At 70.6% G+C, this 227,889-nt stretch carries 198 protein-coding genes, 2 tRNA genes and 9 pseudogenes (2 of these 209 only partly in view); 105 read left to right on the top strand and 104 right to left on the bottom strand.

Annotation, left to right across the window (positions count from 1 at the left end):
• The 4 genes from RKD20_RS20795 to RKD20_RS20780 all read right to left on the bottom strand — a co-directional run.
• Positions 1-763: the 5' end (the start) of a TIGR04141 family sporadically distributed protein gene (locus RKD20_RS20795; RefSeq protein WP_424879033.1), read on the bottom strand. It extends 923 nt beyond the left edge of the window; the window shows 763 of its 1,686 coding nt (coding positions 1-763); the start codon lies at positions 761-763; the stop codon falls past the left edge of the window.
• A gap of 52 nt (positions 764-815) precedes the next feature.
• Positions 816-1,220, bottom strand: a complete 405-nt coding sequence (locus tag RKD20_RS20790) for a hypothetical protein (protein ID WP_424879032.1) — start codon at positions 1,218-1,220, stop codon at positions 816-818.
• Positions 1,217-3,691 carry an AAA family ATPase gene (locus tag RKD20_RS20785; protein ID WP_424879031.1) on the bottom strand — a complete coding sequence of 825 codons (2,475 nt, stop codon included), beginning with the start codon at positions 3,689-3,691 and terminating at the stop codon, positions 1,217-1,219. The genes RKD20_RS20790 and RKD20_RS20785 overlap by 4 nt, the downstream gene beginning before the upstream one ends.
• Before the next feature lie 160 nt (positions 3,692-3,851).
• Positions 3,852-4,316: an ATP-binding protein gene (locus RKD20_RS20780; RefSeq protein WP_424879030.1), complete on the bottom strand. Its 465-nt coding sequence runs from the start codon at positions 4,314-4,316 to the stop codon at positions 3,852-3,854.
• 178 nt (positions 4,317-4,494) lie between these two features.
• Here RKD20_RS20780 and RKD20_RS20775 point away from each other — a divergent pair, with 178 nt between their 5' ends.
• The 5 genes from RKD20_RS20775 to RKD20_RS20755 all read left to right on the top strand — a co-directional run bounded on the left by RKD20_RS20775 (position 4,495) and on the right by RKD20_RS20755 (position 7,801).
• Positions 4,495-5,412 carry a helix-turn-helix domain-containing protein gene (locus RKD20_RS20775; RefSeq protein ID WP_424883277.1) on the top strand — a complete coding sequence of 306 codons (918 nt, stop codon included), beginning with the start codon at positions 4,495-4,497 and terminating at the stop codon, positions 5,410-5,412.
• Positions 5,366-5,506, top strand: a complete 141-nt coding sequence (locus RKD20_RS20770) for a DUF397 domain-containing protein (protein ID WP_424879029.1) — start codon at positions 5,366-5,368, stop codon at positions 5,504-5,506. The genes RKD20_RS20775 and RKD20_RS20770 overlap by 47 nt, the downstream gene beginning before the upstream one ends.
• Positions 5,507-5,789: 283 nt before the next feature.
• Positions 5,790-6,683 carry a hypothetical protein gene (locus RKD20_RS20765; RefSeq protein ID WP_424879028.1) on the top strand — a complete coding sequence of 298 codons (894 nt, stop codon included), beginning with the start codon at positions 5,790-5,792 and terminating at the stop codon, positions 6,681-6,683.
• A gap of 85 nt (positions 6,684-6,768) precedes the next feature.
• On the top strand, positions 6,769-7,425 hold the full coding sequence (locus RKD20_RS20760) for a DUF433 domain-containing protein (protein ID WP_424879027.1): 657 nt from the start codon (positions 6,769-6,771) through the stop codon (positions 7,423-7,425).
• On the top strand, positions 7,415-7,801 hold the full coding sequence (locus tag RKD20_RS20755) for a toxin-antitoxin system, toxin component, PIN family protein (protein ID WP_424879026.1): 387 nt from the start codon (positions 7,415-7,417) through the stop codon (positions 7,799-7,801). Before RKD20_RS20760 ends, RKD20_RS20755 begins: the two co-directional genes overlap by 11 nt.
• A 39-nt stretch (positions 7,802-7,840) precedes the next feature.
• On the opposite strand, the gene RKD20_RS20750 is transcribed toward RKD20_RS20755, so the two are convergent.
• From RKD20_RS20750 to RKD20_RS20735, 4 genes are read right to left on the bottom strand one after another with little or no spacing between them, the layout of a single operon-like run.
• Positions 7,841-11,104, bottom strand: coding sequence for a type I restriction endonuclease subunit R (locus RKD20_RS20750; protein ID WP_424879025.1), 3,264 nt, complete (start codon positions 11,102-11,104; stop codon positions 7,841-7,843).
• Positions 11,101-12,312, bottom strand: coding sequence for a hypothetical protein (locus RKD20_RS20745; protein ID WP_424879024.1), 1,212 nt, complete (start codon positions 12,310-12,312; stop codon positions 11,101-11,103). Before RKD20_RS20745 ends, RKD20_RS20750 begins: the two co-directional genes overlap by 4 nt.
• The gene (locus tag RKD20_RS20740; RefSeq protein ID WP_424879023.1) at positions 12,305-13,945 is read right to left on the bottom strand and encodes a type I restriction-modification system subunit M; all 1,641 of its coding nucleotides are present in this window, start codon (positions 13,943-13,945) and stop codon (positions 12,305-12,307) included. The genes RKD20_RS20745 and RKD20_RS20740 overlap by 8 nt, the downstream gene beginning before the upstream one ends.
• 33 nt (positions 13,946-13,978) lie before the next feature.
• The gene (locus RKD20_RS20735; RefSeq protein WP_424879022.1) at positions 13,979-16,153 is read right to left on the bottom strand and encodes a hypothetical protein; all 2,175 of its coding nucleotides are present in this window, start codon (positions 16,151-16,153) and stop codon (positions 13,979-13,981) included.
• Positions 16,154-16,747: 594 nt separating this feature from the next.
• Here RKD20_RS20735 and RKD20_RS20730 point away from each other — a divergent pair.
• Both RKD20_RS20730 and RKD20_RS20725 read left to right on the top strand, forming a co-directional pair.
• Positions 16,748-17,989 carry a hypothetical protein gene (locus tag RKD20_RS20730; RefSeq protein WP_424879021.1) on the top strand — a complete coding sequence of 414 codons (1,242 nt, stop codon included), beginning with the start codon at positions 16,748-16,750 and terminating at the stop codon, positions 17,987-17,989.
• Positions 17,982-20,654 carry a hypothetical protein gene (locus RKD20_RS20725; RefSeq protein WP_424879020.1) on the top strand — a complete coding sequence of 891 codons (2,673 nt, stop codon included), beginning with the start codon at positions 17,982-17,984 and terminating at the stop codon, positions 20,652-20,654. Before RKD20_RS20730 ends, RKD20_RS20725 begins: the two co-directional genes overlap by 8 nt.
• Positions 20,655-20,787: 133 nt before the next feature.
• Here RKD20_RS20725 and RKD20_RS20720 read toward each other — a convergent pair whose 3' ends face one another.
• From RKD20_RS20720 to RKD20_RS20710, 3 genes are all read right to left on the bottom strand, one after another.
• Positions 20,788-22,275 carry a hypothetical protein gene (locus tag RKD20_RS20720; protein ID WP_424879019.1) on the bottom strand — a complete coding sequence of 496 codons (1,488 nt, stop codon included), beginning with the start codon at positions 22,273-22,275 and terminating at the stop codon, positions 20,788-20,790.
• Between the two features lie 588 nt (positions 22,276-22,863).
• A complete protein-coding gene (locus RKD20_RS20715; protein ID WP_424879018.1) occupies positions 22,864-23,265 on the bottom strand; it encodes a hypothetical protein in 402 nt (133 codons plus the stop codon).
• The gene (locus tag RKD20_RS20710) at positions 23,265-24,734 is read right to left on the bottom strand and encodes a hypothetical protein (protein WP_424879017.1); all 1,470 of its coding nucleotides are present in this window, start codon (positions 24,732-24,734) and stop codon (positions 23,265-23,267) included. Before RKD20_RS20710 ends, RKD20_RS20715 begins: the two co-directional genes overlap by 1 nt.
• Before the next feature lie 581 nt (positions 24,735-25,315).
• On the opposite strand from RKD20_RS20710, the gene RKD20_RS20705 reads away from it, so the two are divergent.
• Both RKD20_RS20705 and RKD20_RS20700 read left to right on the top strand, forming a co-directional pair.
• Complete coding sequence (locus RKD20_RS20705; RefSeq protein ID WP_424879016.1) at positions 25,316-27,097, top strand: hypothetical protein; 1,782 nt, start codon at positions 25,316-25,318, stop codon at positions 27,095-27,097.
• 124 nt (positions 27,098-27,221) lie between these two features.
• A complete protein-coding gene (locus RKD20_RS20700; RefSeq protein ID WP_424879015.1) occupies positions 27,222-28,358 on the top strand; it encodes a hypothetical protein in 1,137 nt (378 codons plus the stop codon).
• Here RKD20_RS20700 and RKD20_RS20695 read toward each other — a convergent pair.
• The 3 genes and pseudogenes from RKD20_RS20695 to RKD20_RS20685 form a co-directional block, all read right to left on the bottom strand.
• Positions 28,326-28,724: a hypothetical protein gene (locus RKD20_RS20695; RefSeq protein ID WP_424879014.1), complete on the bottom strand. Its 399-nt coding sequence runs from the start codon at positions 28,722-28,724 to the stop codon at positions 28,326-28,328. The genes RKD20_RS20700 and RKD20_RS20695 overlap by 33 nt on opposite strands.
• Positions 28,725-28,870: 146 nt before the next feature.
• The gene (locus RKD20_RS20690; protein ID WP_424879013.1) at positions 28,871-30,037 is read right to left on the bottom strand and encodes a pyridoxal phosphate-dependent aminotransferase; all 1,167 of its coding nucleotides are present in this window, start codon (positions 30,035-30,037) and stop codon (positions 28,871-28,873) included.
• A gap of 117 nt (positions 30,038-30,154) precedes the next feature.
• Positions 30,155-30,928, bottom strand: a pseudogene (locus RKD20_RS20685) (aminotransferase class I/II-fold pyridoxal phosphate-dependent enzyme); the annotation flags it as partial.
• A gap of 129 nt (positions 30,929-31,057) precedes the next feature.
• On the opposite strand from RKD20_RS20685, the gene RKD20_RS20680 reads away from it, so the two are divergent.
• The 9 genes and pseudogenes from RKD20_RS20680 to RKD20_RS20640 all read left to right on the top strand — a co-directional run.
• Positions 31,058-31,363 (top strand): hypothetical protein, encoded by a 306-nt coding sequence (locus tag RKD20_RS20680; protein WP_424879012.1) that lies wholly within the window; start codon positions 31,058-31,060, stop codon positions 31,361-31,363.
• Positions 31,364-31,770: 407 nt separating this feature from the next.
• Positions 31,771-32,295, top strand: a complete 525-nt coding sequence (locus tag RKD20_RS20675; protein WP_424879011.1) for a DUF2617 family protein — start codon at positions 31,771-31,773, stop codon at positions 32,293-32,295.
• A gap of 89 nt (positions 32,296-32,384) precedes the next feature.
• Complete coding sequence (locus RKD20_RS20670) at positions 32,385-34,025, top strand: polyamine aminopropyltransferase (RefSeq protein ID WP_424879010.1); 1,641 nt, start codon at positions 32,385-32,387, stop codon at positions 34,023-34,025.
• Between the two features lie 81 nt (positions 34,026-34,106).
• Complete coding sequence (locus RKD20_RS20665) at positions 34,107-34,886, top strand: SRPBCC domain-containing protein (RefSeq protein WP_424879009.1); 780 nt, start codon at positions 34,107-34,109, stop codon at positions 34,884-34,886.
• Between the two features lie 24 nt (positions 34,887-34,910).
• On the top strand, positions 34,911-35,702 hold the full coding sequence (locus RKD20_RS20660; RefSeq protein ID WP_424879008.1) for an aldose 1-epimerase: 792 nt from the start codon (positions 34,911-34,913) through the stop codon (positions 35,700-35,702).
• 10 nt (positions 35,703-35,712) lie between these two features.
• Positions 35,713-36,261, top strand: a complete 549-nt coding sequence (gene pyrE, locus RKD20_RS20655) for an orotate phosphoribosyltransferase (protein ID WP_007383560.1) — start codon at positions 35,713-35,715, stop codon at positions 36,259-36,261.
• A 128-nt stretch (positions 36,262-36,389) separates the two neighbouring features.
• Positions 36,390-37,421 carry a class II fructose-bisphosphate aldolase gene (gene fbaA, locus RKD20_RS20650; protein ID WP_424879007.1) on the top strand — a complete coding sequence of 344 codons (1,032 nt, stop codon included), beginning with the start codon at positions 36,390-36,392 and terminating at the stop codon, positions 37,419-37,421.
• Between the two features lie 66 nt (positions 37,422-37,487).
• The gene (locus tag RKD20_RS20645; RefSeq protein WP_424879006.1) at positions 37,488-38,957 is read left to right on the top strand and encodes an MFS transporter; all 1,470 of its coding nucleotides are present in this window, start codon (positions 37,488-37,490) and stop codon (positions 38,955-38,957) included.
• A gap of 147 nt (positions 38,958-39,104) precedes the next feature.
• A pseudogene (locus tag RKD20_RS20640) lies at positions 39,105-39,380 on the top strand (DUF3151 domain-containing protein); the annotation flags it as partial.
• A gap of 87 nt (positions 39,381-39,467) precedes the next feature.
• Here the strand turns inward: RKD20_RS20640 and RKD20_RS20635 are convergent.
• Entirely contained in the window at positions 39,468-39,887 is a 420-nt protein-coding gene (locus RKD20_RS20635) for a DUF3151 domain-containing protein (RefSeq protein ID WP_424879005.1), read from the bottom strand.
• 122 nt (positions 39,888-40,009) lie between these two features.
• On the opposite strand from RKD20_RS20635, the gene RKD20_RS20630 reads away from it, so the two are divergent.
• The 4 genes and pseudogenes from RKD20_RS20630 (at position 40,010) to kynU (ending at position 44,446) form a co-directional block, all read left to right on the top strand.
• A complete protein-coding gene (locus RKD20_RS20630) occupies positions 40,010-41,458 on the top strand; it encodes a recombinase family protein (RefSeq protein WP_424879004.1) in 1,449 nt (482 codons plus the stop codon).
• Positions 41,459-42,121: 663 nt separating this feature from the next.
• Positions 42,122-42,265: pseudogene (locus RKD20_RS20625) on the top strand (DUF3151 family protein); the annotation flags it as partial.
• Between the two features lie 149 nt (positions 42,266-42,414).
• Positions 42,415-43,257, top strand: coding sequence for a tryptophan 2,3-dioxygenase family protein (locus RKD20_RS20620; RefSeq protein WP_424879003.1), 843 nt, complete (start codon positions 42,415-42,417; stop codon positions 43,255-43,257).
• Entirely contained in the window at positions 43,250-44,446 is a 1,197-nt protein-coding gene (gene kynU / locus RKD20_RS20615) for a kynureninase (RefSeq protein ID WP_424879002.1), read from the top strand. The genes RKD20_RS20620 and kynU overlap by 8 nt, the downstream gene beginning before the upstream one ends.
• Positions 44,447-44,462: 16 nt before the next feature.
• On the opposite strand, the gene RKD20_RS20610 is transcribed toward kynU, so the two are convergent.
• On the bottom strand, positions 44,463-45,125 hold the full coding sequence (locus RKD20_RS20610; RefSeq protein WP_424883276.1) for a TetR/AcrR family transcriptional regulator: 663 nt from the start codon (positions 45,123-45,125) through the stop codon (positions 44,463-44,465).
• A 207-nt stretch (positions 45,126-45,332) separates the two neighbouring features.
• Here RKD20_RS20610 and RKD20_RS20605 point away from each other — a divergent pair, with 207 nt between their 5' ends.
• Complete coding sequence (locus RKD20_RS20605) at positions 45,333-46,262, top strand: alpha/beta hydrolase (protein WP_424879001.1); 930 nt, start codon at positions 45,333-45,335, stop codon at positions 46,260-46,262.
• A gap of 51 nt (positions 46,263-46,313) precedes the next feature.
• Here RKD20_RS20605 and RKD20_RS20600 read toward each other — a convergent pair whose 3' ends face one another.
• The 13 genes from RKD20_RS20600 to RKD20_RS20540 form a co-directional block, all read right to left on the bottom strand.
• A complete protein-coding gene (locus RKD20_RS20600; RefSeq protein WP_424879000.1) occupies positions 46,314-47,504 on the bottom strand; it encodes an MFS transporter in 1,191 nt (396 codons plus the stop codon).
• A complete protein-coding gene (locus RKD20_RS20595) occupies positions 47,501-48,724 on the bottom strand; it encodes an ATP-grasp domain-containing protein (RefSeq protein ID WP_424878999.1) in 1,224 nt (407 codons plus the stop codon). The genes RKD20_RS20600 and RKD20_RS20595 overlap by 4 nt, the downstream gene beginning before the upstream one ends.
• Before the next feature lie 13 nt (positions 48,725-48,737).
• Entirely contained in the window at positions 48,738-49,751 is a 1,014-nt protein-coding gene (locus tag RKD20_RS20590) for a fatty acid desaturase family protein (protein WP_424878998.1), read from the bottom strand.
• The gene (locus RKD20_RS20585) at positions 49,751-51,145 is read right to left on the bottom strand and encodes a methylaspartate mutase (RefSeq protein ID WP_424878997.1); all 1,395 of its coding nucleotides are present in this window, start codon (positions 51,143-51,145) and stop codon (positions 49,751-49,753) included. Before RKD20_RS20585 ends, RKD20_RS20590 begins: the two co-directional genes overlap by 1 nt.
• Positions 51,139-51,630 (bottom strand): cobalamin B12-binding domain-containing protein, encoded by a 492-nt coding sequence (locus tag RKD20_RS20580; RefSeq protein WP_424878996.1) that lies wholly within the window; start codon positions 51,628-51,630, stop codon positions 51,139-51,141. The genes RKD20_RS20585 and RKD20_RS20580 overlap by 7 nt, the downstream gene beginning before the upstream one ends.
• 67 nt (positions 51,631-51,697) lie before the next feature.
• Positions 51,698-52,312, bottom strand: coding sequence for a GTP cyclohydrolase I (folE, locus tag RKD20_RS20575; RefSeq protein ID WP_424878995.1), 615 nt, complete (start codon positions 52,310-52,312; stop codon positions 51,698-51,700).
• A gap of 1 nt (position 52,313) precedes the next feature.
• On the bottom strand, positions 52,314-52,985 hold the full coding sequence (locus tag RKD20_RS20570; protein WP_424878994.1) for a 7-carboxy-7-deazaguanine synthase QueE: 672 nt from the start codon (positions 52,983-52,985) through the stop codon (positions 52,314-52,316).
• 117 nt (positions 52,986-53,102) lie between these two features.
• Positions 53,103-53,465 carry a 6-pyruvoyl trahydropterin synthase family protein gene (locus RKD20_RS20565; protein WP_424878993.1) on the bottom strand — a complete coding sequence of 121 codons (363 nt, stop codon included), beginning with the start codon at positions 53,463-53,465 and terminating at the stop codon, positions 53,103-53,105.
• Between the two features lie 3 nt (positions 53,466-53,468).
• Complete coding sequence (locus tag RKD20_RS20560; RefSeq protein ID WP_424878992.1) at positions 53,469-54,140, bottom strand: 7-cyano-7-deazaguanine synthase; 672 nt, start codon at positions 54,138-54,140, stop codon at positions 53,469-53,471.
• A gap of 10 nt (positions 54,141-54,150) precedes the next feature.
• Positions 54,151-55,407 (bottom strand): ATP-grasp domain-containing protein, encoded by a 1,257-nt coding sequence (locus RKD20_RS20555; RefSeq protein ID WP_424878991.1) that lies wholly within the window; start codon positions 55,405-55,407, stop codon positions 54,151-54,153.
• A gap of 34 nt (positions 55,408-55,441) precedes the next feature.
• A complete protein-coding gene (locus tag RKD20_RS20550) occupies positions 55,442-56,713 on the bottom strand; it encodes an ATP-grasp domain-containing protein (protein WP_424878990.1) in 1,272 nt (423 codons plus the stop codon).
• A 1,150-nt stretch (positions 56,714-57,863) separates the two neighbouring features.
• Positions 57,864-58,064, bottom strand: a complete 201-nt coding sequence (locus RKD20_RS20545; protein ID WP_424878989.1) for a hypothetical protein — start codon at positions 58,062-58,064, stop codon at positions 57,864-57,866.
• 100 nt (positions 58,065-58,164) lie between these two features.
• On the bottom strand, positions 58,165-58,863 hold the full coding sequence (locus RKD20_RS20540; RefSeq protein ID WP_424878988.1) for a B3/B4 domain-containing protein: 699 nt from the start codon (positions 58,861-58,863) through the stop codon (positions 58,165-58,167).
• A gap of 280 nt (positions 58,864-59,143) precedes the next feature.
• Here RKD20_RS20540 and RKD20_RS20535 point away from each other — a divergent pair, with 280 nt between their 5' ends.
• Positions 59,144-60,526 carry a sensor histidine kinase gene (locus RKD20_RS20535; RefSeq protein ID WP_424878987.1) on the top strand — a complete coding sequence of 461 codons (1,383 nt, stop codon included), beginning with the start codon at positions 59,144-59,146 and terminating at the stop codon, positions 60,524-60,526.
• Positions 60,523-61,188 (top strand): response regulator, encoded by a 666-nt coding sequence (locus RKD20_RS20530; RefSeq protein WP_424878986.1) that lies wholly within the window; start codon positions 60,523-60,525, stop codon positions 61,186-61,188. The genes RKD20_RS20535 and RKD20_RS20530 overlap by 4 nt, the downstream gene beginning before the upstream one ends.
• 30 nt (positions 61,189-61,218) lie before the next feature.
• Here RKD20_RS20530 and RKD20_RS20525 read toward each other — a convergent pair whose 3' ends face one another.
• The 5 genes from RKD20_RS20525 to RKD20_RS20505 form a co-directional block, all read right to left on the bottom strand.
• Positions 61,219-62,292 carry a MerR family transcriptional regulator gene (locus RKD20_RS20525; RefSeq protein ID WP_424878985.1) on the bottom strand — a complete coding sequence of 358 codons (1,074 nt, stop codon included), beginning with the start codon at positions 62,290-62,292 and terminating at the stop codon, positions 61,219-61,221.
• A 101-nt stretch (positions 62,293-62,393) separates the two neighbouring features.
• Positions 62,394-64,034 carry a carboxylesterase/lipase family protein gene (locus tag RKD20_RS20520; protein WP_424878984.1) on the bottom strand — a complete coding sequence of 547 codons (1,641 nt, stop codon included), beginning with the start codon at positions 64,032-64,034 and terminating at the stop codon, positions 62,394-62,396.
• Positions 64,035-64,061: 27 nt separating this feature from the next.
• Positions 64,062-64,700, bottom strand: a complete 639-nt coding sequence (locus RKD20_RS20515) for a GOLPH3/VPS74 family protein (protein ID WP_424878983.1) — start codon at positions 64,698-64,700, stop codon at positions 64,062-64,064.
• 106 nt (positions 64,701-64,806) lie between these two features.
• Positions 64,807-65,466 (bottom strand): response regulator, encoded by a 660-nt coding sequence (locus tag RKD20_RS20510; protein WP_424878982.1) that lies wholly within the window; start codon positions 65,464-65,466, stop codon positions 64,807-64,809.
• Positions 65,463-66,641 (bottom strand): sensor histidine kinase, encoded by a 1,179-nt coding sequence (locus tag RKD20_RS20505; RefSeq protein WP_424878981.1) that lies wholly within the window; start codon positions 66,639-66,641, stop codon positions 65,463-65,465. The genes RKD20_RS20510 and RKD20_RS20505 overlap by 4 nt, the downstream gene beginning before the upstream one ends.
• 129 nt (positions 66,642-66,770) lie before the next feature.
• On the opposite strand from RKD20_RS20505, the gene RKD20_RS20500 reads away from it, so the two are divergent.
• On the top strand, positions 66,771-67,976 hold the full coding sequence (locus RKD20_RS20500; RefSeq protein ID WP_424878980.1) for a cytochrome P450: 1,206 nt from the start codon (positions 66,771-66,773) through the stop codon (positions 67,974-67,976).
• 16 nt (positions 67,977-67,992) lie between these two features.
• On the opposite strand, the gene RKD20_RS20495 is transcribed toward RKD20_RS20500, so the two are convergent.
• The gene (locus RKD20_RS20495) at positions 67,993-68,214 is read right to left on the bottom strand and encodes a hypothetical protein (RefSeq protein ID WP_424878979.1); all 222 of its coding nucleotides are present in this window, start codon (positions 68,212-68,214) and stop codon (positions 67,993-67,995) included.
• Between the two features lie 24 nt (positions 68,215-68,238).
• Here RKD20_RS20495 and RKD20_RS20490 point away from each other — a divergent pair, with 24 nt between their 5' ends.
• Positions 68,239-68,505 carry a Uma2 family endonuclease gene (locus tag RKD20_RS20490; RefSeq protein WP_424878978.1) on the top strand — a complete coding sequence of 89 codons (267 nt, stop codon included), beginning with the start codon at positions 68,239-68,241 and terminating at the stop codon, positions 68,503-68,505.
• Between the two features lie 14 nt (positions 68,506-68,519).
• Here the strand turns inward: RKD20_RS20490 and RKD20_RS20485 are convergent, their stop codons facing one another.
• From RKD20_RS20485 to RKD20_RS20475, 3 genes are read right to left on the bottom strand one after another with little or no spacing between them, the layout of a single operon-like run.
• Complete coding sequence (locus tag RKD20_RS20485; RefSeq protein ID WP_424878977.1) at positions 68,520-68,759, bottom strand: hypothetical protein; 240 nt, start codon at positions 68,757-68,759, stop codon at positions 68,520-68,522.
• Between the two features lie 33 nt (positions 68,760-68,792).
• On the bottom strand, positions 68,793-70,361 hold the full coding sequence (locus tag RKD20_RS20480) for an ABC transporter permease (protein WP_424878976.1): 1,569 nt from the start codon (positions 70,359-70,361) through the stop codon (positions 68,793-68,795).
• Positions 70,358-71,257 carry an ATP-binding cassette domain-containing protein gene (locus RKD20_RS20475; RefSeq protein ID WP_424878975.1) on the bottom strand — a complete coding sequence of 300 codons (900 nt, stop codon included), beginning with the start codon at positions 71,255-71,257 and terminating at the stop codon, positions 70,358-70,360. The genes RKD20_RS20480 and RKD20_RS20475 overlap by 4 nt, the downstream gene beginning before the upstream one ends.
• Before the next feature lie 74 nt (positions 71,258-71,331).
• Between RKD20_RS20475 and RKD20_RS20470 the strand changes: the two genes are divergently transcribed.
• Complete coding sequence (locus tag RKD20_RS20470; protein WP_424878974.1) at positions 71,332-71,820, top strand: GbsR/MarR family transcriptional regulator; 489 nt, start codon at positions 71,332-71,334, stop codon at positions 71,818-71,820.
• Between the two features lie 3 nt (positions 71,821-71,823).
• On the opposite strand, the gene RKD20_RS20465 is transcribed toward RKD20_RS20470, so the two are convergent.
• Positions 71,824-73,332: an APC family permease gene (locus tag RKD20_RS20465; RefSeq protein ID WP_424878973.1), complete on the bottom strand. Its 1,509-nt coding sequence runs from the start codon at positions 73,330-73,332 to the stop codon at positions 71,824-71,826.
• Between the two features lie 149 nt (positions 73,333-73,481).
• Here RKD20_RS20465 and RKD20_RS20460 point away from each other — a divergent pair, with 149 nt between their 5' ends.
• The 5 genes from RKD20_RS20460 to RKD20_RS20440 all read left to right on the top strand — a co-directional run bounded on the left by RKD20_RS20460 (position 73,482) and on the right by RKD20_RS20440 (position 79,311).
• On the top strand, positions 73,482-74,870 hold the full coding sequence (locus tag RKD20_RS20460; RefSeq protein ID WP_424878972.1) for an ethanolamine ammonia-lyase subunit EutB: 1,389 nt from the start codon (positions 73,482-73,484) through the stop codon (positions 74,868-74,870).
• Positions 74,867-75,616 (top strand): ethanolamine ammonia-lyase subunit EutC, encoded by a 750-nt coding sequence (gene eutC / locus RKD20_RS20455; RefSeq protein ID WP_424878971.1) that lies wholly within the window; start codon positions 74,867-74,869, stop codon positions 75,614-75,616. The genes RKD20_RS20460 and eutC overlap by 4 nt, the downstream gene beginning before the upstream one ends.
• 164 nt (positions 75,617-75,780) lie before the next feature.
• Positions 75,781-76,014, top strand: a complete 234-nt coding sequence (locus RKD20_RS20450) for a hypothetical protein (protein ID WP_424878970.1) — start codon at positions 75,781-75,783, stop codon at positions 76,012-76,014.
• Complete coding sequence (locus RKD20_RS20445) at positions 76,011-76,763, top strand: ABC transporter ATP-binding protein (protein WP_424878969.1); 753 nt, start codon at positions 76,011-76,013, stop codon at positions 76,761-76,763. The genes RKD20_RS20450 and RKD20_RS20445 overlap by 4 nt, the downstream gene beginning before the upstream one ends.
• Before the next feature lie 7 nt (positions 76,764-76,770).
• Positions 76,771-79,311: an FtsX-like permease family protein gene (locus RKD20_RS20440; protein ID WP_424878968.1), complete on the top strand. Its 2,541-nt coding sequence runs from the start codon at positions 76,771-76,773 to the stop codon at positions 79,309-79,311.
• Between the two features lie 63 nt (positions 79,312-79,374).
• On the opposite strand, the gene RKD20_RS20435 is transcribed toward RKD20_RS20440, so the two are convergent.
• Complete coding sequence (locus tag RKD20_RS20435) at positions 79,375-80,223, bottom strand: diacylglycerol kinase (protein ID WP_424878967.1); 849 nt, start codon at positions 80,221-80,223, stop codon at positions 79,375-79,377.
• Positions 80,224-80,412: 189 nt separating this feature from the next.
• Between RKD20_RS20435 and RKD20_RS20430 the strand changes: the two genes are divergently transcribed.
• Positions 80,413-81,696, top strand: coding sequence for an adenylosuccinate synthase (locus RKD20_RS20430; protein WP_424878966.1), 1,284 nt, complete (start codon positions 80,413-80,415; stop codon positions 81,694-81,696).
• Between the two features lie 146 nt (positions 81,697-81,842).
• A complete protein-coding gene (locus tag RKD20_RS20425; protein WP_424878965.1) occupies positions 81,843-83,660 on the top strand; it encodes a bifunctional metallophosphatase/5'-nucleotidase in 1,818 nt (605 codons plus the stop codon).
• Between the two features lie 33 nt (positions 83,661-83,693).
• On the opposite strand, the gene RKD20_RS20420 is transcribed toward RKD20_RS20425, so the two are convergent.
• The 4 genes from RKD20_RS20420 to RKD20_RS20405 are packed head-to-tail and all read right to left on the bottom strand — an operon-like array spanning position 83,694 to position 84,946.
• Positions 83,694-84,065, bottom strand: coding sequence for a peptidase inhibitor family I36 protein (locus tag RKD20_RS20420; protein ID WP_424878964.1), 372 nt, complete (start codon positions 84,063-84,065; stop codon positions 83,694-83,696).
• Positions 84,062-84,574 (bottom strand): hypothetical protein, encoded by a 513-nt coding sequence (locus RKD20_RS20415; protein ID WP_424878963.1) that lies wholly within the window; start codon positions 84,572-84,574, stop codon positions 84,062-84,064. Before RKD20_RS20415 ends, RKD20_RS20420 begins: the two co-directional genes overlap by 4 nt.
• Positions 84,575-84,581: 7 nt before the next feature.
• Complete coding sequence (locus RKD20_RS20410; protein WP_424878962.1) at positions 84,582-84,764, bottom strand: hypothetical protein; 183 nt, start codon at positions 84,762-84,764, stop codon at positions 84,582-84,584.
• Positions 84,761-84,946, bottom strand: a complete 186-nt coding sequence (locus tag RKD20_RS20405) for a hypothetical protein (protein WP_424878961.1) — start codon at positions 84,944-84,946, stop codon at positions 84,761-84,763. The genes RKD20_RS20410 and RKD20_RS20405 overlap by 4 nt, the downstream gene beginning before the upstream one ends.
• A 121-nt stretch (positions 84,947-85,067) precedes the next feature.
• Here RKD20_RS20405 and RKD20_RS20400 point away from each other — a divergent pair, with 121 nt between their 5' ends.
• Positions 85,068-85,952 carry a sigma-70 family RNA polymerase sigma factor gene (locus RKD20_RS20400; RefSeq protein WP_424878960.1) on the top strand — a complete coding sequence of 295 codons (885 nt, stop codon included), beginning with the start codon at positions 85,068-85,070 and terminating at the stop codon, positions 85,950-85,952.
• Positions 85,953-86,053: 101 nt separating this feature from the next.
• On the opposite strand, the gene RKD20_RS20395 is transcribed toward RKD20_RS20400, so the two are convergent.
• The gene (locus RKD20_RS20395) at positions 86,054-86,908 is read right to left on the bottom strand and encodes an NAD(P)H-binding protein (RefSeq protein WP_424878959.1); all 855 of its coding nucleotides are present in this window, start codon (positions 86,906-86,908) and stop codon (positions 86,054-86,056) included.
• A gap of 193 nt (positions 86,909-87,101) precedes the next feature.
• On the opposite strand from RKD20_RS20395, the gene RKD20_RS20390 reads away from it, so the two are divergent.
• Positions 87,102-87,395 (top strand): hypothetical protein, encoded by a 294-nt coding sequence (locus RKD20_RS20390; protein ID WP_424878958.1) that lies wholly within the window; start codon positions 87,102-87,104, stop codon positions 87,393-87,395.
• A 3-nt stretch (positions 87,396-87,398) separates the two neighbouring features.
• Here the strand turns inward: RKD20_RS20390 and RKD20_RS20385 are convergent, their stop codons facing one another.
• The 3 genes from RKD20_RS20385 to RKD20_RS20375 all read right to left on the bottom strand — a co-directional run bounded on the left by RKD20_RS20385 (position 87,399) and on the right by RKD20_RS20375 (position 90,329).
• Positions 87,399-88,049 carry a hypothetical protein gene (locus RKD20_RS20385; RefSeq protein WP_020124023.1) on the bottom strand — a complete coding sequence of 217 codons (651 nt, stop codon included), beginning with the start codon at positions 88,047-88,049 and terminating at the stop codon, positions 87,399-87,401.
• Positions 88,050-88,179: 130 nt separating this feature from the next.
• Positions 88,180-88,881, bottom strand: a complete 702-nt coding sequence (locus RKD20_RS20380; protein WP_020124024.1) for a GntR family transcriptional regulator — start codon at positions 88,879-88,881, stop codon at positions 88,180-88,182.
• Between the two features lie 92 nt (positions 88,882-88,973).
• Complete coding sequence (locus tag RKD20_RS20375) at positions 88,974-90,329, bottom strand: aspartate aminotransferase family protein (RefSeq protein WP_424878957.1); 1,356 nt, start codon at positions 90,327-90,329, stop codon at positions 88,974-88,976.
• A 129-nt stretch (positions 90,330-90,458) separates the two neighbouring features.
• Here RKD20_RS20375 and RKD20_RS20370 point away from each other — a divergent pair, with 129 nt between their 5' ends.
• The 4 genes from RKD20_RS20370 to RKD20_RS20355 all read left to right on the top strand — a co-directional run bounded on the left by RKD20_RS20370 (position 90,459) and on the right by RKD20_RS20355 (position 93,539).
• Entirely contained in the window at positions 90,459-91,064 is a 606-nt protein-coding gene (locus RKD20_RS20370; RefSeq protein WP_424878956.1) for a type 1 glutamine amidotransferase family protein, read from the top strand.
• Complete coding sequence (locus tag RKD20_RS20365; protein ID WP_424878955.1) at positions 91,061-91,519, top strand: MarR family winged helix-turn-helix transcriptional regulator; 459 nt, start codon at positions 91,061-91,063, stop codon at positions 91,517-91,519. Before RKD20_RS20370 ends, RKD20_RS20365 begins: the two co-directional genes overlap by 4 nt.
• A gap of 57 nt (positions 91,520-91,576) precedes the next feature.
• On the top strand, positions 91,577-91,834 hold the full coding sequence (locus tag RKD20_RS20360) for a hypothetical protein (protein ID WP_020124028.1): 258 nt from the start codon (positions 91,577-91,579) through the stop codon (positions 91,832-91,834).
• A 124-nt stretch (positions 91,835-91,958) separates the two neighbouring features.
• Positions 91,959-93,539, top strand: a complete 1,581-nt coding sequence (locus tag RKD20_RS20355) for a substrate-binding domain-containing protein (protein ID WP_424878954.1) — start codon at positions 91,959-91,961, stop codon at positions 93,537-93,539.
• 43 nt (positions 93,540-93,582) lie between these two features.
• Here the strand turns inward: RKD20_RS20355 and RKD20_RS20350 are convergent, their stop codons facing one another.
• The gene (locus RKD20_RS20350; protein ID WP_424878953.1) at positions 93,583-94,308 is read right to left on the bottom strand and encodes an SLATT domain-containing protein; all 726 of its coding nucleotides are present in this window, start codon (positions 94,306-94,308) and stop codon (positions 93,583-93,585) included.
• A 253-nt stretch (positions 94,309-94,561) separates the two neighbouring features.
• Here RKD20_RS20350 and RKD20_RS20345 point away from each other — a divergent pair, with 253 nt between their 5' ends.
• The 6 genes and pseudogenes from RKD20_RS20345 to RKD20_RS20320 all read left to right on the top strand — a co-directional run bounded on the left by RKD20_RS20345 (position 94,562) and on the right by RKD20_RS20320 (position 98,794).
• Positions 94,562-94,903 carry a YbaB/EbfC family nucleoid-associated protein gene (locus tag RKD20_RS20345; protein ID WP_020124030.1) on the top strand — a complete coding sequence of 114 codons (342 nt, stop codon included), beginning with the start codon at positions 94,562-94,564 and terminating at the stop codon, positions 94,901-94,903.
• Between the two features lie 78 nt (positions 94,904-94,981).
• A complete protein-coding gene (gene recR, locus RKD20_RS20340) occupies positions 94,982-95,581 on the top strand; it encodes a recombination mediator RecR (RefSeq protein WP_351419838.1) in 600 nt (199 codons plus the stop codon).
• On the top strand, positions 95,574-96,233 hold the full coding sequence (locus tag RKD20_RS20335; RefSeq protein WP_424878952.1) for a DUF5063 domain-containing protein: 660 nt from the start codon (positions 95,574-95,576) through the stop codon (positions 96,231-96,233). Before recR ends, RKD20_RS20335 begins: the two co-directional genes overlap by 8 nt.
• 122 nt (positions 96,234-96,355) lie before the next feature.
• Positions 96,356-96,773: pseudogene (locus RKD20_RS20330) on the top strand (SsgA family sporulation/cell division regulator).
• 384 nt (positions 96,774-97,157) lie between these two features.
• Complete coding sequence (locus RKD20_RS20325) at positions 97,158-98,165, top strand: hypothetical protein (RefSeq protein ID WP_424878951.1); 1,008 nt, start codon at positions 97,158-97,160, stop codon at positions 98,163-98,165.
• 50 nt (positions 98,166-98,215) lie between these two features.
• Positions 98,216-98,794 (top strand): Uma2 family endonuclease, encoded by a 579-nt coding sequence (locus RKD20_RS20320; RefSeq protein WP_424878950.1) that lies wholly within the window; start codon positions 98,216-98,218, stop codon positions 98,792-98,794.
• Here RKD20_RS20320 and RKD20_RS20315 read toward each other — a convergent pair whose 3' ends face one another.
• Entirely contained in the window at positions 98,795-99,514 is a 720-nt protein-coding gene (locus tag RKD20_RS20315) for a TSUP family transporter (RefSeq protein WP_424878949.1), read from the bottom strand.
• Positions 99,515-99,684: 170 nt separating this feature from the next.
• On the opposite strand from RKD20_RS20315, the gene RKD20_RS20310 reads away from it, so the two are divergent.
• The gene (locus tag RKD20_RS20310) at positions 99,685-100,185 is read left to right on the top strand and encodes an SgcJ/EcaC family oxidoreductase (RefSeq protein WP_424878948.1); all 501 of its coding nucleotides are present in this window, start codon (positions 99,685-99,687) and stop codon (positions 100,183-100,185) included.
• Here RKD20_RS20310 and RKD20_RS20305 read toward each other — a convergent pair.
• Together RKD20_RS20305 and RKD20_RS20300 are read right to left on the bottom strand one after the other, a co-directional pair.
• Entirely contained in the window at positions 100,151-101,491 is a 1,341-nt protein-coding gene (locus tag RKD20_RS20305) for a sensor histidine kinase (protein ID WP_424878947.1), read from the bottom strand. The genes RKD20_RS20310 and RKD20_RS20305 overlap by 35 nt on opposite strands.
• Positions 101,488-102,171, bottom strand: a complete 684-nt coding sequence (locus tag RKD20_RS20300; RefSeq protein WP_424878946.1) for a response regulator transcription factor — start codon at positions 102,169-102,171, stop codon at positions 101,488-101,490. Before RKD20_RS20300 ends, RKD20_RS20305 begins: the two co-directional genes overlap by 4 nt.
• A 203-nt stretch (positions 102,172-102,374) precedes the next feature.
• Here RKD20_RS20300 and RKD20_RS20295 point away from each other — a divergent pair, with 203 nt between their 5' ends.
• From RKD20_RS20295 to RKD20_RS20280, 4 genes are all read left to right on the top strand, one after another.
• Positions 102,375-103,652: an aspartate kinase gene (locus RKD20_RS20295; protein WP_020124036.1), complete on the top strand. Its 1,278-nt coding sequence runs from the start codon at positions 102,375-102,377 to the stop codon at positions 103,650-103,652.
• Positions 103,649-104,701 (top strand): aspartate-semialdehyde dehydrogenase, encoded by a 1,053-nt coding sequence (locus tag RKD20_RS20290; RefSeq protein ID WP_020124037.1) that lies wholly within the window; start codon positions 103,649-103,651, stop codon positions 104,699-104,701. Before RKD20_RS20295 ends, RKD20_RS20290 begins: the two co-directional genes overlap by 4 nt.
• Positions 104,702-105,174: 473 nt before the next feature.
• Entirely contained in the window at positions 105,175-105,741 is a 567-nt protein-coding gene (locus tag RKD20_RS20285; RefSeq protein WP_007383615.1) for a SigE family RNA polymerase sigma factor, read from the top strand.
• A gap of 131 nt (positions 105,742-105,872) precedes the next feature.
• On the top strand, positions 105,873-106,901 hold the full coding sequence (locus tag RKD20_RS20280; RefSeq protein ID WP_424878945.1) for a hypothetical protein: 1,029 nt from the start codon (positions 105,873-105,875) through the stop codon (positions 106,899-106,901).
• Between the two features lie 82 nt (positions 106,902-106,983).
• Here RKD20_RS20280 and RKD20_RS20275 read toward each other — a convergent pair whose 3' ends face one another.
• Positions 106,984-107,793 carry an SURF1 family protein gene (locus RKD20_RS20275; protein WP_424878944.1) on the bottom strand — a complete coding sequence of 270 codons (810 nt, stop codon included), beginning with the start codon at positions 107,791-107,793 and terminating at the stop codon, positions 106,984-106,986.
• 43 nt (positions 107,794-107,836) lie between these two features.
• Positions 107,837-108,211: a nuclear transport factor 2 family protein gene (locus RKD20_RS20270; RefSeq protein WP_424878943.1), complete on the bottom strand. Its 375-nt coding sequence runs from the start codon at positions 108,209-108,211 to the stop codon at positions 107,837-107,839.
• Between the two features lie 151 nt (positions 108,212-108,362).
• Between RKD20_RS20270 and RKD20_RS20265 the strand changes: the two genes are divergently transcribed.
• Positions 108,363-110,177, top strand: coding sequence for a prolyl oligopeptidase family serine peptidase (locus RKD20_RS20265; protein WP_424878942.1), 1,815 nt, complete (start codon positions 108,363-108,365; stop codon positions 110,175-110,177).
• A gap of 88 nt (positions 110,178-110,265) precedes the next feature.
• On the opposite strand, the gene RKD20_RS20260 is transcribed toward RKD20_RS20265, so the two are convergent.
• Positions 110,266-112,113, bottom strand: a complete 1,848-nt coding sequence (locus RKD20_RS20260) for an NAD-binding protein (protein ID WP_424883275.1) — start codon at positions 112,111-112,113, stop codon at positions 110,266-110,268.
• A 219-nt stretch (positions 112,114-112,332) separates the two neighbouring features.
• On the opposite strand from RKD20_RS20260, the gene RKD20_RS20255 reads away from it, so the two are divergent.
• The 3 genes from RKD20_RS20255 (at position 112,333) to RKD20_RS20245 (ending at position 115,485) form a co-directional block, all read left to right on the top strand.
• Positions 112,333-113,358, top strand: a complete 1,026-nt coding sequence (locus RKD20_RS20255; RefSeq protein WP_424878941.1) for a permease — start codon at positions 112,333-112,335, stop codon at positions 113,356-113,358.
• On the top strand, positions 113,355-114,137 hold the full coding sequence (locus RKD20_RS20250; RefSeq protein ID WP_424878940.1) for a TIGR03943 family putative permease subunit: 783 nt from the start codon (positions 113,355-113,357) through the stop codon (positions 114,135-114,137). The genes RKD20_RS20255 and RKD20_RS20250 overlap by 4 nt, the downstream gene beginning before the upstream one ends.
• Positions 114,138-114,249: 112 nt before the next feature.
• Complete coding sequence (locus RKD20_RS20245) at positions 114,250-115,485, top strand: amidohydrolase family protein (RefSeq protein WP_424878939.1); 1,236 nt, start codon at positions 114,250-114,252, stop codon at positions 115,483-115,485.
• Between the two features lie 295 nt (positions 115,486-115,780).
• On the opposite strand, the gene RKD20_RS20240 is transcribed toward RKD20_RS20245, so the two are convergent.
• Positions 115,781-119,743 (bottom strand): AAA family ATPase, encoded by a 3,963-nt coding sequence (locus RKD20_RS20240; protein ID WP_424878938.1) that lies wholly within the window; start codon positions 119,741-119,743, stop codon positions 115,781-115,783.
• Positions 119,744-120,094: 351 nt separating this feature from the next.
• Here RKD20_RS20240 and RKD20_RS20235 point away from each other — a divergent pair, with 351 nt between their 5' ends.
• Positions 120,095-120,454, top strand: coding sequence for an ArsR/SmtB family transcription factor (locus RKD20_RS20235; RefSeq protein WP_424878937.1), 360 nt, complete (start codon positions 120,095-120,097; stop codon positions 120,452-120,454).
• A gap of 529 nt (positions 120,455-120,983) precedes the next feature.
• Positions 120,984-123,752 (top strand): magnesium-translocating P-type ATPase, encoded by a 2,769-nt coding sequence (gene mgtA / locus RKD20_RS20230; RefSeq protein ID WP_424878936.1) that lies wholly within the window; start codon positions 120,984-120,986, stop codon positions 123,750-123,752.
• Here mgtA and RKD20_RS20225 read toward each other — a convergent pair.
• From RKD20_RS20225 to RKD20_RS20215, 3 genes are all read right to left on the bottom strand, one after another.
• A complete protein-coding gene (locus RKD20_RS20225) occupies positions 123,725-123,955 on the bottom strand; it encodes a hypothetical protein (protein WP_020124050.1) in 231 nt (76 codons plus the stop codon). The two genes, mgtA and RKD20_RS20225, sit on opposite strands and share 28 nt — an antisense overlap.
• Positions 123,956-124,191: 236 nt before the next feature.
• Positions 124,192-124,599, bottom strand: a complete 408-nt coding sequence (locus RKD20_RS20220) for a cyclase family protein (protein ID WP_424878935.1) — start codon at positions 124,597-124,599, stop codon at positions 124,192-124,194.
• Between the two features lie 19 nt (positions 124,600-124,618).
• Positions 124,619-125,680, bottom strand: a complete 1,062-nt coding sequence (locus tag RKD20_RS20215; RefSeq protein WP_424878934.1) for a DMT family transporter — start codon at positions 125,678-125,680, stop codon at positions 124,619-124,621.
• A 133-nt stretch (positions 125,681-125,813) separates the two neighbouring features.
• Here RKD20_RS20215 and RKD20_RS20210 point away from each other — a divergent pair, with 133 nt between their 5' ends.
• The 5 genes from RKD20_RS20210 to RKD20_RS20190 all read left to right on the top strand — a co-directional run bounded on the left by RKD20_RS20210 (position 125,814) and on the right by RKD20_RS20190 (position 130,256).
• Positions 125,814-126,731 (top strand): LysR family transcriptional regulator, encoded by a 918-nt coding sequence (locus tag RKD20_RS20210; RefSeq protein WP_424878933.1) that lies wholly within the window; start codon positions 125,814-125,816, stop codon positions 126,729-126,731.
• Positions 126,732-127,597: 866 nt separating this feature from the next.
• Positions 127,598-128,647, top strand: coding sequence for a glycosyltransferase (locus tag RKD20_RS20205; protein ID WP_424878932.1), 1,050 nt, complete (start codon positions 127,598-127,600; stop codon positions 128,645-128,647).
• 47 nt (positions 128,648-128,694) lie between these two features.
• Positions 128,695-128,868 (top strand): hypothetical protein, encoded by a 174-nt coding sequence (locus RKD20_RS20200; RefSeq protein WP_424878931.1) that lies wholly within the window; start codon positions 128,695-128,697, stop codon positions 128,866-128,868.
• 12 nt (positions 128,869-128,880) lie between these two features.
• Positions 128,881-129,471: a class E sortase gene (locus RKD20_RS20195; protein WP_424878930.1), complete on the top strand. Its 591-nt coding sequence runs from the start codon at positions 128,881-128,883 to the stop codon at positions 129,469-129,471.
• Positions 129,472-129,653: 182 nt separating this feature from the next.
• A complete protein-coding gene (locus tag RKD20_RS20190; RefSeq protein ID WP_424878929.1) occupies positions 129,654-130,256 on the top strand; it encodes a TetR/AcrR family transcriptional regulator in 603 nt (200 codons plus the stop codon).
• Between the two features lie 34 nt (positions 130,257-130,290).
• On the opposite strand, the pseudogene RKD20_RS20185 reads toward RKD20_RS20190, so the two are convergent.
• From RKD20_RS20185 to RKD20_RS20120, 14 genes and pseudogenes are all read right to left on the bottom strand, one after another.
• Positions 130,291-130,484, bottom strand: a pseudogene (locus RKD20_RS20185) (short-chain dehydrogenase); the annotation flags it as partial.
• A 714-nt stretch (positions 130,485-131,198) separates the two neighbouring features.
• A complete protein-coding gene (locus RKD20_RS20180) occupies positions 131,199-131,630 on the bottom strand; it encodes a hypothetical protein (protein ID WP_424878928.1) in 432 nt (143 codons plus the stop codon).
• Positions 131,627-133,093, bottom strand: coding sequence for a hypothetical protein (locus tag RKD20_RS20175; protein ID WP_424878927.1), 1,467 nt, complete (start codon positions 133,091-133,093; stop codon positions 131,627-131,629). The genes RKD20_RS20180 and RKD20_RS20175 overlap by 4 nt, the downstream gene beginning before the upstream one ends.
• A 13-nt stretch (positions 133,094-133,106) precedes the next feature.
• Positions 133,107-134,417, bottom strand: a complete 1,311-nt coding sequence (locus RKD20_RS20170; protein WP_424878926.1) for an OmpA family protein — start codon at positions 134,415-134,417, stop codon at positions 133,107-133,109.
• The gene (locus RKD20_RS20165; protein WP_424878925.1) at positions 134,414-135,322 is read right to left on the bottom strand and encodes a hypothetical protein; all 909 of its coding nucleotides are present in this window, start codon (positions 135,320-135,322) and stop codon (positions 134,414-134,416) included. The genes RKD20_RS20170 and RKD20_RS20165 overlap by 4 nt, the downstream gene beginning before the upstream one ends.
• A 38-nt stretch (positions 135,323-135,360) precedes the next feature.
• The gene (locus tag RKD20_RS20160) at positions 135,361-137,676 is read right to left on the bottom strand and encodes a hypothetical protein (RefSeq protein ID WP_424878924.1); all 2,316 of its coding nucleotides are present in this window, start codon (positions 137,674-137,676) and stop codon (positions 135,361-135,363) included.
• A complete protein-coding gene (locus tag RKD20_RS20155; RefSeq protein ID WP_424878923.1) occupies positions 137,673-138,347 on the bottom strand; it encodes a toll/interleukin-1 receptor domain-containing protein in 675 nt (224 codons plus the stop codon). Before RKD20_RS20155 ends, RKD20_RS20160 begins: the two co-directional genes overlap by 4 nt.
• Positions 138,348-138,647: 300 nt before the next feature.
• On the bottom strand, positions 138,648-139,706 hold the full coding sequence (locus RKD20_RS20150; RefSeq protein WP_424883504.1) for a hypothetical protein: 1,059 nt from the start codon (positions 139,704-139,706) through the stop codon (positions 138,648-138,650).
• A 66-nt stretch (positions 139,707-139,772) separates the two neighbouring features.
• Positions 139,773-139,964, bottom strand: a pseudogene (locus RKD20_RS20145) (helix-turn-helix domain-containing protein); the annotation flags it as partial.
• A gap of 55 nt (positions 139,965-140,019) precedes the next feature.
• Entirely contained in the window at positions 140,020-140,478 is a 459-nt protein-coding gene (locus RKD20_RS20140; RefSeq protein ID WP_424878922.1) for an HIT family protein, read from the bottom strand.
• 893 nt (positions 140,479-141,371) lie between these two features.
• Positions 141,372-141,797 carry a hypothetical protein gene (locus RKD20_RS20135; protein WP_424878921.1) on the bottom strand — a complete coding sequence of 142 codons (426 nt, stop codon included), beginning with the start codon at positions 141,795-141,797 and terminating at the stop codon, positions 141,372-141,374.
• On the bottom strand, positions 141,794-142,072 hold the full coding sequence (locus RKD20_RS20130; RefSeq protein WP_039657654.1) for a CopG family transcriptional regulator: 279 nt from the start codon (positions 142,070-142,072) through the stop codon (positions 141,794-141,796). Before RKD20_RS20130 ends, RKD20_RS20135 begins: the two co-directional genes overlap by 4 nt.
• A 64-nt stretch (positions 142,073-142,136) precedes the next feature.
• Positions 142,137-143,030: a phosphorothioated DNA-binding restriction endonuclease gene (locus RKD20_RS20125; RefSeq protein ID WP_141594967.1), complete on the bottom strand. Its 894-nt coding sequence runs from the start codon at positions 143,028-143,030 to the stop codon at positions 142,137-142,139.
• Positions 143,031-143,153: 123 nt separating this feature from the next.
• A complete protein-coding gene (locus RKD20_RS20120) occupies positions 143,154-143,348 on the bottom strand; it encodes a hypothetical protein (RefSeq protein ID WP_424878920.1) in 195 nt (64 codons plus the stop codon).
• A gap of 20 nt (positions 143,349-143,368) precedes the next feature.
• On the opposite strand from RKD20_RS20120, the gene RKD20_RS20115 reads away from it, so the two are divergent.
• Entirely contained in the window at positions 143,369-143,977 is a 609-nt protein-coding gene (locus RKD20_RS20115) for a TetR/AcrR family transcriptional regulator (protein ID WP_424878919.1), read from the top strand.
• 118 nt (positions 143,978-144,095) lie between these two features.
• On the opposite strand, the gene RKD20_RS20110 is transcribed toward RKD20_RS20115, so the two are convergent.
• The 6 genes from RKD20_RS20110 to RKD20_RS20085 form a co-directional block, all read right to left on the bottom strand.
• Positions 144,096-144,584, bottom strand: coding sequence for a DUF4396 domain-containing protein (locus RKD20_RS20110; protein ID WP_424878918.1), 489 nt, complete (start codon positions 144,582-144,584; stop codon positions 144,096-144,098).
• A gap of 168 nt (positions 144,585-144,752) precedes the next feature.
• Positions 144,753-146,372, bottom strand: coding sequence for a multicopper oxidase family protein (locus tag RKD20_RS20105; RefSeq protein WP_424878917.1), 1,620 nt, complete (start codon positions 146,370-146,372; stop codon positions 144,753-144,755).
• Positions 146,373-146,920: 548 nt separating this feature from the next.
• Complete coding sequence (locus RKD20_RS20100) at positions 146,921-147,232, bottom strand: hypothetical protein (RefSeq protein WP_424878916.1); 312 nt, start codon at positions 147,230-147,232, stop codon at positions 146,921-146,923.
• 191 nt (positions 147,233-147,423) lie between these two features.
• Positions 147,424-147,497 (bottom strand) — tRNA-Pro (locus RKD20_RS20095).
• Between the two features lie 34 nt (positions 147,498-147,531).
• Positions 147,532-148,317, bottom strand: a complete 786-nt coding sequence (locus RKD20_RS20090) for a Pr6Pr family membrane protein (RefSeq protein ID WP_424878915.1) — start codon at positions 148,315-148,317, stop codon at positions 147,532-147,534.
• 106 nt (positions 148,318-148,423) lie between these two features.
• On the bottom strand, positions 148,424-149,350 hold the full coding sequence (locus RKD20_RS20085) for a metallophosphoesterase (protein WP_424878914.1): 927 nt from the start codon (positions 149,348-149,350) through the stop codon (positions 148,424-148,426).
• Between the two features lie 183 nt (positions 149,351-149,533).
• Between RKD20_RS20085 and RKD20_RS20080 the strand changes: the two genes are divergently transcribed.
• On the top strand, positions 149,534-149,998 hold the full coding sequence (locus RKD20_RS20080) for a GatB/YqeY domain-containing protein (protein WP_424878913.1): 465 nt from the start codon (positions 149,534-149,536) through the stop codon (positions 149,996-149,998).
• Positions 149,999-150,167: 169 nt separating this feature from the next.
• On the opposite strand, the gene RKD20_RS20075 is transcribed toward RKD20_RS20080, so the two are convergent.
• The 5 genes from RKD20_RS20075 to RKD20_RS20055 form a co-directional block, all read right to left on the bottom strand.
• Entirely contained in the window at positions 150,168-150,668 is a 501-nt protein-coding gene (locus tag RKD20_RS20075; protein ID WP_031043198.1) for a hypothetical protein, read from the bottom strand.
• A 56-nt stretch (positions 150,669-150,724) separates the two neighbouring features.
• Positions 150,725-151,507 (bottom strand): hypothetical protein, encoded by a 783-nt coding sequence (locus RKD20_RS20070; RefSeq protein ID WP_424878912.1) that lies wholly within the window; start codon positions 151,505-151,507, stop codon positions 150,725-150,727.
• On the bottom strand, positions 151,504-152,022 hold the full coding sequence (locus tag RKD20_RS20065; protein WP_424878911.1) for a hypothetical protein: 519 nt from the start codon (positions 152,020-152,022) through the stop codon (positions 151,504-151,506). The genes RKD20_RS20070 and RKD20_RS20065 overlap by 4 nt, the downstream gene beginning before the upstream one ends.
• Entirely contained in the window at positions 152,019-154,268 is a 2,250-nt protein-coding gene (locus tag RKD20_RS20060) for a glycoside hydrolase domain-containing protein (protein WP_424878910.1), read from the bottom strand. Before RKD20_RS20060 ends, RKD20_RS20065 begins: the two co-directional genes overlap by 4 nt.
• Positions 154,269-155,122: 854 nt before the next feature.
• Positions 155,123-157,384, bottom strand: a complete 2,262-nt coding sequence (locus RKD20_RS20055) for a transglycosylase domain-containing protein (protein ID WP_424878909.1) — start codon at positions 157,382-157,384, stop codon at positions 155,123-155,125.
• A 508-nt stretch (positions 157,385-157,892) separates the two neighbouring features.
• Between RKD20_RS20055 and wblA the strand changes: the two genes are divergently transcribed.
• Positions 157,893-158,231: a transcriptional regulator WblA gene (wblA, locus tag RKD20_RS20050; protein WP_020118772.1), complete on the top strand. Its 339-nt coding sequence runs from the start codon at positions 157,893-157,895 to the stop codon at positions 158,229-158,231.
• Positions 158,232-158,346: 115 nt separating this feature from the next.
• On the opposite strand, the gene RKD20_RS20045 is transcribed toward wblA, so the two are convergent.
• Both RKD20_RS20045 and RKD20_RS20040 read right to left on the bottom strand, forming a co-directional pair.
• Positions 158,347-159,816, bottom strand: coding sequence for an ArsA family ATPase (locus RKD20_RS20045; RefSeq protein WP_424878908.1), 1,470 nt, complete (start codon positions 159,814-159,816; stop codon positions 158,347-158,349).
• Entirely contained in the window at positions 159,813-160,790 is a 978-nt protein-coding gene (locus RKD20_RS20040; RefSeq protein ID WP_424878907.1) for an ArsA family ATPase, read from the bottom strand. Before RKD20_RS20040 ends, RKD20_RS20045 begins: the two co-directional genes overlap by 4 nt.
• A 118-nt stretch (positions 160,791-160,908) precedes the next feature.
• On the opposite strand from RKD20_RS20040, the gene RKD20_RS20035 reads away from it, so the two are divergent.
• The 4 genes from RKD20_RS20035 to RKD20_RS20020 all read left to right on the top strand — a co-directional run bounded on the left by RKD20_RS20035 (position 160,909) and on the right by RKD20_RS20020 (position 163,718).
• Positions 160,909-161,073: a DUF4177 domain-containing protein gene (locus tag RKD20_RS20035; RefSeq protein ID WP_007383662.1), complete on the top strand. Its 165-nt coding sequence runs from the start codon at positions 160,909-160,911 to the stop codon at positions 161,071-161,073.
• A complete protein-coding gene (locus tag RKD20_RS20030) occupies positions 161,070-161,561 on the top strand; it encodes a RidA family protein (RefSeq protein WP_424878906.1) in 492 nt (163 codons plus the stop codon). The genes RKD20_RS20035 and RKD20_RS20030 overlap by 4 nt, the downstream gene beginning before the upstream one ends.
• A gap of 460 nt (positions 161,562-162,021) precedes the next feature.
• A complete protein-coding gene (locus RKD20_RS20025; protein ID WP_424878905.1) occupies positions 162,022-162,891 on the top strand; it encodes an NUDIX hydrolase in 870 nt (289 codons plus the stop codon).
• Complete coding sequence (locus tag RKD20_RS20020; protein WP_424878904.1) at positions 162,888-163,718, top strand: MBL fold metallo-hydrolase; 831 nt, start codon at positions 162,888-162,890, stop codon at positions 163,716-163,718. The genes RKD20_RS20025 and RKD20_RS20020 overlap by 4 nt, the downstream gene beginning before the upstream one ends.
• Before the next feature lie 20 nt (positions 163,719-163,738).
• Here the strand turns inward: RKD20_RS20020 and RKD20_RS20015 are convergent, their stop codons facing one another.
• A complete protein-coding gene (locus RKD20_RS20015) occupies positions 163,739-164,563 on the bottom strand; it encodes a nucleotidyltransferase domain-containing protein (RefSeq protein WP_424878903.1) in 825 nt (274 codons plus the stop codon).
• Positions 164,564-164,886: 323 nt separating this feature from the next.
• Positions 164,887-165,561 (bottom strand): Crp/Fnr family transcriptional regulator, encoded by a 675-nt coding sequence (locus tag RKD20_RS20010; protein WP_007383667.1) that lies wholly within the window; start codon positions 165,559-165,561, stop codon positions 164,887-164,889.
• Between the two features lie 336 nt (positions 165,562-165,897).
• Here RKD20_RS20010 and nth point away from each other — a divergent pair, with 336 nt between their 5' ends.
• The 3 genes from nth (at position 165,898) to RKD20_RS19995 (ending at position 169,474) form a co-directional block, all read left to right on the top strand.
• Positions 165,898-166,851 carry an endonuclease III gene (gene nth / locus RKD20_RS20005; protein ID WP_424878902.1) on the top strand — a complete coding sequence of 318 codons (954 nt, stop codon included), beginning with the start codon at positions 165,898-165,900 and terminating at the stop codon, positions 166,849-166,851.
• A gap of 643 nt (positions 166,852-167,494) precedes the next feature.
• Positions 167,495-168,184, top strand: coding sequence for an NUDIX hydrolase (locus tag RKD20_RS20000; RefSeq protein WP_424878901.1), 690 nt, complete (start codon positions 167,495-167,497; stop codon positions 168,182-168,184).
• Between the two features lie 90 nt (positions 168,185-168,274).
• Positions 168,275-169,474 carry a MarP family serine protease gene (locus tag RKD20_RS19995; RefSeq protein ID WP_424878900.1) on the top strand — a complete coding sequence of 400 codons (1,200 nt, stop codon included), beginning with the start codon at positions 168,275-168,277 and terminating at the stop codon, positions 169,472-169,474.
• A 22-nt stretch (positions 169,475-169,496) separates the two neighbouring features.
• On the opposite strand, the gene RKD20_RS19990 is transcribed toward RKD20_RS19995, so the two are convergent.
• The 5 genes from RKD20_RS19990 to acs form a co-directional block, all read right to left on the bottom strand.
• Entirely contained in the window at positions 169,497-169,682 is a 186-nt protein-coding gene (locus RKD20_RS19990; protein ID WP_007383671.1) for a hypothetical protein, read from the bottom strand.
• 127 nt (positions 169,683-169,809) lie between these two features.
• Positions 169,810-170,751 (bottom strand): alpha/beta fold hydrolase, encoded by a 942-nt coding sequence (locus RKD20_RS19985; RefSeq protein WP_424878899.1) that lies wholly within the window; start codon positions 170,749-170,751, stop codon positions 169,810-169,812.
• Entirely contained in the window at positions 170,748-171,254 is a 507-nt protein-coding gene (locus RKD20_RS19980; protein ID WP_020118783.1) for a phage holin family protein, read from the bottom strand. Before RKD20_RS19980 ends, RKD20_RS19985 begins: the two co-directional genes overlap by 4 nt.
• A 76-nt stretch (positions 171,255-171,330) precedes the next feature.
• Positions 171,331-172,749 carry a Na+/H+ antiporter NhaA gene (gene nhaA / locus RKD20_RS19975; protein WP_424878898.1) on the bottom strand — a complete coding sequence of 473 codons (1,419 nt, stop codon included), beginning with the start codon at positions 172,747-172,749 and terminating at the stop codon, positions 171,331-171,333.
• Positions 172,750-172,923: 174 nt separating this feature from the next.
• On the bottom strand, positions 172,924-174,882 hold the full coding sequence (gene acs / locus RKD20_RS19970; protein ID WP_424878897.1) for an acetate--CoA ligase: 1,959 nt from the start codon (positions 174,880-174,882) through the stop codon (positions 172,924-172,926).
• A 230-nt stretch (positions 174,883-175,112) separates the two neighbouring features.
• Here acs and RKD20_RS19965 point away from each other — a divergent pair, with 230 nt between their 5' ends.
• Both RKD20_RS19965 and RKD20_RS19960 read left to right on the top strand, forming a co-directional pair.
• The gene (locus RKD20_RS19965; protein ID WP_424878896.1) at positions 175,113-175,718 is read left to right on the top strand and encodes an RNA polymerase sigma factor; all 606 of its coding nucleotides are present in this window, start codon (positions 175,113-175,115) and stop codon (positions 175,716-175,718) included.
• A complete protein-coding gene (locus RKD20_RS19960) occupies positions 175,715-176,278 on the top strand; it encodes a hypothetical protein (protein ID WP_424878895.1) in 564 nt (187 codons plus the stop codon). Before RKD20_RS19965 ends, RKD20_RS19960 begins: the two co-directional genes overlap by 4 nt.
• A gap of 48 nt (positions 176,279-176,326) precedes the next feature.
• On the opposite strand, the gene RKD20_RS19955 is transcribed toward RKD20_RS19960, so the two are convergent.
• Complete coding sequence (locus RKD20_RS19955) at positions 176,327-178,738, bottom strand: SulP family inorganic anion transporter (RefSeq protein ID WP_424878894.1); 2,412 nt, start codon at positions 178,736-178,738, stop codon at positions 176,327-176,329.
• Between the two features lie 297 nt (positions 178,739-179,035).
• On the opposite strand from RKD20_RS19955, the gene RKD20_RS19950 reads away from it, so the two are divergent.
• Positions 179,036-180,313 (top strand): hypothetical protein, encoded by a 1,278-nt coding sequence (locus tag RKD20_RS19950; RefSeq protein WP_424878893.1) that lies wholly within the window; start codon positions 179,036-179,038, stop codon positions 180,311-180,313.
• Positions 180,314-180,331: 18 nt separating this feature from the next.
• Here RKD20_RS19950 and RKD20_RS19945 read toward each other — a convergent pair whose 3' ends face one another.
• Entirely contained in the window at positions 180,332-181,312 is a 981-nt protein-coding gene (locus RKD20_RS19945; protein WP_424878892.1) for an ATP-binding protein, read from the bottom strand.
• 101 nt (positions 181,313-181,413) lie between these two features.
• Here RKD20_RS19945 and RKD20_RS19940 point away from each other — a divergent pair, with 101 nt between their 5' ends.
• Complete coding sequence (locus RKD20_RS19940; RefSeq protein ID WP_020118791.1) at positions 181,414-182,238, top strand: Fic family protein; 825 nt, start codon at positions 181,414-181,416, stop codon at positions 182,236-182,238.
• A gap of 335 nt (positions 182,239-182,573) precedes the next feature.
• Here the strand turns inward: RKD20_RS19940 and RKD20_RS19935 are convergent, their stop codons facing one another.
• Positions 182,574-183,407 (bottom strand): HAD family hydrolase, encoded by an 834-nt coding sequence (locus tag RKD20_RS19935; protein ID WP_424878891.1) that lies wholly within the window; start codon positions 183,405-183,407, stop codon positions 182,574-182,576.
• A 609-nt stretch (positions 183,408-184,016) separates the two neighbouring features.
• On the opposite strand from RKD20_RS19935, the gene ssd reads away from it, so the two are divergent.
• The 7 genes and pseudogenes from ssd to RKD20_RS19900 form a co-directional block, all read left to right on the top strand.
• Positions 184,017-185,129, top strand: a complete 1,113-nt coding sequence (ssd, locus tag RKD20_RS19930; RefSeq protein ID WP_424883274.1) for a septum site-determining protein Ssd — start codon at positions 184,017-184,019, stop codon at positions 185,127-185,129.
• A gap of 188 nt (positions 185,130-185,317) precedes the next feature.
• Complete coding sequence (locus tag RKD20_RS19925) at positions 185,318-186,487, top strand: TadA family conjugal transfer-associated ATPase (RefSeq protein WP_424883273.1); 1,170 nt, start codon at positions 185,318-185,320, stop codon at positions 186,485-186,487.
• 69 nt (positions 186,488-186,556) lie between these two features.
• Complete coding sequence (locus tag RKD20_RS19920; protein ID WP_424883272.1) at positions 186,557-187,489, top strand: type II secretion system F family protein; 933 nt, start codon at positions 186,557-186,559, stop codon at positions 187,487-187,489.
• A complete protein-coding gene (locus tag RKD20_RS19915) occupies positions 187,486-188,274 on the top strand; it encodes a type II secretion system F family protein (protein ID WP_424878890.1) in 789 nt (262 codons plus the stop codon). Before RKD20_RS19920 ends, RKD20_RS19915 begins: the two co-directional genes overlap by 4 nt.
• 98 nt (positions 188,275-188,372) lie before the next feature.
• Positions 188,373-188,594: a DUF4244 domain-containing protein gene (locus tag RKD20_RS19910; protein ID WP_424878889.1), complete on the top strand. Its 222-nt coding sequence runs from the start codon at positions 188,373-188,375 to the stop codon at positions 188,592-188,594.
• A complete protein-coding gene (locus RKD20_RS19905; protein ID WP_424878888.1) occupies positions 188,581-188,946 on the top strand; it encodes a TadE family type IV pilus minor pilin in 366 nt (121 codons plus the stop codon). Before RKD20_RS19910 ends, RKD20_RS19905 begins: the two co-directional genes overlap by 14 nt.
• A pseudogene (locus RKD20_RS19900) lies at positions 188,943-189,356 on the top strand (Rv3654c family TadE-like protein); the annotation flags it as partial. The gene RKD20_RS19905 and the pseudogene RKD20_RS19900, both read left to right, overlap by 4 nt.
• A 40-nt stretch (positions 189,357-189,396) precedes the next feature.
• Here RKD20_RS19900 and RKD20_RS19895 read toward each other — a convergent pair.
• Positions 189,397-191,958, bottom strand: a complete 2,562-nt coding sequence (locus tag RKD20_RS19895; RefSeq protein WP_424878887.1) for a DEAD/DEAH box helicase — start codon at positions 191,956-191,958, stop codon at positions 189,397-189,399.
• An 80-nt stretch (positions 191,959-192,038) separates the two neighbouring features.
• On the opposite strand from RKD20_RS19895, the gene bldG reads away from it, so the two are divergent.
• The 17 genes from bldG (at position 192,039) to RKD20_RS19810 (ending at position 220,283) form a co-directional block, all read left to right on the top strand.
• On the top strand, positions 192,039-192,380 hold the full coding sequence (gene bldG, locus RKD20_RS19890) for an anti-sigma factor antagonist BldG (RefSeq protein WP_006132569.1): 342 nt from the start codon (positions 192,039-192,041) through the stop codon (positions 192,378-192,380).
• 118 nt (positions 192,381-192,498) lie between these two features.
• Positions 192,499-192,936, top strand: coding sequence for an ATP-binding protein (locus RKD20_RS19885; protein ID WP_424878886.1), 438 nt, complete (start codon positions 192,499-192,501; stop codon positions 192,934-192,936).
• Positions 192,937-193,225: 289 nt separating this feature from the next.
• Positions 193,226-195,634, top strand: coding sequence for a sodium-translocating pyrophosphatase (locus RKD20_RS19880; RefSeq protein ID WP_424878885.1), 2,409 nt, complete (start codon positions 193,226-193,228; stop codon positions 195,632-195,634).
• Positions 195,635-195,848: 214 nt separating this feature from the next.
• Complete coding sequence (locus RKD20_RS19875) at positions 195,849-196,451, top strand: small secreted protein (RefSeq protein ID WP_424878884.1); 603 nt, start codon at positions 195,849-195,851, stop codon at positions 196,449-196,451.
• 147 nt (positions 196,452-196,598) lie between these two features.
• Positions 196,599-198,125 carry a DUF7059 domain-containing protein gene (locus RKD20_RS19870; protein ID WP_424878883.1) on the top strand — a complete coding sequence of 509 codons (1,527 nt, stop codon included), beginning with the start codon at positions 196,599-196,601 and terminating at the stop codon, positions 198,123-198,125.
• A 521-nt stretch (positions 198,126-198,646) separates the two neighbouring features.
• Positions 198,647-198,844, top strand: coding sequence for a hypothetical protein (locus RKD20_RS19865; protein WP_424878882.1), 198 nt, complete (start codon positions 198,647-198,649; stop codon positions 198,842-198,844).
• 259 nt (positions 198,845-199,103) lie between these two features.
• A complete protein-coding gene (gene topA, locus RKD20_RS19860; RefSeq protein WP_424878881.1) occupies positions 199,104-201,947 on the top strand; it encodes a type I DNA topoisomerase in 2,844 nt (947 codons plus the stop codon).
• A gap of 135 nt (positions 201,948-202,082) precedes the next feature.
• Positions 202,083-205,271: a dTMP kinase gene (gene tmk, locus RKD20_RS19855; RefSeq protein WP_424878880.1), complete on the top strand. Its 3,189-nt coding sequence runs from the start codon at positions 202,083-202,085 to the stop codon at positions 205,269-205,271.
• A gap of 144 nt (positions 205,272-205,415) precedes the next feature.
• Entirely contained in the window at positions 205,416-206,621 is a 1,206-nt protein-coding gene (locus RKD20_RS19850; protein WP_424878879.1) for a DNA polymerase III subunit delta', read from the top strand.
• Between the two features lie 71 nt (positions 206,622-206,692).
• Positions 206,693-208,276 carry an alpha/beta hydrolase gene (locus tag RKD20_RS19845; RefSeq protein ID WP_424878878.1) on the top strand — a complete coding sequence of 528 codons (1,584 nt, stop codon included), beginning with the start codon at positions 206,693-206,695 and terminating at the stop codon, positions 208,274-208,276.
• Positions 208,277-208,394: 118 nt separating this feature from the next.
• Positions 208,395-208,471: transfer RNA gene (locus RKD20_RS19840), tRNA-Thr, on the top strand.
• A gap of 711 nt (positions 208,472-209,182) precedes the next feature.
• Positions 209,183-213,973 (top strand): ricin-type beta-trefoil lectin domain protein, encoded by a 4,791-nt coding sequence (locus tag RKD20_RS19835; protein WP_424878877.1) that lies wholly within the window; start codon positions 209,183-209,185, stop codon positions 213,971-213,973.
• Between the two features lie 148 nt (positions 213,974-214,121).
• Positions 214,122-214,379: a hypothetical protein gene (locus tag RKD20_RS19830; RefSeq protein ID WP_424878876.1), complete on the top strand. Its 258-nt coding sequence runs from the start codon at positions 214,122-214,124 to the stop codon at positions 214,377-214,379.
• A 432-nt stretch (positions 214,380-214,811) separates the two neighbouring features.
• Complete coding sequence (locus RKD20_RS19825) at positions 214,812-215,006, top strand: hypothetical protein (RefSeq protein WP_351989406.1); 195 nt, start codon at positions 214,812-214,814, stop codon at positions 215,004-215,006.
• 118 nt (positions 215,007-215,124) lie between these two features.
• Complete coding sequence (locus RKD20_RS19820) at positions 215,125-215,547, top strand: DUF3052 domain-containing protein (protein WP_424878875.1); 423 nt, start codon at positions 215,125-215,127, stop codon at positions 215,545-215,547.
• Positions 215,548-215,699: 152 nt separating this feature from the next.
• Positions 215,700-216,593 carry a glycosyltransferase family 2 protein gene (locus tag RKD20_RS19815; protein WP_020122606.1) on the top strand — a complete coding sequence of 298 codons (894 nt, stop codon included), beginning with the start codon at positions 215,700-215,702 and terminating at the stop codon, positions 216,591-216,593.
• A gap of 363 nt (positions 216,594-216,956) precedes the next feature.
• Entirely contained in the window at positions 216,957-220,283 is a 3,327-nt protein-coding gene (locus RKD20_RS19810; protein WP_424883271.1) for a BTAD domain-containing putative transcriptional regulator, read from the top strand.
• Here the strand turns inward: RKD20_RS19810 and RKD20_RS19805 are convergent.
• From RKD20_RS19805 to RKD20_RS19795, 3 genes and pseudogenes are all read right to left on the bottom strand, one after another.
• Positions 220,284-221,974, bottom strand: a pseudogene (locus tag RKD20_RS19805) (bifunctional 3'-5' exonuclease/DNA polymerase).
• Positions 221,975-222,042: 68 nt separating this feature from the next.
• Positions 222,043-222,795, bottom strand: a complete 753-nt coding sequence (locus RKD20_RS19800; protein ID WP_424878874.1) for a Clp protease N-terminal domain-containing protein — start codon at positions 222,793-222,795, stop codon at positions 222,043-222,045.
• Positions 222,796-222,861: 66 nt separating this feature from the next.
• On the bottom strand, positions 222,862-223,491 hold the full coding sequence (locus RKD20_RS19795; protein ID WP_424878873.1) for a LysE family translocator: 630 nt from the start codon (positions 223,489-223,491) through the stop codon (positions 222,862-222,864).
• A 66-nt stretch (positions 223,492-223,557) separates the two neighbouring features.
• On the opposite strand from RKD20_RS19795, the pseudogene RKD20_RS19790 reads away from it, so the two are divergent.
• Positions 223,558-224,728: pseudogene (locus tag RKD20_RS19790) on the top strand (DUF2786 domain-containing protein).
• Here RKD20_RS19790 and RKD20_RS19785 read toward each other — a convergent pair.
• The 4 genes from RKD20_RS19785 to rpmB form a co-directional block, all read right to left on the bottom strand.
• Positions 224,709-225,248 carry a DUF4232 domain-containing protein gene (locus RKD20_RS19785; RefSeq protein ID WP_424878872.1) on the bottom strand — a complete coding sequence of 180 codons (540 nt, stop codon included), beginning with the start codon at positions 225,246-225,248 and terminating at the stop codon, positions 224,709-224,711. The pseudogene RKD20_RS19790 and the gene RKD20_RS19785 overlap by 20 nt on opposite strands.
• A gap of 113 nt (positions 225,249-225,361) precedes the next feature.
• Positions 225,362-225,862, bottom strand: a complete 501-nt coding sequence (locus RKD20_RS19780; RefSeq protein ID WP_424878871.1) for a hypothetical protein — start codon at positions 225,860-225,862, stop codon at positions 225,362-225,364.
• Between the two features lie 66 nt (positions 225,863-225,928).
• Positions 225,929-226,234 (bottom strand): 30S ribosomal protein S14, encoded by a 306-nt coding sequence (rpsN, locus tag RKD20_RS19775; RefSeq protein ID WP_424878870.1) that lies wholly within the window; start codon positions 226,232-226,234, stop codon positions 225,929-225,931.
• 21 nt (positions 226,235-226,255) lie between these two features.
• Positions 226,256-226,492: a 50S ribosomal protein L28 gene (gene rpmB / locus RKD20_RS19770; protein ID WP_424878869.1), complete on the bottom strand. Its 237-nt coding sequence runs from the start codon at positions 226,490-226,492 to the stop codon at positions 226,256-226,258.
• A 62-nt stretch (positions 226,493-226,554) separates the two neighbouring features.
• Here rpmB and rpmG point away from each other — a divergent pair, with 62 nt between their 5' ends.
• The 3 genes in view from rpmG to RKD20_RS19755 are tightly spaced (at most 2 nt apart) and all read left to right on the top strand, a layout consistent with a single transcriptional unit that may run on beyond the window.
• Positions 226,555-226,719 carry a 50S ribosomal protein L33 gene (gene rpmG, locus RKD20_RS19765; RefSeq protein ID WP_007383717.1) on the top strand — a complete coding sequence of 55 codons (165 nt, stop codon included), beginning with the start codon at positions 226,555-226,557 and terminating at the stop codon, positions 226,717-226,719.
• A gap of 2 nt (positions 226,720-226,721) precedes the next feature.
• Positions 226,722-226,970: a type B 50S ribosomal protein L31 gene (locus RKD20_RS19760; protein WP_424878868.1), complete on the top strand. Its 249-nt coding sequence runs from the start codon at positions 226,722-226,724 to the stop codon at positions 226,968-226,970.
• Positions 226,970-227,889, top strand: partial view of a CobW family GTP-binding protein gene (locus RKD20_RS19755; protein ID WP_424878867.1) — the 5' portion only. The gene runs 259 nt beyond the window's last position; only the first 920 of its 1,179 coding nucleotides appear in the window; its start codon is at positions 226,970-226,972; its stop codon lies beyond the right edge, outside the window. The genes RKD20_RS19760 and RKD20_RS19755 overlap by 1 nt, the downstream gene beginning before the upstream one ends.

Here is a 227,889-nt window from a genome sequence, read left to right as displayed (position 1 = left end):
GGCCCAGAAGGTCGTCGAGCACGGCCTCCAGGCGGGTGACAAGGCCGGGGTCGTCGACGGGCACGACGTGTTCGACGAACTCCAGCTCCGGACTCGGCTTCTCCTCACGCAGGACGCGGGCGATCGCACGGATGTCGGCGATCAGGTCTGCGCCCTCCACACCGAGCCGCAGGCGCAGACCGGCGCCGCCCTCGGCGCTGGAGATCTTCCCCGGGTTGTCCCGGGAGATGGTGAGGGGGATGTTGTCCAGGTGGCCGCCGAGGCGGCGCACGATCTGCGCGTGCTCGACGATGCCCAGGCTCCATACCGAGGCTCCGCTGGGGATCAGAGTGATGTCGGTGCGTCCTCCGCCCGGGGTGTGCGACACGAGGTCCCGGATCTTCGCGGGGTCCACCCGGCGGGACGCGAAGCTCAGCCCGAAGCGGTGATCCTTCAGACGGTCGGGCACCAGGCGGAAGCCCTGGTCATAGCTGATCGCGTACACCTCACCGTCGACGGCGAGCATCAGCAGGCCGGCCGAGCGGTTGACGGGCCGTGACACCTCGATACCCGTCGTTCGGAAGATCTCGTCGCACCAGCTCGCGACGGGCTGCTGGAAGCTGCCGGTGACCAGGACCGCCGGTACACCGAGGTTCTCGGGGACGTCGACTTCCGCGTGGACCGTTTCCAACTGGTCCGCGTCCAAGGCGTCGAACATCGCGTCGGCTGTGGGAGGGACGCCCCTGAGCCGGTACAGGGTTCGCTTGGACGTACGAGCCGTCATGGTGCTGCTCCTCGTTCCGCTCTGTGGACGGTGGCGTCCTCGTGGTGTCGTTTCAGTTGGTCAACAGGGCGACGAGCGCCCCGACTTCGGTACGCCACGCGCGGACCTGGTCCTCCGTGGGACCGATCTCGTACTGGTGGTAGTGGCATCCCAGGCAGAGCTGGCTCCACACGGCCTTCGCCCGGCGGGCGGTTCCCGCTTCGGCGCAGCCGCGGAGCCAGAGGAACGCGGCCCGCAAGGTGCCCTCCCGGATCGCGCGCGGCGCCCGGTGGGCGGTGAGGCGGTCGGCGACGGCGCTCTCCAGAGCGACACGGAGGGCGAAGGCGGCACCGCGGTACCGGCTCGCCGCGGCGGCGGACGCGGCGGGTACGGCCGTGTCGGCGGGCGGGGCGGGTTCGCCGGTGTCCGTGAGGAGCAGGTCGGCGGTGTCGAGCAGCTGGCGGATCGTCCGGTTCACGGCCCCTCCTCGGGCTTGCGTACCGTCAGGGCCACGGCCTTGATGTCGTCCACGAACCGGTGGGGGTCCGGCATCGAGGTGCCCGACGGGTGGGCGCCCTCCTGGCACTGCCGGACAAGGTCCACCGCCCCGGGGCCGCACCGCCTGCGCAGCTCGCCGAAGACCTCACCGGCCGTCTTCGACAGGTCTCCGAAGAGCCCCAGGGCGGCGATGTCCATCAGCGTGACGGCCCTCGCGACGGTCTTCTCCGCCTCGTGTTCGGCCATCCCCGCCCGGTGCAGCCGCAGCCAGGCGGCCTCGGAGAAGGCCTGTTCCAGGACGGCGCGGCAGAGGCTGGGCAGTACATGGGTCATCGCGACCGGCGGGAGGTTCCGCGTGCGGATGAGGGCACGTGCGTCGGCCAGTGCCTGACGGACCGGATCGGTCACCCGGTTCACGGTCACCACGGACCGGCCCGCCCGCTCCACCTCGAGTACGGTCACCGGGAGTTCCTGGTTGGTGAAGGCCCGCTGGAGCCGCGTGTCGTGGGTGAAGACCACGACCTGCCGGGTCTCGCCGAGGTCGTGCAGGACCTTCGCGAGGCCGTGGACCTTGGCGGGATCCATGGACTGCACGGGGTCGTCGATGACGACGAACCCGAAGGGGCTGTCCGGCGCGGCGGCGCGCGGCAGGAAGAGCGAGAGCGCGAGGGAGTGCAGTTCGCCCTGGCTCATCACACCGAGGGCCGAGGCCTCGGTGCCGTCGACGGACACGTCCATCACCAGCTTGCGCACGGTGGCCTTCTCGCTGCCGGTCAGGCGTACGGAACGCAGGTCCACGCTGCTCTGCTGGCGCAGTTCCTCCCAGATCCGCTGCGAGTGGTCCTCGAAGGGTCGCAGCCGTTCCTCGCGCAGATCGGCACGCGCCTCCTTGAGCCACTTGCGGGCCGCCCTGACCTGGCACAGCCGAGGCCTTCCGGCGTACGCGGGCCGAGCCCGGTCGAGCCAGCCCGCGAGGCGGGTGACACAGGTGCGCCACTCCTCGTCGAGCTTCTCCAGCTCCCGCAGCGCCTCCTCGCGCAGCGCGGCACAGGCGTCGGCGAGGACGAGCGCTGCGGTCTCGGCGCGGGCCGCGAGCCGCTCGGCGTCGTCGAGCACCCGGCACGCCTGCCACTCCTCCCACGGGTCGACGAGCGGGGCGGGCAGCCACACGGGGGCCGGCGTGACGAGGTATCGGAGGGCGTCCACCGCGTCCCGTAGTCCGGTGCGGGCCTCCCGCGCGGTCGCGGCCTCCTGCCGCAGGCCGGCCACCTGCTCGGCGGCCCGCTCGGCCCACGCCTCGTCGAGCGCCCGGTCGGACCCGCACACCGGGCAGGTGTCCTCGTCCTCGTGCCGACGGCTGTGCTCCAGGGCCTTGGCCAGCAGTTCCGCACGCTGGTGCGCGTCCTCGGCGCCCGAGGCACGTACGTCGTCGAGTACGGCGACGGCCTCGCGCAGCCGGTCCACGGCCGCACCGACCGCGTCGAGGTCGGGTCCGGCCAGCGCGGCGGTCGCGCGCAGTTCCCTCAGGCGGCCCTCGTCTGCGTCGGGGAGTGCGGTCACGAGGGCGTCGAGCTCGGCGAAGTCGGGGTCGCCCGCCTTGCCGACGACCGCGAGCGCACGTACCGCACGCGGGTCGTCCAGTGCGGACAACGCCTCGGCGAGTGCGGGCCGTTCGGCCTCGACCTGCTTCAGCGCGGAGTCGAGCGTCTTCTCGGTGCCCTGGAGCCGCTCGTCCGCGTCGGTCAGTTCGCGCAGTCCGAGGATGGCGGCGACCGAGTCGTACTGCTCGCTGGGCCTGCCGTTGAGGATCTTGTCGAGATCCGCGTACGACAGGAAGGGGCTGTAGTCGTTCAGGGCCCGCTCCCACCCGATGCCGGTGAAGGGCCGACGGCCGTGGCCCGGCCGCCTGAACTCGACCTCGGGGGCGGTGACGTCGTCGCCGGGCCAGGTGCACGTCAGCGTGGACGGCCGGGGGTCGCCCGCGATGGCGAGACGGACCTCGACCTTCGGGTCGGCCCCGTCGTGCAGGTTGCGCCAGTGCCGGCGCCACACCTCGCCCCGCTGCTTGTCCAGGCGGGCGGTCCGGCCCGTGAGCGCCGTCTCGGCACCCTCGGCGAAGCTGGACTTCCCCGAGCCGTTGCGTCCCACGACGAGGGTGACGCCGGGCCGCGCGGTCAGCGGCAGACGCGCCTTGCGGCCGATGCCGCGAAAGCCGTTGACGCTGATGGAGTCGAGGAACACCCGCTGATCCGGGTGCGGGGCTGCGGGGGCGCCGGAGGCCTCCGTCGCGGTGGCGCCCAGTGCCTCGCGCAGGAGTTCCCGGGGTGCCTCGGCGAGCGCAGATCCTTCGAGGCGGGCGGTCAGGAGGGCGAGCGTCGAGGAGGCGCCTCGGTGGTGCTCGACCTGCTGATCGGATGCGTTCGGTCCGCTCGGTGTGGGGTGTTCCGTCATGGTGCTCTCCGCCCTCCGTGGTCGGTTCCGGGGCCGGGCCGTGCGCTGGGCGAGGGCCGTGAGCCTCTCGCTTTGCGCGAGCCCGGTGTGACGGAACAGACGTTAGAGGCGGAGAAGTTACTCAATCCATGTTCTCGGCGATAACCCTGGTTATCGCAACTCAAGCATCGTTACAAACAGTTGGGCGGCCGATGGACACTTCCGCCCACACCGTCTTGCCCAACGGGTGGCGCGGTGCCGAACCCCAGCGCACGGCCAGGGTGTCCACCAGGAGCAGCCCTCGGCCCGACTCTCCCTCGGGAGCCGACGAAGGCGGCATCGCCGGGGGCCGTTTCGCGGATGCCGCGTCCGAGACCTCGACGCGGACCAGGCCCGCCGCCGTGTCGACAGCGACCCGGAGACCGAAGTCGTGCCCGGGTGCCCGGCCGTGGAGCACGGCGTTCGCGGCGAGTTCGGCGACCACGAGGGCGACCGTGCACGACGCGTCCGACGCCGGCGGATACCCCTGCTCCTCCAGGTGCCGTACGGCGATTTGACGAGCTTGTCGCGAACACCGGGGCGAGGAGGTGAACTGTGCGACCAGAGGTGGCAGTTCGCTCTGTGCGTTCGTCGTTTCTGTCAGCACGGCGTGGTCCGTCCTTGGCTGTCGAGCAGGGGATGTGGCGTGGTGTGCGTGAGTCGTCACGTTCCGCACTCAAGAGTCGTCCGGTCGCCCTACGCTCAACAGGTGACGCGGCCTTACTTATCGACCCGTAAGGAACGGAAGTGACGCTTTGGCCAACGGAATTGACCCCAGTACGTCGATGGCCGCGCTGTTCGGCGCACGTGTCCGCAGACTTCGCCTGGCGGCCGGACTGACCCAGACCGAACTGGGCGACAAGGTCCATGTGGTGGGCACGCGCATCACGCAGATCGAGCGGGCCTCCGGGGCGAAGCCGACGCTGGAGCTGGCGCGGGCGCTGGATGTGGCCCTCGGTGCGGATGACCTGCTCGTGGAGCTGTGGCCGTACGTGTACCGGGAGGCGTTTCCGGACTGGTCGCGGAGGTTCATGGCCTGCTCGGAACGGGCGGTGGTCATCCGGCAGTACGCGGCGCATGTGGTGCCGGGTCTGTTGCAGATCGAGCCGTACGCGCGGGCAGTGCTGAGCGTCGGCCTGACGCTCGGTAGCGAGGAGCAGTTGGAGGAGCGGGTCGCCGTTCGCCTGGGGCGGCAGAATCGCCTCGGGGCTCCCGACCGGCCCGAGTTGTGGGTGATCCTCGATGAGGCGGTGCTCCGGCGTCCGGTCGGTGGGCAGGCGGTGATGCGGGAGCAGTTGGAACGACTGCTAGAGACTGTGAGGGACCGTCACATCACTGTGCAGGTCCTGCCGTTCGACCAAGGGGAGCACGATGTGATGGGCGGCTCGCTCACCGTCCTCACCATGCCGGACGGTTCGGAGGTCGCCTACACCGAGGGCGCGCACTACGGCCAACTCATCGAGGATCCGGACGAGGTCAGGCGGTACTCACTGGCCTACGATCGACTGCGGGCGGATGCTCTGCCCCCGCTCATGTCCCTGGACATGATCCGATCCGTGCTGGAGGACAACCACCGTGGCTCGCGTCTCCCGTCCCGAACTGACCGGCGTCACCTGGCGCAAGAGCAGCTACAGCAATCAGGAGGGTGGCGACTGCGTGGAGGTGGCCGACGGATTGCGGGAGAGCGCCGTCCCCGTCCGTGACAGCAAGGTCCCGCACGGTCCGGTGCTGTGCTTCGAGGCTGCCTCCTGGGAGGCTTTCATAGGCGAGTTGAAGGCCGGAGGCCACCGTCACTGAGCCCGCCGGGCCCTGGTCACCGTCCACGTCCCGGGCTCACCGGACCCCTGTCCGCGAGGGCCCGGCAGGCCGCTGACCTCCCTAAAGAACCGGGGGAAAGAACTACCCGCCCACCCACCCTCCCCGGCCGCAGGGCTCGCGTCACTCGTCCGGGTGACCGGCTTGCAGGCGCGGGATACGGACGGTTACGTTCGCCGCGACAACAGCACACAGACTTCGGCCCCCGGCCGGGACGGCAATCCCGATCGAGGGCCTGACCGATCGAGAAGGAATCGACTTCCCGATGGCTGACCCGCAGTCTAACGCGCCCTTGCGCGCCCACGCCGGAGCTCCGACCTCCGGCGTGATCCACGTCCGCACCCGGCTGACGGCCGACTTCACGGTGATCTCCAACGCCCTCGCCCAGCGACGCGGCAGCGCGGTCACGGTGGGCGTCGCGGCGTACATCGCCTCCCTACCGGACGGCACCCCCGTGACCATCCCGGCCCTGTGCAAGCACTTCAGCGAGGGCGAGATCCTGATCTCGCGGGCGCTCAGGGAGTTGGAAGCGGCCGGTTACCTGGAGCGCCGCCGCGAACGGACGTCCACGGGGCACGTCCGGACCCGCACGTACTTCTACGACGTCCCCGGCGGCGATCCGCATACGGAACCGGACCCAGACCCGGACGGGCCTCCCGAGCCGCCGAAGCCGCGCGGCCCGCGAAAGCAGGTCGCCGCCGCTGTGGTCGCACCAGCATCCGCGCCACCGGAGGAGACGGTGGCCGCGCCAGCCGAGACGGAGGTATTGATCCCGCTCACTGACGCCGACCCCCGAGCGGTGGCCGTACTCGCCGGCCTGCGCGTGGTCGACCCCCGCCTCATCCTGTCCGCGCGGGAAACCGCGCGCCTCGCCCCGGCCGTCGCCCGGTGGCTCGCGGCAGGCCTTCTGCCCACACACATCACGGACCACCTCACCGCACGGCTGCCGGACAACTTCCTCACCCGCCCGGTCGGCATCCTCGCCTACCGCCTCAAGGAGGCTCCCCTGCCGGTACCAGCCAGGAGCGCGGAACCCGCCGTACGCCCGCTGGTCGTGCCCCTGCGGAACTGCGACGGCTGCGACCGGGGATTCCGTTCGGCGGAACCCGGCCGCTGCCGGGACTGCCGGGCCGGGGACCCACTCCGTGCGGCCGGCTGAGCCGATGACCGGGTGTGCGGTCCACCCGCAGGTGGGAGGCTTGATGTGGCACGATGCGAAATCCGGCGCCCGGAGGAGGTGGGGCATGGTCGACAGGTTCAACGACGGGCTTCTGACGCCCACGGAAACCGCCTCCTACCTTGAGATTCCGCAGTCGACTCTCACGTCGTGGCTGAAGAACAAGGCCGCTGGAGCACCGCTGGTCCACCAGGTCGAGCCGGTGCGGAAGGGACAGCCCTCGGTTCCGTTCATCGCGGTGGCCGAGGCGCACGTTCTACGTTCTCTGCGCTCCCTGGGACTCCGCATGAGCGAGATCAGGGAGACGGCCGCCGCCGTACGAGATGCCTTCGACACCCCCTACGGCCTCGTGTCCAAGCGGATCGCCACGGACGGCGTGGACATCTTCATCGAGCACGGTTGGGGGGACCTCCGCAGAGCCCGCGATGGCCAAGTCCCCATCCACGAAGTGGTCTCCGACTATCTCCGCTACCTCACCTGGGAGCCGGGCGAGGACTTCCCCTCCAGCCTGCGGCTGAGGCAGTACCCGGACTTCGTCCACGTCGTGATCGATCCGAGGTTCGGCCACGGCCTCCCCGTGGTGGCCGCCAACCGCGTCACGGTCCAGGCGATCACCGACCTGTGGGAGGCGGGAGAGAGCGTCGAGGACATCGCGTACGACTACGACATGACGCCTGAGCAGGTGGACGCGCTCTGCCGGGCCGTGGTGCACCTTGCCGCCTGAGTTCTTCCGCGACCGGAACCTCGGTCGCCGTGTCGCGGAAGGACTGCGAGCCTGCGGGTGGACGGTTCACCGCATCGGGGACGTCTTTCCTGACGACGGACAGGACGTTCCGGACGAGGAGTGGATCACTTACGGTCTCGACCGGTCCTGGGTCCCGCTGTCGAAGGACGGGCGGATCAAGACCCGGGACCTGGAGATCAAGCCCGTCCTGGAGCGCGAGGCGGTGCTGTTCTACCTGGACAACCAGCAGCTTCGCAGTATCGAGCTGGTCGAGCGTCTCGTCGCACGCCGGGACGCGATCCACCAGGCCGTCGAGAAGGGCGGCCCGGCTGCCTATGTCGTACGGCACGACCGTGTCGAGCGCACCTGGCCCTGAGGGGAGGGTGCCCCTGGTGGAACCCTCCCGTATGCGTTGCTACTTCGCGGCGGGCGCCCAGAGGGCTGCCACGATCTCCATCTGCTTGAGGACCAGGTCGACCGCCTCGCGCTCCTCCTCCGGCGGGTAGTCGAACATCGCCAGCACGCGGCGTATGCGGGTGCGGAGCTTGGCCCGGACAGGTTCGCGGGAGAGCCAGTCGACCGAGAGGTTCTTCTGGATGTCCTTGACGAGGGCACGGGCGATCTTGGCGAGGGTGTCGTCCCCGCCCTCCATCGCCTCGGCCATGTCGCGGTGTGCGACGGCGTCGTAGAAGGCCAGCTCAGCGTGGGTCAGGGGCGGGTCGAACCGCTCGCCGCGGCGGGCTTCCGCCGACACTTCCCGTGCCAGGGCGGCGAGTTCGGCGATGACCTGGGCGCTGGTGAGCTGCTGGAGCATGTAACGCCTCATCAGGTCGTTCAGACGCTCGGTGAAGCTCTCGTTGCGGACGACGTTGTGCTTGGTCACCTCGCGCATCTTCTGCTGGATCATGCGGCGCAGGGCCTCGGTGACCAGGTGCGGGGTCTCGGAGTTCTCCAGCTTGCGCAGCTGCGCCTCGTTGAGGCGGGTGATGTCCAGCCGGCCGATCCCGGCCTCCGCGTACAGATCGGTGATCTCGTCGGCGTCGACGACGGAGGCGGCGAGGGCTTGCAGGTAGCGCTGGACCTCGGCGCTGAGCGGCTCTCCGTTCGCCTCGCGCTGGGCGGCGTCGAGCTTGATCATCCAGGCGCGGACCTCACTGAAGAAGGAGATGTCCCGACGCCAGTCGTCCAGGTCCTCGCAGCGCTCGGCGATCTCCTTGCTCATCGCGCAGACACGGTAGAAGCGGTCCAGCCGGGCGGCGCTGTCCTTGAAGCGGACGGAGAGCGGCTTGGCGGGGGGCTCGACCTTGTTCCCCGGGTTCTTCGGGTCGCGCAGGAAGTCGGCGGTCAGGCGGAGCGCGCGCTTGCGGGTGTCGGGGCGGCCAGTGTCGGCCAGCCACTCCTTCCAACGGCTCCCGGCCAACAGGCCCTTGATGGTGGCGATCTCGTTCTTGACCTCGGTGACGGCCCGTTCGATGTCCGCGCCGAGGGTCTGGTCCTTGCGGTCCTGGTCCGAGTACTCGCGCAGGGCCTTGGTGAGGTTGTCGGTGAGGGGTGCGTAACCGACGAGCAGGCCGTCCTGCTTGCCGCGGAAGCGGCGGTTGACGCGGGCGAGCGCCTGCATCAGGTTGGCGCCCTGCATCGGGCGGTCCATGTACAGGGTGTGGATGGGCGGGGCGTCGTAGCCGGTGAGCAGCATCGAGTGGACGATGAGCAGTTCCAGCTCGTCGTCGGGGTCCTTGGCGCGCTTCTGGACGACCTTCTGCTGGGACTTGCGCAGTGAGTGCTTGCGCAGGTGCTCGAGGTCGGAACGGTCGCCGTGGAAGACGATCTTCATAACGCCCTTGTCGACCTCGTCACTGACCCAACGGGGCCGCCGCTCGGCCAGAGCGTCGAAGACCCGTACGCAGATCTCGCGGGTCGCGCATACGACCATCGCCTTGCCGGGGGCGCCGATGTCGGGCTTGACCAGCTCGCGGCGCTGCTCCCAGTGGGCGATCAGGTCGTCCGCGAGCTTCGCTATGCGGTCCTCGGCACCGTAGAGCGTGTTCATCGTCGTGGCGTACTGGATGGCTCGGCGGCGCTCGGCGTCGTCCATGCCCTCGGTGAGGGTGTTGGCCTGCTCATCGAGCGTATTCGGGTCGACGTCCTTGGGCAGGTCGACCTTGATGACACGCGGCTCGTGGAACACGCGGACCGTGGCCCCGTCGTCGACGGCGCGCTTCAGGTCGTAGACGTCGATGTACTCGCCGAAGACGGCACGGGTGTCGGCCTCGGCCTTCGAGATGGGCGTACCAGTGAAGGCGAGCAGGGTGGCGTACGGCAGGGCGTCGCGCAGGTGACGGGCATAGCCGTCGAGGCTGTCGTAGTGCGAGCGGTGGGCCTCGTCGACGATCACCAGGATGTTGCGGCGCTCGGAGAGGAGGGGGTGAGACTTGCCGGCGTCCTTCTCCTCCTTGCCCAGGCCGAACTTCTGGAGGGTGGTGAAGACGATCCCGCCGACGTTGCGACCCGTCAGTTCGGCGCGCAGTTCCTCGCGTGTGTCGATCTGGTGAGCTTTTGCCCCCAGCAGGGACTCGCTGTCAAGGAAGGTGTCGTAGAGCTGGTCGTCGAGGTCGTTGCGGTCGGTGATGACGACGATGGTGGGGTTGTTGAGCGCCGGGTGGCGGAGGACCAGCGCGGCCGTCTCCACCATCTCCTCCGACTTTCCGGCGCCCTGCGTGTGCCAGACGACGCCGGCCTGGCCGTTCGTCTGTGTCGCCTCGACGACGGCGTCCACGGCCTTGTTCACGGCGAAGTACTGGTGCGGCTTCGCGATGCGCTTGCCGGTCAGGGGCTCGCCCGGCTTGGGCGGGGGGAAGTTGACGAAGTTGCGGGTGAGGGAGAGGAACCGCTCCTGCGTGAACAGGCCGTGCAGGGCCAGGTTCAGGGCATCGAGGCCGTCGTAGCCGGGCTCGTTGGTGTCGACGGGCTTGCCCTCGTGGTCCACGTTCCAGGGCGCGAAGTGCTCGTACGGCGTGAATGCGGTGCCGTACTTGGCGGTTATGCCGTCCGAGACCAGGCAGAGCACGTTGTAGCGGAACGCGATCGGGAACTCCGAGACGTAGGTCTGGAGTTGGGCGTGCGCCGACTTGAGGGTCGCGTTCTCGTCGGAGGCGCTCTTGAGCTCAATGACGGCGAGGGGAAGGCCGTTGACGTACAGGACGATGTCTAAACGGCGGTGGCTGCCGTCGGTGTCCCTGACCGTGACCTGGTTGACGGCGAGGTAGCTGTTCGCGTCGGGGTCGGTGAAGTCGACGAGGCGGACGGTGGGGGTCTGCTCGGCGCCGAACTCGTCGGTGTAGGTGAGGCGAATGCCGGTGGTCAGGTACTCGTGGGCCTGCTTGTTCTCCGGGTATGCCTCGCGGGAGGTGGGGTCCGTTGCGATGCGCGTCGCCTCGTGGACGGCGGTGGAGGTCAGCTCCGGGTTCAGCTTTTCGATGGCTGCCTGGAGCTCGTCGTGGAGGATCAGGTCGTCCCAGTCGCGGCGGTGGCCGGTGCCGGGGGCCAGGTCTTTGCCGGGCTTGGTCTCCCAAGCGAGTTGGGCGAGTTCGTCGAGGGCGAGGTGCTCCCAGGTGGACTCGGTCATTTTGGCGTCTTGGTGGGCAGGGGTGGGGTCGTCGCGGTCACTTCCGGTGGTCATACGGCGTCCTCCACGATCTTCTCGGCTTGGCGGACTTGGAGCTTGCCGGACATAAGCTGGGGGAGGAGCGTGTCGCGGAGGGCTGCGAGGGCACGGTTCTCGCTCATGGCCTGCGTCAGGCGCGCATGCAACAAGTTGAGTTGCGCAGACAGACGTTCCCGCTCGTCCTCGGCCGGAAGGAGGATCGGCCAGCTCGGCATTTCCTTTAGCGGCAGCCGATCAACGGTCGCGCCATGAATTGTCCGACGCTTGATCTCTTCCTGGAACTGCGAGCTCAGATACGCATGCAGCAGTAGGGCGCCGCTGACATGAGCGGACTTACTACGCAGCAATGCCATACGTCGTCCCAGACTGCCGTGAACACCGGGCGGCATCAGCGCTGCATCGCCAAGTCGCGTTTCGTACGAGAAGAGTACATCTCCGGCCTGAGGCTGCACGCGCCGAGTCCAACGCGGGAAATCCTCCTCCGAAAGATGCGCCGACTCTGCGAGGTCCAGGTAGCCGTTCTTGAGACTACTGATGCTTAGAAACCAAGGTCCGACCGCAGTCTTTCGGGGGGTGGCATGAGGGCCATCGAAAAGCGCGGCAAGGTCGCCGATCCGCTCGGGTGCACAGGTCGCGCTTGCGGCTTCGTAACAAGCGCATGCAAGCCTGAGCGCAGTACTACGGATGCGCTCGTTGACCGCGATCTTGTCGTCCAGCGCCGCGAGGACGCCAACTACATCCTCTTGCTGTACCCGAGAAGGGAGCCGCAGCTTGAGTGACAAAATGTCACCCAAGCTGATGAAGTCCGCCATATCGGTTTGCCCCTTTAGGGCATTCGCCTGAATCCAAAAATCGGAGCTCTTGAACCAGTAGTACAGATATCGTTCCGCCAGCGGACCATCCACGCGTGGCCGGAAGTAACATAGCTGCGGGCTATAAGCAAAGCGCGGACCTTCGCTGGGCATCAAAGCTGCCCGTCCCACAGTCCCCTTGACAGTAAGGACAATGTCGCCGGGACGTGAGACCTTTGGCCCAAGATCCCGAAAATTATTCTCCGACTTTGAGCTGAAATGGACTGACCCAATCTTGCCATCCAAGACATCTGCAACCCTCAAAATGGGAATTGGTCCACCGTCCTGGTTGACCGAGCGAGGTCGTCCAGCGCCGACTTCAATCTGATTCTCGTCGACCAATTCGGCAAGCGACACTGTCCGTTCAGCCACCGATCCTCCCCAACTGGTCCCGAACCACAGCATCCAACCGGACCGACTCGTCCAGCTGCTCGAACAGTTCACTCGTCAGCCGAGAGATCCGCTCCTCCACCGGCTCCGCGTCCGGGTCGTCCTCGACCTCTGCCACCCCCACGTAGCGCCCCGGCGTCAACACGTAGTCCTGCTTCTCGATCTCTTCCAGAGTCGCGCTGTAGCAGTAGCCCGGAACGTCCTCGTACGAAAGTCCCTTGTTCTTCGCCGACTTCGTGCCCCGCCACGCGTGATACGTGTCGGAAATCTTCTCCAGGTCCTGCTCAGTGAACCTGCGCTCGGTCTTGTCGACCATCGTGCCCATCGCGCGTGCGTCGATGAACAGCACCCGGCTTCGCCGGTCCTCCAACGCCCTGGCCCCCTGCGGGGACTTGTCCTTCGTTAGGAACCACAGGCACGCCGGGATCGCCGTCGTACGGAACAGGTTGCCCGGCAGGGCGATCATGCAGGAGACCAGGTCCGCCTCGACCATCGCCGCGCGAATCTCGCCCTCGCCCGACTGCTTCGAAGACATCGAGCCGTTCGACAGCACAACGCCTGCGCTGCCCCTGTCCCCCAGCTTGGACACGATGTGCTGGAGCCACGCGTAGTTGGCGTTCGACTGGGGCGGGGTGCCGTATCGCCACCGCCTGTCGTCCGATTTCCTCGCCCAGTCGGACATGTTGAAGGGCGGGTTGGCCATGACGAAGTCGGCCTTCAAGTCGGGCAACTTGTCGTCCGCGAACGTGTCCGCCCAGCGGTCGCCGACGCCCTTCGGGTCCATGCCGTGGATGGCGAGGTTCATCTTGGCCAGGCGCCAGGTGCGCTCGTTGGCCTCCTGGCCGTAGACCGCGATGTCGTGCGTGTGGTCCTTGCCCTTCCGCCGTTCCACGAATTTGCCACTCTGGACGAACATGCCGCCCGAGCCACACGCCGGGTCGTACACCCGCCCCTCGTACGGCTCCAGCACCTCGACGAGCAGGCGGACCACGCTCGCCGGCGTGTAGAACTCGCCGGCTCGCTTGCCCTCGGCACGGGCGAACTTCTCCAGGAAGTACTCGTACGTCTCGCCCAACACGTCCTGCGCCGGACGGTCGCCGTGCCCCGTGAAGCGCGCGTCGCTGATGAGGTCGACGAGTTCCTTCAGGCGCTTCTGGTCGACGTTGTCCCGGTTGAAGATCTTCGGGAGGACGCCGGTGAGGGTCTTGTTGGCCTTCATCACCTCGTCCATGGCCTCGTCGAGGAGCTTGCCGACACCGCCCTCCGCACTGGCCGCGTTCTCGGAGATGTAGTCCCAGCGGGCCGTCGGCGGCACCCAGAAGACGTTCTTCTCCGTGTACTCGTCCTTCTCCTCAAGGAAGGCCGCCCGACGGTGCTCCGGGATCTGGGCCAGCTCGGGGTCGGCGGCCAGCTCCTCCCGGCGTTCAGCGAAGGCGTCGGAGACGTACTTCAGGAAGACCAGGCCGAGCACGAACTCCTTGTACTGGGCGGCGTCCATGGAGCCGCGGAGCTTGTCCGCGGCCTTCCACAGGATGTCCTGGATCTCCTTGGTGCTGGAGACACTGAGCAGTTCGCCCTGTCCGGCGGCTGCCGCGGCTCGCTTGCGGGGAGGCATCGTTCCTTCTTCCAGACGGTGTCGGTGGATGGGTTACGTGCGGTTGGTCGTTCGTGGTTCACCGAGGGTCAGGGTGCCGTCGGCCAGGCCCGCGATCGTCAACCTGTGGGCTTCCGCGAGGGCGTCAGACTGGGCCCGCAGCAGACGTTCCCGGCGCTCCGTCTCGGCCAGCAGGGCGTCGAAGCGCAGCACCTCGTCCGGCTCCAAGTCAGGCAGCTGGTAGTCCTCGATACGGCGGGCCGGGCGCACCGCGCTGGGGCTGCGCGCGGTGCCGCGGGCCGCGCCGAGCAGAGCCGCCAGGACCCGCGGGGTGAGAGGGCGGGTGGAGCCGGCGTTGACCCGTAGGACGCGGGCCGGGAACGAGACGACCGAGAAGCCGTCGTGGTCGACGTACACGCCCAGGCGGGGCGCGAGGGTGTAGACGACGTCGCCGGGCTCGGTGAGCGCCGCCCGTTCGTACTCCGCAGCCAGCAGCAGCCGGTCGATGCGGCGCTCGCCCACGGGCCGTTCGCTGGTGATCTCCTCGGGGCCCAGGACGGTGTGGTGGCCGTCTCGGGTGAGGTGCTTGTCGTCGATGCGGTGGCCGGGGAGTCGGGTCACCCTGCGTGCGGTGATCAGCTTGCCCAGGGTGGTGCGCTCCGGCAGGCGGCCGATCCTGCGCAGTACGGCCCCTCGGTAAGGGCCCCGCTCGTCCTCGTACGTCCGGGTGTCCGCCGTCGCGCGCTCCAGGCGTGCCTCGGCCTCAGCGATCAGGGCGGGCCGTTCGGTCACCTTGTCGGACCAGATCGCGGAGGCCGGCGGCGCGGGCGGGGTCAGTGGACCGCCGAAGGCCCGGTCCAGGTCGGCGACGGGGACGACGCGGCCGTAGCGCGGGTCGTGGCCGTCGAGTCCTCGGAAGCCTTCCGCTCGCCAGAGGAGGACGTCCTCGGCGAGCCGCATGCGTAGGCCCGGTGTGAGCTGTTCCGAGCTGATGTCGGCCAGTAAGACCTTGCCCTCCGCCGCCTGGACCGGGCCGCGAGTGAGCGTCCACAGCGCAGGACGGTAGCCGGGGCGGAAGGGCAGGACCCCGCCGGGAAGCGAGATGACCGACTCGACGATGTTCTCGCGCAGGAGGGCGGAGCGGAGCTGGGCTGCCTCGGTGTTCTTCAGTTCGTCGACGAGTGCGTCGGCCGGTCCGAGGACGACGGCCGTGCAGCCGGGGCGGAGGAGGTAGGCGACGCGTTCGAGCTCTGTCAGGGCGGCGAGTACCGAGCGGTCCTCGCCGGGGTGGTACGGGAGCTGGGTGACGACGAGGTCTGGGTCCGCGAAGCGTTCCTCCAGGTCATGTCCGGTCTGCACGTCCAGGTCGAGTTCGCCGACGCCCGCCAGCAGGAGCCGGCGGCGGGTGATGCGGGTGAGCCGGTCGTCGGGGTCGGCGGCGAGGACGGTGACGCGGTCGCGGTCCTCCGTGTCGTCGAGGAGCGCGGCGAGCAGGTCGCCGGCGCGGGCGTGCGGGTCGGCGAGGGTGAGGGACTCGCCCTGCTCAAGGCGGACGTGGAGGTCGGTGAGCTGGGTGAGCAGGCTCCGCAGCTCCGGGGTGACCGCGTCGGCGGCAAGGGAGTCCAGTTCGAGCCGGGAGCGGGCGGCGAGCAGCCACTCGTACGCGCCGCGCTCGTCGTAGGCGGACTCGATCAGGTCCTCGGCGAGGCGAGCGAGCGGGGCCGCCGTGGCGTCGATGGCGCGAAGCTCGCGGAGTACGAAATCGTCCTCGGCGTCGATCCGTTCGGCCCGGCGCAGCAGCGCGGACCAGTGAGCCCCGTCCGCTTCGGCATCGGGCGGGGAGGCCGGGGAGACGTTCGCGTCGTCGGCCAGTGGCCGGCCGTCGAGTCGGCGCAGGCACAGCAGGCTGCCGAGCGTCTCGACCAGCTGCCACGGCGTGAAACGGTCCCGCAGCGCGACGATGCCGAAGAGGGCCAGCTCGGATCGGAGCTCCCGCGGGGCGGCGTTGCCGAGGCCGGAGGCGATCAGCCACTCGGTCACCTGCGTGCCGTCGAACAGGGGCCGTCCCGAGTTCTCGGACACGACGGCGGGGAAGTCCGGGTAGCGTCGGCGCCAGGTGGACACGACGGGGCGCTTCACCCGGGCGAACGTCGCGATGTCGGACATCGCCACCAAGAGGGGCAGCGGCCCCGGGGAGCGGAGTGCCGGGTCCGGCAGTCCAGTGACCACGGTGCGCATCCTTCCCCCCGTTCGTCTATCGTCACGTCAGCCGCTTCGTCCGTCAGGCCCGGGCCTTGTCTTGCGTCACGGCTTCGTTTGCAGCAGATTCCGCCCGACGCCTCAAGACGATACGCCGACCTCGGCGATGCGAAGGCGCCGTCATTTGATAATGGTGGTTATCAGGCTCCTAGCAGAGTTACCCCGTCGAGCTGTCTCATCCGATTGGGCATTCCCATCCGAAGTGCCGCTGGCCCAAGAGATGCGCCAGAATGACGGATCGGTTTCCCGACTGAACAGCGCTGAGGGGGTGACAGCGGGAAATGGTCGAGGGCATGGTCGCCGTCGGTGCGAAGGGGCAGACACCGGAGCTCGTGGACGGACCGGGCTGGAGCCGCCCCGGACTGGACGTCGCCGCGGGCCGTTATCCGCTCTCGGTGGAGCGGCATGTGGCGCGCATGGTCGATCACCTGGTCCCCGGGGTGACCACGCAGACGCCGCACGGGCGTTACTACGCACTGCACGGGCTGATCGCGGCGCAAGCCGACGCGGGAGGACCTGACGGTCCCGGCCGCCCAGACTCTGCTGCGCCGCGCGGAAGTGGCGTTGGCCGCCGTGTCGTTCGCGCACCATCCGCAGGCTCTGGACTGGCTGCCGCGTGCTCACGGGGTGGATGCCCTTGCCCGGCGGCTGCACTCCGGGACGGTCACCCTGTCCGAAGCCGAGGTCCCGGGCAAGAACGGGTACGTGGGCAATTCGTGGGGGTTCTGGGCACCGTACGCCGGATCCGAGGTCGCGCTCGGCATCCTCGGTGCGGGCCCCATGCCGGTTCCCGGACCGCGGCTGGAGACCGCGGCACTGCGAGCCGGACTGGGCGAGCTGCTCGAACTCGCCGCCGAGGACACGCTGAACGTGGATGATCTCGCCTCTTTCGGGGACCGGCTGTGCGTGTGCACGGGCGGTGAGCATCCTGACGGGGCGTGGCTGGCGAACCTGATGTGCGAGTCCGGTGGACCGGCCGAAGCAGGCTCCCGCTCGGCGACACGGCGACAGACGATTCAGCTTCTGGCTCGTGTGGTCGCCACACATCCCGTTCGGTACTTCACCCGGGACATCGGCCATGTGTTCGCTTTCGGCGACTTCCTGACCACCGATCCCGTGACCAGCGGGATCGACGCGGCCGGCGCCTGGCGCGGAGTGGTGCTGCGCAACTACTCCGTCGGAGCCTGGCGCCGCCTGTGGTCCTGGTTCGTGGAGCAGGTCGACGGTCTGGTGCCGATCGAGGAAGTGGCCGACCGCTTCGCCGCTGAGCTTCCCGACATGACGGTGGACGCGTTCCTGTCCTCTCTGCCCGCGACGCAGAGCACGGTCGGAACGCCATTGCCCGCCGAGCATGACCTGCGGTGGGCGGGTGATCCCTTGCCTGTCGCCGAACTGCGGGTGCTGGCCACCAGTGCCCGTCGGGTGGACGAACTCACCGGTCGGGTCCGGGAGGCGTTCCTCGGCCAGCGCGGTGTCGAGCTCGGCCCGGAATGGGTGCAGCGGCGGCTTGACGAAGCGCGTCCCATGAAACTGCGCGACGTCGCCCGCCGACTCACCTACGACCTGGTGGCGCGGTCGCAGCGGATCGCGCTGGCCAAGGCCCGCCGACGCGCTGACGGCACGCTGTGGTTACCGACCCGGCTGCACGAACGGGGCGGGCTGCTGTACCGGACGAGTCAGGAGGGGCGCGGTGACGTCGGGCTACGGCTGGACCAGCTCGGGACCGTCCTGGCCACCTGCGGCGTGCTGCACTACGACGACCAGCACTGGTCGGTGACCAGGAGCGGGAGGGCTCTCGTTGACTGAGACCACACCGGCACCGGGAGTGGTGGAGCCACCGACCGCGTTCGCCTCTCCGCTGACCCTCATCCTTGACGAGGAGCGCACGGGCGGGCGGAACCTGGAAGAAGCGCTCTTCCTCAGCTTCACCGCCGATCTCGGCTTCTTCGAGGAGGTAGCCCTCGGCGTCACCCAGTCCACCGGCGCACGCGTCACGGTGGCGGGAGACGTCTCAATGACCCGGAACGATCCCCGCTCCGTCCGGCGGGCCGGCCGCAGCTACCTCGCCGGTCTGGCGTACGCCCAGGGTGCCGCGTTCCATCCCAAGCTGATGGTCCTCGCCGGACCGGAGCACGCCACCATTGCCCTCGGCTCCGGTAACACCACACTGGCCGGCTGGCAGGCCAACGCCGAATTGTGGACGGTTCTGCGAGTGGACGGCGAGCAGAGTCCCACGGCAGTTCCGGAGCTGTCGGCATGGCTGCGCGACCTCCCGGAAAAGGTGAGGTTCTCCGCCGGCGTGCCCCAGGCGCTGGGTCGGGTCGCAGTACTGCTGGACCGGCTCCACCGCGACAGGACACCCACGGCGCCACAGGTCCGCGTCGTCAGCAGTCTGCGTTCGCCGATCATCGATCAGCTCCCACAGGGGCCCGTCGACGAACTGGCCGTGTTCGCGCCCTTCTACGACCGGCGCTCGATGGCACTGCGGCGGCTGCTCGAACGCTTCCGCCCGAGCCGGTTCACCCTCGCCTACCAGCCCGGACTCAGCGATCTCGACGGTCCGTCGGTCGCCGCCCTGGTGAAGGAGTACGACGGACGCGTCATCAGCGACAACGACCAGCGGTACCGCCACGGGAAACTCGTCGAGTGGATCTCCGAGGGGCAGCGTTGGGCCCTGACCGGCAGCCCGAACCTCTCGGCCGCGGCCCTGCTGCTTTCCCAGGGTGACGGCGGCAACTGCGAACTCGGCATCATCGCCCCAATAACCGCCACCCTCCTCCCGGACGGCAGCGACGAGCCCGCCGCCCGGCTGCACACGGTCCCGCCCCTTCCCCGCCCCATCGCCGGCGGTGGGCCACTGCTGCTTGGTGCCCTACGCGTACCGGACGGCCTGGAGATCAGCGTTGCCCGGCCTCTCTCCGACACCGCTCACCTGGAGTTGTCCCAGGCCACAGCACCGCCGGAGGCATGGGAGCGCATCGCCGATGTCCCGCCCAGACAGGCCACGCTGACGGTGACGGCTCCGGCCGATGCGGGCAGCCGTGTGCGCCTGGTCGTAGTCGACAGCGACGGCGTACCGAGCTTCGGCAACATTGTGTTCGTCGTCGACCCTGACCGCGCCCTGCGCCGAATGACCTCGACCCAGTCCCAGGCCCCCACGACACGGCCTCCCGACCTGTTCGCGGATCCCCGGCTCGCCGAACGATTCCTGGGCGACCTGGAAACCCTCCGTACGGGACTGACCCCCACCCCAGCGGGCGTATCCGCGAGCAGTAGCACTGGCGGTGCGGTCACGACGGCCCCGCTGGATGGCGACGAGGACGGTTGGGAGCGCTATCTGGACGAATGCGCCGGGCGCGTCGGACATCCGCTTACTCGCTTCGCGCTGGGGCTCCCCCTGCCCACCGACATCAGCACGCCCTTTCAGGACCTGCTGCCCGTCTCCTGGGACGAGCGGTTCACCGACGACATCGAAGCCGCCCTCGACGATGACACCGCGGAGGCCGTGGCGGCAGAGCACGACTCCGAGGCAGCCGGTGCCGAAGCGAGCAGCACCGCCACCCTGCCCGACCTCCGGCAGGCCGACCAGGAAATCCGCCGTAGATACCGGCGCTGGGTGGAGCGCCTCGTCGCCCTCGCTCCCCACCTGGGCCCTCCGGAGCGCATGCTCGTCGTCCGGCTGACCCTGTGGACCGTCGCGGCAGGCGCCTGGCCGCCGGCGCACACCGACTGGGTGCCACTGCTCTCCCAGGCCGTCCGCGCACTGAACCGAAACGACCTCCCCGAGCGGATCGAGCCCCAGGTCGGCAGCCTCGCCGCAGTCGCTCTCGCCGTACTCCGAAGCCACGCCCCGCGCTACGAGATCACGCCTGAGACCATCGCCTTCAACGAAGCCTCCCAGGCAGTCGACCGCCTGCTTCCCGCAGTGGATTCCGCGTACGTCACGGAGTACACGACGCTGCTCGACACAGCTTTCGGCCCGGCCGTCGACCCTGCCGCTGTGCTCGATGTCGCGTCAGACGTCGTCCAGAACGATCCCCTCGCCGACGCCGTATGGTCCCTCGCCGAGAAGGGGCGTGACGTACACCGCCACGGACGACTCCTCCTCCATGTCACCGGCCGCTTCAGCAACCCCGCGCTGGTGGCACTCGAAGCAGTCGGCGCCGCCGAGGATGCGCCCCTGGTCGGGGCCTGGGCCGACTCTGGCTCGGACTCCGGCGGGGGAGCCTGGGCGCTGGTCGTCTGGCGTCGGCCCGACCTCATCGTGGTCGATGCCCGTCGGCCGATTCCCCTCTGGCGGCATTACCGGCTCACCGGGCTGGTAGGCACCAGAGCCCTCGCCGCACAACGCGGCTTCGAATCCGCCGCCTCCGTACCCCACGGCCCCCGCAACCAGCCCTTCGAACTGGCTGACCAAGCCCTGTCAGACCTGGGTCTGGCCGGGCCACGGCCACCACGATGCGAGCCATAGTCCGTCGACTACGCCGGGTGCTCGCCTCGGAGGACACCGTGCCACCGGCCACCGGTGGCACGGTGTCCTCAGGATCGGTGTACGGCAAGGTGCGAGCGGAGAGTGCTGTACGCCCCTACGGGGTCAGGGACCATCAATCCGCTGCTGCCTCGTCCGGGTCGATCATGGCCAACCACCCGGACACCTCTTCCTCAGCCTGGCGTTCGTCAGCAGCGCTCTGTTCCTTGTCCTCCTCCCAGGCCACGCTCTTGAAGATCTCCTCCGATTCCCACTCATCAAGCAGTTCGTGAGGTCTGTGATCCCAGTCGCCGAGTTCCCCGTAGTACTCCTTGGCGCTGTACAGCAGTCGGAGATCCGCTTCGATGAGCCGATAGCGGGGGCTCACGCCGTAGAAATGCTGGTGTGTCGGGCGCCGAAGATTCGCCTCGACCGCCCCGAGGTAGCTCTTCGACTCAGCCAGGAGCGCTTGGTGCAGGTCATCGAGTTGGCCTCTACGCACGCCATGGACGAGGGCGAAGGCCACTTCCACGTCCGCCAGCAGAGTGCCCAGGCCGTTGATGGAGTGCGTCGACCACACCTTGGGTTCGCCCGCCAAGTGGGCCGCTGCGATGTCAAGCGGCTTCGGCAGGCCGGTCAGTCCGGAGTGGGTGAAGAGAGTGCCCATGGCGACCGTGAGATCGCGCCGGAACTCCGGCACCACCCGCATCAGCTGCCGGAATGTCTCACGCTGGATCTGCCCCGGGTCGACCTCAAGTTCGTTGAAGTGCAGTGCCACAGTGACGTCATCGTTGCTCGGGTCACGAGTAGAGCCCAGCAGCCGCGATCCCGACCCGCGCGACGACAACCCTGTCTCGAAGTCGTCGACAGAAACCTTCCCTACGGTCTCGTCCCCGCCCTGTATGACGTACTTCATGTATGCCCCTTCTGCGGTTTGCGGCTTCCCGAAGAACAGCGCGGAGATCCGAATCGCATCGGCGGATTCACCCACGACAAGGCCGATCCCCGCATAGGTGGCCTGCTCTGTCGCTGCGCTGGCCAAGTCCGTGCCAGCGGTAGTGGTGGTGAGCCATTGCGGGTCAAACCGGATCATGACCGTGCGTCCGTCCAGTCGGAAGGACAGGTAGGGGTCGTCTTGCCATGTTCCGGTGAGCGGCCGAGGAAACGGCCGGTTGGACACGTTGCGGCTACGCATCGGCGCGTTGAACGCCACGTACATTCCCTCCCGGATCGCGTCCGGGCGGGCTTCGTCGAGAGGAACAGCGTGCCCTCGCCACGACTCGAAGACGGGACGCACAGTCCCGACGAATAGCCCGGGGGCGAACCCCTGTCCAGAGAAGGGCCGCGTCGGGTCGAGGCCGGCACGTTGAGCCGCCTGTTGCACGACCTCCCCGCCCGGAAGCATCGCAACTCTCGGCACGTTGAGGTAGTCGATGCTGCTGTAGCTCATCCTCCACGCCTGCCCGGCTTTCCTCAGGGCGGCGGTCCAGGTCTCATGCTCCGCCTTGAGCCTGGACAGCTCCTCAGCGGTGTACGCCTCCCCGTTGTTCTTGTCGACGATGTCGTGACAGGTCGAACACAACAACAGGAGGTTCGATACGCCGTTCCTGGCCTCGATCGGCAAGGTGGGGTCCGCTCGGGGGCCATGATCGCTGAGTGCCATGTTGTGTGCCGTCTGAGCCGTTGGGGTGCGTCCGGCAGTCCCAGGGTCCAGCTCCCGCCGACAGAGCTGGCACATGCCATTTGCCAGCCTCCAGAGCTCCCGGCGAACGCGCTCACTGACCTCCGGCCCTCTGGCCATACCGCCCCACCCCATTGCCACTTCGATTCGCACACGTGTACACGCTGCTCAGAGGCACCGATCCTGCCAGCGATCAAGCCCCCAAGCGGCAACTCCACGCCATCTCTTCAGGCACCTCACGCGACATTGGCCGATACCGTGTGGGTTCAGCCGTCGTAAGAGGGCCCTCGCGCCCGTTCCGGGTTGAGCAGCTTTCCATCCGGATGACCGCGAAGCGCCAGAGGAATCTCGATCGAAAACACGTTGAAGCGAGTGCTGGCCATTGACTGGTGGCCGAGGCAGCAACGGGCCCTGAAGGGCTCGGCCGGTCGCGCCCGTCAAGCACAGACCGCTGGCTGCCGCATGAGATGGTGACGATACCGACCACCGGACCGTCGATCGGGCCAGCCAGGAATTGACGCAGCCGCCACCTCAGCCAAGCCATCCGGCAATGGCGTGAGCGAGCGCGTCACCCCCCTGCTGCACCACGGTCCCCGCCACCAAAGTCGGCAGCGCTTGCACAGCCCCGCGCAGCGCCCCGATCGCCGGTGTATCCGGGGCTGTCAGCGAGGTGTCGATGGAGTCCGCCATGGCGCGGAGCACCTGCGCGTTCGGCAGGACCGACCCGTTCCGATCCACCTCGGTGCGGAATGCGGCAAGCAGATCGCGCACGGTTTCCACACTGACGGCGGGACCGTCGACGGACGCGGACTGGTGGACGTTCGAGATGTTCTGCCCGACCACGTTCTGGAGCGGGGCGATGTTGTTGCCGCCGATGCTGATACCCGAGCCGTGTCCCTGTTCCGGGTCGGGGCGGCGACGTCCTACAGCCATCAACTTCCTCCTCCTTGAGCCTTGTTGTCCTGGCCGACATTGCTGATGCCGCTGCCGGCGACGTTCTGGATGGGTGCGTTGTTGTCGCCGTAGACCTGGATGTTGGTGATGACTGCGGCCACCTGGCGCTCGTACGCAACGGTGTCGACGCCCAGCTCTTCGAGGTACGCGGAGACAGCGCGGAAGACGCAGGTCTGCATGAGGACGACGTGCCGCTTCGCGTCGTCGGCCTGGTGCATGTCGGTGACTTCTTCGGTGGAGTACCGGTCCCGGAGGCTGACCGGATCCTTTTCCTCGGCCCGGCCGCCGTCCGACTGGACTCCGAGGGCGAGCCGGGTCAGCAGTCGCCACAGTGTGAGCGGCCCGTGGACGGCGTCCAGTAGGGCCTGCACCATCACCCAGCCGTACAGTCGCGTTCCGCGCTTGGCCACGGGTGAGTCGGTCACCCTCAGCTCGTTGAAGAGGGGTGTCATCACGTGGGGGCGCAGGGTAAGCCGCAACTCGCCTGCCTCCAGTGCGGCATGAGCGAAGAGGGTGACCACGACCTGGCCGTCCCAACTGACGCACTGCGCCCGCAAATACAGTCGGTCCGGCACGCTGGACGGTGACCGGCGGCCCCGGCCGCGCAGATCCGGCAGCTCCAACTTCGCGGCACGGGTCCGTCGCAGCCACAGCTCGGACGGTAGCCCGAGAATCTCCGCGACGGAGAAACCGGGGAGGGGATCGGTGATCTCCCGTGCGCCACGGCCCAGTTCCCTGAGGGCGTCGCCCATCCGCCGCAGCAATTCCCGCTCGCCGAAGGGCTTGATCGATACCTCTGGGTCCTTGGGCTTGAGCGGGATACCGATGTCAGCCACGCCCCATACATAGCGTCCGGCTCCGACGAAGGTTTCCGGATGGTCATAGGGCAGTTCGAGGCGCGTCTGCTCGTTGTTGATCAGAGCCATCCGACGCGTGGCCTTCGCCGACGCCCAGGGCAGGCGGTCAGAGGCGATGCCGTCCCGGACGATCCTGGACAGCCCCGCCCGCGCCATGAGGCGGTCTCCCGCACAGACGAGTACAGCTCCGGCCAGCAGGGCGAACGGCAGCAGGAGCAGCCCGGCCCGCAGAGGGACCGCCTCGCCGCGTATCGGCTCGTAGGGCACTACCGCGAGGATCCAGGGCACGCACAGAACGAGGTACGCCAGACGGGGAGAGGGCGCCAGCCTCGACTTCTTGCCCTTGCGGGCTGCCCGTAGCCCGGCCCACCACATGAGGCAAGCCAGCAAGACGGCGCCGCTCCAGACGACGGCGGCCCGGGGGACCTCATACGCGACGGCGATGGCGAGGAGTACGACGAACATTCGCCGCAGCCATCGGCGCCTCCGTGCCCGCAGGCTGTGCGCGATGACGGGCACGAGGTTGAATCCGTACGACGGGACAGGCAACGGCGGCCCGTGCAGGACGTGATCTCGTACCCACTGGGCCATGGGCTCACCCAGGGGAGGGCAGTCATCGCTGCCTTCCAGGTAGATGCGTCTACGAGTGCTGCGCCGCGGCTTGTTCTGTTTCTGATCCTTGCCCCGGATCTTGCTCCACCACGACTTGACGGCCTTGACCCGATCGGGACGGGTGTAGACAGCTTGACACAGCAGCCTGGTCACCTCCGACGAAGTCGGGTCCACCTCACTGTGGCCGCCGCTGGCAGAGGCGGCAGGGCTGACTTGAACCGGCACCGCAGGCCCGTCGACCATTCCGGCCGGGGCACGCCCCTCTCGTACACGCAGTCCCCAACCGAACCCCATTCCCGCCCCCCGTTCGCCGACACGGCGGGCATCATCACGGTGAAGTCCCGGAACCACCAGGCCGCAAACGCGACAATGCGCCCAACCGGCCTGGATCGGTGAAGGTTTGACCGAATACCGCTCTCAACCGTCGCCGTCATAACTCCGCTCGACCGCTGGGTCCTCAAGTCGCGCTTGTCGCATGTTGTGCGCTCGCATGGGGGAGTCCATCCTCAATTCACCTGCCGTGCCCGCAGGTTGTCGTGCATCCACTTCGGGGGCTGAACGTGCCGCAGATCGACACCCGTCTCGTCCAGACCGCAGTCATCGGCGGCCGGGACTCGGACCAGCCCGTCATCCTCCCCGAGGAGCCGCACAACCTGGACGAGTTCCGCCGCCAGTTCGGCACCGACCGCTTCTGGTGCGGCACGCTCCTCGGCGGCTGCGGAGAAAAGCTGATGACCAAGCGGTACGAGACCAAGGTCTGTCACTTCTCCCACTACCCGGATCGTCACGGAAACCGCTCGGTATGCGGCCGCACCGCCAACGGCGTGGACAGCGCCGACCACCTGTTCATCAAGCTGCATGTCACTCGATGGCTGGCGGACCAAGGGCACGCCGCGAGGGCCGAACTGCGTAGTCTCGGACACGGCCCTGGGGACGCCGTGGATTTCTGGCTGCGTGCCACGGATCAGCATCTTCGATTCGAACTGCAACCGGAGGACTATCGGAACTGGCGCAAGGCCGCGGACAGTCTCGGGGCCAAGGAAGGCCACATCGAGTGGGTCTTCGGCCGAGACGGCGCGATCACGCGCGACATGGTGGCCCGCCAGGGCTACGCACTACGTGTGCGATGCGAGACCGAGGGGAACGATCGTCGTGTTCTCATCGGGACTGTGACCGAGAACCGTACCGTCACCTGGGCACCCCTTGAACAGTGCCGGATAGTGGGCAGCGGCTTGGTGACGCCGGCCCTTGAAGAACTGCGTGCCGAAGGGGTCATCCGAGAGGGCGGGATGCGTAACGACCCGTTCCCGGGAAGCTTGCCGTTACGCGGCGCCGAGATCGTTTTCGCGGTGGACGGTGAAACCGCGCCTCCGGCTGAGTCGCCGTTCGCCGCAGTCGGCCGCCACCTGGTGTCCGGCTTCGTCAAGCCGGCGGGCAGCCGCATCATTCGGGCTCATCTGTCCCTGCCCGAGGCGATCCCGGTTCCTACGGAGCAGTACGTCTATCGGCTGTCGGGCGTGGTACGGCTGCTGATCACGGACCCTGTCGAAGGACAAGGCTCATCGTGGGCGGTCCGTGCCGACAGCCTTGTACAGCTCAACGGCCTGGACGCGGAACGCACCGGCCTGTGGCGTCCCAGCGTCGCGCTCGACGAACGGCTCGACACAGCACCCCGCACATCACGCACCCGCACCGACACTGCGCCGGCGCAGCCCGAACGCAGCAGGGCGGCGACCATGCTCCGCCAGGCACTGGAACGTGTGGCGCGAGAGAACACGACAACCACGTGGAACGAGCTCGCGCGCCGGATCCGTCTCGATCTCGCCCATCTGCCCGATCCCAAGCGCAGGGACTTGCTGGTCGAGGTAGATAAACCGCTGAGCTCGGACAGGCCGCTGCTGTGTGTCCTGATCCTTGCAGGTTCCGGGCGCCCCCCTTCCTTACCTGGGGACAGTCCTGAGGTTGCTCGGAGCCTCCGCCCCGGCGTCGGAGGCCGCTCTGCACCGGTGGAGCGAGACCGCGATCAAGAAGGCGCACGAGGTGTACGGGCAGACGCCGACACCCGCGCCGACGGCATCCACGATTTCCAGGGAGGAGCCCGTCACCGAGGAGCAGACGCCCTCGCGCACCGACCTGCTGACGGCATCCCGGAAATTGGTGGGCATTCGCGCGAAACTGCGAGAAGCCACAGCCGCGCTCCCGCGAGCGAACGGTCATCGTGCCACCCGGCTGTCGCAGACCATCGAACAAGGCGAGGCACACGCCCAGCGGTATTACGCCGCCCGCCGTCAGCGCCAGGCCCTTCGCGCCTGGCTGAAGGCCGGCGACCCCATTCTGGATGAACTCGACCGTCTGGTCGGCCGACCGGTCGCATCCCCGGAGACCGCCAGCCAGCCGACCCTCAGGGGCAATTCGGCACACCAGCCTTCCCAGCCCCGTGACGGAGGACCGAAGAACCCCACGGGTGTGGAACAGGGAGCGCACGACCGGCAGATCGAGACGGCTCGGAGTGTCGCCCGAGTCGCAGAGCTCTTCGTGGCGGCGACGATCACCAGCGATCTGGCGGAGGTAACAAGGCTCCGGCAAGAGGCGGAGAACATCAGTGACCACGAGCTCACGGCGGAGGTACGAGAACGTCTCCAACGTCTGCGTACAGACATGCAGAAATGGATCGGTGACCGTGAACCCGAGCCAGATCACGACGCGGAGGACGTCGACGAACCATCGGAAGCGCTACAGCTCACCGCCTTTGCCGAGGCACGGGTCGAATTCGAGTGGCTCGTCCAGGAGATCCGCGCCGCCCAAGAAGTCGGAGATCTGGCGGTGGTAGATACGGCCCGCCGCCTGGCAGGCCCGGTCTACGCACGGCGACTGTCACCGCCCGACCGCGAGGAGTACACGCCTTTCATGCGTGAGGTGAAGGCGTGGTGCCGTGAGCACGATCCGGAGAAACAAGTAGACCCGTCCCTTCGGAGGATTCGCCAGCTACTTGCCGAGCTGGGCCGTGGCCGTGGGACCCGATCCGCAGACGAACTCGCTGACACATTCGACGAGATCGGGAGGCTCCGAAGCCGACTGGCCCAACCGCTGCCCACTGCGGAGAACAGGGAAGTTAGGCGCTGGCGACGCCAGTTGAAAGACCAGAAGCCCGCCAAGCGTGAGGGCTCCGCGCCGATGGCAACGACCGCGCCGCGGAACGCGTCCCCCCAGCAGGGGGACGGTACGGTCGACCTCCGGCATGCTGGTCGCCTCCCGATCGAGACCATCGACAAACTCGCCACCGGCGTCCGCGAGATCCTCGCGGACGCCGCACGTAGCGGCGGCAGACTTCTGACATGGGGAGATCTCCGTCTGCGGATGGGCGGTGGACTGCCTCATCTACACCCCGATGACCAAGGCGAGTTGCTCGTGACCGTGGACCGGGAAACGCCGGCCGACGAGCCTCTGCTGTCCACGTTGGTCACCAGCACCGACGAGTCACTGCACTGGCTCTACCGCCACGTCCGCTTCAGCCTCGGCCGTGAACGCATCCCGGCTTCGGAGCTTGAGGCCCACTGGGCAACCGAGGTACTACGGCTGCGACAAATCTGGCGCCATAGGTAACGTTCGGCCGTCGCCGACAAGCGGTTCGAATGCCACGATCACCGAGGGGTCGCGGCCACACTCCGTGCAGCCCTCGTGGTCGTTGATTCCTCCGTCGGGCCGTTCCTGGCTCCGCGAACGCCTGACCTCGCGGATGTGTCCGCAGAACAGGCGCACGCGCCAGCGCGCGAACTCCGAGGGGTGAGGAGGCGGACCCAGCAGTTCCTGGATGGCCTTGAACTTTTCGTCGGACCATCGCGGTGCCTTGGCCACCTGGCGCTGTACCCATTCCGCTATGGCCACCGCCTCTTCCTGCCGACGGTGATCCGCACGCGTCAGCTGGTACTCCTCAAGCGGCACGCCTTGGGCTACGCGTCTGGACTCCACTCTGGCGACGCTACGGGGTTCTGGAGACTGCCGAGTTCGATCTGCCGGTCTGCACTCGAACGAGTGCAGACCGGCAGGGGAGCCGGGACCCGCTCACGCTGGTGACCGTCTTGCCTCAGTCCCATTTGCGGCGAAGGAGCGTGAGCTCAGGACGCGAGGCGTCGCAGGCGGTCGGCGGCCTCCTGGAGAACGTCGTCCTTCTTGCAGAAGGTGAACCGAACCTGGCTGCGGCCGGCGTCCGGGTCGTCGTAGAACACGGAGTTGGGGATGGCAACGACACCGCAACGTTCAGGGAGCGCGCGGCAGAAGGCGTAGGCGTCCTTCTCGCCGAAGGGCGTGATGTCGGTGGTGATGAAGTACGTGCCCTGGGGCTGGTAGACCTCGAATCCGGCCGCCCGCAGGCCGTCGCCGAGCAGGTCGCGCTTGCGGCGGAGGTCGGCGCGGAAGTCCTCAAAGTAGGAGTCCGGCAGGCGCAGCGCCTCGGCGATCGCGTACTGGAACGGGCCCGCGCTGACGTACGTCAGGTACTGCTTTGCCGTTCGGACGGCGGAGACGAGCGCGCCGTTCGCCGTGACCCAGCCAACCTTCCATCCAGTGAAGGAGAAAGTCTTGCCGGCCGAGCCGATGGTGACCGTGCGCTCGCGCATGCCGGGCAGGGCCGCGATGGGTCGGTGCGTGCCCTCGAAGACCAGGTGCTCGTACACCTCGTCAGTGACGACGAGCAGGTCGTGCTCGATGGCGAGTGCGGCGATGGCGCTCTGTTCGTCGGCGGTGAGGACCATGCCGGTCGGGTTGTGCGGGGTGTTGAGGAGCAGGAGACGGGTCCGCGGGGTGATCTTGGCGCGCAGCTCGTCCAGGTCTGGGCGGAAGGACGGGGAGCGCAGGGTGAGCGGTACGCGCTTCGCGCCGGCCATCGCGATGCAGGCCGCGTAGGAGTCGTAGAAGGGCTCGAAGGCGATGACCTCGTCGTCCGGCTCCAGCAGCGCCAGCATGGTGGCGGCGATGGCCTCGGTGGCGCCGGCGGTGACCAGGACCTCGGTGTCGGGATCAAAGGAAAGGTCGTAGAAGCGCTGCTGATGGTCAGAGATCGCGGCGCGCAGCTCCGGGATGCCCGGCCCGGGCGGGTACTGGTTGCCCTTCCCTTCCCGCAGGGCGCGTACGGCGGCCTCCCGGATTTCCTCGGGCCCGTCGGTGTCGGGGAAGCCCTGCCCCAGGTTGATCGAGCCCGTCGCGGTCGCCAGCGCCGACATCTCCGCGAAGATCGTCGTCCCGAGCCCGTCCAGCCTGCGGTTCAGCAGCGGTCTGCCGCTCATTTCTCCACCATCCTCACCCCGGCGTCCGGATATGCGTCGATCTTTCGGGGCCATCCTCGCCGATGCCCGACCGGGCGCTTACGCGGCCAGCATGTAATAGGTAGGCGAAAAAGTCTTGACCCAGCCGACCTTCCAGCCGGTGAAGGAGAAGGTCTTGCCGGCGGAGCCGATCGTGACCGTGCGCTCCCGCATCCCCGGGAAGGTCGCGAGGGGCAGGTGCTCGGCCTCGTCGAAGACGAGGTGCTCGTACACCTCGTCGGTGACCACCAGCAGGTCCCGCTCCACGGCCAGTTCGGCGATCGCCGTCAGCTCCGCGCGGGTGAGGACCGTGCCGGTGGGGTTGTGCGGGGTGTTGATGAGGAGGAGACGGGTCCGGTCGGTGACCGCGGCGCGCAGCTCGTCGAGGTCCAGGCGGAAGCCGGCACCCCCGTCGAAGTGAGGCCGCAGGGTGACCGGGACCCTGGTCCCGCCCGCCATCGCGATACAGGCCGCGTAGGAGTCGTAGTACGGCTCCAGTGCGACGACCTCGTCACCCGGCTCCACGAGCGCCAGCAGGGCGGCGGCGATCGCCTCCGTGGCCCCGGCCGTGACCAGGACCTCGGTGTCAGGGTCGAAGGACAGGCCGTAGCGGCGCTCCTGGTGCGCGGCGACCGCGGTGCGCAGCTCGGGGACGCCCGGGCCCGGCGGGTACTGGTTGCCGCGTCCGTCGCGCAGCGCCCGCACCGCCGCCTCCCTGACCTCCTCGGGGCCGTCCGTGTCGGGGAAGCCCTGACCCAGGTTGATCGAGCCGGTCCGCAGGGCCAGGGCGGACATCTCGGCGAAGATCGTCGTCCCGAACTCGGCGAGACGGCGGTTGAGCAGGGGGCGCGCGCTGGAGGTCATGCCGGTCATCCTGCGCCCAAGCTCTGGAGTTCCTCAACTCTGCTTTGGCCCGTGACCCGGAAGGGCATCTCCAGCTCACGCAACCGGCGAGGCGCCCACGGGGGGTCGCTTCGGGGGGTAACGGAAGGAGGGTGAGCCATGGTTATCGGCATCATCCTGTTGGTCTTCGTCGTCGTGTTCCTGGTGGGCGTGGCGGCCGTCGTGTTCAGGAACGGTTCGATGCGCCGTCGGGTGCGGGCGGCCGGTGGTGGCGGCGCCGCGGGCAGCGGCAGCTGGTGGGTCGGCGGCGGAGGCGGGTCCGACTCCGGGAGCGGCGGGCACTCCGGGGGCGGAGGGCACCACGGTGGGCACTCCTGCGGTGGCGGACACTCCTGCGGCGGTGGGTCGTCCTGTGGTGGCGGGTCGTCCTGCGGCGGCGGGGGCGGATGCGGGGGAGGCAGCTGACACGGGGCAGCTGAGCTCCAGCAGGGGGAACCGCATCCGAACACGGGGGAGCACGGGGGCGTGTGTCCGGACCTGGGTCCGGTCACACGCCCCCGCTTGTCGCATCTTCACTCCGGTGCTGCGGTGCCCCGGCGCGCGCTCCGGCCGCCGTGGCGCGCGCCGTAGTTGAACAGATGAGCTGGGGAGCCCACGCAGGGATGGAAACCCCACGAAGTTGGGTAAAAACCCTGTGACGGCATCGCCGTTCATGATTCCCTCTACCTCACCAACGCAGCCCCTCGGACGTCCTACGGACAAGGACGCGTCCTGACCTCCCGACTGGGCTGACCGGGCCGATCCCCCCACAGTCGCCCGGGTGCGCCGGAACCCCACACCACCCTTTCTTTGCGTGCTAGCGGAGCCGATCCATGCTCACGACCCTGAACACCTCGTACACCGACACGCGCGCGGCCGACCTCGCCTGGGCCCTGGGGCGTGAGCCGCTGCCCGCCCTCGCCACGCGCGACCTGGAAATCGCCGGGGTGAAGCTTCAGTTGAGACTCCTCGGCGCGTCCCACCAAGTGCTCCTGGAGGAGGACCGGGGCATGTGTTCGGAGACGGTGGCGTGCATCGCCGGCAGCAGCACGCCGCTGCCCCTGGGCGTGGCCAAGCGGGTGGGGGACTGGGAGTACGAGTTCGCCGCGCGCGTCGAGGTCCTGTCACCAGGGCAGTTCGCGGGCCGCGCACAGGAGTTGCTCGCGCTGGTGTCCGACCATCCGCACGGCCTCGCCGGGGTCTTTCCCGGCAGCCCGCACGCGTTCACGGCACTGCTGGCACAGTGGTACGAGGGACAGGTGCACTGGCGGACCTGGCACGCGTATCCGCAGGACGGGCAGCTGGTGGCCACGCGGACGCGCGTCGGGGTCAGGGTCCCGGTGGTGACGTCGGGCTGAGCCGCACAAACCCCAGTTCTCCCGGTTCACTCCCAGTTCCACACGTGTGGGTGACGAAGCGTGCCGTACCCGTGACGTAACGTCGCACCGTGATCGAGCCGCACGCCCCCGCCCCGCCCGGCGCTCCGCCGCCCTGGGTCAGGCCCGCGCGGCTGCCGGTCCGCCCCGACACGGGGCGGTTCCTCGTCCTCGCCTGTGTCTTCGTATGCGCGGCCTGCGGACTGGTGTACGAGCTCGAACTGGTCGCCCTCGCCTCGTACTTGACCGGTGACTCGGTGACCCAGGCGTCCGTGGTGCTGTCCGTCATGGTCTTCGCGATGGGCATCGGCTCGCTGGCGGCCAAGCGGCTGCGCCGGCACGCGGCCGTGGCCTTCGGCGCCCTGGAGGCGCTGCTCGCACTGGTCGGCGGGTGCAGCGCGATGGCGCTGTACGCCGTGTTCGCGTGGACCGGTGACTGGGGCGGGCTGTGGGCGAGCGGTCCGCGCTGGCTCCTGGTCGCCTTCTCCCTCGCCATCGGTCTGCTCATCGGTGCCGAGGTCCCCCTGCTGATGGAGCTGATCCAGCGCATCCGCCGCCAGGACGCGGGCGGCGCGGTGGCCGACCTGTTCGCCGCGGACTACGTCGGCGCACTGGTCGGCGGCCTGGCCTTCCCGTTCCTGCTGCTGCCCCTGCTGGGCCAGTTGACCGGCGCGATGCTCACCGGCGCGGTCAACGCGATCGCGGGCGGCGCCCTGGTCCTCGGTCTGTTCCGCCGCGACCTGACCCACCGGGCCCGCTGGCTGCTGCTGGTCGCCAACCTCGCCGTGCTCGGTGTCCTCGCCACCGCCACCGTCCTCGTCGACGACTTCGAGCGGGCCGCGCGGGAGGCGGTCTACGGCAAGGACGTACGCGTCGCCCTGCAGACCGGCGTCCGGGAGATCGCCCTCAGCGGAGGCACCGACGGCCGCCCCCTCGACCTGTACGTCGACGGCCGCCTCAGGGTCAGCGGCGGCGACGAGGACCGCTACCACGAAGCCCTCGTCCACCCCGCGATGGACGGCCCCCACGCGCGCGTGCTCGTCCTCGGCGGCGGCGACGGACTCGCCGTGCGCGAGGTGCTCAGGTATCCGGGTGTGCGGCGGGTCGACATCCTGGCGCTCGACCCCGCGGTGGTCGACCTGGCCCGCCGCGACCCGGCGCTCTCCCGGCTCAACGGTCACGTGTACGGCGACGCGCGCGTCCACGTGACCACGCAGGACGCGTTCCGCCGACTGCGGAGCCCGGCGCCCGTGCCGTCGTACGACGTGGTCATCGCCGACCTGCCCGCCCCCGGCGTCACCGTGAGCACCAAGCTGTACTCGGAGGAGTTCTACGGCCTCGTCCGCCGCGTCCTGGCCCCGGGCGGCCGTCTCGTCGTGCACGCGGGGCCGGTCTCCTCCCGTCCCCGTGTCTTCTGGACGGTGGACGCGACCCTGCGCGCGGCGGGCCTGCGCACCACGCCCTACCGCGTCGAAGGCCGCCACTCCGGTTCCGCCGCGGGTCCCGGGCACACGGCCGGAGCGTCCCGCGCCCCCCACGACTGGGGGTTCGTGCTGGCCTCGTGCGAAGGCCGCCCCGTGCTCGGCCTGGACCCCCGGGGCCCGAGGCCGGGGACCCTGACGCAGCGGTCCCTGCGGGCGGAGCAACGGGCGGCGGAGGCGACCCGGGTCGGGGGTCTGGCGGCCTCGACTTTGGTGCATCCGCGCTACTGATCCGCGCCCCCGGGCGCAACAGCGCGTCACTTTCCACCAACGGGGGTGCATGACCGGCGGCCCTGGGTAGGCTCGGCAACCATGGAGCATGAGGTGTTCGTTCCGGTTCCGGTCAAGCGGCTGAGGGAGACCCTGGGCGACCCCGTCAGGGTGGCCCGGGCGGTTCCCGGGCTCCAGCAGGACGCCGGTGCGGACCCCGTCGCCGGGCGCCTGAAGATGCGGGTCGGCAGCCACTCCGTCACCTACCGGGGAGCGGTCCACGTCTCCGCCCGGGACGACGGTTCCTACGCCGTCGAGGGCGACGCCACCGAGACCCGCGGCACCGGTTCGGTCAAACTCGCCCTCACCCTCCGTCTGCGCGACACGGACGGCGGCACGACGGTGACCTTCGGCGGCACGGCCACGGCGGACGGCCGCGTCACGGAGTTCCCGCCGGACGCCGTGGGCTCCGCGGTCGTACGCCTGCTGAACCGCTTCGCGGAGGCGCTGGGCGAGGCGCAGCAGGAACCGGAACAGCGGGAGCAACTGGAACAGCAGGAGCAGTCGGAACAGCAGGAGCAGCGGGAGCCGCAGCCGCGGACACCGGAGGCCGTGGAGGCTCCCGAGGAGGCCCCGGCACCCCTCGTCGACGACTTCACCGAACCCGTCGGCCCCCCGGCCGAGGCGGCGCACGCCCGCCGCACCATGATCGGCCGAAGCGCGGAGGAGGTCGACCACGCGCCCCCGCGAGGCCGCTACGCCCCCGTCCCCGCGCCCCAGACGGTGGCCTCGAGCGCGGCCCTGCGCTGGGCGGCGCCGACGGCGGCAGCGGTCCTGGTATCGGCGATCGTGGTCGGAAGGGCACTGAGAAAACGCCGTTGAGGTGCCGTTGAGTAGGGTCGTCCCGTGAGCCAAGAAGACATCACACTGACCGCGGGCGACGCGGAAGTGACCTTGCAGCCGGGAAACGGCGGACGGGTCGGGGGACTTCGGGTCGCGGGTGCCCAACTCCTGCGCCAGGGCGACCGGTTCGGCTGCTTCCCGATGGTCCCCTGGTGCGGGCGCATCCGGGACGGACGGTTCCGTGACGGCGCCGACGTCCACCAGATGCCGCTCAACTCCCCGCCGCACGCCATCCACGGCACGGCCCGCGACGGCGCCTGGCGCGTCGCCCGCACGACCACCGACGAAGCGGTCCTCACGTACGACCTCGTCGAGCCCTGGCCCTACCCGGGCCGTATCACCCAGGTCGCGGCGCTCACCCCGGACGCCCTGACCCTCACCATGTCGGTGGAGACGTACGACTCCTCCTTCCCGGCCCAGATCGGCTGGCACCCCTGGTTCAACCGCACCCTCGACGGTGGCGAGCCCGTCCGGCTCGACTTCACCGCCGCCTGGCAGGAGGAGCGCGGCGAGGACCACCTGCCCACCGGCAACCGCGTCGAGCCGCAGCCGGGCCCCTGGGACGACTGCTTCGGCATGCCCGACGGCGTCGACGTCACGCTCACCTGGCCCGGCCGGCTGGAGCTGAAGGTCGCCAGCCGCGAGGAGTGGGTCGTGGTGTACGACGAGCAGGAGGCCGCCGTCTGCGTGGAGCCGCAGACCGGGCCGCCCAACGGCCTGAACACCCTGCCGCGCCTGGTCACGCCCCTGGAGCCGTTGGAGGCCTCGACGACCTGGAGCTGGCGCCGCCTCTAAGCTGACAGGCATGACGGACGTACGCGGCGAGCTGCTGCAGCAGATCAAGGACAAGGCCGTGGTGCACGGCAAGGTGACCCTTTCCTCGGGCCTGGAGGCCGACTACTACGTCGACCTGCGCCGCGTCACCCTCGACGGCGAGGCGGCCCCGCTGGTCGGGCAGGTGCTCCTGGACCTGACCGCGGACCTGGAGTTCGACGCGGTCGGCGGCCTGACCATGGGCGCCGACCCGGTCGCCGGCGCCATGCTGCACGCGGCCGCCGCGCGCGGGAAGCGCCTGGACGCATTCGTCGTCCGCAAGGCGGCCAAGGCGCACGGCATGCAGCGACGCGTGGAGGGCCCCGACATCGCGGGCCGCCGGGTCGTGGTCGTCGAGGACACCTCCACCACCGGCGGCTCCCCGCTCGAAGCGGTGGCGGCGGTGCGTGAGGCGGGCGCCGAGGTCGTCGCGGTCGCCACGATCGTGGACCGGGCGACGGGCGCCGCCGAGAAGATCGAACAGGGCGCGGGCGTGCCGTACCGCTTCGCCTACTCGAAGGACGAGCTGGGACTGGACTGACCACGGGATGGACCATCCGGCGGAGTCTGGAAAGATGGGGCCGACGATGACGTCGAACCCCCACACAAGGTCTAGGTCAGGGCCGTAAGCACGCAGTACGCCAACCCGCAGATACAAGGAGCGGACACATGCCGATCGCAACCCCCGAGGTCTACAACGAGATGCTCGACCGGGCGAAGGCAGGCAGGTTCGCCTACCCGGCCATCAACGTGACCTCGACCCAGACCCTGCACGCTGCGCTGCGCGGCTTCGCGGAGGCCGAGAGCGACGGCATCATCCAGATCTCGACCGGTGGTGCCGAGTTCCTGGGCGGCCAGTACAAGAAGGAGATGGTCACGGGTTCCGTGGCCCTCGCCGAGTTCGCGCACATCGTCGCCGAGAAGTACCCGGTCACCGTCGCGCTGCACACCGACCACTGCCCCAAGGACAAGCTCGACGGGTATGTACGCCCGCTGATCGCCGTGTCCGAGGAGCGCGTGAAGGCCGGCGGCAACCCGCTGTTCCAGTCGCACATGTGGGACGGCTCGGCGGAGACCCTCGCCGACAACCTCTCGATCGCCCAGGAGCTCCTGGAGCGCGCCCGCGCCGCCAAGATCATCCTTGAGGTCGAGATCACCCCGACCGGCGGCGAGGAGGACGGCGTCTCGCACGAGATCAACGACTCCCTCTACACGACGGTCGACGACGCGATCCGTACGGCCGAGGCGCTGGGCCTGGGCGAGAAGGGCCGCTACCTGCTGGCCGCCTCCTTCGGCAACGTCCACGGTGTGTACAAGCCGGGCAACGTCGTCCTCCGCCCCGACCTGCTGAAGCAGCTGAACGACGGCGTGGCCGCCAAGTTCGGCAAGCCGGCCGGGTCCCAGCCGTTCGACTTCGTCTTCCACGGCGGCTCCGGCTCCACGGAGGAGGAGATCCGCACAGCGCTGGAGAACGGCGTCGTCAAGATGAACATCGACACCGACACCCAGTACGCCTTCACGCGTCCGGTCGCCGACCACATGTTCCGCAACTACGACGGCGTCCTGAAGGTCGACGGCGAGGTCGGCTCCAAGAAGACCTACGACCCGCGCACCTGGGGCAAGCTCGCGGAGGCCTCGATGGCCGCCCGTGTCGTCGAGGCCACGCAGAACCTGCGCTCGGCGGGCACGAAGATCAAGTAAGGCCCGCTGCGGCTGTTTACAGCGAGCCCGGTGCTACGGCACCGGGCTCGCTGTATACCTGGGGTCATGCCCGACGTCCGGCTGGCCTCGCCGCAAGGCAAGTGGATCCTGCTCACCACCGTCCTCGGCTCCAGCATGGCGATGCTGGACTCGACCGTCGTCAACGTCGCCCTGCCGACCATCGGCCGCGACCTGGACGCCGAGCTCGCCGCCCTGCAGTGGACGGTCAACGCGTACATGCTGACGCTGGCCGGGCTGATCCTGCTCGGCGGCTCCCTCGGGGACCGGTACGGCCGCCGCAAGGTGTTCGTGGTCGGGGTGGTGTGGTTCGCGGCCGCCTCCCTGCTGTGCGGTCTCGCTCCGAACGCCGGTGTCCTCGTCGCCGCCCGAGCCCTCCAGGGAGTGGGCGGCGCCCTGCTCACACCCGGTTCCCTGGCCCTGATCCAGGCCTCCTTCCATCCCGACGACCGGGGCCGGGCCGTCGGCCTGTGGTCCGGCTTCGGCGGCATCGGGGCGGCCGTCGGGCCCTTCGTGGGCGGCTGGCTGGTGGACGGTCCCGGCTGGCGCTGGGTGTTCCTGCTCAACGTCCCGCTGGCGCTGCTGTGCGCGCCGATCGCCGTACGGCACGTACCGGAGTCGGCGGACGGGCGGTCCGACCACGGCCGGTTCGACGTGCTCGGCGCGGTCCTCGGCGCGCTGGCGCTCGCGCTGGTGACGTACGCGCTGATCGAGGCCCGTTCCGGGTCCCTGGTGGTCGTCGTCACGGCGCTCGCGGGGGTGGCCGCGGGGGTGGCCTTCGTCGCCGTGGAGAAGCGGCGGCCCGACCCGATGATGCCGCTCGGGATCTTCGCGTCCCGGCAGTTCACCGCGGTCAACCTGGTGACCCTGTGCGTGTACGCGGCCTTCGGCGGGTTCTTCTTCCTGGCCGCGCTCCAGCTCCAGGTGGTGGTCGGCTGGTCGGCCCTCCAGGCCGGTACGGCCCTGCTGCCGACGACCGCCCTGATGCTGCTGTTCTCCGCCCGCTCGGGCGCCCTCGCCGACCGCATCGGACCGCGTATCCCGCTCACCGTCGGCCCGCTGCTGTGCGCGGCGGGGATGCTGCTGATGCTGCGGGTCGGCCCGGGAGCCTCCTATCCGGCCGACGTCCTGCCCGCGCTGCTCGTGCTCGGCACCGGCATGGTCACGCTGGTCGCCCCGCTGACGGCGACCGTGCTGGGCTCGGTGGACGCCTCGCGGGCGGGGCTGGCCAGCGGCATCAACAACGCGGCGGCCCGGGCGGCGGGCCTGATCGCGGTTGCTGCGCTGCCGCTGGTCACGGGGATGGGGGAGGAGGCCTACCGGTCGCCCCCGGCGTTCGACAACGCGTTCGGGCGGGCGATGGTGGTGTGCGCGGGGGTGCTGGTGGTGGGGTCCGCGGTGGCTTTCGCGACGGTGCGGTCGCTGCCGGCGGGGTGCCGTCGGCCGGAGTGCCGTACGCACGGGGCGGTGCTGTCGCCGCCGCTGGAGGGGGAGCGGGCTCGGGGGCGGCTGTCGTAGGGCGGCCGGGGGCGTTGCGGCTCGGCAGGCCCTCACTGCACCCACCCAGGGGCGCGGGGCTGTGACATCAGCGGCTCCGCCGCGGGGCGCGACCGGCCCCACGGACCCGCAGCCGAAAACCTGCCGTCGGCGAGGGAGACCGGACCCATGTCCATTCACGAGAACCTCCTCGGGGGCCCGCCCCCGACTCACCTCCCCGACGACCCGGAGCCCCGTGAGCTCCTGGCGAACGGCACCGCGCCGGCCGATGTCGCCGCGAAGTACCCGACCTCCTCGCTGGCCTGGGCCCAGCTGGCCGACGAGGCGTTCGAGCGGGGCAGCGTCGTGGAGTCGTACGCCTATGCCCGTACGGGCTACCACCGCGGCCTGGACTCGCTGCGCCGCAACGGCTGGAAGGGCCACGGACCGGTCCCGGGGGAGAACGGCGCTACATGTGATCGTATCGTTTCTGCGTTCCGTGCCGCCGCCGCTGTCTGAGTGACGGCGGCACAGACGTTTCAACTGCGTTGGCTACCGCTTCAGTTCGGCGTACGCCTCGGTGCTGCTGTCCTTGAGGAACTGCCAGCAACGCTCCGTCTCGTCCTTCTCGTCGATCTCGCCGGCGGCGCGGGCGAGGGCCGCGAGACAGCGCAGGAAACCGCGATTGGCTCGGTGGTCCCAAGGGATGGGGCCGTGCCCCTTCCATCCGGCACGGCGCAGTGAGTCCAGGCCGCGGTGATAGCCGGTGCGCGCGTAGGCGTACGACTCGATCACTCGCCCCGCCTCGAAGGCGTCGTCGGCGAGCATGGCCCAGGCGAGCGAGAACGTGGGGTACTTCGCCGCCACCTCGGCCGGTGGCCGGGACTCCTCGCCCAGCAGGCGGTACGCCTCTTCGTTCTCCGGGAGGTACGTCGGATCCGGACCGCCGAGCAGGTTCTTGTGCGTCGTCATACCGCCAGTCTGCCACTTGTGGCCAGGCGTTTGCCGCGTGCGCACGAGGGATCGGCCGTGGTCCGAGGGTAAATGAGAACGGCGGTTGATGTACCTGATCGCGATGTGCGACGATCCGGCGCATGGCAGCACGACGGGGGTCCTCCGGGGCCATACAGGTGGGCATCTACACCCGGATCAGCAAGGACGACGAGGCCGAAGGGCTGGGCGTCGCACGGCAGGAGGAGGACTGCCGACTGCACTGTGCCGCCAGGGGCTGGGAGGTGGCCAGGGTCTATGAGGACAACGACCTCTCGGCGTACAAGCGCAAGACCGTCCGCCCGGAGTTCCGCCAGATGCTGGAGGACCTCAAGGCGGGGCGGATCGACGGAGTCGTCGCCTGGGACATCGACCGCTTCGCACGCCAGCCACGCGAACTGGAGGCGTGGATCGACGAGTACGAGGATGCCGAGCGCCGCAAGCGCCACCTCGTCTTCGACTCCGTGTCGGCGTCTGACATCGACCTGTCCACGGAGAACGGCCGGTTCATCGCCCGGATCAAGGTCACCATCGCCAACAAGTCCTCGGCGGACACGTCGAAGCGGACGAAGCGCAAGCACCTGGAACTGGCGGCGAAGGGCAAGCTCCCGGGTGGCCGGGCGCCGTACGGCTGGAATCGCGAGGATCGCAGGACCCTGGTACCGGACGAGGCGGAGAACCTCCGCAAGGCCGTGAGGGACTTCCTGGGCGGCGTCCGATGGGCGTCCATCGCGCGAGAGTGGCGTGACAAGGGGGTCAAGTCACACAGCGGTGGCGTCTTCGACGACTCCAAGATCAAGCGGATGCTCGTGAACCCGCGGATCTGCGGTTACCGGATGCACCAGGGGGAGTTGTTCCTGGACGAGCACGGCGTCCCTGTCGTCGGCGACTGGGAGCCGATCGTCACCCCCGACGAGTGGTACCTGCTCATGGAGAAGGTACGGAAGGAGTCGGAGGGGCGCAGCGCACGGGACTACGCCACCAAGTATCTGCTCTCCGGTATCGCTCGGTGCGGTCGATGCGGCGCCAAGATGCGGGCCTTCCCGTCCTACCGGAAGTCGAAGACGTCATCCCAGTTCCGGTACGCGTGCCCGGGCAAGAACGACGGGGGATGCGGGGGAGTGGCGAGGGCCGGCGAACCGGTCGACCGCCTCATCAGGAACGCCGTGTTCCTCAGCTCGGACAAGGCGCTGGCGCACGTGCGCCAGCGCGCGCCTGAGTGGACGAAGGAGGAGCAACTTGCCTCCCTGGAACGGGACATGGCCGAGTTCAAGCAGGCTTGGCAGGAGAAGCGTATGTCGGCCGCTCGCTACATCGCGCTCACCGAGGACCTGGAGAAGCAGATCGCGGAACTGCACCGGGAACGTTCGCTGCACCGCGCCGAGGTCGCGACCTTCGAAGTCGGGCCCATCGACATACGGGAGCGGTGGGAGAAGCTGACGATCGAGCAGCAGCGCGCGGCTGTCCTCAAGGTCTTCCGTGCCGTCGTCGTCAAGCCCGCTTCGAACGGGCCGATCTTCGACCCGGCGGACATCGAGCCGGTGCTCAGGTGACGTGGAGAAGCCGGGCCCCGTTGCGGTTGGGGCCCGGCAGCGCACCGCCGGGGCCTCGTGTGCGGCGATCTGGTCACCCAGCGCGTGGATGACGAACTCACTCTCTATGCGCTGCGCACCCCCGAGGCGGCCCATTTGGGTCGCGCTCTGCGCGACTACCACCTCACCGCCGTCGAGCAGATCATCCGCCTGACTCTGGAGCACACCGGGCAGATGAGCCACATTCCGCCTCGCGACCTGGCCCAGCTCATCTACTGCGCCATCTCGCTCACCTCGCCGGCGCCGTACTCAACCTCGTCGGCACCCCGTCCACCACTGCGGCCGCTTGACCATGCCCCTTGGCTGTGCCCCCTTCCCGGACGGACCGGAAGGCGTGCGGGAGGCGAGGGTTCAGCCGGTGCGGGACCTGCGCTGTCCGGGAGGCGTCCGTGTCCGACCGCACGATCCGGACCCATGAGGACACCGTGCGACGCAGGCCAGGCTCCACCACCGGCGCGGCAAAGCGAGTCGGGCACCCGGGTCTGCGGAGCTGGACGGTCCCTACTGGTCACCAGCCTGTCGTGCGCGAGCGATGCGTGAGCGGATGATGTGGCAGAGACCAAGGCTTGTTCCCCGACCACTCCGTGGAGCAAATCCTGGCAAGATCTTCCACCATTCTCTTGAGAGCACGAGCCGAACCGCGGCTTCCTGCGCGCCCTGCACGGCCTCGCCCGCGCCGCCGGAGCCATCGGCGAGCAGGCGGAGTACGAGCGCTGCACGCAGTTCCTGAAGGACTCCTCGCTCACGGCGGCCGAGACGCTGGGCTGACCGGTCACCGTCTTCCGGGCCCGCCTGTGTGATCAGGCGGGCCTTGCCTTTTGCGGGGAGCATGGAAGAGGATGCCCGGCGGGGACCGGGGCCCCGTGTCGGTAACGGCAGGGCGGACCGCTACCCGGAGTACACATCAGGAGACAGCGATGTCGTCCCACGAGGCTCAGGAAACGCAGGAGCCGGAGACCCCGCATCTCGACTTCCAAGGCACGACGCCGTACGAGGACTACGTCAAGGCGGACGTGCTCACCCACCTCCAGCACACCCTCTCCGACGATCCCGGAGAGATGGTCTTCCTGGTCACGACCCAGGTCATGGAGCTGTGGTTCACCGTCATCGTGCACGAGTGGGAGACCGCGGCCGCCGCGCTGCGCTCCGACGACGTGCCCAGGGCCGTTGCCGCGCTGAAGCGGTCCGTCCGGGAGCTGGAGGCGCTGACCGCCTCCTGGAAGCCGCTCGGACAGCTGACCCCCGCGCAGTTCAACTCCTACCGCTCGGCGCTCGGCGAGGGCTCCGGCTTCCAGTCGGCGATGTACCGCCGCATGGAGTTCCTGCTCGGCGACAAGTCCGCGTCGATGCTCGTCCCGCACCGGGGCGCGCCCCGCGTCCACGCTGAGCTGGAGAAGGCGCTGCACGAGCCGAGCCTGTACGACGAGGTGCTGCGGCTGCTGGCGCGGCGCGGGCACGCGATCCCGTCCGCAGTCCTGGACCGGGACGTCTCGCGCCGGTACGAGCCCTCGGAGGAGGTCGAGGCCGCCTGGACGGCCCTCTACTCCGGCCCCGAGGACGACGAACTGGCCCGCCTGGGCGAGGCGTTGACGGATGTCGCCGAGCTGGTGTGGCGCTGGCGCAACGACCATCTCGTCGCCACCCGGCGCGCGATGGGCTCCAAGGCCGGCACGGGCGGCTCCGCCGGGGTGGCCTGGCTGGAGAAGCGCGCGCAGAAGAACGTGTTCCCGGAGCTGTGGACGGCGCGGTCCCATGTCTGAACTCGCTTTCAAGGCACAGGAGTTGGACGCCGGTGATGCACTGGCGGGCCTGCGCTCGCAGTTCGTCCTCGACGAGGTGGTCTACCTCGACGGCAACTCGCTGGGTGCCCTCCCGGCCGCCGTCCCGGGGCGCGTCGAGGACGTCGTACGCCGTCAGTGGGGGTCCTTGCGGATCCGGTCCTGGGACGAGAGCGGCTGGTGGAGCGCGCCCGAGCGGATCGGCGACCGGATCGCCCCGCTGGTCGGGGCCGCGGCCGGGCAGATCGTGGTCGGCGACTCGACAAGTGTCAACGTCTTCAAGGCACTTGTGGGAGCGGTACGGCTCGCGGGCGGTCCGGACTCCGGCCGTGACGAGGTGGTCGTCGACGCGACCACCTTCCCCACGGACGGGTACATCGCCGAGTCCGCGGCCCGGATGACGGGCTGCACCCTGCGGGCGGTGACCCCGGCCGAGGTGCCGGGCGTGCTGAGCGACCGTACGGCGGCCGTCCTGCTCAACCACGTCGACTACCGCACCGGGCGCCTGCACGACCTGCCCGGGCTCACGGCCGCCGTGCACGCGGCGGGCGCCGTCTCGGTCTGGGACCTGTGCCACAGCGCGGGCGCCCTGCCGGTCGGTCTCGACGCGCACGGCGTCGACCTCGCGGTCGGCTGCACCTACAAGTACCTGAACGGCGGCCCCGGTTCACCGGCGTACCTCTATGTGCGCCGCGAGCACCAGGACCGCTTCGACTCCCCGTTGCCGGGCTGGACCTCGCACGCCGACCCGTTCGGCATGAGTCCGTCCTACGCCCCGGCCGAGGGTGCGCTGCGGGGCCGCGTCGGCACACCGGACATCCTCTCCATGCTCGCCCTGGAGTCGGCGCTTGAGGTCTGGGACGGGGTGTCGGTCGAGGCGGTGCGCGCCAAGTCGCTCGCCCTGACGGACTTCTTCCTGGAGTGCGTCTCGTCGTACGTCGAGGAGGGGCGCGTCGAGTGTGTGACCCCCCTGGCGCACCGGGAGCGGGGCAGCCAGGTCGCGCTGCGCTGCGAGGACGCGGGCGAGGTGATGAAGCGGCTCGTCGAGCAGGGTGTGGTGGGCGACTTCCGGCACCCGGACGTGCTGCGGTTCGGTTTCACGCCGCTGTACGTCGGGTTCGCGGACGTGGAGCGGGCGGCGCGGGTGCTGGGGGAGACGCTCGCCGGCTGACCGGCTCGGCGTGGTGTCAGGCCGGAGTGGCTGGAGTGGCTGGAGTGACCGGGGCGGCCGGGGCGGCCGGGGTGTCCGGGGTGACGTACACCCCGGCCTTCGCCGCGGCGACCGCCGCGTCCGCCGCGCGGTCGGCGGCGGCCGGGTCGGGGGCCGTGCCCGTGGTGAGCAGGCCGTAGTAGAGGGGGGCCGAGATCGCCCGTACGACGGTCGCCGGGTCCGTGCCGGCGGGGAGCTCCCCGCGCGCGACGCCCTCGCTCACGCACGGGGCCCACTCGGCGATCCGTACGTCGTAGAAGTGCCGCAGCGCCTCGGCCGTACGCGGGTCGCAGGCCGCCGCGGCGATGACCGCGCGGAACAGCGCGCCCTGCCGGGGATCGGCGAGCGTCCGCTGGACCAGCAGGGCGTTGGCCCGCAGGTCGTCGCGGACCGCGCCGGTGCGGGTGCGGGGCAGCGACTGCTCGGCCATGTCGGCGAGCAGGTCGGCGACCAGCGCGGTGACCGTCCCCCACCGCCGGTACACGGTCGTCTTGCCGACCTCCGCGCGCCGGGCGACCTCGGCGAGGTCGAGGCGGTCGAATCCCTGCTCGGCGAGCACGTCCCCGGCCGCCCGCAGCACGGCCGTACGGACACGCGCGGTACGCCCTCCGGGACGGACGGTGCCGGGTTCGGCGGACATGTCGGACTCCTCGGTGCGCTCGGTGTCCGCGGGGGCGGACACCTCGCCAGCGTAACGAAACAGCAGAACCGTTTACCCCTCACCGAGCGTGACATGCCCGTGTCCGCGCACGTCATGGGCCTGATACCGTCCCGGCCAACGGCCGAATTCTCTTCCAGGATGCTTTCACGGTCCGTCAGATCCGTTACGTCACTGAGAGGTTGGAGCATGCCGGACGACGCCGTAGCCCGTGCCGCCGCAGAAGCCCGTGCCGCGGCCGAGGAGGAGTCCGCCTTCTCGCACCCGGCGGTCGACCCCGACGCCGTCGCGGCGTACGGCGACGACCCCGACCAGGTGATCGACTTCTACGCCCCGCGCGGGGCGGTGTCTCCCGGAGGCGGTCTCGCGCCGCTGGTCGTCGTCCTGCACGGCGGGGCGTGGCGGGCCCCGTACGACCGGCGGCATGTGACACCGTTCGCGGACTTCCTGGCCCGGCGGGGGTTCGCGGTGGCCAACGTGGAGTACCGGCGGGGCGGTGTCTCCCTCCCGGCACAGGTCCCCGCGGGCGGGGGCGCTGCGGAGGTCGCCGGGCCTGTGGCCGGGCGCTGGCCCGAGACCTTCGACGACGTGGCCGGCGCGATGGACGCGCTGCCCGCGCTCGTGCGGGAGTTCCTCCCGCAGGCCGACCCGCGCCGCATGGTGGTCACCGGTCACTCCGCGGGCGGCCACCTCGCGCTGTGGGCCGCGGCCCGGCACCTCCTGCCGGCCGACGCCGCGTGGCGCATCGACCGGCCGGCCCCCCTGCGCGGGGTCGTCGCCCTCGCCCCGATCGCCGACTTCACGGTCGCCGACAAGCTGGACGTGTGCGGCGGGGCGTGCCGTCAACTCCTGGGCGGGACGGAGGGGTTCACCGCGCGCGTGCCGTACGCCGACCCGGCCCTGCTGCTGCCCACCGGCATCGCGACCACCCTCGTCCAGGGCCGCACCGACACGGTCGTCCCGGAGGCGGTCGCCGAGGCGTACGCGGACGCGGCGGCCAAGGCCGGCGAGGTGGTGGGCCTGACCCTGCTGGAGGACGTCGGCCACTTCCCCCTGATCGACCCGGCGGCGGACGCGTGCGCGGTGGTGGCGGAGGAGATCGCGCAGCTGGCGTGGTGAGGTCGGTCGCGGTGCTCCCCGAAAGCAGCAACATGGCACGCGATGTGCGGCTCATTCGGTCATGACCGCCGTCACACTCCGTCCGGTGAAGAAGGCCAGACCCGCTCCAAGAAGGGCGAAGAGGGGAATCAGGGCCATCCCTCTGCCGAAACCCCAGGCACCGAGCGCGGAGGCGCCGGCGGCCTGACCGAGGGCGGTTCCGCCCTGCAAGGCCGCGCCCACCCATGCCTGTGTCTCGGCCGCGGCCCCGGCCGGTGAGAGCTCCGCGGTCTGCCCGTACAGCGCCACGAAACACGGGCCGAAGGCCATGCCCACGGCCATCACCAGCACAACGGTCAGCACCACTTGGCCGGCATCGGACACCGCGAGCAGAACCCCGGCCATGCTCAGGTACAGCAGCAGCTGCGGCAGCCGGCCGACCCGCGCCGCCCGTGCCGGGGACAGGGCGCCGACAGCGAGACCTCCCGCGATACTGCCGACGGACAGCACGCTCACCAGCACGCTGCCCAGCAACTCGCCGCCGTGCGAGGCGAGAATGACCTCGACCCCACCGACCGCCGCCGAGAAGAACACCGCGCAGCCGAGGAGCATCCGCAGGGGAACACTGGCCAGAGAGCCCTTCCAACTCTGCTCGCCGGAGACGGACTTGGCGGGTTCCCGGCCCTCCAGGGCGCGCAGCAACAACGCCGTGGCCAGCGCGCTGGCCAGGACGCAGGCCGCCATGGCGACCGACGGAGCCAGCAGCGAACTGATCACGCCGACCAGCATGGGCCCCACGATGAACCCCACGTCGGCCAGGACCGCGTCCAGCGCCAGGGCCGTGGAACGATTCTCCTGTGAGGTGACGAACCGCCACATGACCCGGGTCACCACGCCCACGGGAGGAGCCGCGACATTGGCCCCCAGTGCCATGGCGAAGGTGATCGGCAGCGGTCCGTGGACAGCCTCGTTGACGAGGAGCACGGCGACCAGCGCCGCGTGCACCGCGAGCACCGACCACAGCACCGGCGCGTACCGTCTGCGGTCGAGCAGCCGCCCGCGGGCCGGGGCGGCGATACCGCCCAGCGCCGAGACGGCCACCACCGCACCGGCGGTGGCGTACGAGCGGCCGGGGGCAACGGTGAACAGCAGGCTCAGTGAGAACATCGAGCCCTGGAGCTTGCTCGCCAGTGCAGCCGTGCCACAGCCCAGCATGCCCGGTCCGGACAGGAGCCGCCGGTAGCGCGCGAGGCCTCCCCTCATGACGCGGACGACGTCTCGGCCGTGCGGACCCGCAGGCGGTCGACCGCCCCGCGTGCCCGGTGCAGTGCGACATCGGGGGTGTCGCCCACGGCGATGACGGCTCCGGCACGGTCGGAGGAACTGCGCAGCTCTCCGATGACGTCGCCCGGCGACACGGTCAGATAGGCCTCGGTCACTCCCTCCTCCGAAAGGGCCTCCTGCACACCGCCGATGTCGGTCACGCTTCCCGGAGGTGGGGTGAGAAACCACGTCGCGGCGGCTCGCGACGTGTCCCGTGGCCGGTCCAGGTCCAGCGGGCGGCCGGCCAGCCAGTCGAAGGTGAGCTGCTGGACGTCCAATCCGGTGGCCAGTCGCACCAGTTCGACAATGCCGTCGCCACCGGGCCGGACATGGGTCTCCACCACACGGGGGCCCCGGCCCGTGAGCACGAGTTCGGTGTGCGCGGCGCCTTCCGTCACGCCCACCGCGTCCAGGCAGGCCATGACTTCGGTGGCCATGACCCGAACCGTCTCCGGGGAGACGCGGGCCGGGACGAGATGTCCTGTCTCGACGAAGTTGGCGCCCTTGAACTTCTCCGTCACCGCCAGGAGATGGTGCTCACCGGCGGCGGAGAACGTCTCGACGCTGAACTCCGGGCCCTCCAGGTATTCCTCCGCTATCCACGTGCCGGAGCCGGCCTCGACGGTGTGCGCGAGGGCCGCGCCGAGACCGCCCTCGTCCGGTACGAGTGTCACGCCGTGACTGCCCGTACCGTCGACGGGCTTGAGTATGAAGGGGTAACCGGACCCGGCGGCGAACTGCCTGGCCTGGTCGGCGGTGGTGACGCGGGCAGCCGCGACCGGGGCGGTCCGGGAGTCGCGCAGGACATCCCGCATCAGTGCCTTGTCATTGACGGCCCGGGTCGTCCAGGAGGAGTTGGCGGGCAGTCCGAGCCGCTCGTTGACGACGGCGACGGCTTCGATGTAGGCGTCGCTCACGGTGATCGCCACGCCGAACGGTCGCTCGTCATGGACAGCCAGAGCCGCGGTGATCACCGACTCGGCGTCGGCGGTGTCGAGCAGGGTGACCGCGTCCGCCTCGGTCTCCAGCCAGTCCGGTGCCCTGTGCTGCGGGCCCAGGTAGTGGACGCGCAACCCCGCTCGACGGGCGGCCCGGGCGGCCGCCGGATGGCGGCCGCCGACGAGCAGAACGGAGGACACGGCGGGGCTTCTCTCGGTCATCACACACCTTCTTCTAGGAACTCGAGGACACCGCTCGGGGAGTCTCGAGCAGACGTTGCCGCATTCGGATGCGCCGGCCATAGTCCGGGTCTTGGGTCATGAGTGTGGTGTGCACCCGGCGCAGCGAGTGATGGGGGATCCCCGGCCACAGGTGATGCACGGTGTGGTAACCATCGGCGTGCGGGTGGATCAGGACCCGCTGGACGAACCCCACGTTGGTGATGGTGGCGTCGAAGACCGTGTCGCAGTCGGAGTAGATGTGCTCGTCGCTCTCGGCGATCAGGCGCAGGACCGGAAGCACCACGAAGGCCGAGACCAGCCACAGCACCCCGGAAAGAACGCCGGTGCCCGGGCCGACGAGCAGCGCTGAGGGCAGAGTCGCGCAGACCACGCTCCACAGCAGGACACCCGCGGTCGCGAACAGGTCCGTCTTGACCTCACGCAGCCAGCCGATCTGGTAGCGGGTGATCCTGACCGCCACCGACGACGCGAACGCCCACACCGAGGTCCTCCGCAGCGCCTCCAGGTCGAGTTCGGCGTAACGCCGCCGGTCGGGGTCCTCCGAAGTGCCGAACCGGCCGTGGTGGCGCAGATGACTCTCGCGGTAGGCGGAGAGCCGGCCGCCGGTCGGCAGGCCGGAGAGCAGCCAGCCGAGGACGTCGTTCCATCTGCGGTGGTGGCGTGACCAGTTGTAGTGGGAGGCCTCGTGCGTCAGGTTCTCCAGAGCGCGCAGTTGCCGCGCGATGAACAGGCATCCGGCGATCGCGGCCGGAATGGACACGAGCGGGTTCAAGGCCGTCAGGAGCCAGGCGCAGACGACAGCGGCGGCCAGGGCGGTGACCACGTCGGTCAGTGCGCAGGCCACGGTGAGGGCGGGCCGGGTGCGATGGGCGGCGGCGATCTCGTCGCGCAGCCCCGGCGGGAGGCGGTAGCCCTTGCGGTACGGCTTCTCCTCGGCGGGCCGGGCGGTTGCCCCGGTCCGCGCATCGGCCGCCGACGGCGCGGGACTTATGGAGTCGGTGTTCATCAATCCCCCGTGGACAATGGAGCAGCGGCCTGACCTGTGTCTCCCACAGTCGTGATCTCGTGCTGTCCGAGCAGGGGAGCAGGGACGTCGTACCGCCGCTGGATGTAATGGAGCATGTGCAGTAGGCCGGCCGAGGTCAGCTGCTCCCCCGCCGAGGAGGCGGGGCGCGGCAGAGGCATGGAGCCGATGTCCGCCCAGCGCAGCAGTCCCCGGTCGTCGATCACGGCGCGGGCCCGTTGCGCGTTGTCGGGATGCAGGCAGTACGGGACGTCCAGGGTGCCCAGGCGGAAGGCGTGCCCGAGCGCTTCTCCGACCCGGGGGTGCAGAGCCAGCGTCCGCTCCACGAGGGCAGCGGCTTCGCGGTAGATGCCGGTGTCGGGCACCGGTTCCGCTGCGGTGGCCACTGCTCGGGCTTCCCGGGCGGCCTGTGCCGCGTGCTCCAGGGAGTGGACGTTCTCCTCGACGGTGGGGATCCGATGCGCTTCGGCCGGTGTCTTGACGATGAGCCGCTCGGCTCCGCCCGTGACCGCCAGCCGCGCGCTGTCCCCGAGCAGTTCGAGCGCGCCGCTCCGGGTCTGCGGGAAGACCCCCATGTATGTGTAGAGCACGAGGTGCCAGTCCATGTCGGACAGCAGTTCACCGGCCAAGCGGCGCAGGGCGGCCAGGGCTTCGCGGTCCTGTTCCGGGCTGGTCTGCTGCGCGTAGCTGAGAGAGACGCTCCGCAGCCCGTGCTGCCGGAAGAACAGGCACTCGAGGACGCTCAGCGCGACCAGGAGGCTGGGCGGGCAGAGCTGGCCGAGCATGCATCCGCCGAAGCTCTCCAGGTGCGCCACGGCGCCGGGCCGGGAGGCCGAAGCCAGCAGTTCGCAGCTCTGGCCCCATGCCTCGATGGACTCTTCGAGCGGTGTGCGGCTGTAGGGGAGGCAGTAGGAGACCGGACCGCCTTCGGTCGCGGTGAGTCCTGCCTCGGTGAGGCTCTGGAAGATGGCGTGCGGCAGGGCGGAGCCGTGCCGCACCTGGACCGGGAAGCGTTCGGACTGCAGTCCTTCCAGCATCCGGCGTGTGACGGTGGGGCCGTGAGCCACGAGGGGGAAGCCGTTGAGGTCGGCTTCCCCCACCAGCGCACGGCGTGCGGAGGTGTGGTCGCCCACGCGCGTGAAACTGTCGACGGTGACGGTTCCCACGGTCACCGCGTGGCAGTCGCGTACGGCGGTGAGCCCGTCCCGCATCCGGGCGACGGTCCCGAAGCCCATGCGCGGCTGTACGACGATTTCACCGCGCGCACGGGCACGGGAGACGACGGCGGGCAGGCCGCCCAGCATCGCCGGATCGGGCCCGGTCGGCACCCGGCCCGGTCCGGCGAAAAGGGTTGGCTGATCGGCGGGGCTCAACATGCCGGGACCGTGGTCGTCTCCACGGCATGCCCGTACCTGCCGAGCATGGTGAGGTAGCGCTGGAATTCCATGATCCCGGCTTCGGCGCCGAAGACGGCGTCGAAGCCGGCGTCCAGCAGCTGCTGATGGAACCGGGAGTTGCCGATCCCATGGATGCCCAGCTTCCCGCCGATGACGGCGGGCAGCGTCGCGAGCGGCCCGCCGGCCTCGCGCAAGGTACGGATGAGCCGGACCCCGTCGAGGTGGCCGTGCCCGTTCACCGTGCTGATGACCAGGACGTCCGGGCGCCAGGTGACGCAGTTCTCGAGGATCAGTTCATCCGGGGCGCAGGGCCCCAGATTCCTTACGTGATGACCGCTCTCCTCGATGAAGAGCTGAAGGTATATCAGATTCCACATGTGGGCGTCTGAGGAGACGCCGGACAGCAGGATCTTCTTCGGGCCATCGAGGTGCTGCGAACCACGAGGGGCGACTGCCCCCGTCATGAGAACTCCTCTCCTCGGCAACGAACCCCGGATGTCGACAGCGCTGAGGGGGCGAGCGCCCCGTGTCTCAGCGGCGCAGCGCGGCGCCGGACGAATTGGCGAGCGTCAGCAGCTCGGTGCGATGCGGCCCGTCCTGACCGAACACACCGCGCATGACGGCCGACGTCATGACGGCACCGGTCCTGATGCCCCGCATGGTCATGCAGAGGTGCTCGCCCCGGCCGATGACGGCCACGTCCGCGGAGCCGGTGATCGAGGAGATCTCGTCGGCGATGTCGGCGACGAGCCGCTCCTGGACCTGGAGCTTGTGGGCGTGCTTGTGGGCGACACGGGCGAACTTCGACAGCCCGAGCAGCTTCTGGTTGGTGCGGTAGGAGACCGTCAGCGAGCAGTTGAACGGCAGCAGGTGGTGCTCGCACAGCGACCACACCTGCATGTCGGAGACCAGCACCATCTGGCTGTCCGCCACGCTCTCGAAGACGGTCTCGATCTTTCCGGCGTCGTAGTTGACGAACTCGCGCCACCACTTGGCGTAGCGCCGGGGGGTGTCGAGGAGGCCCTCACGCTCCGGGTCCTCGCCGATCTCGACCAGCAGGCGGCGGGCGAGCGACTCCAACGGGTCCGCGGTCGGGGCGGCGCCGTTCATGGAGGTCGCAGCAAGGTCTTCAAGTTCAACGGTCATATCAGACTCCCCGTTTTTCTCCCCAGGCCAGCACATGCAGCCTGGTGGAGAGATTCCAGTTGCGCCGCACGACCTCGTCCGAGAGGTCTCCCAGATGGCGGCTGATGTCAGTGACGTTCTTGCCTTCCGGCATGATCCAGACGGGACCGATGCCGAGGTTCTGCGCCAGCTCGGCGACCTCGTCGAGATCGTCGTGCGATCTGCACACGAACTTGAAGGCGACTGCCGGCGTCGTGGCGAGTTTGCGCAACGCGGCAGGTTTGATTCTGCGGTGTTCCGGATCTCCGGCGTGCGAGAGCTTCGGCGAGACGTTGAAGCGGATTCCCAGGTCGATCAGTTCGTCGTCCGGTACGACCGTTCCATTGGTCTCCACCTCGACGGAGATGCCGCGGTTGCGCAGTTCACGCACCAGGGGCAGGATCCGCTTCTGCTGCTTGAGGGGTTCTCCCCCGCTGATGACGATGAGGTCCACATCCATCGCCAGCAGCTCGTGGAGTACGTCGGAGGGCTTGCGCGAGGTGAGCTCGACCCGGGGATCGTAGGCCCGGCCTTCGTCGCTGGTGCCCTTCCAGTCCCAGGTGTAAGGGGTGTCGCACCAGTGGCAGGAGAGATTGCATCCGCCGAGGCGGAGGAATCCGCACCGCCGGCCCGCGGACGGTCCCTCGCCCTGCACCGTGGGGCCGAAGATCTCATTGACTACGATCTTCGCCGCGTCAGCGAAGAGTTCGGCCTCTTCTGCTGTTTCTGATGTTTCTTCGAGAGTGTCGATGACAGCGCTCCGTTCATGTCCTCAAGGACGGAATTCGGCCCAGGTCTTGGGCGTTTCGGAGACGCGGACCGCGGAAACCTCGGGAATGCGCTCGGACCAGATCTGGTAGATCCAGTGCGCCATGTTCTCCGCCGACGGATTGCGGTCGGAGATCACCTCGTTGAGATGACGGTGGTCGAGCTCCGCGTCGATCCATTTCTTGAAGTCGCCGAGCTCGCCGTAGTCCCGGACGAATCCGGGTTCGGTGAGCTGGTCGTCGCCGCAGCGCAGCTCCAGCTGCACCGTGTAGTTGTGTCCGTGCAGCCGGGCACACTGATGGTCCTGCGGGAGGTGGCCGAGCTGGTGGCTGGCCGAGAACTGGAAGTCCTTGGTGATGGTGAACATGCGTCAGGCACTCCTGTACTGGGTGGGATCCGAGACATCGGACTTCTGGAAGGCCAGCCGCCGGTCCTGGCAGGCGGCACACAGCCCGCACTGAGATTCGTAGTTGTTGAAGCAGCTCCAGGTCTCCTGCCAGGGCACCCCGAGCCGCTCCCCGACGTTGATGACCTCGTGCTTCGGCATGTCGATGAAGGGCGCCACGACTTCCAGGCCTTCGGGCGCGTACCCCGCGGTGGCCACCCGCTCCATCGTGTTGAAGGCGTCGATGAAGGCGCGTGAGCAGTCGGGCGCCGTCGCGTCGTCGCCGGCCACGGTGCCGATGGCGACCTTGTCGGCCTTTTCGGCCGCAGCCCGCCCGAAGGCGACGGACAGCAGAATGACGTTGCGGTTCGGGACGACGTTGACACTGCCGGGAGCCGTGTAGTGCTGGTCGGGGACGTCGACCTTGCTGTCGGTCAGGGAGTAGCCGGGCAGCATCGTGGCGATGTTGCGCAGGTCGACCACTTCGTAGTCGGCGTTCAGCCGGTCGGCCGTGCGCCGTGCGAACTCATGTTCCTTGCGGTGCCGCTGGCCGTAGTCGATGGACAGCATCAGCAGGTCGTTTCCCTGGTCCACCAGGTGGTGGGCCAGGACGACGGAGTCGAGTCCGCCGGAGACGATGGCGACTATCCGTGCCATGGAGACACACCTAACTCTCTTGTCCGGCGAGTTCGATCACCGCGATGTCGCGGATCTCGCCGAGCGTCCGGATGACGTCGTTCCGCGTGGCGCCGGACACCCAGACGCCGAGCGGAATGGTCTTCGTGCTGCGGGTTACGGGGACGTGGTCACCCGGCTGGTAGGTGACGAGCAGCTTGTCCACGCCGGGAAGCGCCTCGATGGTGTCGAGGCCATGGATGGCCACGAGCGTTCCGGGCCGTTCCTCGTTGCAGATGGCGCTGGCTCCGCACACCGCGTGGAACGTCGGGGCGGTCCGCAGCAGCCGGGGCTCCGAGCCGTCGTCCAGGTAGAAGTCGAGGGCGTCGTGGAAGGGTCGGATGTCGCTGTTCTGGGTCCACTGGTCGGTGATGGGACCGCCGGGCAGCCGGGCACCGGTCTCGATCAGGTAGATGCCGTCGGCGGAGCACTTGACCTCGGTGTGGCTCGGGCCGCTGCGGATGTCCAGCGAGTCCAGTACGGCCGCGACGAAATCAGCCACTGGCTGCCAGTCGGAGTCATCCCGGTCCAGCTGGACCGAGCCCCAGTACGGCAGGTCGTAGTCGGCGTCGTCGGGCCTGCGGTATTCCCACATGTCCACGACGCGGTGCCGGCCGCCGAAGCTGAAGCAGTTGACGGCGATCTCACGGCCCCGGACATATTGCTCGACCAGCCACTCGCTGACCTCCCAGCCGAACAGGTCGCGCCGCTCCTGGTCCTCCAGGTTCCGGGCGGCCTCCACGTCCGGCAGCAGGGTGACCCCGTGCGATCCGGCGCCGGTGGTCGGCTTGAGTATCGCCGGGAAACCTGTCTTCTCGGCCGCGGCCGGAACCTCGTCGAGGCTGTGCACCAGGTGGAACTCCGGCACCCGCACGCCCGCGGCCTGCGTGACCCGCCGCATTTCGGCCTTGTTCCGGCGGGCACGGGCAAGGCGGGTCCCGTTGCCGGGGAGGCCGAGCTGCTCGGCGACCTGCTCGGCCAGTTGGACCGCCGACTCCATGGCCGGCACGACACCGCGGATCCGGTAGGGCAGGTCGGCCAACTGAGCCAGCACGTCGGCAGCCTCGGACGCGTACAGGGTCGCGTCGTCGCCGTCGGCGTGCGAGGGCCAGCGCCCCCGCAGTTCGGTCGGCTCCACGGTGTAGACGGAGACGATGGCCAGGCCGCGGTCCCGCACGGCCGGCTTGTAATTGGAGCCGGTCTTCACCGGATCCAGCAGGAGAACGGCGTCTTGTGTCAGTGATTCCATGACTCGCCTGTGAGTTGGGAATGGATGGGGCACATCACGCGACGGGCTGCGCGTCGTCCAGCGGGGTGCCGTCGAGCTGGACTTGTTTCTCGGCGGCGGCGCGCGCCTCGTCACAGGCCTCAGGGGTGGGCGCCACGGTGATGATGACGGCGTACCGGCCGCGCACGTGCTCTTGTGGCGGGATGCGCAGCTTCCGGCCCGGGCCGACCAGCGGAATGATCCGGTGCACTTCGGCCGGCAGGCCGTCCTCGGTCACCTCGAGCGCCTCGACCTGCAGGTGGGTGACGGGGTAGAGGAAGTCGATCTGCGCGGTCCGCTCCGGGAGTTCCTCTCGCTGCGGGGCGATCCCCTGGGCGAGCCGGGCCGCCACCATGCCGTAGTCGACACCGGTGGCCTGCTGGGCGGTGTAGGGGATGAGGTCCCCGCCCAGCCGGGCGTTCACCTCGATGACCTTCGGTCCCGCGGAGGTCAGCCTGATCTCCGTGTGGGTCATGAGAGTGGACAGCCCGAGCGCGGTGTGGGCCGCCTGGAGCACCCGTACGATCTCCGGATCCTCAAGGAGCGGGTCGCGGGCGCTGACCACATGCCCGACCTCTTCGAAGTAAGGAGCGAACCCGGTCTTCTTTCGCGCGACGAACAGCGGATACACGGTGCCGTTGTGACAGGCCGCGTCGATACTGATTTCCGGCCCGTCCGCGAACGACTCGACGAGAACGCCATCCTCAAGACGCGGCAATTCGGAGAATTCCGCGCTGCGCGTCGATGCGTATGCGGCCGGCAGCGCCTCGGGGCTCTCGACCAGCGCGACGCCCATACTGCCCGCCAGCGCACGTGGCTTGACCACCACCGGATAGCCGATGGAGGCGGCCCGAGCCGCGGCCTCCTCGACGGACGAGACCGCGTACGAACTCGGCTGAGGGACACCGGCAGCGGCGAACTTCTGCCTGGTCAGGGCCTTGTCGCGGCACGATGCCACGGCTTCGGCACCGCCGCCCGGCAGGCCAAGCGCCTCGGCCACCGCCGCGGCGACCGGGACCCGGATCTCGTCGTACGACAACACCCCGCCAAGGCCCAGCCGTTGGTTCAGATCGATCGCCGCGCGGATGGTCGCAGCCGCGTCGAGCGTGTCCACCTGAGTACTGCCGACGATGTAGGGCGATTCCCAGGTGACCTCACCGACGGAGAAGAGCCATATATCACAGGATTCGGAAATGGAACGCAGCAGGTATTCCCGCCAAATAGGCGATCCGCTACCGATGACCAGGACTGGAGGATTCTTTACCGACCCTTGGTTGATCACTGCCACGTGGGCCTCCCATGAAACCGGGCAAGGCCATCACATTCCCCCGCCCCCGTTGCCTTCTTGTTCCGGTGATCACCGGGACCTGGAAAGAAGAACATGCAATTTTCGAGGACGGCAAGGAATTTGAGGTTCGCTTGAGTCTCTAGGTGTAGGAACCAGCCATCGCGGGCGGAGAGTCGGAGGCGCCTGCCTTCTGCGGTCCAGAAGTTGCACACGGCCGGGATTCGCTGGATATCAAAGCGAAGACTGGGGTGATTTCAGCACAGCGGAATCAAGGATTCCGGATAACATGTGGCCGGAAAGCGGCGCTGATCGGCTGCCGAGCGTCACTCGGCCGCAACGGACAGCGGTCGAATCGCCGATGGCAGGCGGTCGAAATTGTGCGCTTTGTAGGTAGATCGGCCAGTATGGAGCCTCTGTACGAGTGTCAACCCCCGTGCAGGCGGCGGACGTTCACGACGGGTTTCGGTTGCGATCTCGGATGGTTTGCGGTTCAAGAAGTTCTGACGGTGTCCTTGAGGGGCTGGATGAAAGCCGCCAAACTTCGCTTCCAGGGCATGGCTGAAGAACCCGGCCGAATTCCTTGGTGAAGGACAATCGGACGAGAGATGAACTTTGCCATTTCTTGCAGCCCACCCGTGGAACGAACTCCGTTTGGGGTGACCGCGGACTCTCTCGACGCGACAACGCGGTGCGGGGAGAAAACGGATTCCACGGCGGAATCCTCCGCCGAGACACACCTGCGCCCTCCCAGTGACCACTGGAAGAAGGAACAGCATGGCCGGGCCCGCCGGCGTCTCCCCGGGGCGGCTCGGCACCCTCCTGCGGCGACCTGGCCAAGGCGCTGAGCCCGGCCGTGGAGGTCATCGCCGCGCATTCTCACGGGCGAGCTGCTCCCGTTGCCTGGAGGGCGCCCCGCGGGCCTGAGCCCTGTCGTTTGGATCAGCCCGGCGTCGCGGGGTCTGGCACGCGCTCCCCCAGAGGGTGCCCCCAGCCGCGTTGTCGTCGGTCGCCGACGTTCCCCAGCCTTCGGCCGGGAGGTGCCCCCACCGCGTCGACTCCTTCCTCCGCCTTGCAGCTGCACGCACCAGACCCCGCTCGGGTCGGCCGGAAGGCACTGCACCTCACAGCCGACCGATCCAAACGACAGGCCCTAGGCGAACACGCGGACCGGAGTGCGGCCGCGCGCCTGGAGGCGCCGGGCCGCCTCGAAGGCCACGATCGTGCCCGGGCTCTGATGCAACTCGCCCTGCACCGCCGCTGAACTGTGCGAAGGAGCGGCCGGCTTCGACGCCAGGGGTGTGGACGAGGAGTCCTTCCCCGACGGCCGCCGGCGCTCCATCCTCGTGGTCAACGTCGGCAGGCCCGCCGAGGACGCCTGGTCGGAGCGACTGCCGCGCCGGGATTTCGAGCAGACCGTCCCACTGGTGCGACCCGCACCCGCTGTCCCATGCCTACCGGGACACCGGGGCATGCACCTCAAGACGGGCGGAGGGGCTGAACTTCGCCAGCGCCTCGGCCAGTTCGGCAGCCGCCGTCTCCAACTCGGCGACCGGAAGCGGCGCCAGACCCTCCAGCAGGAAGATTCCGGACGTCGTCTCCTCGGTGAGGCGCGTGCGCGGACCCTGACGCCAGTTCCAGCGGCGGCAGGTGACGCCGGCGTCGTCGCACCACACCACCTCGCCCGCGTCAGGGTGTTCGACCGTCTTCTCGCCACCGGTCACGGTCACGAAGTCCTCGTCACCCCTGGCGCGTACCAGCCGCATCCCGCCTTCGATGCGGTCGATGTCCTCGCCGCCCACCGGAATCAAGTGGGCGATGCTGATGGCGTTGTAGAGGTCCACCAACAAGTTGATCCGGGGCGCACCGGCATCGGACAGCGCTCGCTTGGCCAGCGCCTCGGCCGAGTTACGGGTGCGTGAGGGCTTGGAGCCAAAGGAGGTGTACGTCTCCCGCCAGGCGACCATGTGCGGGTCCTCGTGCGGAGCCCGACCGTCCAGGCGTACGGCAAGGCGACGAGCCGCTTCGTCGAGGAACGCGGAACTCTCCTCGCAACTGGGCCTGTTGACGAGGTCGTACGCCTCGATCGCGACGTGCGTGAAGCTGGGCGCGAGGGCGCGGACCTCGTCGGCCACGGTCAGTTTGAACGTCATCTACTCGCCTCGGGAGGGGCTGGAGGGCCACAGGTGCGACCGGGCCTGGGACGGCTGTCACAGCGCCGAGAACGGCACCGGAGAAATCACCCTACAAGACCGCAGCCGGAGCTCACGCGGACCGGCTGAGGCGGCGGTGTCCGCGGACGAGCAGGGGCTGGTGCGACCGACGGGCTGCTGATCAGCCGCCCTCCGGTACCCGTAGTACCTGAGAGGGACGCCGAAGGACCCGTCTCGCTGGTGACGACGGTGACCCCCGCCCACGCCTACCGTTCTGAACGTGACCGATACGACCGAGACGCACATGACACCTCCGCACGGCGGCAGCGTCGGGTACGACGCGTACAAGTTCCGCAGCCCGGAGTTCAGAGCAGCCGTGGACGCCCTGCGCGGCCTGCGGCACGACCTGATCAGTCAGGCCTTCGCCTACCACCCGCTGCCACCCCTGCGCGTCGACAAGGGGCTCGCCCGCCACCTGTCCGGCCGGCTTCGCGAATACGCGGGCTGGACGCCCCATGCGCTGATCACCGCGGCCGGCCTGATCGCGATGCTCATCGCCTCGGACAACTGGGGGCACGGCGCGGTCACCAACCTCTTCGTCGGCGTGCTCGCCCTCGTCCCGATCCTGCTGACCATGGTGCGGCCGGTGCTCGCGTTCTGGCTGTCGCTCGCCGGGACTGCGATCACCCTCCAGCTGCTGAACGGCGCGTCCGACGAGTGGCCGTGGATGGCCGGCAGCTTCGCCTCCCACCTGGTGGTGCTCACGGTCGTGGCGATACGCACCCGGCCACGCACGGCGGTGTGGATGTGGCTGCTGACCGGGGCGTACGGCCTGATGTGGGAAGGCGGGCTGGGCGGCCAGCACTACTACCCCTCCAACACCGTGGACCTGCTGTTCGTCTCCGCCCTGTCCCTGCTCGCCGTCAGCGTCTGGCACATACGCGGGGACGCCCAGCGGACGGTGACCGCCCAGCAGACGGTGACCGCTCACGAGCGCTCGCGCCGCACCCTCCTGGAGGAGCGCACGACGATCGCCCGCGAGCTGCACGATGTGGTCGCCCACCACATGTCGGTGGTCGCCATCCAGGCGGAGGCGGCCCCCTACCGGGTGGAGAACCCGCCGCCCGAGCTGGAGAAGGCGTTCGCCACCATCCGGGAGAACGCGGTGGCGGCCCTCACCGAACTGCGCCGGGTGCTGGGCGTGGTCCGCGCCGAGGACTACGAGGCGCCGGACGCCCCGCAGCCCACCCTCGCCGACCTCGACGGCCTCCTCGACAACGTGCGGGGAGCGGGTCTGAGCGTCGACAAGGCGGTCACCGGGGCGGTGCGCGAACTCCCGCAGGGCGTCGAGCTGTCGGCGTACCGGATCGTCCAGGAGGCACTGAGCAACACCCTGCGCCACGCGCCGGGGGCGAGCGCGCGGGTGGAGATCGGTTACGTCCTGGGCGGGTTGGGCCTGCGCGTGGTCAACGGCCCGCGGCCCGAGCTGTCGCTGGTGAAGCCCTCGCCCGGCGCGGGGCACGGCATCACCGGCATGCGGGAGCGGGTCTCCATGCTGAACGGCGAGATGACGGCGGGCCCGACGGACGAGGGAGGGTACGAGGTGGCGGTGTTCCTGCCGGTGCCGCTGCCGTTGCCGCTCAGGGACGAGGGTGGGGCATGACGATCCGGGTCCTGGTCGCGGACGACCAGATGATGGTCCGCGAGGGCTTCTCGGTGCTGCTGAACGCGATGCCGGGCATCGAGGTGGTCGGCGAGGCCGTCAACGGCCGCGAGGCGGTGGACCGGGTCCGTGAACTCGCCCCCGACGTGGTCCTGATGGACATCCGGATGCCGGAGCTGAACGGCATCGAGGCGACCAGGGAGATCGTCGCGTCCGACGGCGCGGCGAAGGTCCTGGTCCTGACGACCTTCGACCTCGACGAGTACGTGTACCAGGCCCTGCGCGCGGGAGCCTCGGGCTTCCTCCTCAAGGACGCCTCGGCCCGTCAACTCGCCGAGGGGGTACGGGTGGTGGCCTCCGGTGAGGCGCTGCTGGCCCCCTCGGTCACCAGGCGGCTGATCACGGAGTTCTCCAAACTCTCCGAGTCCCCGAGACTCATGGCCTCGGCCCACACGGCCTACGGCGACCTCACCGACCGCGAGACGGAGGTACTGATCCTCATCGCCCAGGGCCTGTCGAACCAGGAGATGGCCGAGCGCCTGCTGGTGGCCGAGTCGACGATCAAGACCCATGTCAGCCGCATCCTGGTGAAACTGGGCCTGCGGGACCGCACCCAGGCCGCGGTGTTCGCGTACGAGGCGCGGCTGGTGACGCCGGGGTAGGGCGTGTGCGGCCCTTCCGCCGGCCGGGTGTCAGTCCTGCAGACGGACCGGCATCAGGACCGAGAAGCCCCCCTCGTCGTCGGGCCGGCGGATCGCGATCGGCGCCGTCGGGGCGGTGAGCTCCAGCACCAGCCGGTCCCGGCCCGCGGCGGCCAGCGCGTCCATCAGGTACTCGCGGTTGACCACGACGCGGCCCTGATCACCGGCGTCGCCGTCGGCGCAGACGGTCACCGTGCCGTCGTCCTCCACCCTGAGCACGCTCAGGTCATGCGTTCCGGTCTCGTCGCTGCGGACGGGACCCGTCTGCAGGGCCCTGCGGAAGTCCGCGACCTCGACGAGGGCGCGGCGGTCACCGGCCCGGGGCAGGAGACGACGGTAGTCGGGGAAGTCGTGGTCGAGGCACCGGCCGGCCGCCTGCCCGTCCCCGGCCTCCAGGGTCACGCGGTCCCCGTCGAGGGAGAACCGCACGGGTTCCTCGCCGTGCAGCAGCGCCCGCATCGCGTCGGCGAGCGGGGTGGGCACGATGACCTGTACCCGGTCCCCCTCGTGCCCGGTGACACCGGCCCGGGCGACCGCCATGCGGTACCGGTCGGTGGCCACGGCATGGAGGTTCTCGCCCTCGATGTCGAACAGGACCCCGCCGAGCATCGGCAGTTCCGGGTCGGTGCTCGCCGCGAAACGCACGGTGTCCAGTGCGGCCGCCAGTTCGGGCGCGGCGACGGTCAGCCGGAGGGTGGCGGTGCGGAGTGACGACGTCATGACATTCTCCCGGTGATCGAGCAGTGCGCGGAGTGCGGAGAACTCGCCGCGGGCGGCGGACAGCCCCTGTTCCAGGCGGCGCAGGTGCGCGGTGAGCAGTTTCCGGACCAGATCGGTGTCGGCGCCGGACCAACTGGCCAGCACCAGCCGGATGTCCGCCAGCGGCATCCCGGCCCGGCGCAGCCGGGCCAGCAGCCGGGCCTCCTCCAGTTGCGCGGGTGCGTACCAGCGGTAGCCGCTCACCGGATCCACCCAGGCCGGCACCAGCACACCGGCGCGGTCGTAGAACCGCAGGGCGCTCACGCCCAGTCCGCTGTCGCGGGCCGTCTCGCCGATGCTGCGCATGTCGTTCTCCACGCCCTGAACTCTGGGCCCTGCACAAGGTCGAGGGTCAACCCCGGCTCCCCGTGCTCCGCCCAGGTTCACCGGCCGCCCCCGTCCGCCGTTCAGGGCAGGGAGTTCCAGAAGGCGCAGTGGTGGCGGGTGGCGGTGGTGCGGGTCGGGCCGGTGTGGTCCGGGGTCAGGGACTGCACCGTCCCGCGCGGCCAGGGTGGGGCGGCGGGGGTGCCGGGGGTGCCGGTACGGGCGAAGTGGGTCCAGTAGTCGATCATCGTGGTGGCCAGGCGCCACTGGGCCGGGGTCATCGTGCGGGGGCGGCCGCCGAGGTCGTACAGGTAGGGGAGTTCGGCGGCGTGGGGTGCGCCCAGGGGGAACGGCGGGGTGCCGGGGGTGAGCGGCGGGGCGTGTTCGTCCGCGAACTCGTAGCGCCAGACGGGGACGCGGGTGCTGAGCAGGTCGCCGGTGCGCAGGGTGGGGCAGGCGAAGTCGGCGTCGCCGATGACCGCGCCGAACACCGGGCCGCCGTCCTTCCCCGTCACGGGGTACTCGCGGACGATCGCCCTCGCGCGGGCCGGGTCGGGGAAGAAGGCGGCCACGACATCGGGCCAGGTCTCGGGGGTGACCGGGTTGCCGGCCCGCATGATGCCGGCGGCCCAGCCGTTGCCCTCGTCGTGGTTGCTGCCGATGAGCACGGGCACGTGATGGACGCGGCCGGCGGCGAGGGCGTCCGCGGGGTCGCGGGGCAGCAACGGGGTGGCGTAGGCGGGCTGTTGGTCGGGGTCCTGGGCGGCCAGCAGGCGGGAGACCTTCACCCCGCGCAGACAGGCCATGGTGTCCCGGGCGGAGGAGCAGCCGACCCCGGCCGCGAGCCGCGCGCCGGTCTCACGCGCCGCGGGCAGCGCGGCGGCGAAGGGGGCGAAGGGCCGGTCGGGCCGCCCGGTGCACGGACCGCTCTGGATGATCGCCCGTGCGAAGAGGCCCGCGGCGGCGGGTGAGGCGAGCTGGGCGCAGACGCTGTAGCCGCCGGCCGACTCGCCGGCCAGTGTGACGTTGTGCGGGTCGCCGCCGAAGGCACCGATGCCGGCCCTGACCCAGCGGAGCGCCGCCTGCTGGTCGGCCAGGCCGAAGGTGCCGGAACCCGGGAGGCCGGCCCGGGCGAGGAAGCCGAGCGCGCCGAGGCGGTAGTTGACCGTGACGACCACGACATCGCCACGGGTGGCCATGCGGTGGGCGCCGTAGGAGCTGCCCGCGCCGGTGGTGAAGCCGCCGCCGTGCAGCCAGACGATCACCGGCCGGGGGTGCCGCGGGGCGGGTCCGGCCGGGGTGGTGACGTTCAGGTACAGGCAGTCCTCGTCGGTGCTGCCGCCGGGTACCTCGCCCGCCGGCTGCGGGCAGGCGCTCGCGGGCCGGCCGGCGTCCCGTGTCCCCGCCCAGGGCCGCGCTGGGCGGGGTGGCGCCCAGCGCAGCCTGCCGACCGGGGGCGCCGCGTAGGGGATGCCCTCGAAGGTGTCGTAGCCGTCGTGGGCGGTGCCCCGCAGCACACCGTCGTGCGTGCGTACCGTCGTGCCGACAGCGGGCGTCGCGCGGTCCGCCCGCTGTGTGGACGCCGACGTGGATGTCGGCGGGGACGCCAGGGTGGACAGCGGTGCGGACATCGGTGTCGGCAGCGCCGGCCGGGCCGTGGCGAGCACGGCGGTCAGGGTGGCCAGTGTGCAGGCCAGGGTGGTCAGGACACGGTGCATGCTCATGGGACTCCCCGTTCGCGCGGACGCGGTTCAGCCGCCGCCCATTCCGCCCTGGGCGGCGATCATGGTCGTGCTCAGACCCCGAACGGCCTTCTCCAGACCGGGCGCGAGGGCGCCGAGACGGCTCGTGCAGGCGTCGACGCGCTCCCGCAGCACTCGGGCCTCCCGCCGCGAGAGGACCGACCGGACCTTGCCCGCCGCGGCCAGCGCCGACAGGGCGGTGTCGGCGGCGGGGATCTCGTGGACGGGTGCGTCGCCGTGCAGCACGGCCGACACGCGGTCGTGCACCGTCCGGAGCGCGGCCGGGTCCGACACGGTCACGCGCCGGCCGCCCCGCCCGGTCCGGGACGACTGGACGCCGACGAGGCCCAGCGCGGCCAGCCGGTCCTCCAGGGCCGTCAGGGTCCGCCGGCGACGACGCCGGACCAGTTGTTTCCAGCCCTGCCCGCGGGCCTCGCGCAGCACGTCGTCCAGCACGGGATCCCCCGTCGATCCCGTCCCGGCCACCGTGACCCCGCCGTCACCGCCCTCCACCAGACGCCCGCGCAGCGCGAGCTCGGTCAGGACGGCCGCCCGGACGAGCAGCGCGGTCCGTGAGCGGTCGTACGGACCTTTCGCCGCCTCGTCGTGGGCGAGCAGGTACATGCGGTGGTGGAGCGCCTCGGTCATACCGACGACGCTACGGGCGGGCGTCCCGCCGCTGATCGGCCTCAGGAACGGATCCGCTCTGGGAGCGCAGGAGGAGCGGCGCGGTTTCTCCTCCCCAGGGAGGACATCAGGCGCCCCGCGGCCGGACGAGGCCGTGATCGTACGCGGCGACCACCGCCTGCACCCGGTCCCGCAGGCCCAGCTTGCGCAGCACCGCGGTGAGGTGGTTCTTGACGGTGGCCTCCGAGAGGCCCAGCCGTGCGGCGATCTCGGCGTTCGACAGCGCCTGCCCGATCAGGGTGAGCACCTCCCGCTCCCGGCCGGACAGCTTCTCCAGGCCCGGCGGCGGTTCCACGTCGGGCGCGGTGCGCAGGAACCGGTCCAGGACCCGGCGGGTCACCGAGGGGGCCAGCAGCGCGTCCCCGCGGGCCGTGAGGCGGATCGCGTCCACGAGTTCGGCGGGCCGGATGTCCTTCAGCAGAAACCCGCTGGCCCCGGCCCGCAGCGCCGCCACCACGTGCGCGTCCAGGTCCCAGGTGGTCAGCACGAGCACACGGGCCGTGCTGCCGTCGGCGACGATCCGCCGGGTCGCCTCGATGCCGTCCAGGACGGGCATCCGTACGTCCATCAGCACGACGTCCGGCCGGGCCTCCCGGGCCAGCCGCACGGCCTCCCGGCCGTCCGACGCCTCGCCGACCACCTCCAGGTCGTCCCGGGCGTCGATGATCATCCGGAAGCCGGTGCGCACCAGGGCCTGGTCGTCGGCCACCACCACGCGAAGGGTCATGACGCGTACTCCGTCGGCAGCTCGGCCTCCACCACGAACCCGCCCCCGGGCGCGGGACCGGCGCGCAGGCTCCCGCCGAGCATCCGGACCCGTTCCCGCATGCCCACCAGACCGCGCCCCGCGCCCGCACCTGCGGACCGACCCGAGGGCGTACGGCCGTTGTCGGCCACGGTGATCCGGATCCGCTCCCCGTCGGCCGTCACCGTCAGGCGCACCTCGTCGGCGCCGCCGGCGTGCCGCAACGTGTTGGTGAGCGACTCCTGGACGATCCGGTACGCCGCCAGATCGACCGCCGCCGGCAGGCCGTCGGGAACGCCCGCGCGGTCGAGGCACACCGTCACGCCCGCCGCGCGCACCGCCTCGGCCAGTTCGTCCAGCCGGGCCAGACCCGGCCGCAGGGTCCGTTCCTCCGCGTCCGGATCCCCGTCCGGATCCCCGTCCTCGGGCCGGAACGCCCGCAGCAGCAGCCGCAGTTCGTCCAGGGCCGACCGCCCGGCGCTCTCGATCGCCCGCAAGGACTGACGGGCCTGCTCGGGACGAGCGGTGAAGACGTCGTCGGCGGCGCCCGCCTGAATCACCATCACCGACAGCGTGTGGGCCACCACGTCGTGCACCTCCCGTGCGATACGCGCGCGCTCCTCCGCCACCGCCCGGCGTGTCTCCGCCGCGGCCCGGGCCCGCTGCGCCCCGCGCCACTGTCCCGCGGTCCACGCCAGGAGCACGGCGAGCAGGAACGCCGACACGACGCCCGGTCCGCCGACGACGAACGCGAGCGGCGCCAGAGCGCACATCCCCGCCAGTGCCGTCACCGACACCCGCCTCGGCCGCGCGGCCGACAGCACGCACAGGGCGACCTGCGCCGCCAGCAGCGCCCCGGTCAACGTCACCGCGGGAAACAGCGCCCACACCGCCACACCCGTGACCACGCCCGCGCCCAGCACGGCGAGCGGGTGGCGCAGCACCCACCGCAGGGCGCAGACCTGCACGACGACCAGGACCAGCGCCAGGGCCAGGCGCCCGCCCGTGCCGGCGCCGACGGCGATCACCGACGTGCCGAGCACTCCGAGCACCAGGACGGCCGACCCGCCCCACAGAGCCCGCACGGTCCGCGCCGACGGGGCACCCCTCGCCCCGCCCTCGGACACCTCGCCCGGCCATGCCGTATCCCGACTCACAACCGGACCCTACCCAGCTGCCGGTCCCGCTCCCCACGCCGCCGGTCCCCGCGAGAGTGTCGGGCCCGCCACCGGAGCGGACAGCGTCACCCCTGGTCAGAGGCGGGGTTTCCGGGCTAGCGTCCGTCCATGGCAGCCTTCGACCCCTGGGACCCGGCGTTTCTCGCCGACCCGTACCCCGCCTACGCCGAGCTCCGCGCCCACGGCCGGGTGCAGTACTACGAGCCCACGAACCAGTGGCTCGTCCCGCACCACGCGGACGTCTCCGCGCTGCTCAGGGACCGCAGGCTCGGGCGGACCTATCAGCACCGGTTCACGCACGAGGACTTCGGGCGTACGGCACCCCCGGCGGAGCACGAGCCGTTCCACACCCTCAACGACCACGGGATGCTCGACCTGGAGCCCCCGGACCACACCAGGATCCGGCGTCTGGTGTCGAAGGCGTTCACTCCGCGCACCGTCGAGCAGCTGAGGCCGTACGTGACCCGGCTGGCCGGTGAGCTGGTGGACCGGCTCGTCGCGCGGGGCGGCGGTGATCTGCTGACCGATGTCGCCGAGCCGCTGCCCGTCGCCGTGATCGCCGAGATGCTGGGCATCCCGGAGACGGACCGGGCGCCCCTGCGGCCCTGGTCGGCGGACATCTGCGGGATGTACGAGCTGAACCCGTCGGAGGACGTGGCGGCGCGGGCGGTCCGGGCCTCGGTCGAGTTCTCCGACTACCTCCGCGACCTGATCGCCGAGCGCCGCAAGGAGCCCGGGGACGACCTGATCTCGGGGCTCATCGCCGCGCACGACGAGGGTGACCGGCTCACCGAGCAGGAGATGATCTCCACCTGCGTCCTGCTGCTCAACGCGGGCCACGAGGCCACCGTGAACGCCACGGTCAACGGCTGGTACGCCCTGTTCCGCAACCCCGGCCAGCTGGCCGCCCTCCGCGCGGACCGCTCCCTCGTCCCGGGAGCCGTCGAGGAGCTGATGCGCTACGACACCCCGCTGCAGCTCTTCGAACGCTGGGTGCTGGACGACATCGAGATCGACGGGACGACCGTCCCGCGGGGCGCCGAGATCGCCCTGCTCTTCGGCTCCGCCAACCACGACCCCGAGGTGTTCCGGGACCCCGAGCGCCTCGACCTCACCCGCACGGACAACCCGCACATCTCCTTCAGCGCCGGCATCCACTACTGCATCGGCGCGCCCCTGGCCCGTATCGAACTGGCCGCCTCCATGACGGCCGTACTGGAGAAGGCCCCGACGCTGACCCTGGCGGCGGAGCCGGAACGCAAGCCGAACTTCGTGATCCGGGGGTTGGAGGGACTGGCCGTCGAGGTGAGGTGATCACTCGTTCGGCTGATCACAGGGTGAACAGGCGCGCGGTTCGCCCGGAGCTCGCCACATTGGCCACAGCCTGAGAGGGGTGCACCATGACCGTTATGGCAGAGCGCGCAGTGCAGTCGTCCCAGATGTCGGTGGAGGAGTTCGAGAGGATCGCCGCCTTCGCGGCCAAGGAGACCGACGACGCCGTCAGGTTCGAGTTCACGCGGTACTCGTGCCCGAGGGGCATTTCGCCGGGCATGGTGAATAGGCTGATCCGAGCGGTGTGCTCCTGGTGCTTGAGGTCACGTCGCACGACTCCGACACCGACCGGAGAGATCGTCAGGAGAAGCCCGTTGCGTATGGGGCGGCGGGCATTCCCCTCTACTTGTTGATCGACCGTGAGGCCTGCACGGTCACGCAGTACGGAGATCCGGACCCCGGTGTCGGGTACCGCAGCAGCCGAAAGGAGCCGTTCGGGGCCAAGCTCCTGCTCCCCGAGCCCCTTGGCATCGAACTCGACACCGAGAAGCTCAAGCAGTACGTCGACTGACGCCCGCGTCCCGCCTAGTTCCGGAAGACGCGGATCAGCAGGATGAGGGTCAGTACGGGCAGGAACGCTCCCGCGAGGATCACCAAGGGGAGCTCTGTGAGCAGGACCGAGTAGTCCATGCCCTCGTTCTCGAAGCCGGCGCCCAGGTGGCGCTGGGTGCGGGATATGGACAGCCACAGCAGGGGGGCCGCCGTCGCCCCCGCCGCCGACAGTGCACAGCCCGCGCAGGTCACTCCGTCAACACGCCGTTTCATGCCTGGAGGGACGTGCGTTCCCCGGTCCGCGGTTCAGGTCGTGACATCGCGTCGCCGCAGTCCCGCCAGGCCCGCCGTCACCAGCGCCATCGCGAGCGCGAGCAGGACCAGCACCGGCGTCCACTCCATGCTCCCGCCCGGCAGCTTCGGCAGGTGGCCGAAGGGGGAGAGGTCCAGGACCGCCCGCGGGACGTCGAGGGCCGGGCCGACCCAGCCGATCAGGAGCACCGCCCCGGCGACCGCCCAGGCCAGGGGAGCCAGGCGTGGGGCGAGCCCGTACAGCAGGACCGTGAGCCCTGCGACGACCCACACCGCCGGGAGCTGCACCAGGCACCCGCCCAGGATCGGGCCGACCTCCTTGCCGTAGCCCACGGCGAAGCCGAGACCCGCGAGCAGCATGATGAGCGCCGAGCCGCCGAAGGCGATCACCAGATGGCCCGAGGCCCACCGCAGGCGGCCCACCGCGTTCGCCAGCACCGGTTCCGCCCGCATCGACGTCTCCTCACCGTGCAGCCGCAGCACCGACGCGACGACGTACAGCGCGGCCAACAGGCCCAGCATCCCGGTCATCGAGGCGAGGAACGCGTCCGTGATCCCGGACCGTCCGCCCATCCGCTCGATGATCTCGCGGGTCCTGTCGTTGTCGCCGACCAGGTCGGCCACGCCGTCCGTCAGACCGCCGTAGACCACCCCGGCGAGGAAGAAGCCGATCGACCAGCCGAGCACACTGCCCCGCTGGAGCCGCCAGGCCAGCGCGCCCGCAGTGCCCAGGCGGCCGTCGGAGGGGCCCGGACGGGTCGGCACGAAGCTCATGCCCAGGTCCCTGCGCCCCGCCAGGACGTAGGCCAGCGCACCCTGGCCGGCGATCGCCGCCGCGAACAGCAGCAGCACCCACCAGCGTTCCCCGGCGAAGGGGCGCAACTGCGACAGCCAGCCCAGCGGCGACAGCCAGGACAGCACCGAGGAACCGTCGGTGGAGCCCGAGTCCCCCGCCGCCCGCAGCACGAAGGCCGCACCCAGGGCCCCCGCCGTGAGCCCCCGCGCCAGCCGCGCGCTCTCCGTCAGCTGCGCGACGATCGCGGCCATGGTGGCGAAGAGCATGCCGACGGCGGCAAGACCCAGGCCGAAGGCCAGCGCGCCCGCGACGCCCTGGCCCGCCAGCCCCACCGTCACCAGCAGCCCCAGCACACCGCTCGCCACGGCCGCCGCAAGCAGCGCCGACGTCAGGGACGCCCGCCGGCCCACCACGCCGGAGGCGAGCAGTTCCTGCCGCCCGCTCTCCTCCTCGTCACGGGTGTGGCGTACGACGACCAGGAGGCCGGTGACGGCGGCGAGCGCCCCGGCGAAGAGGCCGACGCGCCAGGCGGTGAGGGCGCCGAGCGAGTCGTCGAAAACGGGCCCGATCAGCGCGCGCAGGGAGGAGTTGGTGGCCACCTGGCGCAGCAGGTCAGCGCGCTCGGCCGCGGTGCCGTACAGGCCCCTCAAGGCGTTCGGCATGGACAGGACCATCAGCGCGTTCACCGCCACCCACACCGGGATCATCACCCGGTCGCGGCGGAGGTTGAAGCGCAGCAGTACGCCGGTGCCGACGAGGGAGGTCATGACGCCGCCGCCTCCTCGTCCTGGTAGTGGCGCAGGAACAGTTCCTCCAGCGTGGGCGGTGTCGAGGTCAGCGAGCGCACTCCCGACTCGCTCAACTGCCGTAGCACCGCGTCGAGTTGTTCGGTGTCCACCTGCAGCCGCACCCGGTGGCCCTGGACGTCGAGGTCGTGGACGCCGGGCAGCTGCGCCAACCCGTTGGGCGGGCCCGCGAGTTCGGCCGTGACGCTGGTCCGGGTGAGGTGGCGCAGCTCGGCCAGCGAACCCGACTCCACCGTGCGGCCGCGCCGGATGATGCTGACCCGGTCGCAGAGCTCCTCGACCTCGCTCAGGATGTGCGAGGAGAGCAGGACCGTGCGGCCGCGCTCCCGCTCCTCCTCCACGCAGCGCTGGAAGACCGCCTCCATCAGCGGGTCCAGGCCCGAGGTCGGCTCGTCCAGGATCAGCAGGTCCACGTCGGAGGCGAACGCGGCGACCAGGGCGACCTTCTGTCGGTTTCCCTTGGAGTAGGTGCGGCCCTTCTTGGTGGGGTCCAGCTCGAAGCGCTCGATCAGTTCGGCGCGGCGCGAGCGGTCGAGGCCGCCGCGGAGACGGCCGTAGAGATCGATGACCTCGCCGCCCGACAGGTTCCTCCACAGCGTCACGTCCCCGGGGACGTAGGCGATCCGGCGGTGCACCTGGACCGCGTCGGCCCACGGGTCGCGGCCGAGCACCTGCGCGGCGCCGGAGTCGGCGCGCAGCAGGCCGAGCAGGACGCGGATGGCGGTGGACTTCCCGGCGCCGTTCGGTCCGAGGAAGCCGTGCACCTCGCCGGCGGTGACCTCCAGGTCGAGCCCGTCGAGGGCGTGGGTGCGGCCGAACGACTTGTGGAGCCCGGAGACCGTGATTGCCTTCGTCATGCTTCAGAACGTACGCTTCTTTCAGAAATTTGTGAAGATAAGGAAGCGTATGAAGCCCCGTTAGGGTGGTGACCATGACGGATGCGGTGGGGCGGGACCCGGAGGCGGTCTCGAAGTTCGTGGAGGGCTTCGCGGCCCAGCTCGTCGAGGCCGGAATGCAGCGCATGCCGGCCCGGGTCTTCGCCGCGCTCCTCTCCTCCGACGCGGGCACCATGACCTCCGCCGAACTGGGGGAGCAGCTGCGGATCAGCCCGGCCGCGGTCTCCGGGGCGGTGCGCTATCTCGCCCAGACGCACATGGTCTCCCGGGAGCGGGAGCCCGGTTCGCGCCGGGAGCGCTACCGGGTGCACGGCGACCAGTGGTACGAAGCCCTGACCAACCGTGAGGCCGTCCTCCAGCGCTGGGAGATCGCCCTGCGCGAGGGCGTCGACAGCCTCGGCCCCGACACCCCCGCGGGCCGCCGCATGGCCGAGACCCTCGCCTTCTTCGAGTTCGTCGAGACCGAGGTCGCCGCCATGATGGAGCGGTGGCGGGTGCACCGCCGACAGCTCTTCGGCGACTAGGACCTACCGCTCCTTCGTCTCCTCCAGCACCGTCCGCCCCAGCAGCAGATACCGCTCCGGGGAGCGGCGCTTCAGGTACTGGGCGTACGCGATGCCCAGGGCGGCGACGGCCGCCACCAGCCACGGCGTGGCCTTCAGCACCAGGGAGCCGGACTCCGAGCCGGCCGCCGCGCTCATGTTGGAGACCAGCAGGGCGACCACCGCGAGCATCGCCACACCGCCGACCAGCGGGGCCGTCAGGGTGCGGAACCAGTGGCGGGTCTCGGGGTGGTGGGTGCGGAAGTAGGCCAGCACCGCGAAGGAGCACACGGCCTGCACGATCAGGATCGCCATGGTGCCGAGGATGGCGAGCAGGACGTATGTGCCGCTGTACGGGTCCTTGCCGGCCGCCCAGAACGCCACCAGGAGTACGGCCGTCACGACCGTCTGCACCAGGCCCGCGACGTGCGGTGAGCCGTGCCGGGGGTGGGTGCGGCCGACCGTGTTCTTGAGGGCGGGAAGGGCGCCCTCGCGGCCCAGCGCGTACATGTAGCGGGCGGCGCAGTTGTGGAAGGCCATGCCGCAGGCCAGCGAACCGGTGATCATCAGCCACTGCATGACGTCGACCGCCCAGTGGCCGACGTACCGCTCGGTGGGGCCGAAGAAGAGCCCGAAGGGGTTGGCGGTGGCGACCTTGACGGCGTCCGCCTCGCCGGTGCCGGAGATGGCCATCCAGGAGACGAGGACGTAGAAGACGCCGACGCCGAGGACGGAGATCATCGTCGCCTTGGGGATGATCTTCTTCGGGTTGCGGGACTCCTCGCCGTACATCGCCGTCGACTCGAAGCCGACCCACGACCAGAAGGCGAAGAAGAGGCCGAGGCCGGCGGACGTGCCCTTGAAGGCGTTGACCGGATTGACCGGGTCGAGGCTGAAGCCGTCCGGGCCGCCGCCGTGGAGGGCGACGGAGACCGCCATCGCGGCGAGAACCGTCACCTCGGTGGCGAGCAGGACCACGAGGAGCTTCTCGGCGACCGAGACGCCGAACCAGGTGCCCATCGCGTTGACGGCGAGCATCAGGGCCGCGAAGGCCCACCAGGGGATGTGCACCCCGGTCTGGTCCTTCAGCGTCCCCGTCGCGAACGACGAGAAGATGCCGATGAGCGCCGGCTCGAAGACGACGTAGGCGAAGGTCGCGAGCAGTCCCGACGCGAGGCCGACCGTGCGGCCGAGGCCGTAGGAGATGAAGCCGTAGAAGGCGCCCGTCGAGGTGATGTGCTTCGCCATCGAGGTGAAGCCGACGGAAAAGATTGCCAGGACGACCATTGCGACGAGATAGCTCGCGGGGGCGCCGATGCCGTTGCCCGCGGAGACCATGAAGGGCACGTTGCCCGTCATCGCGGTGATCGGGGCCGCGGTCGCCACGGCCATGAAGACCACGCCGAGCAGGCCGATGGCGTTGGGCTTCAGCCGGTGGACCGCGCCGTCGCCGTCCGTTTTCGCCGCCGGGGCGACTCCCTCGTCCACTGCCATCGGGTGGCCCCTCTCCTTGTCCGTCCACTACGTGTCGAACCGGAACTCTGTAGACCCAATAAGTCGAGCAAGGGTCTCGGGGCGTTAAATGTTTGTCAACCATACCTTTAGAAATCTGACCGCAACACGCGGCTCGTAGCGTCGTCGGCATGAGCTATACGTCCGTTCTCGGCGGTCGACACCACCGCTTCGACACCCTCGCCCGCTTGCTCGCCGCCGCGAGTCCCGAACGCTCCGGCGACCGGCTGGCGGGACTCGCAGCCGCGTCCGAAAGGGAGCGGGTGGCCGCCCGCTGGGCGCTGGCGGACGTGCCGCTCGCTCAGTTCCTGGCCGAGCCGCTGATCCCGTACGAGAGCGACGACGTGACACGGCTGATCCTCGACACGCACGACACGGCCGCCTTCGCGCCGGTGGCGGGGCTGACGGTGGGCGAGTTCCGGGAGTGGCTGCTGTCCCCCGGAGCCGACGCGGGGGCGCTGGCCGCCCTCGCGCCCGGGCTCACGCCCGAGATGGTCGCCGCCGTCTCCAAGTTGATGGGCAACGCGGACCTGGTCGCGGTGGCCCGCAAGGTGCGCGTGGTCACCGCGTTCCGCTCGACGATCGGGCTGCCGGGACGGCTGGCGACCCGGCTCCAGCCCAACCATCCGACCGACGACCCGGCGGGCGTGGCGGCGGCCCTCCTCGACGGGCTGCTGCTCGGCTCCGGCGACGCGGTGATCGGCATCAACCCGGCGACCGACAGCCCCAAGGCCGTACGGGACCTGCTGGAACTGCTCGACGGGGTGATCCAGCGGTACGCGATCCCCGCCCAGTCCTGCGTGCTGTGCCATGTCACGACCAGCGTGGACCTGATGTCCCGGGGAGCCCCGGTGGACCTGGTCTTCCAGTCGGTCGCCGGGACACAGGCGGCCAACGCGTCCTTCGGGGTGACTCTGGGGCTGCTCGACGAGGCGTACGAGGCCGCCCTCGCCCTGCGGCGGGGCACGGTCGGCCGGAACGTCATGTACTTCGAGACCGGGCAGGGCAGTGCCCTGTCGGCGGGCGCGCACCACGGGGTGGACCAGCAGACGGTGGAGGCCCGGGCGTACGCGGTGGCGCGGCGCTACGACCCGCTGCTCGTGAACACCGTCGTCGGCTTCATCGGCCCGGAGTACCTCTACGACGGCCGGCAGATCCTGCGCGCCGCCCTGGAGGACCACTTCTGCGGCAAGCTCCTCGGCCTGCCGATGGGGCTGGACATCTGCTACACCAACCACGCCGACGCGGACGACGACGACATCGCCACGATGCTCACGATGCTCGGCGTGGCCGGCGCGTCCTTCGTGATCTGCACACCGGGCGGCGACGACATCATGCTCAACTACCAGTCAGCCTCGTACCACGACGCGTTGTACCTCCGGGAGGTCCTGGGGCTGCGCCCGGCACCGGAGTTCGAGGCGTGGCTGGAGTCGATCGGGCTGCTGGACGACCGGGGGGCGATCAGGGACGCGGCGGGCGGACATCCGCTGACGGCCATCGGAAGGGAGCTCGCGGCATGAGCCAGATCACTCCGGGCGACGGCGAGCTGTGGTCGTCCCTGCGTCGCCACACGCAGGCCCGTATCGGGCTGGGCCGCTCCGGCTCCGCACTGCCCACCCGGCACCGGCTCGAACTCCAGGCCGCGCATGCGGCGGCCCGGGACGCGGTGCACTCGCCGTTCGACCCGGACGCGGTGGTGGCGGGGCTGGCGGGGATGCCGACGGTACGGGTCCGCAGTGCGGCTCCCGATCGGCTGACGTATCTCCAGAGGCCGGATCTGGGTCGCCGACTGCATGCCATCGACCGGGCGCATCTGCCGGTGGGGGAGTGGGACGTGGTCTTCGTCGTCGCCGACGGGCTGTCCAGCCGGGCGGTGCACGAGCATGCGGCGGCCGTCGTACGGCGGACGACGGAGCGTCTGCCGTCCTGGGCCGTCGCTCCTGTCGTCCTCGCCGAGCAGGCTCGCGTGGCGCTGGGTGACGACATCGCCTCCGCGATGGGGGCGGGCATGGTGGTGGTGCTGGTCGGGGAACGTCCCGGGATGTCGGCGGCGGACTCGCTGGGGGCGTACCTGACGCACCGGCCGGTGCCGGGGGTGACGACCGACGCCGACCGCAACTGCCTGTCCAACATCCGGCCGCCGATGGGGCTCTCCTACGAGGGGGCGGCGGGAAAGCTGGCGGGGCTGATGGGGCGGGCGCGGGAACTGGGGGCCACGGGGGTGGCCCTGAAGGACGAGTCGGAGGCGGTGGTTCCGCCGGCGTAGGGCATGGCGGGTTCTTCGCGCGCAGGGCGCCCGACCGCCGGCAGGTACAGCCTGCTGTACCTCGAACCGGGCGGACTGCGGGATCGGTCGAGGGGGGTCCTGATCCATAGCGTCGGTGAGGTGACGGCAGGAGCCGAACACCAGGCGCGAGTTGAGGAAGAGCCATGACCCACACGAACCCCTGCCGGCTGACCGACCCGCCCGCCGACGGCCCGAGCGGTGTCTCCCGCGGGGAGGTCCTGCGCTCCGCGCTGTGGGCGGTGGTGGTGGTCAGCACCGTCGCCAACATGGCCGCCTCCTTCGGCGGAGCCCGCACCTGGGTGCACCTGCTGTGCGGCGTCGTCACCGTGCTCTGTGCCGGCACCCTGGTCGTGCGCAACCTGCGGGGACACAAGTGAGCGCCCCCGTCGCGCCGCTCACCGCGCGGCAGACGCCCGCCATCGCGCTGGCGCGGGTCAGCAAGACGTACGTGGGCGGAGTGCGGGCCCTGGACGACGTGTCGCTCAGCGTGCGGCGCGGCACCTTCCTCGCCGTCATGGGGCCCTCCGGCTCCGGCAAGAGCACCCTGATGCACTGCGCCGCCGGGCTCGACTCCCCGACCACGGGCAGCATCCGTATCGACGGCCACGAGATCGCCGGACTCAACGAGACCCGCCGCACCGAACTGCGCCGCGAGCGCGTCGGTTTCGTCTTCCAGGCCTACAACCTGATCCCGTCCCTCAGCATCGAGGACAACATCACGCTGCCGCTGCGCCTCGCGGGCCGCCGTCCCGACGCCGACTGGCTGGGCACCCTCGTCGAGCGGGTCGGTCTGGCCGACCGGCTCGGCCACCGCCCGGCCGAACTCTCCGGTGGCCAGCAGCAGCGGGCCGCCGTCGTACGGGCGTTGGCGGCCCGTCCGGCCGTCGTGTTCGCGGACGAGCCGACCGGCGCGCTCGACCTGCGCAGCGCCCACCAGGTCCTCGACCTGCTGCGCGCCCTCGTCGACGACCTGGGTCAGACGGTCGTGATGGTCACCCACGACCCCGCCGCCGCGGCCCAGGCCCACCGCACCCTCGTCATGGCCGACGGCTGCGTGGTCGACGCCCTGGACGCGCCCACCGCGCCCGAACTCGCCGACCGGCTCGTCGCGTTGGCGGAGAGGTAGAGAGACCATGTTCGCTCTCGCGGTACGCATGGCCGCCCACCGGATCACCGCACTGCTCGCCGTGGCCTGCGCGGCCCTCGGCGGCGCCACGCTCGTCACGGCCACCGGCGTCCTCGCCGAGTCCGGCCTGCGCTCCCACCTGCCGCCCGGCCGCCTCGCCGGCGCGGACGTCGTGGTGGCGGCCGACCAGGAGTTCCACCCGAGCGGCGACCTGCCCATCGCCCTGCCCGAGCGCGCCACGGTCCCGGCCCGGCTGACGGACCGGCTGGCCGGGCTGCCCGGCGTCACCGCCGCGGTCGGCGCCGTCGACTTCCCGGCGGCTCTCGTCGACGCCCACGGCCGCGTCGTACCGGCCGGTGACGACCCCGGGACGGCGGGCCACGGCTGGTCCTCGACGAAGCTGCTGGCCGCGCCGCACATCGAGGGCCGTGCCCCGGCCGGTTCCGGCGAGATCGCCGTCGACACCGCCACCGCGGCGGCGGCCGGGATCGAGGCGGGTGACCGGGTCGAGGTCGTGGCGGACGGCCGCCCCGCCAAGCCGTACCGGGTCTCCGCCGTGGTGGGCACACCGGGCGCGGGCGTCTTCTTCGCCGACGCCACCGCCGTACGGCTCGCCGACCGGGGCGGCGACGGTCCGCGCGCCGGCACCGTCGACCTGATCGGCCTGAAAACCGCGCCCGGTGCCGCTGACCGGGTCACCGAGGCGGTCCGCGAGCAGGTGGCCGGTACCGGCCTGAAGGTCGTCACCGGAGGGGAGCGGGGCAACGCCGTCTCGCCCGGCGCGGGCGCGGCCCGCTCGCTGCTCGTGCTCCTGTCCGGTTCGCTCGCCGGGATCGTGCTGCTCATCACCGGGTTCGTCACGGCGGGCGCGCTGGGCGTGGCGGTCGCCGGGCAGCGCCGCGACCTGGCGCTGATGCGGGCGGTGGGCGCGACGCCCAGGCAGATACGGCGACTGGCCGCCGCGCAGTCGTCCGTCGTGGCGGGCGTGGCCCTCGTCCCCGGCGTGGCGCTCGGCTACCTGCTCGCGGGCCGGTTCCACGACGTACTGGCGCACCGAGGCGTCCTGCCCGCCGAGCTCCCCCTGACCATCGGCCCGGTGCCCGCCCTCGCCACCTTGGTGCTGACCGCCGCCTCCGTGCAGCTGTCCGCCCGGGCCGCGTCCTGGCGCACCTCGCGGATGCCGGCCACCGAGGCGGTCGCCGAGTCACGCAGCGAACCGCGCACCCCGTCCCGCGCGCGCACCCGCACCGGCCTGCTGCTCTTCGCCGCGGCGAGCACCATGGCGGTCGTCCCGCTGTTCTCGCGCACCGTCATCGGAGCCTCGGCAACCTCCCTCGCGGGCATCCTCGGCGCGATCGGCCTGGCCCTCGCCGGGCCCGCCCTCATCAAGGCGCTGGGCAACGCGGCGGCCCGGCGCACGCGTACCGGTGTCTCCGCGCCGACCTGGCTCGCGATGGCCAACCTCCGCGCCTACGCCCAGCGCAACGCCGGGATCGTCAGCCCGCTCGCCATGGCGGTCGTCTTCGTCCTGACCTACACCTTCGCCCAGACCACCGTCATGGCCGCCACCTCCCACGACACGGACACCGGCACGCTCGCCCCGTACCGGCTCACCGCGCTGGCGTTGGGCGGTCTGCCCGAGGGCACGCTCACCGCCGTACGGAACACGCCGGGCGTACGGGCGGCCGCGCCGGTCACCACGACCACGGCCGTGTGGCAGTACGAGCAGTTCGGCGAGCCCGACACCGAGTCCGCGTCCGCGATGATCCTCACGCCGGACGCGACGGACGTCCTCGATCCCGGCGTACGGGACGGCGGCCTCGACGGGCTCACCGGCGCCACCGTGGCCGTGAGCAGTGACGCGGCCCGCACCCGCGGAGCCGGGATCGGGAGCCGGGTGCACCTGGTCCTCGGCGACGGGACGCCGGTCGTCGCCCGGGTCGTCGCCGTCTACTCCCGGGGCCTGGGCTTCGGCCCGATCGTCCTCTCCCGCGACCTGGCGGCCGGTCATACGACGACGGACCTGGCCCAGAGCGTGCTCGCGCGCACCGACGGCACGGCCGGTACCGGACACCGGCTCGCGGCGCTGGCCACAGCACATCCCGGCCTGACCCTGACCACCACGCGGGCCACGCACGGCGGAAGCGACACCCCGCCCGAGGTGTGGATCAACCTGGTCGTGATCGTGGTGCTGCTCGCGTACCTGCTGCTGAGCATCGCGAACAAGCTGGTCGCGGCGACCGCCCAGCGCCGCACGGAACTCGCGGCCCTCCGTCTGGGCGGCACCACGCCCCGCCAGATCCGCTCGATGATGCGCCGCGAGGCCGCGGTCATCGCCGCCGCCGCGCTCGCCGGTGGCCTGCTGCTGTCCGCGCTGCCGCTGGCGCTGCTGGGCCAGGGCTTCCTCGGCCGACCCTGGCCCGCGGGGCCGGTGTGGCTCCTGCCGGCCGCCGCGCTCACGGTCATGGTCACGGCGTTCCTCACCGTCGAACTCCCCACCCGCCGCGCGCTGCGCATGCCGCCGGCGGAGGTGATCCGCGCGCAGTGAGTTCAGCGTCCGCGATGCACCGACCGGCGCTGGAAAGCGGTGCGGTGCCTGCGGACCCAACCCTCACCGCCCCGGCAACACCAACCCCAACGCCCCCTCCTGCACCATCCACGTCCGTCTCCGTACCGGTCCCGCCACGCCCGCGTCCGCCCGGTAGCGGAAGTCCGCCCCGGTGACGGTCACGGTCCTGCCGGTGGCCAGCAGGGGGGAGGCCTCCGCCCCCACCGACAGCGGGCGTACCTCCACCGAGGCCAGGCCGCCGCCGGAGCCCGGGGTCACCGAGACCGCCTCCAGGGGCTGGTCCAGGTCCACCAGGGTCACCCCGTCGACCTCCACCCGCAGCCGCGAGGGCCCGGCGACGGCGAGCGCGGTCTCCCGGGCGGGACGGGCCGGCACCAGGGTCCGTACGAGGGACTGGCAGGTCCGCAGCCAGGGCCGCGCGGCCTCCACCGGCTCCTGCCGGGCGGCCGGCGCGGGAATCCGCAGCGCTCCGAGGACCACCCCGTCGCTGTCGTCCACCAGCATGTCCAGCCGCCGCTCGGCCCCGTCCAGGACCGCCCGCGCGGCCGCCACCGCCCCCAGGGGCACCCCCAGCGCGTGGGCGACGCCCAGGACCGGGCCCACCGGCACCACCGACAGCACGCATTCGGCCAGCTCCCGCTGCCGGTGCAGCAGTACCACCGCCCGCATCAGCGCCCGGTCGTCACCCACCACCACAGGCCGCCGCGAGCCGCGCCGGGCCAGTGCCCGGGCGAACTCCTCGGGCCCGTCCGGCAGACACACCTTCGTCGCCGCACCCGCGCTGAGCACGTCTTTCACGATCCGTACGGACTCGCCGTCCGTCTGCCGGGCGACCGGGTCGATCACCACCAGCAGCTGATCGGACGTCGCGGAAGTCGCCACCTCGGCCATGCCTCGCTTCCTCGGGTAGCATCTTGGTGCAAGAGCCCCTTGCGCTATTGCGCCAGGGGCTTCGTCTATTCCGGGGCATCCGGGTCCGACGGGCAGCGGCCGACGACGGCCGTGGTGCACGCGACGGAGTGAACCGTACGCGTACGCCCCCGACCTTGGACATGCCCCGCCCGGAAGGGGTGTACGCGCGTGCCCGCACTTGTGCTGCTCGGTGCTCAGTGGGGTGACGAAGGCAAGGGAAAGGCAACCGACCTGCTCGGTGGCTCGGTGGACTATGTGGTGCGCTACCAGGGCGGCAACAACGCCGGCCACACGGTAGTCGTGGGCGATCAGAAGTACGCCCTCCACCTCCTCCCTTCCGGAATCCTGTCTCCGGGGTGCACCCCGGTCATCGGTAACGGTGTCGTCATCGATCCATCGGTCCTGTTCTCCGAGCTGAACGGACTGAACGACCGCGGCGTCGACACCTCCAAGCTCCTGATCAGTGGTAACGCCCACGTCATCACGCCGTACAACGTCACCGTGGACAAGGTGACGGAACGCTTCCTCGGAAAGCGCAAGATCGGCACCACGGGCCGCGGCATCGGACCGACCTACGCGGACAAGATCAACCGCGTGGGCATCCGGATCCAGGACCTGTACGACGAGTCGATCCTGACCCAGAAGGTCGAGGCGGCCCTCGACGGCAAGAACCAGCTCCTGACCAAGGTCTTCAACCGCCGGGCCATCGAGGTGGGCCAGGTCGTCGAGGAACTGCTGAGCTACGCGGACCGGCTCAAGCCCTACGTCGCCGACACGGTCCTGGTGCTCAACCAGGCCCTGGAGCAGGACAAGGTCGTCCTGTTCGAGGGCGGCCAGGGCACACTCTTGGACATCGACCACGGCACGTACCCCTTCGTCACCTCGTCGAACCCGACCGCGGGCGGCGCCTGCACTGGCGCCGGCGTGGGCCCGACGAAGATCAGCCGGGTCATCGGCATCCTCAAGGCGTACACGACCCGCGTCGGCTCGGGCCCGTTCCCGACCGAGCTGTTCGACGAGGACGGCGAGGCGCTGCGCCGCATCGGCGGTGAGCGCGGTGTCACCACCGGCCGTGACCGTCGCTGCGGCTGGTTCGACGCGGTGATCGCCCGGTACGCGACCCGCGTCAACGGCCTCACCGACTTCTTCCTCACCAAGCTCGACGTGCTCACCGGCTGGGAACAGATCCCGGTCTGTGTCGCGTACGAGATCGACGGACAGCGCGTCGAGGAACTCCCGTACTCCCAGACCGACTTCCACCACGCGAAGCCCGTCTACGAGTACCTGCCGGGCTGGAGCGAGGACATCACCAAGGCGAAGTCCTTCTCCGACCTCCCGAAGAACGCCCAGGACTACGTGAAGGCGCTGGAGGAGATGTCCGGCGCCCCGATCTCCGCGATCGGCGTGGGCCCGGGCCGGGACGAGACGATCGAAATCAACTCGTTCCTGTAAATCCCTTTTGTTCGTCAGCTGTTGGGCCGGTCGGGGACTTCCTTGACCGGCCCATGGCCTTTTCCTGGTTCCCGGGCGCACGGGTGTGAGACCAGCATCTACGCGTGTAGTGCCGTCCTCCCGCACCTTGCCCCCAGGAGCCCTCCATGCCCGTCAGTCCCCTCAACCGCCGGGACTTCGTGAAGAAGTCGGCCGTCACCGGGGCGGCCGTGGCCGTCGCGGGGTCGGTGGGAGCCCCCGCCGCCGAGGCCGCCGAGCACAAGCCCGCCGCGAAGAAGAACCGCACCTGGTCGTTCTCCGTCCTCGGCACCACCGACCTGCACAGCCATGTCTTCGACTGGGACTACTACCTCGACAAGGCGTACTCCGACAGCAAGGGCAACTCCGTCGGCGTCGCCCGGGTCGCCACCCTCATCAAGCAGCAGCGTGCGGCGAAGGGCGAGGAGCGCGTCCTGCTCGTCGACGCCGGCGACATCATCCAGGGCACCTCCCTCGCCTACTACTTCGCGCGCGTGCGGCCCATCACCGACAAGGGCGCGCCCAAGCACCCGATGGCCGTCGCCATGAACCACATGCGCTACGACGCCGCCGCCCTCGGCAACCACGAGTTCAACTACGGCATCGAGGTGCTCAGGAAGTTCGAGAGCCAGTGCCGCTTCCCGCTGCTGGGCGCCAACGCGCTCGACGCGAAGACGCTGCGGCCCGCCTTCCAGCCGTACACCGTGAAGCGCATCTGCGTGCCGGGCGCGCCCGACATCAAGGTCGGCATCCTCGGCCTCACCAACCCCGGCATCGCCCTGTGGGACAAGGACAACGTCAGCGGGAAGATGGTCTTCCCGGGCCTGGTCGAGCAGGCGAGGAAGTACGTGCCCCGGCTGCGCGCCCTCGGCTGTGACGTCGTCTTCCTGACCGACCACTCCGGGCTCGACGGTTCCTCGTCCTACGGCGACGAGCTGCCCTACGTCGAGAACGCCTCCAACCTCGTCGCCCAGCAGGTCCCCGGCATCGACGCGATCCTCGTCGGCCACACCCACGTCGAGGTGCCGTCGTACACCGTGAAGAACGAGGAGACCGGCGAGGACGTCCTGCTCTCCGAGCCGTACTGCTGGGGCTACCGGCTCAGCGTCTTCGACTTCGAGCTGGAACTCGTGCGCGGGCAGTGGAAGGTCACCAAGAAGACCGCCCAGACCCTCAACCCCAACACGGTCGACGAGGACCCGGAGATCAAAAAGCTACTGGAGGCCGACCACGAGCTGGTCGTGAAGTACGTCAACACGGCCGTCGGCACCTGCACCGAGGACCTCTCCGCGGCGGACTCCTGCTGGAAGGACGTCCCCATCATGGACTTCATCCACCAGGTCCAGATGGACACCGTCAAGGCGGGCCTGTCGGCCTCCGACGCGGCCCTCCCGCTGATCTCGGTCGCCGCGCCCTTCTCCCGCACCGCCGACATCCCCGCGGGCAGCGTCACCATCAAGGACATCGCCGGGCTCTACATCTACGACAACACCCTCTACGGCAAGAAACTCACCGGCGCCCAGCTCAAGGACTACCTGGAGTACGCGGCGAAGTACTACCACCAGGTGCCGGCGGGCACGGCCGTGGAAACCGCGACCCTGACCAACGCCAACAACTTCTGGGACTACATGTACGACACCGCCGCGGGCGTCTCGTACGACATCGACATCGACATCGCCGCGGCCGAGGGCTCCCGCATCAAGAACCTGAGCTACAACGGGACGTCGGTCGCCGACGACCAGGTCTTCGTCGTCGCCGTCAACAACTACCGGGCCAACGGCGGCTCCGGCTACCCGCACATCGCGGCCGCCGACATCGCCTACAGCTCCACCAACGAGATCCGCCAGCTGATGATCGACTACGTGACCTCGAAGGGGTCGCTGGACCCGAAGGCCTTCGCGGTCACCAACTGGCGGTTGACGCAGGGCGGGACGCCGGTCTTCTGACCGGGCCCCCACCCCGCTCGGGCGGCCGGCGTCTCAGCAGCCGGTCGCCCAGATGTGGGAGTCGCCGCGGTCGTTGGCCACGCCGTTGTAGCCGGCCTCCTGACCGGGTGCGAGACAGATGGTCATGGGGCCGAGCTGGTTGGCGGAGGCGTACGCCTTGACGTAGTCCTTGATGCCGGGGCCCGAGATCCCGTGGTTGGCCCAGGAGGAGTCCTGGTCGGCGATGTTGCCCTCCCACCAGCCGTCGTCGCCGGTCCACTCGATCTTCTGGCCCTGGTAGTTGGCGTCCGTCCACGCGCAGAAGTTCCCGCTGCCGCAGGCCGCCGCCTGGGCCGAGGCCGAGGTGGCGAGGACGACTCCGGTGGCGAGCAGTCCGGCGGACAGGACGGCGATGAAGCGCTTCACTGGTTTCCCTTCGGGTGGGTGGTGCCGCCGGCCTCCAGCAGGGCGGTCGCTGTGGTGAGGGCATGGGCGCGCAGCCGCCGCCACTCCGCGATCTCCGCGCGGTGCGCGGCCCGGACCTCGGAGAGCGGGCGGCCGGTCCTGTCGGCCTCGGGCCTGAGGTTGTTGACGACGACCGAGCTGCGGAACCAGCGGTCCTGGTCGCCGTAGAGCCGCCGTTGCGCCGCCGCGAGGCAGCCGTCGGTGTGGGTGCGGACCACGTAGCCGGTGGGCAGCCGGAGCGACAGTTCCGCCCGGCCGGTGCCGAACAGGGCGTCGGACACGCGCTGTCGGCCCGACTTCGGGGTGAGGCCCTGCCGGGTCAGACAGTCGTCGGTGAGTGCGCGGGTGGCCGCCTTGATCACGTCGTCGGCCGGGGGCGCCGGGTGGGTGGCCCCCGCCGTGCAGGCGGATCCGGTGAGGAGGGTCAGGAGAGTGAGGACGGCCAGGGCCGCTGCCGTACGGGCACGCATGAGCGGGTCAGCCGGCCTGGCAGCCCATGGTGGTGTCGCTGACGCCGTCGAAACTCGTGGCCCAGCCCCAGTTGTCGGAGTAGTCGTCCGGCCGGATCGCCCGGTACACACAGGCGCCGCCGCCCTGGAAGCTGATCGCGTACACGGTCACCGGCGCGTGGGAGTCGAAGGAGTACGCGTGCCGCTTCACCCGCGCTCCGCCTCCTTGTACCCCGGTGGCGCGTAGTCCCAGGCGCCGCCGGGTCCCATCTGCCCCGGCTCGGCCCAGAAGTAGACGTGTCCCGGCGGTACGGCAGCGGCGGCGTGGGCGGGCGGCGCGGCGAGGGGAATCAGGGCGGCGAGCAGCACGGAGGTGATCAAGGCAGGGCGCATGCGCGCTGCATGCCCATCCGTTTCTGGGCGTATGCGGGCATTCACCCGTTCAGTGGATCATCATCGGCCGGTGCTCTAGGGTGCGCCGAAGGTGTTCAGGGGGAACCGGGGGAGGGACGCCGTGTCCGAACGTGACCGGATGGCCGCGCAGTTCGAGGAGCACCGGCCGCGGCTGAGGGCCGTCGCCCACCGCATGGTGGGCTCGCTCGGCGAGGCCGACGACGCCCTCCAGGACGCCTGGCTGCGCGTCGACCGCGCGGACACGTCCGGTGTGGAGAATCCGGGCGGGTGGCTGACCACGGTCGTCGCCCGGGTCTGCCTCAACCTGTTGCGGGCGCGGGAGGCCCGCCGCGAGGAGGAGCTGTCGGCCGACCGGATCCCGGCGTCCGCGGCACGTGTCACGGACCCCGAGGAGGAGGCCCTCCTCGCCGACTCCGTGGGCCTCGCCCTGCTGATCGTCCTCGACACGCTCGCGCCCGCCGAGCGGCTCGCGTTCGTGCTGCACGACATGTTCCAGGTGCCGTTCGACGAGATCGCCCCGCTGATCGACAAGACCCCGGTGGCCACCCGGCAGTTGGCCAGCCGGGCCCGCCGCCGGGTCAAGAGCGCCCCCGCACCGGCCGCGCCCACCGCGGACGCCTCGCGGCGCCACCGGGTCGTGCACGCCTACCTCGCCGCCACCCGCGGCGGTGACTTCGACGCCCTGCTCGCCCTGCTCCACCCGGACGTGGTCCTGCACGCCGACCGTGCCGTCGTACCGACCCCCGAGCCCGTCCTCGTCCGGGGCGCCCGCCCGGTGGCGGAGGGCGCGATGGCCTCCCTGGGCCGCGCCCGCTCCGCCGCTCTCGTCCTCGTCGACGGCGAGGTCGGCATGGCGATGCTGGAGGAGGGTCGGCTGCGGGTGCTGCTCCGGTTCACCTTCGACGGCGACCTCATCCGGGAGATCGACGTGGTGGCGGAGCCGGATCGGCTGCGGAAGGTGGAAGTGGCGGTGGTGGAGGGGTAGTTCAGGCGAGGAGATGTTCAGGCGCTGAGGTGCTCGGGCGACGGCCGCCGAGGCTCCGGTACGCCGTCCCGGGCACCGCCACATTCACCACGGCCCCGGCCTCAGAACTCCTCCCGGTGTGCCCGCGCCCACTGCGCGAACGTCCGTGCCGGGCGCCCGAGTACCTTCTCGGCCGTCGGCAGTACCTCCGCACCCCGGTCACCGTCCAGGGTGCGTCGCATGATCGCGTCGACGACCTCGGGAGGGAAGCCGTAGCGTGCCATGCCGGCGCGGGCCGCGTCGGTGGGGACGGGGCGGACGCGCAGGTCGCGGCGCAGGACCTCGCCGAGGATCGCCAGTTCCTCGGTGGGGGTGAGGGACTGCGGGCCGCTCAACTCGTAGGTGGCCCCCGCGTGTTCGGCCGTCGAGGTCAGTGCCGGAGCCGCGATCTCGGCCAGGTCCGCCGGGTCGATGCTCGCCGCCGGGCGGTCCGCGAAGGGGATCGCCACCTCGTCGCCGGCCCGCAACTGCCCCGCCCACTGCAGGGCGTTGGACATGAAGGGGCCGGGGCGCAGCAGGGTCCAGGCGAAGCCGCGGGCCGGGTCGGTCACCGCCGCCTCCGCCGTCCGCTGCCAGCGGGCGATCGGGTCGTCGCCCGTGCCGCCGTCCAGGGTGGACAGCTTCACGACCCGGCTCACGCCCGCCCGTTGCGCCGCCGCGGCGAGCGCGAGGTCGTGGGCGGGTTCGGGAGCGGTGCCCACCACCTGCGCCGACATCAGGAAGACGCCGTCCACGCCCGCGAAGGCCGCCTCCAGGCTCGCCGGGTCCGCCGCGTCGCCGTACACCGCCTCGGCGCCCGCGGGAAGCCGGGCCTCGGCCGGCCGCCGGGTCATCGCGCGCACCGGCTCCCCGGCCGCCGCGAGATGCCGTACCAGCTCGCTTCCCACATGGCCTGTCGCTCCGGTCACCAGGATCATCGCCGTCTCCCCTCATGGATGCCTCATGGGCGACTCGTGGACGACCCCAGCCTGCGCGCGACGGCGGCGGCCGGCGTCGCACCGGGGGAGGCGGTGCGGCTGCTCCCGCGGGAGTAGCCGGGGAGAAATGCGGCATTCAGGCATATTCTGAGACCGTGCATCTCTGCCTGTCGATCTGGAGAAGGTGAGTGCGATGCGCGTACTGCTCAAGGTGGCCATGGACACCGAGAAGGCGAACGAGGCCATCAGCAACGGCACCCTGCCGAAGCTGATCGAGGCGTCGATGGAACAGATCAAGCCCGAGGCGGCCTACTTCACCTCCGAGAACGGTCAGCGCACCGCCTACATCTTCTTCGACATGCAGGACAGCTCACTGATGCCGGTGATCAGTGAGCCGTTCTTCATGAACCTGGGAGCCAAGATCACGTACACCCCGGTGATGAACCCCGAGGACCTCCAGAAGGGGCTCTCGCAGCTGGGGCGCTGACCCTCAGCTGAAGATGATCATCGAGCCCTGGGCGAGACTCCGGGTGGCCGCCGCGTGCAGCCCCAGCCAGACATGGCGTTCGCGGGCGAAGGGACTGGGGTCGTACGGGGCGGGAACGGCCGGCTCCTCCAGCTCCGTGGGGGCGCGTGGCGGCTCGGGGGGCGCCGGCGGATTGGCCGGGTCGATGCCGATCACCGGGGCCACGAACTCCAGCTCCCGCAGCAGGGCCTGAGAGGACCCCAACGGGCCACCGCCCGCGAGGAGCTCGTCGTTGGCGAGGGGATGCGGGAAGTCGACGGGGACGTACGCACCCGCGTGGTCGTAGTGCCAGACCAGATGGGACTGCTGGGCCGTCGCCTCGAACATCTCCAGCAACTGCTCGTAGTCCCCGCCGAGTTCGTCCACGGGGGTGACCGGGAGCCCGCACACCTGGAGCAGATAGGCGCGGCGCAGGAAGTGCAGCGCGTCGTAGTCGAAACCGGCCACCGGGGCGACCTCGCCGGACAGTCCCGGCATGTACTGGTACACCGGCACCGGCGGCAACCCGGCCTCGGTGAGCACCTTGTTGTATTGCGCGAGTTCCTCGGCGAACGGGTTGTCCGGGGTGTGGCACAACACGTCGACAAGCGGCACCAGCCACAGGTCACAGGCCAAAAGACAGCTCCTCGGATACTCGCGGTGCGCGGATATCGTCACACGGTGGTCAGGGAAGGGTAGTCGCTGCGGCCCCGGGGCGGGGCCCCTTGTGCGGGTCGTGGTGGTCCCTTACCCCTGCCGGGGGCCGTCAGTCGGCGGTGAGGCCCTCGATGAGGGTCAGATAGTGGCCGTTGTAGGCGGTGAGGAGTTCGCGGGCGGCCGCGGTGTCCTGCCGGTACAGGGCGTCGGCGACCTCGGGGTGCGCGGACCACAGGCTGCCGCGCAGATCGGTGAGCCGGCGCAGGTGCTGGACCGTGCACACCCAGGTCTGCACACGCAGCCGGTGCAGGAAGTCGGCGAGGTAGGGATTGCCGAACAGGACGCTCAGTTCGCGCCAGAAGCGCAGGTCGTAGCCGATCAGCACGGTCAGGTCGCCCGCGGCGGCGGCCCGCTGGGCCTCCTCGCCGCGCCGCCGTACGCCCGCCACGGCCGCCGCGGTACGGGGTTCGTCGAGCTCCTGGAGGATGCGGTGGCCGGCGTCGAGCGCCTGGAACATGCCGTCCGTGACCAGGCTGCGGGCCTCGATCATGCCGCGGAAGTCGTCGAGGGAGTACTCGTGCACATGGAAGCCGCGGTGCTGGTCGGCCTCCAGGAGCCCCTGCGCGGACAGGTCCACGAGGGCCTCGCGGACCGGGGTCGCGGAGACGCCGTACTGCTCGGCGATCTCCTTGACGGTGAACTCCTGCCCCGGCTGGAGCCGCCCGGCCAGTACCTCGTCGCGCAGCGCGTCCGCGATCTGCTGCCGCAGCGTGCTGCGGGTGACGGCACCGTTGCCGCTGCTGCCGGGCATCGTCGGGGCGCCTCCCTCGCGCAGGTGCAAATGGCGTGCTCGTACATATGTCTACGAGCACGCCACCTTACGCGTTCGGAGGCCGGGCGGATTTACTCCGTGTATTCGTCCGCCACGCAGAGCGCGGTGTCCAGGGCGGCGAGCCCCTCCTTCAGCTCCGCCTCGCTGACGTTGCACGGCGGCACGACATGGGTCCGGTTCATGTTGACGAACGGCCAGATGCCCTGCTTCTTCGCGGCAGCCGCGAACGCGGCCATCGGGGCGTTCGCCTCACCCGCCGCGTTGTAGGGCACGAGCGGCTCGCGGGTCTCCTTGTCCTTCACGAGTTCAAGGGCCCAGAACATGCCCACGCCGCGCACCTCGCCGACGCTCGGATGCCGCTCGGCGAGCTCCCGCAGCGCCGGCTCCAGGACGGCCGTACCGAGGTGCTTGGCGTTGTCGACGACCCCTTCCTCCGCCATCACGTTGATGGTCGCGACGGCGGCGGCGCAGGCGAGCGGGTGCCCGGAGTAGGTGAGCCCGCCGGGGTACGGCCGCTTGCCGAAGGTGTCGGCGATCTTCTGCGAGATGGCGACACCGCCGAGCGGCACGTATCCGCTGTTGACGCCCTTGGCGAAGGTCATGAGGTCGGGCGTGACGTCGAAGAGGTCGGCGGCGAACCACTCACCGGTGCGTCCGAACCCGGCCATGACCTCGTCCAGGACGAAGACGATCCCGTACTTGTCGCAGATCTCGCGGACCCCGGCGAGGTAGCCGGGCGGCGGGACCATGATCCCCGCCGTCCCCGGGATGGTCTCCAGGACGATCGCGGCGACGGTGGCCGGGCCCTCGAAGGCGATGGTCGTCTCCAGGTGCTCCAGCGCCCGGGCGGTCTCCTGCTCCTCGGTCTCGGCGTAGAAGCGGGACCGGTACAGGAAGGGCGCCCAGAAGTGCACGACCCCGGCGGAGGCGCTGTCGGAGGCCCAGCGCCGCGGGTCACCGGTGAGGTTGACGGCCTGCTGCGTACCGCCGTGGTACGAGCGGTAGGCGGAGAGCACCTTGGCCCGCCCGGTGTGCAGCCGGGCCATGCGCACGGCGTGCTCGACGGCGTCCGCGCCGGCGTTGGTGAAGAAGATCTTGTCGAGGTCCCCGGGCGTCCGCTCGGCGATCAGCCGGGCCGCCTCGGAGCGGGCCTCGATCGCGAAGGCGGGCGCGAAGGTCGTCATCTTCGCCGCCTGCTCCTGGATCGCGGCGACGACCTTCGGGTGCTGGTATCCGATGTTGGTGTAGACGAGTCCGCTGGTGAAGTCGAGATAGCGGTTCCCGTCGTAGTCCCAGAAGTACGAGCCCTCCGCACCGGCGACGGCCAGCGGGTCGATGAGCTCCTGCGCGGACCAGGAGTGGAACACATGAGCACGGTCCGCGGCCTTCACGGCGGCGCCGACCTCGGGGTGTGGCTGAGGGGTCATACGAGTGAGCGTAAATGTCCGCGATGCGGAAGCGGTATCGGCGTCCTGTCTGTGGACGGGGGCATTACGCGACAGGTTGTCCAGGGCCGAACGATTGACAGCCTACTGTCGAAATGACAGCATGTTGTCATGAATGCCAAACCTGTGCATCACGCCGTGTACGACACCTTCGCGGACTGGGAGACGGGACACGCCACGGCCTATCTCGCCCGCGCGGGGTACGAGATCCGCACGGTCGGCCCGTCGCGCGAGCCGGTGACCTCCATCGGGGGCCTGCGGGTGCAGCCGGAGTGCGCCCTGGACGACGTACGGCCCTCCGAGAGCTCCCTGCTGATCCTCCCGGGCGCCGACCTCTGGGACGCCGGCGACGGTCTCGCCCCCTTCGCCCGCAAGGCGCGGGAGTTCCTCGACGCCGGGGTTCCCGTCGCCGCGATCTGCGGGGCCACCGCCGGGCTGGCGCGTGAGGGGCTGCTCGACGACCGGGAGCACACCAGCGCCGTGTCCTTCTATCTGGCGGCCACCGGGTACGGCGGCGGCGAGCGTTACGTCGACGCGGACGCCGTGACCGGCGGGGGGCTGATCACCGCCGGACCCACCGAGCCCGTCGCGTTCGCCCGGGAGATCTTCCGGCTGCTAGGGGTCTACGAGGGCGAGGTGCTGGACGCCTGGTACCGGCTGTTCCACGACTCCGACCCGCAGGCGTACGCCGTGCTGGAGAAGGCAGCCGCGCGGTGAGCCGGGAGCGGCAGGAGCTGCTCAGCCGCAGCGCGCTCGGGGTGTTCCGGCTCAACGGCCGGTTCCTCGCCGTCGCCGAGGACCTGGCGCGCCCCGCCCAGCTCACCGCCGCCTGGTGGCAGGTGCTCGGCGCGGTGCTCCCGGAGCCGCTCCCGGTCGCCGGGATCGCCCGGGAGATGGGCATCACCCGGCAGAGCGTGCAGCGGATCGCCGATGTGCTGGTGGAGCGGGGGCTGGCCGTGTACCGGCCCAACCCCGCCCACCGGCGCGCCAAGCTCCTCGCGCCGACCGAGGAGGGACTGGCCGCCGTGCGGCGGATCGGCCCGGGGCACGCGGCCTTCGCCGACCGGCTCGCGGAGGCCTTCGGGGAGGCCGAACTCGCCGAAGCCGTAGGGGTGCTGGAGCGGCTGTCCAAGGTGCTCGACCAGATCTCGACGGACGCCGGACGGACGTAGACACTGGTCTTCTGTCGCGCAGGTGTGCGGGCGCGCGGTCTCGGGGGAGGGCCTGCCATGGAGGAACACGGCTCCGCCGATCCGGCGGACGGCGAGGGGCGGGGTCATGCCCGGGAGCGCCCCTCGCCCGGTACCTATCTGACGCCGTACCCGTCGGAGCCGGGTCCCTTGCCGGGGGACCGCAGCCGTGCCGTCACGCTGGCGCTCCTCGCGGTCGCGCTCGTGGTGGCGTTGGGTGCCGGCGGCTCGGTGTACGCCGTCCTGGACGACGAGAGCCCCGGCGCGGCGCCGACGGCCCCTCCGGCCTCGCCCTGAAGTCCCCTTCCACGTACGTCGGTTGAACGTCACGCGAACTTCGCCTCACCGTCCCGCCGGACCCGCTCGCACAGCCGTACGGTGGTCGGACGAGCGAACTGCGGGAGTTGCGGGGGCACCCACAGTGCAGTGGTGGAGCGCGGAGAACGTCGTGGCGGTGGGGACCGCCGTCCTCGGTGTCGTCGCGTCCGGGGTCATGGTCTGGTACGAGCGCAGGGTGCCGCGCCGCAAGCGGATCGGCTACCGCGTGCAGATGGACAACCCGATCGGCGACGACGTCCGGCGGGGCCGGGCTGGGGGTGCCCCCTTTGGGGGAGTCAGACTCGGGCTCTTCGACGAGGCCCCCGACATGTCGGACGCCACCCTGGTCCTCCTGCGCATCGAGAACGACGGCTCGCAGGGCATCGACCGCGACGACTACACGGGCCCCGAACGGCACGGCCTGACCGCGGTGTTCACCGACCGGACCGTCCGCGGGGTGTCGGTCACCCAGCCGATCGATACCGACCACCTCATGGACCACTTCACCCCGGAACGGGGTTTCGGCTACGAGGACAACCGGCTGCGCATTCCCCGTGTCCCTCTCAACCGCGGCGAGCACTACAAGCTCCTCGTGCTGCTGTCCGGCGGTGACGTGGGCCGTCCGATCCGGATGATCGGCGGCATCCGGGACGGCGAGGTGCACCCCAACCGCAGCGCCACCCCGGACGAGATCCCGCCCGTCCTCAGCCCGGCGGCACGGATCTTCACGGGGCTGCTCACCCTCTCCGTCCTGGTCCTCGCCACGATCGTGGTCGCCCGCGACGACACCCCGCCCCCGCTCGGCTGCGAGACGGGAAGCCTCACGGTGACCGGCTCCACCGCCTTCGCCCCGGTGATCGAGACGCTCGCGAAGGAGTACGAGAAGGACTGCGAGGGCGCGGACATCACGGTCGAGGCGCGCGGCAGCGAGGCCGGCGTGGCCGGGCTCGGCGCCACCGGTGCCCGCTCGGCGAAGGAGGCGCGGTCCGTGATCGCCTTCTCGGACGGTCCGATGGGCGACCGGCTGGGCCTGCACGGCGAGAAGATCGCCCTGTCGGTCTTCACCCTCGTCGTCAACGACGGCATCGATCTCGGCGCGCGCGGGCTGACCCGGGCCGAGGTGGAGCGCCTGTACCGGGGCGAGGTCGCACGCTGGAGCGACCTGGACGCCTCCCGCCCCGCCGGCCTCCCGCGGCTGCCCGGCCTGCCGGTCGTGCTGGTCAGCCGGGACGCGTACTCGGGCACCCGGCAGATCTTCCAGGAACGGGTGCTGGCGGGGGCCTGGGAGATGACCCCCACGACGTCCCTGGACTGCGACCCGGTGAAGGACAAGGCGGTGGCCGCGGCCGCCCGTTCCGCCGTCACCCGCTGCGAACTCGCCTCCACCGAGGACGTGCTGGACAAGGTCGCCGCCCAGCCCGGCGCCCTCGGCTACAGCGAACTCACCCTGGCCACCGGCCACAAGGGAGTGCGCCGGGTGCCGCTGGACGGTGCGGCGGCCTCGGCCGACCACCTGGGCCGGTACCCCTACCGCGGCGTCGAGTACGCCTACACCTACCGCTCCCCGGCCCCCGGGTCCCTTGCCGCCGGTTTCCTCGCCTACCTCGACGAGGGCACGAGCCAGGACGTGATCCGGGAGCAGGGGCATCTGCCGTGCCTGCGGGCGGCGGCGCTGTGCGACTGACGGGTTGTCCCGAGGACCGCACCGAGGGTCGCCCCGAGCCGGCTCACCGGGGCTCCGGCGGCCGCTGCCGGGGCATGTTCGGGCGGGCCGGCGGCCCCGGGGGGAGCGGGAAGCGCCCCTGAGCGCCCCCGGAGTCCTGGCGTCCCCCGGACGTCACCGCGCCCTGGATGCCCATCGGCGCGGACCCGTTGCGGAACTCCACGATCCAGTCGGCCGTCTCCACCCGGATCAGCTCCGTGACGTCCTCCGAGAAACGGCGCAGGACGCCCAGGCAGCGTTCGGTGGCCTCGGCGGCCGTGCCCTCCGTGGGGCCGAGCACCTCGCGGACGCTCTCCGAGGCCCAGTCGAACTGGAGGGCCTGGAGGCGGCGCTGCACGGCCTGCGCGGTGGCCACGTCCCTTATCCAGCCGGAGGTCACACCGAAGAAGCGGTCCACGCCCACGCAGGCCACCGCGAGGAGCAGGGCGAGGTAGCCCCAGGGCGCGGCCCCGGCCCCCACCACTCCCGTCAGCCCCAGCAAGGGCAGCACGGCCCCGGTCACCGCCCCCGCCGCGGCCCCGCCCCGCAGGGCCCGCGCCCAGCGCCGTTTCCCCACCCGGTCCGCGAGATACCAGGACGCCGTCTCCAGCGCCCGGTGCTCCACCCACCGGTACAGCTCGTCCAGCCGTACGGCGGGCTCGCCCCAGTCACCGAGCGGAAACGTCCGCCCGGCCAGATCGGCCCGTCCGTCCTGAGGCGGGCCCTCGGGCTGCATCTCCGGCTGACCCACCCGGCGCTCCCTACTGATCGGTCACCCTGCGTGACGCCTGATGCTGATGTGCGGGGATCCTTCCTACCGCCCAATGGGTGGCGAAGGGGGTGCTTTGGTTGCTTTTCCGCTCGGAAGAGGGCCTTGATCAGGTATAGGACTCCAGGCCGACTCACTCGAAAGAGTGCTGGGGCGACGCCCGTCCCGACCACGTAGGCTCGTGCCAGGGAGGAAAAACCTCGCCCACACAGCCGTACCGACACAGGAGCTGATCGTGATCCCCGGTGGTGGCCAGCCCAACATGCAGCAGCTGCTCCAGCAGGCCCAGAAGATGCAGCAGGACCTGGCGAACGCGCAGGAGGAACTCGCCAGGACCGAGGTCGACGGCCAGGCGGGCGGCGGTCTGGTGAGGGCCACCGTCACCGGTGCCGGCGAACTGCGTGCGCTGAAGATCGATCCGAAGGCGGTGGACCCGGAGGACACGGAGACCCTCGCCGACCTGATCGTGGCGGCCGTACAGGCGGCGAACGAGAACGCGCAGACGCTCCAGCAGCAGAAGCTCGGCCCGCTCGCCCAGGGTCTCGGCGGCGGCGGCATCCCCGGGCTGCCCTTCTAGGAGGGGCCCCGTCTTTCTAAGGCGGGTGTCGGCCAACTAGCGTACGTACCGCAAGGAACCCAGGAAGGACGGCAGTCCGTGTACGAAGGCGTGGTCCAGGACCTGATCGACGAACTGGGGCGGCTGCCCGGCGTCGGTCCCAAGAGCGCCCAGCGGATCGCCTTCCACATCCTCCAGGCGGAGCCGACGGACGTACGGCGTCTCGCGCAGTGCCTGATGGAGGTCAAGGCGAAGGTCCGCTTCTGCGCGACCTGCGGCAACGTGGCGCAGGAAGAGCTGTGCAACATCTGCCGCGACCCCCGCCGCGACCTCACCGTCATCTGCGTGGTGGAGGAGCCGAAGGACGTGGTCGCGATCGAGCGCACCCGGGAGTTCCGTGGCAAGTACCACGTGCTCGGCGGCGCGATCAGCCCGATCGAGGGCGTCGGTCCGGACGACCTGCGTATACGAGAACTTCTCGCGCGGTTGGCCGACGGGACGGTCACGGAGCTGATCCTGGCCACCGATCCGAACCTGGAGGGCGAGGCCACAGCGACGTACCTCGCCCGCATGATCAAGCCCATGGGCCTCAAGGTCACCCGCCTGGCCAGCGGCCTCCCGGTGGGTGGCGACCTGGAATACGCGGACGAGGTGACCCTCGGCCGCGCCTTCGAGGGGAGACGACTTCTAGATGTCTGACGCCACACTGCACGAGACCGCCCAGGACCCCGACGACTTCGCGGTCCAGATCGCCGACCAGGTCGAGAGCTTCCTGGTGGCCGTCATGGAGGTGGCGAAGGGCGACGAACCCGACTCCGCCGTCCCCTTCCTGCTCCTGGAGGTCTCCCAGCTCCTGCTGGCCGGCGGCCGCCTGGGCGCCCACGAGGACATCGTCCCCGACGAGCGCTACGAGCCCGACACGGGCCCGGACGCCGACGTGGACGAACTCCGCGAGAACCTGGCCCGGCTGCTGGAACCGATCGACGTCTACTCCGAGGTCTTCGACCCCTACGAGCCCCGCAAGGCGCCGGTCCCGGCCCGTATCTCCGACGACCTGACCGACGTCATCACCGACCTGCGCCACGGCATGGCCCACTACCGTGCGGGCCGCACCTCGGAGGCCCTGTGGTGGTGGCAGTTCTCGTACTTCTCCAACTGGGGCTCCACGGCGTCCGCGACCCTGCGCGCGCTCCAGTCGATCGTGGCCCATGTCCGCCTGAACCAGCCCCTTGAGGAGCTGGACGGCCTCGACACCGACCAGGCGATGGGTGACGAGACGCTGGAGATCGAGGCGGGCAGGGTGATGGTGGAGGAGATCGCCGGTCCGCTGGGGCTGCACCAGCCCAAGTAGCGCCGGTGTGACGGGTGTCATACGAGGTGGCTTCCGAAGCGGCGTAATGCGCGGGCACCTGGGGTGGTCTCACTGCACAACGGCCGCACCCGGCCCGTGTCCCCGCCGACTTGGAGCCCCTCATGCACGTCACCCTCCAGCAGCCGACAGGCGCCCGCCTGATCACGGCCAGGGGCCAGGAGCTCGCGATCCCGGCGACTCTGCGCTTCACCTCCGCCGACCCGTCGGCCGTGCACATCGACTTCCCGCCGCATGTCACGGTCGACGGCGAGGTCACGACGTGGACGTTCGCCCGGGTCCTGCTGGGCGAGGGACTGCGGGCGCCGGCCGGTATCGGCAACGTCCGTGTCCGCCCGGCCGGTTCGGCCCACACCTACGTGGAATTCCACGCCGCGCAGGGCGTCGCCGTCCTCGCATTCCCCACCGCGGACCTGACCCGCTTCCTGGCCCGTACGCCACACGGTCGTCGCCGCGGGCGAGGAGACCGTGGGGGCTGAGCTGGACCACGGGCTGGTGGCGCTGTACGGGGGGCGGGTGTGATCCCGCAGCGGCTTTCGGGCCGGTGCGCTGTCGGCCGACCCGGATGTCGTGAGCCGGGTGACGGAGATGAGTGGTCCGAACTCCACCTCACGGACTCCGTCCGGAAGGCCTTCGTTTCCGCAGTTCAGCCCGGGGCTTGAGCCTCGGGCTTCGAGCTCCTCCATGGTTTTTTCTGGGTTCTGGGCTGGGTGAAATCCAAGCCAACCAACCAAGTCTGAACGTAAGTTGAGGCGTCCTAACTCGAAAGAGTGACGTTCCGTGATCGGATTGCGTCGGAAAGTAAAACCGCTCTAGGTTCGCGGCAAACAAGCAAATAGTTCGGCCCCGGTCGGTGCACCAACACCGGCTCCGGGGCCTGACCTACGGATCGAAAAGGACTCGATCGTGGCTTACTCGCAGCTTAGCCCTGCCCTGCCGTCCCCGTCCCACCCCATGGCCAAAACGGGTTACGGAAAACGTCCCGCAGGTGACGAACACCCGCACGCCGACGCGGACTTCGCACACCTGAGCCCCCGTGACCGCGAGATCGCCGTCTTCGTCGAGCATCTCGAAGAGGGCCACGCGATGGGCTACAAGGCGATCGCCGCGGCCCACCCGGTCTACGGCCAGCAGGCCGTCCGCAGCTCGCTGGGCCGCATCACCCTCGCCGGCCACCTGCGTTGGATCAAGGAACACATCACCGTCGATGACGACTCCATGCGGTGGGTGACGCGTACGTACTGGTCGCGTACCCGCAGGTCCACCGAGTGGTGGGAGGACTTCGCCCGGGAGCGGCACGGCAAGGACGTGACCGAGCACCACGTGCCAGGGCTCGCACGGGTCGAGGACGCCAAGGAGCGGGCCCCGGAGGCCGAGCAGCTCGAACCCGAAGAGTCCGCCGCCGAACAGCCCAGCGTCGCCTACCTCACCCTCGCCGAACTCCGCGCCGCCGACTCCCGCATGCCGCTCTCCGACGGCGATTGCCGTTCCCTCGAACCCCTCGCAGCCGAGTGGCTGTCACTCGGCGCGACGCCACACGACATCACCAGGGCCCTGACCGGCGGGCTGCCGTCCACGGTCGACAACCCGGGCGGATTCGCCCGCCAACGATTGGAGAGCAAGATGCCCCCGAAGAAGGCGAAGATCCGCCAGAAGGCCGCCCGGCGTGCCCGCGTCAGCCGCGTGATCATGGCGTGCGGTCTGTGCGACGCGGACGAGCGGACCACGGAGATCGTGAGCGGGCTGTGCCGCGAGTGCATCGAGCTGATCGAGGCGGAGGGCCCGGCCTACGGAGCCGTCCCGGACACCTTCCTCCCGGGCCCGCGTGCCGGGGCTGGTCTCCCCGGCGCCGACGAGGTCATCGACGTCACCGATCGCGTCGATGCCCTCCGCCGCGCGGCGGGGCTGCGGTGAGCGTGCAGGAGGCGCCGGTCGGGGCACCATGGAGTCGAGGAGGCGACGCCATGACCCCCAGGACCGAGCAGCAGCCCCAGATGTCCGTCGAGGAGTTCGAGCAATTGGAACGCCATGCCCCGGAGACAGTGTGGCTGGAGTTCATCAATGGGAGGGTGCAGGTCAAGCCCGTGCCGGACGGCAACCACAGCGAGATCTACATGTGGCTTCTGGAACGGTGCATGCAGTTGCGCCCGGACCTGCGGCTTCATCCAGAGCGAGGACTCAAGACCGAGGCCTACCGAAGGGGGCGTGCTCGCGCGGACGGAGTGCTGGTGCCGAAGGGCAGCCTCAAGGGGCAGGGCGAGTGGTCGGAGGCCGATGGCGTGTTGATGGCTGTCGAGATCACCTCGCATGACTCCGACACCAACCAGCGCGACCGAGTCGAGAAGCCCGACGGCTATGCCGCCGCAGGTATCCCCGTATATCTCCTCATCGACCGTGACGACTGCTCGGTCGTGGTCTTCAACCAGCCCGAGGACGGCAGGTACCGGCGTGAGGAGAAGCTGCCGTTCGGTGCCACGGTCAAGCTCCCTGAGCCAGTCGGCTTCGCCCTCGACACCGAACCGCTGAAGGAGTTCTCGGACTGATCACAGCCCCCAGAGCCCCTTCCCGACAGCTGTGATCCCGCCCGTCAGGGCAAGCAGCAGCACCAGCAGGCGGGCCCGCTTCTCCGGTATGCGGGAGGCGAGCCCCCTGCCGATCACTCCGCCCGCCCCCATCGCCGCGCATACCAGAAACCACTGCGTCCCGGTCAGCTCGGGCACCCCGTTCGACGCCACGGAGAACGCGTTCACGATGACGCCGTAGAACATCGCGTTGGGGACGAACTCCCGTACCGTCCAGCCCGCGTTGACGGCGTAGAGGGAGAACGGCGGGCCGCCCACCCCGGCCGCGGAGTTCATGAACCCGCCCGCCGCGCCCGCGAACAGGGCCCCCCGGGTGCCGCGCAGAGCGGCCACCCGCGCGCCCCGCATGACGAGCAGGACGGCCACCGTCACCAGACCGCCCATGACCAACAGGAGCCACGGTTCAGGGAGTTGGCGGGTCATCCAGGTGCCCGCCGGGACCGTGCAGGCCGCTGCCAGGCAGAAGGGGAGCATCGCCCGGGGTCGTACCAGGCGCCATCCGCGCGCCAACCCCACACAACAGATCACCCCGGCCGCACAGTTGGCGAGGACGACCCCCTCCGCGGGGCCGAGCAGCAGTACCAGCGCGGGCACGGCGACCAGGGCGAAGCCCATCCCCGTGAGCCACTGCACGCAGGAGCCGAGCAGCACAATTCCCGCCAGGAGCACGTTTCCCGCCATGGTCATGGTGTACCGCACCACACCCCCGATCACAGCGACCGGGTGGGCACAGCACGGGAATTGGGCGTTTGCTGTCTCTGCGCTGTATCTCGGCTGCACGGGCCCTAACCAGCGCGGAGAGAGGCTGGAGTCAGTTCACGGCACAGCCCCTCACCGCACTGGAGACAGCGATGACCCGTCGTTCCATGAACAAGCGCGTAGCCATCGTCACCGCCACCGTGATCGTCGCCGTGGGAACCGTCGGCACCGTCGCGGCCACCGCGGGCACGCACACGGCGAAGAAGGCCAGCAGGACGCAGATCGCCAGCCTGTTCGACACCTGGAACGCGGCCCTGAAGACCGGTGACGCCGACAAGGTGGTGGACCTCTACGCGAGCGACGCGGTGCTGCTGCCCACCGTCTCCAACAAGGTCAGAACCACCCATGCCGAGATCGTCGACTACTTCGAGCACTTCCTGGAGAACAAGCCGGTCGGCAAGAAGGTCCAGACGGTCGTCGACGTCCTCGACAACGACTCCGCGATCGACACCGGCGTCTACGAGTTCACCCTCACCGACCCGGACACCGGCGCCAAGCGCGTCGTCAAGGCCCGCTACACCTACGCGTACGAGAAGCGGGACGGCGCGTGGAAGATCGTCAACCACCACTCCTCGGCGATGCCCGAAGGCTGATCCCCACCTTCAGCCCGCCCCCCGGCGCGTCCGCCAGCGTCACGGTTCCGCCGTCGTCGGTCACCAACTGCCTGACTATGGCGAGGCCGAGGCCGGAGCCGGAACGCCCGGTCAGGCCCTGGCCGCGCCAGAAGCGGTCGAAGGCGCGGGACTTGTCGGCATCGGACATGCCGGGCCCCTCGTCCCGTACCGACAGCACCACCGTGTCCGCCCGGGACTCGATCTCGACGGTGATCTGTCCGCCGTCCGGCGAGACCTCCAGGGCGTTCGAGAGCACGTTGTCCAGCACCTGGTCCAGATGACCTGGGCTGGCCAGCACAGACGGCCGGTCGTCGACACCACTCCCCCTGAGCGCGACGGTGACTCCGCGCTCGTCGGCGGCCGGCCTCCACAGCGTCAGCCGTTCCTCCACGATGTCCCTCAGCACCAGCGGTTCCGCGGCGGTCACCTTGGCCTCGGCCCGCGCGAGCACCAGCAGGCCGTTGACCAGGCGGCTCATCCGGACCACCTCCGCGGTCGCCTGCTCCACGTCCTCCCGGACGAACTCGTCGTCCACCCCGTCCGCGATGTTGTCCAGCGACAGGCGCAACGCGGTGAGCGGGGTGCGGAGCTGGTGCGAGGCGTCCGCCACGAAGATGCGCTGCGAGGCCACCAGTGTGTCCAGACGCTCCGCGCCCTGGTTCAGGGTGCGGGCCAGCGTCTGCGTCTCGGGCGGGCCCGTGACCGGGGAGCGCGCGGTCAGGTCGCCGTCGCTGAACTTGCTGGCCATGGAGTTGAGTTCGCGCAGGGGAGCGGTGATCCTGCGGGCCGCGAAGGCGCCGATCGCGGCGGCCGCAGCGAGGACCAGCACGGCGAGAGCGGCCCGGAAGCCCCAGATCTGCCAGAGCCGTCTGGTCATGTCCGAGGTCGAGTAGACGATCCGTACGGTCGCGTCGTCCTTCGCGGGGACGGTGACCGTCAGATGCCTGCCCCAGACGAAGTCGGAGCCCCAGTCGGTCGTCGACTCGTTCTTCTCCACGGCCCGCTTCAGCGCCGCGTCCGCGACGGGAACCGGCAGCTTCGGGTCGCAGTGCGCGGTGGGGGTCGCCTGGACGTCGCCGTACGCCGTGGCCACCTCGGTCAGGGCCTCGCACGAGGTGCTGGTGCCGTTGCTCAGCAGCAGCGCCATGGTGTTCGCCTCGCGCAGGACCGACTGCCTGGTGTCGTCCCGCAGCTGCTTGGTCAGCGTGAAGGCGACCGGGACGGTGAACAGGAAGATGGCCACCGCGACCAGCAGGATGTAACTCCGGATGAGCTGCCGGTTCATGAGGCCCCGGCGTCCTCGGCGATCTCCAGGCGGAAGCCCACGCCCCGGACCGCCTCGATGACGACCGCGCCGGCGAGCTTGCGCCGCAGCGCCGCCACATGCACGTCCAGCGTCTTGGTCGGCCCGAACCAGTTCGCGTCCCAGACCGCCTCCATGATCTGCTCGCGCGACATCAGCGCGCCCGGCTCCTCGGTGAGGAAGGCCAGCAGGTCGTACTCCTTGGGCGCCAGCGGCACCTCCTCGCCGTCGAGACGGACCCGGGCGGCCTTGCGGTCGATGCTCAGACGGGAGCCGTAGGTGTCGGGGCCCGCCGCGGCTTCGGTACGGGGCCGCGCGCGCCGCATCACGGCCCGTATCCGCGCGATGACCTCCCGGACCCCGAACGGCTTGGTCACGTAGTCGTCGGCGCCGAGCTCCAGGCCGACCACCCGGTCCGTCTCGTCGCTGCGCGCGCTGATCACGATGATCGGCACGTCACCGCGCTCGCGCAGCACCTTGCACACGTCGAGGCCGTCGGTGTCGGGCAGGCCGAGGTCGAGGAGGACGACGTCGTAGGGGCCCTGGTGGCCGAGTGCGGCCGCGCCGGTGGAGACCCACTCGACCTCGAACCCGTACCGGATCAGGCCTCGCCTCAGGGACTGGGCGACCGGCTCATCGTCTTCCACCAGGAGTACGCGCACAGCCGCACCCTAATCCTTGAAACTTAATTCACTGTTGTCACAGGGCTCCCACACGGCCATGTGACGCGGTGCACTTTTCCCGAGGTCCGCGAATGGGCATGCGCTGACCTGGGCGTCCGAATCTCACGATGCGATACCGCGGGGGTGGATTTCGGGCGCTCGTTAAACTGAGCCGACACACACGGACTGAGCGAGGAGCGCACGTGGGCCTTGTCGTGCAGAAGTACGGAGGCTCCTCCGTAGCCGATGCCGAAGGCATCAAGCGCGTCGCCAAGCGAATCGTCGAAGCGAAGAAGAACGGCCACCAGGTGGTCGTCGTCGTTTCCGCGATGGGCGACACGACGGACGAGCTGATCGATCTCGCCGAGCAGGTATCTCCCATGCCTGCCGGGCGTGAGTTCGACATGCTGCTGACCGCCGGGGAGCGTATCTCCATGGCGCTGCTGGCCATGGCGATCAAAAACCTGGGCCACGAGGCCCAGTCCTTCACCGGCAGCCAGGCCGGCGTCATCACCGACTCGGTCCACAACAAAGCCCGGATCATCGACGTCACGCCGGGCCGTATCCGTACGGCCCTCGACGAGGGCAACATCGCCATCGTCGCCGGCTTCCAGGGCGTCAGCCAGGACAAGAAGGACATCACCACGCTCGGGCGCGGTGGCTCCGACACCACCGCCGTGGCGCTCGCCGCCGCCCTCGACGCCGAGGTGTGCGAGATCTACACCGACGTGGACGGCGTGTTCACCGCCGACCCGCGGGTGGTGAAGAAGGCGAAGAAGATCGACTGGATCTCCTTCGAGGACATGCTGGAGCTCGCCGCCTCGGGCTCGAAGGTGCTGCTCCACCGCTGTGTGGAGTACGCCCGTCGCTACAACATCCCGATCCACGTCCGGTCGTCCTTCAGCGGGCTGCAGGGCACGTGGGTGAGCAGTGAGCCGATCGAGCAAGGGGACAAGCAGGTGGAGCAGGCCATCATCTCCGGTGTCGCGCACGACACCTCCGAGGCCAAGGTCACGGTCGTCGGCGTGCCGGACAAGCCGGGTGAGGCCGCGGTGATCTTCCGCACCATCGCGGACGCCGAGATCAACATCGACATGATCGTGCAGAACGTCTCCGCCGCCTCCACCGGGCTGACGGACATCTCGTTCACGCTCCCCAAGGCCGAGGGCCGCAAGGCCATCGACGCCCTGGAGAAGAACAAGTCCGGCATCGGCTTCGACTCGCTGCGCTACGACGACCAGATCGGCAAGATCTCGCTCGTGGGCGCGGGCATGAAGACGAACCCGGGTGTCACGGCCGACTTCTTCACCGCCCTGTCCGACGCCGGCGTGAACATCGAGCTGATCTCGACCTCCGAGATCCGCATCTCGGTCGTCACCCGCGCCGACGACGTGGCCGAGGCCGTGCGCGCCGTGCACAGCGCCTTCGGGCTCGACTCCGACAGCGACGAGGCCGTGGTCTACGGAGGCACCGGCCGATGACCGTACGTCCGACGCTCGCGGTCGTAGGCGCGACCGGGGCCGTCGGCACGGTCATGCTCCAGATCCTGTCCCAGCACGCGGACATCTGGGGCGAGATCCGACTGATCGCCTCCCCGCGCTCGGCCGGCCGCAAGCTGGCCGTGCGCGGGGAGCAGGTCGAGGTCGTGGCCCTGTCGGAGGAGGCCTTCGACGGGGTCGACGTCGCCATGTTCGACGTACCGGACGAGGTGGCCGCGCAGTGGGCGCCGGTCGCCGCCGCGCGCGGTGCCGTCGTCGTGGACAACTCCGGCGCCTTCCGGATGGACCCGGACGTGCCCCTGGTGGTGCCCGAGGTCAATCCGCACGCGGCCCGGATGCGACCGCGCGGGATCATCGCCAACCCCAACTGCACGACCCTCTCCATGATCGTGGCCCTGGGCGCGCTGCACGCCGAGTTCGGGCTGCGGGAGCTGGTGGTCTCCTCGTACCAGGCGGTGAGCGGCGCGGGCCGGGCCGGCGTCGAGACCCTGAGGCGGCAGCTGTCCATGGTCGCGGGCACCGAGCTCGGCACGCACCCAGGTGACGTACGGCGGGCCGTCGGCGACCACACCGGGCCCTTCCCGGAGCCCGTCGCCCTCAACGTCGTACCGTGGGCCGGTTCCCTGCGCGAGGACGGGTGGTCCTCGGAGGAGATGAAGGTGCGGGACGAGTCCCGCAAGATCCTGGGCCTGCCCACGCTGCCGGTCGCCGTGACCTGTGTGCGGGTCCCGGTGGTCACCGTGCACTCCCTCACCGTCCACGCCCGCTTCGAGGGCGAGGTCACCGTCCGCAAGGCGCGCGAGATCATCGCGACCGCCCCCGGGGTCGTCCTCTTCGACGATCCGGCGGCCGGGGAGTTCCCCACCCCCGCCGACGTCGTCGGCACCGATCCCACCTGGGTGGGGCGGGTCCGGCGGGCCCTCGACGACCCCACCGCGCTCGAACTCTTCGTGTGCGGGGACAACCTGCGCAAGGGGGCCGCGCTCAACACCGCGCAGATCGCGGAGCTCGTCGCCGCCGAGTTCGGGTGACGTTCGTCCGCCGCCGGATCTGTCGTACGCAGTTGTGCGTACCGGAAAAGTCCTGGCCATGGCCGGAACCCTTTGTAGGATCTGTGTGCGACATGTGGTGCGACCAATAGTCCGTACCACTTGATCCCGGCGCCTGGACGTCCGAAGATTTCCCTCCCCGCTCTCCGCAACCGTGCGAAGGGCGGGGAGCGTCTTTGCGAACGCCCTTTCAGGGGTGCGGGGATGCTTGCGAGGCGTGGGGACGCCTCGGCCATTCAGGACACAGGGGAAGAGCGGGTAGGCATGAGCGCGTTTGACGCACGGTCAGTTGTGCTGCCTGAGAGAAGATGGACGGTCGCGTACAACCCTCACCGGGGTGAGTGTGTCCAACTGTCGTGGCTCAGGTACTCGACTTCCCTGCCGCGCCGAGCGGCGCGGCTGTCCTCCGGCCCCGCAGGCGCGGGGCGCCCGGTGGCATGCCGGTGATCGCGCCCATGCCCGCAGCGCGGCCCGCCCGCATACCCAGTCAGCGTGACGGAGCCGAGTACGCCGAGGACACCGCGGCAGCCGGAACCACCGTCGACCACCTCACCGAGACCTACCGGGCGCACTACCGCTCCCTGCTGGGTCTCGCAGCCCTTCTGCTCGACGACACCGCCTCCTGCGAGGACGTCGTCCAGGAGGCGTTCATCCGCGTCCACTCGGCGCGCAAACGCGTCCGCGACCCGGAGAAGACGCTCGCGTACCTGCGCCAGACGGTCGTCAACCTCTCCCGCTCGGCCCTGCGCCGGCGCATCCTCGGACTCAAGCTGCTGTCCAAGCCGATGCCCGACATGGCGAGCGCCGAGGAGGGGGCCTACGACCAGCTGGAGCGCGACTCGCTCATCAAGGCCATGAAGGGCCTGCAGCGCCGCCAGCGCGAGGTCCTGGTCCTGCGCTACTTCGCGGACATGACCGAGGCCCAGGTCGCCGATACGCTCGGCATCTCGCTGGGCTCGGTGAAGGCGTACGGCTCCCGCGGGATCGCCGCCCTGCGGGTCGCGATGGAGGAGCCGGTGTGAGCGGCGAGGGTGATTCCGAGGGACGGCGCCACGAGCCTTACGCGTGGCATGAGCCGACCGGGGAAGGCGAGCACGAGCCGACCTGGGCGGCGCGGCAAGAGCACGAGCAATCGCACGCTGGGAACGGAACTGTGAATCAGGGCCCCGACGATCTGAGCTCCACGGGGGAGTTCGACTCGGACGAGCTGGCACTGCGACGACTGCTGCACCAGGCGGTCCAGGAGATGGAGCCGCGCGACGGCACCCTGGACCTTCTGCGCAAGGCGGTGCCCGCACGACGGGCACGCAAGCGGCAGGCCGTCGTCGGCATGGCGGCCGCGGCCCTCTTCTTCGGGACCGCGATCCCCGCCGTCGTGCACGTCTCCTCCACCGGCACCAGCGCCAACACCTCCAACGCCGGACACACCTCCCAGATGCAGGGCGGCGCGGGCCAGGGCAAGCAGGAGAACGGCGGCGAGTCCACCTCCGGCGGCTCCGCGGGCAAGACCGAGGACAAGGGCAAGGGCGGCTCGAAGGACCAGGACAAGGGCAGGACCGCGGGCGCGAGCACCGGCGCGAGCAGCGGCACCGACCCGTCGGCCACGACCTCCACGAGCGCCGCGGTCTGTACGGCCGCCCAGCTCGGCACCCCCACGGCGAGCACCGCCGTGCCCGACGCCTCCGGGACGGTCTACGGCACGTTCCACGTCACCAACGGCTCCATCGCCGCCTGTACGGTCACGGGGCCCGGCATCGTGACGACGAGCGCGCAGGGCGCGGCCGACAGCAGCAAGGTCGGCGCGCTCCGGCACGTGTCCGGTGACGCGGCCTCGGCCGGGCTGCCCGACCCGTCCCAGGAGGTCTCCCAGCTGGTGCTCCAGCCGGGCTCCTCCTACGACGTGAAGTTCGCCTGGGTGCCGTCCGAGACCTGTCCCACCTCGGAACCCTCGACCGACCCCAGCCCCGATCCCTCGACCTCCCCGGACACCTCCACCAGCGAGGGCTCCTCCACCGGCGGCGACACAGGCACCTCCACCCAGCTCCTCACGGAGGGCGGCACCCTCGACGGCAGCGTCCTGGTGACGAACACGGCGGAGGGCGGCGGACCGTCGGTGTCCACGACCGTGTCCAACGCGTGCGCGGGAGTCGTGTACTGGACGGGCGTGCTCCCGTCGTCGTGAGGGGCGGCGCGGGCCCGGCGTGAACGGGGCCCGGCGTGAACGGGCCTCGACGACGGGCGAAGGGCGTCGGGGACGTCCGGGTTCAGGCGGTCGCCGTCTCCTGGGGCTGCTCCTCGGACCGCTGCCCGTCGTCGTCCGGGACGATCCCCAGCTCCGCGTCCCGGATGAACTCCGCCTCGCGGCGCACCAGACGGAACCACATGAAGACCACGAACCCGGCGAAGACGAACCACTCGCCGGTGTAGCCGAGGTTCTGGAAGGCCTTGAGGTCCAGCCCGCTGTTCGCGGGCGCCGTCGCGGGCACCGCCTTCATCCCGGAGTCACCGGTGTTGAGGGTGACCCACGCGTCGTACACCTCGTACGGCACCAGGTTGATCAGGGAGGCCGCGCTGATCGCCGAGGTCTGCCCGGCCGGAAGCCCGCCCCGCGCACTGACGCCGTTGTCCCCCGGGGTCTCCGACGCCTGGAGCGCACCGGTGACGGTGACCTCGCCCTTCGGCGCGGCCGGGACCTTCGCCGGGTCGGGGGTGCCCGGCAGCCAGCCCCGCACCACCGGCAGGGCCTTGCCGCCGTCGGTGCGCAGCAGCGTCAGGACGTAATAGCCCTCACGGTCGTCCACCTGCCGGTCGGGGACGAGCAGCTGCTTGTCGTAGCGGCCGCTCGCGGTGACCTGCTTGCCGGAGGTCGTCTTGTCCACCGGCAGCAGCTCGGCCAGTGGCCGCGCGGCCTCCCGCTCGTCGGTGACGACCGCCTGCTTCGCGTCCCGGCTCTCCGTCATCCGGTCCTCGAACCGGCTCAGCTGCCACGACCCCATGAAGACGCAGAACGGGATGGCGAGCAGCACGAAGACGTTGATGCCAAACCAGCGAGGTGTCAGCAGAAACCGGTACACACTCCCACGGTACGGGGCCGCTCCGGGGCGCCGGGGCGCGGGGTCAGTACCGCTCGGTGAGGTGGTCGCGGCCCGCCGGGGGCTCGTACGGCTCCGGCCAGAAGTCGGTGACGGTGGCTATACGGCCGCTGTCGTCACCGGTGAAGAACGAGATGCCGTACATCTCCTCCAGACCCACCGTGACGTGCACCCAGGTGACCACCTGGCCCGGCTCGGCGACGATCCGCTCCGTCCGCAGGTGCCAGTCGCCCGGGTACTCGCGGTTGAACTCGACGTACCGCTTCCGTCCGCTGACGCGCTCGCGGGTCTGCGGCAGGGTGTAGACGACGTCCTCGGCCAGGGTGTCCGCGAAGGTGGTCCAGTCGCGGGCCTCGGCGAGGGCCCAGAAACGCTCCACGGTCTCGCGCAGATCGGTCATGGGGACGAGTCTGCACCCCGCCACTGACAACGGGCCCTGGACGGCCTTTCCGACCTGGTCGCACCGGGTTCGGGTAAGCGGCTGGTAGAAGTTTTCCACAGGCTGGGGACCTCGTCTGCGGATTGTCTGTGAGGGCAGGCAGTATGGGGTCATGACTGAGAGCAACGGGTCCGCCGCGGCCGAGCGGAACAACGAGATGCCGGACTGGGAGAAGCGCTTCCGGGCGCCCCGGGTGTCGCTGCCCGACTGGGCGGAGGACGCCCCCGACCGCTCCCTGTTCGTCTCCAACGCCACGGGGACGTACGAGCTGTACGCCTGGGACCGGGCCACCGGCGTCCAGCGGCAGGTCACGGACCGGCCCAACGGCACCACGGACGGCGTGCTCTCCCCGGACGGCGCGTGGATCTGGTGGTTCGACGACAAGGACGGCGACGAGTTCGGCGTCTGGCGCCGCCAGCCCTTCGAGGGCGGCGCGGACGAGCTCGCCGCGCCGGGCCTGGACGCCTCCTACCCGGCGGGCGTGGCCCTGGGCCGGGACGGCCGTACGGCGGTCGTGGGCCGCTCCACCGACGACGAGGGCACCTCCCTCCACCTCGTGCGCACCGGCGAGGAGCCGGTGGAGATCTACCGGCACCGTGAGTCGGCCGGCGTCGGCGACCTCTCCCACGACGGCTCGCTGATCGCGATCGAGCACACCGAGCACGGCGACGCGATGCACTCGGCGCTGCGCGTGGTGCGCCCCGACGGCAGAGCGGTCGCCGAGCTCGACGACACCCGGGGCGGCACCGAGGAGCTGGGCCTGGAGGTCCTGGGCTTCGCCCCGGTCGACGGCGACACCCGGCTGCTCATCGGTCATCAGCGGCGGGGCCGTTGGGAGCCGCTGGTGTGGGACGTGGCCACGGGCGAGGAGACCGACCTCGCCCTGGACCTGCCCGGTGACGTGGGCGCCGAGTGGTACCCGGACGGCACGGGCCTGCTCATCGCGCACAGCTTCGAGGCCCGCAGCGAGCTCTTCCGGTACGACCTGGACAGCGGCAAGCTGGAGAAGGTCCCGACCCCGCCCGGATCGGTCTCCGGGGCGACGGCCCGCCCCGACGGCAGCGTGGAGTACCTGTGGTCCTCGGCCGCCGAGCCGTCGGCGGTGCGCTCGACGACGGGCGAGGTGGTCCTGGACCCGCCGGGTCTGAAGTCCCCCGGTTCGGTGCCGGTCGAGGACGTGTGGGTGGACGGCCCGGGCGGCCGGATCCACGCCCTGGTCCAGAAGCCGGCGGGGACCACGGGACCGCTGCCGACGGTCTTCGACATCCACGGCGGCCCGACCTGGCACGACAGCGACTCGTTTGCGGCGGGTCCGGCGGCGTGGGTGGACCACGGGTACGCGGTCGTCCGGGTCAACTACCGCGGCTCCACGGGGTACGGGCGCGAGTGGACCGACGCGCTGAAGCACCGGGTCGGCCTGATCGAGCTGGAGGACATCGCGGCGGTGCGGGAATGGGCGGTCACGTCCGGTCTCGCCGACCCCGGCCGTCTGATCCTCACGGGCGGTTCCTGGGGCGGTTATCTCACGCTCCTCGGCCTGGGCACCCAGCCGGACGCGTGGGCCCTCGGGATCGCGGCGGTGCCCGTCGCCGACTACGTCACGGCGTACCACGACGAGATGGAAGCGCTGAAGGCGATGGACCGGACACTGCTGGGCGGTACGCCGGAGGAGGTGCCGGAGCGCTTCGAGGCATCGTCGCCCTTGACGTACGTGGACCAGGTGAAGGCCCCGGTGTACATCTCGGCGGGCGTCAACGACCCGCGGTGCCCCATCCGCCAGGTCGACAACTACGTGAAGCGGCTGGAGTCGAGGGGCGCGGTGCACGAGGTGTACCGGTACGACGCGGGTCACGGCTCGCTGGTGGTGGACGAGCGGATCAAGCAGGTGAAGCTGGAACTGGACTTCGCGGAGAGGCACTTGGGGTAGAGGGGAGCGTGGTCGGGTGCGGGTTCGCGGGGGCCGGTCGCGTCCGCGGCGGGGCCGCACAGTGAGGCAGCCCCGCGCCCCGGCGCCCCTAACCGCGTGACCCGGTCCTGCGGCCGAGGAGTTCCGCCAGTCCCCGCCTGGTCGCCGCCAGCAGCACGCGGTCCGTGTCGCGCAGGACGTACGTGTCCGGCAGGTCCCACACCAGGGCGGAGTTCCCGCCGGTCGCCGTCTCCAGGGCCAGCACCCGCCAAAAGCCTGCCCGGAACGCCTCCCCGACTGTTTTCCCCTCCAGTTGGGGGTGTCCGCCCACGTCCACCGCCGCGAACAGCAGCACCCGCCGCTCGACCGGGAAGGCCCCCAGGATCTGGCGGCCCATCATCGCCCCGGCGAAGGCGGGAGCCGCCAGGTGGGAGACACTTCGGCTGCGGGTGGAGGCCCGGGGGTGGGCGGCCCTCAGGGTCCGGTACACCGCCGTGGCGAAGTCGTCGTCGTACAGCCGCAGCACCACCCGCAGGTCGGGGTGGACGGCCCGGGCGTACAGCACGGCCTCCAGGTTCGTCGTGTCCGCGCTGGTCACCGCGAGCAGTGCGTGAGCGCGGTGGATCTTGGCGGCCTCCAGGACCCCCTCCTGGGTGACGTCCCCGAGCACCACCGGCACCCGCAGCCGCCGCGCCGTGGCGAGTCCGCGGGCCTCGGGGTCGGACTCGACGCACACCACGGGGATGTTCAGCTCCCGCAGCCGGGTCAGCACCCGGGTGCCGATCTTGCCGAGCCCGAGCAGCACGACATGGCCGCCGAGGCCCCGGGGCGGTTTGCGCAGGGAGGACGTGGTGCGGAAGGTGCCGAGGGCCTCCAGGACCGCCGCGAGGAGCACCGGCAGGAGCAGCAGTCCGGCGAGTCCGGAAAGGAGTTGGAGGATCTGCCGTCCGACGGACTGGCCGATCGCGGGGTCGTCGATCGCGAACAGGTCGAGCAGGGTCAGATAGAAGGCGCGCAGCGGATGGATCCCGGTCACCAGCCACAGTGCGACGGCGAGCGCGACCACGCACCCCACCATCCCGGCCAGCGACCACCGCAGCCGCCGCGAGAACAGCGAGGCGAACCAGGGCATCACCCCCCGCCCGTCGGGCAGCGCGGGCCCGGCGTACGACACCTGCTCCAGCACGACGGTCGTACGTCCGCCGCCGTCCCGTACCGCCGCCGCGTCCGGCAGCAGGGTCGGGCCCTGGTCGCCGCCGAGCCCGGCGCTGTCGGTCGGCGAGAGCAGGGCGAGCGTGGCAAGACCCGGAGCGGCGCTCACCCCGGCCCCGGCGGGCGGCCGTTCGACTGCCCGCAGCAGCAGGCCGCCGGTCTGGAGGACCTTGCTGGTGCCGGTGAGGGCGGTGGCGGCCAGTGCGGGCGCGGCGGTGTCGGCGTCGGAGAGCACGGTCGTGGAGGCGTCGAAGCCGGTCCCGTCGGCCGGGCCGCCGGTGGCCAACGTGGCGGCCTGGTCGAGGAGTTCCTCGATGTGCTGGCCCAGGCGCCGGTTGTAGAGCCGCAGGACGAGCCGCAGCCGGGGGTTGAGACGGCGGGCGGTGAGGGCGGCGCGGATGTTGGTCTCGTCGTCGTCGTACACGAGCGCGAGGGCGTCCGCGCGTTCCACGCCCGCCCCGGCGAGGGCCGCCTCGTTGGGCTCGGCGGCCTCCATCAGCCGTATGCCGTTCGGGGGTTCACCGGCGGCGGTGACAGCGCCGTTGCCGTTGCCGTTGCCGGTCAGGCCGGCGGCCGCGGTCACCACCCGGTCGAGCAGCGCGGACGCGGACCGGGCCCGCACCACCACCGGCGGCCGTACGGTCCGTTCGGAGGCCGGGACGACGAGCGTGACCTGCTCGCCGTAGACACCTCTGAGCTCGGCCGCCAGCCGGTGCGCGAGGCCGTCGTCCCCGCACACCACCATGTGCGCGGCCGCGTCGCCCGGCGGCCCGGGACTCTGGTTCGGAAGGCTCCCCACGAGGGAGAAGACTGCCTCACCGGGACGGATGTCGCCACGTGCGGCAGGTGAGGAGACCCTCCGTCAAGAAATCCCCAAACCGTCGCGCACACTGAGCAATCGGACGTTCTCTGCCGTACGCACGGACAGGGAAACCAGCACCCCACCTCCGGAGGGACCCCGGCCGTGTCCGTCACCAAAGCACCCCCGCCCACGCGGGACACCGGCGAGGACCCGCGCCCGGCACCGCGGGTCGAGGCCGACCGGCGGCTGAACTCCCCCCTCGTGCTGACCCTGCTGATGCTGCTGGTGGTGCTGCTCCAGGGGCCGATCCGCGGGGCGCTGGGCGCGCCGGTCATGCAGAGCTGGATGACGGTGTTCGTCGCCGTGCTCGTCCAGGCGCTGCCCTTCCTGGTGCTCGGGGTGCTGCTGTCGGCGGCGATAGCGGTGTTCGTGCCGCCGTCGTTCTTCGCCCGCGCCCTGCCGAAGAACCCGGCCCTCGCGGTGCCGGTGGCCGGGGTGGCGGGCGCGGTGCTGCCGGGCTGCGAGTGCGCGTCCGTGCCGGTGGCCGGAGCGCTGGTCCGCAGGGGTGTCACCCCGGCCGCGGCCCTCGCCTTCCTGCTCTCCGCCCCGGCGATCAACCCGATCGTGCTGACGGCGACCGCGGTGGCCTTCCCGCGCGATCCCGAGATGGTGGTGGCCCGGCTGGTCGCGAGCCTGCTGGTGGCGTGCGCGATGGGCTGGCTGTGGCTGCGCCTCGGCCGCACCGACCTGCTGAAACCGCCGGCCCGTCATGAGTACGAGGGGCAGGGCAGGGGCGCCGCGTTCTGGGGCTCGGTCCGGCACGACGTGATGCACGCGGGCGGCTTCCTGGTCGTGGGCGCCATGGCGGCGGCGACCCTGAAGTCCGTCGTCCCGCAGTCGTGGTTGCGTACGGCGGCGGAGAACCCGGTGATCGCCGTGCTCGCGCTCGCCGCCCTCGCCGTGGTGCTGTCGATCTGCTCGGAGGCGGACGCGTTCGTGGCCGCCTCGCTCACCCAGTTCTCGCTGACCGCGCGGCTGACCTTCCTGGTCGTCGGCCCGATGATCGACCTCAAGCTGTTCGCGATGCAGACGGGCACCTTCGGACGCGCCTTCGCCCTGCGCTTCGCGCCCGCCACCCTCGCCCTGGCGATCGTGGTGTCGGTTCTGACCGGGTGGGTGATGCTGTGAACCGGCAGGCACAGTCGGCAGTCCTGTTCGTCCTGGGTGCGGCCCTGCTGCACGCGGGCCTCACCGACCTCTACCTCCGTTACGTCAAGGCGGGGCTGCGCCCGCTGGTCCTGGCGGCCGGGGTCGTCCTCATCGCGACGGCGCTGGCGACCGCCTGGTACGAGTGGCGGCACAAGGACCACGGAGAAGGCCACGGAGAAGGCCATGGAGAGGACCACGGGGAAGGTCGCGGAGAGGGCGATGGAGACGGCCACGGAGAAGGTCACGTCCACCGGGAACCCCGCGTCTCCTGGCTCCTCGTCCTCCCCCTCTTCGCCCTGATCCTCGTCGCCCCGCCCGCCCTCGGCTCCTACAGCGCGATGCGGACGGGCACGGCCCTGCAGCAGGCGTACGGCTATCAGAAGCTCCCCGCCGACGGACCCCTGCGGCTCGGTCTCGCCGACTACGCGGGCCGGGCCGTCTACGAGCACGGCCGGGGCCTCGGCGGACGGCAGATCACCATCACCGGGTTCGTCGCCCTGGACCGCTCCGGCGCTCCCTACCTGGTCCGCATGGCCCTCAACTGCTGTGCGGCGGACGCCCAGCCGGTCAAGGTCGGTCTGACCGGGCAGGTCCCGCCGGTTCTCAAGCCGGACGGCTGGCTCCAGGTCACCGGCACCTACACGGCCAAGCGGACCAAGGACTCGGTGAACGGCGGCCCGATCCCGTACCTCCAGGTCACGCGGGCCGAGCCGGTCCCGACGCCGCACGACCCGTACGACGAGACCTGGAACAACTGACACCCAGCCCCTCGGTCGCGTCGCGCCGACCCGTCCGGCCCTTGCCGATGCGGGGGCCTCCCCCTAGCCTGCAATCTGACGACCCATCAGATACCGGGCTAGGGGGCAGGCAATGGCCGTCACCACCGAGAGCGGAACCGGAACGGGACCGGGCACCGGGGACATCCCCAAAGTCATCAGCGTGGACGATCACGTGATCGAGCCGGCGCACCTCTTCGAGACCTGGCTTCCGGCGAAGTACCGGGACAGGGGGCCGAAGCCGCTCACCGCCGGCATCGGGGACCTCGCGTACGTCGGCGGGAAGTACCGGTTCACCACCGATCCGGAGGGCCAGCTCACCGACTGGTGGGAGTACGAGGGCGAGCTCTTCCCGTACAAGCGGATCATCGCGGCCGTCGGCTTCTCGCGGGACGAGATGACCCTCGACGGGATCACCCGCGAGCAGATGCGGCGGGGCTGCTGGGATCCCAAGGCCCGCATCGAGGACATGGAGATGAACCATGTCGAGGCATCCCTGTGCTTCCCCACCTTCCCGCGGTTCTGCGGGCAGACCTTCGCCGAGGCCAAGGACAAGGAGGTCGGGCTCGCCTGTGTGCGCGCCTACAACGACTGGATGGTCGAGGAGTGGTGCGGTGACAGCGGGGGCCGGCTGATCCCGCTGTGCCTGATCCCGCTGTGGGACATCGAGCTCGCGGTCGCGGAGATCCGCCGCAACGCCGAACGGGGCGTACGGGCCGTCACCTTCAGCGAGATCCCCACCCATCTGGGGCTGCCGTCGATCCACTCCGGCTACTGGGACCCGTTCTTCGCCGCGTGCCAGGAGACCGGGACGGTCGTCAACATGCACATCGGCAGCAGCTCGCAGATGCCGGCCGCGTCCCCCGACGCCCCGCCCGCCGTGCAGGCCTCGCTGTCCTTCAACAACGCCATGGCCTCGATGATGGACTTCCTCTTCTCGGGGGTCCTGGTGAGGTTCCCGCGGCTCAAGCTGGCGTACAGTGAGGGCCAGATGGGCTGGATCCCGTACGCCCTGGAACGCGCCGACGACGTCTGGGAGGAGCACCGGGCCTGGGGCGGGGTCAAGGACCTGATCCCGGAGCCGCCGTCGACGTACTACTACCGGCAGATCTTCTGCTGCTTCTTCCGCGACCGGCACGGCATCGAGGCCATCGAGACCGTCGGCGTGGACAACGCGACCTTCGAGACCGACTATCCGCACGTCGACTCGACCTGGCCGCACACCAAGAAGGTCGCCGAGGAGCATGTGGCCGGGCTCCCGGAGGACGTGATCTACAAACTGATGCGGGGCAACGCGATCCGGATGCTGGACCTCGGCTTCGACCGGTAGCGGGGCGGTCCGGTCAGTGGCTCCCGTCGAGGGCGGCCAGCGGTGCCGTCGGGGAGCCGGTCCAGGGTTCGGGAGGCCGCTCGGCCGAGCGCGGGACCGGCCTCCAGCGCGGCCAGGTCAGTTGTGTGCACCGCCCCAGCCCGCGACCTGCTCAGGAACGAAAAGACCCGACCGCTGGCGACGGGGGATGCACCAGCGGTCGGGCTGTGGCCAAGACTAACAAGGCAAATGGAACAGCGGGAGCGGACTGCTCAGCCGGGGGGAGGAGTTGTGATCGGGATCACGTAATGCGCTTTCAGTCGCAGGGAGGATCGTACGAGAGCCGGGGCAGGTACTCCTCCCATTCCTGGCGGGTCAGGACGTTGCCGGTCGTGGCGCAGATGCGGTCGATCGCCTCGTCGACGTCGAGGTCCCACAGCCGGATGGTGTCCGTGCCGCTGGAGATCCCGAGCATGCGGCTGTCGGGGCTGAAGGCCAGGAAGCTGCCGGTCTTGGCGCTGGGGCTCATCGACTGCCCGATGGGGGCGGCCGCGGACGGGTCCGCCACGTCCCAGAGCCGGACCGTGTTGTCGTTGCCGCCGCTGGCCAGCCTCGCGCCGTCGCGGGTGTACGTCAGCGACACGACCGCCTCGGTGTGCCCGGTGAGGGGGGCACCCGTCTGCTCGGCGTGCGCGGGGTCGGCCACGTCCCAGAGCCGGACAGTGTCGTCGTCGCCCCCGCTGGCCAGGGTGCGTCCGTCCGGGCTGAAGACGAGCACGTTGACGGGCCCGGTGTGCCCGGTGAGCGGCTTGCCGAGCAGGGTCGGACGGGCCGGGTCCGTCACCTTCCACAGCCGGATCGTGCCGTCCGCGCTGCTGCTGGCCAGGGTGCGTCCGTCCGGGCTGAAGGTGAGGCCGTCGATGTACCCCCGGTGGCCGGCGATCGGGCCGTGGGAGACCGGGTGGGCCGGGTCGGTGACGTCCCACAGCTGGAGGCTGCGGCTGTCGTAGGCGGTGGCCAGGGTGCGTCCGTCCGGGCTGAACGCCAGCGCGTCCGGGCCCATGAACCGGGAGTGCAGGACGAGCGCCGGAGCGTGCGGGACGGGGTGGACCGGGTCGGTGACGTCCCACAGCTGCACCCTGCCGGTGGTGAGTACCGCGAGAGTGCGGGCGTCGGGGGAGAACAGCACCTGGGAGAACGGGTCGCGCACCACGGGTGTGAACGGCTTGCCCAGGGCCACGGGCCGGGCCGGGTCCGTCACGTTCCACAGCCGGATCCGGCCGTCCCGGCCGGCCGTCGCGAGTACCTTGCCGTCCCGCCGGAACGCCCCGCTGCTGCCCACCAGGTCTCCCGCCGGGAGCGCCCACAGGCGCACCTTGCTGTCGCCGCTGCCGGTCGCGAGCGTACGGCCGTCGGGGCTGAAGCCCAGCGCGTACATCTCACCGCTGCTTCCGGCCAGGGGCTCGCCGACCTGCGAGGGGTACGCCGGGTCGCTCACGTTCCACAGACTCGCCGTGCTGTCCGCGCTGGCGGCGGCGAGCATCCTGCCGTCCGGGCTGAAGGCCACGGACCAGATCGGACCGGTGTGGCCGGTGAGCGGCGAGCCGACCTGACGCGGGTCGGCCGGGTCCCGCACGTCCCACAGCCGGACGGTGTCGTCCGCGCTGCCGCTGGCCAGCTCGGTCCCGTCCGGACTGAAGGCGACCGAGTGCACGAGACCCGTGTGCCCCTTCAGCACCCTGTCGTACGCCCGGGGCCGCCGCACGTCGGTGGTGTTCCACAGGCGGACCGAGTCGTCGTCGCCACCGGCCGCCAGCGTGCGCCCGTCGGGGCTCCACGCCACGGACCGCACGGCGGCACCTGCACCGGTCAGGACGGTCGGCGGCCGCTGCGCGTCGCGCGTGTTCCACAGCCGTACGGTGCGGTCCTCACCGGCGGAGGCCAGCGTGCGCCCGTCCGGGCTGAACGCGATCAGGTAGATGGTCCCGCCATGGCCGGTCAGGGGAGCGCCGAGCGGTTTCGGGTGCCGGGGGTCGGCGAGGTCCCACCGCCGGATCCTCCCGTCGTCCCCGGCACTGGCCAGCGTCCTGCCGTCCGGGCTGAAGACCGCGCTGCTCACCCAGCTCGTGCCGCCGGCGAGGGGTTTGCCCAGCGCCTTGGGGTGCCGGCGGTCGCTGACGTCCCACAGCCGGACGGTCCGGTCGTAGCCGGCGGTCGCGAGGAGCTTTCCGTCCGGGCTGAACGAGGTCAGGTACACGGCACCGGTGTGGCCGGTGAGCGGAGTGGCCAGGGGCGCGTTGACGATGGAGATCAGCCGGGTGTTGGTGCCCTCGTCGTCGGGCCGCAGCCGGTGCGCGACCAGGTCGATCCGGGCGGACAGCGAGGGATCCGCGTACTGGACGCGGTCCGCCTCCGCGACGACCTGCTCGAACACGGCGTCGTTGCGCTGCTGCCAGGCCACCACCGCCGAACCGACGGCCACCATCGCGAGGACGACCAGCGCCGACACCGCGCCCCGGGCGATCAGGACCGTACGCCGGCGCAGCCGGACCGAGGCGGCCAGGAACTCCACCGCGCTGCGGGTCAGATAGGTGTCCCCGGCGGACTTCGCCCAGGTGCGGGCCTGTTCGAGCCGTGATCCCCGGTACAGCAGCGAGGAGTCGCGGTTCGAGCCCTCCCAGGAACGGCCGTCCTCCTCGATGCGCTGGCGCAGCAGATGGTCGCTGCGGTCCTCGTCGATCCACTCGCGCAGCCGCGGCCACGCCGTCAGCAGCGCCTCGTGGGTGATCTCCACGGTCTCCGCGTCCAGCGTCACCAGACGGGCCCGCACCAGCGCTTCGAGCGACTCCTCCGTCTTGGCCGGGTCCGTCGACTCGGCGGCCAGTCGGCGCCGGGTGCCGCGCCTGCGCGTGGCCTGGGTGTCCTCGCCGAGCCGCACCAGGCGCAGCAGCAGCAACCGGGCCGCCGTACGCGCCGCCGGGTCCAGACCGGTCCAGGCCCGCTCGGCGGTCGCCGCCACCGCGCCCTGGATTCCGCCGGCCGCGCGATAGCCCGCCAGGGTCAGCCGGCCCGCCTTGCGGCGCTGCCAGGTCGCGAGCAGGGCGTGCGAGAGCAACGGCAGGACACCCGCGTCATGCGCCCCGCGCGGACCGTCGGCGCTCACCTCGCGCACGATCAGCTCGGCGAGCCCCGGCTCCAGCTCCAGGCCCACGGCCCGGGCCGGACCCGTCACGGCCTCGCGCAGTTCCCCGTCGGTGAGCGGTCCGAGCACCATGTGCCGGTGCTGGAGCGCGTCGGCCAGCTCGGGGTGGTCGAGGCAGCGCTCGTAGAAGTCGGCGCGGATGCCGAGCAGGACCAGGGCGGGCGCGGGCGAGTCCGGGCCGGCGGGCGTGCACGCGGCGTGCAGCAGCCGGACGAACGTACGCCTCGCCGTCTCGTCCGAGCAGAGCGTGAACGCCTCCTCGAACTGGTCGACGATCACCACCGGCCGGGCGGTGGCGGCCTCGCGCTGAGCCCACGAGGCGACCGCTTCCCGGACGGCGTGCGCGAATTCGGGGGGATGGTCGATGTCCGGCCCGATCGTCTCCATGGCGGAGGCGACGGGCTTCAGCTCGGGTATTCGGCAGGTCAGCTCCGTGAGCGGGTCGGCGCCCGGCACCAGCTGGAGGACCGTGCGGCCGCCGTCCGCACCGGCACCGCCGAGCGCGCCCTCCTCCAGGGCGGTCACCAGACCGGCGTTGAGCAGCGAGGACTTGCCCGCACCCGAGGCGCCCACGAGCATCACCAGACCGCCGGTGCCGGTCCCGGCCGCCGAGCGGAGCAGCTTGACGAGAGCCTCCGTGCTGCGTTCCCGGCCGAAGAACCAGCGGGCGTCCTCCTGCCGGTAGGAGGCCAGACCGCGGTAGGGGCAGACTCCGGCCGGGGGCTCGGGCTGGGAGCCTTCGTCCTCGTCCGGCGCCAGCGCGCGCTCCCACAGCCGCTGCCACTGGCCGAGGTCGTACAGACCGGCCGAGACGGGGGTGGGACTGATCCGCCGGGCTTCGGGAATGAGGATGTGCAGCACGGCCGCGAGGGCGGTGAACTGAGCGGGCACGTTCCGGGCCCGCCGCCAGTCGCTGATCCGCTGTGCGGAGACCCGGACGGGGCGCCCCCGCTCGTCCACCCGCTGGAGTCGGCCGACTCCCTCGGACACGCGCTTGAGAGGCGGATTGCCTGCCTCCCTGTACAACAGTGCGAGACGCTCCGCGAAGGCCGTACGTGCTCCTGAGTCGGAGCTCAAGGTCTTCCACCCCTTACTTCCCTCGCGGTTGAATCCGGACCGGAAAACTCACTTTATATGCCTGACCTGCGGTAACGCACTGGCTCCGGCACCGGAACCTCCTCTGTGGACCCCCTGGCTGGCAGGATCATGACCTGCGGCGCAGCCATCGGGCGACGCCATGACAGGCCACCAGCCCGGCGCCCCGCACGCCAACCAGCGCGCCGTACGTTCTCGGCCGCATTCCGCCCACGGTCACCCGCTTCCTCCGGTACCGGTCCCCACGAGGGGAGGGACCGGTACCGGACGAAGCGGGACGATCACTGTGCCGCCCCTACACTTGGTCCGACGTTTCGATGACGGGAGAGGGCTGTGGCGAAGATCGTCGGCGGTTTCCAGGACCCGTCGGCGGAGGTGCTCGCCGAGGCGGCCGCCGTGTTCGGACTCCTCGCGTCCTCGGCCCGGCTGCACATCATGTGGGCGCTGTCCCAGGGCGAGAGCGACGTCACCCACCTCGCCGACCGGGTCGGCGGCGCGCTGCCCGCGGTCAGCCAGCACCTGGCGAAACTGAAACTCGCCGGGCTCGTGCGTTCGCGCCGCGAGGGGCGCCGGCAGATCTACTACGTCGACGACTCCGACATCGTGACCGTGGTCCGCGTCATGGTCGGCCAACTGACGGCCCGGGAAACACCCTCCGCGAACTCGGACCGACTGCGCGAGGCCGGTGTCTGAGCGGTCGGGGGCGCGAGGGGAGGACGGCGCCCCGTCTGCCGCGCCGGCTGGGCCTGCTGCGCCTGCGGCTTCGGACGGGGCGGGGTCCGGGGGTGCCGTGGGGGATCGGGTCGTGTCCAGGAGTGCCGTGCCGGACGGGCCGCCCGCTGAACCGGCTGGGGCGGTGGCAGAGCTGAGTGCCGGGGGCGGGGCGCTGTCTGCGCCTGGTGCCGGGGACGGGGCGACGGCCGCGCCTGCTGTACCAGGCGGGCCGGCGCCTGGGCCGGTTTCCCCGGCTGTGCCCGCGGGTCCGGTCGGGCCGGCGTCCGGTGCTTTCGTCGCAGCCCCGCCTGCGTCTGCTCTTGAGGCCGGGCTGACGGGTGATTCGGTCGCTTCCGCTCCTGCGCCTGCGGGTGCGGTCGGGCCGGCGTCCGGATCCTTTGTCGTGGTTCCGCCTGCGTCTGCTCTTGAGGCCGGGCTGACGGGTGATTCGGTCGCTTCCGCTCCTGCGCCTGCGGGTGCGGTCGGGTCGGCGTCCGGATCCTTTGTCGTGGTTCCGCCTGCATCTGCTCCTGGGGCCGGGCTGACAGGCGATCCGGCCGCTCCCCGCCCACCGAGTCCCGCTGCCCCCACCCCCGTCCCCGCGCATCCGGTCGCCCACGACACTGCGCCCGCTTCCTCCTCGCCCGGTCCTCCTGTCCTGCGTGCTCTTCCTCCCGCGGCCGGTGCGGCCGGTGCGGTCGGCCGAGGCGGCACCCCCGTCGCGGGCCTCCTCGAAGTTCTCCGTCGGCTGGACAGTGGGCCGCGCGGGCTGACCGAGGGGCAGGCGGCGGAGCGGTTGGCGCGGGTCGGTGCGAATGTGGTTCCGGATGCCCGGGACCCCTCCTGGCCCCGCCTGTTCGCACGGAGTCTGCGGGACCCCTTCACCGCCGTGCTGCTCTGTCTGGGACTGGTGTCGGCCGCCGTCCTCGCCTGGGGCACCGCCTCGGTGATCCTCCTGCTGGTCGTCGTGAGCTGCGTCCTGCGGGCGTCCGGCGAACACCGGGCCGACCGCTCCACGGCCGGACTGCGCCGCCTGGTGGCGACCACCGTCACGGTCCAGCGCCGGACCGACGAGGACACGGCCCCGGTCACCCGCGAGATCCCGGTCGAGGAACTCGTCCCCGGCGACGTCGTACGGCTCGGCCCCGGCGACCTGGTCCCCGCGGACGTACGGCTGCTGCGGTCGACCGGACTCACCGTCCACCAGGCCGCGCTCACCGGAGAGTCCAGACCGGTGGAGAAGGACGCGGGGGACGACCCCGGGGACGGCGGTGTCCTCCAGGACCCCCGGTACTGCTTCCAGGGCAGCAGCGTCGCCTCCGGCAGCGCCACCGCCGTGGTCACCGCGACCGCCGGCGACACCCGTTTCGCCGCCGCCCACCGGCGTACCGGAAAACCCCCGGCGACCAGCTTCGAACGCTCCGTCCAGGGCGTCTCCTGGATCCTGATCCGGTTCGCGCTGCTGACCCCGCCCCTGGTCCTCATGGCCAACGCCGCCCTGCGCGGGCGCGGTCTGGAGACCCTCCCCTTCGCCGTCGCGGTGGCGGTCGGGCTGACCCCGGAGATGCTGCCGGTCGTCGTCACCACCTGCCTGGCCCGCGGCGCCGCCCTCCTGGCCCGTACCCACGGCGTCATCGTGCGACGGCTCCCCGCCCTGCACGACATCGGCGCCATGGACGTCCTGTGCGTGGACAAGACCGGCACCCTCACCCAGGACCGCCCGGTCGTCCACCGCGCGCTGGACGCGGACGGCCACGACGACCCCGAGGTGGCGCGCTGGGCGGCGGCCGCCGCCTGGTGGTCGCTCCAGCTCGCCGACCTCCCCGCGCCCGACGCGCTGGACGAGGCCCTGCTCGCCGCCGCCGACGAGGACAGCCTCACGTCGTACGACGGTGTCACGGCCCTCCCCTTCGACCCGGTCCGCCGCCTGGCCACCGTGGTCGTCCGCACCCCCGGCCGGTTCGGCACGCACACCCTGATCACCAAGGGAGCCGTGGAGGCCGTACTGGGACGGTGCGCGCTGTCCGACGACGAGCGCACCCGGGTGCGCGACCTGGCCGACGCACAGGCCGCGGACGGGCTGCGCGTCCTCGCCGTGGCCACCACCGAACGCCCCGCCGGGGACCGCCCCCGCGAACGCGGCCTCACCTTCCGCGGACTGCTCACCTTCCGGGACGACCTCGCCCCCACCGCCGCCGAGGCCCTCGCGGGACTGGCCGGGCGGGGCGTCACCGTCAAGATCCTCACCGGCGACCACCCGGGCACCGCGGTCCGGGCCTGCCGTGATCTGGGGGTCCCGGTGGCCGGTGTCCTGACCGCCGACCGCCTCGACACCCTCACCGACCCCGAGCTCACCGAACTGGCCCGTCGTACGACCGTCTTCGCCCGCTGCACCCCCGAGCACAAGACCCGCGTCACCCGGGCCCTCCAGGCCGGCGGCCACACGGTCGGCTTCCTCGGCGACGGCGTCAACGACCTGCCCGCCCTGCGCACCGCCGACGTGGGCATCGCCCCCCGCGACGCGGCCGGGGTGACCAGGGAGAGCGCGGACCTGGTCCTCGCCGGGAAGGATCTCACCGCGATCGGCCACGCGGTCGCCGCCGGCCGTCACGCGGGCGGCAACATCGCCACGTATCTGCGCATCACGCTCTCCTCGAACCTCGGCAACGTGATCGCGATGCTCTCCGCGGGCCTCCTCCTGCCGTTCCTGCCGATGCTCCCGGCCCAGGTCCTCGTCCAGAACCTGTGCTTCGACGCGGCCCAACTGGCCTTCGCCCACGACCGTCCCACCCAGGCCGCCCTGCGCCGGCCGAGCGTCCTGGACCCCCGCGAGCTGCTTCGGTTCATCGTCGGATTCGGCGCCCTGAACGCCGTGGCGGACCTGGCGACCTTCGGTGTCCTGGCCTTCGCCCTGCGGGGCCCGGGGGACGACGAGTCGCTGTTCCACTCGGGCTGGTTCACGGAGAACCTGCTGACGCAGGCCGTGGTGATGGTGCTGCTGTCCCTGGGCTCACCGGGCCGCGCCGGCCGGCGGCCGGGCCCGGTGACCTGGTCCGCCGCCGCACTGGCCGCGATCGGCCTGCTCCTGCCCGCGTCCCCGTCGGGCGCGGCCCTGGGCCTGAGCGCGCTGCCCGGCGTGTACTACGGACTGCTCGCGGCCGTCCTGGCCCTGTACGCCGTGGGCCTGCTGGCGGCGCGGACGCACTACGAGCGCCGGCGCACGGTTGCGCTCCCGGAGACTGACGCCTCTCAGGGGCAGGCGATGTCGAAGCCGTAGCGCAGGGGTTCGTCCGTCACGCCGTGATCGAGCCGGTAGACGTAGACGCCGTCCACCCGCACCCCGGACGGCGCGCCCTCCGCCCGGCAGGGGTACGACACCTGCACGACCCGGGGCCGGTCCGCGACCTTGACCCGCATCCCGTCGGCCGGTCCGCCGTCGAGGACGGCGACTTCCCACCCGGTCACGTCGGCCGTCTCCACTGTCTCCGCTGCGTCCACGCCGACAGTTTAGAGGTTGCGCAATCGTCGTGGAGGGCTGATGCCGCGACGGGTGCGGCTCTCACACGGCCGGGTGCGGCTCTCACACCGCCGGATGCGCGGCTCTCCCACCGCCGGATGCACCGCGAACCCCCGGGCCGGGAAGCCGGAACCGGCGTACGGCTTGGGACAGGTGGCGACGACGAGGGCTCCCGACTCGGGGAGCCGGCCAAGGCTGGTCAGCAGTGCGATCTGCCGGCGGTCGCGGCCCAGGACGTACGCCTCCAGGCCGTGGTCGCCTGCGGGGCGGCGGCTCCGGGGTCCGTGTCGGCCTGCTCGTGGCCGATGGCGGTGACGCCCGCGTCCTCGAAGAGGTACGTCAGAACCTCGGCCGACCAGCCGGGTGTGACTGGTGCCCGCCTGGCCCCGGTTGCCGTCGCCACCGGGTCCGGCCAGCGACGGTTCCACCCAGTGCGCAGGGCGACGAACGCCCCGGGCGGGAACCGGCCGTTGCGCCGCTCCCAGCCCGTACGTCGTCCAGGGCCGGGGTGGCGTCGAAGCCCGCGAAGTGCGGCTGCCCCGGTCGGAAGGCATGGGTGAGGTCGGTGCGGACCGTGCCCTTGGTCAGCTCGCGGTACGCCGACCACAGCCGGGGTTCGCCGGAGGTCATCCGGCGTTCTCCAGCGCCGGGCGACGGGTGGCCTTCACGGGTGTGTCCTCCGGGTGCGCCGACGAGCCCGAGGCCCCTTCCAAGTCCTGCCCCTGCCCCTGCCCCCGCCCCCGCCTCTGCCCCTCTTCCTCTTCCTCTTCCTCTTGCTCGCCGGTCCGGGCCGGAGCCGTGGCCGGCGGATCCTTGCGGCGGGTCATCCCGACTCCCGCGAGGACCACGGCCATGCCCAGTACGACCCGGACGCTGAGGCCCTCGCCCAGGACGATCGCGCCGAGGAGCACGGAGACCACGGGCAGCAGGTAGCCGACCACGGCGGCGTTGGTGGCGCCCTCGTCGTTGATGATCCGGTAGGTGAGGTGGAAGGTGATCGCCGTGCAGAAGACGCTGAGGACCAGGGCCGCGACCACGACCACCGGGCCCGGGTCGATCGACTCCAGGCCGCCGACCGGCAGCGCGACGGCGGTCAGCCCGCTCGCGGCGACCAGCTGGGCGGCCGAGAGCGAGATGGTCGGGGTGCCCCTGCGCACCAGGGTGCGGCCCATGTAGGTGAAGGCGACGGCGTAGCTGGCGGCCGCGCCGAGAATGGCGAGGGTTCCCCAGCCGGTGGCCCCGGCCGACTGCCACGGGGCGAGGATGAGGATCGTGCCGGCGAAGCCGAGCAGCAGGCCCGTGAGGCGGACCGGGCGCAGTCCGCGTTCCGAGCCGAGGGCCAGGCCGAGGGCGATCGACCACAGCGGGGTGGTGGCGTTCAGGACCCCCGCGAGGCCGGAGTCGACGGTCTGCTGGCCCAGGCTGAACAGGGCGAAGGGGAGCGCGTTGCAGAAGAAGGCCGCGACGACGATGTGACGCCAGACGGTACGGCCACGCGGCAGGCGCCGGCCCGACGCGTAGCAGGCGACGGTGAGGACGAGCGCGCCGAGGAGGCAGCGGACGAACGTGACCTGGAGCGGGGAGAGACCGCGCAGCGCCAGTTCGATCCAGAGAAAGGTCGAGCCCCACAACAGGGCGAGCACGGCCACCCGCACCCCGCCCCGCGGACTCCGTGTCCCACTGTTCACGATGATTCCTCCGTCCGGCCGACATGCGGCCCTGGCCCTGCAGGTGGGCCGTTCCGTCCCGTTCTTCGACCATGCCCCAGGTGAACTGTGAGGACAAGCAAATGGTTCTACCCGGTCTGTTAAGCTGTGCTACATGCTTGATGTGAGGCGCCTCCAGGTTCTGCGTGCGGTGGTCACCAGCGGGACGGTCACCGCGGCCGCGGCCCACCTCGGCTACACACCGTCCGCCGTGAGTCAGCAGGTGGCGGCGCTGGAGAAGCAGGCCGGCACCGAACTGCTCGAACGGGTCGGGCGCGGGGTGCGGCCCACCCCCGCCGGTCTGCTGCTCACCGAGCACGCGGCCCTGATCAGCTCGGCGGTCGCCCAGGCGGAAAGCGCCCTCGCCGACCTCCGCGCCGGACGCATCGGCACCCTGTCCGTCCGGTATTTCGCCACGGCGGGTTCCACGCTGGTGGCCCCGGCCCTGGCCCGGCTCCGCGCGGAACACCCCGGGGTCCGGGTCGACCTCGAACTCGCCGACCCGGAGGACCCGTTCCAGGAGGTGGCCCGCGGCCGGGCCGATCTGGCCGTGGTGGTCCAGGCGCGGGGCCGGACGGGCGACGGCTTCCGTCTCGTCCACCTCCTGGACGACCCGTACGCGGCCGTCCTGCCCCTGGGGCATCCGCTCGCGGACCGGGAGGTCATCGACCTGCACGAGCTGGCCGGGGAGCAGTGGGTCGGCAGCGAGCCACCCGGCCCGTGCCTGGAACCGGTGATCGACTCCTGCGCGGCGGCCGGGTTCAGCCCCGACTTCGTCATCCGCAGCGAGGACTACGCCACCGCGCAGGGCTTCGTCGCGGCCGGCCTCGGCGTCGGTCTGATGCCGAGGCTGGGGCTGCGCGGCCGCCACCCCGGCGTTGTCGTACGACCGGTCCGCAACCCCGAACCGGTCCGCGTGATCTCGGCGGTGGCCCGCGAAACCGCCCTCGACCAGCCCGCCCTCCGCGACCTCCTGTCAGCACTCCGGGACGCAGCAGCCACCGACCCACCCACGGGGCCTGCGGCGCACTGACCCCATCCGGGTGCCCACCCGCACCCGGCCCGGCTCCGTGGCAGCCGCGTGGGTCAGGCGGGGAGGTCGCGGGGGGTGGTCGTGGTGGTGGGAGCGCCGGCCAGGGTCTCTGGGACGGAGGTACGAGCGCGATCGCAGGCGCAGCGAGGCGGACGACGGCGACTGAGCCCAAAGTCAGAGCATCCTAGAAGTCGCGTGGCAGCCCGTGTCCGTGGCGCCACGTTCTGTACTGCGCTCACGACCGCAAGGCTCGGGGAGCGGGTCGGCTCCCGGATGGCTCCCAGGCGTCCGGACTGGCTGGGCCTCGCCGCGCAGGGCGAAGCCGACCGAGAAGCCGGCGTTGTGCAGTCTTTGTGTCGCCCGGACGTCGATCGTTGCGATCCTCGATGGCCTCCAAGACCTTGAACTGCTGGACCGGCCTGTGCGCCACGTGCCACCAGCCCCTGGCCCGACCCTGGGCCACACACCAAACAGCAAGATCCCCCCGACCTGACGGAGTCCTGCCAGGCCGAGAGCCCCGGTTCCCTCAGGGCGGCCGCCGTCCGTTCGGCCACGGCCGGCCCGCGTCGGCGTCGGTCTTCAGGACCCGGGCGCCCGTCGCGTCGGTGAACTCCGTATTTCTCGAAGCGCTTCATATCGCCCCGGCAGGCATGGGAGGCCCGAGCGGCGATGCAGTCAAACCTTGACATTACGCACTAAGTGTCGTATGTATGGATACATCGTAAACTTACGAGCGCAGCGCGGACAGGGCGGCGAGAAGGCAGCCCTCCAGCCGCACGGAGTGCGTGGTGATCGACATGACGACGAGTTGCAACCGGCCCTTCCCGAGCCCCCTTCGCCGGCAATCCGAGCCGGGAGCCCCGAGGGTGACGGCGCTCGTACCCGCCTACAGGGAGACGGACTCGCTCCCCCAAGTCCTCGATGCGCTGCAGACGCAGACACGTCCCGCGGACCGCATCATCGTGACTCTGGATCCGCACCAGGACAGCGGTCGAACCGAAGAACTGGAACGAATTGCCCGAGAGGCGGGCGCCGAAGTCTGGCATTCGGTCGGCAACAGGCATAAGAAGGCCGGCAATCTCAACGGAGCGCTGGACAGATTGCTGCCTAACATGGCAGACGACGACTCAATCCTCATCCAGGACGCCGACACCTATCTGGATCCTCACTTCATCGAGGTGACCACCCGGAAGTTGGGGCAGGGCTACGGCGCCGTGGGCGGGAACTTCCGGGGTCGTTCGGGCGGCAAGCTCTGTGGCGTCTTCCAACGCAATGAGTTCGCCCGGTACGCCCGGGACACGGCTCGAAAGAAGGGCAAGGTGCTTTGCCTGACAGGCACCGCCTGCCTTTTCAAGGCCGGCGCTCTGAAAGGTGTGCTCGCCGCCCGAGAATCTGGTCTTCTGCCACCGGCCGACGGAGTGTACGACACGAAGGCACTGACCGAGGACAACGAACTCACGCTCGCTCTGAAGCATCTCGGATTCCGCATCGTCGCTCCGGCCCGCGCGACCATGAGTACCGAAGTCATGGAAACATGGCGAGCCCTTGCGAAGCAGCGGCTTCGCTGGAAGCGCGGAGCGCTCGAGAATCTGATCGGTTACGGCGTGACTCGTTACACCGCAGAAGGTTGGGGCAGGCAGGTCGTGGCGTTCCTCGGGGTATCCGTGTCGACCGTATACGTAGGTTCGGTCCTGTGGTTCCTCGCTGCTGGATCGGGCATAAGAATTGCTCCGTTCTGGATTGCCTTCACCGCCTTCTACGCGATTGAGCGGGCGGTCACCGCAAAATCCAGGGGTTGGCGTGTGTCAATTGCCTCGATGCTGGTCATACCGGAATGGTTCTACGACCTGTTTCTGCAGGGAGTGCACCTCCGTGCGCTCGTCGATACAGCTCTTCAACGAGAGCGGAACTGGTAGTTCCAAGCAGTCCCCGGAAAGGGACCGAACAGAAAGAGGAGACAATCATGGCAAACTATGCAGGCGCAGGGGCCACAATGGGCGGAACCAGTGGTGCAGGGGTTCTGCCCCTCACAGGCGGCCCGGGAAGCATCTGGTTCTGGATCGTCGTGTTCGTTCTGATCTCGTCGGGATTCGCTGTGCTGCGGCTTTTTCCCCGAAAGGTCAAGGACGAGTCCTGACCGGGGTCGGACATGAAAAGGGCAAGTCAACTTCTGGGTATCGGCCTGATACTCGTCGGTTTGCTCCTGGGGGGCTTCACGCTTCTCCGGACCTGGCACTCGGACCATCAGTACAGAGCCATCCAGCAGACACTGCACAAAGAGATCAAGGCGTCGGCCGAGGCCCCTCACGAAGGCGGCGCGCTCGCGACGCTGAGGATTCCTCGATTCGGCTCGGGCTATGACCCCGTGATCGTTGAGGGCGTGTCTCAGAGTGCTCTTGCGAAGGGCCCCGGGCACTTTCCGGGGACGGCCATGCCGGGCGAAATCGGCAACTTTGCGATTGCCGGTCACCGCACGGGGTGGGGGCAGCCGTTTCATCGGCTGCCGGACCTGACAAAGGGCGACGAAATCAAGGTCTATTGGCACCGTAAGACATACGCCTACCGGGTCACCCGGACCGAGGTCGTCAAGCCCTCCGACGTCGGCGTCGTGCTTCCCGTTCCCAACAGGCCGGGTGCCAGGCCGGACAAGGCTCGGATCACGCTCACCACCTGTACGGACCGCGGTTGGAACGGCACATACGTCCACCGGCTCGTCGTATGGGGCGAGCTGGAGAAATGATCACTAGGTGGCATCGGCTCCGGCGCCGCGTCGAGCCTTGAGGAGGCAGGCGAATGGCGAACGAGTCAGCCGCCGGCACGGATCGATCCGGAGACCGCGGGCGTCCTGCGAGACTCAGCCGTGAGCGTGTCCTGGCCTGCGCTTTGGAACTGGTTGATCGCGAAGGTCTCTCCGCACTGAGCATGCGTCTCCTGGGAGCCGATCTCGGCGTGGAGGCCATGAGCCTGTACCGCTACGTGCCCGGCAAGGAAGCCCTGGTGGACGGGCTGGTCGAGGCCCTCTACCTGCAATTGGAGGACCGCCTCGACCAGGCGCCCGTCCCGGCCGCGGCACCGACCGCCGGTGACTTCGAGCAGCGAGCCGACCTGCAACGCATCGCTCTGACCATGTACCACGTCTGCATCGACCACCCCCATGTGGTGCCGCTGCTGGCCACCCGCATGATGGCGGTCCCGCTGGCCCGCAGGCCGCTGCCCGTCCTCAGGGATCACGAACGGGTGCTCAGCCTGCTCCGCGACGCCGGACTGGACGAGGCCCAAAGCGCCACAGTCCTCCGCGCCTTCACCGCCTGGGTGCTCGGGTATATGTCGGTGGAACTGTGCGCCATGGTGGACAATCCAGAGGAACCGGACCCCGCGTTCCGGTTCGGCCTGCACCGCCTTCCCGCCAAGGACCTGCCCAGGCTGCGCGAGAGCACCCCCGCCCTCGCCGAACGCGGCGGCCCGGAGGGCCTGGCAGCCGGATTGGACGCACTGCTCGACCGCTTCTCCAGGCCACACGAGTAGGCCCCCGGCCAAGCACGCTCCGGCGGCATGCGGGTCACCGGCATCCGGTCGTGCCCGCCGGTTTGCCCGCGTCCTGGACCTCGACGAGGTAGCGCAAGGAGTCGGGGCGGCTGCCGTCGAGGTCCCTGAAGCCGTAGACCTGGGCGAGTCCGCCGCTGGAGAGGGACCAGCCGTTGAACTGCGCCACGTCGCGAGGGCGACGGCGCGCCCCACGAAGCGCGGCGTGAGCGCCACACCGCGACGTGCGGGACGCCGAAGATCAGGAAGAGGGGGACACGGAAGACCAGGACGAGGGCGACGCGGTGGCCTGACGCAATTCGGTTGGCCCCCTGTTCGGCCCTCCGGGCACGAAAGAGGGCACCTACTCAAGTAGTAGATGCCCTCTGACCTGGTCGGGGTGGCGGGATTTGAACCCACGACCTCTTCGTCCCGCACCAGCAAGTGGTCGGGGGCGCTGCTGCGAGCTACTGCGCTTCTCACCTGCCTGGATGGTCCACAGACGTTCACGCCCGTCCGCCAATGTTCGCCGGGGTTGTCACGCAGTCAGACACTCACCACGGCCCTGGCTCAATTCCTTCGGTGCTTGCTCGCCTTCTTCTTCGGCTGGGCTCGGCCACGCTTCGTCCAAACACCTTGGGGGAGGAAGCACCGCGACGTGCGGTCAACTCGGTGGCTCCGGGCATCATCGACACCGACATGCACGCCTCCTGGCTGCGCGGCACGACACCGCCGAGCGGGCTGCGGCGACCTTTCCGTGTTCGGCCATGTGGGTCACTCCACTGACGTCGTGGCCTTCCTGGCTCCGACGACTCTCGCTCGGTGACGGGACAGGTCATCGACGTCACGTGTGGCGCCCACCTCTGATCCACAGCACTGCTCGTGCCAGAAGGGGCTGGCCCCACGCAAGGGTGTCAACGGGGATGAGCGCGTGGAAGCGAGGCATCAGGACGTCGTGAAGAGGAACAGCGCAGCCGCCATGTCGGCCAGGGCGAAGGTGCCGTAAAAGAGCCTCATGGTGCGGGAGAGGGCGACCACGCGCCAGGAGACCGGCTGCGCATAGCGTTCGACGTCCATGCTGAACACCGGTATCCGGTCGGACTCCTGTGTCAGGGAACGGTCGTACAAAGAGCGGAACAGCCTCTCCTGTTCCAGGTAATAGGTGTCCAGCAGCCAGAAACCCGAGGTCATCACCAAGGCGATCACCGCCACAGCCCATCCGGCGCCCCCCGCCGCGACGGTGACCAGCCCTCCGCTGACCGCCATGGCCCAGCCCTTGACGAGAAAGGAGTTAGTGCCGAAGCGGCTGATGGTGACCTGGAGTAGTTCGAGGTGCTTCACCCTGGTCTCGTCGGGGCCCCCCGCCCTGGTGCTCATTCGCCTTCTCCTTTTTCACAAGGTGCATCCTTATCGCCCTCGCCCGGCTCATCCCCGCGGCCCTCGCCTGTCTCGCTCTCGGCTTCCCTCGGTCCCTGCCACTGTCGGTTCAGTGCCTTGAGGGCGTTGTCCACACGATCGGAGAGGCCCTCGGGATGATGACGCTTGAGCACCTTCCGTGCCTCGGCGAGCAAGTCCAGCCTGATCTGCGGACCGGGCTCGAAGCGTGTCGGCATGAGAACACCCTGCGGAGCGCACGGGATCACGGATATCCCTTCAGTTGGCCATTCGGTCCCTCGCAGCGGGAAGTCGAACGTGCCGGCCATCCCCGTGCGGGCCCGTTCCTCCACCAGGCTGGACGCCGCGTCCTCCAACTGCTTGTGGGCGTCCTGTTCCGCCCCGTCGAGCGCGGCCTTGAGGGCGAACCAGGTCGCGACATGTGCCACCAGCGCGTCGCGTGCCACGTCATTCAGCTCGTCGGCGGCCTTCATGCGCTTGCGCAGTGCCTTCTCCGCGGTCGCGGCGTGCACCCGCCGTTCCCGCTCCGCACCCTGCTCACGTTTGCGCTCGGCCTTGTGTGCCTTCTTGGTGAGCCTTGCCGCCTCGGCGTCTGCCGCCGCTTCGGGATCGTGCGAGAGCAGCTTCGTGGCCACGGCCGCAATACCGAGCAGCAGCAGGAGCACCACGACGACCGGCTGGAAGAGCGCCAGATAGCTGTCGCCCGAATCCTCAGTGGCGATCAGCACCCGCACCACACCGCAGGTGACTATGAGGCCGAGGATGGTGAGAACGAACAGCCAGGGAACCACCAGCGGACGCCACCAGTGTCGGCTGCCGTGGCCGGCCACGGCAGCCTCCCGATCTCCGCGCGCAAGCGCCATGCGCTCGGCGAGGAGCGTCCCGGCCGCCAGCAGACAGACCGAGATGGCGAGGCCGGGCAGGTAAGCGAGCCAGTACTGCATCGAGCCCTGGTCGACATCCAGTATCTGCTGAACCACGGAGCCCATGAAGGCCGCGTCGAAGAGCGCACCGGCGGCGGTCACCGGCCAGACCAACCGACGCCACATCCCGGACACTCGAGGCCGACGGGACACCTCGGGGCTCCGCTGCTCCATCACCACGGCCACATCGCCGCGCACGACGGCCACCGGTGCCGCCGACATGGTCGGCAGCGCTCCCCCGGTGAGCCTGAACCGGTCGACGGCGGCGACGGCGCCCGCCACGCGCTGTGCGGACTCGACGACGGCCGCGCAGGCGGCACCCAGACTTGAACGGCCCTCGGTCAAGGAGGAGTTACTGGTGCTGAACGCTCGCATCAGCACGGCTCGTTCGCGACTGTCCGTACGGTCGACCAGGCGGACCGGCGGAGCCTCCGCCAGGTCCGATTCCCACCCGTTCGGGCAGTTCTTGGCCGCGCCCAGCACCACACCGCCTTGTGCCGGGTGGCCGTTCTTGCTGCTCATCTGTCCTCTCCTCTCATCGGACGACCGCGATGTCGACGCGGCGCTCGCACTGGAGTTCCTGTTCCGTCCCCAGGCTGTCCGCCGCTCCGGGACAGCCGTCCGGGACGCCCTTGCCCACAGCGATCACGCCCCGCACACCGAGCCGTTCGAGTTCGTTCCTGACAGCATTCGCGCGGGCCTGGGACAGCGTCAGGTTGTTGCCGGAGCCGCCGCGGGGATCGACGTAACCGAGAACGCGGATGCGTACCCCGTCCAGGTCCCGGACCTGGACAGCAATCTTGGCCAGCTGGGGAAGCGCGGCGGCCCGCAGGACGGCGGAGTTCGGGTCGAACAGCGCCCTGGCTCCGGCCTGCTTCCAGGTACGCTCCGGGAACTCGACGGCCGGGTCGCCGGGTCGCCGCGACGCCTTGCCGCTGAGTGTCCGAGGCGCCGTGACCTCACTCACCGCGCAGTCGGTGGGCTCGGCCGGCTTCGGGTGAGCGGCCGCGCAAAGCCGTCGCCACAGACCGGTGACCCACTCCTCTTGCGCGGGTGAGGGCTGTGGCTCGTTGTCCGCGGTCTGTCCCAAACCCACAAAAACCGTTTCTACGGAGGCAAGCGTCCTGGTTGTCACTTCCTTGTCGGCCGAGCAACGCTGCACGATCGCGTCGGTCTCCAGGGCCCCGTCGAAACCGGCGTCGCGAAGGTCGGCACACCCGGTCGTGGGCAGGCCGTCGGTGAGGACGATCAGCCTGCGTGTCCCCCTGCTGCCTGCGAGGACGGTACTAACTTCCCGTACGGCGCCCAGTACGTCGCTGCCCTCGCGGGCGGGCACTGTGGACTGGGCCTTGGCTACCGCCTGCACGATGCAGTCCGGTACGGACCCCGCGTGCCTGCGCCGGGTGACCTCGTTGCCGCCGGAGGCGGGTTTCGCTGCCCAGCCGGCCGCGGTCCACCGGACGTCATGCGCGGCACCGCCGAAGGTGGCGACGGACACGGTCCCCACCCCGCGGAGCCAGTCGGGAATGCTCGCCTTGACGCCGGCGGCCTGGTCGACGCCGCCGGAGGCCGGGGTCGAGCCGCGCACCGACGACGAGACGTCGACGAGGATCACCGTGTGCCCCGACTGACCGGGGGAGGTACCGTCCGCGGTCTTCCGCATCCAGCCGCATCGGGCGGCCTCGTGGTCCGGGCCCGACGCGCAGCCGGAGAGCAGCCCGGCCACCAGCACCGGCAGGAGGAGAACGGGTGTGACGGTTCTGCTCAGGCGGCCCCGGCCCCGGCGACGCTGCGCCGGGGCGAACCGCGAGGCGCGGCCGGTGCGGGCCTGCTGTCCTGTCCTCACCGCTCACCGTCCGGCGGGTTGTCCCCGTTCAGGATCCAGGAGAAGGGAGTGAGCCCCATCTGCTGGGAGAAGCTGTTCAGGGCCTTGTCGTAGGCGTTGGCAAACTCGAAGAGCCCGATCTCCTCGTGGTTCTTGGTGGCCTGGTTGAGCACGTTGGCCAGGGCGACGGCGCCGGTGCGCCGCACGGTCCGCAGGGCGTCGGTCGCGGCCGCGAAGTCGCCGTCGGCGAGTGCCGCCGCGAAGGGGAGCAGGAACTGCCGCTGCACCGGCGTGAGTTCACCCGAGTGCTCAAGGCCCGCGATCACCTGGAGCCACTCCTCGGTGAGCCGCCTGGCGTGCTCCGCCCTGAGCAGCCCGACGCTCAGGTCCTCCTTCATCGCCTGGGCTTCCAGCCGGGTGGGCCGCATCCGGTCGCGCAGGGCCGGGTCGATACGGATCCGGACCGTGGGACGGCACTTGACGAGGCCGTCCTCGTCCTCGTAGCACCAGCCCTCGGACAGCTCGGAGTTGATCAGCTCCTCGGCCTTGGCCGCGTCGACGGGGTCACAGGTGCGCGCCAGCGACCAGGACCTCTTGAGGAGTTCGTCGCGTGCTTCGGCCGACAGCGCGCCGGCCCGCCTACGCAGCTGCTCGACCGACATCTCGCGGCTGTGCCAGCGGAAGTGGGGCAGCACCAGGAACTCGAAGACGTCGCCCTCCGCCGCGAGCAGCAACGGCTCTGCGGCCGGGACCAGTTCGGCGTACGCCTCGGGGCGGACCGGCTCCACGGAGAGAGGTGCGGGCGACTCCCATTCGGCGACGTGCTCCGAGGTCGCGCCGGTGGTCTGGTCGCGGTCGTGTTCGGGACGGCCGCGCCACCAGTCACGCAGCCTGGCCCAGAGGCCCTTCTTGCGGGTGTTCGACACAGACGTGTCCCTTCGTACGGTCGGTCGGTGGTGTCGGATCAGACGGCGGCGAGGACTTGACGGAGGGTCGCGGAGTCCTCGTGGCGAGGCATCCAGACCCGGTTCAGGTGGAACCGGGCACGCCCCTTCAGCGGGCCGGTGAAGATGCGGGGAGCGAGGGACTCGTAGAGCGCGGCGAGGTCCTCGTTGCCCTCGCCGTCCGCGGCCGGCAGCCAGCGGGCCAGCAGGTTCCAGGCCCGGGTGGAGGTCTCCCCGGTGATCAGCGCGCGGTTGAGGAGCGTGACGAGCAACTCGGCGTGCTTGTCGTTCGCCAGGGCGAGTTCGGCGAGGGCGGGCCGGCCCGGCCGGTCCGCGCTGACCGTGTAGCGGCCCAGGGCGAGCATGGTGCGGACGGCGTGCCGCGGCAGGTACTCGTCGCGTGCCGTCGCCCAGCGGTCGAGTTCGGCCAGCACCTCCTCCACCTGGCCGGCCAGGAACAGCCAGGCGGTGGAGAAGGCGATCGAGCTGAACGCGACCTGGTCGGGCTTGCGGCCGAGTCTGCCCAGTTCGGTGAGGGTGGCCGGGACGTCCCGCAGGCCTATCGACGTTCCGTAGGCGCGGGCCGCGCTGTCCTGCAACGCCGTCCCGGGGCTGCGGGCCCAGTCGTGCACGCGGGAGGCGACGCGATCCGCCGCACCGCCCTCCGCCGCGGCCATCTCCAGTGCCAGAGCGGCACACACGCGGCGCACCCCGGAGTCGGACCTGGCCCACCGGCCGACACGGCGCTGGTAGACGAAGTCGAAGTCGTGGCCCATGAGGAGGCCCACCAGCTGGGCGACCCTGACCCGGACGCGCTCCCGGCCGGGACCGCGTCCGCCGACCAGCAGGTCGAGCCAGTCCAGGAGGGGTACGCGCAGTCGGCTGTAGGCGTCCCAGGTGCTCTCCAGCATGGTCTGCAGCAGTTGGTCGTGCACCAGCAGCGCCTGCCGGAAGGCGTTCCGGGCATCGGCCGCGGCGGCCTCGGAGGCCCTCATCTCCTGGGGCACGAGCCGGTTGATGTTCTGCTCGGCCATGTGGTGGACCAGGTCCTCCTCCGCGATGCCGAAGTGGGGCAGCATGATCCGGCTGAGCAGGTCGCCCGCCTCGACGATGTCGGACAGCGGGTGTCCGTTGAAGAGCGCGTAGGTGATCCGGAAGGCCTGGTGCTGGGGGGCCGGTACGCCCTTCTCGTCCCGTCCGGCGTCCAGCCCGAGCATCTCCCTGGCCAGCAGGCGCAGCCAGTCGCGCCACTGGCCGATGACGTCCCCGAGGTCCTCGTCCGGGGCGTGGATGTTCTCCGCGAGGACGCGGGCCAGCTGGACGACCCCGGTCACCGAGCGGGCGAGGCCCAGGGTGCTCCGCAACTGTTCGTCGCCGGTCACCCGGTCGAGGAACCGTGCCGTGCTGTCCACGTCGCACCGCTGTCCGCCGTCCTCCTCGTCGCGCCGGCAGTGCAGCCGGTGGCGGGTCACCAGGACCTTGAGGTGGGCTTCGAGCACCAGCAGGGAGTCGGGCCCGGGGTGTTCGAAGACCGGGACGTCGCCGGCCGTGCCGGGGAAGCCGGCCTGCGGACCGGTGACGACCAGGTACGCGTGCGCCCGCTCCATCACCTGGGCCAGGCGCTCCAGCGTCTTCGCGGTGACCGGCCAGGCACCCGTGTCCACCAGGTATCCGTGCCCCTCCTCCAGCACGTCGTCCGCCTGTTCGCAGATGCCCAGCACGACGTCGGCGTCCTCGCGGTAGAGGGCGCTGACCGCGTACCGGGGCTGGCTCCACCGGGTGAGGACGGCCGTCGCGGTGGCCCTGCGCCCGGTGCCCTCCTCCCCGCACAGCACGATGACGCGGTGTTGTTCGAGGCTGCTCTCCAGCTCGGCCTGTCCGGCGACCGCGACATAGGTCGCCGTGACGACGTCCTCGCGGAAGGGGACCGCCTGCACGAGGGTCTTCTGCGGAGCGCCGTCCCCGCTGTAGTTGCTCTCGATGTAGACGGCGGTCGAGCCCACGCCGACCGCACCGCGGTGGGCCTTGATGAGGCTGTGCCGTGCCCGGACGGCGCTGGACTCCTCGAAGGAGGCCTGCTGTTCGGGCGCGGACCTGCCGTCGGACTCGGCCGCGGGGTCCTGCGCGCCGGCCCGCCCGCCGTCCGGCTCGGCCGCTGCCCCGCCGGCCGCCGGATCGCCGGCCGGCGGGGCGCCGGCCGGCGGGGCGTCCCCGTCGGGCACGTCCTCCCCTCCTTCGGGCGCCCGGTCCGGCTCGGCGGTGGCCGGGGCCCCGGAGGCGGGCTCCGGGGGCTGCGGAGGTTCCGGCACGGGAGTCTCCGCTGGCTGGTCGCTCATGCCGGCCGCCTTCCCTTCCTGTTCCCGTCCCGCAGTTCCGCGTGCTCGTTGTAGACGGCGGTCGAGCCCACGCTGACCGCGCTGCGGGTGATCTTCGCGTTGGCGAAGGCTCCGTCCGTCTCGCGCTTCCGCTCGGTCCCGCGCTCCTTGTCGCGCTTCTTCCCGGCCTTCTTCTCCGGTGTCCTCGCCGCCTTCTTCGCCGCCTTCTTCGCAGGCACGTACTCCTGGACGACGTCGATGAGGGTGCTGAGGTCGTGGTGCGCGTAGCCCTCGCGCAGGGGCTGGACCTGCCGGTCGGCGAGCCCTACGAGGGCCGGCGGTAGTTTCTTCGCCTTGGGGAGTGCCGAGTCGAGCAGTACCGGAATGACGACCTTGTTCAGTGCGAGGGCGGTCGCGATCTCGTCGTGGACGTAGTCCTTCGGCACGTCGAGCCTGCGCATTCCGGTCTCCTCGTCGTGAATGTCGAGCCAGTGAGGTCCGATCAGAGAGAGAAAAACGATGCACGACTCGAGTTCCCGACGGAGATGGTCGGGAAAATCCGTTCCCGGCCGCATGGACCGGCGGTCCCTGAAAACGTTTTCCTCGCCGAAGACGTCGACGAGTCGTTCGTCCACGAGTTCAGGGGCTCGCCCACCGTCACCCGTCCTGTAGTTGATGAAGATTTTCGCCATCGGGTGACTCCTCACTAGTGGTGCGCAGAGCACTTACGCCTGCCGACGGCAGAGCGGACAACACGCCTGTTTCTGGCGAGATTTTCAGCCTGAGAAGGGCGGGTCAATGCGTTTCCCCGGCCCATTGCCCGGGGAAACGGAACACTCGTCCAGGGGCGGAGAAGAAGCGGGACAGCAGGCGGCACTGCGTTTCCCGCAGGGCCACCGCGCGGAACAGTGAGTCACCGTTCCGTTTCGAGAGGTGACGGACAGGGGCGGAACCGGCCAGGGATGCCCCGCCCGGAAAGGAGGGCTCGGTGGTCAGCCGTCCGTGACGTGCAGGGCCTCCGCGATACGACCGGCGGCGAGCCGGGCGTCGGGGTCGCGCGGCCAGCGGTTGAGCCGGCGCCCCAGCCGCTGGAGATCGGAGCGGATCGTGGCCGAGTCGACCACTGAGACCGAGGACGTCACCGCCTCGACCACGGCACAGGCGGGTTTCAGTTCGCCGGCCTCGGCGAGGGCCAGCGCGAGCCGCGCCGCGTACCGGGCCCTCGCCCTGCGGGCCCGGGTCGGGACGGCGTCGAGGCTGTCCTCCAGACGGCCTACAGCCTCGGCCGTACGCCCGAGGTCGTGCAGGCACCAGCCCGTGACGAAGTCGGCGAGTCCGGCGAGGTGCATGCTGCCGATCACCGGTTCGGCGCCCGCGGCCGACGGATCCGCCCCGGCGCCTCGGGCTGCCTGGGTCATGAGGGCGGCGGCGCGGTCCAGGGCTCGGAAGCACGCGGCGTCCTCACCCAGCAGAGCATGACCCTGCGCCCTGCGCTGCGCGGCGAGGCCCCGGATACGGCTGCTGTGCGACCGCTCTTCGGCGATGCGCGCGTACTCCACCGTGGCCCGTCCGTCCATCCGGTACAGCGCGACATCGGCCCGCCGCACCAGGGTGTAGGCGGCGAACTCGGTGTCACCGCCCGCGTCGGCCAGCGCCACGGCGCGGTCGGTCCACCATAGTGCGGCCTTCTCGTCACCGGCTTCCTGCGTCATCCACCCGGTGTACTCGGCATACCGAGCGGCCAGACGCAGGGCCGCCTCCCGGTCGGCTCCGCGGGACGCGCCGGCGGCGAGGCCGCGCAACGCGTTCATCGATGTGACGAGGATCTGGGTGACGACCACGGGACCGAAAGACTGGCCCAGGTTGCGGCACTCGGCGAACAGGGACGAGAAGTGTGTGAGCGCCTCTCTGCATTCGACGTCAAACACCGAGGAGGACGCCAGCCGCCAGGACATCACCCCCGGCGTCACCGAGGACTCGGCGAGCGCCTGCTCGTCGTAGGCGACGAAGTCGTTCCCGTGGTCGACCGACAGCCGAAGGACCCAGGGCATCGACCATTCGGTCGGTGCTTTGGGTGCGTCGAGTCCCGGGCGATCCCGCGCGGGAAGCAAGGCGGCCAGTTCACCGTCCGCCTTCAGGGCGCGGTCGCACGCACGAGCGAAATCCGGGCTGGGGTTCTTGTGTCCTCGTTCAACCTTGCTCAAATGCGCTTTCGAATAACTGATCAGCCGGGCGAGGTCATCGAGTGACCAACCGGATGCGACGCGACGTTTCCGTAACTCAGCGCCAAAAGAAGTCCTCTGCACCATGCCCCCCTCTGGGGGCGGAAGTTCAAGCCAGACTCCCGCACCCCCGCAGTAATACTCACGTTTTATCCAATGACCGATGGCTGAAACGCAGGGGCTCGGCGGAATCATGACGTTCCGGCCCAGTGGCCCAGGGCAGCGCGAGGCCGTCATGATGGCGGCGGGGAAGGAGATGCAGATGCAGATGGAATACCGACTGTGTGGCAAGTGCGCCGCGTGAGGTAATGATGTTGCACGCACCGAATTCGGCCGCCAGTTCGGCAGCACGGCGCATGGTGGTCGCGGACACGGCCGGATCCACCCCGATATCGGCGACGTGCGTCTTGGGAATGACCAGCGTGTGGCCCGCCGTGACCGCGGACAGCGGCACGATGGCCAGGGAGTCCGGCCAGTGCCGGATGACTCGGGCCGGAGCCCGGCCGGCCACGATGGCACAGAACGGGCAACCCTCTGGCGACGCCGCCCGGTCGGTCTCACGGAATCTGTCGCCGGGGACGGTTTTCGCTTCTGTCGTCACGTTCTGCTTCCTCGGCTTCCGCGTCGTACCTGGAGCCCGGTTGATCTCGGGCCACGCGGCAAGACATACCCGGGGCGCACCCGGCCGAACAGGCGGCCGTGCCGCATTCGCGGAAGTGGGGAAGGCCCGGGACGCGACGGGCATCAGGTAGCGGCATCACTGGATCAGTCTTTGACCGCTCCTGGGTCGGGAGGGACGCTCACCTACCAGGCAACAACCACCAAGCACCTTCGGACTGGTCCGAGCGACCACGTGGCGGTCTTCGCCCCCGGGTCGCCCTCGCCGCGCAGTACGAGACCGACTGGATGCAGCGGGACAGCCAAGGTCGAGAAGGGCTACCGGAAGCAGATCCGGCCTGTGATCCAGACCGGCGCTGTCGTCGTAGGCGGCATCGTCGGCACGCAGGAACGACGCTCGTAGACACGCAGAGGCCTTAGTCACACAGTTGGACACACAGGCACAAACAGGTGAGGCACCTACCGAATGCGGTAGGCGCCTCACCTGATGTTTCGGCTGTCGGGGTGGCGGGATTTGAACCCACGACCTCTGCGTCCCGAATGAGGCTCGGTTAATGATCTTTCCTGCCTGGATTGCGTTTGCGCAGGTCAGGCGGGTGGTCCCGGTTGGTCTCGGGTGGTGTGGAGGGGGTATCGGGAGCAGGGCGGCTCCCAGATGGCTCCCAAGGGTGCTGCTGCCTGGATGGTGCTGGAGAGTCAGCCCTGCGATCCGAAGGCAATTCACCGGCCCACCAGTGCCAGGAAGTCGAGTCGGCCACTCTGTTCGCCGTCCGCTGCCTGGCATCGGAGACTGCCGATGTGGTCCGGACGAAGTACGCGATGGCATCGCGGGTGCTCACCAGCGTGGGTGCGGGCGCTGGAGGGGCGCGGGTCGGGTCAGACCTTCTTGACGACGATCGTGTCCGGGACCAGCTTCTCCAGGTCGTCGACATCCGATGTGAAGACGGTGACCTGTCCCTTCTGCTGTCGCGCGATGACGGCGAGCACGGCGGCGATCGCGTACTTGTGGCCGTGCAACTTGGCGTCGGCCAGGAGGCGACGCGCCTGGCGGGCCTCGTCCTTCCCGATGTCGACGACCTGGAGCCGGGGCAGTACCCAGTCCCAGCGCTGCTCGGTCGTTCTGCCGTCGTACGCCTCGACCAGTGTCATCGGGGACGTCACCACTTCGGCCTCCCCGCGTGCCGCGAGGTCGAGCCAGGCGATCATCTTCCGGTCGCCGCGTACCGCAAGGGACAGGGCTTCACAGTCCAGTACGAAGACGCGCAGGGGTCGCTGTCCGTGCTCGGCGGCTCGCTTCTTCACGCAGCCTCTCCGGCGTTGTGCTTTCCGGCGGTTCGACGCCGCTCGTGTTCGGCGTCGAGTTCGTCCAGCTCGACGAGCGCTGCCGCATGCTCGTCCTCGGTGATGGGGCCGTGCTCTTCCTGCAGCCAGTCGACCAGTTCCAGGAGCCGGTCCCGGTCACGCTTGAAGCGCAGCGCTTCGGCGACATACGCCGACAGGCCCCGCTCTGCCGCGTCCGCGCGGATCTCGTCCAGGAGATCCTCGGGAATCGTCACGGTTACCTTCTTCGTCGCCATACAAGAGACCATACTCCCGGTATCGCACTCCTTACCAGCGGGTCACGTGATAGGCGCTCGGCGATCAGGCGGCCGGGGCGGGGCGTGGGCTGCCGTGGAAGACCTGGCTGGTGTGCCAGGAGCGGTGGACCGCCGCGACGGGACTGGCACCCGGTTGAGGTCCGATGAGCGGGCGGCCGGCGAGCGCTATGACGTGCTCGCGGGCGGCGGGGCTGTGGCCGACGAAGCGCTGCGAGACCAGGATGCGGTGACTGTCACCGATGCCGAGGACGCCCTTGTCGAAGAGCTTGTGGTGCAGCGAGCACAGGCACAGGCCGTTGTCGACGTCGTCAGGGCCGTCGAACGCCCACCAGCGCACATGCGCGGCCTCCAGCCCGACCGGCACCGCGCCGATCCTGCCGTCGTAGCCGCAGAAGGCGCACTGGTACTCGTATGCCGTCAGGACCTGCTCCCGCATCCGGGGATCCCGCCGCCCGCGCACGGCCGAGAACTGTTCGCTCTCCGTCGGCTCCAGCTCCAGGCCGACGGCTTCGCAGAGATCGCCGTGGAGCGAGGGAGGGAAGTTCAGGTCGAGCAGGACCCGTGCCATCCGGCCGAGCAACGACGGCTCGCGCCGCAGCGCCGCCCGTAGTTCCGGCGTCAGCCGCCCTGCGGCTCCGATCTCCCGCAGCTCCCGCACGCCGCTGCCGGGGCTGCCCGGTCCGCGATCGGTGCGCACCTCCCACACGCCATCGCTCACCAGATGGTGGAACGGGTAGGCGGGCGTCGTTCTGTTGGGCGGACCGTACTCGGCCAGCAGCCGTCTGAGGTCGTCCTCCACCGCGCTGTACCGCAGTTCACCGTCGGCGTCCCGCTGGAAACGCCCGAGCGCGTACAGAAACAGCAGCGGCTTGTGCGGAGCGCGGGTCCCGCTTCTGCTCCACTGCCTCAGCTTCGCGGCACGCTCCAGCCAGTCCATGACCGGCGATCGTAGTGGCGTTGGGTGCGGTGGTTTCGAGGGGGCATGGGGAGCGGGGCGACTCCCGGATGGCGCCCGGACATCGTGGGGTCACTGGCTTCGTGCGACGTTGCCCGTTGCGGCCTAACGAGTCGTGCCGAGGCGACTGCGACGGTTCTCAACCAGGTGCCGCCATCGTTCGCGCGTCTGTCGTTCTCCATCGATCCACCGAACTCGCGCGGTGTGCTCGGGGAACGGAAGGCCGGCCATGAAGTGCGCGATCTCGACGTAGTAGGCGTAGTCGCCGCTCTGCGTGAGTTCGCGCAGGCGGGTGATCACAGTGTCTACGTCAAGTCATCATGTATCCAGTCGGTCAACTCGTACACTGCAGGGCGCCGAAGCTGTGGAACGAGACGATCGAGGAGCACCGCCGCGCCGTACGGGAGACGGTGCTTGAGGTCGCCGCCGCCCTGGTGGTCGAGCACGGGCTGCGCGGGGTGACGATGTCGAGGATCGCCGAGGGGGCCGGGATCGGCCGCGCCACGCTGTACAAGTACTTCCCGGACGTCGAATCGATCATGACGGCCTGGCATGAGCAGCAGATCTCCGGTCATCTGCAGGAACTGGCCGCACTCCGGGACCAGCCCGGCAGTGCCGGCGAACGGCTGACTGCGGTGCTAGTCGCCTACGCCTTCATCCAGCAGCGGCGCCATGGTCACGATCCGGAGATCGGTGCCGTGCTGCACCGTGGGGAGCATGTCGCCCACGGTGAGCAGCATCTGCGCCGGTTCATCGGTGACCTGCTCGCCGAGGGTGTGCGGGCCGGTGAGGTGCGGGACGACGTGGCGCCGGAGGAACTGGCTGCCTACTGCCTGCACGCCTTGGCTGCGGCGGGTGGCTTGCCGTCCGAGGATACGGTGCGCAGGCTCGTCCGGGTCACGGTGGACGGTTTGCGTCCGTCCCCCTGACTGTGCGACGTCGCCGTGCCGGCCCCCCTCGGGCCTGGTGCCGGTCCTGAATGGCGAACGCGTCCGTGGCACTCCCGCGCTCTCGGGAGTGCCACGGACATGCGGGGTGGTCTGGTGATCAGTGGTGGGCATGCATGGCGGCGTGGCCCTTGCCGCGGCCGATCATCCACTTGTTGACCGGCGTGGTGATCAGGAAGGCGACCGCGAACCCGCCCAGCAGGGCTGCCCAGAACAGCCCGTCGGACAGGTGGGCGTCCATCGCGCCCGGCGTGAGGGCGATGACTGCATTGTCGACGAGTTCCATCACCGCGATCGAGACGGTGTCGGCGGCCAGCGCGACCTTGATCGCGGATGTCAGGTCGAGGCCGGCCCGGATGACCGCGAACAGAGTGAACGAGTAGCCGAAGAGGAACGCCAGCGCGATCGCCAGGACCATGGTGGGCACGTTGCCCCACAGCAGTGCGGTACCGACGACCATGCCGAGGATCTCCCCGATGGCGCAGCCGGTCAGGCAGTGCAGCGTCGCCTTCACCGCCATGGACCAGGACGCCCCCGCGTGAGCGCCGTGGTCGTGCGTGGTGCCGGTGTGATGAGCGGTGTGGTCCATGACCTTCATCTCCAATTCCCGTCCAGCGTGACCCGTTCCGGGGCCCCACAGCCCTCGACGGTATACCCCCCAGGGGTATACCGTCGAGGGCTTCTGGCAGTGAACGTCTGTATCCCGTTCCTGAACGTGAGGTTGGCGGCGGGGCGCAGTGAACCGGCGTGCTCGAGATCAGCTCTGGTAGGCCACCAGGGCCATCATTCCGACTTCGCCGTGGTAGGCGTTGTGGCAGTGCAGCATCCACTGGCCCGGGTTGTCGGCGTCGAAGAACACCGACAGAGTCTTCCGCGGGAGGACGATCGCGGTGTCCTTGCGCGGGCCGCCGGTGCCGAGTTGGTACGTGTGGCCGTGGAGGTGCATCGGGTGCCACATGGTGGTGGTGTTGACGAAGTCCAGCCGTACTCGCTGGCCTTGCTCGACCGTGATCGGGCTCGCGGTCGGGTTGTCCATGTCGAACCGCTTGCCGTTGATGGCCCAGTTGTACGTCATCATGCCGCCGGTCAGCGCGATGCGGTGGACCTGATCCGCCTTCCTTGACGGCAGGCCTACGTCGTCGGCCGCGCGCAGTTGTGACGCGGTGATGATGGTTCCGTCCAGTTCCTTCGGGCGCGTTGTCGGCTTCGGCGCGCTGCCCGACCCTGTGCGGACCAGCGCCATACCGGTGGCGTTCTTGCCCTCCGCCAGTGCGACGAGCGGGAACACGCCATCGCCCAGGGTGACGAGGGCGTCGTAGCGTTCGCCCATGCCGATCAGCACGGCGTCGACCTGCTGGTGCCGGATCGGGAAGCCGTCGGTGTGAGTGAGGGTCAGCCGGTGGCCGCCAAGGGCGACGCGGTACGCGGTGTCACCGCCGGCGTTGATCAGGCGCAGCCGGACCCGCTTGCCGGGCTTGGTGCGGAAGACCTCGGGGTCGGCCGGAACGCGGCCGTTGATCAGGTGGTGGGGGTACTTCACGTCGCCCGCGTCGCCTCCGAGCAGTGGGCTCTGGGCGCCCATCAACATGAACTTCGTCGACATGCCTCCGTCGGAGGTCGGGGACGGTGAGCTGCTCGCCGCGCCCGTGCCGCTGCCCAAGTCCATTCCGCCCATGTGTCCCATGCCGTGGCCGGAGGAGTCGGCCGAGCTGCCGGAATCCTCGCCCATGTGCATCCCGCCCATGCCCTGCTTCAGCTCGGCGAAGGCGTCGTCCGGGGTACCGGTGACGCCGTCGAGCCAGTCGTCGAGGACGACCACCCACTCCCCGTCGTACGACAGTGGCTCCTTGGGGTCCTCCACGATCAGCGGCGCGTACAGGCCTCGGTCGAGCTGGACGCCGACGTGCGGGTGGAAGAAGTAGGTGCCAGGGGCGTCCGCGGTGAACCGGTAGGTGAAGTTGCGGCCGGCGCGGACGGCGGTCTGGGTGGCCGGCGGTGCGCCGTCCATGTCGTTGCGCAGCGCGATGCCGTGCCAGTGGATGGAGGTGGTTGTCTGGTTCGGTAGCTGGTTGGACAGTGTGGCGGCGAGCGTGTCACCGGCCGAGACGCGCACCTCCTTGCCCGGGGTCTGGCCGCTGAAGGCCCAGGTGCTGGCCGTGAGTCCGGCGCCCAGGTCGACCTTGGCCTGTGCTGCGGTGAGGGCCAGTTCGTGTGTCCTGCCGCTCTTGGTGCGCTTCTTGTCGGCGGTAGCGACGGCCGGCCCGGAGGGGCTGATCAGGGCAGGCGTGCTGCTGGAGCCGCTGCAGGCGGCGAGCGCGCCCGCGCCCGCGACGCTGAGGCCGGCCAGCAGGACGGAGCGGCGGTTGATGCTGTTCACAGGGGTGTCCTCTTCTCGATATCGCTTCTGTTCGGTCGCGTGCGGGCTCGGCCGAGCGCACGGTGAGCGCGCAGCCGAGGGCGCGGCCTACAGCAGCAATCGAGAGAGGACCGAAAGATCGGGTGGTGCCCGGCCCGTCGTTCCCGGGACGTCGCGGCCGGCGGCTGCTCCGGTAGGGAGCGCCGGAGCGCAGCTGATGGCAGGGTGGTGAGGAGGTACGAGCTTCACGCTGTCGACACCGGCGGCGGCGCAGTGCTGCATCACCGTGCCAGAGCACGCCCCATGATCGGCGGTAGCTGTGGCGGTCGGGGCGCCCGGCGACGTGGCGTGCCCGTTCGTGTGTACGGAATGGGTCATTACGGCCGCGTGGTGCAGCCCCGCGAGGCTGCTCGTCGTGTCCGAGGTCACGGTGCGCGGCACGTGGGTGATGGCCGCGGCCGTCTCGTGGTGAACGAGGACAGCGAGCGCCGCCATCAGCGCGATGACGGCAGCGCGCATCCACCGGAGTACGGCGCTGCTGGCGCTGCCTCGCCGGTGGTCGGCTGTCGTCATGGCTTCCGTCCGTGCTGGTGCTTGGAAAGGCCCGTTGTCGGCAATATACCCCTCGGGGGTAAGTCGGCGGCTGGAGGGGCGAGGCCGCGAAACGGAGTGCGGCCGGGCTCGGCGAACAGATCCCGCCCGTCGATCATGAAGCTCGGCGAGCCGGTGAAACCCGCCGCCTCGGCCTCGCGCGCATCCGAGATCACGCGCGTGGTGAACGCGGTGCCGTCGAGGCCGATGCTGACGAGCGCTCGGCGAAGCAACTCGGCCGCGGGCCCGGCGTGCGGGCAGTCGGGCACGACGAGAAGCTCGATGTTCACAGGTTCAGTGTCGCGCGCTTCCGGTGAGGAGCTCACGGCCCGTCAGGCGGGGGCGGCCGGCGGGCGAGGCGCGAGGAATCCGGGAGCCGCATCCGGAAGTCGGCTCCCAAATGGCTCCCAGAATGGCCCCCTGAACCACTCAGGGGCCCGACCCGCTAAGCGGATCAGGCCCCTGACCTGGTACTTCACTGTCGGGGTGGCGGGATTTGAACCCACGACCTCTTCGTCCCGAACGAAGCGCGCTGCCAAGCTGCGCTACACCCCGATTGTCGCTGCTCGTCGCGGCGACGTCGTTTACTTTAGCCCACCGGTGGCTGGAGACGAAATCCGGTTTTGGCGCGGTGGCGGGTGGGGTTCGGGCGGGTGTGGTCGAGGGAGACCAGGAGGATCGCGAGGGCGTAGAAGGAGAGGCCGAGGAGGAGGGCGTTGCCTAGGACGTTCTTGTAGCCGTGGAGGTCGACGTCCAGGAAGGGGTGGAGGTAGCGGGCCGGCGTGCCCGGGGGGATCAGTTCGCCTCGGGTGAAGGAGAACAGCAGGTACGCCAGGGGGTAGAGCAGCCACGTCGCCGCCTGGCGCAGGTGCAGGCGGCCGGGGGGTGTCAGCAGGAGCCAGTCCGCCAGGGCCGCCGCGGGGATCGCCGTGTGCAGGAGGTGGGCGGTCACCGCGTGCCAGCCCGTCGGGTGTGCCGCCTCGCCGGTCAGGAGGAAGGGGCTCGCCGCGTTCGCCAGCAGCACGTGGTGGACCAGGGCCGTGATCGTGACGTAGAGGAGAGCCGCGCCCGTCAGAGCGGACGGGAGGGGGCGGCGGGCGGTCCAGGCCCTGCGCGCCGACAGCAGGAGCACCATCGTCAGCAGGATCGTGCTCTGGATCGAGAAGTAGCTCAGGGTGCGGACGGTGCTGCCCAGGAGCAGTTCGACGGTCACGGTCCCCGCGGCCACCAGGGCCAGCAGCACCCGGTAGGCGGCGGTCACGGGATGGCGTACGGGAGCCACCACCGCCGTGGCGGGGACGGGCGACGGCAGGAAGGCGGGCATGCCCTGGAGGGCGGGGAGGTCCGGGATGTCCCTCGGTATTGGCGCGGTCATGCCTTCACATTAGGCATACATCGCAAAAGGGGCGATACGGGCGGACCGTGTGGGTTAACGCCTTAACGCCTCAACTTTCCTGCTCACGGCCCGCCTGCCGACGGCCCTACTCCCTGCCCACCAGCGTCAGCAACGTCACCTCCGGCGGGCACGCGAACCGCACCGGCGTGTAGCGGCTGGTGCCGCAGCCCGCCGACACGTGCAGGTACGACGTCCTGCCCTCCGCCGTGTGCCGGGACAGACCCTTCACCCGGTCGGTGTCCAGGTCGCAGTTGGTGACGAAGGCGCCGTAGAAGGGGAGGCAGAGCTGGCCGCCGTGGGTGTGGCCGGCCAGGATCAAGGGGTAGTCGTCGGCCGCGAACGCGTCCAGAACGCGCAGGTACGGCGCGTGCACGACGCCCATGGAGAAGTCCGCCGCGCCCGACGGGCCGCCGGCCACCTCGGCGTAACGGTCCCGCTTGATGTGCGGGTCGTCCAGGCCGGTCAGCTCGACCGACACGCCCTCGATCTTCAGCATGCCCCGCGTGTTGGTGAGGTTCTGCCAGCCCGCCGCGTCGAAGCCGTCCCGCAGGTTCTCCCACGGGTTGTGGGTGACCCCTACGGCGGGGGCGTTGCCGTTCAGGCCGTGGCGGCCCTGGGCCTTCTCGTACAGGTAGCGGGCCGGGTTACGGAACGTGGGGCCGTAGTAGTCGTTGGAGCCGAAGACGTACGCGCCCGGGAACTCCATCAGCGGGCCCAGCGCGTCCAGGACCTCCGGGACGCCCTCCGGGTCCGAGAGGTTGTCGCCCGTGTTGATCACGAAGTCGGGGCGCAGGCCTGCCAGTGAGCGCAGCCATCGCTGCTTCTTGCGCTGGCCGCCGACCATGTGGATGTCGGAGACCTGGAGCACCCGCAGGGGGCGCATGCCTGGTGGCAGGACGGGGACCGTCACTCGTCGCAGCCGGAAGGAACGGGCTTCGAAACCCGCCGAGTAGACGAGACCGGCGGCGCCAACCGCCGCGATCCCCAGGGGAACTCCGTATCGCGCGCGCATGCCTCCATCGTGTCAGATCACGAGCACCTCCCTGACCGGGTGCCCGCCGCCCCCGTAATACCGGGCGCCCGGCGCCCCGCAATACCGGATGCCTGCCGTCCTGCGGCGCCGACCCCCACCCCACTTGAGCCCCGTAGTTAATGCACGGGCACCCCGTCCCCCATACCTGCGACAATCACCCCCATGACCACGCTCAAGTCGAAGCTGCAGGAAGACCTCAACGCCGCGATCAAGGGGCGCGACGAGCTGCGCTCCTCGACGCTCCGGATGACGCTCGCCGCGATCACCAATGAGGAGGTCGCGGGCAAGGAGAAGCGTGAGCTCTCCGATGCCGAGGTGCTGAAGGTGATCACCAAGGAAGCGAAGAAGCGCCGCGAGGCCGCGGACGCCTTCGCTCAGGGTGGTCGCGCCGAGTCCGCCGAGCGGGAGAAGGCGGAGGGCGAGGTTCTTGCCGAGTACCTGCCCCAGCAGCTCAGTGACGAGGAGCTGAACGACATCGTCGCCCAGGCCGTCCAGGAGGCGAAGGCGGCCGGCGCCGAGGGGCCGCGAGCCATGGGTGCCGTGATGAAGATCGTGAACCCGAAGGTGGCCGGCCTGGCCGAGGGCGGCCGGGTAGCCGCGGCCGTGAAGAAGCGTCTGGCAGGCTGAGCGGCTGGCGCATGGTGTCGCCGGAGGCCGGTGGGCGGTTGTCGAGGCCGCCCACCGGCCTCATGTGCTTTTTCGACAGGGTGATGGGCGCGGTCGGCGCGGCCACGTCACGCGGACGGGTGCGACAGCTCGTCAGTTGGGCCGGTCGCCCGTCAACCCCGTCTGCCTGTCAGTACCAAGGGGTACAGCGGGTGTCCCCGTCCGAGGTGTCCACGCAGGCCCGCATTTCGTGGGTCGAGGGGTTGTAGTACATCGGGGTGCGTGTGTAGTAGTAGTTCGTCCCGGAGGGCACCTTCGCAGTCCATCCGGACGCGCCGCCCTTCTTCTCGCCGAGGCGCCAGTAGCAGGTCGAGTGGTCCTTGGTGCAGCGCTGGACGTAGACCGACCAGTCCTGCTCGTTGGAACCGCTGATGTACCACAGGCGGCCCCAGCTGTACTGGTCTCCGTCAGTCTTTCCCCATCTCAGCTCGTACTGGAACGAGCCTCCGGCATCGATGGGGCCGTACGTGCTGACTGGGCCCGACTGCCAGGTCTGGACGTTCGGGTCGTGTCCGTCACAGCCGAAGCCGGAACAGCTGGCGGCGTAGGCCGAGCTGGGTAGCGAGACCACGAGGGCGATCGAGCTGAGCAGGGCGCCGAACAGAACGCCGAGCCGGGACGTCAATTTCACGGTTCTCCCTATGGTCGATGCTGGAGGGGCGGTGCGGTGATACGTGTGACGGCGCCTCAGGCAGCCGTACGCTGCTGGAGGCGTCGGAGATTCTCGGCAGCCTTGCGCCGACCGGCGGCCAGGACGTCGACAGGTGCGCCCGCGCCTTCGCCCGGGGTGGCCTGCCAGGTGCGGATCTTGTTGGCCACTGCGGCGAGTCGGGCATCGCCGGGCTTGACGTCGATGTAGAAGAGCGACTCGTCCGCGTGCCGGTCGTCGCCGCTCCAGCGGACGACGCCGTCGAGCTCGGCGAGGATGTCGCGGACCACCACGAGCTGCGTGGGGAAGAAGCCGCCCTTCGTGCCGGACGGGTAGAAGCCCGGGCGGATCTGTACGGCGGTGCCGGACGCCTGGTTGCCCTCGGGCAGTCCCTTGCGGACGGTGCCGGGACTGCGCCAGCCGATCACGTCCCCCTTGCGGAGTTCGCCGATCTCGTAGTGGAACCGGCGCACCACATGGACCAGAACCGTTTCGACGTCTCCCGTGCGGACGCTGATACCGGTCAACGGGGTACCGGGGACGGGACGGCTGGAGATGCTTCCGCCGCCGTCCTCGGTCTTCTCCATCTCCCAGCCGTTGGAACTCGGCTTGCCTGTATGTACCCGCGTCCGGTTCTTCTGAAAGCGACGGTACGCCTCTCTGATCTCTTCACCTGTGGGCGTCCTGGAGTGGGAGTTGTCGGCGGCGTAGGCAGGTGTGGCGAGCAGGGCGGAGCCGGGGAGGGTGATCAGAGCCGCGGTACCGACCAGCGCACTCGTCCGCGCGAGCAGGGCGCGACGGGACATGTCAGGGATTGTCATGAGTTCCGTTTCTGTTGGGACGGCACGACGTTGCCGCGTTTGAAGTCGTCGCGGGTGATCCCCGATGCCACGCCCGTGATCAGGCCCAGGCCGACGAGCCCGCTGAGGGCAGGGTTGATCCATGGCGGGATGGCGGCGGTGTAGCTTCCGCCCTCGCTGATGCGGCAGGTGAAGCGAAGGGGGATGTAGCTCGCTTCGTAGCCGTCGACCGTGCTCGCTCTCGCTTCTCCGCCCGCCGCGACGCATGCCTGTCGCATGTTCATGTCTTCCATGAAGAGCACGTGGAGGGCCCCCCACATGTACACGCAGATGGCTGCGCAGACGCTCAGGATGCAGCCTGCCCGGAGCCACAACCGGTGCCCTGGCGGGCGCTGTTCGCGCCGCGCGACGGACGAGCCCAGATATCCGATCAGGCTGATGACTACGACGACTCCGATCAGCAGGATGAAGAGCAGGGCGATCGAGTTGAATCCGTCGGCTGATTCGGAGGCTTGTGGAGGGAGGTGTTGGCTCACCGCACCATCCTGTTGTACTTCTCGAAGATGTAGTACAGCGGCATCCGCTTGGTGGCGTCGGTGAAAGCCGGTTCCGCCGGCCCCTGGTACCGGCGCAGCACCTCGTAGATCTCGGACTCCGTGTAGTCGAGTGCGGGGCGGCGTTCCATCCGCGTCTCCGCGTCGCCGCCTGGCTTGCCGTCGGCAGCCCAGATATGGGCGTGACCGACGCTGGTGAGGGCGAAGTCGTTGTCCGTGCGGAGCTTGTCCCAGACGCTGAAGACGTCCGCGTCCTTGCTCGTGTCCTTCACGGTTCCGGTGACCAGACCCGTGTTGATGGAGTTGTTCCAGGCACAGATCGCTGCGAAGCCGAACATCTGGGCCACACCGGTGCTGCTGTCACGGAGGGCGGTGACTCCGGGGAGGTCCTTGGCCCAGTCCGGGACGTAGCCGTTGTGGTACAGCCACACCCCGGCGTCCTTGACCAGGTCTTCGTTGCCGTAGTGGCGGAACTCCCAGAACGCCGTGGTCTGGATGAGTGCCTTGCGCATGCCATAGGCCCGGGCCGTGTTGGTCACCGCGGCGTCTCGCGCGACGATCGTTTCCAGGCACTGGGTGGTGGTGTACAGCTTCCCGTTGTCCTCGGCGAAGCCGATGGACTCCATGTAGGCCTGGACGTCTGCGAGGAGTTGAGGCCAGTACACAGTGTCGAACAGGACGTCGGCCGTCTGGGACGAGGGCGGGTTGAAGGAGTTCTGGCCGATGTCGCGGCCGGAGGCGATGTTGTTGTCGATGTTGATGGCGCCGTCGCCGGAGCCGACGGTGCGCGTGACGATCTGGTCGTATGCCCAGTCCGTCGGCAGTGGATAGCCGAAGTTGCCGGAAAATCCCGACGACATGTCGGAGACGAACGAAGCGGACGTGTGTCCGGCCTCACCGACCCGGGTGCACACGTTGCGCGGACCGTAGACGCCCACTGCGAAGTCGTTGCCGTTGGCGGCCATCGCGTCTTCGATGCCCTTGAAGTACGGCAGTACGTTGTCGGTCACCTGGTAGTCGAGAGCATCGAAGTCGACCGCGAAGAAGATCCGGGTGCCGGCCTTGAACCCGTGGTCGCGGGCGGCGTTGACGGCTGCCTGCCCGTCGGCCCGCCCTGAGGGGTAGCTGAATCCTGACGCGTCCCGGCCGTAGGTCTGATAGATCGGGAAGCAGCGCAGCCCGTTGTCGGCGATCGTCTGTAGTTCACCGGGCTGGATTGCCTTGTGCTTCAGGCTGTCAGGCGGCGTCGCGTCCGGGTTGGTCAGGTAGCGGCCGACATAAGTGATGCCCTGTGACTTCAGCGTCTGGGCGCGCGCCGCGGTGATCAGGGTGACGCCGTCACAGGCCGAGCCCCGGCGGCTCTGGTCGCCGTAGGAGACCAGCAGCGAAGCCCAGGTGGAAAAGTCGCCACTCCCCGAGACGGGCAGCTTGACGAACGATTGAAAGGCACTGACCGCGGAGGCCAGTGCGGAGGTGAAGCTGCTGGTGAAGGAGATCGGCCGTTGATTGAGCACCATGCCCGCGGAGAACAGTTGCACCCACACCCCGGAGGAGCCGGTGGACAGGGTGTGCTCCTTCAGGCCGGCTTGCGTGCCGGGGCCGAAGACGCCGTTGGCGACGCCGTCTGCCATGCCCAGCTCGTACTGGATGGCGAACAGCATCGACTTGGCCACGTCCCGCGAGTGGTGTCCGTCGCAGGGGATGGCGTAGTAGTCCTTGCGCAGGATGTACTTGCCGTTCAGCCACTGCTGAATCGTGCGGATGGTGTCCGACCCACCGTTGACCGTGACGTAGGCGTCCATGTTGAACAGGCCCTTGGTCGTCTTCGGCCACAGTGCGCTGCCCGGATACGTACCGCCCACGCCCATGTTCTGGTGCAGCTTCGCGACAGCGGCCTTGACTCGGTCGTTGTACGTGCCGTCGATGTCGCCGCCGTCATAGCCCTTGCAGTACAGAGCGGACTGGATGACGCGGCAGAAGTTCGCCGACGGAATCGTCGTCTCGTCCAGCTTGCCGTACTTCTCCCCGATCGTGGCCAGGGTCGTCGGACCGAAAGAATCAGAGAGACTGGTGATGCCCATCTCGTACTGGAGCGCTCGAGTCAGGGCGTACATCACGGTCCAGCTGGTTTGACCGTTCTCCACCAGCTTGGATATGCCGAGTGTCGCACCGTTGTTGTACGTCGTGTTCACAAATCTCTGGGCACGCAGAACCATCTCGTCGGCCACGGAACTCCTCTTGATGTCCAGGGTGATACGGGACGGTTCCGGTGGAAGCCGCCATCGCTGAAGGTGGATAGAGGAAAGGAAGGCGTCTGTTCCGGCAGGGTCGATGCGGACGCATCCGGCGTCGTGCGCGTCGGCGTGGTCAACCGCTGTTAGCCGCCACTGCTGTTGATGAGGTTGCCGCTCTCCGTCAACCCGGATGCAGTCCACCGCACGTCCACAGATGCCCCCTCGCCGGCCCGCGCGCTACCCGGCTGGTCACACCGGAGCGTCACTCGTCAGCAGATGTTTGCATAGTGCAACGCGATGTGGTCAAGTCCTTTACATCGCCGAACAGACCCATACATTCCGTTTGCGAAGCCATTCGTGGCGCCATGGTGGCCAGGTTGATGCGAAGAGTGTGCCCAACCTTCAACGCTCCCCGGATGTCCGCGCGTTGCCCGGCGGCCCATGCGTGAAACCTTGATCTGCGCGGTGGTCGAGCCGAGCTTGCGGTCGCCGGGGTGGAGACGACAGGGCCGCCCCCGAGAGATACGCCCTCGTACACGATCTGGGCGTACCGCTAGGCGGCCAGGTCTCTGTCGATCATCTGGTTGCGATGAGCGGGGCACAGGATCAGGGCCTGTCCTCGCCCTCGGCCGAGCGCACACGAAACCCCGGCGCTACGAATCCGCGCGCCACGGTGTTACGGCCGCCGGATCGTCTGCGCGGTGTCTTCAGGCACCCTCCCCACCGAGCGTCTCACTGGACGCGGAGCGCTGTGCGCGCGACGCTCGGCGGGGTGCGCAGATCGGCGGGAGGGCGCTTGTCGCGTACCGGACCCGTCGAGGGGGTCACGCGAGTCCCGGGGCGGCCGATCAGCCGCGCCCGCCCCCGTTGCCGTTCCCGTTGCTCTGGCCCTGGATGAAGTTCTCCGGGATCGAGAAAGTCGGCGTCGGGAAGGTGGTGTTGCCGTCACCGCCGTTGCCGCCACCGCCGTTGTCGTTCCCGCGGTTGCCGCCGTTGTCCCCGTCGTCGTGACCCTTGCCGGGGTCGTTCTTCTTCGGCATGTCCGGGATGCTGACGAGGTTGAAGTTCGGGGCTTCCTTGCCCTCCAGCGCACCGCTCATCATGTCGCGCCAGATCGGTCCGGGGACCCTGCCGCCGAACACCTTCTCGTTCCAGACGCCGCCGATGGTGATGTTCTGCATCTTGCGCTTGTGGGCGGGGTCGCCGACCCAGACCGCACCGGCCATGTTCGGGGTGTAGCCCACGAACCAGGCCGCGTAGCGCTCGTCGGTCGTACCTGTCTTGCCCGCGCTCGGGCGGCCGGCGCCGAGGCCCGCCTCCGAACCCGTGCCGTCCTCGACGACGCCCTTGAGGAGGGTGTTGATGGTGTCCGCGGTTTTCTCCGACATCGCCCTCGAGCAGGTCGACTTCGGGACCCGGAGCGACTTCGCCTTCTCGCCGACTCGCTGGGTGATCGACTCGATGGCGACCGGGGTGCAGTACATCCCGCGCGAGGCGAAGGTGGCGTACGCGTTCGCCATGGTCAGCGGGGACATCTCCTGGGTGCCCAGGGCGATTGAGGGCCGTTGCTGCAGTTTGTCGCCGTCGGCTCGTTGGACACCCAGCTTCGTGGCCATCTCGGTCACGGGGCAGACGCCGATGTCGCTGATCAACTGCACGTAGTAGGTGTTGACCGACTTCGCGGTCGCGGTCTTCATGTCGTACGGGCCGACCTCGGATTCGTTCTCGTTGGTGAGCGAGACGCCCTTCTCGTTCCAGACCTTGCCGTCACAGAGCTGGACCGGGCTTGGGTAGTCCATCCGGTACGGCGAGGAGTAGATCTGCGTCGCCGGGGTGCCGCCCTCTATGGCCGCCGCCGCCACGATCGGCTTGAACGTCGAACCGGGCTGGTAGCCCGCTCCGCCGCCCATGGACTGGTTGACCGAGAGATTGATCGTCGTCTCGTTCTTCTTGTTGTTGATGCCGTACGGCCGCGACTGGCCCATCGCCAGGATCTTGCCGGTGCCGGGCTGGACGATGGTGGCCGCGGTGGCCACCTCGTCGCTCTGGTAGACGTGCTCCTTGATGGAGTTCTGGGCCGACTTCTGGGCCTGCGGGTCCATCGTGGTCCGGATCGTCAGACCGCCCTGGTTCCAGACCTTGGCGCGGGCCTCCTTCGTCTTGCCGAAGACCGGGTCGGTCAGGAAGACCTCACGGACGTAGTCGCAGAAGAAGCCGGCGCCCTTGACCGCCGTGATGCAGCCGTTCTTCGGCTTGCTGACCTTGAGGCCCAGCGGCTGCTCCTTGGCCTTGTCGGCCTCTGCCTGGGAGACGTCACCGACCTCGGCCATGCGCTGGAGCACGGTGTTGCGGCGCTTGGTCGCCTCGGCCTCGTCATTGACCGGGTCGTAGCGGCTCGGGGACTGGACGATGCCCGCGAGCAGCGCCGACTGCTCCAGGTCGAGGTCCTTGGCGTGCCGCGAGAAGTAGCGCTGGGCGGCGGCCTCGACGCCGTACGCCTGCTGGCCGAAGAAGGTGATGTTCAGGTAGTTCTCGAGGATCTTCTTCTTGCCGAGTTCCTCTTCGAGCTGGATCGCGTACTTCAGCTCGCGGATCTTGCGGCCGATGGTCTGCTGGGTGGCCTCGGCGACCTTCGTCGGGTCGTCACCGGCCTCCTCCACCGCGACGTTCTTCACGAGCTGCTGCGTCAGCGTGGAGGCACCCTGGGCAACCCCGCCGCTCTGGGCGTTCTTGTTGAGCGCGCGCAGGACGCCCTTCAGGTCGACCGCGCCGTGCTGGTAGAAGCGGGAGTCCTCGATCGCGACGATCGCCTTCTGCATGTACGGCGAGATGTTCTTGAGATCGACCACCGTACGGTCGCGCGAGTACACGGTGGCGATGGTGCCGCCCTCGCTGTCGAGGATGGTGGTGCGCTGGCTCAGCGGCGGGGTCTTCAGGTTGGTCGGGAGCTCGTCGAAGCTCTCCACCGTCCCCTTGGCCGCGAGCCCCAGCGCGCCGGCCGCGGGCAGCGCGATGCCGGCCATCACCGCTCCCGCGAGGACACTGACACCGAGGAACTTGGCGGCCTGCTGCGTGGGCGACAGACCGCCGCCCGAGCGCTTCTTCGACATAGGGGGCAGCCTAATCCGTACTCATGAGCGTTCAGGGCGAGCCCATGTCACGGCATGGCGACGGAAGCGGGCACGACCGCCCCGGAGCGGGCATGGCGACAGGAGCGCCCTACCTTCTCATTCGCCGGACACGCGCACAGGCCTTGGCCTAAGCTGCTCTCAACTGTCACAGCAGTAGGGCCACGTATCAATACGTCCGGCGACCCCGAATCGTTCCGGAGGTTCCCCGACTTTTTTGGTGGGGACGTGTCCGAATCCGCCTCGTGTGTCATCAGGTGCCCGTTGTGACGCAAGACAAGTGTCCTGGTTTGCCGGGATAGTCATGTATGTCGCGGGCTCACTCCCCCGGGTGATCTGCCGCTTACGCATAGTCCGTTCGGGCCATTCAAGATTGGGCCCGAAGGGGGTGTTGCGCTGTGCCTGCCTTCCGTAACGTCCTCAACTGGCGGCGGTGAATATGCCGCTGCCGCCGTGGGGGAGCCTCGATTCGGGAGAGGACGGCGCCGGTATGGGCTGGGTAGTCGACTGGAGTGCGCAGGCGGCCTGCCGCACTACCGATCCGGATGAACTGTTCGTTCAAGGAGCAGCGCAGAACCGGGCGAAGGCGGTGTGCACCGGATGTCCGGTGCGAACGGAGTGCCTCGCCGATGCGCTGGACAACCGCGTCGAGTTCGGCGTGTGGGGAGGCATGACGGAGCGCGAGCGCCGCGCCCTGCTGCGCCGGCGGCCGACGGTGACGTCGTGGCGCAGGCTGCTGGAGACGGCGCGCGTCGAGTACGAGCGGGGGGTCGGCATCCTGCCGCTCGAGGACGACGAGATCTACGAGAACTACGCGGCGGTGGGCTGAGCGGAGGCGACGCCCCGCTGAGAGGGACGCCCCCTGCTGAGGGGGACGCACCCCTCGGGTCAGCCGACCCCGGTCAGTCGATTCGGGTCAACCGACTCAAGTCGGTCGACTCGGATCAGTCGACGGCAGTCTCGGGCAGCTCCGGCTGCCCTGCCGCGAGCCGGTTTCCGATGTCCCGCAGTCCCGCGAGGTCGTGCACATCGCCGGGCAGCGCGGCCACTTCGGCCACCGCCACCTCGGGGTGGAGCGCGGTGAAGCGGTCACGCGTGCGCTGCTCGCGGGAGAGCAGTTGCATACGGTCGGCGTGCAGCTTCAGCAGGCCTGCGGTGAGCTGGTCGACGGACCGGTCAGCCGGATGGGCGGACCGCTCCTTCTCCGTGCGCTTCGAGCTCGGGTTCTCCGAGTGGGCGGGGGAGCCTTCGTCAGGAGCCGGGGCCTCGGAAGCGGGAGATTCTGAACTGCCGTACGTGTCGGGAGAGTTACGAAGTCCAGCTTTCCCGCCCTCCTGATCGACAATGCGGGGCTCTTCAAGATTTTCCACGGCCCCGGGATTTTCGGCGGTCTCGGGGCTCTCGGGGCCCTCCGCGGTCTCGAGATTCTCCACGGCGGCGAGCGCCCGCTCGGCCGAGAGCCGGTCGGCGCCGCTGCCGTGGACCCGGTTGAGCACCAGACCGGCGAGCGGCATGCGCTCCGCGGCCAGCCGCTCCACGAAGTACGCGGCCTCGCGCAGCGCGTCCCGCTCCGGGGCCGCGACCACCAGGAACGCCGTCCCGGGCGCCTGGAGCAGCTTGTACGTCGCGTCCGCGCGCGTGCGGAAGCCGCCGAAGGTCGTGTCCATGGCGGCCACGAACGTCTGGACGTCCTTGAGGAGCTGACCGCCCAGCAGTTTGCCGAGGGTGCCGGTCATCATCGACATCCCGACGTTCAGGAACTTCATCCCCGCCCGTCCGCCGAGCTTGGCCGGGGCGGTGAGCATCCGGATGAGCCTTCCGTCGAGGAAGGAGCCGAGCCGCTTCGGCGCGTCCAGGAAGTCGAGGGCGGAGCGGGAGGGGGGTGTGTCGACGACGATCAGGTCCCACTCGTCCCGGGCCCGCAACTGCCCGAGCTTCTCCATCGCCATGTACTCCTGCGTGCCCGCGAAGCCCGCCGAGAGCGACTGGTAGAAGGGGTTGGCCAGGATCGTGGCCGCCCGCTCGGCGTCCGCGTGCGCCTCGACGATCTCGTCGAAGGTGCGCTTCATGTCGAGCATCATCGCGTGCAGTTCGCCGCTCGCGGAGTCGTCCAAGCCCTTCACCCGGCGCGGGACGTTGTCCAGCGAGTCGATGCCCATCGACTGGGCGAGCCGACGGGCCGGGTCGATGGTGAGGACGACCACCTTGCGGCCCCGCTCGGCGGCGCGCAGCCCGAGGGCCGCGGCGGTCGTGGTCTTGCCGACGCCGCCCGAGCCGCAGCAGACCACGATCCGGGTCTTCGGGTCGTCGATGAGGGGGTCGAGGTCGAGCACGGGCGCGGGGGTGAGGCGGTGATGGCGGTCCGGGTGCGGATTGTGGGGCGTTCGGTTGTGCCGGTCGGCGTCCGGACTCATGACATCCCCTGCTTCCGCAGCTCGGTGGCCAGTTCGTACAGACCCGCCAGGTCCATGCCCTCGGTCAGCAAGGGCAGTTCGTGCAGCGGCAGCCCCAGTTCGCCGAGGACCGAGCGCTGTTCGTGCTCCAGCGCGTACCGCTCGGCGTACTCCTCGGCCTGCTGGACCAGCGGGTCGACGAGCTTCTCGGCGTTGCCCCCGCGGCGGGCGCCGCCGAGGCCGGCCGAGGACAGCGCCTTCGCCACGGCTGAACGCGGCGTGGTCCGTACGAGTTCCAGATCGGTGCTGTCCAACACCTCCGGGCGCACCATGTTCACGACGATCCGGCCCACGGGGAGTTGGGCGGCCCGCAGTTCGGCGATGCCGTCCGCGGTCTCCTGGACGGGCATCTCCTCCAGGAGGGTCACCAGGTGGACCGCGGTCTCCTTGGACTTCAGCACCCGCATCACGGCCTGCGCCTGATTGTGTATCGGGCCGATCTTGGCGAGTCCCGCGACCTCGTCGTTCACGTTCAGGAAGCGGGTGATACGGCCCGTGGGGGGCGCGTCCATCACGACGTAGTCGTAGACGAAGCGGCCGGACTTGCTCTTGCGGCGGACCGCCTCGCACGCCTTGCCCGTCAGGAGGACGTCTCTGAGGCCGGGCGCGATGGTGGTCGCGAAGTCGATCGCGCCGAGCTTCTTCAGGGCGCGTCCCGCTCCGCCGAGTTTGTAGAACATCTGGAGGTAGTCCAGAAGGGCCAGTTCGGGGTCTATGGCCAGTGCGTACACCCCCCCGCCCCCTGGAGCGACGGCGATCTTCCGCTCCTCATAGGGCAGCGCCTCCGTTTCGAAGAGCTGCGCGATTCCCTGGCGACCCTCCACCTCGACGAGAAGCGTCCGCTTCCCCTCGGTGGCGAGGGCCAGCGCGAGGGCTGCGGCGACCGTGGTCTTTCCGGTCCCGCCCTTGCCGCTGACGACCTGGAGCCTGCTCACGTATTCGAGCGTAACCAGTCGGCGGCGAACCTAAGCAGGAGGCTGTGGATAACGCGGGTACCGGTTGTGGGGAGCAGCGCCTGAAAGCCAGCGGTGAGCAGCGGCTAAAGTCGGCCGCATGACCAAGAAGTGGGAATACGCGACCGTGCCGCTGCTCGTCCACGCCACGAAGCAGATTCTGGACACCTGGGGCGAGGACGGGTGGGAGCTCGTGCAGGTCGTGCCCGGGCCGAACAACCCCGAGCAGCTGGTGGCGTACCTGAAGCGGGAGAAGGCCGCGTGAGCGGGGGCCAGGGCGGAGGCGGGGCGGTCGAGGCGCGGCTCGCGGAGCTGGGGCTGACGCTGCCGGCGGTGGTGCCGCCGCTGGCCGCGTACCAGCCGGCCGTGCGGTCGGGTGTGTACGTGTACACCTCGGGTCAGCTGCCCATGGTCGACGGGAAGCTTCCGGTCACCGGGAAGGTGGGCGCGGAGGTCACGGCCGAGGAGGCGAAGGCGCTCGCCCGCACGTGTGCGCTGAACGCGCTGGCGGCGGTGAAGTCCGTGGCGGGTGACCTGGACCGGATCGCGCGTGTGGTGAAGGTCGTGGGGTTCGTGGCGTCGGCCTCGGACTTCACGGGACAGCCGGGTGTGATCAACGGGGCGAGCGAGTTGCTGGGCGAGGTGCTTGGCGAGGCGGGTGTGCACGCGCGTAGTGCGGTGGGGGTGGCTGTGCTGCCGCTGGACGCGCCGGTTGAGGTTGAGGTGCAGGTGGAGCTGATCGCTGAGGCGTGATGCCTCCGGCGGTTGGGCGGGGTGTTGTGCGGGTGTGTGGGGGCGGGCGTTTTGCGCCCACGCGGCGGAGCCGCATATGGACACAGTCCCGCGCCCCTGGATGCCTGCGGCGGCCTGCCCGGCCCCCGGTGGGGGCTTGTGTAGCGCGCGGTTCGGTGGGTGGGTCGGGGCCGGGGTGGGGGTATCCGTCCTCGGTCCGGCGGCTCGGTCCCTTTGAGTAGTGCCCGGCGACGGACGCCGGCCGCTGCGGGCGGACACCCCCCACCCCGTCCCCTGCGCGCCGTATGCGTCCAAAGGTGCGTCCACCTGTCCCACCCAGGGGCGCGGGGAACTGCGCGACCAGCCCCCACCCACCCGTGGCCGCCCGACACCGAACCCGGCACCCCCATAGGCGCCCCGCCCAGCCCAGCGCAGCTGCCCGGCCCTCGAACATCCGCGCCCCAGGAGTTAGCCTCCGGCCATGGCAAACGGGCAGTGGTACCCAGCGGAATGGCCGGACCGTATCCGTGCGCTCGCGGACGGCACGCTCGCGCCGGCCGTGCCGAGACGCGCCGCCACCGTGATGCTGCTGAAGGACGGGCAGGCCGGGACTGTCGTGCACATGTTGCGCAGGCGGGCCTCCATGGCGTTTGCCGGTGGCGCGTACGCCTATCCCGGCGGTGGCGTCGACCCCCGTGACGACGAGCACCAGATCCACTGGGCGGGCCCCACGCGCGCGTGGTGGGCGGCTCGGCTCGGGGTGGACGAGACGACGGCTCAGGCGATCGTCTGCGCGGCCGTGCGGGAGACGTACGAGGAGGCGGGCGTGCTGCTCGCCGGGCCGACGGCCGAGTCGGTGGTCGGTGACACCACGGGCGCGGAGTGGGAGGCGGACCGGGCCGCTCTGGTGGCGCGGGAGCTGTCCTTCGCGGAGTTCCTGCAGCGTCGGGGACTCGTGCTGCGGTCCGATCTGCTCGGGGCCTGGACGCGCTGGATCACGCCCGAGTTCGAACCCCGCCGCTATGACACCTGGTTCTTCGTCGCCGCCCTCCCGGAGGGGCAGCGCACCCGCAACGCCTCCACCGAGGCCGACCGTACGGTGTGGATCAGGCCCGAGGACGCGGCGGACGGCTACGACAAGGGCGAGCTGCTGATGATGCCGCCCACCATCGCCACGCTGCGGCAGCTCACCGCGTACGGCACCGCCGCCGGCGCGCTCGCCGCCGCGCCCGGCCGTGATCTGACCCCTGTGCTCGCGCGGGCCCGGCTGGTGGACGGCGAGATCGTGCTGTCCTGGCCGGGACACGACGAGTTCACCAAACACATCCCGACCGGTGGAGCCTCCGCATGACCGACGCCGCAGCCCTGCCCGGCCGGCCACGGGGCGGGGTCCTCTCGGGCCCCGCCACCCCACGGGCCGTCAACGTCCTCGCGCCCAACGCCTCCGCGATGACCCTGGACGGGACCAACACCTGGATCCTGTCGGAGCCGGACTCCGAACTGGCGGTCGTGATCGATCCCGGTCCGCTCGACGAGGGGCATCTGCGTGCCGTCGTCGATACCGCCGCGGCCGCCGGCAAGCGGGTCGCGCTCACGCTGCTCACCCACGGCCACCCCGACCACGCGGAAGGCGCCGTCCGTTTCGCCGGGCTGACCGGCACCAAGGTGCGGGCTCTCGACCCCGCGCTGCGGCTCGGGGAGGAAGGGCTGGGCGCGGGGGAGGTGGTGCGCGTGGGCGGGCTGGAGCTCAGGGTCGTGCCCACACCCGGGCACACCGCGGACTCGCTGTGCTTCCATCTCCCGGCCGATCAGGCCGTCGTGACCGGTGACACCGTCCTGGGGCGGGGTACGACCGTCGTGGCCCATCCCGACGGCCGCCTGGGCGACTATCTGGACTCCCTGCGGCGGCTGAGGTCCCTCACGGTCGACGACGGCGTCCACACCGTCCTGCCGGGCCACGGGCCCGTCCTGGAGGACGCCCAGGGTGCCGTCGAGTTCTATCTCGCCCACCGGGCCCATCGGCTCGCCCAGATCGAGACGGCCGTGGAGAACGGATACCGGACGCCCGACGCCGTCGTGGAGCACGTGTACGCGGACGTGGACCGGTCGCTCTGGCCCGCCGCCGAGCTGTCGGTGCGCGCCCAGCTGGAGTATCTGGAGGAGCACGGGCTCATCTAGCGCGGGCTGGTCCAAAGGGCTCATCCAGGGGTCTTCACGCCGTGCACGCGCGTGTACTCGGCTGCCAGCCAGGGGCCCAGGTCGTCTACATACGTGCGCAGCAGGGCAAGGTCGGCGGTCGGGGTGTGGCCCAGGGCGGCCGCCGTTCGCAGTTGGTCGGCGCGCTCCGGGTAGTACGCGGCGAAGACCTCCGCCATCTCTCCCAGGTCACTCGTCCAGCCGTTCCAGCAGGGCATGACCAGGGTGAACGCGGTGCGGACCAGGTGGCGGGAGATGAAGCGGACGAGGCGGGTCCGGGTCTCGTCCGAGTCCGCCGTGCCGATCCGTGTGCGCCAGCGGGGGAGCAGGGCGGCGAGGTCGCCGTTCGTCTCGCGGGCCAGGAGGGAGTCGGGGCGGTAGCGCGGCAGGTGCTCCGCCAGGTCGTCGCCCAGCAGCGGGGTGCACAGACAGGCCACGAACCAGCCCATGTCGTGGCGTTCCAGGTCGCTCAGCAGGACGTCTCGGCCGTACAGCAGCGTTCCGACGCCGTCGATCTGCGGGAACTCCTTGTCCAGGGCCTCCCCGAGTTCCCGTACGCCCTCCCGGTCCGCGTCGGTCGGCTCGTCCCGCAGGGCGAGCAGGAGGTCGAGGTCGCTGCGGCCCACGCGCGCGGTGCCGCGCGGAATCGAGCCGTAGAGGTACGCGCTGTGCAGCCGCGGCCCGAACAGGTCCAGAACCCGGTCGCGGGCGGCGGCGACGACCGGGCGGAAGGGCTGCGGGATCCGCCCGAGGGAGCCCTCGCGCTCGATGCAGCCCTGGGCGTCGAGTCCCTTGGGGGCGATGGGGGGAACTGTTTCGGCGGCCATGCGATCACTGTGCCCGGGGGCGGGACCGTGGGCAGCTCATTTACGGCCCTGGGCGGCCCGTGTGGGGCCGAACGCGGTCAGCGCCACCGAAGACGCGTGGACGGTGCGGGTCGCCGCCGGAGGCGCGCCTCAGGACGATCACGTCACCGGACGCAGCGAAGCTCTCGGGTGCAGCTCCGGTCCGTGACCGTCCAGTCGGGCGCGTGCGAGGGTCCACCGCGTTCGTCCTCGTACGTCCCGCCCCGGTCGTACGCGAAAGGGCCCCGCCGTGTGGCAGGGCCCCGCTACGTCGCTGGTTCCGTGTCGTTCGTACGGTCATGCGCTCACCGCGAGCGCTTGGCGAGCCTCTCGACGTCCAGGAGGATCACCGCGCGGGCCTCCAGGCGCAGCCAGCCGCGCTGGGCGAAGTCCGCGAGGGCCTTGTTGACGGTCTCGCGGGAGGCGCCGACCAGTTGGGCCAGTTCCTCCTGCGTGAGGTCGTGCACGACGTGGATGCCCTCCTCGGACTGCACGCCGAAGCGGCGGGAGAGGTCGAGCAGCGCGCGGGCGACGCGGCCCGGCACGTCCGAGAAGACCAGGTCGGACATCTGGTCGTTGGTCCTGCGCAGCCGTCGCGCGATGGCGCGCAGGAGCGCGGAGGCCACCTCGGGACGTGCGCTCAGCCAGGGCTGGAGGTCGCCGTGCCCGAGGCCGAGCAGCTTGACCTCGGTCAGCGCGGTGGCGGTCGCCGTGCGCGGGCCCGGGTCGAAGAGCGACAGCTCGCCGATGAGTTCGCCGGGGCCGAGAACGGCCAGCATGTTCTCGCGACCGTCGGGTGAGGTGCGGTGAAGCTTCACCTTGCCCTCGGTGACCGCGTACAGCCGGTCGCCCGGGTCGCCCTCGTGGAACAGGGAGTCGCCACGCGCGAGAGTCACCTCACTCATGGAGGCGCGCAGTTCCGCGGACTGCTCGTCGTCGAGTGCCGCGAAGAGCGGGTTGCGCCGCAGAACGTCGTCCACGAGTTCTCTCCTTGTCGACCTGCTCAGGGGATCTTGTTCCCCCTTGGTACCAGGGGAACCCGGTGCCCATTTTGCCGGACGGTCCAAACAGTGTGATCTGTCACAAGGATGCCGCACACATGTCCCGGGGTAAGCGGCAGGGGTCCAATTGGGGGCCGGTCTTCGGGGTCCGGGGCGGATGTCAGTGCCGGGCTCTAGGCTGGCCGGGTGTCCAAAACGCCGGTGAGAGCACAGGCCAAGGGGGCTGGGCGGGTGGTTGCACGGCGGGATTCCGCTCTGGGCGAACAGGGCGTCGGGGGCGGAAAGAAAACGGCAAAAGCGGCAGGGAAGGCTCCGGTGGAGAAGAGGGCTTCGGCGAAGAAGGCTACGGAGAAGGTGGCCAAAAAGGCGGCTCCCGTGCGGAAGGCCGCCGCCGTGAAGAAGGCGGTCGTCGCACCCGAGAAGGCGTCGGCACCGGTGAAGAAGGCGTCGGCCACGAAGAAGGTTGCCCCGAAGCCGCCGAGGCCCCCGAGGAACGAGTCGCAGACCGCCCTCGTCCGCCGCGCCCGGCGCATCAACCGCGAGCTCGCGGAGGTGTTCCCTTACGCCCACCCCGAGTTGGACTTCGAGAATCCCTTCCAGTTGATCGTGGCGACGGTCCTGTCCGCGCAGACCACCGACCTGAGGGTCAATCAGACGACTCCCGCGCTGTTCGCCAAGTACCCGACTCCCGAGGACCTGGCCGCGGCCAACCCCGAGGAGGCCGAGGAGATCCTCCGGCCGACCGGGTTCTTCCGGGCCAAGACCAAGTCGGTGATAGGGCTGTCCAAGGCCCTCGTGGAGAACTTCGGCGGAGAGGTCCCGGGGCGGCTCGACGACCTCGTCACGCTGCCCGGTGTGGGCCGCAAGACCGCCTTCGTCGTCCTCGGCAACGCCTTCGGGCGGCCCGGCATCACCGCTGACACGCACTTCATGCGGCTGGTCAGGCGCTGGCAGTGGACCGACGAGACCGACCCGGACAAGATCGAGGCCGCCGTCTCCGCGCTCTTCCCGAAGAGTGACTGGACGGACCTGTCGCACCACGTCATCTGGCACGGCCGCCGCATCTGCCACGCCCGCAAGCCCGCCTGCGGCGCCTGCCCCATCGCTCCGCTCTGCCCGGCCTACGGCGAGGGCGAGACGGACCCGGAGAAGGCGCAGAAACTCCTCAAGTACGAGAAGGGCGGCTTCCCGGGCCAGCGTCTGAACCCCCCGCAGGCCTACCTGGACGCGGGCGGCAAGGCCGCGCCGCCCCTGGGGGCCACCGGGTGAGGACGCGGACGGCGTGGCGGGGAGGACCGGCACGGGCCGGCGGGCCACAGCATCGGATGGCCGGGGGCACGCGTGCCGTGCCACCGGCCGGATCACTCTGGCCCGAGCCGCACGGAGCGGGGGCGCCGGTAAGAGGCGGTCGGGCGGGCCTACGGGACCCGCGGGACGGTCGGGCGGCGTCGTGCTGCGGGTCGGGTGGGCGTTGCTGCAGGGCTGGAGTACTGGATCGGGCGCGGGATCCGGGCCGGGCGGTAGTGCCGCGGCGGGCAGGAGCGCTGAGTTGGGCCGGTACGCCCGGTCGGGCGGGAGCCCCGGGCCGGCCGTCAGGAGAGCAGCGTCGAGCCGGAGCATCCGGTCGGGCGGCTGAGGCCGAGCGGGCGGAAGAACCTGGCGGGACCAGAGAACCGGCCCGGACCGGAAGGCCGAACCGGACCAGAGAACCGGCCCGGACCGGAAAGCTGCGCCGGGCCCAAGCCTTGCGCCGGAGCGCGGCGCTGAGTCGGCCCGACGCTCCAACCCCGGGCGGAGTGCCGGCCCGGGCCCAGTCGGGTGAGCGGCCGTGGCTGTCGGACCGGTGCCGTGCCCGGGCGGAACGATCTAGGGGCCGTCAGGCGTTGGGCTGTGCAGAACGACGGGGGTGGCGATGACTCGGGCGAGCCATACGGAGGGCGTGACGCTCAGCAAGGACGGGCTGCCGGCCTGGCTGGACCCGGTGGCGCACGCCGTGGAGACGGTCGAGCCGCTCCAGCTGAGCCGCTTCCTGCCGCCCGCGGACGGCGCGGGGCGGCAGTCCGCGGTGCTGATCCTGTTCGGGGAGGGTGAGTGCGGGCCCGAGCTGCTGCTCATGGAGCGGGCGAGTTCGCTCAGGTCGCACGCCGGGCAGCCGTCGTTCCCCGGCGGCGCGCTCGACCCGGAGGACGGCGACCCGAAGGGCGACGGACCGCTCAGGGCCGCCCTGCGCGAGGCCGAGGAGGAAACCGGCCTCGACCCCTCGGGTGTCCAGCTCTTCGGCGTGCTGCCCAAGCTGTACATCCCGGTCAGCGGCTTCGTGGTGACCCCGGTGCTGGGCTGGTGGCGCCGGCCGACCCCGGTCGGGGTCGTCGATCCGAACGAAACCGCCCGCGTCTTCACGGTTCCCGTGGCGGATCTCACGGACCCCGACAACCGTGCGACGACCGTCCACCCCAGCGGACACCGAGGTCCGGCATTTCTGGTCGAATCGGCCCTCGTGTGGGGCTTCACCGCCGGAATCATCGACCGGATCCTGCACTACGCGGGCTGGGAGCGCCCCTGGGACCGCGAGAAGCAGGTCCCGCTCGACTGGCGCGCATGACAGGGTGGCGTCCGTGCTGTGTCTTCCCGGGGCAGCCCCCGGCCGGCCGACCTGTGGGGAACGCGAAGTGATGAGGCGAGGCTCGAACCGGTGAACGTGCTGGACATCCTGTTGCTGGTCGCCGCCGTCTGGTTCGCGATCGTCGGCTACCGCCAGGGCTTCGTCGTAGGCATCCTGTCGGTGATCGGGTTCCTGGGCGGCGGTCTCGTCGCCGTCTACACCCTTCCCGTCATCTGGGACGCGGTGACCGACCACGCGGAGGTCGGCACGGTCGCCGCCGTCGTCGGCGTCGTCATCGTGATCGTCTGCGCCTCCGTCGGCCAGGCCCTGACCACCCATCTCGGCAACAAGCTGCGCCGGTACATCACCTGGTCGCCCGCGCGTGCCGTCGACGCCACCGGCGGCGCCCTGGTGAACGTCGTGGCGATGCTCCTGGTGGCCTGGCTGATCGGTGCCATGCTCGCGCAGACCACTATGTCCACGGTCGGCAAGGAGGTGCGCGGTTCCAAGGTGCTCCTCGGCGTCCAGGAAGTGCTGCCCTCCGACGCGGACACCTGGTTCAAGGACTTCACCTCGGTCCTCGCGGACAACGGCTTCCCCCAGGTCTTCAGCCCGTTCTCCAACGAGCCCATCAAAGAGGTCCAGCCGCCCGACCCCAAGCTCGCGCACAGCGCCGTCGCCACCCGCGCCCAGCGCTCCATCGTCAAGGTCATGGGCACCGCGCAGAGCTGCGGCAAGGTCCTGGAGGGCACCGGCTTCGTCTTCGGCGACCGCCGTGTCATGACCAACGCCCATGTCGTCGGTGGCGTCGACGAGCCCACGGTCCAGATAGGCGGCGAGGGCAGGAAGTACGACGCCACGGTCGTCCTCTACGACTGGCAGCGCGACATCGCCGTCCTGGACGTGCCCGATCTGGACGCGCCCGCGCTGAAGTTCACGTCCGAGGACGCCGCCAGCGGGGACAGCGCGATCGTCGCGGGCTTCCCCGAGAACGGCTCGTACGACGTCCGCTCCGCGCGCGTGCGCGGGCGCATCGACGCCCACGGACCGGACATCTACCACCGCGGCACCGTCGACCGCGACGTCTACTCCCTCTTCGCGACCGTCCGCCAGGGCAACTCCGGCGGTCCGCTGCTGACCCCGCAGGGCAGGGTCTACGGCGTGGTCTTCGCGAAGTCGCTCGACGACCCCGACACCGGGTACGCGCTCACCGCGGACGAGATCCAGGAGGACATCGTCAAGGGGCGCACCGCGAACCAGCAGGTGGACAGCGACAGCTGCGCGCTGTGAGAGGCGTCGGACGACGGGTGCGTCAGCCCCGGGGGTGACGCAGGCGTACCGAGACCCAGCGGGCTCGGCGGCGCAGGATGCGCGGGATGCCCACCCTCAGATCCGTGCCGCCCGGCAGTTGCGGGGCACCGCCCTGATGGTGGGAGCTCAGGGCAGCGCCCGAGCGTCGATTGCGTGCCACGTCACCGTAGTCGTGCGTCCAGCCCATACCCGGACGTGTGCCCCTGCCCCAAGGTCGATAACCGCCCCCACGCCCCCCAATTGGCCTATGCGCCGGGCAAGTGGCCGTTCGTAGAACAGGCGTTCAGATCCGGATACCGGGCGCGACCCTTCGATCACCGATCGGGTTCGGGATCCTTCAGCCAATTGATCAGTTCTGTCGAGAAGGCGACCGGATCCTCCTCGTGCGGGAAGTGCCCCAGGCCGTCGAACAGCCGCCAGCGGTACGGCGCTTCGACATACTCCCCGGACCCGGCCGCACTGCGCGTCCGCATCACCGGGTCGAGCGAGCCGTGCAGGTGCAGGGTCGGCACGCGGACGGGCCGCTTCATCCGCCGGTTGAACTGGATCCCGTCGGGACGGGCCATCGACCGCACCATCCAGCGATACGGCTCGACCGAGCAGTGCGCCGTCGAGGGGATGCACATCGCCGCACGGTACGTCTCCACCGCCTTGTCGTCCGGCAGCCGCGGGCCGGACCAGTCCCGGATCAGCTCGGCGACCAGCGCGCCGTCGTCCGCGGTCAGCTGCCGCTCGGGCAGCCACGGCCGCTGGAACCCCCAGATGTAGGAGCCGGCCCGCGTCTGCTTGACGTCCGAGAGCATCGCCGAGCGCCAGCGCCGGGGATGCGGCATCGAGGCGACCGCGAGCCGTCGTACGAGCTTGGGACGCATCGCGGCCGCCGTCCACGCCAGATAGCCGCCCAGGTCATGGCCGACCAGCGCGGCGTCCGGCTCGCCGAGGGAGCGGATCACGCCGGTGACGTCGAGCGCGAGGTTGGCCGGGTCGTAGCCGCGCGGGGTGCGGTCGCTGCCGCCGACGCCGCGCAGGTCCATGGCCACGGCCCGGAACCCGGCGTCGGCCAGCGCCTCCAGCTGGTGGCGCCAGGTCCACCAGAACTGGGGGAAGCCGTGCAGGAACATCACGAGCGGTCCGTCGCCCACTTCGGCGATGTGGAAGCGCGCGCCGTTGGCCGCCACGTCCCGGTGCGTCCAGGGACCGTCGGGCCGTACGAGAGAGGCGGGCTGCTGCGCCGAAGGGGCGGCGGGATCGGTCATGACGACGAGCGTGCCACAGCCTCGATGGCCTTCGACTCCCGGACCCGCTCCTCCAGGGCCTTGTTGTCGTTGCCGGGACGCGGGTGCGGCTTGGCGTTCTGCAGCACGCCGGCCGTCTCCTTCATCGAGGCGGCGACCTTCTGCGGGCCCTTGCTCTTCTGCGCCTTCTTCGCGAAGACGACACCGATCAGCGCGAGGACGAGCGCGACCAGGACGTTGGCGGCGAAGGACAGCAGGAAGCAGACCGCGAGGTTCCAGTCGCTCCAGGTCCGGATGCCGTACGCCAGCGCGAAGTTGAGCATCGGCAGGGAGAACAGCAGGACCCCGCCGGCCACGCTGAACGCGCCGCCGCTCATCGCGCCCTTCTTGACGTCCTGCTTGAGCTGCGCCTTCGCCAGCGCGATCTCGTCGTGCACCAGGGCCGACATCTCGGTCGTCGCCGAGGCGAACAGCTGGCCGATGCTGCGTTCGGCACCGACCGGGCTGCCGTCGGGTGCGCTCATCGCGGTCTCCCTCTTCACTGACTCTGTATGGGCCGGGACTGTGTATGGGCCGTGTCTTTTGTACCGTCCCGTCAGATCATGCCCGACGGTCGTCCTCCTCGCCTGCCCCGCCCGTCACTTCGGCAAGCCGCTCGGCCGTCTTGAGCTCGGCGATCCGGCGGTGCTCGGCCGCCTTGCGGTCGTAGATCGCCGCCATCCGCAGGTGGTACGCCGGATCGTCCTCCTCGTACACGTCCGGGATGCCGTCCTGGTCGTCGTCGCGCTCCTCGGCCTCGTACAGCCTGCGGTACTTGGCGTTGCGCAGCTTCAGCAGCACCGTCGCGAGGGTGGCCGCGATGAGCGAGCCGAGAAGTACGGCGGTCTTGACCTCGTCGGTCAGCGTCGCGTCGCCGTCGAAGGCGAGCTCCCCGATGAGCAGCGACACGGTGAAGCCGATGCCGGCCAGGGTCGCCACCGCGAACACGTCGGCCCACTGGAGATCGTCGCTGAGCGAGGCCCGGGTGAAGCGGGCCGTCAGCCAGGTCCCGCCGAAGATGCCGAGCACCTTGCCGAGGACCAGCCCGAGGACCACGCCGAGCGTCTCCGGCTGGGTGAACACCTCACCGAGCGCGCCGCCGGAGACGGAGACACCCGCGCTGAAGAGGGCGAACAGCGGGACCGCCAGGCCGGCCGAGAGCGGCCGTACAAGGTGCTCGATGTGCTCGCCCGGGGAGAGCTTCTCGCCCTCCTGCCTGGTGCAGCGCAGCATCAGACCCATCGCGACGCCCGCGATCGTGGCGTGGATGCCGCTGTTGTACATCAGCGCCCAGATCACCAGCGCGAGCGGGATGTACACGTACCACCCGCGCACGCCCTTGCGCAGGAGCACCCAGAAGACCGCGAGGCCCACGGCGGCGCCGCCGAGTGCCACGAAGTCGATGTCGGCGGTGAAGAAGACCGCGATGATCAGGATCGCGAAGAGGTCGTCGACGACGGCGAGGGTGAGCAGGAAGGCACGCAGCGCGCTCGGCAGCCAGGTGCCGATGACGGCGAGCACCGCGAGCGCGAAGGCGATGTCGGTGGCCGTGGGCACGGCCCAGCCGGACAGGGAGCCGCCGCCGGTGAGGTTGGTGAGCGTGTAGACGAGTGCCGGTACGGCCATGCCGCACAGGGCCGCGACCACGGGCAGCGCGGCCGCCCTGGGGTCCTTCAGGTCACCGGCGACGAGCTCGCGCTTGAGCTCGATGCCGGCCACGAAGAAGAAGATCGCGAGGAGTCCGTCGGCGGCCCAGTGTTCGATCGACAGGTCGAGCCCGAGGGTCGCGGGGCCCAGGTGGTAGTGGCTGACGCTTTCGTAACTGTCGTGCAGGGCGGGGACGTTCGCCCAGACCAGCGCGGCGACCGCGGCGAAGAGCAGCAGCACACCGCCGACCGTCTCGGTGCGCAGCGCGTCCGCGACGAAGGTCCGCTCGGGGAGGGAGAGGCGTCCGAGGACCTTGCGAGTGGGCGCGGGCATCAGGGGGACCTCCGGTCGGTGGGCAGGACGGGGCTACTCGCCGACCAGACTTCCCGGCACACCTTGAGGGTCACGCTGTTTTGTTTAGTTTACCTAAAAGGGGCGCCGGGCGCGTTCTCGCGCCCGGCGCCCCCCTGGTCCAAGAAGGTGCTCAGCCCTCGTTCAAGAAGCCGCTCAGTCCTCGCTGGGCGCGGCCGGCAGCTTGGCCTGGATGAGGTCCATGACCGTGGAGTCCGTCAGCGTGGTGACGTCACCGAGCTGGCGGTTCTCGGCCACGTCCCGCAGCAGACGACGCATGATCTTGCCGGAACGGGTCTTGGGCAGCTCGGCCACCGGCAGGACCCGCTGCGGCTTGGCGATCGGACCGAGGGTGGCGCCGACGTGGTTGCGCAGGCCGGCGACGAGGCCCTCGTCCTCGGCGTTCGCCGTGCCGCGCAGGATCACGAAGGCGACGATGGCCTGCCCGGTCGTCTCGTCCGCGGCACCGACGACAGCCGCCTCGGCGACCGAGGGGTGGGAGACGAGCGCGGACTCCACCTCGGTGGTGGAGATGTTGTGGCCGGAGACCAGCATGACGTCGTCGACGCGGCCCAGCAGCCAGATGTCGCCGTCGTCGTCCTTCTTGGCGCCGTCACCGGCGAAGTACCGGCCCTCGAAGCGCGACCAGTACGTGTCGAGGAAGCGCTGGTCGTCGCCCCAGATGGTGCGCAGCATCGACGGCCACGGCTCGGTGAGGACGAGGTAGCCGCCTCCGCCGTTCGGGACCTCGTTCGCCTCGTCGTCGACGACGGTGGCGGAGATGCCCGGCAGCGGCGTCTGCGCGGAACCGGGCTTGGTCGCGGTCACCCCCGGCAGCGGGGAGATCATCATCGCGCCGGTCTCGGTCTGCCACCAGGTGTCCACGATCGGGGTCCGGTCGGCGCCGATGTGCTTGCGGTACCAGATCCACGCCTCGGGGTTGATCGGCTCACCGACCGAGCCGAGCACGCGCAGGCTGGACAGGTCGAACTTGGCGGGGATGTCGTCGCCCCACTTCATGAACGTACGGATCGCGGTCGGCGCCGTGTACAGGATCGTCACCCCGTACTTCTGGACGATCTCCCAGAAACGGCCCTGGTGCGGGGTGTCCGGCGTGCCCTCGTACATGACCTGGGTGGCGCCGTTGGCGAGCGGGCCGTAGACGATGTACGAGTGCCCGGTCACCCAGCCGACGTCGGCCGTGCACCAGTAGACGTCGGTCTCCGGCTTGAGGTCGAAGACGGCGTGATGCGTGTACGCGGTCTGGGTGAGGTAGCCGCCGGAGGTGTGCAGGATGCCCTTGGGCTTGCCCGTCGTGCCGGACGTGTAGAGGATGAACAGCGGCTGCTCGGCGTTGAACGCCTCGGGGGCGTGCTCGGCGGACTGCCGCTCGACGATCTCGTGCCACCACACGTCCTTGCTGTCGTCCCAGGCGACCTCCTGGCCGGTCCGGCGGACGACCAGCACGTGCTCGACATTGCCGGCCTTGCCGACCGCCTCGTCGACGGCCGGCTTGAGCGCGGACGGCTTGCCGCGCCGGTAGCCGCCGTCGGAGGTGATGACGACCTTGGCGTCGGCGTCCTGGATACGGGTGGCGAGGGCGTCCGCCGAGAAGCCGCCGAAGACCACGGAATGGGCCGCGCCGATGCGCGCGCAGGCGAGCATCGCGACGGCCGTCTCGGGGATCATCGGCATGTAGACGGCGACCCGGTCGCCCTTGCGGACCCCCAGTTCCAGCAGGGCGTTCGCGGCCTTGGAGACCTCGTCCTTGAGCTCGGCGTAGGTGATCGCGCGGCTGTCGCCCGGCTCGCCCTCGAAGTGGATGGCGACCCGGTCGCCGTGCCCCGCCTCGACATGCCGGTCGACGCAGTTGTACGCCACATTGAGCTCGCCGTCCTGGAACCACTTGGCGAACGGCGGGTTCGACCAGTCCAGTGTCTCGGTCGGCTCCTTGGCCCAGCTCAGCCGGCGGGCCTGCGCGGCCCAGAACCCCAGCCGGTCAGCCTTGGCCTGCTCATACGCCTCCGCCGTGACGTTGGCGCCCGCGGCCAGGTCGGCGGGGGGTGCGAACCTGCGCTCTTCCTTGAGCAGGTTGGCCAGGCTTTCGTTGCTCACGGCATCTGCCTTTCCCAGGGTGTCCGTTGTGTCCCAGGCCACAGCTCATCACCCCGGGGGGCGTGATGACAAGGGTCGACCTGAAATTGGTTTAGACCTGTTGGACGTCGAGTCCGGCGGCCCGGGTCATCCGTACCCACGTACGCCGACCAGGCGGAGTTCAGCGCCTGTAACGCCTTTCACACTCCCGCCCAAGTACGGGTGAAGCGCCATCGACGAAGGGAGCTTGCGTGGAAGGCATACGGGGCGGACCGCGGGCCGCGGCCCGCGACCCACAGCTCTTCGAGGAGTTCTACCGGCGCCATGTGGAGGCGATGACGTCTTTCGTGGCCCGGCGTGTCGTGGATCCGCACACGGTCGCCGACCTGACGGCCGAGATCTTCCTGGCGGTCCTGGACTCCGCCCACACCTACCGCCCGTCCCGGGGCAGCGAGCGGGCGTGGCTGTACGGCATCGCCCGCAACGTGGTCGCCGGGGAGCGCCGACGGGTCGCCCGCGAGACCGACCGCGACCGGCGCATCTCGGGCCGGCGGCTGCTGGAGCCCGATGACATCGCCCGCCTGGAGGACAAGCTCGACGCGCAGAGCCCGGGCCGCCGCGCTCTGGCCGCCCTGGAACGGCTCCCCGCGGGGGAGAGAGCCGTCCTGGAACTGGTCGCCGTCGACGAACTGACGGTCGCCGAGGCGGCGACGGCGTTGGGGATCAGCCGGGTGGCGGCGCGTGTACGGCTGCACAGAGCGCGCAAGTCCCTGCGGGAGCAGGCGGAATCACAGGGTGGGGAGCCGTACGGCAGCTTCCTGTCGTACGTCACGGAAGGAACCGGGGGAGCGACATGACGACGAGGACGATGTTCGAGGACCGGCTGCTGGTGGAGTTGCAGGGGGAGATCGAGCGGCGGGAGTCCGTGCCGGTGCCTGCCACGCGGCGCGCGCTGCTCACCGGCCGCCGACTCGCCCTGGCCGCGGGGGTCTGCGCGGCGGCCGGGCTCGCGGTGGTGCTGTCGCCGGGGACGCCGGCCGGGTCCGCGGCGTATGCGCTGGAGCGCCATGAGGACGGGACCGTCACGCTCACCGCCAATGAGCAGTACATCGATGTCGAGGACCAGCGTGAACTCGCACGGGAGCTGCGCCCGAACGGCATCGAGGTGGAGGTGCAGATCCTGCGCCCCGGCTATGGCTGCCAGGGGGACACGGTGCTCTGGGCACACACCTCGGAGGGCGGGGTGGTCCCGCTCTTCACCCTCCAGTGGGCCCGGAAGATCACCCTGCACCGCGGCAATGTGCTGGTCTTCGTGAACTTCAACGACGGGGCGGAGCCGCACAAGGTCGACGTCTATCCGACCGAGGCCGACGTGGAGCCCTGTGTTCCGGTGAAGCCGACGCCGAGCGGGACCTAGGGAGCGGATGTGCGGCCCCTCGCGAAGGGGCCGCACCGCCGGCAAGACTCACGCCGGCAGGTCCGCCGCCGCCTCCACATGGCCGAACAGCCCGTCCCCGTCCGTCTCGGTGAGCAGGTACGCCTGGGCCTCGCCCACGTGGAAGTACATCCCGTGCAGCTCCAGCTCCCCCTCCCGCAGAGCGCGGGCGACCGAGTCATGGGCGCTCAGATGCTCCAACTGCTGGACCACGTTGGTCAGACAGAGCTGCTCGACCGCGTCGGCGGGCGCCCGTCCGGCGAGCCTGGCCGAGGGCCCGCTGCCGTCGGCCATCCGCTCCAGGCTGGGCAGTCCGTGCCGCAGCCACCGCTTCAACGGGGTCGGGGCGCCTCCCGGCTCGGAGTTGAGCAGTGCCTGCATGGCCCCGCAGCCGGAGTGTCCGCACACCGTGATGGAGCGCACCTTCAGCACGTCCACCGCGTACTCGATCGCGGCCGCCACCGAGTCGTCCCCGCTCTCCTCACCGGGCAGGGGGACGAGGTTGCCCACGTTGCGCACCACGAACAGGTCGCCCGGACCACTGGAGGTGATCATCGAGGTGACCAGCCGTGAGTCGGCGCAGGTGAGGAAGAGCTGGTCCGGCTGCTGGCCCTCGCGCGCCAGCCGGGCCAGCTCACCCCGCACGATCGGCGCGGTGTTGCGCTGGAACGCGCTGATGCCACGCGCCAGTTCCTGCCCGCTCGACTCGCGGGGCGCGCCCGGAGCCTGCGCGGCACAGGGCTCGCCGGCTGCACTGGGCTGTCCGGCGGCCTGCGCGGTGTACGGGCGCTCGCACTGGTGGTTGCGCCAGGCCGTCCAGGGGCGGCAGCGGCAGTGGGCGGATTCGGACGGCTCGGCGATGCGCGTCCCCGGTCTGCGCCCGGTCAGCTCGACGGCACCGCCCTGCGCGGTGTGCGTCTTCTGCCAGTCCTGCAGCGCTTCGAAGGCCGCGTGGTCCATGAACGACCCGTCCAGCTCCACGACGGTGTCCGCCCCCTGGGGGACGAGATGCAGGGCCCGGCTCAGCCGGGGGACCGCGAGGAACGTCAACTGCCCGCGTACGTGGACGTGATGGACTCCTTCCCTCTCGCAGTGGGTGATCCGGGTGCGGGTGAGGCGGTGCAGGGAGACGGCGACGGCGACGGCGATCCCCAGCGTCACGCCCTCCAGGACGCCGAACACGACCACGCCGAGGGTGGTGACGGCGTAGACCAGGACCTCTCGGTGGCGGGTCACCGTGCGGATGTGGTGCAGGGACACCATCTGGATGCCGACGGCCATCACCAGGGCGGCGAGCGAGGCGAGCGGGATGAACTCGAGGACCGGGACCATCAGCAGCGCGGCGATCACTACGAGAACGCCGTGCAGCATCGTGGAGTTCCGGCTGACGGCACCCGCCTGGACGTTGGCCGAACTGCGCACCGCCACACCGGCGACGGGCAGTCCGCCCAGGGTGCCGGAGACGATGTTGGCGGCTCCCTGTCCGAGCAGCTCGCGGTCGAGGTCGGAGCGGCCTACCCGGGTGCGGCGACCGGGAGCCGGGCTCGCGGCGATCAGGTCGGGGCGCCCCGACGCCAGCTTGTCGACGGCCACCGCACCCAGCAGCGACTGCACGCTGCACACCAGCGTGGTGGTGAGCACGGCGGCGATGAGCCCCAGCGCGGGACCCTCGGGCAGTCCGGCCAGGGCATGGCTGCTCCAGGACGGCAGGTCGACCTTCGGCACGGCCAGCCCGGTGAGGGAGGCGGCGGTGGTGGCTCCGGCGACGGCCACGAGCGCGGCCGGGATCCTGCGCAGGAGGTGGCCCGCCCGGCCCGGGACGCGCGGCCAGATGAACAGCAGTGCCAGGGTCAGCGCGCTCACCGAGACCGCGGCGGGCTGCACGTGCGCCAACTGGGCGGGCAGGGCGCGGAGGTTGTCGAGGACGGCGCTGTGCGGGGTGCCGCCGAGGACGATGTGCAACTGGGCGACGGCGATGGTGACGCCGATGCCGGCGAGCATGCCGTGCACGATCGCGGGGCTGACGGCGAGCGCGGTGCGGGCCACCCGCAGGCAGCCGAGGCCGAGTTGGACCACTCCGGCGAGGACGGTGATGGCGCAGGTCGTCCGCCAGCCGTAGCGGTGGATCAGGTCGGCGGTGACCACGGTGAGTCCCGCGGCGGGACCGCTGACCTGGAGCGGGCACCCGCCCAGCCGGCCGGCGACGATCCCTCCGACGGCGGCGGCCACGAGACCTGCCTGGAGGGGGGCGCCGGTGGCGAGGGCGATGCCCAGGGACAGGGGCAGGGCGATCAGGAAGACCGCGATCGAGGCCGACACGTCGGCACCCGCGACACGGAAGCGGCGGGGCGGGGTCGGTGGGGGGCTGTGGGAAGGGTGGATGCGCCTCGTGTGGTGCGAGTCGCTCGGGTCGGTGGCTCGGGTGGGAACACAGGCTGACATTTTTCCCGTCTCCTCCGGGGCAGCGCGGTCGCGGAACAGGTGGTCCCCCGTCGATGTCGGGGGTCGGGTCGCGGCCGTGGGTCACGGCGTGCAGCGGCGGGATGAATCAACGCTCGGTAAATGGATCGTAATGCAGAGTAAAGCGCAGGCATAGACTTTCCGGGCAAATAGGTGAATAGCTCACCTGAATGGGTGAAGTGGCAATTTCATCGGCTTGTCGTACTAATTCATTCTCGGGCTCGTGCGAACTTGGCGGCGCTGTCGTTGCCCCGAGAGAAGGAAGAAGGTGGGCGGAACATGGCCGCCACCCACAGGATTGCCGCGGGAGCCGTGGTCGCCGCGGTCTGCGCCGCCTCGCTCGCCGGATGCGCGACCGGCGCCGACGACCTCGAGGGAGGCGCCGCCGGCCCGCTGAAGGCGAAGCCCGCCCAGGCACCCCCCAAGCGCGCGTTCCGCCTGATCGGCGACGGCTCCACCGCGTACACCGGAGCCCAGCCGCACCTGCCGAGAGCCGAGCGCCTCAAGCCCGGCGAGAAGCCCCCGCAGTTCGTGGTGTTCTCCTGGGACGGCGCCGGTGAGGACAGCCAGAAGCTGTTCTCCCGCTTCCGTGAGGTCGCCAAGGCGAACCACGCGACGATGACGTACTTCCTGAGCGGCGTGTACATGCTGCCGGAGGACAAGCGCACCGAGTACAAGCCGCCGCAGCACTCCCCGGGCCGCTCCGACATCGGTTTCAACGACCAGCAGGGCATCGCCGACACCGTCAAGCAGCTGCGCCTCGCGTGGCTGGAGGGCAACGAGATCGGCACCCACTTCAACGGCCACTTCTGCGGCAGCGGCGGCGGGGTCGGCCAGTGGTCGGTCGAGGAGTGGAAGGACGAGATCGCCCAGGCGAAGAAGTTCGTCAAGTCCTGGAAGACCAACACCGGGATGACGAAGGCCTCCCCGCTGCCCTTCGACTACGACAAGGAGCTCGTCGGCGCCCGCACCCCCTGCCTGGAGGGCCAGGAGAACTTCATGAAGGCCGCCCGCGAGCTGGGCTTCCGCTACGACACCAGCGGGGTCAACGAGCAGCTCTGGCCGAAGAAGAAGCAGGGCCTGTGGGACCTGTCGATGCAGCTCGTGCCCTTCCCCGGGCACTCCTACGAGCAGCTCACCATGGACTACAACTTCATGGTCAACCAGTCCGGCACCAGGACCCAGGGCGACCCGGGCAAGTACGAGTTCTGGGGCGACCAGATGCGCGACGGCCTCCTCAAGGGCTTCCAGCGGGCCTACGAAGGCAACCGCGCGCCTCTGATCATCGGAAACCACTTCGAGTCCTGGAACGGCGGCACCTATATGCGCGCCGTCAAGGAGACCGTCGAGCAGGTGTGCAACAAGCCCGACGTGCGCTGCGTCTCCTTCCGGCAGCTCGCCGACTGGCTGGACGCCCAGGACCCGAACACCCTTGAGAAGCTACGTGCCCTGGGGGTGGGCGAGGCACCGAAGCAGGGCTGGCCGGCCTTCCTGTCCGGTCGGCCCGCCCCGGCGCCGAAGGGCGTCCCGGGGGCGCCGGCGGCCAAGCAGCAGTAGGCGCCCGCGCGGCCGTCCTCAGACGGCCGCCACCGCGCTCTCACCGAGCACGAACGAGGGGTCGATCTGCGCCGCCAGGTCGGCCCCGGTGCGCTCGTTGCCCCACGCCTGGGCGTTCTTCAGATGGAAGTGCGCCATCTGCTGGGTGTAGCGCTGCCCGTCGCGCAGGTCGTACGTCGCGTCGGCGGCCGTCCGCAGCCGGCGCAGGGCGCGCCGGTTGACGTCCTCCAGGAGCGCGAACCGGGGCGGCCGGCCCTTCTCCAGGGCCCGCACCCAGTCGGAGTGCCCGACCGTCACCAGCAGGTCGTCCCCGACCTCGGCGCGGAGGAAGTCGAGGTCGTCCTGGCCCTGCACCTTGTTGCCGACGACCTTCAGTACGACGCCGAAGTCGCGGGCGTACTCCTTGTACTGGCGATAGACGGAGACCCCCTTACGGGTTGGCTCGGCGACAAGGAACGTGATGTCGAAGCGGGTGAACATGCCGGAGGCGAAGGAGTCCGAGCCCGCCGTCATGTCCACCACGACGTACTCGCCCTGCCCGTCCACCAGGTGGTTCAGGCACAGCTCCACCGCTCCCGTCTTGGAGTGGTAGCAGGCGACCCCCAGGTCGGCGTCCGTGAAGGGGCCGGTGACCATCAAACGGACGATGTCGCCGTCGAGTTCCACCGGCCGGGCACACGCGTCGTAGACCGGGTTGTCCTCGCGCACCCGCAGCAGTCGCGAGCCCTCGCCGGGCGGAGTGGTCTTGATCATCTCCGCGGCCGAGGCGATTCGCGGGTTGGTGCCGCGCAAGTACTCCTTGATCAGCGGCAGCCGCTCGCCCAGGGCGGGCAGCGCGGCCGCCTCCGCCTCGTCCAGGCCGAGCGCCGGCCCCAGGTGCTGGTTGATGTCGGCGTCGACGGCGATCACCGGTGCTCCGGTGGTCGCCAGATGGCGGATGAACAGGGAGGACAGGGTGGTCTTGCCGCTGCCGCCCTTCCCGACGAAAGCAATTTTCATGTTTACGAAGAGTAGTCGTACGATAGCTGTATGTGGCAGACAGGCGTGAGGAAGACCACTCCATCGAGGGGCGGGCGGCGAGGTTGCGTAATGTCGTACTCATGAGTACGACAGGCGCGAACGCCGATCCGCTCGCGGCCCTGGGCTCGCTGCCCGGTGTGGCCGAGTCCGTGGAGTCCGTGCGCAAGTCCGTGGACCGGGTCTACGGACACCGTGTCATGCGGCGCCGCAGCAACGAGATCACTTCCGAGGCGGCCCTGCGCGGGGCCCGTGGCTCGGCAGCGCTGTCCGGCGCGGACTGGGCCCTCGAAGAGGTGCGTCGACGCTCCGACTTCGGCGTCGACGACGAGGCGCGGGTCGTGGGCGCGGCGCTCAGGCTGACGGCCGAGGCCGGTCAACTGCTGTCCATCTGGCGGCAGTCGCCCCTGCGGGTGCTGGCCCGGTTGCATCTGGTCGCCGCGGCGACCGACGAGGACGAGGTCGGGCGTCCCCGTCAGGCCGACGAGAGCGTCGACGAGCCGCTGATCGAGTTGCCGCTGCCGGCCGCGGCCGAGGTCTCGGGCCGACTGGAGGGCCTGTCCGAGCTGATCATCGCGGGCAGTTCGGCCCCCGCCCTGGTCACGGCCGCCGTCGTACAGGGCGAACTGCTCGCCCTGAGGCCCTTCGTCTCCCACAACGGCCTGGTCGCGCGCGCGGCCGCGCGAATCGTCCTGGTCGGCAGCGGTCTCGACCCGAAGTCGGTCTGCCCGGCGGAGGTCGGTCACGCCGAACTGGGCCGCGCGGCCTATCTGGCGGCGCTCGACGGGTACGTCTCCGGCACCCCCGAGGGCATGGCCGCCTGGATCGCCCACTGCGGCAGCGCGATCGAGCTGGGCGCGCGCGAGTCGACGGCGGTGTGCGAGGCGCTTCAGCGCGGGGCGGCGTAAAACCCCTGGAACAGGGTTGCGGCGGTACGAGGACTCGTACCGCCGCTGGCATGTTCACCGGGTTACCAAGCGTCCTCGATATATTGCCCATCAGGTCGGGAACTTTGCCCGTCACCTGGTGCGGCTGGCCCGTAATCGACGGGTCGACGTCGCGTGGGTGCCCGGTGTTCATGCTCGGTCCGTGGGGCCAAATGCGTTTCTAAGGTGATCCTCTCGGATGTCCTTGGTCTCGCGGGCCGTTAACCCCTTTGTACTCCTGGACCGCAGCAAGCGGAACCCCTGGCCGTCGTTCTTTACTTTTGTCCTCAAACAGGCGCCAAGTAGTCGTAATCGCCTCAGGCCAGGGTCGAGCGCCGCCGGTTCGCGTACCAGACGAGGCCCGCCGTCACCGCTGCCGCTCCTATCGCGGCGACCGCGACGAGCGCCGGGCGGGGCGGTACGGCGAATCCGGGCAGCCGCTGCTTGAGCCGGACCGGCCGGTGGAAATCGAGAATCGGCCACCCGCGCGTGAGGGCTTCCTTGCGCAGTGCCCGGTCCGGGTTGACCGCGTGCGGATGGCCTACGGCCCGCAGCATCGGCAGGTCGGTCGCCGAGTCGCTGTAGGCGTAGCAGCGCTCCAGGTCGTACCCCTCGGACTCGGCCAGCTCCTTGACCGCCTCCGCCTTCGTCGGGCCGTACGCGTAGTACTCCACCTCGCCGGTGAAGCAGCCGTCCTCGCCCACGACCATCCGGGTCGCCACCACCCGGTCGGCGCCCAGGAGTTCGCCGATCGGCTCGACCACCTCGGCGCCGGACGTGGAGACGATGACGACGTCCCGGCCGGCGGTGTGGTGCTCCTCGATGAGGGAGGCGGCCTCGTCGTAGATGATCGGGTCGATCAGGTCGTGGAGGGTCTCGGCCACGATCTCCTTGACCTGCTGCACGTTCCAGCCGCGCACGAGTGCGGAGAGGTACTCGCGGGTGCGCTCCATCTGGTCGTGGTCCATACCGCCGACGAGGAAGACGAACTGGGCATATGCGGTCCGCAAGGCGGCCCTGCGGTTGATCAGGCCGCCTTGGTAGAACGACTTGCTGAACGTGAGCGTGCTTGACTTCGCAATGACCGTCTTGTCCAGGTCAAAGAAGGCAGCTGTGCGGGGCAACGAGTGGTTTTCCACGACCCCGAGCATAGGTGCAGCCCATTCGGCGTAAGGTGAGGCGCGTGGGTTTGCCTGAGAGGGCTCTCGGGTACACCATGGAAGTCACGGATCGTTCGCGACCGTGCTAACCCGGTCCGGCTCCTCCCCCCCCGAGTCGGCCGTGGAGGCGACCCCCACTCTCCCCCCCGGTGGGGGTCGTCGCATGTCCGGGTGGGTTTTCCTCTTTCTTGCGCGGTTCTGTGACCGTATCGAGGCGGCTTCGGCCGCCTTTTCCGCATGCTCACGATCCGTCACTGTAAGTAGTCGTAGTGCTGCTCTGTGGAAGTCGTGCACGGCTGGCACGGGCTCACCGGTATGGGTGATGGCGATATTCACAACCGCCGAGTTGTCCACAGTTATCGACCAAGATCCACACGATTTCCGGGATGGCTGCACCGTGATTCCCACACGTCCCGCTCCGGCCGCCTTCATGGCCGGTTCCGGTTAGTCGGACGTGTTTGGCCGGTTCGTATCGGCCGTTCATATGGAGGCCGGTTGCCGGTTCTTCACATGTTTGGGAATCGCGGGGCCGAAGGGGCCGCGTGAGAGAGGCGCCGCGCGGGCCTTGGAGGAGGCTCCCGCGTGGCGCGGCGAAGGGGGATGGAGACCGTGACCGCAGCCGTCACACACGAGGGACAGCCCGCCGCCGGAGGGCGGCCGGGCCGGCCGTTGATCGTCACGGAGGACGAGGACCTACTGGACGACCTGCTGCGGCTGTGCGCGGCGGCGGGGGCGACGGCCGAGGTCCATCACGGGGTGCCGCAGCCCAGAGGCAGCTGGGAGGCCGCCCCGCTCATCCTGGTCGGCGACGACGCCGCACGGCGGGTGCGCGGAGCCACCCGCAGGCGCGGAGTGGTGCTCGTGGGCCGGGACCAGGACGACTCCGGGGTGTGGAAGCGGGCCGTCGAGATCGGCGCCGACCACGTCCTGATGCTGCCCGACGGCGAGCAGTGGCTGGTCGACCGGATCGCCGACGTCACCGAGGGCGTCGGCCGCCCGGCCCTCACCGTCGGCGTCATCGGCGGCCGCGGCGGGGCCGGAGCCTCCACGCTCGCGTGTGCCCTCGCCGTCACCTCCGCGCGTGAGGGCCTGCGCACGCTCCTCGTGGACGCCGATCCGCTGGGCGGCGGACTCGACGTACTCCTCGGCGGCGAGAGCACCGAGGGGCTGCGCTGGCCCGCGTTCGCCGCCTCGCGCGGGCGGGTCGGCGGCGGCGCCCTGGAGGAGTCGCTGCCGCGACTGCACTCGCTGCGGGTCCTGAGCTGGGACCGCGGCGACCGCATCGCCGTCCCGCCGCAGGCCGTACGGGCCGTGCTCGCCGCGGCCCGGCGCCGGGGCGGCACCGTCGTCGTCGACCTGCCCCGCCGCCTCGACGACGGCGTCGCCGAGGTCCTCGCCCAACTGGACCTCGGGATCCTCGTGGTCCCGGCCGAACTGCGCGCCGTCGCCGCGGCCGGCCGCGTGGCCTCGGCGGTCGGCATGGTCCTGCGCGACCTGCGGGTGGCGGTCCGCGGCCCGTACGCACCCGGACTCGACGACCGCGAGGTGGCCCGCCTGCTGGGCCTGCCCCTGGTGGGCGAGGTCCCGGTCGAGTCGGCACTCCTGCGGCCCCAGGGAAGCGGAGCACCACCGGGGGCGGCCGTGCGGGGACCGCTGGCGCGGTTCTGCAAGGAGTTCTGGGAGCGCGCGTTGACGGAGGCGGGGGCGGCATGAGCGTGTTCTCAGGGTTCGAACGGGTGGATGGCGCGGGCAGCGGTTCTGCCGAGGCGCGGCGGAGGGGTGATCCGGCAGCGGGCCCCGTCGGACGACGGCTGCCGGATGGGGCACCGGTCGCCCCTGCCGGACGGCTGCGGCCGACCCCGGCCGGTGTTCCTACGGCGACCTCGGCGGCCGGCGCCGACATGGCCCCCGGGCTGCTGGCCGGCGTACGGCAGTGGCTGGCCGAGAGCGGGGCCGAACCGACGCCCGCGCGGGTGGCACAGGCGCTGCGGGAGCAGGGGCGGGTCCTCGGGGACGCCGAAGTGCTGGGCGCGGCCGAGCGGTTGCGGTCCGAACTGGTCGGCAGCGGGCCCCTGGAGCCGCTGCTCACCGACCCGTCGGTGACGGACGTCCTGGTGTCGGCGCCGGACCGGGTCTGGGTGGACCGGGGCGGCGGACTCGAACTGACCGCCGTCTCCTTCCCCGACGCGGCCGCCGTACGACGACTCGCGCAGCGGCTCGCCGCGGTGGCGGGGCGGCGCCTCGACGACGCGCGGCCCTGGGTGGACGCCCGGCTGCCGGACGGAACGCGGCTGCACGCGGTGCTTCCTCCGGTCGCCGTCGGCTGTGCCTGTCTGTCCCTGCGGGTCGTACGGCCGCGCGCGTTCACGCTCGACGAACTCGTCGCGGCCGGCACGGTGCCGCCCGGCGGGGACCAGGTGCTCAGGGCGCTGCTCGACGCGCGGCTGTCCTTCCTCATCAGCGGTGGGACGGGCACCGGGAAGACGACGCTGCTGAGTGCGCTGCTGGGGCTCGTCGGGCCGGGTGAGCGGATCGTGCTCGCGGAGGACTCGGCGGAGCTCAGACCGGACCATCCGCACGTGGTCCGGCTGGAGACGAGACCCGCCAACCAGGAGGGCGCAGGCCTCGTCACGCTCGAGGACCTGGTGCGCCAGGCACTGCGGATGCGACCGGACCGGCTCGTCGTGGGCGAGGTGCGCGGACCCGAAGTGGTGCACCTGCTGGCCGCGTTGAACACGGGCCATGAGGGCGGCTGCGGGACCGTGCACGCCAACGCGGCGGCCGACGTACCGGCCCGTCTGGAGGCACTGGGTACGGCCGCCGGGCTCGACCGGGCCACGTTGCACAGCCAGTTGGCGGCCGCGCTGTCGGTTGTCCTGCATCTCGTGCGCGACCGGACCGGGCGGCGGCGGATCGCCGAGGTGCGGGTGCTGGAGAGGGACTCCACCGGGCTGGTGCGGACGGTGCCGGCGTTGCGGTGGGGAGAAGAGGAGTTCGCGTACGAGCGGGGGTGGGAGCGGCTGCGGGGGCTGCTCGGGGATGCGATGCGGGGCCCGGCGGAGGGCGGATGACCCGGGTGGGTGGGGACCGCGGGCACGGCGACGAGCGGGCTCGGACGGGGAGAGGACGTGGTGATCGGGATGGGGGAGATGTCGGTGGGGTCGACGGGAGTGGCCGTGGGGTGCCTCGGGATGGCCGTGTGGCTGTGGGGCGGGCGGCGTTCGGGGGCGCGGCGGGCGCAGGTGCTGCTGGCCGGCGGCGGACCGGTGGGACTGGGGCCTCCGCCGTGGCGGCGGCTGGCGGGGGAGTTGCGGCGGGTTCGAGGGCGGGTGGGGTTCGAGTGGTGGGCGGCGGCCGCCGGGCTGGTGCTCGCCGTCCTCGGGGCCTCGGTGCTGCCGGTTGTGGTGGGGGCGGCCGGGGTGCCGTTGCTGCGGCGGGTGCGGCTGGCCCGGGAGGAGCGTCGGGTGCGTGAGCGGCGGGCGGCCGCGGTGATCGCGCTGTGCGCGGTGGTCGCCGGGGAGGTGCGCGCGGGGCGGCAGCCGGGGGAGGCGCTGGTGCGGGCTGTGCGGGACTTCGAGGGGCCGGGGGACGGTGGGGTCGGCGGCTCGGGTGGGTCAGGTGCTGGAGCGCCGGAGTCCGGTGGGCTCGGGGAGACACAGGCCGCGGTGCTGGCGGCGGCCCGGTTCGGCGGGGATGTTCCGGGGGCGCTCGCGGCGGCGGCTCGTCGGCCCGGGGCCGAGGGGCTGCTGGGGCTTGCCGCGTGCTGGCGGGTGGCCGTGGACCAGGGCGCGGGGCTCGCGGCCGGGCTCGACCGGCTCGAAGGGGCATTGCGCGCCGAGCGTGACCAACGGGCCGATCTGCGAGCCCAGTTGGCGGGAGCGCGGTCTACGGCGTGGATGCTCGCCGCGCTGCCGGTCCTGGGGCTGGGCCTGGGTACCGCCCTCGGCGCCGACCCCCTGCACGTCCTTCTGCACACCGGGAGCGGGCTGGGCTGTCTGCTGGTCGGTGGCCTGCTGGAGGGCGTCGGGATGTGGTGGGCGACGCGGATCGTACGGGGAGCCGAGGCGGCATGAGTGCGGAGGTTGTCCACAGGCTGGGGGCGGTTCTGGGGACCGCGCTGGCGCTTGCCTGGCTCGCCCGGTGGGCCGCGGCGGCGCGGCGTGAGCGCGGGCTGCGGCGGCGGCTCGGAGAGTTGCTGGCCGCATCGGAGACCAGGGTCGAGGGCCCGCGGCTCGAGGGGAGGGCTTTCGCGCGGCGGTGGCTGCCCGTGCTCGGCGTCGGGTGTGCCGGGTGGGTGCTTGTCGGGGGAGTCGCGGGTGCCGTGGTCGGACTGGTCGTCGCGGCGGGGTTGTGGCGATGGCGGCTGCGCCAGACGGCCGGCGAGGGCGCGGAGGAGACCGACGCACGTGAGGCGGCCCGGCAACTACCGCTCGCCGCCGACCTGCTGGCCGCCTGTATCGCGGCGGGCGCCGGACCCGTGATCGCGGCCCAGGCCGTGGGCGAGGCCCTGGGCGGACCCGTGGGAGAGGGACTCGCGCGCGGGGCGGCGGAGGTACGGCTCGGCGGCGAACCGGGCGAGGCCTGGCGAAGACTCGCCTCGACGCCGGGCGCCGGGGCGCTGGCCCGGCTGCTGGAACGCGCCGACGTGACCGGACTGCCCGCGGCCGGGCCGGTCGGCGGCCTCGCGGCGGACGCCCGCGCCGACTGGGGCCGCGCGGCGACGGCACGGGCACGGAAGGCCGCCGTCCTGGTCACCGCGCCGGTGGGGCTGTGTTTCCTGCCCGCGTTCATCGCCGTCGGCGTGCTGCCGATCGTGATCGGGCTCGCGGGGGGAGTGCTGGGAGGGGGTGGGCGATGACGGCCGACGGTCGGTGAGCCGGCGGACGAGGAGACGGACGAGCAGGCGTACGAGCAGTCAGACGGTAATCGACAGGACTGATCCTTACGGGGGTTGAAATGTACAAGGTAGTGCGGGCGCGGATGCGTGACCTGGTGTGCAGGACGATGTGCCGGGTGCAGGCGATGCGCGGGGACGACGGAATGGTCACCTCCGAGTACGCGATGGGGATCGTCGCGGCGGTGGCGTTCGCGGTGGTGCTCTACAAGGTCGTGACGAGCGGGGCCGTCAGCGCGGAACTCCAGGCCATCGTGAAACGGGCGCTCGATGCGAAGGCGTGAACGGACCGCGGACGAGGGGTTCGTGACGGCGGAGTCGGCCATGGTGCTGCCCGTGCTGGTGATGTTCGCGATGGCACTGGTATGGGGGCTGCTGGTGGTGGCCGCCCAGATCCAGTGCGTGGACGCGGCCAGGACGGGCGCCCGCGCGGCGGCCCGCGAGGACCCCACCGAGGCGGTCGTCCGGGCGGCTCGGGACACGGCACCGCGCGATGCGGAGGTGACGGTCGCCCGGGAGGGCGACCGGGTCCGTGTCGTGGTCGTGGCGAAGCCGCCGGCGCTGCACGGCCTGCCGTTCGAGGTGCGGGAGGAGGCCGTGGCCCTGGTGGAGGCGACGGTGGGGGAAGGGGGATGAAGGCGATCAGGGGCGGAGCCGCGGAGCGCGAAACCGCCGCCGGGGAGTTCTTGCGGTGGGGCGTTGTGCGGTTCGCGAAGGCCTGGGCCGGTGCCAGGCGGTTCGTCCGCCGCTCTGCCGACCGGTGGGTCGGCCCGCAGGTCGCCGCCGCCCGTTCGGACCAAGGTTCGGCCACCGTCTGGAGTGTCGGTGCCATCGCGGTGCTGTGCGTGGTGTTCGGGGCCGTGCTGGCTCTCGGGCAGGCCGTGGTCGTACGGCATCGGGCGGCCGGTGGTGCGGATCTGGCGGCGCTCGCGGCGGCGGACCACTGGGCCGACGGGCCGGCGGTGGCCTGCGCTCGGGCGGAGGAGGTGGGGCGGGATCAGGGTGCGCGGATCGTGCGGTGCGTGATGGTCGGGGAGATCGCCGATGTGACGGCCGCTTCCGGTGGGGGGCCGTTCACGGCGGAGGTCAGGGCGCGGGCGGGGCCTGCGGGGCCGGTTCCGTCGCAGGCTCCGCTTCCGACGGCCTCCGGAATTCGGGCTCCGGAGCGGGCTCCTCTCGCGGCTCCCCGGGGTGCCCCTCCTCCGGCGCCCCCCGCAACAGCACCGTGAGGAGCCGCACCGCTCCCCTCTTGTGCAGCGGGTCGTTGCCGTTGCCGCACTTGGGGGACTGGATGCAGGACGGGCAGCCGGCGTCGCACTCGCAGGAGGCGATGGCCTGGCGGGTGGCGGTGAGCCAGGCGCGGGCGGTGTGGAAGGCGCGCTCCGCGAAGCCCGCGCCGCCCGGGTGGCCGTCGTAGACGAAGACGGTGGGCAGCAGCGTGTCGGGGTGCAGCGGGATCGACACGCCGCCGATGTCCCAGCGGTCGCAGGTCGCGAACAGGGGCAGCAGGCCGATCGAGGCGTGTTCGGCGGCGTGCAGGGCGCCGCCGAGGATCTCCGGGTTGATCCGGGCCTCGTCGAGCTGGTCCTCGGTGACCGTCCACCACACCGCGCGGGTGCGGAGCGTACGAGGAGGGAGGTCGAGTTTCGTCTCGCCCAGTACTTCACCGGTGATGAGGCGTCTGCGGAGGAAGGAGACGACCTGGTTGGTGACCTCGACGGAGCCGTAGCACAGGCGTCCGTCGCCCCAGGGGATCTCGGTGTCCGTCTCCAGGACGGTGATGGAGGTCGTGTCGCGGGCCACCGTCGAGTAGGACGGGTTGGCCTCCGAGACCAGGGCGACCGAGTCCTCCAGGTCCAGGGAGCGGACGAGATAGGTGCGGCCCTGGTGGAGGTGGACCGCGCCCTCGTGGACGGCGGTGTGGGCGGAGCCCGCGTCGACCGTGCCGAGGAGGCGGCCCGTGCCGGACTCGACGATCTGGATGGGCCGGCCGCCCTCCCCGCGGATGTCGGTGAGGTCGGCGGCCCGCTCCCGGCGGGTCCAGTGCCAGGCCTTGGTGCGGCGGCGCAGGAGCTTCGCGGACTCCAGCTGCCCCAGCAGGCTCTCGGTCTCCGGCCCGAACAGCTCCATGTCCTCGTCCGTCAACGGCAGTTCCGCCGCGGCCGCGCACAGGTGCGGGGCGAGGACGTACGGGTTGTCGGGGTCGAGGACGGTGGATTCGACCGGCTGGTCGAAGAGGGCTTCGGGGTGGTGGACGAGGAAGGTGTCCAGGGGGTCGTCGCGGGCCACCAGTACGGCCAGGGCGCCTTGGCCGGCTCGACCCGCCCGGCCTGCCTGCTGCCACAGGGACGCGCGCGTGCCGGGGTAGCCGGAGATCAGCACGGCGTCCAAACCCGAGACGTCGATGCCGAGTTCCAGGGCGGTGGTGGCGGCCAGGCCCAGCAGCTCTCCTGAGTGGAGGGCCTGTTCCAGGGCGCGGCGCTCCTCGGGGAGGTAGCCGCCGCGGTACGCCGCCACGCGGCGGGCCAGGGAGCGGTCGACCTCGGCCAGCCGTTCCTGGGCGATCACGGAGATCAGCTCGGCGCCGCGCCGGGAGCGCACGAAGGCGACCGAGCGCACGCCCTGCACGGCGAGGTCGGTGAGGAGGTCGGCCGTCTCCGCAGTGGCCGTGCGGCGGACGGGGGCGCCCTTCTCGCCCTGCATCTCGGTCAGCGGGGGCTCCCACAGGGCAAACACCAGTTCGCCGCGCGGTGAGGCGTCGTCGGCGACCTCGACCACCCGGAGGCCGGTGAGGCGGCGGGCGGCGACCGACGGCTCGGCGGCGGTCGCCGAGGCCAGCAGGAAAACGGGGGAGGCGCCGTAGCGGGCGCAGAGGCGGCGCAGGCGGCGCAGCACCTGCGCGACATGGGAACCGAAGACACCCCGGTAGGTGTGGCATTCGTCGATGACGACGTACTTGAGCGCCTTCAGGAAGGAGGACCAGCGGGAGTGGGACGGGAGTATCCCGCGGTGCAGCATGTCCGGGTTGGTCAGCACGTAGTTGGCGTACTGGCGGATCCACTCGCGTTCCTCGAACGGCGTGTCGCCGTCGTAGACCGCGGGGCGCACGGAATTGGCCAGCGGTTGTGAAAGTTCCTTCACCGAGCGGCACTGGTCCGCCGCCAGGGCTTTCGTGGGGGACAGGTAGAGCGTGGTGGCGCCGCGGCCGTTCGGGGCCTCGGAGCCGTCCAGGAGCGTGGACAGGACCGGCACGAGGTATGCCAGGGACTTGCCGGAGGCGGTGCCGGTGGCGACCACGACCGACTCGCCGTCCAGAGCATGCTCGGCCGCGCGTGCCTGGTGGGCCCAGGGGTGCTCGATACCGCAGGCCTGGACGGCCGCGATGACCTCCGAGCGGATCCGGTCCGGCCAGACGGCATGGCGACCCGCACGTGGGGGCAAGTGCTCCGTATGAGTGATGCGCGCAGCCCGGCTCGGCCCGGCGGCGAGTCGGTCCAGGACCGTGCTCGGCGTAGGGCGGGAACCGGTGTCCGTCGAGGGTCGATCGGATCGGAGATTCTTGGCCATCGGCACCGAGTGTGTCACTGGCGTGACGGACAATGGGACCAAGGCGTCGTGCACGCCTGCCGGTAAGTGATTGAATGCCATCGCGGCTGGCGAACCGTCCCGGGGGCTCTGCCGAGGTGTCCCGAGGGGCGACCGCTCGATAGCAAGGTGCTGGAGGATCCGTGGACCTGTCCCTGTCGACCGAGACCGTCGGCGATCGCACGATCGTCAGGGTCGGTGGCGAAATCGACGTATATACCGCGCCCAAGCTGCGCGAGCAGCTGGTCGAGCTGGTGAATGACGGCAGTTTCCACCTTGTCGTCGACATGGAGGGCGTGGACTTCCTCGACTCCACCGGGCTCGGCGTACTGGTCGGCGGACTGAAGCGGGTGCGCGCCCATGAGGGCTCGCTGCGCCTGGTCTGCAACCAGGAGCGCATTCTCAAGATCTTCCGTATCACCGGCCTCACCAAGGTGTTCCCGATCCACACCTCGGTCGAGGAAGCGGTGGCGGCGACCGACTGACCCGTTCCCGGGCCCGTGCCCGGAGCGGCAGAAGGACGTCGACAGAAGCAAGAGAGGGGGTCCGGGCTTTCGGCGGCCCGGTCCCCCGACAGCACGCCCGTAGTTCCGAGGGGGACGCATGGCCACCGTTGAACTCCGTTTCAGCGCGCTGCCCGAGCACGTCAGGACCGCCCGACTTGTGGCGGCAGCGGTGGCGCGCAGGGCCGGAGTGGACGAGGCCGTCCTCGACGAGGTCAGGCTCGCCGTCGGCGAGGCCTGCACCCGTGCCGTCGGACTGCACCAGAGCGGCGGCATCTCCGCGCCGGTCCAGGTGCTGCTGATCGAGGAGGAGAAGCAGTTCTCCATCGAGGTCGGCGACGAGGCGCCGCGTTCGACCCCGGGTGACCGGGCGTCGGGCGCACCGGGCGAGGAGCCCGACGCCGACACCGAGGAGGACGAGATGGGCCTTGCGGTCATCAGCGGCCTCGTCGACGACGTCGAGGTCACCGCAGGGGAGCATGGCGGACAGATCCGTATGACCTGGCCGACCACGCCGCCGGCCGCGGTGCTTCCCTGACTTCCTCCCCGCTTCGAACCAGATTTCTGTTCGACATGCGGAAGGGCCCCACCACACCGGTGGGGCCCTTCCGCATGTCGGCGTGGGCTTTCTGTGCCTACAGTGGTCAGGCGCGATGCGTATCGTGAATTGGTTCACGATCTAGATATCGGTGATGAATGCCTTCGGGGCATTACTGCTTTCAGGTTCTGTAAAGGCCGATTCCGTTTACCGCGCCCTGTTTTGATCAGGGCGGGGTACCTACAATCCGTCCACATCTTGAGCTCAGCCCAAGCGTCAAGGAGGACGAATGGCGGGGCTTTCTACCCCTGATCAGTTGGACCAGCCCACAACAACCCTCGCGGCCGCGGTGCTCACCCACGACAACCGGGTGCTCATCGCGGTCATCGCGGTCGTCGCCCTGGCGGCACTCGTGGTGGCAGGAGTCCTGGTGCGCCAGGTGCTCGCGGCCGGCGAGGGCACCGACAGCATGAAAAAGATCGCGGCTGCGGTCCAGGAAGGCGCGAACGCCTATCTGGCACGCCAGTTGCGCACGCTCGGCGTATTCGCCGTCGTCGTGTTCTTCCTGCTCATGCTGCTGCCCGCGGACGACTGGAATCAGCGCGCAGGCCGATCCGTGTTCTTCTTGATCGGCGCGGCGTTCTCGGCGACCACCGGCTATATCGGCATGTGGCTCGCCGTGCGCAGCAATGTGCGGGTGGCCGCGGCGGCCCGAGAAGCCACTCCGGCGGAAGGCGAGCCGGAAAAGGATCTCACGGCCGTCTCGCACAAAGCCATGAAGATCGCTTTCCGTACGGGCGGCGTGGTCGGCATGTTCACGGTGGGGCTCGGCCTGCTGGGCGCCTCCTGTGTGGTGCTGGTGTACGCGGCCGACGCGCCGAAGGTCCTGGAGGGCTTCGGTCTCGGCGCGGCGCTCATCGCGATGTTCATGCGTGTCGGCGGCGGCATCTTCACCAAGGCCGCCGACGTCGGCGCCGACCTGGTCGGCAAGGTCGAGCAGGGCATCCCGGAGGACGACCCGCGCAACGCCGCGACCATCGCCGACAACGTGGGCGACAACGTCGGCGACTGTGCGGGCATGGCGGCCGACCTCTTCGAGTCGTACGCCGTGACCCTCGTCGCCGCGCTGATCCTCGGCAAGGCGGCCTTCGGCGACGCCGGACTCGCCTTCCCGCTGCTCGTCCCGGCGATCGGCGTGCTCACCGCGATGGTCGGCATCTTCGCGGTGGCCCCGCGACGCTCCGACCGCAGCGGCATGTCCGCGATCAACCGCGGGTTCTTCATCTCCGCGGTGATCTCACTCGTGCTGGTGGCGGTGGCCGCCTTCGTCTACCTGCCGGGGAAGTACGCCGACCTCGACGGCGTCACCGACACGGCGATCAGCGGCAGGGACGGCGATCCGCGGATCCTCGCCCTCGTCGCGGTGGCGATCGGCATTCTGCTGGCGGCCGTCATCCAGCAGCTGACCGGCTACTTCACCGAGACCACCCGCCGCCCGGTAAAGGACATCGGCAAGAGCTCGCTCACGGGGCCCGCCACCGTCGTCCTCGCCGGTATCTCGATCGGTCTCGAGTCCGCCGTCTACACCGCCCTGCTGATCGGCCTCGGCGTCTACGGTGCCTTCCTGCTCGGCGGCACCTCGATCATGCTGGCGCTGTTCGCGGTGGCGCTGGCCGGCACCGGCCTGCTCACCACGGTCGGTGTGATCGTCGCCATGGACACCTTCGGGCCGGTCTCCGACAACGCGCAGGGCATCGCCGAGATGTCCGGCGACGTCGAGGGCGCGGGCGCGCAGGTGCTCACCAATCTGGACGCCGTCGGCAACACCACCAAGGCCATCACCAAGGGCATCGCCATCGCCACCGCGGTGCTCGCGGCGTCGGCGCTCTTCGGGTCGTACCGTGACGCGATCACGACCGGCGCGCAGGACGTCGGCGAGAAGCTCAGCGGAGCGGGCGCGCCGATGAGCCTGATGATGGACATCTCACAGCCCAACAACCTCGTCGGCCTGATCGCCGGCGCGGCGGTCGTCTTCCTCTTCTCCGGGCTGGCGATCAACGCGGTGTCGAGGTCGGCGGGCTCGGTGGTCTACGAGGTACGGCGGCAGTTCCGCGAGCATCCCGGGATCATGGACTACAGCGAGGAGCCCGAGTACGGCAAGGTCGTCGACATCTGCACCAGGGACGCCCTGCGCGAGCTCACCACGCCCGGACTGCTCGCCGTGATGGCGCCGATCTTCATCGGGTTCACCCTCGGGGTCGGCGCCCTCGGCGCGTTCCTCGCGGGCGCGATCGGGGCGGGCACGCTCATGGCGGTCTTCCTGGCCAACTCCGGCGGTGCCTGGGACAACGCCAAGAAGCTCGTCGAGGACGGCAATCACGGTGGCAAGGGCAGCGAGGCCCATGCCGCGACCGTGATCGGCGACACCGTCGGCGACCCCTTCAAGGACACCGCGGGTCCCGCGATCAACCCGCTGCTGAAGGTGATGAACCTGGTGGCGCTGCTGATCGCACCGGCGGTGATCAAGTTCAGCTACGGCGACGACAAGAGCATCGGCGTACGGATCTTCATCGCCGTCCTCGCGTTCCTCGTGATCGCCGTCGCGGTCTATGTCTCCAAGCGGCGGGGCATCGCCGTGGGTGACGAAGACAACGAGAAGAAGGTGGCCAAGTCGGCGGACCCCGCGGTGGTTTCGTAGGTCCTGGCACGAGGCCCAGCTCAAGGGGCGGGCGGGCGGCGCGCGTTCATGCGCCGCACGCCCGCCCTGTGCGTGCGCGCCGCTCGGCCGTGAGGCTTCTCTCGCCTGTCGTATACAGCCATAAAGGCATATATAAGCGACATTCGGCGCGCGGGTGCGGTGCGGGTCCTGTGTAAGGTCCGGGGGCTGAGAGGCCACGGAAGGGACCGATCCGGTGAACAAGAAGCTCGCGGCCGCACTGTCCGGCGGTGCGGTACTGGTACTGGCGCTGTCGGGATGTGGCGGTGGCGGCAAGGACAACAAGGAACTCGACGCCTGGGCCAAGAAGGTCTGTGACCTGGTGCCGGCCCAGAACAAGAAGATCACGGCGGCCTACGACGCGATCACCAAGGCGGCCGAGGACACCGAGAGCACCCCGGCGGAGCTCCAGAAGGCCGATTCCCAGGCCTTCCAGGACCTGTCCGACGGCTACAAGGCGCGCGCCACGGTCATCAGGAACGCCGGAGCGCCTCCCGGTGCCGAGGGCGGGGCGAAGAAGCTCCAGGAGGCCGTCAAGCAGCTCACGGCGCTCTCGGCGTCCTATGCCGACATGAAGACGCAGGTGGACGGGCTCAATACCAAGGACCAGGCGAAGTTCGCGACCGGTCTCAAGGACGTCTCGGCCGAGATGAACAAGGTCGAGCAGCAGCGCCAGACCGCCCTCGCGGCGCTGAAGGACCTGGAGTCGGGCGACACCAAGCAGGCACTGTCCGAGCAGTCGGGCTGCAAGCAGGCGTCCACGTCCCCGGCGGCGTCCGCCTCGGCGACGGACAGCTGAGCGGCCGGTGGGTGCCCAGCCACCTGCCATCTGCAGACGCTCTCGGCGCCGCGCCCTTGTGCGCCCGTGCCGGCCTCGGTGGCCGAGTCGCGCCCCGAGCCGCTCGGTGAGGCGTGCGGCGGGGCGGGTGCGGGACACAATGGGGGCGTGAGTACCTCGAGTCTGCCCCCGCTGCCCGCCGCCCCCGCTCCCGGCCGTCCCGATGCCACCGCCCGGCTCCGGGACGCCCTGCTCGGAGCCTCCTTCACCGCCGACGGGCTGCTGGAGTTGCTCGGCGCCCCCGCGTACGCGGCCCTCGCGCGCAGCGAGACCGTGCCCGCGCTCCGGGCGACCCGCGGGGACACCCCGCTGGAGGTGCTCGTACGCCTGTTCCTCCTCCAGCAGCCGGTGCTCCACGCGCGCGTGGCCGACGTTCTGCCCGTCGAGGCGTGCCTGGAGAGCGGCTGGCTGGTGCGCACCGGCACGGACGAGGTCGCCGCGACGGTGGACGTACGGCCGTACGGCGGCCCCGGTGGCGAGGACTGGTTCATCGTGTCGGACCTGGGCTGCGCCGTGGGCGGTGCCGGTGGCATCGGCAGCCGGGAGGAAGGGGTCGTCCTCGGCGTCGGCGGCGCCTCCACGACCCTCGCCGGCATCACCGTCCGCACGCCCGTCGGCTCCGCCCTCGACCTCGGCACCGGCTCCGGCATCCAGGCCCTGCACGCCGCCCAGCACGCCACGCGCGTGACCGCGACCGACCTCAACCCGCGCGCGCTGCACATCACCGCGCTCACGCTGGCCCTGTCCGGCGCCCCGGCGGCCGATCTGCGGGAGGGCTCGCTGTTCGAGCCCGTCAAGCAGGGCGAGACGTACGACCTCATCGTGTCCAACCCGCCCTTCGTGATCTCGCCCGGTGCGCGGCTGACGTACCGCGACGGCGGGATGGGCGGGGACGATCTGTGCCGCTCGGTCGTTCAGGGGGCGGGGGAGCTGTTGAACGAGGGCGGGTTCGCGCAGTTCCTCGCCAACTGGCAGCACGTCGCGGGGGAGGACTGGCAGGACAGGCTCAGGTCGTGGGTGCCGCGCGGTTGCGACGCGTGGATCGTGCAGCGCGAGGTCCAGGACGTCACGCAGTACGCCGAGCTGTGGCTGAGGGACGCCGGTGACCACCGCGGCGATCCGGCCGAGTACCAGGCGCTCTACGACGCATGGCTGGACGAGTTCGAGGCGCGCAAGGTGAGGGCCGTGGGCTTCGGCTGGATCACCCTGCGCAGGACGGGCTCCGCCGTGCCCTCGATCACCGTGGAGGAGTGGCCGCACCCGATCGAGCAGCCGCTCGGCGACACCGTCCGGGCACACTTCGAGCGCCTCGACTACCTGCGCGCCCACGACGACGCGGCCCTGCTGGAGGCCCACTTCACCCTCGTGCCCGAGATCGTGCAGGAGCAGGTCGGGCTGCCCGGCGCGGAGGACCCCGAACACGTGGTGCTGCGCCAGCACCGCGGGATGCGCCGGGCCACCAAGGTGGACACCGTGGGCGCGGGCTTCGCCGGCGTGTGCGACGGCTCGCTGAGCGCGGGCCGCATCCTGGACGCGATCGCCCAGCTCATGGACGAGGACCCGGTCATGCTGCGCGACCGCACGCCCGCGCAGATCCGGCTGCTGGTGGAGCAGGGGTTCCTGGAACCCGCGTGACCCACCGCTGAGACCCGGACAAACACTGCGCGGACCTGAGCCGGACCGCTTCCCGCCCCTTCCGGACCGCTTCGGGGACCCTGGCACCGAACTCCGCTCACCGACTGTCCGAAAGCCCACACCGACCAGGTGATCGGCACCGTTCAGACCCCGGCCGGAATGAGCCACGAGAAGGGCGCCGACAAGTAGGGCGCCGCCGGGAAGGGATTCACCAAGATCGTGTGCACGGTCGGCCTGACCGACAGCGCGGTCTGAATCCGGTCGGTTTTCGTGCCGAATCCGGTGCGGGTCGGTCGCGGAAGTGCGGGATCCGGGTGAGAAGGGGGCGAGAACCGGACGGGATCCGTGGGCGTCCGGGCGGCCGGGGTGACGGCCCGGCGGTCGGTCGGGGGAGCCCGGGCCAGCGGTTCGGCCCGGGGTCGGCGCGGTCGTTCACCCGGGGTTCGCCTGCCCGCCGCCCGCGCGTGCCAGTCTCCACCGGAGGCACATGCGCGGACAGGGGAAAAGGGGCGCGGGAAACCATGGAGAGCGGACCGGCGATCTTCGCGGGAATGGTGTTCGCCCTGTTCGGAGGAGGGCTGCTGGTGTGGACCGCGGCCCGGGTACGGCATCGAGAGCCCGTCGCCCATGGTGTGAGTCCCGTCGCATCCGCGAGCCTCGCGACCCTCGCCGCGCTCATCACGCTGGCCCTCGGCGTCTGGTGCTTCACCCGTCTCTAGGACGGCTCCTGGGAGGTCCGCGCAAGCGGGGCGACCGGTAATGGGGAGAGCACCCTCCGCTTGAGCGCGAAAAGGCCGGTGGGTCCTCCGGGCGGCAGGAATGGCGGTAGTCGGGTTACCGTTCGAGTGGCCGTTGCGGGCTTTTCCCGTTTGACACGGGGGCGGGATGTACCGTCACACTCCGCAAGCGTCCGTATGACCCGACCCCGGGAAACAAGACCTGGGGAGACCCCAGTGTCGACCGGAGAGAAGAGCGAAGTTGTCCCCGACCAGCGAGACCGCACAGGGCGGCCGCCGACTCGTCATCGTCGAGTCGCCTGCCAAGGCGAAGACGATCAAGGGCTATCTCGGCCCCGGATACGTCGTCGAGGCGAGCGTCGGGCACATCCGCGACCTCCCCAACGGCGCCGCCGAAGTGCCCGAGAAGTACACCGGTGAGGTCCGCCGCCTCGGCGTGGACGTCGAGCACGACTTCGAGCCGATCTATGTCGTCAACGCGGACAAGCGGGCCCAGGTCAAGAAGCTCAAGGACCTGCTGAAGGACTCCGACGAGCTCTTCCTCGCCACCGATGAGGACCGCGAGGGCGAGGCCATCGCGTGGCACCTCCAGGAAGTCCTGAAGCCCAAGGTCCCGGTCAAGCGGATGGTCTTCCACGAGATCACCAAGGCCGCGATCCAGGCCGCCGTCGCCAACCCGCGCGAGCTGAACCAGAAGCTGGTCGACGCCCAGGAGACCCGCCGCATCCTCGACCGCCTCTACGGCTACGAGGTCTCGCCGGTCCTGTGGAAGAAGGTCATGCCGCGTCTGTCGGCGGGCCGTGTCCAGTCCGTCGCCACCCGGCTCGTGGTGGAGCGGGAGCGCGAGCGCATCGCGTTCCGTTCCGCCGAGTACTGGGACCTGACGGGCACCTTCGCGACCGGCCGCACGGGAGACTCCTCGGACCCGTCGTCGCTGGTCGCCCGTCTCCAGACCGTCGAGGGCAGGCGGGTCGCGCAGGGCCGCGACTTCGACTCCCTGGGACAGCTGAAGAGCGCGAACACCCTCCACCTCGACGAGGCGAACGCCCGCGCGCTGGCCGCCGCCCTGGAGCAGACCCGGTTCGCGGTCCGCTCGGTCGAGTCCAAGCCGTACCGCCGCTCACCGTACGCCCCGTTCCGTACGACGACCCTCCAGCAGGAGGCCTCGCGCAAGCTCGGCTTCGGCGCGAAGGCGACCATGCAGGTGGCCCAGAAGCTGTACGAGAACGGCTTCATCACCTACATGCGTACCGACTCCACGACCCTCAGCGACACGGCGATCTCCGCCGCCCGCGCCCAGGTCACGCAGTTGTACGGCGCCGACTACCTGCCCTCGTCCCCGCGCACCTACGCCGGGAAGGTCAAGAACGCCCAGGAGGCGCACGAGGCGATCCGCCCCTCGGGTGATCGTTTCCGCACGCCCGCCGAGACCGGCCTGACCGGCGACCAGTTCCGGCTCTACGAGCTGATCTGGAAGCGCACCGTCGCCTCCCAGATGAAGGACGCGACCGGCAACAGCGTGACCGTGAAGATCGGTGGCACCGCCGCCGACGGCCGGGACGTCGAGTTCAGTGCCTCCGGCAAGACGATCACCTTCCACGGCTTCCTCAAGGCCTACGTCGAGGGCGCCGACGACCCGAACGCCGAGCTGGACGACCGCGAGCGCCGGCTGCCCCAGGTCAGCGAGGGCGACGCGCTCTCCGCCGAGGAGATCACGGTCGACGGGCACGCCACCAAGCCCCCGGCCCGCTACACCGAGGCCAGCCTGGTCAAGGAGCTCGAAGAGCGCGAGATCGGCCGCCCGTCGACGTACGCGTCGATCATCGGCACGATCCTCGACCGCGGCTATGTCTTCAAGAAGGGCACGGCACTCGTGCCGTCCTTCCTGTCCTTCGCCGTGGTCAACCTCCTGGAGAAGCACTTCGGCCGGCTCGTCGACTACGACTTCACCGCCCGCATGGAGGACGACCTCGACCGCATCGCGGCCGGCCAGGCCCAGTCCGTGCCGTGGCTGAGGCGCTTCTACTTCGGTGAGGCGCTTCCGAACAGCGGCTCCGCCGCGGGCGGCGCGGCCGACGCGGGCAACGGCGACGGGGACCACCTCGGCGGCCTCAAGGAACTGGTGACCGACCTGGGCGCGATCGACGCGCGCGAGGTCTCCTCGTTCCCGGTGGGCAACGACATCGTGCTCAGGGTCGGTCGCTACGGCCCGTACATCGAGCGCGGCGAGAAGGACTCCGAGAACCACCAGCGGGCGGACGTGCCCGAGGACCTGGCGCCCGACGAGCTGTCCGTCGAGCTCGCGGAGGAGCTGCTCGCCAAGCCGAGCGGTGACTTCGAGCTCGGCGCCGACCCGGTGACGGGCCATCAGATCATCGCCCGCGACGGCCGCTACGGCCCGTATGTCACCGAGGTGCTCCCCGAGGGCACCCCGAAGACCGGCAAGAACGCCGTGAAGCCGCGTACGGCCTCGCTGTTCAAGTCGATGTCGCTGGACACGGTGACGCTGGAGGACGCCCTCAAGCTGATGTCGCTGCCGCGTGTCGTCGGCGTCGACGCCGAGGGCCAGGAGATCACCGCGCAGAACGGCCGCTACGGCCCGTACCTGAAGAAGGGCACGGACTCGCGCTCGCTGCAGAGCGAGGACCAGCTCTTCACGATCACCCTCGAAGAGGCGCTCGCGATCTACGCCCAGCCCAAGCAGCGTGGCCGCGCGGCCGCCAAGCCGCCGCTGAAGGAGCTGGGCACCGACCCGGTCAGCGAGAAGCCGGTCGTGGTCAAGGACGGCCGCTTCGGACCGTATGTGACCGACGGGGAGACCAACGCGACCCTGCGCTCCGGCGACAGCGTCGAGGAGATCACCCCCGAGCGCGGCTTCGAACTGCTCGCCGAGAAGCGGGCGAAGACGCCCGCCAAGAAGACGGCGAAGAAGGCGCCCGCGAAGAAGGCCCCGGCCAAGAAGGCGACGGCCGCCAAGAAGACCGCGGCGAAGAAGACGACCACGGCGGCCAAGAAGACGACGGCGAAGAAGACCACCGCCACCGCGAAGAAGGCGACGGCTTCCAAGACGGCGTCCGAGGACTGAGCCCGGCCTTCGCACGGGCCCAGTTTCTCCACGGAGGCTTCGCAAAGCGAACGCCCCGGCATCACTTTGGTGTCGGGGTTGCGCACCGGCGGACGCGCCCCCCGTGCTGTCGGTGGCTCCCGATAGGCTGAATGCATGACCCGTGCCGAGCAGCCAACGGCCCTTCACCCGGCCCCCGACGACGCCCTGGTCGCGGACTCCCGCGAGCGCGCCGTCCGCGCCCTGCTGCGCAGGCCCCAGCTCAAACGCCTGTGGAGCGCCCAGCTCGTGGGGGGTGTCGGCGACACCCTCGCCCTCCTGGTGCTGGTGCTGCTGGCCCTTCAGGCGGCGATCGCCGAGGGCTCGTTCGGCGGCGGCTACCGGGGCCTGGCCTTCGCAGTGGCGACCGTCTTCGGTACGCGCATCCTGGCGACGCTGCTCTTCGGCGCCGTCCTGCTCGGCCCGCTGACCTCGCTCACCTCGCAGGAGGGGCCGCTCGACCGCCGCTGGACCATGGTCGGTGCGGACGGAGTCAGGCTCGCCCTGCTCATCGTCGCTCCGCTGTGGATCGACTGGATGCCGGCCGATGCCCTCGCGATGCTCCTGGTGACCGTCTTCGTGACCGGGGTCGCCGAGCGCTTCTGGACCGTGTGCCGCGAGAGCGCGGCGCCCGCCCTGCTGCCCGCTCCTCCTCCGGAGGGGGCGACGGTACGACCGCTGCCGGACCACCTGGACGCACTGCGCCGCCTGTCGCTGCGGACGACCTTCGTGGCGATCCCGCTGGCCGGTGCCACGCTCCTGGCCGCCGGTCTGCTCAACAACCTGCTGGGCTCCGGCATCGCCTGGTTCGGCCAGCACCAGGCGGCCCTCGCCTCGTACGTCGCGGCCGGACTGTTCGCCGCGTCCCTGTCCCTGCTGACCTTCCTGGAACTGCCCGACACCCGCACCCCCCGCGCGCGTTCGCCGCTGGAGGGGCTGCGCCGTCCCAAGACGGGCACCGGCGTCGACAAGGGCCGTACCGGTGCGATCCCGTTGCTGGTGCCGGCCTGCGCGGCCGTCGCCGGGGCGATCGCGGCCGCCGTGGCCGTCGCCGTGCTGCACGCCAGGGACCTGGGCGGCGGCCCGGTGCTGTACGGGCTGATGGTGCTCGCGCTGACCGGGGGCGTCGTCGTCGGTATCCGTACGGCGCCCCGGGTGCTGGTCACGCTGTCGCGGCGCCGGCTGCTCGCGCTGGCGCTCGCCTTCACCGGCATCGCCCTGCTGGCCGCGGGGCTCGTCCCGGACGTCACCACCGTGCTGTTGATCGACGCCCTGGCCGGAGTCGGCGCGGGCGTGGCCGCCAACACCGGGCACACCCTGCTCGACCAGGAGACCGAGGAGTACCGGCGGGCGCGGACCACCGAGCATCTGCACGCGGTCGTGCGGGTCGGCGTGGCGTTCGGCGCGCTGGTCGCCCCCGTGGTGGCCGCGGCGATCGGACCGCACCGACTGGACAACGGCAAGTTCGTCTTCGCGCACGGCGGCGCCGCGTTCACCCTGATGCTGGTCGGCGCGCTGCTGCTGCCGGTGGCCGCGCTGGTGCTCGCCAAGGTCGACGACCGGTCCGGTGTACCCCTCAGGCACGACCTGCGGGACGCGCTGCTCGGCGGCGACGACCCGGTGACGGTGCCCACTGACGCAGGTTTCTTCATCGCCCTGGAAGGCGGCGACGGCGCCGGGAAGTCCACCCAGGCCGAGGCGCTCGCCGAGTGGATAAGGGCCAAGGGCCACGAGGTCGTGGTGACCCGCGAGCCGGGGGCGACCCCGGTGGGCAAGCGGCTGCGGTCGATCCTGCTGGACGTGTCGAGCGCCGGGCTCTCGCACCGCGCGGAGGCCCTGCTGTACGCGGCGGACCGCGCGGAGCACGTGGACACCGTGGTCAGGCCCGCGCTGGAGCGGGGCGCGGTCGTGATCTCCGACCGGTACATCGACTCCTCGGTGGCCTACCAGGGCGCCGGGCGCGACCTGTCCCCGACCGAGATCGCCCGCATCAACCGCTGGGCGACGAACGGTCTGGTGCCGCACCTGACGGTCCTGCTGGACGTGTCGCCGGAGATCGCCCGCGAGCGGTTCACCGAGGCGCCGGACCGGCTGGAGTCGGAGCCCGCGGAGTTCCACGCGCGCGTGCGGTCCGGCTTCCTCACGCTGGCCGCCGCCGACCCCGGCCGCTACCTGGTCGTGGACGCCGGGCAGGAGCCGGAGGCCGTCACCACCGTCGTACGGCATCGCCTCGACCAGATGCTGCCGCTGTCCGAGCAGGAGATCCGGGAGCAGGAAGAGGCTCGCCGCAAGGCCGAGGAGGAGGCGCGGCGCAAGGCCGAGGAAGAGGCCGCGCGCAAGGCCGAGGAGGAGCGCCTGGAGCGAGAGCGACAGGAGCAGCTCGCCCGGCTGAAGGCCGAGGAGGAGGAGCGCAAGCGGCGCGAGCTGGAGGAGGCCCAGCGTCGCGAGGCCGAACGCCAGGCGGAGGAGGCCCGGCTGCGGGCCGAGGAAGCGCGCCGGCGGGCCGAGGAGGAGCGGGCACGGCTCCTCGCCGAGGAGAAGGCCCGCGCGGAGGAAGAGGCGCGGCGCAAGGCCCAGGAGGAAGCCGCCCGCAAGCGGGCCGAGGAAGAGGCGCGACTGCGTGCCGAGGCCGAGAAGCAGCGGCTGGAGAAGCAGCGCAAGGCCGAGGAGGCGCTGCTGAGGGCGGAGGAGGCCCGGAGGCTCGCCGAGGCCGCGGCCGCGGCGGCCGAGGAGGGGCCCAAGCAGGCCGCCACTCCCGCGGCCGGGTTGGACGCGGCGACCGTGCCCACGCCCGTGGTGACGCCGACCAACGCGTCGGGCGGTCCCGTGGACGAGACGGCCGTGCTGCCTCGGGTGCCCATGGAGAAGGACGACGAGGATTCCTCCCCGCGTGGGACTTCCGGCGCGGCCGCCTCCGACTCCGAGGTGACGGCCGAGCTGCCGCAGCCGCCGGTTCCGCCGGGGGCGGCCGACGAGACGGCGGTGCTGCCTCCCGTGCCGCCGGGTGCCGCCGACGAGACCGCGGTGCTGCCGCCGGGTGCCGCCGACGAGACGGCCGTGCTGCCTCCCGTGCCTCCGGCGCCGGCGCAGGGGCAGGGGTCTTCGGACCGGGTGCCGCCGGGGTACTTCCGGGACGAGCAGCGGACACGGGAGCTGCCGCAGGTCGACGCGCAGGGGACACCTCGGCGCAGGGCCCGGTCGGACTGGGCCGAGGAGACCCCGTTGGACGATCTGCCGTCGCTGGCCGACGAGTTGCTCGGGCCGCACGACGAGGAGCACGGGGACGACCGGCGGCGCAGGCGCTGAGAGGTGCGTGCCGGTGGGCGGCCGCGGGGAAACCCCGCGAGCCCCCGCCCGGCACGCGGCCGCCCACCGGGCCCGGCCGGTTGTCAGTGCTCGCCCGCACAATGGATCCGTAGCGCGAGACATGACGAAAGGGCGGCGTGATCCATGACCGTATGGGACGACCTGGTCGGCCAGGAGAGGGTGAGCGAGCAGCTCGCGGCCGCCGCTCGGGACGCCGACGCCCTGGTCACCGCCGTAGCCACTGCCGCCCCGCCGCCCGAGGCGACGAAGATGACGCATGCCTGGCTGTTCACGGGACCCCCCGGAGCGGGCCGGAACCAGGCGGCGAGGGCCTTCGCCGCCGCGCTCCAGTGCGTCAGCCCGGACCGGGCCCTCGGCGGAGCGCCCGGCTGCGGGTTCTGCGACGGATGCCATACGGCACTCATCGGCACCCACGCCGACGTCAGCTCCGTGGCCGCCGTCGGCTCCCAGATCCTCGCCGACGACATGCGGGACACCGTCAGGAAGTCGTTCACCTCGCCGGCGAACGGCCGCTGGCAGATCATCCTCGTCGAGGACGCCGAGCGGCTGAACGAGAAGTCGGCCAACGCGGTCCTCAAGGCCGTGGAGGAGCCCGCGCCCCGCACGGTCTGGATGCTGTGCGCGCCGTCCATCGAGGACGTCCTGCCGACGATCCGCTCCCGCTGCCGGCACCTGAACCTGAGCACCCCCTCCGTGGAGGCCGTCGCCGACATGCTCGTGCGCCGGGAGGGCGTCGAGCCGGCCGCCGCGATGGCCGCCGCCCGTGCCACCCAGGGCCACGTCGACCGGGCCCGCCGCCTGGCCACCGACCCGGCCGCGCGCGAGCGCCGGGCCGCCGTGCTGAAGCTGCCCCTGCGCATCGACGACGTCGGCGGCTGTCTCAGGGCGGCGCAGGAGCTCGTCGACGCGGCGGCCGCCGACGCCAAGCAGCTCGCCGAGGAGACGGACGGCAAGGAGACCGAGGAGCTGAAGACCGCGATGGGCGCCTCCCAGGGCGGCCGCATGCCCCGCGGCACGGCGGGCGTGATGAAGGACCTGGAGGACCGGCAGAAGCGCCGGCGCACCCGTACCCAGCGCGACAGCCTCGACCTGGCCCTGACCGACCTCACCGCGTTCTACCGTGACGTCCTCGCCCTCCAGCTCGGCTCCCGGGTGGCGATCGCCAACGCGGACGCCGAGGACGCCCTGGAGCGGATCGCCCGCGGCAGCTCCCCGGAGACCACACTCCGCCGGATCGAGGCGATCGGCGCCTGCCGTGAGGCCCTCGACCGCAACGTGGCCCCGCTGCTCGCGGTGGAGGCGATGACGATGACGCTCAGAGCGGGTTGACCACGTCACTCGTACGAGGCGTTGTTCGTACGGACCGCCATCGGCAAACTGCACAGAGTTACTCTCGCCTGATGCACACCAGGCGCAGCTCACGCTCCCTCCGCACAGGCGGCACCCTTCTGGCCGCCGCGCTTCTCGCCTCGGCCTGCTCGGTGGGCGCCTCGACGAGTGCGGCCACCTCGCCCACCGCGAACGCCGACGTGGCCCTGGGCGCGCTGCCGCGGTCGACGCCGGCCGCCCTGTCGCCGTACTACGGACAGAAGGCGCGCTGGCACAGCTGCGGGGTCCCCGGGTTCGAGTGCGCCACGCTGAAGGCACCGCTCGACTACGACAAGCCCGCCGGTGGGGACGTCCGGCTCGCCGTCTCCCGCAAGAAGGCCACCGGGCCGGGCAAGCGCCTCGGGTCGCTGTTCGTGAACCCCGGCGGACCGGGTGGCTCGGCGGTCGGTTACGTCCAGGCGTACGCCGGGATCGGCTACCCGGCCGAGGTGCGGGCCCGTTACGACATGGTCGCCGTGGACCCGCGCGGAGTCGCCCGCAGCGAGCCCGTCGAATGCCTCGACGGGCGGGACATGGACACGTACACCCGGACGGACAGCACGCCGGACGACGCGCGGGAGACCACCGAACTCGTCGACGCCTACAAGAAGTTCGCGGAAGCGTGCGGCGCGCACTCGGCGAGGATGCTGCGGCATGTGTCGACCGTCGAGACGGCCCGGGACATGGACATCGTGCGGGCGGCCCTGGGCGACGCGAAGCTGAACTACGTGGGGGCGTCGTACGGGACCTTCCTCGGGGCGACGTACGCGGGACTGTTCCCCGGCCGCTCGGGGCGGCTGGTGCTGGACGGCGCCATGGACCCCTCGCTGCCCGCGCGCCGGCTGAACCTCGACCAGACGGCGGGCTTCGAGACGGCGTTCCAGTCGTTCGCGAAGGACTGTGTGCAGCAGCCGGACTGCCCGCTCGGAGCGAAGGGCACGCCGAGCGCGGAGGCCGGGCGCAAGCTCAAGGCCTTCTTCAGGAAGCTCGACGCGCACCCGATCCCCACCGGCGACGCGGACGGCCGCACCCTCGGCGAGGCACTCGCCACGACCGGCGTGATCGCGGCGATGTACGACGAGAGCTCCTGGGCGCAGCTGCGGGAGGCGCTGAACTCGGCGATGAAGAAGAAGGACGGCGCCGGGCTGCTGGTCCTCGCCGACAGCTACTACGAGCGGGACGGCGACGGCCGCTACAGCAACCTGATGTCCGCCAACGCGGCGGTCAACTGCCTCGACCTCCCGCCCGCCTACGACAGTCCGGAGGAGGTCGAGAAGGCGGTCCCGGCCTTCAAGAAGGCGTCCCCCGTCTTCGGCGAGGGCCTCGCCTGGGCCTCCCTCAGCTGCGCGTACTGGCCGGTCGGGCCCACGGGTGAGCCGCACCGTATCGAGGCACGGGGCGCCGCCCCGATCGTCGTGGTCGGCACCACCCGCGACCCGGCCACCCCCTACCGCTGGGCCCGCGCCCTGGCCGCCCAGCTCTCCTCGGCCCGCCTGCTCACCTACGAGAGCGACGGCCACACCGCCTACGGCCGCGGCAACGCCTGCATCGACTCCGCGATCGACGCGTATCTGCTCCGCGGCACGCCGCCCGTGGACGGGAAGCGCTGCTCCTGACCCCCTCCCCGGACCGACGACCAGCTCCGGACATCGCACGCCGGGGCTGGTTCGGAGCACCCTCGGAAACTGTGTAGACTTTCCGACGTTGCTGATCGCACCATGGTGCGGACGGCGCGCCGCCTTAGCTCAGATGGCCAGAGCAACGCACTCGTAATGCGTAGGTCTCGGGTTCGAATCCCGAAGGCGGCTCCATGACGAACCCCAGGTCAAGCCTCTGACCTGGGGTTTTCTGTATTCGTTCACCTTGGAATCCTGGCCAGGTCTGGTTTCTGTGACGAGGTCGGCCGTCCAACGCTCTGACCCGAGCTTTTCCAATCCCGCATCGTGTCGGGCGACGAACGGCAGCCGGGCATCAGCACGGCGTCCTCAAGGTGGGGAGGGCGAGGCGGCTTCCGACGGGCAGCCGGTGAGGCCGGCCCGGCATCCGTTCCCGTAGCCGATCGGGTTCTTGGACCCGCACTGAAGTCGCCGGGTTCGGTGAGGTCTTCGAAGGGACCCGCGTCGACTGTGATGTTGGTCTCACCGTTGCGGAGCGTGCGCAAGGGCGAGACTCGCTGAGAGGCGGGCAAGGCGCTCTCACAGGCTGTCCACGACTTCCACCTGATTCCCTCATGGATGGGGTGGCTGCGGACTGTAACTGCCCTGGGTGCAAAGCCATGTCGTGGAAAGCGCGGGCATGCCTATGGTGACGTCCGCTCCTGGAGGGACCTGACCAGTCCGCTCATCCGGGAGTGTCCGGCGTGTCCACGGGGGGAGCGCCTATCACTACGTGAGGCCCGATGTGCGGGTCTGACGTGTTCCTCCCGGGAGTGCGCCTGCAGCAGCCACCCCCTACAGAGAGGGATACGCGTGTCGCGTAGACCTGTACGGAAACCGGGCAGCCGCCCGAGATGGCTGGCCCGTTTGGCGACTCCGGTCGTCCCACTCGCCTCCCTGGCCCTTCTCGCCACCGGAGCGGTGCAGCCGGCTTCGGCCATCGGTCAGCATCCGCGTACCAGCGCGGTCGCTGACTCCTACGACGGGTTCGATGCCAAGGCCGCGGAACAGCTGCGCGGGGATCAGTGTGTGGGCGTCGACGCCCTACGAAAGGGCGGCCCCAACCTGTTCGCCCTGGCACAGGGAGCCATCGGGCTGCCGCCAGATCAGCTGCATCGGAAGCTCAACCGGGACCTCTACGACACCACGGATCCCCTGCACACGGCTTTCTCGGCCGACGAGGACAACAGCTCCCAGTGGCAGAACAAGGTCTTGGACCAAGGGCATGCGTTCACCACCGCCGTTACGGGCTTGCGTGACTACCCTGGTAAGCCGCAGGGAGCGACCGAGATCTACGACCGGATCGGGCTGCTCCCGTGGATCTACCAGTCGTGGGGCAAGGCGATCGACCTCTTCTCGCCGTTCTACGAGCCCTCACCCACCGCAGACGACGACACGAAGACCGCTGCGCTGACGATCGGCGACCAGCTGTACACCGCCGGGGGCACTCCGGAGGAACAGCAGGCATGGGCGCTGTGGAAGAAGAATTCCGGCAAGATCGAACCCAACACGCTGTTCGTTCCCCGGGTGTTCGCGGACGACGCCCGCGTCTTTCTGTCCTCAGGTGGTTTCCCCAGGACGGCTCCGGCCCCGGACAGGCCTGAGTTCCGTATCGCAGTCGAGGATCTGAAGACTCGTTTCGCTGCCTGCGGATGGCACGATCCGATCGACCCGAACCGGGTGCTCGGCAAGGAGGTGGCGCAGGCAACCACCGAGTGGCAGCAGGAGATCGTCTCTCAGGCCGCACAGCGCCAGCAGATCCTGGAGGCATCCGGCACCGCCACGAAGGCGTTGCAGGACGGCTCGTTCGCCCTGGGCAAGCTGCTGGGGCAGTCGTGGATCGCGGACTACTCCACCCGCTGGCTGGACTACTACACCGAGGGCGGCCTCAACTGGATCGGCGACGGCCAGCTGGAGATCCAGGTGCCGGGCGCTGCCGGCAAGTGCCTCGATGTCGCGGGCGGCGCCAAGACCAACGGCACCCCGGTGCAGGTCTATACGTGCAACGGCGGGGCTGCCCAGAAGTGGCAGCGGTGGGCCTCCTACGACGGCGGCTACACCCTGCAGAACCCCAACTCGGGCAAGTGCCTGGAGGTGATGAACGGCAGCACCGCCGACGGCACGAAGGTCCAGATCCGCGACTGCGGCAGCGGCAAGGCCCAGCAGTGGAAGTTCGACGTGCGCAGCGCAGGTCCGCTGGTGAACGCGGCGTCCGGCAAGTGTCTGCACCTGCCGACGTTCGACAACAGCAAGGACGCCGTATCGTCGGCGTGCAACGGCTCCGCCGCGCAGAAGTTCCGGATCGTCGCCAAGACCCACACCGGCAGTGCACCGGCGAAGGCCGATGTGGACAAGGCCAAGGCCAACATCACCGCTGCGCAGGCCGAGGCGAAGAAGCAGCTCGCCGTGGTCAAGGCGCAGTCGACCACCGCGCAGAAGGCCGCGACCGCGTCGGACACCGCGCTCCAGGCCGCCTACGGCATCGCCGACACCAACGGTGCCCCGCGGGGACGTGGTCTGCTGGTCGGCCTGCAGAAGGCGCAGGTCACCAAGGGAGCGGCCGCCGCACTCCAGGCGTTGGAGAAGGCCGGCGAGACCGCCGAGGCGGCGACCCGTGCCGCGGCTGGGGACAGCGCGACCATCACACAGCGCGCGTCGGCGCAGGCGGCACAGTCGAAGGCCGAGTTCCGCAAGGAGGCCGCCGCGGCGGCGGAGTCGCAGGCCAAGGCCGCGGCGGATGCGGCCAAGATGCACCGGGACAACGCCAAGAAGGACAAGGAGACCGCGGAGGCCAAGCTCGCGGTCGCGGTGAAGGCCGAGGGCGACGCGAAGGCGGCCGCCGCCGACGCGCACGCCAAGCGGCTCGCGGCGGAGGCCGAGGAGAAGACGGCCAAGGCGGAGAAGGCGACCGCCGCCGCCAAGCAGGCCGAGGCGGCCCAGCACAAGCAGAACGCTCAGGCCGAGGCGGCGAAGGCGAAGGACGCCAAGGACCAGGCGGAGGCCGCGGAGAAGACCGCGGAGAGCAGGCGCGACGACGCGGTCGCGGCCAAGGATCACGCCAAGGAGATGCGCGACGACGCGTGGGACGCCGAGGAGAAGGCGGACGCGGCCCGGGCGAAGGCCGACGCGAAGCAGGCCTACGCCGACAAGCTGGACGCGGGCGCCGCCGCCGACGCCGCTCGCGCCGCGGCGAACGAGGCGGACACGGCAGCAGACAACGCCGAGGCCGCGGCGGGCAGGGCCCGTTCGGAGGCGGACGCCGCCACGCAGGCCGCGGCCGACGCGGACGCCGCGGCGACGCGTGCCGAGGCGGCCGCGAAGCGCGCCCGTTCCGACGCCGATGCCGCGCAGGCGGCCAAGCTGAGGGCGGATGCGGCCGTCAGGACGGCCACCAGCGCTGCCGCGGACGCGATCACGGCTTCGCAGCACGCCGCGTCAGAGGCCAGGACGGCGGTGGCGCTGGCCGACGAGGCCGAGCAGCATGCCAAGGACGCCAGGTCCCAGGCCGACGGCGCCAACGTGGAAGCCGGCAAGGCGGTCGCCGCCGCGGCGAAGGCCGCCGGGTTCGCGCACGTCACCGCGCAGGCCGCAGTGGACGCCGGCAAGGCGGCCCAGCAGGTCGCCGTCCCCGCCAATGACGCGATCGAGCTCGGCTCCGCGTACGTGGACACCGACTCCGCGGCCGGTCTGGTCGTGCTGACGGGGCAGTCGACGAAGACGATCGCGGAACAGCAGCGGGCCGTCGCCGAGGCGCACGCCGCGAACGCGGCCGCCGAGGCCGATGCGGCCAAGAACCTCGCCGACCAGGCCAAGGGTGATGCGAAGGAGGCGTACACCCATGCGGCGAACGCCGCCAAGTACGCGGCCGATGCCCGCACTTACTTTAAGGAGGCACTGGGTTACGCGGCCGACGCCGCGAAGGCCGCTGCTGCGGCGCAGGCGTCGCTGGCCCGCACCATCGAGTACGACCGGCAGGCCGCCGACGACGCGGCAGCCGCCGACAAGGCGGCCGGCAACGCCGAGGGTTACGCCAAGGACGCCCGCGACTCCGCCGACGCGGCGGCACTCGACGCCGAAGCCGCCCGCTCCGCGGCCGCCCAGGCCGAACAGGACGCCAAGGACGCCCGTGCCGCCGCCAATCGCGCCGACGCCGCCGCGACCGAAGCCGAACAAGCCGCCAAGGACGCCGACAAGTACGCCAGGGAAGCCCAGGACGCCGCTGACAGGGCGGAAAAGGCGGAGGCCAACAAGGAACGCTCCGCGGGGTCGGGTACGGGTATCCCCGGCGTGTTCGCCGTCCCGGACGAGTCCACCGTCCAGATCGTCAGTTCACGGCAGATCGGCACCTGCCCGGGGTTGCCGGATGCGGCCTTCCAGGGCTGCAACGCGAAGTACGACCTCGTCGTCACCTACGAGGCCGATGTCTACCTGTGCACCGATGACCAGGCCCAGGCCACGGCCGACGGATGCCCGAAGCAGGCATGGCAGTTCCTCAAGCGGGTGACGCTGAAGAACATCAAGATCGAGGGTTGGACGCACCAGTTCTCCGGCAAGGACATCGTCCGCGCCGGATGGCAGAACCTCTTCGGTGACGTGGCCGGATCGATCCTGTTCTCCTTCTTCGCCGAAGACCTGATGGACTGCTGGCACGGCGACAAGACCGCCTGCGCCTGGAGCCTCGCCACCTACATCCCGCTCGAAGGCGCCCTCGGTCCGATCGCGCGCGCCGTCACGGCCCTCGACGCCGCTGCCAAGACCGGGATCGGTTACGCGGACGCCTGGAAGGCACTACGCGCCCTCGACGGGCTGTCCAATGAGGCCCTCGCCGGTATCGCGGCCAAGATCGGTAGAATCCTTGGCAAGTCGTGCGAGCGCAACAGCTTCCCCGGCACCACACAGGTGCTGATGGCGGACGGAACGACCAAGCGGATCCAGGACGTCAGGGTCGGCGACGTGGTGCTTGCCACCGATCCCGAAAGTGGCCGCACAGAAGGCCACACCGTCACCGACACCATCTACACGCCGGACGACACCGACTTCGCCGACATCACGATCGGCGCCGACAACGCACGGATCACCGCCACCCAGCACCATCTCTTCTGGTCGCCCAGCGCGCATCACTGGACCGACGCCGGCGACCTCAAGCCCGGCCAGACCCTGCGCACCGACGACGGCCGGACCGTCACCGTGGCCGGGGTCCACCGCTACCACCGGCTCCACTCGGCCTACAACCTCACCGTCGACGACCTCCACACCTATTACGTCCTGGCCGGCAGTACGTCGGTCCTCGTCCACAACTCGGCATCGGTGTGCGAACACATCGCGCTCGGCCTGCAGACGGTGGATGACGACATAATGGCTCTCGACGAGTTCGCCATGGAACGCGATGCTTTGACATATCACGATTGGCCCGGGAGTGGCCCGTGGTACAAGAAGTTCGAGGCGTATCTCTCTTCAGGATCCACGACAAAGATCTCGTTCAACCTGGACGGAATCGCTGACCCCCTCGCCGCGGCCCGTGCGGGGAAGACAGTCGATCCGTCTGGATTCGAAGGCCTGACGAACTGGGAGCTCTACAAAATCAGCCAGTCTCCGCAGGTGTGGGACAGGATCACCTGGTACAAGGGAGGTCGGGTAGATGCCAACCCCTTCAAATGATGGCGCAAGGTCCGCCGTCATGTTCACATCCGATCGGACCTTCAGAGTCTGGCGTTATGGGGTCGGGCATTCTCAGCTGCTCCTTCGCGCAGTTCCCGACAGCACGGACCCCGCTTGCCTGGACCTCCTTTTCGAAGGTGTGAGCGCCATGCAGTTGGTCCAGCAGTACAAGTCCATTGAGCTGTGCTCCGCAAGCGAGGCCGAAGCCCAAGAGATTCTCGCTTTCTCGGGGATCAGCCCGTCCGGCGGACAGCGGCATCTGCCTGTCGTCCTTCGGTCCACAAGCGGATCAGGGTTCGTGCTGTGCCGAAGCGTTACTGCTGCGCGCGGCGGAGAGGACCCCGTCGGGTCCGACCTCGACGGCGAGGACCGCCAGGTCATCTGGAGCAGTCGCCCGCAGGCGTAGACGGACGTCGAGACAGCGTCAACGAGCAGCGCCCCGCCACCGCACGGTGTCAGGGCGCTGCTCCGCCCGCGCCTCGGCCTCCTCAAGAAACCGGCCTCCTCGATCGCGGCCAGAGCCTCTTCGGTGATGTGGCGGGATCGATCCTGTTCTCCTTCTTCGCCGAAGACCTGGCCGAAGACCTGATGGACTGCAGGCACGGCGACAAGGCCGTGCCTGCCCGCGCTGCGCGGAACGCTGCAGGGCTTGCTCGTGGTGTCGGCGGCGTACGCCGTACCTGCACCTGTACCCGCATCGGCACCGGCATCGGTAAGGGCAAGGGTGCCCCCAGGATCGCCCCGCGCCCCCATTTACCCGTTACCGCCAATAACCGCCCGCCCGCTTTGGCGGTCCGCTGCCCTGCGTTCGCGGTCGCGGCCCGGCTAACGTCCCGGCATGAGGCGACGCAAGCGCATCGGAACGAGCCGCGCCATGTCCTTACGACGGGTGCGGGACAGGACGATCCAGCGCCGGGACGACGTCCGGCCCGGCGGCTGGCGCAGACGGTTCGGGCGCCGGGCCGAACAGGCCCGCCCCTGGCTCCAGTTCCTCGCCGACCTCGCCACGCTGCTCGCGCGGGTGGTGCGGTAGCCGGTCCGGTGACGCCCTCCCCCCCCCGTGACCCCGTGACCCCGTGTCCGGACGGACATCCGCCCTCCGGACCGTCACGATGGGTGCAGGGGACAGGACCAGCGCGCGGAGGTGCCGTATGTCAGGAGCCGGTTCGGCGGGCGGCTACTCCGCCACGCCCCTCGCCAGGAAGCTCGGCATCAAGGCGGGGCACCGCGTGCGGCTCGACGGCGCGCCCGAAGGGTGGGAGATCCCCGGTCTGCCCGACGACTGCGAGGTCGCCGCCGGCGGCTCGCCCGGCGCGGACGTGGTCCTGAGCTTCCACCGCGAGTACGCGCGGCTGGCCGCCGGGGCGGGTGGACTGGTCGCCGGCCTCGCGGACCATGCCGCACTGTGGATCGCCTGGCCGCGCAGAGCCGCCGGGCACGTCAGCGACATCACCGAGAACGCCCTGCGGGAGGTCTTCCTTCCGCTCGGCGTCGTCGACGTGAAGGTCGCGACGCTGGGGGAGGACTGGTCGGGGCTGAAGTTCGTGCGACGGAGGGAGAACCGGCGGGGGTGACACGGGGGCTGTTGGAGGTGTCCCGCGCCGTGCAGAAGCCGGCCCACCCGTGTCGGGCGTCCTCGTACCTGAGAAGTCCTTACTGTGAACGGCTAGCATCGCGCCGGTTGATGCCCGTCGGGACGACCGGGACGAGGGGACGAGGTGAGGACATGGGCGCGCCGAGGATCGCCGTGGCCGTCGTGACGATGGGGAACCGGCCCGACGAGGTCGACGCCCTGCTGCGGTCCGTGGCCAAGCAGGACGTCGCCCCGGCCCGGATCGTGATCGTGGGCAACGGCTGCCGGCTGCCCGAGTTCGCCGAACGGCTCTCCCTGCCCGGCGAGGTCACCACCCTCGACGTCGAGGAGAACCTCGGCTGCCCCGGCGGGCGGAACGTGGCCCTCGCCCGGCTGCGGGACTTCGGCGACGTGGACGTCGTGGTGGAACTCGACGACGACGGCCTGCTCGTGGACGCCGATGTGCTGCGCCGCGTACAGGAGTTGTACGCGGCCGACGAGCGGCTCGGCATCGTCGGCTTCCGTATCGCCGACGAGAGCGGCGAGACCCAGCAGCGGCACGTGCCCCGCGTCGGCGCCTCCGACCCGATGCGCGGCGGCCAGGTCACCGGGTTCCTCGGCGGCGGGCACGCCTTCCGCATGGCCATGCTCGCCGAGACCGGGGACTGGCCCGCCGAGTTCTTCTTCGCCCACGAGGAGATCGACCTGGCCTGGCGGGCGGCCGACCGCGGCTGGCGCATCCTGTACGCGCCCGAACTGCTGCTCCAGCACCCGAGGACCTCACCCGCCCGGCACGCCATCTACTACCGGGTCAACGCCCGCAACCGCGTCTGGCTGGTCCGCCGTCGGCTGCCCCTGGCGCTCATCCCCGTGCACCTCGGCGTGTGGACGGCGCTCACCCTGCTGCGGATCCGTTCGTCGAGCGGACTGCGCGCCTGGTTCGGCGGATTCGTCGAGGGCCTGCGGGAACCGGCGGGCGAACGGCGGCCGATGCGCTGGCGAACGGTGTGGCACCTCACCCGGCTGGGACGCCCGCCCGTGATCTGAGGGCCGACGGCCCCGAGGACAGGACGAGGATCCCGGTCGTTCACCTCCGCCGACCGGGACCCTCTCGCGTCCCACGGATCCGGCCGCGACGGCGACACTCCCCCGAGTTGCGCGTCGTACGCGCGCGCCCTCGGGCCAGATCCGATGTTGTGATCACATCAGGTGGCGCCAACAAGTCGCTAACATGTGGCCAACGCATCTACGTTTCGTTGTCCGCCGGTTGGCCTGAAGTCGACGGCGGTGATGGGGGACCGACGGTGTGCAACCGCGGGACGACAACGGATTCCGGCAGCGGTCGGCGTCGGACGGCTGGCGGGAAACCGCCGTGAAGAGGGCGGAATTCCGCCAGAAGTGGGCGGCGTGATGGGGCGCGGATCGCAGTCGGGGCTGCGGTTCGGACTGCTCGGGCCGCCGGTTCTGTACGCCGGCCATGACGGTCGCGACGGTCGCGACGGTCCGGGTCACGAGGGCCGTGACGGCGCCGGTGTACGGGTCGTCGGCAGCCGCAAGCAGCGCATCCTGCTGGCCGCGCTGCTGCTCGAAGCGGGCCGGGTGGTCTCCACCAAGTCCCTCAAGGAGGCACTGTGGGGCAGCACTCCACCCGCCTCGGCGAAGGCCTCGCTCCACAACCACGTCTCCCGGCTGCGACGGCAGCTCGACGACCCCGAACGGCTGCAGGCGGTGGCCCCCGGCTACCTGCTGCGCGTCGCGCCGGGCGAACTCGACGTCCAGGTCTTCGAGAGCCATGTCGCCCGGGCCCGCGGCGCGCACGCCGACGGGAACTGGACCGGGACCGTCCAGGCCTGCGCGGCGGCGCTCGCCCTGTGGCGGGGCGCTCCGCTCAGCGGGGTCCCCTCCGAACTCGCCGGATACGCCCTGGTGCAGCGCCTGGAGGAGGCCCGGCTGCTCCTCCTGGAGTGGCACTACGACGCCGAGCTCGCCCTCGCCGGCACCCGGCCGGACGCCCTCGTCCCCGAACTCTCCGCACTGGCCGCCGAACACCCGCTGCGCGAGTCCTACCACCGCCAGCTGATGCTCGCCCTGCACCGCACCGGCCGCCAGGCCGAGGCCCTCGCCGTCCACCGCGACCTGCGCACCCGCCTGGTCGAGGAGCTCGGCGTGGAACCGGGCCCGGCGGTCCGCGAGGCACATGTGGAGGTGCTGCGCGGGGGAGACGGCGGTGGCCGGGCCGACGCCGACCGGGGCGGCGAGACGGACCGGTCCGGGACAACCGGGCGCCCGGCAAAGACCGTCGGCTCCGGCGCGGCGGGCGAGCGGAGCCGGCCGGCCGCTCCCGGCGCGCCGCGCGCAGACGCTACGCGCGAAGATGCCCCGCAGGCCCGCACTCCGGTCCGCCCTCCGGCCCTCCCATCGGCGTCCCCGGCCCGTCCTCCGTCACCCGCTGCCGCCGACCCGTCGCCCCCTGATCCCGAGGCTCCCCTCCTCCTGCCCCGCCCCGCCCAACTCCCCCCGCCCCCGGGTCACTTCACCGGCCGCTTCACCACCCGGAACGAGCTCCGCCGTGCCCTCACCCCCGACGGCGGCCCGGCCGTCGGTGTCGTCAGCGGCATGGCCGGCGTCGGCAAGAGCGCACTCGCGCTGCACGTCGCCCATGAGCTGCGGGAACGTTTCCCTGACGGTCAGCTCTACATCAATCTCCAGGGTGCCACCCCGGGAATGACCCCCCTCACCCCGGCCCAGGCCCTCACCGCCCTGCTCCGCGACCTCGGCGCCGACCCGCGCAGCATCCCCGAACACCCGGACGCGGCGGCCGCGTTGCTGCGCTCACTGCTCGCGCCCACCCGCACGCTCATGGTGCTGGACGACGCGGCGAGCGCCGCCCAGGTACGGCCGCTGCTGCCGGCCGGCGGCGGCTGCGCGGTGATCGTCACCAGCCGCTCGCCCCTGACCGCCCTCGACGACGCCCACCGCTTCCCGCTCTCCCCGCTCTCGGCCGAGGAGAGCGCGGAGCTGCTGCGCGCGCTCTCGGGCCGGTCCGGCCGGAACGGAAACGGAGGGGAAGCCCCCGTCGGCGAGGGCGCCCCCGCCACCCCCGAATCCGCCACCCCCGATGCCGCCACCCCCATCGACGCCACGCACCCTCTCATCGAACTCACCGGCCGCCTCCCGCTGGCCCTCCGCGTCGTGGCCGCCCGCCTGGCCGCCCGGCACGCCCTCACCCCCGACGTCCTTGCCGACCAACTGGCCGCCACCGAGGACCGGTTGCGGCACCTGGAGTACGACGACCTCTCCGTCCGCCGCTCCCTGGCCGTCGCCCACGACGCCCTCGCCGCCTCAGGGCGCCGTTCCGACCGCGACGCCGCCCTCGCCCTGTGCCGCATCGGCGCCCTCGACCTGCCCACCTACGGCGTCCCCCTGGTCGCCCGCCTCCTCGGCACCGACGCCACCGACGAGACCCGCGCCGAGGACGCGCTCGACCGCCTCGTGGACGTGGCCCTCCTGGAGGAGACGGCGTACGGCCGCTACGCCCCGCACGGCCTGGTCCGCGACTTCGCGCGGGAACTCGCGCGCACCGGGCACGCCCCGGACATCGCCCGCACCGCCCTGCGCTGGTACGCGGCCGTCGCCGAACGCGCCCTGACCGCGATCGTCGAACCCGGCCTGGACCTGGAGGACCGCCGCCGCCCGACCGCCGCGCAACCGCCGGAGCACGCGGCCCACGTGCTGGCCATCCCGCCGTTCCCCTCCTCGCAGAAGGCCTTCGCCTGGGGCGAGTCGGAGCTGGAGAACATCGTGGCCCTGGCCGAACGGCACACGGACACCCCCGACGCACGCACCGCGGCACATCTCTCCACCCTGCTGCGCCTGCTCTGGCCCTTCCTCCAGCACAGCGGCCGGGTCGCCGAGACGGAGGTCCTCGGCCGGGCCGCGCTCACGGTGGCGGGGCGGCTCGGTGACGAGGAGGCCGAGGCATGCGCTCTGGGCGACCTGGCCGGCCTGCACTTCCTCACCGGACGGCACAGCGAGGCCCTGGCCCTCAACGACCGTGCCCTCGCGATCTGGCGGCGGCTCGGCAGGGACTCCTGGACGCGCCGCTGCCTCAACAACCAGGGTCTGCTGCTCGAAGGCCTGGGCCGGTACACCGAGTCGGGCGAGGCACTGCGGCAGAGCCTCGCCTACGCACGGCAGTTGAACGACCCCTTCGGCGAGGCCGTCACCCACAGCAACCTCGGCAACCTGTACGAGCACACCGACCCGCGCGCCGCGATCGAGCAGCACCGGCGCTCACTCGCCATCGGCGAGGAGACCGGCAGCGCGGTCGTGCGGCACTCGGCGCACTGCAACATCGGCCACGCCCATCTCACCCTCGGCGAACCGGCCGCCGCGGTGGCCCACTTCGAGGAGAGCCTGCGCATCCTCGGCAGCCCCGGCGACTGGCACGGCGAGTCGCAGACCCGCCTCGGACTGGTCCGCGCCCTGCGCCTGATCGGCCACGGCGAACGCGCCGCCGCCGAGTGCGCCGAGCTGCTGCGCCGCGCGGACGCCCGCGCCGACCGCTACACCGGTGCCCTCGCCCGCCACCAGCACGGACTCCTGCTGAGCGAGCGGGGCAGGACCGAGGAGGCGTACGAGCAGTGGCGGGCCGCTCTCGACGCGCTGGACGGCACGGACGACAAGACGGTGCTCCAGGAGCTCATCGCCCTGCTCGACGACTCCGGTTTACGGTGATCACTTCGCGTCCGCGTAGCACTCCACCACCGCCGTCGTGAACGGGAACCGCACCGGTGTCTCGCCGAACGTCAGCCGCCCGGCCAGCGCCGACGCCTCCCGGATCGCCGCCACGACCGCCTCGGCCTCCTCCTCGGGACAGTGCACGATCACCTCGTCGTGCTGGAAGAAGACCAGTTCCGCCGCCATCCCCGCACAGGCCTGCCGCAGCGCGGCGAGCAGCAGCAGGGCCCAGTCGGCGGCGCTGCCCTGCACCACGAAGTTCCGGGCGAACCGGCCGCGGGCACGGGTGTTGGTAGAGGCGTACCCGGGCACCCAGCCGTCCTCGCCGGAAGCGGGCTGTCCGGCCGGGTCGTCCTGGGGGATGCCCGCCTCCTCCGCGTCACCGGCCCCGGCCGCCGGCGGACACGTCCGTCCCAGCCAGGTCCGCACCAGCCGGCCCTCCTCGCCCGCGCGGGCCGCGTCGTCGACGTACGCCACCGCCTTCGGGAAGCGGCGTCTGAGCGCGGCGAGGTTCTTGAGGCCGTCGCCGGAGGTCTGGCCGTAGACCGCGCCGAGCACGGCGAGCTTGGCCTGGGCGCGGTCGCCGGAGAAGGCGCGGTCGGAGACGGACTGGTAGAGGTCGCTCTCGCGTCCGGCCACCTCCATGAGTCCCGGGTCGCGGGAGATGGCCGCCAGCACCCGCGGCTCCATCTGGTCGGCATCCGCCACGACGAGCCGCCAGCCGGGGTCGGCGACCACCGCGCGCCGGATGACCTTCGGGATCTGCAGGGCGCCGCCGCCATGGGTGACCCATCTGCCCGTGACGGTCCCGCCCGCGAGGAACTCGGGCCTGAAGCGGCCGTCCCGCACCCAGTCCTGGAGCCAGGACCAGCCGTGGGCGACCCAGATGCGGTACAGCTTCTTGTACTCGACCAGCGGCTTCACGGCCGGATGGTCGAGGGACTCGATCTCCCACCGCCGCGTCGACCTCACCTTGATGCCCGCCTGCGCGAAAGCCTTGACGACATCGGCGGGCAGATCGGGCCGCACCCGGCGCCCGAAGGCCGCGGACACCTCGTCGGCCAGCTCGGCGAGGCGCCGGGGCTCACCGCCACCGGCATACCGCTCGCCCAGCAGCTCGTGCAGCACCCGGCGGTGGGTCTCGGCGCTCCACGGCAGCCCGGCGCGGTTCATCTCGGCGGCCACCAGCATCCCCGCCGACTCGGCGGCGGTCAGCAGCCGCATCCGGTCGGGGTGCGCGGTGGCGTCGTGCCGCCGCTGCTGGTCGGCGTAGACCTCGACGAGGTCGGCCAGCGGAAGCCGGACGCTCTGCGGCTCGAACAGGGGTGACTGCGATCCCGGCTCCGCGGCGCGCAGGGGCGGGTCAGGGGGTACCGGCCCGCGGCGCAGACGGGCCAGGGCGGCGGCGGCCGAACGCGGCTCCCCGGCGCGCCCTTCGTGGCCGAGCAGGAGGGTCTCGGCGTCCTCGATGTCGTAGCACCGCTCCACCCGCACCCCCGCGGCGAGCAGACGCGGATAGACCTCGGCGGTGGACCGCCAGACCCACCGGGCCACCTCGGGCCGCCCCCGCACGGCCTCGGCGAGATCCCCCTCCCGCGCACCGGCCCGACGGGCAGCCCGTCGGCGCCGAGGGCGGCCAGCTCCACGCCACCGTCCTCGGCCGGAGCGAGAGCCCAGCGGTCCGTCATGCCTGCGAGTCTGCCAGGCACCTCTGACAACGGACCTTCCGGACATCTGCCGCTCCGGCGGAGTTCCCTCAGCTCTGCTCGTCCGGCTCGTCCCGCTCACCCTGTGCCTTCAGGTATCCCGCCAGTGCCTTGGCGATGGCGCCCTCCACCGGGCCCTTCTCGACGCCGAGGCCGGACAGGACCCCCGTGCCGTGCTCGAACTCCAGGAGGGCCAGCAGGATGTGTTCGGTACCGATGTAGTTGTGGCCCAGCCGGAGGGCCTCGCGGAAGGTGAGTTCGAGGACCTTCTTGGCGTCGGAGCCGTACGGGACGAGCTCGGGGACCTCCTCGGCGGCCGGCGGGAGCGCGTCGGTCGCGGCCCGGCGGACGGCGTCGAGGGTGATCCCCTGGGCGACGAGCGCCTTGGCCGCGAGGCCCTCCGGTTCGGCCAGCAGGCCGAGGACGAGGTGCTCGGGACGGCCCTCGGGGTTGCGGGCGGTGATGGCCGCGTTGTGGGCCGACATCACCACGTTGCGGGCCCGTGGGGTGTACCGGCCGAAGCCCTGGTCGGCGTTCAGGTCCGCCGACTCCTTCGGCACGAAGCGCTTCTGCGCCGCCTGCCGGGTGACCCCCATGCTCCTGCCGATGTCCGTCCAGGAGGCGCCCGAACGCCGGGCCTGGTCCACGAAGTGGCCGATCAGATGGTCGGCCACCTCCCCGAGGTGATCGGCGGCGATCACCGCGTCCTGGAGCTGGTCGAGGGGCTCGACATGGACCTTCTTGATGGCCGTGATGAGGTCGTCGAGCCGTACGGATGACGTGATGTCGGGGTTCGTCGTCATGTGTCAACCTTAGGTTGACAGTTGAGGGGTGTCAACCAGAGGTTGCCTCTCCTCGTGCTTCCGCCGCTACTTCGGAGAAGCCGCCAGCCGTACCGCGAGCCCCGTGAACACCGTCCCCGAGACGATGTTCATCCACCGGTTGACGCGCGCACTGCGCCGAAGGGTGTTCCCGAGCCGCCCGGCGAGCAGCCCCACACCGCCGTCCCACAGGAACCCCATGACCACGAGCGTGGTCCCGAGCAGCAGCAACTGCCCCGGTACGTGACCGAGCGACGGGTCCACGAACTGGGGCAGGAAGGCCACGTTGAAGAGGATCACCTTGGGGTTGAGCAGATTAGTGACAGCTCCCTGCCAGAAGGCCCGCCGCATGCCCGCCCCGCCGCCAATGTCCCCGCCCTCACTGGGAACCGACCGGTCCCGGAACGCCTTCACCGCCAGATGAAGCAGATAGGCCGCTCCCACCCAGCGCAGCACGTGGTAGAGCGTCGGCAGCGTGTGGAACAGGGCCGAAAGACCGAGCGCCGCCGCGACGGTGTGCACGAGCATGGCGCAGGCCACGCCGAACGCGGCCATCACCCCGGCGGCGGGTCCGCCCCGGCCGCCCATCGCCACGATGAACATCATGTCGGGACCGGGAGTGACGCAGAGCGCGAGGGCGGCGACGAGAAAGGCCGCGTACAGAGACATGTCCACCATGCGGCCATGCTCGAAGCGGCACGCGCGCGTGGGCGACCGATTTTCGGAGAGTGAGACGATCGCCCCGTGAGCAGCAGCAAGAACAGCGGCACGAACAGCGATACGAACGGCGGCCCGACCGGCACCGTGGAGCGCGCCTTCCGGGCCGCCCTCTACACCGATGACGACACCGCCCTGGACACCGGTGCCTCCCTCCTTGCCGCCGACCCCGCGACCGACGCCGAACTGGCCCGGCGCGGCGCCGAGTTCGTGGCGCAGGCCTGGCGGCGCGGCTGGCAGCCCGCCGACGTCGTACGGATCGTGCGGCGCGAACTGGACGACACACATGTGCGGCTCACCGCGGCCCTGATCCGCGCGCAGGCCCCCGGCGACCGCCCGCGCGGTCCCCGCTGGACGGCCCAGCTCGCCCAGCTGGAGGAGTCCGACGAGAACCCCGCCCGCGCCGACCGCTTCACGCACGCCACCGCCGTACTGGAGCTGTACCGCCTGCTGCTGCGCCTGCCCGCGCTGGAGCCGCTGGAGGACCCTCGGCAGGGGCACGGAGAGCCCAGGGGTGACGCCCGCATGCTCGGCCGGATCCGTGCCCTGCTCGCCAAGGCGGAGGCGACCGGCTTCCCGGAGGAGGCGGAGGCGCTCACCGCCAAGGCGCAGGAGCTGATGGCCCGGCACAGCGTGGACGAGGCGCTGCTCGACGCCCCGGGCGTCCGCGAAGGACACCCCCGGCGCCTGCCGGATCGGGGTCGAGCCGCCGTACGAGCAGGCGAAGGCGGTGCTGCTCGACGCCGTCGCCACCGCGAACCACTGCCGGGCCGTGTGGAACGAACCCTTCGCCTTCTCCACGGTCGTCGGCTTCGAGGGCGACCTGGCGGCGGTCGAACTCCTGTACACCTCGTTGCTGGTGCAGGCGCAGTCCGCGATGGCGAAGGCGGAGGCGGCCCAGCGGGCGGGCGGCCGCAGGCGCACCAAGACCTTCCGGCAGTCCTTCCTCGCGGCCTACGCCCACCGCGTCGGCGACCGTCTGCGCACCGCCGCCGAGGCCCCGGTGACCGACGACCTGCTGCCGGTCCTCGCCTCCCGCGAGGTCGCCGTCACCGACCGCACGGAGCGGATGTTCCCGCGGACCACCACGACCCGCCTGCGCGGTGTCAGCGACGAGGCGGGCTGGACCGAGGGCGCCCGGGCGGCCGACCGGGCGCAGGTCGGCAACCGGCCCCGGCTCAGTCCCCGGCCTGAGTGAAGGCGCCGACGGAGGCGGTCGGGTCACCGGCGTTGTCGGCCTTGCCCTGGACCGGCCCGTACGACCACTTGAAGCTCTTCTGGGTGTCCGCTCCCGCCAGGCCGATCGCCAGCGTCTTCACGTCGAGGCTCCCCTTGTCGCCGGCCTTGCCGCGCGTGTAGGTGAGGGTGAAGGTGGCGGCCGTGCCCTTGGCCAGGGTCACCTTCGTGGATTTCGCGTCTGCCGCGGGCGAAACGCTCGCCGACGAGTCCGCGCCGTTCAGGTCGATGCCGGCGAAGCCGTCCAGCGTGCACTCGGCGCTCTGGTTGGTGAGGGTGACGGGGATGTTGCCGGTGTCCCCGGCGGCGGGGGCCACGTTGGCAGGTCCGACCTCCACGTCCATGGCACCGATCCGGCACGTGGTGCCGTTGCTCGGGCTCGCGGCGGCGCTGTCCCCGCCGGAGCTGTCGCCGTCACCGGAACAGCCGGTCAGGAGCAGGGCGGCGGCGAGGGCGGTGACGGCGAGGGGGGCGGCGCGCATGTGAAGTCCTCTGGTGTGAGCGATCCGGTGCATGGATCATCACGCATCGCGGGGCACCGCGGTTGCCCGCCCCCGCCGATGTCGTTGCGCTACGACGGGAGGATGTCCTGTCGCTACGACCCGAGGCTCGCCGTCGGCAGCCCGCTCGGCAGCCCGCCGCCCTCGGCCCGGGTGTACGTCTCGGTGCCGATACCGCCCGACCACCGCACCTTGAGCTTGGTCCTGCTGACCGACACGACCGTCCCGTCGGCCCGGTCCGTGCTGCCGTCCGCGCACTTCAGGCGGATGCTGTCCGCGCTCGCGGTACCGCTGCACACCGTGCCGCCGGTGGCGAAGAGGCCGGCCTGGTCGCCGTTGACCAGCAGCGCCACCGCCTTGCCGCCGGTGGTGGCCAGCCAGCTGCCCGCGACCTTGCCGGACGCCGAGGACGACGTACCGCCGGAGGCGGAGGCGGAGGCCGGCGCCGAGGACGACGCGGACGTGCCGGAGCTGGGCGACGCGTCGTCGTCCGAGCCCCCGCCGCTGCACGCGGTCAGGACGAGCACGCCCGTCAGCCCCGCGGCCGCGAGCGCGGCCCGCCGAACCGACGTGCGCGAGAGGATCGCCGAAGTCACTGGAAGCTCCAAGCTGTAGCGGTCGGCCGGACGACCGCAGCAAGCTACCAGCACCACCCGTGAGAGTTACCAGGACGACTTGCGGACACCTGGCAGATATCCCGCGTGGGCCTGCCCGCGCAGATTCACCCGGGACAGTCCGAAGGCCCGGAAGTAGCCGCGCGGCCGCCCGTCCACCTGGTCCCGGTTGCGCACACGCGTGGCGCTCGCGTCCCGCGGCTGCCGCCGCAACTCCTCCTGCGCGGCGAGCCGTTCGGGGTCCGTGGACGAGGGCCTGCGGATGATCTCCTTCAGCTCGGCCCGCCGCACGGCGTACCGCGCGACGATCTCCCGGCGCTTCTCGTTCTTCGCGATCTTGCTCTTCTTCGCCATGCCGGTGCTCCTCCCGAATCCTCAGACCCGCACACCGCGCGCGCGGATCCGCGCCACGGCCGCCTCGACGCCGATCGTGTCGACGGTCCTGATGCCCTTGGTGCTCAGCCGCAGCCGCACGTACCGGCCCTCGCTCGGCAGCCAGTACCGCTTGGACTGGATGTTGGGGTCGAAGCGGCGCGAGGTGCGCCGGTGGGAGTGGGAGATGCGGTTGCCGAAGCCGGGCCGGGCGCCGGTCAGCATGCAGTGGGCGGACACGGGGTGATGCACCTCTCTCGAAGCAGTATGTAAATGGAATTCATTTTCAGTAAGATAGCAGCATGGCACGCAACGAACTCCGCCCGGTCGTCAGGCTCCGGTCCACCGCCGGGACCGGCTTCACCTATGTGACCCGCAAGAACCGCCGCAACGACCCGGACCGCATGACCCTGCGCAAGTACGACCCGGTCGCCGGCCGCCACGTCGACTTCCGAGAGGAGCGCTGACCATGCGCGAGGCAATCCACCCGGCCTACGGCCCGGTCGTCTTCCGCGACCGCGCCGTCGATTACGCCTTCCTCACCCGCTCGACCATGACGAGCGAGAAGACGATCGAGTGGGAGGACGGCCGCACTTACCCGGTAGTGGACGTCGAGATCTCGAACGCCAGCCACCCCTTCTGCACCGGCACCGCGCGCGTGCTGGACACCGCCGGCCGCGTGGAGCGCTTCGAGCGCCGGTACGGAAAGAAGGGCTGATGCTCTCCGTCGTGATCGTCGGTGGGCTGCACGCCGACGCGCGCAAGGCGGCCGTCGGCCGGCTGCTCGCCGACGTGCCGGGCAGCGTCGTCCTCCACCACGACCTGGCGACGGCCGCGGCCGGCACCGTCGTACGGACGATCCGCGACGCCACCGGCATCCTGTCCGTCGGTGAGGCGCCGCTGGTCAACGACTGCGCGTGCTGCGCGCTCCGGGAGGACCTCGTCCCGGAACTGCGCCGCCTGGACGCGGCCGGGACGCTGCGCCTCGCGGTCGTCGAGCTGTGGGACTCCGTGGAGCCCAAGGCGATGGCCGAGGTGGTCGCGGCCGCCGGCCTCACGGTCACCGCGGTGATCACCGCAGTGGACCCGGCGCTCGTGCTGCCGTATCTCGGCAACGGCGACGACCTCGCCGACCGCGGTCTCGCCGCCGCGGCCACGGACCAGCGCACGGTCGCCGACACCTTCGCCCGCCAGCTGGAGTACGCCCCCGTCCTGGCCGTCCTCGACTCCCCGGAGGCCGACGAGGAGGACCACGAACTCCTCGCCCAGCTCCACCCGACGGCCTGCCGGGTCCCGATCGGTGCCGGCGAACCGGCCGACGAGGCGGGCGGTCGCGGTCCGGTACGGCACTCCGTGCACTCGCCCCTGGCCCGCGCCGCCCTCGCCGGCTTCGACGTGGAGTTCGCGGCGGCGGCCCAGCATCCCGCCTGCGCCCTGCTGCCCGCCGAGGCCGACGCGCACGGAGTCGCCACGCTCGTGTGGCATCGCCGCCGGCCCTTCCACCCGGAGCGGCTGTACGAGGCCCTGGAGGACATCACCTGCGCGGCCGCCCGCAGCCGGGGCCGGTTCTGGCTCGCCGACAAGCCGGACGTGCTGCTGCACTGGGACGCGGCCGGCGGCGCCCTGTGCGTGGAGAG

This window comes from Streptomyces sp. SLBN-8D4 (assembly GCF_049739545.1).
GTDB lineage: Bacteria > Actinomycetota > Actinomycetes > Streptomycetales > Streptomycetaceae > Streptomyces > Streptomyces canus_C.
This window is presented reverse-complemented; position numbering and strand designations above follow the sequence as displayed.

Excerpts from the sequence above, each read along its gene's own strand:
- RKD20_RS20785 (WP_424879031.1), bottom strand. The coding sequence starts at position 3,691 with ATGACGGAACACCCCACACCGAGCGGACCGAACGCATCCGATCAGCAG.
- RKD20_RS20775 (WP_424883277.1), top strand. The coding sequence starts at position 4,495 with ATGGCCGCGCTGTTCGGCGCACGTGTCCGCAGACTTCGCCTGGCGGCC.
- RKD20_RS20765 (WP_424879028.1), top strand. The coding sequence starts at position 5,790 with ATGGCTGACCCGCAGTCTAACGCGCCCTTGCGCGCCCACGCCGGAGCT.
- RKD20_RS20760 (WP_424879027.1), top strand. The coding sequence starts at position 6,769 with ATGGTCGACAGGTTCAACGACGGGCTTCTGACGCCCACGGAAACCGCC.
- RKD20_RS20750 (WP_424879025.1), bottom strand. The coding sequence starts at position 11,104 with ATGACCACCGGAAGTGACCGCGACGACCCCACCCCTGCCCACCAAGAC.
- RKD20_RS20740 (WP_424879023.1), bottom strand. The coding sequence starts at position 13,945 with ATGCCTCCCCGCAAGCGAGCCGCGGCAGCCGCCGGACAGGGCGAACTG.
- RKD20_RS20715 (WP_424879018.1), bottom strand. The coding sequence starts at position 23,265 with ATGGCTGTAGGACGTCGCCGCCCCGACCCGGAACAGGGACACGGCTCG.
- RKD20_RS20710 (WP_424879017.1), bottom strand. The coding sequence starts at position 24,734 with ATGGCCCAGTGGGTACGAGATCACGTCCTGCACGGGCCGCCGTTGCCT.
- RKD20_RS20690 (WP_424879013.1), bottom strand. The coding sequence starts at position 30,037 with ATGAGCGGCAGACCGCTGCTGAACCGCAGGCTGGACGGGCTCGGGACG.
- RKD20_RS20680 (WP_424879012.1), top strand. The coding sequence starts at position 31,058 with ATGGTTATCGGCATCATCCTGTTGGTCTTCGTCGTCGTGTTCCTGGTG.
- RKD20_RS20675 (WP_424879011.1), top strand. The coding sequence starts at position 31,771 with ATGCTCACGACCCTGAACACCTCGTACACCGACACGCGCGCGGCCGAC.
- RKD20_RS20665 (WP_424879009.1), top strand. The coding sequence starts at position 34,107 with ATGGAGCATGAGGTGTTCGTTCCGGTTCCGGTCAAGCGGCTGAGGGAG.
- pyrE (WP_007383560.1), top strand. The coding sequence starts at position 35,713 with ATGACGGACGTACGCGGCGAGCTGCTGCAGCAGATCAAGGACAAGGCC.
- fbaA (WP_424879007.1), top strand. The coding sequence starts at position 36,390 with ATGCCGATCGCAACCCCCGAGGTCTACAACGAGATGCTCGACCGGGCG.
- RKD20_RS20645 (WP_424879006.1), top strand. The coding sequence starts at position 37,488 with ATGCCCGACGTCCGGCTGGCCTCGCCGCAAGGCAAGTGGATCCTGCTC.
- RKD20_RS20635 (WP_424879005.1), bottom strand. The coding sequence starts at position 39,887 with ATGACGACGCACAAGAACCTGCTCGGCGGTCCGGATCCGACGTACCTC.
- RKD20_RS20630 (WP_424879004.1), top strand. The coding sequence starts at position 40,010 with ATGGCAGCACGACGGGGGTCCTCCGGGGCCATACAGGTGGGCATCTAC.
- RKD20_RS20620 (WP_424879003.1), top strand. The coding sequence starts at position 42,415 with ATGTCGTCCCACGAGGCTCAGGAAACGCAGGAGCCGGAGACCCCGCAT.
- kynU (WP_424879002.1), top strand. The coding sequence starts at position 43,250 with ATGTCTGAACTCGCTTTCAAGGCACAGGAGTTGGACGCCGGTGATGCA.
- RKD20_RS20610 (WP_424883276.1), bottom strand. The coding sequence starts at position 45,125 with ATGTCCGCCGAACCCGGCACCGTCCGTCCCGGAGGGCGTACCGCGCGT.
- RKD20_RS20605 (WP_424879001.1), top strand. The coding sequence starts at position 45,333 with ATGCCGGACGACGCCGTAGCCCGTGCCGCCGCAGAAGCCCGTGCCGCG.
- RKD20_RS20600 (WP_424879000.1), bottom strand. The coding sequence starts at position 47,504 with ATGAGGGGAGGCCTCGCGCGCTACCGGCGGCTCCTGTCCGGACCGGGC.
- RKD20_RS20595 (WP_424878999.1), bottom strand. The coding sequence starts at position 48,724 with ATGACCGAGAGAAGCCCCGCCGTGTCCTCCGTTCTGCTCGTCGGCGGC.
- RKD20_RS20590 (WP_424878998.1), bottom strand. The coding sequence starts at position 49,751 with ATGAACACCGACTCCATAAGTCCCGCGCCGTCGGCGGCCGATGCGCGG.
- RKD20_RS20585 (WP_424878997.1), bottom strand. The coding sequence starts at position 51,145 with ATGTTGAGCCCCGCCGATCAGCCAACCCTTTTCGCCGGACCGGGCCGG.
- RKD20_RS20580 (WP_424878996.1), bottom strand. The coding sequence starts at position 51,630 with ATGACGGGGGCAGTCGCCCCTCGTGGTTCGCAGCACCTCGATGGCCCG.
- folE (WP_424878995.1), bottom strand. The coding sequence starts at position 52,312 with ATGACCGTTGAACTTGAAGACCTTGCTGCGACCTCCATGAACGGCGCC.
- RKD20_RS20565 (WP_424878993.1), bottom strand. The coding sequence starts at position 53,465 with ATGTTCACCATCACCAAGGACTTCCAGTTCTCGGCCAGCCACCAGCTC.
- RKD20_RS20560 (WP_424878992.1), bottom strand. The coding sequence starts at position 54,140 with ATGGCACGGATAGTCGCCATCGTCTCCGGCGGACTCGACTCCGTCGTC.
- RKD20_RS20555 (WP_424878991.1), bottom strand. The coding sequence starts at position 55,407 with ATGGAATCACTGACACAAGACGCCGTTCTCCTGCTGGATCCGGTGAAG.
- RKD20_RS20540 (WP_424878988.1), bottom strand. The coding sequence starts at position 58,863 with ATGACGTTCAAACTGACCGTGGCCGACGAGGTCCGCGCCCTCGCGCCC.
- RKD20_RS20530 (WP_424878986.1), top strand. The coding sequence starts at position 60,523 with ATGACGATCCGGGTCCTGGTCGCGGACGACCAGATGATGGTCCGCGAG.
- RKD20_RS20525 (WP_424878985.1), bottom strand. The coding sequence starts at position 62,292 with ATGCGCAGCATCGGCGAGACGGCCCGCGACAGCGGACTGGGCGTGAGC.
- RKD20_RS20520 (WP_424878984.1), bottom strand. The coding sequence starts at position 64,034 with ATGAGCATGCACCGTGTCCTGACCACCCTGGCCTGCACACTGGCCACC.
- RKD20_RS20515 (WP_424878983.1), bottom strand. The coding sequence starts at position 64,700 with ATGACCGAGGCGCTCCACCACCGCATGTACCTGCTCGCCCACGACGAG.
- RKD20_RS20510 (WP_424878982.1), bottom strand. The coding sequence starts at position 65,466 with ATGACCCTTCGCGTGGTGGTGGCCGACGACCAGGCCCTGGTGCGCACC.
- RKD20_RS20500 (WP_424878980.1), top strand. The coding sequence starts at position 66,771 with ATGGCAGCCTTCGACCCCTGGGACCCGGCGTTTCTCGCCGACCCGTAC.
- RKD20_RS20495 (WP_424878979.1), bottom strand. The coding sequence starts at position 68,214 with ATGCCCGGCGAAATGCCCCTCGGGCACGAGTACCGCGTGAACTCGAAC.
- RKD20_RS20485 (WP_424878977.1), bottom strand. The coding sequence starts at position 68,759 with ATGAAACGGCGTGTTGACGGAGTGACCTGCGCGGGCTGTGCACTGTCG.
- RKD20_RS20480 (WP_424878976.1), bottom strand. The coding sequence starts at position 70,361 with ATGACCTCCCTCGTCGGCACCGGCGTACTGCTGCGCTTCAACCTCCGC.
- RKD20_RS20475 (WP_424878975.1), bottom strand. The coding sequence starts at position 71,257 with ATGACGAAGGCAATCACGGTCTCCGGGCTCCACAAGTCGTTCGGCCGC.
- RKD20_RS20470 (WP_424878974.1), top strand. The coding sequence starts at position 71,332 with ATGACGGATGCGGTGGGGCGGGACCCGGAGGCGGTCTCGAAGTTCGTG.
- RKD20_RS20465 (WP_424878973.1), bottom strand. The coding sequence starts at position 73,332 with ATGGCAGTGGACGAGGGAGTCGCCCCGGCGGCGAAAACGGACGGCGAC.
- RKD20_RS20460 (WP_424878972.1), top strand. The coding sequence starts at position 73,482 with ATGAGCTATACGTCCGTTCTCGGCGGTCGACACCACCGCTTCGACACC.
- eutC (WP_424878971.1), top strand. The coding sequence starts at position 74,867 with ATGAGCCAGATCACTCCGGGCGACGGCGAGCTGTGGTCGTCCCTGCGT.
- RKD20_RS20450 (WP_424878970.1), top strand. The coding sequence starts at position 75,781 with ATGACCCACACGAACCCCTGCCGGCTGACCGACCCGCCCGCCGACGGC.
- RKD20_RS20440 (WP_424878968.1), top strand. The coding sequence starts at position 76,771 with ATGTTCGCTCTCGCGGTACGCATGGCCGCCCACCGGATCACCGCACTG.
- RKD20_RS20435 (WP_424878967.1), bottom strand. The coding sequence starts at position 80,223 with ATGGCCGAGGTGGCGACTTCCGCGACGTCCGATCAGCTGCTGGTGGTG.
- RKD20_RS20425 (WP_424878965.1), top strand. The coding sequence starts at position 81,843 with ATGCCCGTCAGTCCCCTCAACCGCCGGGACTTCGTGAAGAAGTCGGCC.
- RKD20_RS20415 (WP_424878963.1), bottom strand. The coding sequence starts at position 84,574 with ATGCGTGCCCGTACGGCAGCGGCCCTGGCCGTCCTCACTCTCCTGACC.
- RKD20_RS20405 (WP_424878961.1), bottom strand. The coding sequence starts at position 84,946 with ATGCGCCCTGCCTTGATCACCTCCGTGCTGCTCGCCGCCCTGATTCCC.
- RKD20_RS20395 (WP_424878959.1), bottom strand. The coding sequence starts at position 86,908 with ATGATCCTGGTGACCGGAGCGACAGGCCATGTGGGAAGCGAGCTGGTA.
- RKD20_RS20390 (WP_424878958.1), top strand. The coding sequence starts at position 87,102 with ATGCGCGTACTGCTCAAGGTGGCCATGGACACCGAGAAGGCGAACGAG.
- RKD20_RS20380 (WP_020124024.1), bottom strand. The coding sequence starts at position 88,881 with ATGCCCGGCAGCAGCGGCAACGGTGCCGTCACCCGCAGCACGCTGCGG.
- RKD20_RS20375 (WP_424878957.1), bottom strand. The coding sequence starts at position 90,329 with ATGACCCCTCAGCCACACCCCGAGGTCGGCGCCGCCGTGAAGGCCGCG.
- RKD20_RS20370 (WP_424878956.1), top strand. The coding sequence starts at position 90,459 with ATGAATGCCAAACCTGTGCATCACGCCGTGTACGACACCTTCGCGGAC.
- RKD20_RS20360 (WP_020124028.1), top strand. The coding sequence starts at position 91,577 with ATGGAGGAACACGGCTCCGCCGATCCGGCGGACGGCGAGGGGCGGGGT.
- RKD20_RS20335 (WP_424878952.1), top strand. The coding sequence starts at position 95,574 with ATGTCTGACGCCACACTGCACGAGACCGCCCAGGACCCCGACGACTTC.
- RKD20_RS20320 (WP_424878950.1), top strand. The coding sequence starts at position 98,216 with ATGACCCCCAGGACCGAGCAGCAGCCCCAGATGTCCGTCGAGGAGTTC.
- RKD20_RS20315 (WP_424878949.1), bottom strand. The coding sequence starts at position 99,514 with ATGGCGGGAAACGTGCTCCTGGCGGGAATTGTGCTGCTCGGCTCCTGC.
- RKD20_RS20310 (WP_424878948.1), top strand. The coding sequence starts at position 99,685 with ATGACCCGTCGTTCCATGAACAAGCGCGTAGCCATCGTCACCGCCACC.
- RKD20_RS20305 (WP_424878947.1), bottom strand. The coding sequence starts at position 101,491 with ATGAACCGGCAGCTCATCCGGAGTTACATCCTGCTGGTCGCGGTGGCC.
- RKD20_RS20290 (WP_020124037.1), top strand. The coding sequence starts at position 103,649 with ATGACCGTACGTCCGACGCTCGCGGTCGTAGGCGCGACCGGGGCCGTC.
- RKD20_RS20285 (WP_007383615.1), top strand. The coding sequence starts at position 105,175 with ATGCCCGCAGCGCGGCCCGCCCGCATACCCAGTCAGCGTGACGGAGCC.
- RKD20_RS20270 (WP_424878943.1), bottom strand. The coding sequence starts at position 108,211 with ATGACCGATCTGCGCGAGACCGTGGAGCGTTTCTGGGCCCTCGCCGAG.
- RKD20_RS20265 (WP_424878942.1), top strand. The coding sequence starts at position 108,363 with ATGACTGAGAGCAACGGGTCCGCCGCGGCCGAGCGGAACAACGAGATG.
- RKD20_RS20260 (WP_424883275.1), bottom strand. The coding sequence starts at position 112,113 with ATGGTGGTGTGCGGGGACGACGGCCTCGCGCACCGGCTGGCGGCCGAG.
- RKD20_RS20245 (WP_424878939.1), top strand. The coding sequence starts at position 114,250 with ATGGCCGTCACCACCGAGAGCGGAACCGGAACGGGACCGGGCACCGGG.
- RKD20_RS20210 (WP_424878933.1), top strand. The coding sequence starts at position 125,814 with ATGCTTGATGTGAGGCGCCTCCAGGTTCTGCGTGCGGTGGTCACCAGC.
- RKD20_RS20200 (WP_424878931.1), top strand. The coding sequence starts at position 128,695 with ATGGCAAACTATGCAGGCGCAGGGGCCACAATGGGCGGAACCAGTGGT.
- RKD20_RS20195 (WP_424878930.1), top strand. The coding sequence starts at position 128,881 with ATGAAAAGGGCAAGTCAACTTCTGGGTATCGGCCTGATACTCGTCGGT.
- RKD20_RS20190 (WP_424878929.1), top strand. The coding sequence starts at position 129,654 with ATGCGTCTCCTGGGAGCCGATCTCGGCGTGGAGGCCATGAGCCTGTAC.
- RKD20_RS20180 (WP_424878928.1), bottom strand. The coding sequence starts at position 131,630 with ATGAGCACCAGGGCGGGGGGCCCCGACGAGACCAGGGTGAAGCACCTC.
- RKD20_RS20175 (WP_424878927.1), bottom strand. The coding sequence starts at position 133,093 with ATGAGCAGCAAGAACGGCCACCCGGCACAAGGCGGTGTGGTGCTGGGC.
- RKD20_RS20160 (WP_424878924.1), bottom strand. The coding sequence starts at position 137,676 with ATGAGCGACCAGCCAGCGGAGACTCCCGTGCCGGAACCTCCGCAGCCC.
- RKD20_RS20155 (WP_424878923.1), bottom strand. The coding sequence starts at position 138,347 with ATGGCGAAAATCTTCATCAACTACAGGACGGGTGACGGTGGGCGAGCC.
- RKD20_RS20150 (WP_424883504.1), bottom strand. The coding sequence starts at position 139,706 with ATGCCCTGGGTCCTTCGGCTGTCGGTCGACCACGGGAACGACTTCGTC.
- RKD20_RS20130 (WP_039657654.1), bottom strand. The coding sequence starts at position 142,072 with ATGGCGACGAAGAAGGTAACCGTGACGATTCCCGAGGATCTCCTGGAC.
- RKD20_RS20125 (WP_141594967.1), bottom strand. The coding sequence starts at position 143,030 with ATGGACTGGCTGGAGCGTGCCGCGAAGCTGAGGCAGTGGAGCAGAAGC.
- RKD20_RS20115 (WP_424878919.1), top strand. The coding sequence starts at position 143,369 with ATGTATCCAGTCGGTCAACTCGTACACTGCAGGGCGCCGAAGCTGTGG.
- RKD20_RS20110 (WP_424878918.1), bottom strand. The coding sequence starts at position 144,584 with ATGGACCACACCGCTCATCACACCGGCACCACGCACGACCACGGCGCT.
- RKD20_RS20090 (WP_424878915.1), bottom strand. The coding sequence starts at position 148,317 with ATGACCGCGCCAATACCGAGGGACATCCCGGACCTCCCCGCCCTCCAG.
- RKD20_RS20085 (WP_424878914.1), bottom strand. The coding sequence starts at position 149,350 with ATGCGCGCGCGATACGGAGTTCCCCTGGGGATCGCGGCGGTTGGCGCC.
- RKD20_RS20080 (WP_424878913.1), top strand. The coding sequence starts at position 149,534 with ATGACCACGCTCAAGTCGAAGCTGCAGGAAGACCTCAACGCCGCGATC.
- RKD20_RS20070 (WP_424878912.1), bottom strand. The coding sequence starts at position 151,507 with ATGACAATCCCTGACATGTCCCGTCGCGCCCTGCTCGCGCGGACGAGT.
- RKD20_RS20055 (WP_424878909.1), bottom strand. The coding sequence starts at position 157,384 with ATGTCGAAGAAGCGCTCGGGCGGCGGTCTGTCGCCCACGCAGCAGGCC.
- wblA (WP_020118772.1), top strand. The coding sequence starts at position 157,893 with ATGGGCTGGGTAGTCGACTGGAGTGCGCAGGCGGCCTGCCGCACTACC.
- RKD20_RS20045 (WP_424878908.1), bottom strand. The coding sequence starts at position 159,816 with ATGAGTCCGGACGCCGACCGGCACAACCGAACGCCCCACAATCCGCAC.
- RKD20_RS20035 (WP_007383662.1), top strand. The coding sequence starts at position 160,909 with ATGACCAAGAAGTGGGAATACGCGACCGTGCCGCTGCTCGTCCACGCC.
- RKD20_RS20025 (WP_424878905.1), top strand. The coding sequence starts at position 162,022 with ATGGCAAACGGGCAGTGGTACCCAGCGGAATGGCCGGACCGTATCCGT.
- RKD20_RS20020 (WP_424878904.1), top strand. The coding sequence starts at position 162,888 with ATGACCGACGCCGCAGCCCTGCCCGGCCGGCCACGGGGCGGGGTCCTC.
- RKD20_RS20015 (WP_424878903.1), bottom strand. The coding sequence starts at position 164,563 with ATGGCCGCCGAAACAGTTCCCCCCATCGCCCCCAAGGGACTCGACGCC.
- RKD20_RS20000 (WP_424878901.1), top strand. The coding sequence starts at position 167,495 with ATGACTCGGGCGAGCCATACGGAGGGCGTGACGCTCAGCAAGGACGGG.
- RKD20_RS19990 (WP_007383671.1), bottom strand. The coding sequence starts at position 169,682 with ATGGGCTGGACGCACGACTACGGTGACGTGGCACGCAATCGACGCTCG.
- RKD20_RS19985 (WP_424878899.1), bottom strand. The coding sequence starts at position 170,751 with ATGACCGATCCCGCCGCCCCTTCGGCGCAGCAGCCCGCCTCTCTCGTA.
- RKD20_RS19980 (WP_020118783.1), bottom strand. The coding sequence starts at position 171,254 with ATGAGCGCACCCGACGGCAGCCCGGTCGGTGCCGAACGCAGCATCGGC.
- nhaA (WP_424878898.1), bottom strand. The coding sequence starts at position 172,749 with ATGCCCGCGCCCACTCGCAAGGTCCTCGGACGCCTCTCCCTCCCCGAG.
- RKD20_RS19960 (WP_424878895.1), top strand. The coding sequence starts at position 175,715 with ATGACGACGAGGACGATGTTCGAGGACCGGCTGCTGGTGGAGTTGCAG.
- RKD20_RS19955 (WP_424878894.1), bottom strand. The coding sequence starts at position 178,738 with ATGTCAGCCTGTGTTCCCACCCGAGCCACCGACCCGAGCGACTCGCAC.
- RKD20_RS19950 (WP_424878893.1), top strand. The coding sequence starts at position 179,036 with ATGGCCGCCACCCACAGGATTGCCGCGGGAGCCGTGGTCGCCGCGGTC.
- RKD20_RS19945 (WP_424878892.1), bottom strand. The coding sequence starts at position 181,312 with ATGAAAATTGCTTTCGTCGGGAAGGGCGGCAGCGGCAAGACCACCCTG.
- RKD20_RS19940 (WP_020118791.1), top strand. The coding sequence starts at position 181,414 with ATGAGTACGACAGGCGCGAACGCCGATCCGCTCGCGGCCCTGGGCTCG.
- RKD20_RS19935 (WP_424878891.1), bottom strand. The coding sequence starts at position 183,407 with ATGCTCGGGGTCGTGGAAAACCACTCGTTGCCCCGCACAGCTGCCTTC.
- ssd (WP_424883274.1), top strand. The coding sequence starts at position 184,017 with ATGGAGACCGTGACCGCAGCCGTCACACACGAGGGACAGCCCGCCGCC.
- RKD20_RS19925 (WP_424883273.1), top strand. The coding sequence starts at position 185,318 with ATGGCCCCCGGGCTGCTGGCCGGCGTACGGCAGTGGCTGGCCGAGAGC.
- RKD20_RS19920 (WP_424883272.1), top strand. The coding sequence starts at position 186,557 with ATGGGGGAGATGTCGGTGGGGTCGACGGGAGTGGCCGTGGGGTGCCTC.
- RKD20_RS19915 (WP_424878890.1), top strand. The coding sequence starts at position 187,486 with ATGAGTGCGGAGGTTGTCCACAGGCTGGGGGCGGTTCTGGGGACCGCG.
- RKD20_RS19910 (WP_424878889.1), top strand. The coding sequence starts at position 188,373 with ATGTACAAGGTAGTGCGGGCGCGGATGCGTGACCTGGTGTGCAGGACG.
- RKD20_RS19905 (WP_424878888.1), top strand. The coding sequence starts at position 188,581 with ATGCGAAGGCGTGAACGGACCGCGGACGAGGGGTTCGTGACGGCGGAG.
- RKD20_RS19895 (WP_424878887.1), bottom strand. The coding sequence starts at position 191,958 with ATGGCATTCAATCACTTACCGGCAGGCGTGCACGACGCCTTGGTCCCA.
- RKD20_RS19885 (WP_424878886.1), top strand. The coding sequence starts at position 192,499 with ATGGCCACCGTTGAACTCCGTTTCAGCGCGCTGCCCGAGCACGTCAGG.
- RKD20_RS19880 (WP_424878885.1), top strand. The coding sequence starts at position 193,226 with ATGGCGGGGCTTTCTACCCCTGATCAGTTGGACCAGCCCACAACAACC.
- RKD20_RS19865 (WP_424878882.1), top strand. The coding sequence starts at position 198,647 with ATGGAGAGCGGACCGGCGATCTTCGCGGGAATGGTGTTCGCCCTGTTC.
- tmk (WP_424878880.1), top strand. The coding sequence starts at position 202,083 with ATGACCCGTGCCGAGCAGCCAACGGCCCTTCACCCGGCCCCCGACGAC.
- RKD20_RS19850 (WP_424878879.1), top strand. The coding sequence starts at position 205,416 with ATGACCGTATGGGACGACCTGGTCGGCCAGGAGAGGGTGAGCGAGCAG.
- RKD20_RS19845 (WP_424878878.1), top strand. The coding sequence starts at position 206,693 with ATGCACACCAGGCGCAGCTCACGCTCCCTCCGCACAGGCGGCACCCTT.
- RKD20_RS19830 (WP_424878876.1), top strand. The coding sequence starts at position 214,122 with ATGCAGTTGGTCCAGCAGTACAAGTCCATTGAGCTGTGCTCCGCAAGC.
- RKD20_RS19825 (WP_351989406.1), top strand. The coding sequence starts at position 214,812 with ATGAGGCGACGCAAGCGCATCGGAACGAGCCGCGCCATGTCCTTACGA.
- RKD20_RS19820 (WP_424878875.1), top strand. The coding sequence starts at position 215,125 with ATGTCAGGAGCCGGTTCGGCGGGCGGCTACTCCGCCACGCCCCTCGCC.
- RKD20_RS19815 (WP_020122606.1), top strand. The coding sequence starts at position 215,700 with ATGGGCGCGCCGAGGATCGCCGTGGCCGTCGTGACGATGGGGAACCGG.
- RKD20_RS19810 (WP_424883271.1), top strand. The coding sequence starts at position 216,957 with ATGGGGCGCGGATCGCAGTCGGGGCTGCGGTTCGGACTGCTCGGGCCG.
- RKD20_RS19800 (WP_424878874.1), bottom strand. The coding sequence starts at position 222,795 with ATGACGACGAACCCCGACATCACGTCATCCGTACGGCTCGACGACCTC.
- RKD20_RS19795 (WP_424878873.1), bottom strand. The coding sequence starts at position 223,491 with ATGGTGGACATGTCTCTGTACGCGGCCTTTCTCGTCGCCGCCCTCGCG.
- RKD20_RS19785 (WP_424878872.1), bottom strand. The coding sequence starts at position 225,248 with ATGCGCGCCGCCCCCCTCGCCGTCACCGCCCTCGCCGCCGCCCTGCTC.
- rpsN (WP_424878870.1), bottom strand. The coding sequence starts at position 226,234 with ATGGCGAAGAAGAGCAAGATCGCGAAGAACGAGAAGCGCCGGGAGATC.
- rpmG (WP_007383717.1), top strand. The coding sequence starts at position 226,555 with ATGGCACGCAACGAACTCCGCCCGGTCGTCAGGCTCCGGTCCACCGCC.
- RKD20_RS19760 (WP_424878868.1), top strand. The coding sequence starts at position 226,722 with ATGCGCGAGGCAATCCACCCGGCCTACGGCCCGGTCGTCTTCCGCGAC.